Consider the following 185,730-nt stretch of genomic DNA (forward strand, 5'->3'; position numbering starts at 1 on the left):
CGCGTGGTGCAGCGCCTGTGCCACGGCGACGCTCGCGCCGAAGCAGAGGGCGACCCGGATGCCGTACTCGCGCCCCGCGGAACCGAGAGCGGTGCGTACGAGGGAGACAGCGGTGCGCCGCCGGGGGTGCAGGACGTTCCCGGAGCCCCGGTCGAAGGCCTCGGCGGCATGCAGCAGGGCGTCGTGGAGGGCGCGCAGCGCGGGTACGACGGGTGTGCCGCTCCCGAGCGGGCCGGACCGGACGCCGGGGACGGCGGGCGCCGGGAGCGGACCGGTGGGGGCGCCGGTGCGGACGGCGACGGCGAGCCGCCGGGGGCCCTCAGCGGCCCGTGCGGGCACGGCCTCGCCCGCCCAGGCGAGCGCGGTCGCGGCCTCGGCGAGCGGCAGGGCGGCGGCGTACTGCGCGTGCAGTCGCCGCTCGGCCGCGGAACTGGCGTATCGCCGCAGCCGGGGCCCGTCGAGCGCGTCCTGCGCGTGGTCGAGGGCCGCGGTCAGCGCGACGCGCCGCCGGATCGCGTCGGGTCCGCCCGCGGCGAGCAGCAGGTGGGCGATGGCGTCGTAGACACCGCCGACGGCGTCCCGCTCCCCGTCGAAGCGGTAGTCCCCGGTGTTCACCGCGGTCGTCGGCAGTGCGAGCCGCAGTGCGAGCAGCCAGCCGGCCCCGCCGAGGAAGAGGAGCGCACGCACCCACCCCGGCTCGGGCAACGGCATCCCGGCCCCGATCGCCGAGCCGACCAGCAGCTGGGTCGCTGCCCCGGAGGCGACGGGGCCGACCGCGCTGACGGCTCCGGCGAGCAGTCCGAGCCCGGTGAGGACGAGGGTGAGCGTCACGGCGCCGGTGTGCTGTCCGGTGTACGACCCGATGAGCAGACCGGCGGCCCCGGCGAGGGCGGGCACCCCGAGCCGCTCGACGGCGACCCGCCTGCTGCCCGGCCGGTCGTTGATACCCGTCAGCATGGCGCCGAGGGCCGCGATCACTCCGAGTGACGCCCGACCACTCAGTACGGCCGCGAGCAACAGCGGCCCGGCGGCCAGCGCGCCCCGCAGGACCGCGTTCCAGGGAACCGGTCCGCGCTGCGCGCGCAGGGCATGGGCGAGCCAGGGTGGTACGGCGAGGCGGGTGAGGCGCACGGGGCTCCTGTCGGGCGAGGGCGGGGTGCCTTCGGGCGACGTCGGCCGGGCTCGTGTCGTTACCAGGGTAGTGCGCGTTGCCTGCGGAAAACGAACGCGGGGATTTCCGCGACGTGACACTTCGCGGGAGACGGACGTAAGCCTTCGCGGGGGACGGACGTAAGACTTCGGGAGAGACGGAGTGAGGCGAGGTTCGCGGGAGACGGGTGAGGAGAGGGAAAAGGGGACGTGACACTTCGGGAGGGGAGGACGTGCCACTTCGGGGAGGAGGAGCGGGTCCGAGGGCGTAGCCGGCCCCCGGACCCTGAGATGCCGCCATGTCGCACGCCGGCACGCTTGAGAACCCAGGTCAGTCGTTATGTCGCCGCGTCCTGCCTTTGGACCACCGCGCATCGAGCTGCGCAGACTGGACTTGAACCAGCATTTCGGCGTACTGGGGCCTGGGCCCGGTCGATCCGGCGATCGGCGGCGAATACTGAGTCTGGAGCAATAGTCTGAGATTGATCACGGTCTGCCTCTGCCGAGTTGGGCTACCGCGGCGCGTGGACACTCCATGTGTCCGGAGTGCCGTTTGGTGCCGCGGGGAGGACTCGAACCTCCACTGGAACCGTGCATTCACGACAAGCTTCAGGTTCAGCTTGCGCTCCTCGCGCACCCCGGCCGTGGTGCGTTGTGGCCGGGGAGTTCAGAGGCTACCCCTGTGCGAACAGGTAGCCGAAAAATGCGTCCCCGACGCGCTGGTCGACGACGTCCACGCCGTTCGCCTCCTCGCGGGCGAACTTGACCGCCTGCTGCAACTTCTCGACGCGGTCGAGGAGTTCGTTCACGCGCCGCGCGGGCAGGGCGCCGGAGAACTTGACGGTCGTCCAGTAGCCGACGGGGATGTCCTCGTAGTACACCTCGACCTGGGCCGGGTGCTTCTCGGTGGCCTCGGCCTTGACGTGGTTCCGGGGGACCTTCTTCGTACGAAGCGTCCGCACCGGCTCGGTCTTCCAGGCATCGGTGGACGGATCCCGCACCCAGGACTCGGAGGCGTCGAGGACGGGCAACTTCCGTACGAAGGTGTTGAGATCGGTCAGCTGCTTCTCAAGAAAGAGCAGATAGGACACCGGCACCTCGGCGACGAGCACGCGCCCGTCCACCTTCACATCGGCCCTCGCCGTGCAGTTGGCCCAGTCCTTGGTGGCGGTCACGTCGAACAGCCGCGTCAGGGTCGCCGCGGTGTCCCGCAGCGCGTCCTCGGCCTGCACCTGGACCCGGGTCGACTCCGGCGGCAGTTGCTCGCCCTCCTCGTCCTTCGGCTGATACGTCCGCGAGATACCGGCGAGCAACGCCGGCTTCTGCAGACCATGATGAGCAGCCGTCAGGTCCTGATGGGACTTGGACTTGATGCCCTTCTCCACTGCGATGATCTGATTGAGTTTCGCCACGTCGGTGACCGTAGCAGCGTCGGCCGGGATCGCTCGAAGCATTATTCGCGCCGGACGGTTCCCCGCCAGATTCGGGACCGTCCCCAGGGAACAACGCCCTCAACTCCGTTGAGGCAACGCGCTCAACCCCGCGGAGGCGACGTTCCCCCTGCGGAAGCAACGTCCTCACCCCAGCGGAGGCGACGTTCCCAACCAGCGCAGGCGACATCCTCACCCCTGCGGAGAGAACGGCTCGGACTCCACCGCAGCCGCGAAGAACACCTCCGCGTCGGAGACGGCGCGGACAAGAGATCGGGAATCCATGCGCAGACCCACAACAAGGTCATCCACTCCTCGCAGTCCAGCGCGTTCCAGCAGCCTCTTCTCGTTCGTCACCCACTCCCCGCGCGCCGCCAGCACGGCGTGACCGGTCTGCATGGCGGCTGTTGTCAGGGCTCCCGCCACCTCCGTGAGCCGACCGGCCGGTGCGTGCTGGGACTTCGCGTAGGCGAGGGTGGCCCGCGCGGTGCCGTACCAGCGTGCGGAGGCGGAGGCGCGGAGCTCCGGCGGGTAGACGCGTGGGCGCGGTAGGCCGTCGCCGCGCAGGACGCGGTTGACGGCGAGTTCGGCGACGATCAGGTAGGTCGGAATTCCGGCGAGATGGAAGAGGAGGGGCTCGACACGGAAGCGGCCGGACTTCGCCTCCGCCAGTTCGTGCTCGACGACATCGAGATCCCGGTAGTGCACGTCGACCCGGCGCTCGTCGATGGTCAGCCAGGCACCGCCGTTGAACACACCGCCGCCCCAGCCGCCGATCTCGGAGACTTCTCCCTGCCAGCCGACGGCTCTGAGGTCCTCGGGGTCGAAGTCGCCCCGGTAGTAGACCGCCAGGTCCCAGTCACTGCCCGGACCATGGGTGCCCTGGGCCCGGGAACCGCCGAGGGCCACGGCCCGGACGGCCGGGAGTGCGGCCAGCCGGTCGGCGACGTGCGCGAGGAACTTCTCGTCGTCCGCGTTCAACGACACAGACCTCCGTTTCTCCGGGTGCATGCGATGAGGATGCTGTCGGGGTGGCGGCGGCGTCGAGCCGATATCGGCTGTAATTGGGATGCGGGAGCACGTGCCGGACCCGCATCATCGGCAGGTTGTCCGGCATCCGTCACCCGTCACCCCGTCGACAGCCCCACCCACAGGGAGCCCCCATGGTCCAGCGCGTCACCGTTCCCAGCCTCTTCGCGCCGCCCGTCTACGCACACGCGTCCGTCGTCGAGGCAGGGACCAAGCTGGCCTTCCTCGCCGGGTCCGTACCGCTCGACGCCGACGGGAAGCTGGTCGGCGCGGGCGATCCCGTACGGCAGGCCGAGCAGGTGCTGGCCAACCTCGACGAGCAACTGCGCGCCGTGGGCAGCGACATGGCCCATGTCGTGTCGACCGATGTGTACGTCGTCAGCGGTGAGCCCGCGGTGCTGTCCGCGGTCTGGGGCGTCGTCGAGGCATCCGGGCTCAGCATCGGCCCGCACTCCTCGACCCTGCTCGGCGTGGCCTGCCTCGGGTACACCGGGCAGCTCGTGGAGATCACGGCGACGGCCGTCGTCCCCGAGGTCGAACCTGCGGCCGAGATCGAGCCCGACCGCGCCTGACGCCCGCGTACGGGGAGGACCGCATCCGGCTCGGCCAGTGGTCGACCGTGGGGCCGCCGGCCGGCGGGACCTCATCTCCCTGACGTCTCGCCGGCAGGCGGGGCCTCGTCTCCCTGACGCGAGGCGTACTTGTCCGTCGCCGCCACCAACGCGTCCACCACACCTCGCGCTCCCATGGTGTGCCCGACGTCGTCCACGACGATCAACTCGCTGTCGGGCCAACGGTGGTGGAGCCGCCACACCGTGCCCAGCAGGTTCCCGAAGTCGAGGCTGCCCTGGACGATCGTCCCGGGGATGCCCTTGAGCAGGGGTGCGTCGCGGATCACGGCACCCTCGTCGTTGCCCTCCCCCAGGAAGTGGTCATTGCCGAAGTAGTGCGTGACAGTCCGCGCGAAGCCCATGCGGAACTCCGAGTCCTCATAGCGCTCCTCCGACCGCGGCGGCGCCGGAATGATCGCCGTCTCCCAGTCGGTCCAGGCCCTCGCCGCCCGTGCCCTCACCTCGGGGTCGGGCGATTCCAGCAGTCGGCTGTACGCGGCGGCGATGTTCCCCTCCCGCTCCCCCTCGGGCAGCTCGGCGAGGAAGGGCTCGAACGCCTCGGGGAAGAACCGCCCAAGCCCCCTGGTCAGCAGGGCCACTTCGGCATTCGAGCCGGTGGCCACCGCGGTCAGCACCAGTTCGGAGACGGCGTCCGGATGCGTCTGCGCGTACCGCAGCCCCAGCACCGACCCCCACGACACACCCCACACCAGCCAGCGCCGGATGCCCAGGTGTTGTCGTAGCAGCTCCAGGTCCGCGATCACATGCGCCGTCGTATTGACGGCCATGTCCGTCCCGTACTCGGCGGCATGAGGCGTGGAACGGCCGCAGCCGCGCTGGTCGAGCAGCACGATCCGGTACTTGGCGGGGTCGCAGTAGCGCCGGAACCGAGGACCGCAGCCGGAGCCCGGACCGCCGTGCAGCATGACCGCGGGTTTGCCGTCGGGGTTCCCGCAGACCTCCCAGTACAGACGGTTGCCGTCACCGACGTCGAGCATGCCGTGGTCGTACGGTTCGATCTCCGGATACAGGCTCATCGCGCGAGGCTAACCCGGCGGCGGGCGCGAGGTCAGCCCCGCCGACTCCGCTGCGGCGCTCAGGACTTGGCGCAGCATCGCGGGCGTGAGCCGCCCGGTGAAGGTGTTCCGCTGGCTGACGTGGAAGCAACCGAAAAGCTCAACCGACGCGGAGGCAGAAGCGGAGGCAGAGGCAGAGGCAGAAGCGGGCTCGGGCCCGGGCGAAAACGCAGACACGAGATCGGAATCGGTGTCGGTTTCCGTGTCCGTGTCCGTGTCGGTTTCCGTGTCCGAGTCGGTTTCCGAGTCCGTGCTGCCCGGCTCCGGCCGCCGTCCGAGCGTCACCCGTGCCCCGTGCGCGAACGCCGGCCGTGGCCGGGGCACCGTCCACCCCGCCTCCGCGAAGGCGGGCAGCGCGGCCTGCCAGCCGAAGGCCCCGAGGACGATCACCGCCCGTAGCGTGGGCCGCAACAGCTCCAACTCTCTGACGAGCCAGGGTCGGCAGGTGTCCCGCTCCTCGGGCGTCGGCTTGTTGGCGGGCGGCGCGCAGTGCACGGGAGAGGTGACGCGTACGCCGTACAGTTCCAGTCCGTCGTCCGCGCTCACCGAGGTCCCCTGCGAGGCGAGGCCGACGTCGTGCAGCGCCGCGTACAGCACGTCGCCGGACCGGTCCCCCGTGAACATCCGCCCGGTCCGGTTCCCGCCGTGCGCGGCGGGCGCGAGCCCGACGACGAGGAGGGAGGCGTCGGCAGGCCCGAAGCCGGGCACCGGACGCCCCCAGTACGTCTGGTCGGCGAAGGCGGCGCGCTTGGTGGCGGCCACCTCTTCGCGCCACGCGACAAGACGCGGACAGGCCCGGCAGTCGGCGATCCGCGCGTCCAGCCTCGCGAGATCCGCGGGACTGGCCAGACCTTCCACGTGACCGGCGGAGGCTGCCGGACCTGCAGACACATACGTACCGGCTGAGACCGCCGAGCGCGCAGACACATCCGTACCGGCTGAGGCTGCCGAGCGCGCAGAGACTTCCCGACCGGCTGAGGCTGCCGGACCGGTTTCATTCGGGTCGCTGTCCACGCCACCAACGTACGACCGGTCCGCCCGCTCGCCGAGCGAGATGCCGGCGCCCGATGAGGCCACGCCCGTCGCAGACGGGTTCACCGTCGAGCACAGCACTCCGATGCCGGCGCCGAGAATGATCGCATCCGGGGTGGTCCGTGCGACGAAAAAGACATGTGGTGTGCCGGACCGCGGGCATTAGAGTCGAGTCATGGCTTCTCAGGGTGCTGACGGGGAGATGAAGGACGCGGGTCACGGCGGTGCGCGCGGCTCGGGCGACGCGAATGCCGCTACGGACGACTCCGGGGTCGCTACCACGGCGCCCTCCACGACCGCTGCCGCCGTCAAGGCCGCCGCCGCTGCCGGGCCTGCCGGCGGCGAGAGCGCGCGGGTCGACGTCTGGATCTGGTCCGTCCGTCTCGTCAAGACCCGCTCGATGGGTGCCACGGCCTGCAAGGGTGGCCATGTACGGGTCAATGGTGAGCGCGTCAAGCCCGCGTACTCGGTACACGTGGGCGACGAGGTACGTCTGCGGCAAGAAGGCCGGGAGCGGATCGTCATCGTGAAGCGCGTGATCCGAAAGCGGGTCGGCGCGCCCGTCGCCGTCGAGTGCTACGTCGACAACAGCCCGCCGCCTCCGCCGCGTGAGGCCGTGGCTCCGGCGGGCATCCGGGACAGGGGCACGGGGCGCCCTACCAAGCGGGACCGCCGCGAGACGGAACGCCTGCGGGGCATGCAGACGGGCTCGGCCGGCCCCGTCAGGTCCTCCGGCCCCTCCACTGGCACGACCGGCTCCGCGGGCAATTCCCGGCGCTCAGCCGGTCCTCGCTGGACCGGTCCCCCGTGGACCGGCCCCCGTTCGTCGGGTTCGTCGGGTTCTTCCGGCCCCACGACCTCCTGAACGCCCGTAAAGGCGAGGTGCCGTCGTACGACGTCGAGGGCTCCCCCGGTCTCGGGGGAGCCCTTCGTCCTTGCTGCGTCGTCACGCACGGCGTCCCGCCCGCCGGCGTACCAGGCGAAGCAGCTCCGTCGTGTGGCCGCGCCTGGCCCAGGCGATCAGGGCGAGCGGCAGCAGCAGGATGAGCGGCGTCGCCACGTACGGGCCGTGGATGACCGTGACGTTGACGATGAACGCACCGACCATCAGCGCGCCGAGCGCCGCCGCAGCCACCGAGTCAAGGAGCGGGATCAACAGGGCCAGGCCTCCGGCGAGTTCGAGCCCGCCGATGATGTACATGCCCGTGTGACCCCAGCCCAGCTTGTCGAACGACTCCGTCGCCGTGGGGTGGGCGATCAGCTTGGGAAGAGCACTCGCGAACGCGTAGAACAGGCCGAGGACGATCTGCAGGGCGGTCAGGGAGATGCGGGCGACGCGGGAGCGGGGAGTCGCGGCGGCCTGGGTGGTGGTGGCGAGGGGGAGGGTGGTCTCCGACACGGTGGTCTCCTGTGGGAAGCGGGGGCTGCTGCTTTCACAGAGATAGACCTGGGGACCGTCGGGAACTCATCGGCGCGGAACGGGGATTGTTCCACCCAGCGACCCGCTGTCCCCTTCCCCCCGTCCCCCCACCCCCACCCCGCCCCCGTCCGTCCCGCCCTCAAGCGTGCCGAGGCATCGCCAGGGGCGGGCATGCCCCAGCTGTGCCCAGTGTGTGCCCAGCCATGCCCCGGCCGTCCCCCTGCAGTCCCACTCCCTCGGCGCAGCGCCGACGTCTCCCGTGCCAGACCCTCCCCCGGCGCTGATTCGCTCGTTCACCCCTTCACGGCCCTCACCCACACCCCGTCGTCCGTCAGGTACCGGTCCACCTTCAGGCCCACCTCCGCCAGGGCCTCCTCGAAATCGTCCTTCGTCAAAGGGCGGGACAGAAACGTCTGGGTCCAGGTGGCGTCCGGAAACGTGTACTCCGCGCGCACCGAGTTGACCCCGTCCCCGACGGGCTCGGCGGACACGATGCGTGCGACGAATCCGGACGGGTCGGTGCGTTCGCGGGGCACGTCGGTGTGCCAGTCCTCGCCCTCGCGCTGGATCAACACGCAGCCGTCGTCGGCGACATGGCGGACACAGGTGTCCAGGAGCGCCCGCCGCACCCGGACATCCCCGGCGTGTATGAGGAACGACGCCAGCAGCACGACGTCGAACGTCTCTCCGAGGTCGAGGTCCTCGATGCTGCTGCGTATCCTGCGCGCCCCACGGACGTGCTCCAGCATTTCGGCGGACTCGTCCACCGCCGTTACCGCGAACCCGAGCTCCAGGAGCGGATGGGTCATCCGTCCCACCCCGCTGCCGAGTTCCAGAATGTGCGCGGCGGCGGGCACAGCGGCGGTGATGATGTCCGGTTCTGTTCCGACGGGCAGGCGGGTGTAGAGCTCTACCGCGCAGCCGTCCGGTGTGATGGCACCGGGCCCAGTGCCCTCGTATCCCTGACGCTTCTCGATCCTCATACCCGTCCAACGGACGGGTTCCGCGGGCCCGTTCCCTCCCTCCATCACTCGTTCGGGTGACATGTTCGAGGGACACCAGTCCGAGCCGGACCCTGGACCGGGACTGCCGGTCCCCGACCGGGGCTACGGCAGGACGGACTACAGCGCGAACCAGCCCCGTCCCCCGTACCAATGCCCACCACCGCGCAGGTGGTCCACCACCGCGCGCTCGACGCTGTTGCGCCTGGGCAGTTCGTCGAGCGGAAGCTCCGGGTCGCCGAAGACGAATCCGATGGGCACGGTGTCGTCCGGGGTGGGCTCCTCGCACTCGAGGTTGAAGCGGTCCTGGAAGCGAATGATGTTGGAGTCGGCCGGCAGATACCGCTTGAGCTGGGGGTCGAGCAGCCAGGAGTTGCAGACGGCGACCTCGTGGCGCTCGTCGGGGTAGTGGCGGGCGAAGAACTCCCGGGCCAGGGCGAGTGAACGGTCGCACGCGGCCTGCGAGAGCGGGCCGCGGAAGTCGGTGATGTGCAGACTCAGGCAGGCGTCGCCGGGGCTCAGGTCCAGACCCGCCGCCGCGACGGCGGCGGCCGTGCGCCGTCCCAGCAGCGCCCGCTGGAACTGGAGCCGGCCCAGCTGGAACAGCTCGCCGTGGAAGTGCAGGGCGATCCACCAGGGGAACAGCAGTCCTGGGCCGCCGGCCCTTCTGTGGTGCACGGACACATGACGGCCGAGGTCGGCGAGCGTGCGCCGGGAGACGTCCTCCGGGACACCGCGCTCGCGGTGATGGGCGCGGACATACGGAAGCGCCGCTATGAAGACGTACAGATGGAAACAGCGTCCGAGAGGCCCCGTCGTCGCGGGGAACGCGGGCGGCTCCCAGCCCTTTCCTATCTCTCCCATGTCCCGGACGAAGCGGGTGACGCAGCGCGCGAGGAGGGCCATGGCTTCCGGGTCGGCTACCAACCGGGCGCGCAGCGCGACGAGTTCATTGATGTGCTCATGGGGAACGGACAGGTCGAGCAGGATGTCGGGCAACGCGTCGGCGTCCGGGAGCGACGCTTCCCCCAGGACAGAACTTTCGCTCTCCAGGTCTCTCAGCCACTCGGCGAGCCTCGCGTCCGCCCGCAGCTCCTTCAGCAGCACAGTTGCCTCCCCCGGCGGCCGTCGTCCGGACCGCTCTCCCTTGGTGAACGTGCACCACGAAGAGTACGTTTCCTCGTAGGAGTAGTGATCCTGATGCGTACGGGCAGTGAACCGATGACAGCGCGCAGTGCTCTGCGGATGCGCTTCTGGCTGAGCGTCTGGGGCCTGATCTGGGCCATCTTCGGCACGGTCGCGTTCACCCTGGTGGGGCGGCCGGGATGGGCGGCGGCCTGTGGTCTGCTCTGGGTGATCGTCACCGTCGACATGACCATGATCCTGCGGCACATCAGACAGGGTCCGCACTATCAGCCGGGCCGTGACGTGCCGCCGTACGAACCCGTGGACGACCGGTCCCGGTACCGGCCTCCGGAGCGGCGCCGCCCGTCGAGGCCGTCGCACCCCTGAAGCGGCCGGGCGTCGGTCGCGCCCTGTCTTACGACGTGGTGCGCGGGGAGCCGTGGACGCGCCCCTACCGGGTGCCGGCGGCACGGGGTGCCAGGGACGCGAGGTGCCGGCAGCGCGGGTTGTCAGCAGGCCGCGCACGCCCTCGCCGCCGCCTCGCGTGGTCCTCTACGAGTCGAATCGTGCAGCTTCCAGGTACTGCGGCGTCGGGTCGAGTGCCGCTGCCAGTCTGAAGTGCCGCTTCGCCTGCTCGGGGCGTCGCTGGCGCTCGTAGGTCCGGGCGAGTGCGAAGTGCGCGAACGCGTTGTCCGGCTCGCGCTCCAGGACGATCGTGAACTCGAGTTCGGCAGGCCGTAGTTGCGCGGCAGCGAAGAAGGCACGCGCGCGCAGCAGCCGGGCCGCGGTGTTCTCCGGGTGAGCGGCGATGACAGGGTCGAGAAGCTTCACCGCACCCCGCGGGTCGCGCGCGGCCAGCAGTTGCTCGGCGGCGCGGAAGTCGATGACGTGCGTCTCCGGAGTACGTCCGGTCGATCCGCTGGTCTCGGGCACGGCAGAGTCCTTCCCTCGCTGCAGGGGTTCAACGCCCCTCCCGAGGGGCGCTATTCCTGGGGCTGCCGGGCTCTGCGCACGAGATCGGCCCATACGTCCCGCACGCGCCGCTCCAGTTCCTCCAGCGGTACGTCGTTGTCGATGACGATGTCCGCGATCGCCAGGCGCTTGTCGCGCGAGGCCTGGGCGGCCATGCGGGCGCGGGCGTCCTCCTCGGTCATGCCACGCAGGCGGACGAGGCGGTCGAGCTGGGTCTCGGGGCGGGCGTCGACGACGATCACGAGGTCGTACAGCGCGGCCAGGCCGTTCTCCGCGAGCAGGGGCACGTCGTGGACGACGACGGCGTCCTCGGGAGCGGCGTCCTCCAGTGCGCGCGAGCGGGTGCCGACCAGCGGGTGCACGATCGAGTTCAGGACGGCGAGCTTCTGCGGGTCGGCGAAGACGATCGAGCCGAGCTTCGGCCGGTCCAGGCTGCCGTCCGGAGCGAGCACGTCCTCGCCGAAGGCGTCGACCACCGCCGCCAGCCCGGGAGTTCCGGGCGCGACGACCTCCCGCGCGATCCTGTCCGCGTCGATCAGCACCGCGCCGTGCTCGACGAGCAGCCGTGACACTTCGCTCTTGCCGGCGCCGATACCACCGGTCAGACCCACCTTCAGCATGCCTCGCAGCTTAGGGCCTGCCACTGACAGACCCTCTGCCCGGGAGCCGGGAGTTGGGGTCAGGCGTCGCCTTCGCGCTCCGCCAGGAATCGCTCGAACTCCTGGCCGATCTCGTCCGCCGAGGGGATGTCCACCGGTTCCGCGAGCATGTTGCCGCGGGTCTCGGCGCCCGCGGCGGCGTCGTACTGGTGCTCAAGTCCCTGGACGAGCGCGACGAGTTCCTCGTCGCCCTCCTGGATCTGCCGGTCGATCTCGGTCTGGGTGCGGTGCGCCTCGGTCCGCAGGGCGTGCGCTATCCCGGGAAGCACCAGTCCGGTCCCGGCCGTGATGGACTCAAGGACGGTCAGTGCCGCGTCCGGGTACGGGGAGCGCGCGACGTAGTGGGGCACGTGGGCGGCGACACCGAGGACGTCGTGGCCGGCCTCCATGAGGCGGTACTCGACGAGGGATTCGGCGCTTCCGGGGACCTGCGCCTCGTCGAAGGGGCTGCGGTGACCGGGCACCAGGTCGGTACGGTTGCCGTGCGGGGTGAGGCCCACGGGGCGCGTGTGCGGGACGCCCATGGGGATGCCGTGGAAGTTCACGCAGAGGCGGACGCCGAGCCGTTCCACGATCTGCTGGACGGCGGCGGCGAAGCGCTCCCACTCGGTGTCAGGTTCGGGTCCCGACAGCAGCAGGAAGGGCGCGCCGGTGGCGTCCTGCACGAGCCGTACCTCAAGGGTCGGCTCCTCGTACTCGGTCCAGCGGTCGCGCTTGAACGTCAGCAGCGGACGTCGGGCGCGGTAGTCCACGAGCCGGTCGTGGTCGAAGCGGGCCACGACCTGGTGGGGCAGCGAGTCGAGCACCCGGTCGACGATCTGGTCGCCGGTCTCGCCCGCGTCGATGTATCCGTCGAAGTGGTAGAGCATGACAAGACCGGCCGACTCCTGGGCGAGTGCCATGTCGACCACGGCCAAGCCCTTCGGCTCCCATGCGTACAAACCCTGCGGATCAAGCACTGTGACCGCTCCTCCTCGTGTTCGTACTGCACAACGTGGCACAGAGCACGGACATTCCCGTCCCGTGCTCCGCACCACCCTCTCGTGCCTTGTCAGCCTCCACGAGGGGCCGGCAGGAGTTCCGCGGCCGGTGACGGCACCACCTGCGGACCGCAACCAGCACAGCATCGCGGTGACTTCCTGACCTGCGCCGCAAAAGGGCCCCATGGAAGTGGGCCCGCACCGAATCGGTGCGGGCCCACTTCTTTCAGCTACTTGCTAGCGGTGAGCTTTCAGCTCTGGCCGCCGGCGAGCTTCTCGCGGAGGGCGGCGAGCGCCTCGTCCGACGCCAGGGCGCCGGAGTTGTCGTCCGACTCCGAGGAGTAGGAACCGCCGCCACCGGACGCGGCCGGAGCCGCGCTCGTGGAGGTGGCACCCTCGGCCTCGGCCTGCGCGTCGGCCTCGCGGGACTTGATGACCTGAGCCTGGTGCTGCTCGAAGCGCGTCTGCGCCTCGGCGTACTGCGTCTCCCACACCTCACGCTGGGACTCGAAGCCCTCGAGCCAGTCGTTGGTCTCGGGGTCGAAGCCCTCGGGGTAGATGTAGTTGCCCTGGTCGTCGTACGACGCGGCCATGCCGTACAGGGTCGGGTCGAAGTCGACCGACGCCGGGTCGGCACCGAAGGACTCGTTGGCCTGCTTCAGCGAGAGGCTGATGCGGCGGCGCTCGAGGTCGATGTCGATGACCTTGACGAAGATCTCGTCGTTGACCTGGACGACCTGCTCCGGGATCTCCACGTGGCGCTCGGCCAGCTCGGAGATGTGGACCAGACCCTCGATGCCCTCGTCCACGCGGACGAACGCACCGAACGGAACGAGCTTCGTGACCTTACCCGGGACGACCTGACCGATCTGGTGCGTACGGGCGAACTGCTGCCACGGGTCTTCCTGCGTCGCCTTGAGCGACAGGGAGACGCGCTCGCGGTCCATGTCGACGTCGAGGACCTCGACTGTGACTTCCTGGCCCACCTCGACAACCTCGGAGGGGTGGTCGATGTGCTTCCAGGAGAGCTCGGAGACGTGCACCAGACCGTCGACGCCACCCAGGTCCACGAAGGCACCGAAGTTGACGATCGAGGAGACGACGCCGGAGCGGACCTGACCCTTCTGGAGGGTGGTGAGGAACGTCTGGCGAACCTCGGACTGGGTCTGCTCCAGCCAGGCGCGGCGGGACAGGACCACGTTGTTGCGGTTCTTGTCCAGCTCGATGATCTTGGCCTCGAGCTCCTTGCCCACGTAGGGCTGGAGGTCGCGGACACGGCGCATCTCGACGAGAGAAGCCGGCAGGAAGCCACGGAGGCCGATGTCAAGGATGAGTCCACCCTTGACGACCTCGATGACGGTGCCGGTGACGATGCCGTCCTCTTCCTTGATCTTCTCGATGGTGCCCCAGGCGCGCTCGTACTGGGCACGCTTCTTCGAGAGGATCAGGCGGCCTTCCTTGTCCTCCTTCTGGAGAACAAGGGCTTCGATCTCGTCGCCGACCTTGACGACCTCGTTCGGGTCGACGTCGTGCTTGATCGAGAGCTCGCGGCTCGGGATGACACCTTCGGTCTTGTAACCGATGTCGAGCAGGACCTCGTCCCGGTCGACTTTCACGATGACGCCGTCGACGATGTCGCCGTCGTTGAAGTACTTGATCGTCTCGTCGATCGCGGCGAGGAATGCTTCCTCGTTACCGATGTCGTTGACCGCTACCTGCGGCGTGGTAGAGGTGGTCTCGGTGCTGCTCGTCATGTGGGAAAGGGCTCCGGTACGGACAGTGAGTCGTAGGTACTGCTTACGCCGGGAGCCCGTTTCGCTCTGCAGAAGGCCGGACAGCCAAGGAAGCGCCCCGACAAAAGCCGGAGGCGCCTCGAAAACCGAGGGGACATACATACAGATGCGAGCGCAGCCTGCTACGTCTGAGGAGCGCAGGCCCGCAGCGCAACTTGTAGCATACGGGGGCAGCCGGGCAGGGTCAATGCGCGAAGGCGCACACCCGGGGCGGATCGCCGCAATCCCGGCACAAGACCTGTCTCACAAGGCCACGCGGGCAGTAAGACGCCTCTTTCGTGACACGCCCGAGACGGGTTGGACGGAAGAGTACGACGAGGGAGCCGATCATCCAAGAGCCCGAACCCATCGAACCGGAAGCCACCCGACGTGATGCGGATCTCATCGAGAGTTCCCGGGCGAATCGGGGCTGGTGGGACCGGAACGCGGACGAGTACCAGATCGAACACGGCACGTTCCTCGGCGACGACCGATTCGTGTGGTGTCCCGAGGGCCTCGACGAGGTGGAGGCCGAGCTGCTCGGCCCTCCGGAGGACCTCAAGGGCAAGGACATCCTGGAGATCGGCGCCGGCGCGGCACAGTGCTCGCGCTGGCTGGCCGGCCAGGGCGCGCGTCCGGTGGCCCTGGACCTCTCCCACCGCCAGCTCCAGCACGCGCTGCGCATCGGGGGCGCCGTGCCCCTGGTGGAGGCGGACGCGAGCGCGCTGCCGTTCGCTGACGGCTCCTTCGACCTCGTGTGCTCGGCGTACGGCGCGCTGCCGTTCATCGCCGACCCGGTGCTCGTGCTGCGGGAGGTCCACCGGGTATTGCGTCCGGGCGGCCGTTTCGTCTTCTCCGTCACGCACCCGGTCCGCTGGGCGTTCCCGGACGAGCCGGGCCCCGAGGGCCTGACGGTGTCCGCGTCCTACTTCGACCGCACTCCGTATGTGGAGCAGGACGAAGACGGCCGCGCGGTCTACGTGGAGCACCACAGAACGGTCGGCGACCGGGTGCGCGACGTGGTGGCGGGCGGCTTCCGCCTGGTCGACCTCGTCGAGCCGGAGTGGCCGGCCTGGAACACCCAGGAGTGGGGCGGCTGGTCCCCGCTGCGGGGGAACCTCATCCCGGGCACGGCGATCTTCGTGTGCGAACGGGACTGACGTACGGGATCCGCAAGAACAAGGTGCGCGTTGCACGCGCGCGTGCAAGTTGCGCAGGAAGGGGAGCCGAATCGGCTCCCCTTCGTGCGTCTTCTTGCGTCTTCGCATGTCGCGTTCGTGCGGTCTTCGTGAGCCGCGGTGTGTCCCACGCGCGTGGAGGCCGTACCGGACTTCGTACGCGGCCGGTTGTGCGCTCGTACGAGACTGGGGGCGTGATCCGTTACGAAGCCCTGGACGTACTGCCCGTACGTGGCGCCCTGCCCGCTGTGGACGATGCCCTGGAGGGGCACGGCAGCGCGGTGCTGGTGGCTCCGCCCGGCACCGGCAAGACCACGCTGGTGCCGCTGGCCCTGGCGGGTCTCCTGGACGACGGGCGCCCGGCACGCCGGGTGGTGGTGGCCGAGCCGCGGCGGATCGCGGCCCGGGCCGCCGCCCGGCGGATGGCGTGGCTCCTCGGCGAGCAGGTCGGCCGGAACGTCGGATTCACGGTGCGCGGGGAGCGGGTGGTCGGCCCCCGCACGCGCGTGGAGGTCGTCACGACCGGGGTCCTGCTCCAGCGGTTGCAACGGGACCAGGAGCTGGCGGGCGTCGACGTGGTCGTGCTCGACGAGTGTCACGAGCGACATCTGGACGCCGACACGGTGGCCGCGTTCCTGCTGGACGTGCGGGCCGCGCTCCGTCCCGAGCTGCGGCTGGTCGCCGCGTCCGCGACGACGGACGCCGGAGGCTGGGCCCGGCTGCTGGGCGACGCGCCAATCGTCGAGGCGGAGGGTGTCTCGTATCCGGTCGAGACGGTGTGGGCGCCGCCCGCGCGCCCGGTACGGCCGCCGCACGGGATGCGGGTGGACCCGGCGCTGCTCACGCATGTGGCGTCCACGGTGCGGCGGGCGCTGGCCGAGCGCTCGGGTGATGTCCTGTGCTTCCTTCCCGGCGTCGGGGAGATCGCGCGGGTCGCCGGGCAGCTGGGTGGTCTCGGGGACATCGATGTGCTTCAGGTGCACGGGCGGGCTCCGGCGGCCGTGCAGGACGCGGTGCTCACGGCCGGGGTACGGCGCCGGGTGGTCCTCGCGACCTCGGTGGCCGAGTCGTCGCTGACGGTTCCGGGAGTGCGCGTGGTCGTGGACTCCGGGCTGGCGCGGGAGCCGCGGGTGGACCACGCGCGCGGGTTGAGCGCCCTGGCGACCGTACGGGCCTCGCAGGCGGCCGGACGGCAGCGGGCGGGGCGGGCCGGACGTCAGGCGCCGGGCGCGGTGTACCGGTGCTGGGCGGAGGCGGAGGACGGCCGTCTGACGCGGTTCCCGGCTCCCGAGATCAAGGTGGCCGACCTGACGGCGTTCGCCCTCCAGGCGGCGTGCTGGGGCGATCCGGAGGCGACGGGGCTGGCCCTGCTGGATCCGCCGCCGGGCGGGGCGATGGCGGCGGCCCGGGCCGTCCTGTCGGCCGTGGGCGCGGTCGACGGCTCGGGGCGGGCCACGGAACGCGGTGTGCGCATGTCCCGTCTTGGCCTGCACCCGCGGCTGGCGCGGGCGCTGCTGGACGCGACCCCGGTGGTGGGCGTGGCGCGGGCCGCCGACGTGGTCGCGCTGCTGAGCGAGGAGCCGCCGCGCGAGTACGGCGACGACCTGGCCGCCGCCTGGCGCACCGCCCGGCGCGGGGGCGACGCCTACGCGGCCCGCTGGCGCACCGAGTCCCGCCGGCTGCGCTCCGCGGCGGCCGGCGCCGGGACCGCGCCCGGCGACGCGTCCTCCCCCGGCTCTCCCTCCGCTCCGGAGGCGCGCACCGAGGGGCCGGGGCACCACCGGGGCGACCGTGACGGCACCCCCGCAGACAGCGGGGCGCGGGCGGAGCCCGGGGACGACCGGGTCGTCGGGCTCGTCGCCGCGCTGGCGTTCCCCGAGCGGGTCGCGCGCGTGCAGGGCGGCTCCCACCTCATGGTCAACGGGACCCGCGCCGACGCCGGTGAGGGCTCCGTCCTGCGCGGCGCTCCCTGGCTCGCGGTCGCAGTCGCCGACCGTCCCGTCGGCAGGGGGCACGCGCGCGTGCGGCTCGCTGCGGTGATCGACGAGCGGACGGCACGGCGGGCCGCCGCCGGCCTGTACTCCGAGGGCGACGAGGTCCACTGGGCCGAGGGCGATGTCGTCGCGCGGCGGGTGGAGCGGCTGGGGGCGGTGGAGCTGGCCGTGCGGCCGTTGCGGAACGCGGACCCCGGGCTCGTAAGGGAAGCGCTGCTCGAAGGGCTGCAGGAGGAGGGGTTCGGTCTGCTGCGGTGGTCGCCGGACGCCGCGGTGCTGCGGCAGCGGCTCGCGTTCCTGCGCCGGCGGCTCGGAGACCCGTGGCCGGATGTCTCCGGCGAGGCGCTCCACGCGCGCGTGGAGGAGTGGCTGGAGCCGGAACTGAGCCGGGCCCGGCGGCGGGCGGACCTGGCGCGGATCGACGCCGGGCAGGCGCTGAACCGGCTGCTGCCCTGGGCGACGGGAGAGGCGGCCCGGCTCGACGAGCTCGCGCCCGAGCGGATCGAGGTGCCGAGCGGGTCGAGAATCCGCGTCGACTACGCCGACCCCGCGCAGCCGGTGCTCGCCGTGAAGCTGCAGGAGATGTTCGGGCTGCACGCCTCGCCCGCGGTCGCCGGTGTGCCGGTACTCGTGCATCTCCTCTCCCCGGCGGGCCGGCCGGCCGCGGTCACCGCCGATCTCGCGTCCTTCTGGAAGGACGGCTACAAGGGCGTGCGGGCCGAACTGCGCGGCCGGTACCCCAAGCATCCGTGGCCCGAGGACCCGGCGACCGCCGAGCCGACGCGGTACACGAACGCGCGGCTCAGACGTTGACGGGCTCGGGGTCGGCCGCCGGGGCGGGTGCGGGATCGCCCGGCCTGCGGCCGCGGGCCTCCAGGTACAGCGAGAGGGACAGCAGGGCCGCGCCCAGGAGCAGGAAGCCCCAGGGGAGGTAGGAGGTCATCATCAGGACGAGGGTGCGGTTCGACTTGACCAGGTCGACGGTGTGCCTGATGTAGTCCTCGCGCATCTTCACGTGCCCGGAGAAGGCGGTCACCTTGTCCCGGCCGCCCAGGAGCGTGCCGCCGCGGAGTTCCTCCTTGTGGATCTCCTCGCCGTAGACGGGTGCTCCGGTGACCGGCTCGACCCAGAACTTGCGGACGGTGGTGTACCAGCGGGTGGTGCCGGTCTTGGCGACGGACTCCGGGGTGATGCCCTGGACGGGCATGACCTTGGGGAACTTCACCTTCGTCCAGGGGATGGTCTGCTCGAAGTAGTAGACCTTGACACCCCGGAAGGTCCGGGTGCCCTGGTAGTGGATGGGCGCCGAGGTGCGGGTCTGCGCGTCGAAGTACTCGTAGTCCCGTTTCTCGGTCCGGAAGGGCCACTTGAACTCGATGCCCTCGCGGGTGACGGGGTCGCCGTCGACGGACTCGCCTGTGGCGTGGACGGGTTCCTGGCTGTGCGCGTCGAAGATGTAGCGCTCGGGGAGCTTGGAGACCATCTTCCCGTCGGGGCCCTGGACGTAGGAGAGGGAGTCCCAGACGACGACGTCACGGCCCGCGGTCCGCTCGATCCGGTCGGAGGCCTCGACGTTGCCCTTCAGGGTCTGCACGATGGTGACCTTGCTGACCTTCTTGGCCTTCATGGTGCCGTAGTCGAGGAGGGTCGCGTCGTTCGCCTCCAGAACCATGTCCTGGTACTGGTTGGCGGGGATCTTGGCCAGGCGCGGGAAGGCGTACCAGCGCAGCAGCGGGGACAGCGCCGCGAAGAACACGGCGAGCGCGAGCAGGATCAGGCTTGCCTTGCGGCGCATCTCGACGGCCCTCCCGGTGCGTGCGTCAGGGGTGCTTGGGGACGGTGGTGAGCATCGGCTTCGGTGAGGTGTGTCCGGCCGGCGAGCCCATCGCCGTGATGGTCAGGACCAGCGCGAATGCCACGGCGAGACCGGTCGCGGCGGCGATGAGGGCACGCATGCGGGCCTCCCGAGGGCCAGGAGCTGATACATCGTCAGGTCCGGCACCGTAGCAACGGCCGGGCGAGATGAGAACACGTCGCGCACACAACGGATCAGGGCGCCCCCGCGGCGTGAGCCGAGGAGGCGCCCTGGAGACGCATGGGCCGCGCGGTGGGGGCGCGGTTCTACGACGCGGGGGCGGCCACCGTCAGTTCGACGGTCAGCGTGGCCCCGCCGGTGGTGGTGATGCGGAGCAGGAAGGTGCCGGTGGTGTCGTCGGCATACAGCTTCGGCAGCACGAGCCGGCCGTCCGCGTCCGTGGTCAGGGCGGTGAGGGTGCGTACGGTCTTGCCGTCCGCGTCCTTGAAGTAGGGGCCCTTGTCGTTCTCGGTGGCGTCGTCGGCGGACTTGATCAGGGTCGCGGTCGCGGCGACCTTGCCTGCGGCCGCGCCCTGGTAGGTGGCCTTCACCTCGACCTGGTCGGCGAACTCGCCGCCCGGTACGCAGGTCAGCGCGGTGTCGGTGGTGCGGGCCAGGGTGTCGGCCTGGCGGGCGGTGACGGTGGCCGTGTAGTCGAGGCCGGCCATGACGCGGCCCACGACGGTGACGCGGACGGTGAAGTCGCCCGTCTTCTCACCCGCTGTGAGGGCGGGCGCGGTGGCCGTGCCGAGCCCGTTGGTGACCTGTGTGGCGACGGCCTCGCCGCCGGTGAAGGTGGCATCCGTGTCGCCGACGATCGTGAACCGCACCCGGACCTTCGCCACGGCCTTGCCGGCCTTGTCCTCGGTCCGTACGGCGATCTTCTGCGCGAACGTGTCGCCGGCCGTCGCCGTGAGCTTTCCGTCGCCGGTGTTCGCCAGGTGGTCCACCGTCTGGGTGGGCGTCGGTGTGGGCGTGGGCGTCGGAGTGGGGGTGGGCGGGCTCGTCGGCGGCGGCGTGACGGGCGGGGTCGGGGTGGCGGGCGGCGTCGGGGTCGGGGCGGGGCTCGTCGGGCCGCCGCCCGGCCTCGGGCTGCTCGGCGGAGTGGGAGTGGGGCTCGGCGTGGCCGGGTCGTCGCTGTGGTGCGAGGGCAGCGTGCCCGTGCCGTTGGGGATCTCGTGCGTGCCCTTGCGGTAGTACTCCAGCCACGACAGGACGGTGTTGAGGTACGCCGTCGAGTTGTTGTAGCTGAGGATCGCGGCGTTCAGCTGCGCCTGGACGGACATGTCGTGGCCGAAGCGGCACAGGTAGTGCCCGGCGGCGAGCGCCGCGTCGTAGACGTTGTTGGGGTCCTTCTTGCCGTCGCCGTTGCCGTCGCGACCCGCCCACGCCCAGGTGGAGGGGATGAACTGCATGGGACCGACCGCGCGGTCGTACGTGCTGTCGCCGTCGAACGCGCCGTTGTCGGTGTCCGTGATGCTGGCGAAGCCGTTGCCGTTCAGGACCGGGCCGAGGATCGGCGAGAGGGTGGTGCCGGCCGCGTCGACGCGGCCGCCGCGGGCCTGGCCCGACTCGACCTTGCCGATCGCGGCGAGGAGCTGCCAGGGCAGGTTGCAGGTCGGCTTGGACTCGTGCAGCGATGCCTCGGCCTGCTTGTAGGCGTCGAGAACGGTCGCCGGGATGCCCGCCTCCGCGGCGCCCGTGGCGGCGGGCGTGCCGCCTCCCACGCTCGCGCTCGGTTCGGGGTTCGGGCTCTGAAGCGGCGGAAGGTCCGTGTAGTAGCGCGAGTTGCCGGTCGCGGTGCCGTCGCCGCCGGCATCGTTCGCGCCCAGGCCGACATCGGCGCCCGCCGACTGTCTGCCGTGGTCGTCGGTCATCACTCCCGGGGCCTGGGAGGCGGACAGAGCCGCGACCGCGGCCGCGGCCACAGCGGTGGTTGCCGCGCTCTTGCGCAGCCTCCTGCCGAATTGCGCCGCCATTGAGTGAACCCCTCCCACGGACGACCGGCCCAGCCCGCCGTCTCTCAGAACCCTGTGCGCTTCCGCAGTTTCCGGCCGTACTCCCCAGCACGGCGACCCAGGCGACCCTACGACAACTTCCGTTGCCCAGGCAGCTGTTCGCGCCCGATATTCACCAGTTGGCCATGTGACGTCGTCCCGCATACTGGCCGTCAGTGATCAACCGGCCGGACATAGCCGGTCACCAGTAGCCGCAGGGGGACGTTTTGCCCTTCACTCTCAGTCACGCGGCCGCCGTACTGCCCGCCGTGCGCGGGGACGGAAGCGGTCGCGGCCGATTGATTCCCGCCGTTCTCGTGGCGGGTTCCTTCGCTCCCGACATGACCTACTACGCGGCGAGCGTAGTGCCCGGGGCGATGGAGTTCGGCACCTTCACCCACTCGTTCGCCGGGGTGTTCACCGTCGATGTGCTTATCGCATGGACACTGGTGGGTGCCTGGCTGGCGCTGCGCGAACCGCTGGTGGCCCTGATGCCCACGGCACGACAGGGGCGCACGGCGCGGCTCTTGCGCTGCGGGGCAGCACGCGAGCCGGTGCGCGCGCCGGTGATCCTGTGGTGGTACGTCTCCGCGGCGCTCGGCGCGCTGACGCATGTGGTGTGGGACGCGTTCACCCATCACGACCGGTGGGGGGTACGGCTCTTCCCCGTCCTCGGGCGGAACCTCGCGGGCTCGCCGCTCTACTGGTACGTCCAGTACGGCAGTTCGGCGGTGGCGGCCGTCGTGATCGTGGCCTTCGTGGTGCTCGCCCTGCGCCGCACGCCCCACGGTCCGGCCGTCGGGGTGCCCGTCCTGTCCACCGCCGACCGGTGGCTGGCCGCCGCGGTGATCGGCGGCCTCGCGCTGGCCGCCGCGGTGCAGCGGGCGGTGCGCTGGTGGGCGTACTGGGGATCCATCGCGAAGCCGTGGGAACTCATTCCGCCGCTGTCCTTCGGCGGGGGCGCGGGCCTGGTCCTCGGCCTCGGCCTGTACGTCACGGCGGTCAGGCTGTGGCGTCCCGCTCCGGCTCGTCCCGGCCCGGCTCGTCCCGGCCCGGCTCGTCCCGGTCCGGCGGCGGCCCGTACGGAGCCGAGCCGCCCCGCTCCTCGCTGACCGCGGTACCGGTGGCAACGCTCCGGAGCAGGCCGCGTCCGTGGCCGAGGCACCGGTGCACGGCCCGGGCGAAACGTTCGACGACGCGGGCGGCGTACGGCATCGTCGGATGGTCGTACGACAGGACGATGACGCGGTAGCTGCGGGCGGGGCCGGTGAAGGCTCCGATGCCGTGGACGCGCCCGCCGTTCGCGGTCCGGGGCAGCCGGCCGGTCGAGATGTGCGCCTTCACACCGCGCGGCGGGATGGAGGGCACGGCCCTGCGCCGGTCGCCGCGGACCCGGATGAGCAGCCGCAGGCCGTGCACACGGGTCCTCAGGAACGCGTGGGCGCCGGTGAGCACCGTCGGCAGCCGCATCCGGTCGCCGGCCGTGGTGCGGGTCGGACCGCCTGTCCTGTCGTCGCGCGCCGCCACCAGGACGGTGCCCGGGCGTGCCGACAGTGCCGCCTGGAGGTCGCGGGACAACCGGGCCGCGAGGTCCTCGTCGTGGGAGGAACGGCAGGCCTCGGGCAGCTGGGCGGTGCCCGCTTCGGCGGCGACCGCGGGTATCGGCGCGAGCAGGACCGGGACGACGGCCGCGGTCACCGTCACGGTCGCGACCACGACGGTCGTGGCCATGACCGTACGGCAGTGGAGCGTGCGTATACCCATGCCCGCATCCTTACGGCACCTTCCGGCCCCGGGCGCTCTGTGAGAGCCACGCGAGTGACAGCTCCCTGGACAGCTCCCTCCGGACATGGGGCACCGCGGAATCCGCGGGGAGCAGCGGGGAGCAGCGGGACCGCGAAGCCCGCAGACAGCGCGGGGCGCAGATCCGGAGGACCCGACGGCGTAAGCGCGCGGCCGAAGTCGCCCGGCATGCGGCCGGGTTACGCCCGGCGCGCGGCCGGGGTACATCCGGCTCGCGCGGCCGGGGTACATCCGGCTCTCGGCCGAGGTGCACCCGGCGCATGGCCGGCGTGCGGCCAGAGTCACCCGGGATACGCCCGGAGCCGCCCGGCACGCCTCCGGCGGGTGCTCGAAGTCGCACGGCGTGCGGCGTGCGGCGTGCGGTCAGGGGCAGGGTCAGGGGCAGGTCGCTCTGGATACGGCCGGTGTGCGGGCCCGGTGCCTCGGGGGCTGGGCCCGCATGCCTTGGCCGAAGGCGGCCCCGGCGCTAGTGCGCCGCCGACTCCCAGTCCGGGCCCGAGCCGACCGAGACGTCCAGCGGGACCTGGAGCTGGACGGCTGACGTCATCTCGTGGCGCAGCAGCTCCTCGGTCCGGGCGCGCTCGCCCGGGGCGATCTCCAGGACGATTTCGTCATGGACCTGGAGAAGCATGCGGGAGGTGAGGTTCGCCTCGCGCAGCGCCCGGTCCACGTTGAGCATCGCGATCTTGACGATGTCGGCGGCCGTGCCCTGGATGGGCGCGTTGAGGGCCATACGCTCGGCCGCCTCGCGGCGCTGCCGGTTGTCGCTGTTGAGGTCCGGCAGATAGCGGCGGCGTCCGAAGAGCGTCGCGGTGTAGCCCGTGGCCCGGGCCTCGTCGACCGCCCGGCGCAGATAGTCCCGTACACCGCCGAAGCGCTCGAAGTACGTGTCCATCAGCGCACGGGCCTCGCCCGCCTCGATGTTCAGCTGCTGGGAGAGACCGAACGCCGACAGCCCGTAGGCCAGGCCGTACGACATCGCCTTGATCTTGCGGCGCATCTCGGCGTCGACCGCGGACCGCTCCACGGAGAACACCTGGGAGGCGACGGTGGTGTGCAGGTCCTCGCCGGAGGTGAACGCCTCCAACAGGCCCTCGTCCTCCGACAGATGGGCCATCACCCGCAGTTCGATCTGGCTGTAGTCCGCGGTCATGAGGGACTCGAAACCCTCACCGACCACGAAGCCGCGACGGATCGCGCGTCCCTCGTCGGTACGGACCGGGATGTTCTGCAGGTTCGGATCGGTCGACGACAGCCGGCCCGTCGCCGCCACCGTCTGGTTGTAGGTGGTGTGGATACGGCCGTCCGCGGCGATCGACTTGATCAGGCCCTCGACCGTGACGCGCAGCTTCGCCTGCTCACGGTGGCGGAGCATGATCACGGGCAGTTCGTTCTCGGTCTGCGCCGCCAGCCAGGCCAAAGCGTCCGCGTCCGTCGTGTAGCCCGTCTTGGTCTTCTTCGTCTTCGGCAGGGCCAGCTCACCGAAGAGGACTTCCTGGAGCTGCTTGGGCGAGCCGAGGTTGAACTCGTGCCCGGCGGCCGCGTGCGCCTCCTTCACGGCCTGCTGCACCGCCTCGGCGAACATCTGCTCCATGGCCTCCAGATGCGCCCGGTCCGCCGCGATGCCGTGCCGCTCCAGGCGGGCCAGCAGACTGGACGTGGGCAGCTCCATGTCACGCAGCAGATCCGCCGCGCCGACCTCCTGGAGCTTCTCCCCGAACGCCTCGCCCAGGTCGAGGATCGTGCGGGCCTGCGCCATCAGCGCGTCGGCCTCGGCCTGCTCGTCCGTACCGAAGGCGAGCTGGCCGTCCGCCGCGGCGGCGGGTCCGAGCTCCCGGCCGAGGTACTCGAGCGAGAGCGCGTCCAGCGCGAAGGAGCGGCGGCCCGGCTTGACCAGGTAGGCGGCGAGCGCGGTGTCCATGGTCACACCCTCGATGGTCCAGCCGTGCTCGGCGAAGACCCGCATCGCGCCCTTGGCGTTGTGCATGACCTTGGGCTTCCCGGGGTCGGCGAGCCACGCGGCGAACGCGTTCTCGTCGGGCTCGTCCAGCTGGGACGGGTCGAACCAGACGGCCGCCCCCGCACCGGCCGCGAGCGCGACCTCGGCGACGGACCCCGTGCCCAGCGCCCACGAGTCGACCGTGGACATGCCCAGAACCGCCGTGCCGTGCTCGGCGAGCCACGGCTCCAGCTCGCCCGCGCCCAGCACCACGCCGTCGATCTCGACGCCCTCGGCGACGGGCCGCGCCTCCTCGGCCTCCCCCGCCCCAGGGTCCACGGCCAGAAGCCGCTCCCGCAGCGAGGGGTTACGGATCTCCAGGGTGTCCAGGACCATCGCGAGCGCCGTACGGTCGTACGCGGCCCGCTCCAGGTCAGCCACCGTCCGGGGCAGCTCGACGTCCTTGACCATCTCCGTGAGACGGCGGTTGAGCTTCACCGCCTCCAAGTGGTCGCGCAGGTTCTGCCCGGCCTTGCCCTTGACCTCGTCGACCCGCTCGACCAGCTCCGCGAACGAACCGAACTGGTTGATCCACTTCGCGGCCGTCTTCTCGCCGACACCGGGAATGCCCGGCAGGTTGTCCGACGGGTCACCGCGCAGCGCCGCGAAGTCGGGGTACTGCGCCGGCGTCAGCCCGTACTTCTCGAAGACCTTCTCCGGAGTGAACCGGGTCAGCTCGGAGACACCCTTCGTCGGGTACAGCACCGTCGTGTGCTCGGACACCAGCTGGAAGGAGTCACGGTCGCCCGTGACGATCAGCACCTCGAAGCCCTCGGCCTCGGCCTGCGTGGCGAGCGTCGCGATGATGTCGTCGGCCTCGAAACCGTCCACCGCGAACCGCTGCGCGTGCATCGCGTCCAGCACCTCGCCGATCAGCTCGACCTGCCCCTTGAACTCGTCAGGGGTCTTCGACCTGTTCGCCTTGTACTCGGTGAACTCCTCGGAACGCCACGTCTTGCGCGACACGTCGAACGCCACAGCGAAGTGCGTGGGCGACTCGTCGCGCAGCGTGTTCGCCAGCATCGACGCGAAACCATAGATGGCGTTCGTCGGCTGGCCCGTCGCCGTGGTGAAGTTCTCCGCGGGCAGCGCGAAGAACGCGCGGTAGGCCAGCGAGTGCCCGTCCATGAGCATCAGGCGCGGGCGGCCCGTACCTGCGGTGTTCTCGGTCTTCTTCGATGCTGTGTCTGCCACGCCCCCGATCCTGCCACGGCCCACTGACATCGAGAGCCGTCCCGGCCCGGCACGCTCCTCCCCCGGCCGGATTCCCACAACCCACGACCGTCGCTGTCAGCCGCGCGTGCGAGGATCCGACCGGTACGAAGACACGCACACCGACGTGCGCACGTGAAGGGGTTCAGCGATGGCCAGCAAGCCGCCCAAAAGCGATCCGGTCCAGGACACGCCGCAGGTAGCCGAACCCAAGCGCGCGGCGGCCGGGCTCCCCGCCATCGGACACACCCTGCGCATCGCCCAGCGACAGATGGGTGTGCGCCGCACCGCGCTCACCCTCCTGCGCGTCAACCAGAAGGACGGCTTCGACTGTCCGGGCTGCGCCTGGCCCGAACCGGAGCACCGGCACGCCGCGGAGTTCTGCGAGAACGGCGCGAAGGCCGTCGCCGAGGAGGCCACCCTGCGCCGGGTGACCCCGGACTTCTTCGCCGCGCACCCCGTCTCAGACCTCGCCGGCCGCAGCGGCTACTGGCTCGGCCAGCAGGGACGCCTCACCCACCCCATGTATCTCCCCGAAGGCGCCGACCACTACGAGCCCGTCTCCTGGGAGCGCGCCTTCGACATCGTCGCCGAGGAACTCGCCGCGCTCGGTTCCCCCGACGAGGCCCTCTTCTACACCTCGGGCCGCACCAGCAACGAGGCCGCGTTCCTCTACCAGCTGTTCGCCCGCGAACTCGGCACGAACAACCTGCCGGACTGCTCGAACATGTGCCACGAGTCGTCGGGCTCCGCGCTCAACGAGACCATCGGCATCGGCAAGGGCAGCGTCCTCCTCGACGACCTCTACCAGGCGGACCTCATCATCGTCGCCGGGCAGAACCCCGGCACAAATCACCCCCGCATGCTCTCGGCCCTGGAGAAGGCCAAGACCAACGGCGCGAAGATCATCACCGTCAACCCGCTGCCCGAAGCGGGCATGGAACGCTTCAAGAACCCGCAGACCCCCCAGGGCATGTTCAAGGGCGCCGCGCTCACCGACCTCTTCCTGCAGATCCGCCTCGGCGGCGACCAGGCCCTCTTCCGCCTGCTGAACAAGCTGATCCTCGCCACCGAGGGCGCCGTCGACGAAACGTTCATCGCCGAACACACCCACGGATTCGAGGAGTTCGCCCGGGCCGCCCGCACCGCCGACTGGGACGAGACACTCACCGCGACCGGCCTCACCCGCGACGAGATCGACGAAGCCCTGAGCATGGTCCTCGCCTCCGAGCGCACCATCGTGTGCTGGGCGATGGGCCTCACCCAGCACAAGCACTCCGTCCCCACGATCCGCGAAGTCGTCAACTTCCTGCTGCTGCGCGGCAACATCGGCCGCACCGGCGCGGGCGTCTGCCCGGTCCGAGGTCACTCGAACGTCCAGGGCGACCGCACCATGGGCATCTTCGAGCGCCCCGCCCCCGCCTTCCTCGACGCCCTGGAGAAGGAGTTCGGCTTCAAGCCGCCCCGCGCACACGGCTACGACGTCGTACGGGCCATCCGCGCACTGCGCGACGGCGACGCGAAGGTCTTCTTCGCCATGGGCGGCAACTTCGTCTCCGCCTCCCCCGACACCGAGGTCACCGAGGCGGCCATGCGGCGCGCCCGGCTGACCGTGCACGTCTCCACCAAGCTGAACCGCTCGCACGTCGTCACCGGCGCGCGGGCCCTCATCCTGCCCACCCTCGGACGCACCGAGCGCGACCTCCAGGGCGGCGGCGAACAGTTCGTGACCGTCGAGGACTCCATGGGCATGGTGCACGCCTCACGGGGCCGCCTGGATCCCGCGAGCCCCCACCTGCTGTCCGAGCCCGCCATCGTGGCCCGCCTCGCCCGCAAGGCCCTCGGCGAGCGGAGCAGCACACCCTGGGAGGAGTTCGAGAAGGACTACGCGAGCATCCGCGACCGCATCGCCCGCGTGATCCCCGGCTTCCAGGACTTCAACGCGCGCGTGGCCGACCCGGCCGGCTTCACCCTCCCGCACGCCCCGCGCGACGAACGCCGCTTCCCCACGGCCACCGGCAAGGCCAACTTCACCGCCGCGCCCGTCGAGTACCCCGAGCTCCCCGCCGGCCGCCTGCTCCTGCAGACCCTGCGCTCCCACGACCAGTACAACACCACCATCTACGGACTCGACGACCGATACCGGGGCATAAAGAACGGCCGCCGGGTCGTCCTCGTCAACCCCGAGGACGCCCGCGCACTGAACGTCGCGGACGGCTCGTACGTCGACCTGGTCGGCGAATGGAAGGACGGCGTGGAACGGCGCGCGCCCGGCTTCCGCGTCGTGCACTACCCCACCGCCCGGGGCTGCGCGGCCGCCTACTACCCGGAGACCAACGTCCTGGTCCCCCTCGACGCGACCGCCGACACCAGCAACACCCCTGCCAGCAAGTCCGTGGTCGTCCGTCTGGAACAATCGACAGCCGACTGAGCGTTCGCTCAGCGAGGCGAAACCACGACGAAGTGGTCCACGACGAACGGAGCCGGGCCCGATGGGCGAACAGCACACCCCGAAGTTCCCGCAAGGGGTCATCGACGAGTACGCCGCACTCGGCGTCGACCTGCCCGCCCTCTTCTCCGCGGGCCACCTCGGCAACCGCATGGGCGTCCAGATCGTCGAAGCCTCCGCGGACCGCGTCGTGGGCACCATGCCCGTCGAGGGCAACACCCAGCCCTACGGCCTGCTGCACGGAGGAGCCTCCGCCGTCCTCGCCGAGACCATCGGCTCCGTCGGCGCCATGCTCCACGGCGGCATCACCAAGATCGCCGTCGGCGTCGACCTGAACTGCACCCACCACCGCGGCGTCCGCGCCGGCCTCGTCACCGGCGTGGCCACACCCGTCCACCGCGGACGCACCTCGGCGACGTACGAGATCGCCATCACCGACGAGGACGGCAAGCGCGTCTGCAGCGCCCGGCTCACCTGCATCCTCAAGGACGCACCCCAGAGCTGACGCCCGGCCGGGACCCGGCCGCACCCCTACGGGGCGCTCCGGGGCCCTGAAGGGGCTTCCCAGGGGCTCTCAAGGGCCCTCCGAGGCAGGGAACCGTCTCCCCCGCCGGGCAGGAACACACGGGGGCGCGCCGGGGAGCGGACGCCTCCCGGGCGCGCGGCCCCCGGACGCCCGGCCCGGCCTCGGATCATCCAGCCCGAGAGAAGCCCACCCTCGGGACACCCGGCCCCCTGGAGGCCTGGCCTCGACGCGCCCCCCTTCGGGAGGCCCGACCCCGGAACGCCACACCTCGGAACACCGACCTCGCAACGCCCCACCCCGGAACCCCCGACCCCGGAACGCCGACGACGCGCCCCCCGCCGGAAGCCGACCCCGGGAGGCCACACCTCGGAACACCGACCTCGCAGCACCCCACCCCGGAACCCCCGACCCCGGAACGCCGACGACGCGCCCCCCGCCGGAAGCCGACCCCGGGAGACCGCACCTCGGAATGCCGACCTCGCAGCACCCCACCTCGGAACCCCCGACCCCGGGGCGCTCCGCCTCGGGACGCTCCACCCCCGGAGGCCTCCACCCCCAGACGCCCCCACCTCGCGGCGCCTCCACCTCGCGGCGCTCGGCTTGGGGCCGTCCAACTCCCCGTCCCGCACCGCCCCTTGGCGGAGCCGTGCTCTCCGGTCCAGCATGAGACATGACCGGCATCGGGCCCGTCGAGCCCTACCGCCCCGCTGAAGCCGACTCCCCCCACCAGGACGCACCCACCGAACTGCTGAGGTCCGGCCCTCCGCGGTTCGGCACCCGCTGGGCCGCGCTCCCGCTCCCGTACCGACGGCTCGTCCAGGCCCTGGTCGTCATCGCGACCGCAACCGGCGCCCTCTTCGCCCTGCGCCCCGCAACGCACACCCGGGCCGCCCCGAACCCCTACCCGTGGCCCGCCGGTGTCACCACCCTCCACTACAAGGGCCGTGGCACCACACCCACTTCGTTCCGCTTCGAGGTCGTCGTCGCCCGCGGCACCCCCGTCACCGTCCACCAAGTAGGCGCCGGACTGCCCGAGTTGAGTGCCACGACCGCGCCCCGGCTGCCACTGACAGTGAAGGCCGGAAATCCCCGCCTCATCACCGTGCGCATCTCCGTATACGACTGCGCCTCGCTGCCGCCCGCCCTCGTCCTGCCCCACCTCGACCTGCTCATCAGCAACGAGACAGCACAGCAGCAGCAAAGCTTTCTCTTCGGCGGCACCTACCCGCACGACCTGTGGACCGGCCTGCGCGCCCTCTGTTTCCCCAACCGGCCCTACCCCACACCCACTTCACCCAGCCAGGACACCCGCGACCACCTCACACGGCAGTAACAGTCGGTTACCTCTGCTGTAACGAAGCAATCGCCGCGCCGCGAGGCACACCGCACCGCGCCCCCCGCAGCACCCCGACCCGCCACCGCACGTCCAGCTTCCGCTCCCCGCCACGAACCCGGATCAGCGCGTTCTCACCATGCGAACACACAACCGCCTCCCACCAGCACACCGAAATGCTCCGAACGTCCGCCCCATGCCCGCGAGGCACCCCCCGCATAACAAGAGCGTCACAGCCTTCCCCACGCTCCTCCACACTCCCCCTACCTGCGCTTATAGTCACGGCCAGTCACCGCGCCGCCGGGCGCGTCACTGCACGGCCCTGCTTCAACCAGTACGGCCCGGCGAGACACACGGCCCCCACCCTGGGGTGCCGCGCCAGGGAGAGGATTCAACGTGCGACAGCGTTCTATGGTCATACTCACCGCCGTGCTCACTACGGGAGCACTCACGCTGACCGCCTGCGGCTCGCGCGACAACAGCGGCGACAGCAAGGGCGACAAGAAGACCGAGATCATCATCGGCGTGGACGCGCCGCTGACCGGTCAGAACTCCGCCACCGGCCTCGGCATCCAGGGCGGCGTCCAGATCGCCGTCGACGACGCCAACAAGAACAACACCGTGCCCGGCGTGACGTTCAAGGTCCAGGCGCTCGACGACAAGGCCATCCCGGCCTCCGGTCAGCAGAACGCCACCCAGCTCGTCCAGAACGACAAGGTTCTCGGCGTGGTCGGCCCGCTGAACTCCGGCGTCGCCACCCAGATGCAGCAGGTCTTCGACACCGCCAACCTGGTCGAGATCTCCCCGTCCAACACGGCCCCCGAGCTCACCCAGGGCAAGAACTGGCAGACCGCCAAGTCCCGCCCGTTCAAGACGTACTTCCGCACCGCCACCACCGACGCCCTCCAGGGCGGCTTCGCGGCCGACTACGCGTACAACACCCTGAAGAAGCGCAAGGTGTTCGTGGTCGACGACAAGCAGACCTACGGCGCCGGCCTGGCCAAGCTCTTCAAGGCCGGCTTCACCAAGTCCGGCGGCAAGGTCGCGGGCGAGGACCACGTCAACACGGGCGACACGGACTTCTCGGCCCTCGTCACCAAGATCAAGAACGCCAAGGCCGACATCGTCTACTACGGCGGCCAGTACGACGAGTCCGAGAAGCTCACGAAGCAGCTCAAGGACGGCGGCGTCAAGGTCCCGCTGTTCGGCGGTGACGGCATGTTCACCCCGACCTACATCGAGACCGCCGGCAAGACCTCCGAGGGCGACCTCGTCACCTCGGTCGGCCAGCCCGTCGACTCCCTGTCCTCCGCCGCCGACTTCATCAAGAAGTACAAGGCCTCCGGCCTCAAGGGCGACTACGGCACGTACGGTGGCTACTCCTACGACGCCGCCACGGCCATCATCAAGGCCATCGGCGCTGTCGTGAAGGACGGCAAGATCCCGGACGGCGCCCGCGCCAAGATCGTCGCCGAGGTCCAGAAGACCAAGTTCGACGGCATCGCCGGCCCCGTCTCCTTCGACGAGTTCGGTGACACCACCAACAAGCAGCTCACCGTCTACCAGGTCGTCGACGGCAAGTGGAAGGCCGTCAAGAGCGGTACGTTCAACGGCTGATCCACGCCACCCGGGCCACTCCGGCGGATCGGTCCGACTCCAGGCCACGGCGCCCGAAAGGGCACCGTGAGCCCGGTCCGATCCACCGGACAGGCCCTCAGCACAACCCAGGGCCGCGCGGCCACGACCACACGTCACCGCGCGGCCCGCCCCATACGCCCTGCTCAAATTCTCCCCACCACATGGAGGCCATGCGGTGAACACCCTGCCGCAGCAGCTGGCCAACGGGCTGTTCCTCGGCTCGATGTACGGGCTGATCGCCATCGGCTACACGATGGTGTACGGCATCGTCCAGCTCATCAACTTCGCCCACGGCGAGATCTTCATGACCGGCGGCTTCGGCGCACTCTCGGTCTACCTCTACGTTCTGCCAAATGGCACATCCATGTGGATAGCCCTCCCAGCGATGCTGATAGGCGGCGGAATCGTCTCCGTCCTCATCGCCGTCGGGGCCGAACGCTTCGCCTACCGACCACTGCGCGGAGCACCACGCCTCGCCCCCCTCATCACCGCCATCGGTCTGTCCCTGGCCCTCCAGCAGATCGTCTTCAACACGTACCCGAACGCCAAGACCGACCTGAAGTTCCCCCAACTTCCGTTCGGCCCCTTGCACATCGGCTCCGTCAGCATCCAGAGCGGCTCCGTCTTCGTCATCGTCGCCGCCCCGCTGTGCATGGCCGCCCTCGCGCTGTTCGTCAGCCTCTCCCGCACCGGCCGCGCCATGCAGGCCACCGCGCAGGACCCTGACACCGCGCAGCTCATGGGCATCGACACCAACCGCATCATCGTCATCGCCTTCGCCATCGGCGGCTTCTTCGCCGCCGTCGCAGCCGTCGCCTACGGCCTGCGCTACGGCACGGTGAAGTACGACATGGGCTTCCAGATGGGCCTCAAGGCCTTCACCGCCGCCGTCCTCGGCGGCATCGGCAACATCTACGGCGCCATGGTCGGCGGCCTCGTCCTCGGCCTCGCCGAGACCATGGCCACCAGCTACATCGACGGCATCCCGGGCATGCAGCAGCTCGGCGGCGGCGGCTGGTCCTCCGTCTGGGCCTTCGTACTCCTCATCCTCGTACTGCTGTTCAGGCCACAAGGCCTCGTCGGCGAACGCGTCGCGGACAGGGCGTGAGCACCATGGCAACCACCGAGACCACCACGCCCGAGCGCGGCCTGATCGCACTGCCCGAGAGCGCCGCCCGCGTCCTCATCGCCATCGGCGCCGTCGCCACCATCGCCAGCACCTTCATGTCCTGGACCTACACGTCCGACTTCCCCGGGGACCTCACCTACTACGGCTCCCCGGCCGGACTCCAGGTCCTCGACATCGTCGCCGGCGCCCTCACCCTCCTGTTCGCCCTGACCCTCTGGAACGTCCGCGGCCTCGGCTGGCTCAACCCGGCGGGCGCCATCCAGCCCGTCGTCCTCGCCGCCGCCTCCGCGTTCGCCGTCAGCTGGTTCAGCGCCATCGCCATCGCCGTCGACCTCAAGGGCCTCGTCGCACTCGACCCCGGCGCCTACGTCGCCGCCGTCGGCTCCCTGATCGCCCTCCTCGGCACCCTGGCACTCCCCAAGCCCGGTGACACCTTCAAGGACTACGTCACCAAGCCCGAACTCATCCCCCCGGCCGCGAAACTGCCCGGCTGGGGCGAGCGCCTCGTCATCACCGCCGCCACCGCCGTCGCACTGATCGTCTTCAACTACGGCATCGGCGTCGACCCCGACGCAAGCGAAACGTTCCTGGGCTACCTGCTCCTCGTCGTCTTCGGCACCTGGGCCCTGCACAGCGCCGGACTCTTCGACCGGTTCGCCCAGCTGAACGCCCGCCACAAGGGATTCGCCACCACCATGGCCTTCCTGGCCGCGGCGATCTTCCCCTTCGTCGCGAACAACGAGCACAACTCCAACCTCGGTGTGAACATCCTCGTCGTCGGCACCGTCGCCCTCGGCCTGAACATCGTCGTCGGCCTCACCGGACTCCTCGACCTCGGATACGTCGCCTTCCTCGGCGTCGGCGCCTACGCCGCCGCCCTCGTCTCCGGCTCCGAGTTCTCCCGCTTCTCCGGCGTCCAGTTCCCCTTCTGGGCCGCCATGCTCACCGGCATGGCCGCATCGCTCGTCTTCGGCGTCCTCATCGGCGCCCCCACCCTGCGACTGCGCGGCGACTACCTCGCCATCGTGACCCTGGGCTTCGGAGAGATCTTCCGCATCGCCGTCAACAACATGGACGGCACCTCCGGACCCAACCTCACCAACGGCCCCAACGGCATCTCCATGATCCCGGACCTCAACATCCTCGGGTTCAACTTCGGTGCCGAGCACAGCATCCTCGGCTTCGCCCTCGGCCGCTTCGCGAACTACTTCCTGCTGATGCTGCTCATCACCGGACTCGTCGTCGTCGTGTTCAACCGCGCCGCCGACTCCCGGATCGGCCGCTCCTGGATCGCCATCCGCGAGGACGAGACCGCCGCCACCGCCATGGGCATCAACGGCTTCCGCGTCAAGCTCATCGCCTTCGCCCTCGGCGCCTCCCTCGCCGGCCTCGCCGGCACGGTCAGCGCCCACGTCGGCTACAGCGTCAACCCGGCCCCGTACCAGTTCGCCGGCTCCGTCCCCCCGAACTCCGCCTTCCTCCTCGCGGCGGTCGTTCTCGGCGGCATGGGCACCGTCAACGGACCCATCCTCGGCGCCACCCTGCTCTACCTGCTCCCCGAGAAGCTCAGCTTCCTCAAGGAGTACCAGCTCCTCGCCTTCGGCATCGCGCTCGTCGTCCTCATGCGCTTCCGCCCCGAAGGCATCATCGCCAACCGTCGCCGCCAGCTCGAATTCCACGAGAGCGACGAAACCGTCCACATCCCCGAACAAGGCCTGCCCGACTCCACCGTCGGCGTCACCAAGGCAGGGGCGTAACCAACATGACCACCACCACAGCCCCCAGCCCCGTCCTCGAAGCCACCGGCGTCACCATGCGCTTCGGCGGCCTCACCGCCGTACGCAACGTCGACCTCACCGTCAACAGCGGCGAGATCGTCGGCCTCATCGGCCCCAACGGCGCGGGCAAGACCACCTTCTTCAACTGCCTCACCGGTCTGTACGTCCCCACCGAGGGCAAGGTCGCCTACAAGGGAAAGGTGCTGCCCCCGAAGCCGCACCTCGTCACCAGCGCAGGCATCGCCCGCACCTTCCAGAACATCCGGCTCTTCGCCAACATGACCGTCCTGGAAAACGTGCTCGTCGGACGCCACACCCGCACCAAGGAAGGCCTCTGGTCCGCCCTCCTCCGCGGCCCCGGCTTCCGCAAGGCCGAAGCGACCTCACGCGAACGCGCCATGGAACTGCTGGAGTTCATCGGCCTCGACCACAAGGCCGACCACCTCTCCCGCAACCTCCCCTACGGCGAACAGCGCAAGCTCGAGATCGCCCGCGCCATGGCCAGCGAGCCCGGCCTGCTCCTCCTCGACGAGCCCACCGCCGGCATGAACCCCCAGGAGACCCGCGCGACCGAAGACCTCGTCTTCGCCATCCGCGACCGCGGCATCGCCGTCCTCGTCATCGAGCACGACATGCGCTTCATCTTCAACCTGTCCGACCGCGTGGCCTGCCTCGTCCAGGGCGAAAAGCTCGTCGAGGGAACCTCCGAGGTCGTCCAGGGCGACGAGCGCGTCATCGCCGCCTACCTCGGCACGCCCTTCGAGGGCGCCCCCGGCGAGGAGGAACTCGCCGAGGTCGAAGCCGCGGAAGCGGCAGGAGCCACCGGAGCGGCGGCAGCCGCCGAGCCCGAGGACGCGGCACCCACCGAGGCCGACGAAGCCGTCGAGGCCCCGGCAGCGACCGACACCGAGGACGCGGCGGAAGCCACCGAGGCCGAGGAAGCCGCAGAGACCGCAGCGGCCGCCGAGCCTGAGGAAGCCTCAGAGGCCGCCGAAGCCCCCGTCGCCGACGAAGCCGAGGAAGCCGCCGAGGCCGAAGGAACGTCCGACGCCCCCGCCGCGTCCGACGACTCCGACGCGACGAGCAGCACCAGCAAGGAAGGAAACGCCCAGTGACCGCACTGCTCGAGGTCGAAGACCTCAAGGTCGCCTACGGCAAGATCGAAGCCGTCAAGGGCATCTCCTTCACCGTCGAAGCCGGCCAGATCGTCACCCTCATCGGCACCAACGGCGCCGGCAAGACGACGACCCTGCGCACCCTCTCCGGGCTCCTCAAGCCCAGCGGAGGCCGCATCCTCTTCGACGGCCAGCCCCTCGCCAACGTCCCCGCCCACAAGATCGTCGCCCTCGGACTCGCACACTCCCCCGAGGGACGCCACATCTTCCCCCGCCTCAGCATCGCGGAGAACCTCCAGCTCGGAGCGTTCCTCCGCAGCGACAAGGCGGGCATCGAGAGGGACATCCAGCGCGCCTACGACCTCTTCCCCATCCTGGGAGAGCGCCGTAAGCAGGCCGCCGGCACCCTCTCGGGCGGCGAACAGCAGATGCTCGCCATGGGACGCGCCCTGATGTCCCAGCCCAAACTGCTCATGCTCGACGAACCCTCCATGGGCCTCTCGCCGATCATGATGCAGAAGATCCTCGCGACCATCGCCGAACTCAAGGCGGCCGGCACGACGATCCTCCTCGTCGAGCAGAACGCCCAGGCGGCGCTCTCCCTCGCCGACCAGGCCCACGTCATGGAGGTCGGCAACATCGTCCTCTCCGGCACCGGCCAGGACCTGCTCCACGACGAGTCCGTCCGCAAGGCGTACCTCGGCGAGGACTGATCCCGCGACAACCTCCGGTCGCACGAAAAGGCCCGCACCTCCGTCAGGGGTGCGGGCCTCTTCCGTCCGCTCTCATCCGCGGACACGACGCGGATGAGAGCTCCTCAACACTCTCTTCGACAGGGCGCGGGACTAGCCCTTCGACGCCTTCTTCTCCTCGGCGTCCTCGATGACCGCCTCGGCGACCTGCTGCATCGACATACGACGGTCCATCGACGTCTTCTGGATCCACCGGAACGCCGCCGGCTCCGTCAGGCCGTACTCCGTCTGCAGAACCGACTTCGCGCGGTCCACCAGCTTCCGCGTCTCCAGACGCAGCGTGAGATCCGCGATCTCCTGCTCCAGCGCCTTCAGCTCCGCGAAGCGGGACACGGCCATCTCGATCGCCGGCACCACGTCACTCTTGCTGAACGGCTTCACCAGGTACGCCATCGCGCCCGCGTCACGGGCCCGCTCGACGAGGTCGCGCTGCGAGAACGCGGTGAGCATCAGGACCGGGGCGATGGACTCCTCGGCGATCTTCTCGGCCGCGGAGATGCCGTCGAGCTTCGGCATCTTCACGTCGAGGATCACGAGGTCCGGCTTGTGCTCCCGGGCCAGCTCGACGGCCCGCTCACCGTCACCCGCCTCACCTACGACGGTGTAGCCCTCTTCCTCGAGCATCTCTTTGAGGTCGAGACGGATCAGCGCCTCGTCCTCGGCGATGACGACACGGGTCGTCAGCGGAGGCACGTGCGACTTGTCGTCGTCGGGCGCGTCTACGGGCTGGGGCGACTCGGGGGCGGTCACGGGGGCTCCTCATTGCGGGCCGGGCAGGTAGTGCTGCTTAAGAAGACTACCTAGCGGCGGCGGACCGCGATGACCCGGTATGCTTCCGCAGAGCCACTCACGCCGGGTTGGTGGAAGGGTATACACGGAGGTCTCAAACACCTCTGCCTGAGAGGGCTTGCGGGTTCGAATCCCGCACCCGGCACAGTTCGCCGCAAAGCGGAGGTCCACGTTCCCGTGAACCTCCGCTTTTTGCTGCACACGGTAGCGATCAGTGACGCACGGTGTTTACGTGAACACTCATGGAACTGAAGTGCGACAGCAGGCCCTCACCCTGCTCCGCGACGGCGCTCGGAATGCGGACGTGGCGCGACGCTTCGGCGTTCCGCTAGGCACGATTGGCTACTGGAAGCACCTGGATCGCGCGAAGCGGGGCGAATGCCCCGGAAAGCATGACCCGAAGTGCCCCCGCTGCCACGGTCGAGAGCTGGACGCTCCCGCCTACAGCTACTTGCTGGGGCTGTATCTGGGCGACGGCCACATCAGTCAATACTCCGAGCACCGCGTACCCAACCTCATGATCAGCTGTTGCGCCTCATGGCCCGGTCTGATGGACGACTGCGAGCAAGTCATGCGCGCCGTCTTCCCCGACAACTCCGTCTGCCGCGTTCGCAAGACAGGCTGCCGCAACGTGAAGGTCTACTCGAAGCACCTGCCCTGCCTGTTCCCTCAGCACGGCCCCGGCAGGAAGCACGAGCGCCCGATCGTCCTCGAACCTTGGCAGCAGGAAATCGTTGACGCCCACCCCTGGGAGTTCGTCCGGAGGCTGATCCACTCCGACGGTTGTCGCATCACCAACTGGACGACCCGGCTCGTCGGCGGTGAGCGCAAGCGCTACGAGTACCCCCGGTACTTCTTCACCAATGTCTCGGACGACATCCGGCAGCTCTTCACGGACACCCTGGACAAGCTCGGCATCGACTGGACCCACTGCACCCGCCACGGGAACCCGTACAACATCTCGGTCGCCAAGAAGGCTTCAGTAGCCCTCCTCGACACCCACGTCGGCCCCAAGTACTGACCGGCGGCGGAGAAGGCCCCGCCGGCTACTTCGGGCTGTCGTCCTCGCCGACGTGGTGGACGCGGACCAGGTTGGTGGAGCCGGTGACTCCGGGCGGGGAGCCCGCCGTGATCACGACGATGTCGCCCTTGGCGCAGCGGCCGTATTTGAGGAGGAGTTCGTCGACCTGGTCGACCATGGCGTCGGTGGAGTCGACGTGGGGGCCGAGGAAGGTCTCGACGCCCCAGGTGAGGTTGAGTTGGGAGCGGGTGGCGGGGGTGGGGGTGAAGGCGAGGAGGGGGATCGGGGAGCGGTAGCGGGAGAGCCGGCGGACGGTGTCGCCGGACTGGGTGAAGGCGACGAGGAACTTCGCTCCGAGGAAGTCGCCCATTTCGGCTGCGGCGCGGGCGACGGCGCCGCCCTGGGTGCGGGGTTTGTTGCGTTCGGTGAGGGGCGGGAGGCCCTTGCCGAGGATGTCCTCCTCGGCCGCTTCGACGATGCGGCTCATCGTCCTGACGGTCTCGATGGGGTATTTGCCGACGCTGGTCTCGCCGGAGAGCATGACGGCGTCGGTGCCGTCGATGACGGCGTTGGCGACGTCGGAGGCTTCGGCGCGGGTGGGGCGGGAGTTCTCGATCATCGAGTCGAGCATCTGGGTGGCGACGATGACCGGCTTGGCGTTGCGTTTGGCGAGTTTGATGGCGCGCTTCTGGACGATCGGGACCTGCTCCAGGGGCATTTCGACGCCGAGGTCGCCGCGGGCGACCATGATGCCGTCGAAGGCGGCGACGATGTCGTCGATGTTGTCGACGGCCTGGGGTTTTTCGACCTTGGCGATGACGGGGAGGCGGCGGCCTTCTTCGTCCATGATGCGGTGGACTTCCTGGATGTCCTTGCCGCTTCTGACGAAGGAGAGGGCGATGACGTCGAAGCCGGTTCGGAGGGCCCAGCGGAGGTCGTCCTCGTCCTTGTCGGAGAGGGCGGGGACGGAGACGGCGACGCCGGGGAGGTTGAGGCCTTTGTGGTCGGAGACCATGCCGCCTTCGATGACGGCGGTGTGGACGCGGGGGCCGTCGACGGCGGTGACTTCGAGGCAGACTTTTCCGTCGTCGACGAGGATGCGTTCACCGGGAGTGACGTCGGCTGCCAGTCCGTCGTAGGTGGTTCCGCAGTGGTCGCGGTCTCCTTCGGCGCCTTCTTCGACGGTGATGGTGAAGGTGTCTCCGCGTTCAAGGAGTACGGGGCCTTCGGTGAAGCGGCCGAGTCGGATCTTCGGGCCTTGAAGGTCGCCGAGGATTCCGACGCTGCGGCCGGTCTCGTCGGAGGCCTTTCGCACGTGTCGGTAGCGCTCCTCGTGGTCGGCGTGGGTGCCGTGGCTGAGGTTGAAGCGGGCTACGTCCATTCCGGCTTCGACCAGGGCTTTGATCTGGTCGTACGAGTCGGTGGCGGGGCCCAGGGTGCAGACGATTTTTGCTCGGCGCATGATTCGAGCCTAGGCCTTACCGGTCGGTAGAGAATTCGTCGCGCATGACTACTCAACAACCTTTGCGTGAAGGGTTATTGACAACTGTTGAATTGTGCGCCGGGGTGCTCCGATGAGCAGCACGGTTCCCGGTGCGTCCGGTGCATTTATCTGTCCGCGTCCGTCCAGTATCCGTCCGGCTGTGCGGTGGGTGCGCGGCAGAGTCGGCGAGTGACTTTCCGTGATGTTTTCATGGGCGGCTAGAGCCGTGGCGGTGCCATGGTGAAGCGGGCGTTGACCTGGGCGTGGACGTGTTGGCGTTGGGGTTCGAGGTCGAGGGGGGCGGGTTCGTCCTCGAAGGATCCCGCTCCGGGGGCGGCTGCGCGCAGGGAGCGGGTGGCTTGGGCGGTGTAGGCGTTGCGGTGGGTGTCTTCGGCGCCGATGTCGGCGAGTTCGACGAGGGCGGTGAGGGTGGTGTCGAGGGCTTCGGCGTATTCGCGGGCGCGTTGGACGGCTTCGCGGACGGCTTGCCGGCGTGCGGTGCGGTGGGCGGGTGAGGTGGGGCGGAGGGACCACCAGGGGCCGTCGACTCGGGTGAGGTCGAGGTCGGCGAGGGCGGTGGTGAGTTCGCCGAGTGCGGTGAAGTCGTTCAGTTCGGCGGTGATGTGGACGTGGCCGTGGTGGGTGCGGACGCGTTCTCCGCGGCCGTGCCGGCCGAGTTCGGGGCTGATGGTGAAGGCGCCGGTTTCGAGGTGTTCGACGGCGTCGCCGTAGGTTTTGACGAGGTCGAGGGCGAGGGCGTTGCGGCGGGTGAGGTCGGCGAGTGCTTCGCGGCGGTCTTTGCCGCGGGCGGTGACGGTGATGCCGATGCGGGCGATTTCCGGTTCGACTTCGAGGTGGGCTTCGCCTCGGACGGCGATGCGGGGTGTGTCGGGGGTGCCGTAGGGGACGGCGGGTGGGTTCTGCTGGGTGGTGGGGGCGGCGTTGGGGGTCATACGTCCCACTCTGTCACTGGGCGGGTGGTGCGTGATGCCGTCGGGTCATGAGATGGAAACCTCCAGGGTCTTTTGCGGGGGCGGGTGTTGGGTCAGAATCTACGCGCGTCGTTGACCTATTCCCGAGGAGTTCGAGACATGCCGTTGAACCGCCGGAAGTTCCTGAAGAAGTCCGCTGTTACGGGTGCGGGGGTGGCGCTCGCGGGTGCGGCCGCGGCTCCGGTGGCGCACGCGGCGGAGGTGAAGGGGGGTTCCAGGCCGGTGAAGCGGTATGCGCTGACGGTGATGGGGACGACCGATCTGCACGGTCACGTCTTCAACTGGGACTACTTCAAGAACGCGGAATACTCGGACAAGGCGGGCAACGCGCAGGGTCTGGCGCGGATCTCGACGCTGGTGAACAACCTCCGTGCGGAGAGGGGCCGTTGCAACACGCTGCTCATCGACGCCGGTGACACGATCCAGGGCACTCCGCTGACGTACTACTACGCGAAGGTGGATCCGATCACCGCCAAGGGTGGTCCGGTGCACCCGATGGCGCAGGCGATGAACGCGATCGGCTATGACGCGGTGGCGCTCGGGAACCACGAGTTCAACTACGGCATCGAGACGTTGCGGAAGTTCGAGTCGCAGTGTCGTTTCCCGTTGCTGGGGGCGAACGCGCTGGACGCGAAGACGCTGAAGCCGGCGTTCCCTCCGTATTTCATGAAGGAGTTCCACGTTCATGGCGCTCCGCCGGTGAAGGTGGCGGTGCTGGGTCTGACGAACCCGGGTATCGCGATCTGGGACAAGGCTTATGTGCAGGGGAAGTTGACGTTCCCGGGGCTTGAGGAGCAGGCGGCGAAGTGGGTGCCGAAGCTGCGGTCGATGGGTGCGGACGTGGTGGTCGTGTCGGCGCATTCGGGTGCGTCGGGGACTTCTTCGTACGGTGACCAGGTGCCGTATGTGGAGAACTCGGCGGCGCTGGTGGCTCAGCAGGTGCCGGGGATCGACGCGATCCTGGTGGGTCACGCGCATCTGGAGATCCCGGAGTTGAAGGTCACGAACACGGCGTCGGGGAAGACGGTGGTGTTGTCGGAGCCGCTGGCGTACGCGGAGCGGATGTCGGTGTTCGACTTCGAGCTGGTCTTCGAGAAGGGTCGCTGGGCGGTCGAGTCGGTGGCGGCGTCGGTGCGCAACACGAACTCGGTGGCGGACGACCCGAGGATCACGCGGCTGCTGAAGGACGAGCACGATGTGGTGGTGGCGTACGTCAACCAGGTGGTCGGTACGGCGACGGACACGCTGACGACGGTGGAGGCGCGGTACAAGGACGCGCCGATCATCGATCTGATCACCAGGGTTCAGGAGGATGTGGTCCGGGCGGCGCTGGTGGGGACGCAGTACGCGTCGTTGCCGGTGATCGCGCAGGCGTCGCCGTTCTCGCGGACGTCGGAGATTCCGGCGGGGGATGTGACGATCCGGGATCTGTCGAGTCTGTATGTGTACGACAACACGCTGGTGGCGAAGGTGTTGTCGGGTGCGCAGGTGCGGGCGTACCTGGAGTATTCGGCGAACTACTTCGTGCAGACGGCCGCGGGTGCGGTGGTCGACACGGAGAAGCTGACGAACGCGAACAACCGTCCGGACTACAACTACGACTATGTGTCGGGGCTTCAGTACGACATCGACATCGCGCAGGCGGAGGGTTCGCGGATCAAGAATCTGACGTACAAGGGTGCGGCGCTGGATGATGCGCAGCAGTTCGTGTTCGCGGTGAACAACTACCGTGCGAATGGCGGCGGTGCGTTCCCGCATGTCGCTTCGGCGACCGAGGTGTGGTCGGAGTCGACGGAGATCCGGACGCGGATCGCGGAGTGGGTGACGGCGAAGGGCTCGCTGGACCCGAAGGAGTTCGCTTCGGTGGACTGGAGGTTGACGCGGGACGGTTCGCCTGTGTTCTAGGGCGGGGCGGGTTCGGTTTCACGGCGTCGGCGCGGTTTTTCGCGTCGGCGCCGTTTGCCGTTCGGGGCCTGCGGATTCGGCCTCACGGGTGTGCGAGCGCGCCGGGTCTGCGGGTGTGCGAGCCCGCTGGGTGTGCGGGCGGGCGAGCGCCGGGTCTGCGGGCACTCGGCCTTATGGGCGTTCAGGCCGCCGTCTCTGCCGTCTCGCCGTCTCTGGCGTCTCTGGCGTCTCCCGCCGGTTCTTCATCTTCCTTCGACCAGGGGGATCAGGGGGACGAGGGGTTTGAGTGTCCGGGTTTCCTGGCCCTGGCGGGCGTTCGGGACGCGGGGGGTTTGTTCGAGGCCGAAGGTGGTGAAGGCGGTTCGGCCGGGGAGGGGGTAGGGGTCCTTGCCGGTGAGGGAGTTGAGGATGGTGGCGCTTCGCCAGGCGGCGAGGCCGAGGTCGGGGGCGCCGACGCCGTGGGTGTGGAGTTCGGCGTTCTGGACGTAGACGCGGCCGGTGACGGCGGGGTCGAGGATCAGGCGGAACTGGTTGTCGATGTCGGGGCGTTCGGCGTTGTCGCGGCGGAGGTAGGGGTCGAGTCCGGCGAGGAGTGGGGCGATGGGGCGTTCGCGGTAGCCGGTGGCGAGGACGACGGCGTTGGTGGTGAGGCGGGAGCGGGTGCCCTGTTGGCCGTGTTCGAGGTGGAGTTCGATCTTGGTGGTGGCGATGCGTCCGGCGGTGCGGACGGTGACGGCGGGGGTGAGGACGGCGTCGGGCCAGTCGCCGTGGAGGGAGCGGCGGTAGAGCTCGTCGTGGATGGCGGCGATGGTGTCGGCGTCGATGCCTTTGTGGAGTTGCCATTGGGCGGCGACGAGCCGGTCGCGGACGGGTTCGGTGAGGGCGTGGAAGTAGCGGGTGTAGTCGGGGGTGAAGTGTTCGAGGCCGAGTTTGGAGTACTCCATGGGTGCGAAGGCTTCGGTGCGGGCGAGCCAGTGGATCTTTTCTTTTCCGGTGGGGCGGTTGCGCAGGAGGTCGAGGAAGACTTCGGCGCCTGACTGGCCGGCGCCGATGACGGTGATGTGTTCGGCGGTGAGGAACTGGTCGCGGTGTTTGAGGTAGTCGGCGGCGTGGATGACGGGCACGCCGGGGGCTTCGACGAGTGGTTTGAGTGGTTCGGGGATGTGGGGGGCGGTGCCGACGCCGAGGACGATGTTGCGGGTGTGGGTGCGGCCGAGGGCCTGTGCTTCGCCGTTGGTGTCGAGTTGGGTGAAGTCGACTTCGAAGAGGTCGTATTCGGGGTTCCAGCGGACGGCGTCGACCTGGTGGGCGAAGCGGAGTCCGGGGAGGTTGTCGGCGACCCAGCGGCAGTAGGCGTCGTATTCGGCGCGTTGGATGTGGAAGCGCTCGGCGAAGTAGAAGGGGAAGAGGCGGTCGCGGTCCTTGAGGTGGTTGAGGAAGGACCAGGGGCTTGTGGGGTCGGCGAGGGTCACGAGGTCGGCGAGGAAGGGGACTTGGAGGGTGGCGCCGTCGATGAGGAGGCCGGGGTGCCAGTCGAAGCCGGGGCGTTGTTCGTAGAAGACGGCGTCGAGTTCGGTGAGGGGGTGGGCGAGGGCGGCGAGGGAGAGGTTGAAGGGGCCGATGCCGATGCCCACCAGGTCGCGGGGTGTTTCGGCGGCGGGTCGCTGGGGGTGGGGTGTCGGTCTCATTGGGGGGTGTGTCCTTCCACCAGTTTCAGGAGCGTGGCCAGGTCGCCGGGCCGGGTGTGGGGGTTGAGGAGGGTGGCTTTGAGCCAGCGGCGGCCGTCGAGGGTGGCGCGGCCGAGGACAGCGCGTCCTTCGTTGAGGAGGGTGCGGCGTACGGCGGCGACGGTGTCGTCGGTGGCGCCGGTGGGCCGGAACAGGACGGTGCTGATGGCCGGTCGGTCGTAGAGCTCGAAGCCGGGGTGGGCGGCGATGAGGTCGGCGAGTTCGTGGGCGTGGGCGCAGACCTGGTCGACGAGTTCGCCGATGCCGTGCCGTCCGAGGGTTTTGAGGGTGACGGCGATTTTGAGGATGTCGGGGCGGCGGGTGGTGCGCAGGGAGCGGCCGAGGAGGTCGGGGAGGCCTGCTTCGGTGTCGTCGTCGGCGTTGAGGTAGTCGGCTCGGTGTCCGAGTGGGGTGAGGTCGGCTGGGTCGCGTACGGCGAGGAGTCCGGCGGCGGCGGGCTGCCAGCCGAGTTTGTGCAGGTCGAGGGTGACGGTGTCGGCGCGGGCGAGTCCGTCGAGTTTGGTGCGGTGCCGGTCGCTGAAGAGGAGGCCTCCGCCGTAGGCGGCGTCGATGTGGAGGCGGGCGCCGTGGGTGGCGCAGAGTTCGGCGATGTCGGGCAGTGGGTCGATGAGTCCGGCGTCGGTGGTGCCGGCGGTGGCGGCGACGAGGAGGGGGCCGCGCAGGTCGGTGAGGGCGCTGTCGAGGGCGGCGGGGTCGAGGGTGCCGGCGGGTGCGGGGACGACGACGGGTTCGGGGAGGCCGAGGAGCCAGGTGGCGCGGTGGAGGGAGTGGTGGGCGCCTTCTCCGCAGACGAGTTGGACGCCGTTGTGCCTCTCGCGGGCGAGGAGGAGGGCGAGTTGGTTGGACTCGGTGCCGCCGGTGGTGACGAGGGCGTCGCCCCGGGTGCCGTAGACCTGGTGGGCGAGGGTCTGGGTGAGGAGTGTTTCGAGTTCGGAGGCGGCGGGGGCCTGGTCCCAGGAGTCGAGGGAGGGGTTGAGGGCGGAGGCGGCGAGGTCGGCGGCGGTGGCGACGGCGAGGGGTGGGCAGTGCAGGTGGGCGGCGCACAGGGGGTCTGCGGGGTCGGCGGCGCCTTCGGCGAGGGCGCGTACGAGGGTGTGCAGGGCGTCGGCGCTGCCGTGGTGGGGCAGGGGGTCGCCGAGGGCGGCGCGCAGGCGGCTGGCGACGTGTTCGGGTCCTCCGGCGGGGAGGGGTCCTCCGCGTGCGGCGGTGCCTTCGGCGAGTGCGTGGAGGACGGTGTCGAGCAACGGCCGTAGCGCGTCGGGGCCTTCGGGTCCTGAGGCGAGGGGCGGCGTGCTCATGGGTGTCCTCCGGTGGACGCGCGGCGGGGTCTTTCCCGGCGTGTACGCGTTTTGGGCAGGTGCGCCCGCCAAGGACAACGATTCGGCCCCGGCGGGGGTACTGCCGTACGGAGGAAATGTGTGGGAGGGGCCGGCACCAGGTCGGCTTCCCCGAACGCCGGGGGCTGGGGAGCAGCTCTCCGGCGTTCGGGTTCGGGTCCGGGGTGTGCGGGGCGGTTTCTAGGCCTGCCTCACCCGCAACGCCCGTGCGAGGTCGTCGAGTTGGTCGGCGAGTTTGCGGCGCAGGGCTGGGATGGGGGCGGCGTCGCGGAGGCAGGTCTCGCCGAGGTCGAGGGTCTCGGGGGCGACGGCGTAGGCGGGGAAGGCCCAGCGGCCGGCGGCTTCGGCCATGGCGGGGCCGCGTCGCTCGGCGACGGCCACGGCGTCGGGCCAGTAGCGCTCGACGTACTCGCGGACGAGGTCGGTCTGTTCGGGCTGCCAGAAGCCTTGGGCGGTGGCGGTGAACAGGTAGTTGGAGAGGTCGTCGGTGGCGAACATGGCGTCCCAGGCGGCGCGTTTGGCCTGTGGGTCGGGCAGCGCGGCGCGGCAGCGGGCGGCGCCTTCCTGGCCGGTGGCGCTGGGGTCCTGGACGAGTTCGGCGTCGATCACGGCGTCGTCGACGGCGCCGAGGACGGAGAGCCGGCCGAGGATGCGCCAGCGCAGCTCGGGGTCGAGTTCGGGGCCGCCGGGGACGGTGCCCTCGGAGAACCAGGCGCTGATGGTGTCGGGGTGGGCGGCGACGTCGATGAGGTGGCGTACGGCGGTGAGGCGCAGGCCGGGTTGGGAGCCGTCCTCGGTGCGGCGGATGAGGTCGCGGCACAGGTCGGTGAGAGTGGCGAGGGCGGTGGGCCGCTGCTCGGGGCGCAGGTAGCGGTCGGCGACGTGGGCGGTCGCGAAGGACAGGATGCCCTGGACGAGGGCGAGGTCGGTCTCGTGCGGCAGGTGGGTGCGGGCGGCTTCGATGTAGGCCATGGCGGGCAGTTCGCCGTCGCGTACGGCGTCGCGGAGGGCGTTCCAGACGACGGCCCGGGTGAGGGGGTCGGGGAGGCCGGAGAGGGCGGCTCGTACGGTCCGGAAGGACTTGGGGTCGAAGCGGACCTTGGCGTAGGTGAGGTCGCCGTCGTTGAGGAGGAGCAGGTCGGGGCGGCGGCCGGGGCGGGGTCCGGCGGAGTCGCCCTGGGGGACGTCGAGTTCGAAGCGGTCGCGCAGGATCAGCCGGTTGTCCTCGCCGGGGACGGTGTCGTAGGCGCCGACGGCGATGCGGTGGGGGCGGCTGCCCTGGTGGTCGACGGTGAGGTGCCATTGGCCGTCGGCTTCGGTGATCTCGGGCCTGAGGGTGTCGACGCCGGTGGTGCGCAGCCAGGCGTCGGCCCAGGCGTGGACGTCGCGTTCGGTGGCGGAGGCGAGGTTGTCGATGAAGTCGGCGAGGGTGGCGTTGGCGAACTTGTGGCGGGCGAAGTGGGTGTTGATGCCGGCGAGGAAGTCCTTCTCGCCGAGCCAGGCCACGAGTTGGCGCAGTGCGGAGGCGCCCTTGGCGTAGGAGATGCCGTCGAAGTTGAGCATGGCGGACGCGGTGTCGGGGACGGCGTCCGGGTCGGGTGCGACGGGGTGGGTGGAGGGGCGCTGGTCGGCGTCGTAGCCCCAGGATTTGCGGGCGACGCCGAAGTCGACCCAGGTGTCGGTGAAGCGGGTGGCTTCGGTGAGGGTCTGGTAGCCCATGTACTCGGCGAAGGACTCGTTGAGCCAGATGTCGTCCCACCAGCGCAGGGTGACGAGGTCGCCGAACCACATGTGGGCCATTTCGTGGGCGATGACCATGGCGCGGGTCTGCCGCTCGGTGTCGGTGACGGCGGAGCGGTAGATGAACTCGTCGCGGAAGGTGACGAGTCCGGGGTTCTCCATGGCGCCGGCGTTGAATTCGGGGACGAACGCCTGGTCGTAGGAGTCGAAGGGGTAGGGCTCGGCGAACTTCTCGTGGTAGCGGTCGAAGCAGGCGCGGGTGATGTCGAGGATCTCGTCGGCGTCGGTGTCCAGGTACGGGGCGAGGGAGCGGCGGCAGTGGAGGCCGAAGGGGAGGCCGCGGTGCTCGGTGCGTACGGAGTGCCAGGGGCCGGCGGCGACGGCGACGAGGTAGGTGGAGACGAGGGGGGTGGGGGCGGCTTTCCAGTGGCCGTCGCCGAGGTGTTCGGTGATGCCGTTGGCGAGGACGGTCCAGCCCTCGGGGGCGGTGACGGAGAGTTCGAAGACGGACTTGAGGTCGGGCTGGTCGAAGGCGGCGAAGACGCGCTGGACGTCTTCCATGAACAGCTGGGTGTAGACGTAGGTCTCGCCGTCGGTGGGGTCGGTGAAGCGGTGCATGCCCTCCCCGGTGCGGGAGTAGCGCATGCTCGCGTCGACGCGCAGTTCGTGTTCACCGGCGGTGAGGCCCTTGAGGGGCAGCCGGTTCTCGTCGAGGGTCTCGGGGTCGAGGGGCCGGCCGTCGAGGGTGACGGAGCGCAGTTCGGCGGGCTTCAGCTCGACGAAGGTGTCCGCGGCGGTGCGGGTGGTGAACCGGATGACGGTCAGGGAGTCGAAGGTGTCGTCCCCTCCTGTCAGATCGAGTTCGATCCCGTAGTGGTGGACGTCGAGGAGCTTGGCACGGGTCTGCGCTTCGTCGCGCGTCAGTACGGACATGGGAACATGCTGCCCGATGCCGCAGGCAGGACACAGGGGTGGTCCGGTATGTGCGTTTTGTTGCCCCCCGTTCACGGGCTGTGGTTACGGCGTGCGGCCCTGTTCCAGTCGGTTCGCTTCCGGATCGTGCGGGTCCCGCTCGGACCGGCGGCGGCCTGGGATGCGTCCCTCGGGGTGTGCGAGGGCCGGGTCCGGGGGGTGTTCCTTGACGAGGGCACGCAGTTCGCGCAGTTCCGCTTCGAGGGCCTGGTGGCGACGCTGGGCTTCGTACAGGTAGCGGACCTTGGTGCGCAGGGCCCAGGGGTCGACCGGTTTCATGAGGAGGTCGGCGACACCGAGGGCGAAGGCGGTGGCGGTGAGTCCGGCGTCCGGGCCGAAGCCGGTGAGCAGGATGACGGGGATGTGCTGGGTCTGCTCCAGGCGCCGCATGTAGCGGACGACGTCGAGGCCGCTGACGCCGGGCATGCGCACGTCGAGGAGGAGCAGGGCGACCTGGCCGCGCAGGACTTCCTTGAGCGCCTCGTCGCCGCCGGTGGCCCGCACGACCCGGTAGCCGAGCGGGGCCAGGGCGCTCTCCAGGGCGTACAGGGTGCCCTCGTGGTCGTCGACGATGAGGATCTTGGCATCCGACGGCATGGCCCGACGTCCCCTCGTTTGGACATACCAGCTTATGCCCGTACGGACGCACGACGCGGGCCCGTGGTGGTGACGGAGGTGCTCGCCCACGAGGACGGTCGTGGCGTGCTCGAGGGCGCCCACGGACGTTGTGTGTTGGGCAGGAGGTGTGCGGGAGTGCACAGCGCAGGATGCCCGCTGCGGACCCCCGGTGTCACTCCCCCGGGTCGGCCGTGCCGGTTCCGGCGTCGTCCGCGATGCGCTCGTGGTGCCGGATGACCTCGGCGATGATGAAATTCAGCAGTTTTTCGGCGAAGGCCGGATCCAGCTTGGCGTTCTCGGCGAGGCGGCGGAGCCGGGCGATCTGGTGGGCCTCGCGGGAGGGGTCCGCGGGCGGCAGCTGGTGGGCGGCTTTGAGGTGGCCGACCTGCTGGGTGCACTTGAAGCGCTCGGCGAGCATGTGCACGACGGCCGCGTCGATGTTGTCGATGCTGTCGCGCAGCCGGGCGAGTTCCGTGCTGACGGCGGGATCGACTTCCTGGGGCTTGCTGGTGCTCATGACGTCCAACCCTACGTGGCTCGCGGGGGTCCGATCATGGGCGGCTCCGTCCGGCGGGCACGCGCCGAAGGGGAGGTCCCTACGGCCGTGGGCCGGTGAGCGCCTTGTGGAAGTGCACGTCCTGGTGCCCGCCCGGGATGCCGTCCGTGCGGCCGGTCTCGCGGTAGCCGTGCCCGCGGTAGAAGTCGGGGGCCTGGAAGGTGAACGAGGAGACGATCATCTCGGTGCAGCCGCGCCGGACGCTCTCCTCCTCGGCCGCCAGGAGCAGCTTGCTGCCCCAGCCCGCGTGGCGCTGGTCGGCCCGCACCCAGAGCATGTCGACGGCGCAGCAGCTGCCCCACACCCAGGCGGTGAGCCCGCCGACGAGTTCCCCGTCGGCGTCGGTGACCCGGACCGAGACCGGCTCGGGGTCTCCGGCACCGGTCGCCTTCGCGTTGAAGGCGGTGAGTTCGTCGTCGAGCCGCTGTTGCAGGACATCGTCCTTGGCGCCGATCAGCAACGACGCGGTGACGGGCGGGTGGTGTCGACTGGTCATGGCAGCGAGTATGCCAACGCCGGTGCGTGAGTGCCGAGTTCGTTTCCGCGCCCGCCCGGGCTCCCACAGCCCGTCCGCACGCTTCCCCGGCGTTCCCCGCAGACGCCCGCAGGCTCCCCGGCTTTCCTCGTAGACGCCCGCAGCCTCCCCGGCGTCCCTCGCAGACGCCTGCACGCTCCCCCGCACACGCCCGCACGCCCCCCCGCGCGTTCCCACAGACGCCCGCACGCTCCCCCGCGCGTTCCCACAGACGCCCGCACACTCCCCCGCGCGTTCCCACAGACGCCCGCACACTCCCCCGCGCGTTCCCCACAGACGCCCGCACGCTCCCCGCGCGCTCCCCGCGGGGCATCGCGCGCCCTCATGCGCTCCCCATGGGCCGTCCGCGCGCCCCCGCAGCTCGACGTGGGCCTCTGCTCCCCACGGGTTGCCGCAGACTCCGCATGGGCCGTCCACGTCCTCCTGGCGCGGCGGCCCGTGGTGCCGCGTGGCGCCACGGCGGGCGCCCGCGACCAGGGTCGCGGGCGCCGCTGTTGCTGATGTTGGTGCTGGTGCTGCTGGTGCTGGTGCTGGTGCTGCTGGTGCTGGTGCTGGTGCTGGTGCTGGTGCGACCGGCAAGGTCACAGGCCGGCGGCCGCCCTGGCTATGTCGGCGGCGAAGGTCGAGACCTCGCTGTACACGCCGGGGTATCCGGGCTCCGCGCAGCCCTGGCCCCAGCTGACGATCCCGACCTGGATGTAGGCGCCCGTGTCGTCCTTGCGGAACATGGGGCCGCCGGAGTCGCCCTGGCAGGTGTCGACGCCGCCCCGGGCGACGAATCCGGCGCAGATCTCGTCACTGGGGACGAGGTCGCTGCCGTACGCCTGCTGACAGGCGGTGTCGTCGACGAAGGGGACGGTGGCCTTGAGCAGGTAGCGCTGCTGCCCGCCGCCCTCGCGGGTGGCACCCCACCCGGCGACGGTGAAGTCGCCGTTGTTGTAGGCGGTGTTGGTGGCGATCTTCAGGGTGGGCTGCTCGATGGGCTTGGCGAGTTTGATGAGGGCCCAGTCCTTGCCCTTGCCGGTGTAGCCGGGGGCCTGGAGCACCTTGGTCGACTTGACCTTGACGGCGCTGCCGCTCTGCAGGTCCACGACGCCCGCGGTGGCGGTGATGGAGGTGTTGGTGCCGGAGCCGTTCACGCAGTGCGCGGCGGTCAGGACGATGCTCTTGGTGTAGAGGGCGCCGCCGCAGCCCATGGAGAGGCGGACCATGAACGGGAACTCGCCCTGGGCGGCCCGTGTTCCGCCGACGACGGGTGCGGGTGCGGCGTGTGCGGACAGCGGCTGGAGGGACACGGCGGCGAGTACGACCGCGCCGACGGCGAGCAGCCTTCTGATCACGCCGAGCTTCTTGAGAGACTTCAACGCGCTTCCTTTCGTGGGGGGTTGTCCGCAGGGCAGGCGCACAGGAATCGCCTTATGGCATGCCCCTGCCAAGCTGGTGCGGATTATGGGGACCGGCCGCCGTACCGGGCAAGAACCGCATTCCGGCCAGCCGCCGCCCCAACCCGCCACCGCGCCCCCCGCCACCGGGAGGAACCCCGCTTACAGTGGAGAGGAGTTCCGGCGTCTTCTGGGGGTGCGGGCGTGGCGAACGGCGGACCCGTCGAGCACGGCTACCCGCATCTGGACACGGTGCGGGCGTCGATCACCGCGCTCTACAAGAGGCTCTCGTACGACACCATCCACACCTTCGCGACCAGCGTCGCCCCCGCCGACGTGGCCTTCGCCGACGTCGACGACCTGCATCTGGGCGCCCAGCGCGTGGCCCGCGAGATGGTGCTGCACTACCGGCTGCCGGACGCCCGGATGATCGTCGGCTTCCGCGAGATGACCCACGCGGCGCACGTCGAACTCGCCGCGGGACCCGAGTACTTCATCGAGCTGAACGACCGCTTCCGCACCCACCGCAGGGACATCGGCGCCGCCCTCGCCCACGAGGTGATGCACGTCTATCTGCACCGCCTCGACCTCGCGTTCCCCGGCACCCGCGACAACGAGATCCTCACCGACACGGCCGCCACCTACCTCGGCGCGGGCTGGCTCCTCCTCGACGCCTACCGCGAGGACGCCGCGTCCTCGCAGAAGCTCGGGTACCTGACCCCGGAGGAGTTCGGTTACGTCCTCGCCAAGCGCGCCCTGGTCTTCGGCGAGGACCCCTCGGTGTGGTTCACCAGCCCGCAGGCGTACACCGCGTACACGAAGGGCATGACGCTGGCCCGCCGCGACGAGCAGCAGCCCCCGCTGACCGCGGCGGGCTGGGCGGGCCGCCGCCGCTACGCCAGGGACCGCCGCCACGCCCAGGACCACCACACCCTCGACCACTCCGGCGTCCCCTACACCTTCGCGCCCGACGACCGCGGCCCGCTGCGCGTGTCCTTCCCGTGCCCGACCTGCCACCAGCGCATCAGGGTGCCGGTGCGCGGCCGGGTGCGGGCACGCTGCGCGCTGTGCCGGACGGTCCTGGAGTGCGACACGTAACGGACGAGCCGTGGGCGGGTCAGGGGCGAGCGCTGCCACCCGAGGGGTGCGGGTGAGGCAGAACACCCCAAAAGTCTTTGCCTCGCGGGTCCATGGCGAGCGAGGGTCGAAGGATGAGCGCGAACGACCCGACCGCACGACTCTTCCCCGCCCTGTACGAGGGGGACGAGGACGCGGTCGTACGGCTGCTGCGCGCGGGAGTGAGCGCCGAGGCGGTCGACGAGGACGGCCAGAGCGCCCTGTACCTGGCGGCGGTGAGCGACCGGCCGGGCATCGTGCGGCTGCTGCTGGCCGGCGGCGCCGAGCCCGACCGCCTCAGCCTGGGCACGGACGCTCCCCTGTGCGGCGCGGCCTGCGGTGGTCACAGGGAGGTGGTCCGCGCCCTGCTCGCGGCCGGGGCGAACCCGGACACCGTGGAAGCGTTCGGGTTCACCGCCCTGACCTGGGCGCTGCGGCGGGTTCACACCGCCGTGGCGGAGGCGCTCCTCATGGCGGGCGCGGACCCCGACCGGCCCGGCCCGGCGGGCGAGCCCCCGCTGGTGACGGCCGCGCACCGGGGCTCCGTCGGCTGTGTACGGGCCCTGCTCGCACACGGGGCGGGGGCGCGGGGCGAGGCGCTGGCGGAGGCCCGCCGCCTGCTCGGCGTCGGCATCGAGGCCGAACTCCGCGGGAGCCTGGCCCGCACGCACGGCCCCGGCCACCCCTGGGTCACCCACCGTCACCCGTCACCCGAGGGCATGACCATCGAGGTCCAGCTCCTGGACGCTCAGGGACGGCCTTTCGCCGGCGACGACCTCCAGACCGGCCACGCGGAGATCACCACCCTTCTGAAGGCGAGCACGACACGCCCCGGACGCTGAACGCCGGGGCCCGCGGGCGGTCCGGCCGCTCGCACCCCCGTCGGCCGCGAGCACCTACCGCCCGTACGGCCCCCACGCCGACCCACGCACCGCACGGTCCGCGCCGCCCCCACGCACCGCACTCCCGACCCGCCCTACACCGCACCGTCCAGGCCGCCCCCACGCACCGCACGCCCGATCCGCACTACACCGCACCGTCCGGGCCGACCGCACAACCCGCACCGCATGCGCCACCCCGCACGCACCGCCGCACACGGCACCACACCGCACCGCCGCAGACAGCACCACACGCACCACCCCGCACGGCAGCAGACAGCACCGCACCGCTCCACCCGCGAATTCATCGGGCCCAACTCCCCTCCCGCGGCTGCCCGCAGGGCGCCGTCAGCCGGCCCGAAGCACCCACCCGTCCCCGCGGGGCGCCCTACCCCGCAGAGCCCGGCGCCGGACCGGCGGGATGCGCCGAGCCTCCTACCGTGCGCCGTACACCGCCCCCGGAGTCTGCGCCGCCGTCAGGAGTTTCCTGGCGGTTTCGCCGGCCTCCGCCGGGGTCCACCGGGCCCCGTTGTCGGCGCTCGGGCCCGGCCGCCAGCCCTCCATCACGGTGATCCGGCCGCCCTCGGTCTCGAAGACGCGGCCGGTGACCCCGGCGCTCGCGGCCGAACCGAGCCAGACGACCAGCGGCGAGACATTGCCGGGGGCCATGGCGTCGAAGCCGCTGCCGGGGGCGGACATGGTGTCGGCAAAGGTCCGCTCGGTCATCCGGGTGCGGGCGGCCGGGGCGATGGCGTTGACGTGGACGCCGTACCGTCCCATCTCGGCGGCCGCGACCAGCGTCAGAGCGAGGATGCCGGCCTTGGCGGCGCTGTAGTTGCCCTGCCCGACCGACCCCAGCAGGCCCGCTCCGCTGCTGGTGTTGACGACCCGGGCGTCGGGCGCGCGGCCCGCCCTCGCTTCCGCCCGCCAGTGCGCCGCCGCCTGCTGGAGCGGCAGGAAGTGTCCCTTCAGATGGACCCGCATCACGGCGTCCCAGTCGTCCTCGTCGAGGTTGACCAGCATCCGGTCGCGCAGGAACCCGGCGTTGTTGACCAGCGTGTCGAGACGCCCGTACGTCTCCAGGGCGGCGCGGACGACGGAGGCGGCGCCCTCGGTCGTGGCGATGTCGCCGCCGTGGGCCACCGCTTCGCCGCCCGCCGCGCGGATCTCCTCGGCCACCTGCCGGGCCGGGCTGTCCGGTCCGGGGGTGCCGTCGAGACCGACGCCGAGGTCGTTCACGACGAGCCGGGCGCCCTCGGCGGCATACGCCAGCGCGTGCGCCCTGCCCAGTCCGCGGCCCGCGCCAGTGACGATCACGACCCGCCCCTCACACAGCAATCGTGCGCTCATCCCGCTTCTCCCTGCTGGTCCTTGTTGGCGGTGGCGGCGTCGAGGAAGGCGGGCCGCTCCCCGCCTCCGTGGACGAGGATCGAGGCGCCGCTGATGTAGGCGGCGGCGTCCGAGGCGAGGAAGACGGCTGCGGCGCCGACGTCGGACGGCCGGGCGAGGCGGCCCAGCGGGACGGTGCGGGCGACGGCTGCGACGCCGTCCTCGCCGCCGTAGTGCAGATGGGCGAGTTCGGTGTGGACCATGCCGACGACCAGGGTGTTGACCCGGATCTCGGGCGCCCACTCGACGGCCATCGAACGGGCCAGGTTCTCCAGTCCGGCCTTGGCCGCACCGTAGGCCGCCGAACCGGGAGAGGGGCGCGACCCGCTGACGCTGCCGATCATCACGATGGAGCCCCGGGCCCGCCTGAGATGTTCGTACGCGGCGATCGACGCGGTGAGCGGGGCGGTGAGGTTGAGCTCGATCACCCGGGCATGCCGCTCGGCGTCCGCCTCGGCCAGCGGCCGGTAGGGGGCGCCGCCCGCGTTGTTGACCAGGACGTCGAGCCGGGGCAGAGCGTCGAAGAAGGTCCTCACGGCGGCCGGGTCGCGCAGGTCGACGGGGACGAAGTCGGCGTCTTCGAGGGGGATTTCGGGCGGTCGGCGGGCGCAGACCACGACGTGGGCGCCGGCCCGTGCGAAGGCCCGTGCGATGCCCGCGCCGACTCCTCGGGTGCCGCCGGTGACGACGACGGTCCGGCCGTCGAGGTCCACGGCGGCGGCTCCGCCATCCATGGTGTCCGCGTTGTCCACAGGGCCTCCCGCGCGGCCGCGATCGCTGCTAGCTTCGCATCACACCTAACAAACGTTTGGTGGAAAGGTAGCTGATGTGCCCATGGGTGTCTCCACCTCGTCCCCGGAAAAGGGGATTTCCGTCGTCACGGTCGACTTCCCGCCGGTGAACGCACTGCCGGTGCGGGGCTGGTTCGACCTCGCCGAGGCCGTGCGCGCGGCGGGCCGCGACCCCGGGATCCGCTGTGTCGTCCTCGCAGCCGAGGGACGCGGTTTCAACGCGGGCGTCGACATCAAGGAGATGCAGCGCGACACCACCGGTCACGGCGCGCTGATCGGCGCCAACCGCGGCTGCGCGGAGGCCTTCGCGGCGGTGTACGAGTGCGAGGTGCCCGTCGTCGCGGCGGTGCACGGCTTCTGCCTGGGCGGCGGCATAGGGCTCGTGGGGAACGCGGACGCGATCGTGGCGAGCGAGGACGCCACCTTCGGCCTGCCCGAGCTGGACCGCGGGGCGCTCGGCGCGGCCACGCATCTGGCCCGGCTCGTCCCCCAGCATCTGATGCGCGCCCTGTACTACACCTCGCGCACGGCGACCGCGGCCGAGTTGCACACGCACGGCTCGGTGTGGCGGGTCGTACCGCGCGAGGAACTGCGGGCGGCCGCACTGGAGCTGGCGCGCGAGATAGCGGCCAAGGACGGGCATCTCATCCGGCTCGCCAAGGCCGCCATCAACGGCATCGACCCCGTCGACGTGCGCCGCAGCTACCGCTTCGAGCAGGGCTTCACCTTCGAGGCCAATCTCGCCGGAGTGGCCGACCGCGTCCGCGACACCTTCGGCAAGGAGGCCCCCCGGTGAGCGACAAGACCATGTCGGCGCAGGACGTCGTCGGTCGGCTGGAGAGCGGGATGACCCTCGGCATCGGCGGGTGGGGCTCGCGCCGCAAGCCGATGGCCCTGGTGAGAGCACTGCTCCGCACCGAGATCACCGATCTCACCGTCGTCGCGTACGGCGGCCCGGACGTCGGGCTGCTGGCCGCCGCGGGACGGATCCGCACGCTCGTCACCGCGTTCGCGACGCTCGACTCCATCCCGCTCGAACCGCACTACCGCGCGGCCCGCGAGCGCGGCGCGTTCGAGCTGACGGAGGTGGACGAGGCGATGTTCATGTGGGGCCTGCACGCGGCGGCGAACCGGCTGCCGTTCCTCCCGGTGCGCGCGGGTCTCGGCTCGGACGTGATGCGGGTCAACCCGGGCCTGCGGACGATCACTTCGCCGTATCCCGACCCGGCCTCGGGGATACGGGAGGAGCTCGTCGCGATGCCCGCGCTGCGTATGGACGCGGCCCTGGTCCACCTGAACCGGGCGGACCGCCTGGGCAACGGCCAGTACCTGGGCCCGGACCCGTACTTCGACGACCTGTTCTGCGAGGCCGCGGACACGGCGTACGTCTCCTGCGAGCGGATCGTCGACACGGCGGAGCTGACCAAGGAGGCCGCGCCGCAGACCCTGCTGCTCCAGCGGTCGTCCGTGACGGGCGTGGTGGAGACACCGAACGGCGCGCACTTCACCTCGTGCGTCCCGGACTACGGGCGGGACGAGGCCTTCCAGAAGCTGTACGCGACCACGCCGTACGCCGAGTTCGCCGAGCGGTTCCTCGGCGGCGGCGAACACGCCTATCAGAGCGCCGTCCAGGCCTGGCAGAGGGAGGGGGACCAGTGAGCGCCGACCGAGCCGAGTACTGCGTGATCGCCTGCGCCGAGGCCTGGCGGGACAACGGCGAGGTGCTCGCCAGCCCCATGGGCCTGATCCCGTCCATCGGCGCCCGGCTGGCCCGGCGCACCTTCTCGCCCGACCTGCTGCTGACCGACGGCGAGGCGCTGCTCGTCGGCCTCGACGGCACCCCGGAGGGCTGGCTGCCGTACCGCAGACATCTGACCGCGGTGACCGGCGGGCGGCGGCACGTGATGATGGGCGCGAGCCAGATCGACCGCTTCGGCAACCAGAACATCTCCTGCGTCGGCGACTGGTCCCGGCCCCGGCGGCAGCTGCTCGGCGTGCGCGGTGCCCCGGTCAACACCCTTAATAATCCGACCAGTTACTGGATCCCCAAGCATTCCCCGCGCGTCTTCGTGGAGCGGGTCGACATGGTGTGCGGGGTGGGGTACGACCGGGCCGCCGCCGCCGGGCCGAGCGCCACCCGCTTCCATCGCCTCCCCCGGGTGGTGACCGACCTCGCCGTCCTCGACTTCGCGACGCCCGACCACTCGATGCGGCTGGTGTCCGTGCACCCGGGTGTCACCGCCGAGGAGGTCGGGGAGGCGACGGGGTTCGAGCTGACGATCCCGGACGAGGTGCCGTTCACCCGTGAACCGACCTCGGAGGAGCTGGAGTTGATCCGCACGGTGATCGACCCGAAGGGTCTGCGGAACCGGGAGGTGCCCGATCCGGAGAGCGGCGCACGGGCCCGGGCGACACCCGGCCGGGCAGGCACCGCAGGAGACCGGGAGACACCCGGCGGGGCCGACGCAGCACGAGACCGGGAGTCACCCGACGGGGCCGACGCAGCACGAGACCGGGAAGCACCCGACGAAGGCGGCGGCCGGCGCGACCGGGACGTGCCCGGCCGTTCGCGTGGGGGTGGGCGCTGATGGAGACCGCGCTGACCGGGCTCGTCGGTGTCCGGCATCCCATCGTGCAGACGGGTATGGGCTGGGTGGCCGGGCCCCGTCTGGTCTCGGCGACGGCGAACGCGGGCGCGCTGGGCATCCTGGCCTCCGCGACGATGACACTCGACCGGCTCCGCGACGCGGTGCGGGAGGTCAAGTCCCGTACGGACCGGCCCTTCGGTGTGAATCTGCGCGCCGACGCCGGGGACGCGGGCGACCGGGTGCGGATCATCGTGGAGGAGGGCGTGCGCGTCGCGTCGTTCGCGCTCGCCCCCTCCCGCGAGCTGATCGCCTCGCTGAAGGAGGCGGGCGTGATCGTCGTGCCGTCCGTCGGCGCCCGGCGGCATGCCGAGAAGGTGGCCGCCTGGGGGGCCGACGCGGTGATCGTGCAGGGCGGCGAGGGCGGCGGGCACACCGGGGAGGTGGCGACGAGCGTGCTGCTGCCGCAGGTGGTGGACGCCGTGGACATTCCGGTGGTGGCGGCGGGCGGCTTCCACGACGGGCGGGGGCTGGTGGCGGCGCTGGCCTACGGCGCGGCGGGCATCGCGATGGGCACGCGTTTCCTGCTGACCTCCGACTCGACCGTCCCCGACGCGGTGAAGGCGAGGTATCTGGCGGCGACGGTGAAGGACGTCACCGTGACGACGGCTGTCGACGGGCTGCCGCACCGCATGCTGCGCAGTGAGCTCGTCGACGCCCTGGAGGGTGCAGGCCGTACGAGGGCACTCGTCCAGGCCGTGCGCCGCGCGGCCGGATTCCGGCGGATCTCCGGGCTGTCCTGGTCCCGGATGATCCGCGACGGCCTGGCCATGAAGCACGGCAGGGACCTGTCGTGGAGTCAGGTCCTGCTCGCCGCCAACACCCCGATGCTCCTCAAGTCGTCGATGGTGGACGGCCGGACGGATCTCGGCGTGATGGCGTCGGGACAGGTCGCGGGGGTGATCGAGGATCTCCCGTCCTGCGCGGAACTGGTCGAGCGGGTGATGGCGCAGGCCCTCGCGACGCTCGACGCCCTTCCCCGCACGGCCGACCCGGCCCTCACGGCAGGGGACGCCCCTGCCGGCCCGGACGGGTGAGCGCCCGGGGCAGGGGGTGGACGCCCGTTCCTCAGAGCCGTTCGATGATCGTCACGTTCGCCTGGCCGCCGCCCTCGCACATCGTCTGGAGTCCGAACCGGCCGCCGGTGCGCTCCAGTTCGTGCAGCAGGGTCGTCATCAGCCGCACGCCCGTGGCGCCGAGGGGATGGCCGAGGGCGATCGCGCCGCCGTTGACGTTGACCTTCTCCGGGTCGGCGCCGGTCTCCTTGAGCCAGGCGAGGACGACCGGGGCGAAGGCCTCGTTGATCTCGACGAGATCGATGTCGCCGATGGACATGCCGGTCTTCTTCAGGGCGTACGCGGTGGCCGGGATGGGGGCCGAGAGCATCCGGATGGGATCCTCGCCGCGCACCGAGAGGTGGTGCACGCGGGCGCGGGGGGTCAGGCCGTGTTCGCGGACCGCGCGCTCGGAGGCGAGCAGCATCGCGGCGGCGCCGTCGGACACCTGGGAGGAGCAGGCGGCGGTGATGGTGCCGCCCTCGACTACCGGGTTCAGGGCCGCCATCTTCTCGAGGGTGGTGTCCCGGCGGGGGCCCTCGTCGACCGTGACCTCGCCGTGGGCGACGGTCTCGCGGGCGAAGCGGCCCTCGTCGACGGCGCGGATCGCCCGCTGGTGGGAGCGGAGGGCGAACTCCTCCTGGTCGCGGCGGCTGATGCCCCATTTGGCGGCGATGAGTTCGGCGCCGTGGAACTGGTTGACGGGGCGGTCGCCGTAGCGGGCGCGCCAGCCCTCGCTGCCCGCGAAGGGGCCCTCGGTGAGGCCGAGCGGTTCGGCGGCCCGGCGGGAGGCGAAGGCGATGGGTATCTGGCTCATGTTCTGCACGCCGCCGGCGACGACCAGGTCCTGGGTGCCGGACAGGACGCCCTGGGCGGCGAAGTGCACGGCCTGCTGGGAGGAACCGCACTGCCGGTCGACGGTGACGCCCGGCACCTCCTCGGGCAGTCCGGCCGCCAGCCAGCTGGTGCGGGCGATGTCCCCGGCCTGCGGTCCGACCGTGTCCAGGCAGCCGAAGACGACGTCCTCCACGGCGGCCGGGTCCACGCCGGACCGTTCGACCAGGGCCCTGAGCACGTGCGCGCCGAGGTCGGCCGGGTGGACCCCGCTCAGCCCTCCCCCGCGCCGCCCGACGGGCGTGCGGACCGCTTCGACGATGTAGGCCTCGGCCATGACGACTCCCTTGCGGACGTGGGTGGTTCGCGGGTGGTTCGCTTACGGCTCCTCGCGGACGGAGATGCCGTCGAGCACCATCGACAGGTACTGCCGGGCGATCTCCTCCGGGCTGTGCTGACCGCCGGGCCGGTACCAGGAGGCGGCGACCCACACGGTGTCGCGGACGAACCGGTAGGTGAGACGGATGTCGAGGTCGGCCCGGAAGACCTCGGCGTCGACTCCGCGTTCCAGGGTGCTCAGCCACGCCTTCTCGAAGTTGCGCTGGGACTCGGCGAGGAAGGCGAAGCGCTGCTGTGCGGCGAGGTGCCGGGCCTCCTTCTGGTAGATGGCGACGGCCGCGCGGTGCCGGTCGATCTCCCGGAAGGATTCGGTGACCAGTGCCTCCAGGGTTTCCCGGGGGCCGAGTTCGGAGTCCAGGACGGTGTCGTAGCCGTCCCAGAGCTCGTCGAGGAAGGTCCGCAGGATCTCCTCCAGCATCGATTCCTTGGAGTCGAAGTGGTAGTAGAGACTGCCCGCGAGCATCCCGGCCTCGTCCGCGATCTTGCGGACGGTGGTGGCGTTGTAGCCCTGTTCGGCGAACACCTCGGCGGCGGTGCCGAGCAGTTCGCGGCGACGCTCCGGGGTGGCGGTCACCAGGGGCTTCTTCTTGGTAGGCACACGGTCATTGTCGTCCTATGCGTGCTGGCTGCTCACGGACACGACCTCGCCGGTCAGATACGAGGAGTAGCCGGAGGCGAGGAACACGATCACGTTGGCGACCTCCCAGGGTTCGGCGTACCGGCCGAAGGCCTCGCGGGCGGTCAGTTCCTCCAGCAGTTCGGGGGTGGTGACCTTCACCAGGTGGGGGTGCATGGCGAGGCTGGGTGAGACGGCGTTGACCCGTACCCCGTACGCGGCGGCCTCGATCGCGGCGCAGCGGGTGAGCGCCATGACGCCTGCCTTCGCGGCGGCGTAGTGGGCCTGCCCGGACTGGGCGCGCCAGCCGACGACGGAGGCGTTGTTGACGACGACTCCGCGGTGGCCGCGCTCCTTGAGCCGCCGCAGCGCCGCGCGGGTGCAGCGGAACGTGCCGGTCAGGGTCACGTCGAGGACCTTCGACCACTGTTCGTCGGTCATGTCGACGAGGGGTGAGGTGCCGCCGAGGCCGGCGTTGTTGACGACGATGTCCAGTCGGCCGTGGAGGTCGGCGGCGGTGTCGAAGAGGGCCTGGACCTGGTCCTCGGCGGTGACGTCGCAGGGCAGTGCGGTCACCTCGGCGGGGCCGAACTCCGCTGCCAGGGTCTCGGCGGTCTCCTTGAGCCGGCGGGTGTGCGCGTCGCTGATCAGGACGCGCGCACCCTCCTCCAGGAACCGGCGTGCCGTGGCTCCGCCGATGCCTGCGCCCGCCGCGGCGGTGATGACGGCGGTGCGGCCCTTCAGCAGCCCGTGCCCGGGTACGTACGCCGGACTCTCGACGTCGCTCATGACCCCAAGCTAACCTACCAAACACTTGTTAGGGAAGCTTGTCGTCACTCCCGGGCCCCTCTCCCGAGCCCCGGGAAGCCCCGCCCCTCCCCGGGGGCCGCCGCCCGCCCCGGGCCAACGCCGTCCGGAGCCCGCCGCCGAAAGGTGCCGCCGATGGATCTCACCCGCTCCCCCGCCGAGGAGGCGTTCCGTGCCGAGGCCCGTACCTGGCTGGACGCCCATGTCCCGACGACTGCGCTGCCCTCCCTGGAGACCGCGGAGGGCTTCGCCGCGCATCGCGCGTGGGAGGCCGAACTGGCTGCGGACCGCTGGTCGGTGGTGTCGTGGCCGGCGGAGTACGGCGGCCGGGACGCGGACCTCGTGCGCTGGCTGGCCTTCGAGGAGGAGTACCACGCGGCGGGCGCGCCCGGCCGGGTCGGGCAGAACGGCATCAGCCTCCTCGCGCCGACCCTCTTCGACCACGGCACCGCGGAGCAGCGCGCGCGGGTGCTGCCGCCGATGGCGACGGGGGAGGTGGTCTGGGCGCAGACGTGGTCCGAGCCCGAGGCGGGTTCGGACCTGGCGTCGCTGAGGTCGCGTGCGGTGCGCACGGACGGCGGCTGGTGTTTGAAGGGGCACAAGACGTGGTCGTCGCGGGCCGCGTTCGCCGACCGCGCGTTCGGCCTGTTCCGCAGCGAGCCGGGTCTGCCGAAGCCCCACCAGGGCCTGACGTATCTGATGTTCGACCTGCGCGCGCCGGGCGTGACGGTCCGCCCCATCGGGCGCCTGGACGGCAGGCCGGCCTTCGCGGAGCTGTTCCTGGACGAGGTGTTCGTCCCCGACGAGGACGTGATCGGCGAGCCGGGGCAGGGCTGGCGGGTGGCGATGTCGACGGCGGGCAACGAACGCGGTCTGATGCTGCGTTCGCCGGGCCGTTTCCTGGCCGCCGCCCACCGGCTGGCCGCGTTGTGGCGCAGCCACGGCGACCCCTCCGACTCGGCCCTGCGCGATCGCGTGGCCGACGCGGTGATCGGCGCCCGCGCCTACCAGCTCTTCACGTACGCCAACGCCTCCCGGTTCCTCGAGGGGAGTGGGGGCGCCCCCGCTCGAGCGGAGCCGAGAGTGGGGGACATCGGTCCGCAGTCCAGTCTGAACAAGGTGTTCTGGTCGGAGCTCGACATCGCACTGCACGAGACGGCGCTCGATCTGCTGGGCGCCGAGGGCGAGTTGGCGGACACCGAGTGGGCCGAAGGCCATGTGTTCTCGCTCGCCGGCCCCATCTACGCGGGCACCAACGAGATCCAGCGCGACATCATCGCCGAGCGGCTGCTCGGCCTCCCGAAGGGCCGCCGCTGATGCGCTTCCTCCTCGACGCCGAACAGCGCGCCTTCGCCGCCTCCCTGGACGCGATGCTGACCTCCACGGACACGCCGTCGGCCGTACGGGCGTGGGCCGACGGCGACCACGCGCCCGGGCGGTCCCTGTGGTCGCGGCTCGCCGACGCGGGGGTCTTCGCGCTGGCCGTCCCGGAGGCGTACGAGGGGGTGGGCCCGCTGCCCGTAGAACTGACGGTCGCGTTCCTGGAGTTGGGGCGGCACGCGGTTCCGGGTCCGGTGGTGGAGACGATCGCCTCGGCCGTCCTGCTGAGCGAACTGGGCGGGTCGGGTGAACCGGGCCCGGCCGAGCGGTTGCTGCCGGGGCTGGCCTCGGGCAAGAGCGTCGCCACGCTCGCTCCGGCCGGCGGGTACGCGCTGGACGCGGACGCGGCGACGGTGCTGCTCGCGGTGGACGGCGACGGTCTGCGGCTCGCGCCCGGCCACGGCCCGGTGCGGGCGTCCGTGGACCGGGCCCGGCGGCTCGCCCTGCCGGAGGCCGGCGGTGAACTCCTGGCCACGGGCCCGCAGGTCACCCGCGCCGTCGGCCGGGCTCTGACCTGGGCCCGGCTCGCCACCGCCGCGCAGGCCCTCGGGGTCGGTCTCGCGCTCCTCGACCGGACCGTCGAATACGTCGGGCAGCGCACGCAGTTCGGTGTTCCCGTCGGCTCGTTCCAGGCGGTCAAGCACCGGCTCGCGGACGCGATGATCGCCCTGGAGTTCGCGCGCCCGCTGCTGTTCGGCGCCGCGCTGTCGATGGCACCGGCGGACGTGGCCGCCGCGAAGGTCACGGCGGGCGAGGCCGCGTACGCCATGGCCCGGACTGCGCTGCAGCTGCACGGCGCGATCGGCTACACGGCCGAGTACGACCTGTCCCTCTGGTTCACCAAGGCGCGCGCCCTGCGGACGGCCTGGGGCACCCCGGCCGATTGCAGGGCCGAGGCGCTGGCCGGTCTCAGTGGTGGTCGTCCCCGCTCGTGAGTTCCCGGTACTCCTTCGCCGTCGGCTTCGGGATCCGGGTGCCGGGCCCGTACAGGGCGCGCGCCAGCCGGGCGCGCAGTCTCCGGGCGGGGCCGACCCGGCGGACGACGCCGTTCGCGTCGACGAGCGGGCCCACCTCGTAGGGCGGCGCCTGTTCGTGCTGGGTGAGGGTGAACCGCTGTGCCGGGGTGAGCGGTTCGTGGACCTCGACGTACTCGCCGTGCGGCAGGAGCTTGATGAGGCCGGACTCGCGGCCGTGCAACACCTTGTCGTGGTCGGCGCGTTGCAGCCCGAGGCAGACCCGTTTCGTGACGACGTAGGCGAGTGCGGGCCCGGCGAATACGGCGACGCGGACGAACCAGGTGATCGCGTTGATCGACAGATGGAAGTGGGTGGCCCACAGGTCGTTGCCGCCGCCGACCAGCAGGACGGCGTACAGCGTCAGCCAGGCGACGCCGAGGGCGGTGCGGGTGGGCACGTTGCGCGGCCGGTCCAGGATGTGGTGCTCGCGCTTGTCGCCGGTGACCCATGCCTCGATGAAGGGGTAGACGGCGATGGCGGTCATGATGAGCGGAAAGAGCGAGAAGGGGATGAAGACGCCCAGCTGGAGTGTGTGGCCGAAGGCGTTGATCTCCCATCCCGGCATCACCCGGATCAGTCCCTCGGAGAACCCGAGGTACCAGTCGGGCTGGGCGCCGGTGGTCACCAGGTCGGGGCGGTAGGGACCGAAGGCCCATACGGGGTTGACGGTGGCGATCGCGCCCATGATCGACAGGACCCCGAAGACCAGGAAGAAGAAGCCGCCGGCCTTGGCCATGTAGACCGGCATGAACGGCATGCCGACGACCGACTTCTGGTCGCGTCCGGGCCCCGGGTACTGCGTGTGCTTGTGGTAGAAGACCAGGATCAGGTGGGCGACGACCAGTCCCAGCATGATGCCCGGCAGCAGCAGGACATGGATGGGGAAGAACCTCGGGATGATGTCGTGCCCCGGGAACTCCCCTCCGAAGAGGAAGAAGGAGATGTACGTCCCCACGACCGGGATCGACAGGATGGCGCCCTGGGCGAAGCGGACGCCGGTGCCGGAGAGCAGGTCGTCGGGGAGCGAGTAGCCGGTCAGTCCGGTGATGAGGCCGAGCATCAGCAGGGTCCAGCCGAACAGCCAGTTGACCTCGCGCGGCTTGCGGAACGCGCCGGTGAAGAACACCCGCATCATGTGCACAAGCATCCCGGCGAGGAAGACGAGCGCCGCCCAGTGGTGGATCTGCCGGATCAGCAGACCACCGCGCACGTCGAAGCTGATGTCGAGCGTGGACTCGTACGCCCGCGTCATGATGATGCCGTTCAGCGGCCCGTACGAGCCGTGGTAGACGACCTCGACGCCGCTCGGCTCGAAGAACAGGGTGAGATAGACGCCGGTGATGATCAGGACGAGGAAGCTGTAGAGGCAGACCTCGCCCAGCATGAACGACCAGTGGTCCGGGAAGACCTTGCGCATATTGGCCTTGGCCAGGGTGTACACGCCCAGCCGTCCGTCGGCCCAGTCGGCGAGCCGCTCACCCTTGCCCGTCTCGGCCGCGCGGCGGGCTCGCGTGGTCCCCGCGGGGCCGACGGCCTGCGAAGTCCCGCTCCCGGGGGCTCCGTTCACCGAAGGTCCGCCGGTCCGGCCGGACTCGATCTCTCGTGCGCCCATACGCCGCTCCCCTCGGCCCACCAGGGTGGCATGCCGCCCCGCCGAAGCCAACGGGGCGTCATGGGTGGAGTGTTGGGACGATCGGTGGCCGCGACGAGGCCGGTCCGGCCATGCGGTGCTCCTTTCGCGCGGGGATGCGCGACGCCAGGGTCACGTCGGAGCGCACATCCGGCCGGCGCTCGCGCGGACCCTGCCGTTCCTCTCCGACCGAAGTGTCGCTATTTTGATCTTCGCCGTCCCCACCGGCTCACCGATACCCCTTACCCGTGCGTTCCGAGGAGCCGGCCGTGGAGTCCGAGTCCGCCGTCACCACCTGCTACCGCCACCCCAAGGTGGAGTCGCATGTGCGCTGCACCCGCTGCGACCGCTACATATGCCCGAGCTGCATGCGCGAGGCGGCCGTCGGCCATCAGTGCGTGGAGTGCGTGAAGGAGGGCGCGAAGTCCGTCCGGCAGGCCCGTACGGCCTTCGGCGGCCGGATCTCGACGGTGCCCGCGGTGACGTACGCCCTCATCGGCCTCAATCTGCTGGCCTACCTGGCCGAACTGCTGCGCTCGTCGGTCGTGGACCGGTTCGAGATGCTCGGCGCGGGCCTGGTGGACGGGGACGGGATCCACTATCTCTGGGACGCCGTGCACTCCTCGGACTACCACGCGGAAGGCCTGGTCAACGGGGAGTGGTACCGGCTGCTGACCGGCGCGTTCCTGCATCTGCCGCCCACCGGGGGCACCTTCGGCATCGCTCATATCGCGATGAACATGTTCGCGCTGTGGAACATCGGCAGGACCGTCGAGGCCCAGCTCGGCCGGGTCCGCTACCTCGCCCTGTATCTGCTGTCGGCGCTCGGCGGCTCGGTCCTCGTGCTGCTGATCGCCCCGGACGAGCACACGCTCGGCGCGTCGGGCGCGATCTTCGGCATCGGCGCCGCGTACTACGTGATGGCCCGCCGGCTCGGCGCGGACATGGGGGGCGTCAACCGGTTCATGGGGGGTCTGCTGATCTGGCTGCTGATCTCGGCGGGGCTCACGTCCTGGCAGAGCCACCTGGGCGGCCTGCTGGCGGGCGCGGTCGTGACGGCGGCCTTCGCGTACGTGCCCCGCAACCGCTGGCGGGCACCGGTCCAGGCGGCCGTCTGCGTGGGGCTCCTCACACTGCTGGTGGTCCTCGCGGTGCTCAAGGTGTCGGCTCTGAGGAACGGCTCCGTTTAGCACGGGGGCGGGCGGCGGCACGCCCGCCGCGGCGCTTCCTGCGGTCCCAGCGTCGCGGGACTGGCAACAGCCCCTGCCCGCACCCGTGTCCGGCCCCGCGCGGGCGAAGCGCGGGCCCTGCCAGGGCGCCCGACGGGCCGCGCCCCGGGCGGCCGTCGGGTGGCCTGCCCGGGGTGGCGCATGCCTGCCGCCCCGAAGGGCACAGGCGTGCTGCACCCCGGCTTCCTCACCTGTACGCCTTCCCTGCGTACCCTGTGCGTCATGAAACGTGCGGGTTGCCTGTTGTTCGCCGTCGTCCCCGTGCTGGTCACGGCGGCGGCCTACTTCGCCACGCCCGAGCACACGGCCACGGCCGACGCCAAGGGCTCGGCGTCCGTGTCGCGGCAGGCCCGCGAGAAGGACAAGGCCAAGGCCGAGCGGACGGCCGACGACGAGGTCGTCGCCGACGCGCCGGCGGGCCTCGCCGCTCCGGACAAGAAGGAGCTGGCGCAGGAGATCGTGGCGAGCGCCGAGAACTCCACGCTGAAGTGGCACGAGGCGTACCGCTACATCGAGGACATCGGTGACGGCCAGGGCTACACGGCGGGCGTCGTCGGCTTCTGCACCGGCACCCACGACCTGCTCACCCTGGTCGAGCGCTACACCAAGGAGCACCCGGACAACGGGCTCGCCCGCTATCTCCCGGCCCTGCGCAAGGTCGACGGCACGGACTCCCACGAGGGCCTGGACCCGGGCTTTCCCGCGGCCTGGCGCCACGAGGCCACCCTCGCCGCCTTCCGCGAGGCCCAGGACCACGAACGCGACAGCGTCTACTTCGACCCCGCCGTCCGGCTCGCCAAGCTCGACGGTCTCGGTACGCTCGGCCAGTTCATCTACTACGACGCCATGGTGCTGCACGGTCCCGGCACCAGCGACAACAGCTTCTACGGGCTGCGCGAGCGCGCCATGCGCGAGGCGAACCTGCCTTCCGACGGCGGCGACGAGAAGGCGTACCTCGACATCTTCCTGGACATCCGCCGCGAGGCGATGAAAGCCAAGAACCCGAAGCGCGACACCACGCGCATCGACACGGCCCAGCGCCAGTTCCTCTACGACGGGAACCTCGACCTGCACACACCGCTGCGGTGGAAGGTGTACGGCGAGACGTACCGCGTGCCGTAAGCGGGAGAAGCACCCGGGCATGCGGCGGCGCCTGCCAGGTCGTCCGGTCGGGGACAGTGAGGCAGGCGCCGTCTCGTGTTCCGCACGCCTTTGTGCGGGACGTTTTTGAGTGACCGTCAGGTCACGCGTTCAGGGGTCAGACCATCAGCGAGCGGTCCGTCGGACGGATCGGGGCCGGCAGGTCGCTCGCTCCGGTGAGGAAGCGGTCGACACCGCGGGCGGCCGAGCGGCCCTCCGCGATGGCCCAGACGATGAGGGACTGGCCGCGGCCCGCGTCACCGGCGACGTACACGCCGGGAACGTTGGTCGCGAAGTCGGCGTCGCGGGCGATGTTGCCGCGCTCGTCGAGCTCAAGACCGAACTGGGAGACCACGCCGTTCTCGACGTCCGTGCCGGTGAAGCCCATCGCCAGCGTCACCAGCTGGGCGGGGATCTTTCGCTCCGTGCCCGGCTTCTGGTTCAGCTTGCCGCCGGTGAACTCTACCTCGACCAGGTGCAGCCACTGGACGTTGCCGTCCTCGTCGCCCTCGAAGTGGGTGGTGTTGACGGAGTAGACCCGCTCACCGCCCTCCTCGTGCGCGGAGGTGACCTTGTAGAGCATCGGGAACGTCGGCCAGGGCTGGCCCGGGTTACGCTCCTCGCCCGGCCGCGGCATGATCTCCAGCTGGGTGACCGAGGCCGCGCCCTGGCGGTGGGCGGTGCCCACGCAGTCCGCGCCCGTGTCGCCGCCGCCGATGACCACGACGTGCTTGCCCTCGGCGGTGATCGGGGGCGCCACGAAGTCGCCCTCCTGCACCTTGTTGGCCAGCGGCAGGTACTCCATGGCCTGGTGGATGCCGCTCAGCTCCCGCCCGGGGACGGGCAGGTCACGGGCGGTCGTGGCACCGGCGGCGATGACCACGGCGTCGTACCGCTTGCGCAGGTCCGTCGCCTTGAGGTCGCGGCCGATCTCGATGCCCGTGCGGAAGCGGGTGCCCTCCGCGCGCATCTGCTCGATGCGGCGGTTGATGTGCCGCTTCTCCATCTTGAACTCGGGGATGCCGTAGCGCAGCAGGCCGCCTACGCGGTCGGCGCGCTCGTACACCGCGACCGTGTGACCGGCACGGGTGAGCTGCTGTGCGGCCGCGAGACCGGCGGGACCGGAACCGATGACCGCGACGGTCTTGCCCGACAGGCGCTCGGGGATCTGCGGGGCGACATCGCCCGTGTCCCACGCCTTGTCGATGATCGAGACCTCGACGTTCTTGATGGTCACGGCGGGCTGGTTGATGCCGAGCACACACGCCGACTCACACGGGGCGGGGCACAGCCGGCCCGTGAACTCCGGGAAGTTGTTCGTGGCGTGCAGGCGCTCGGAGGCGGCCTGCCAGTCCTCGCGGTACGCGTAGTCGTTCCACTCGGGGATCAGGTTGCCCAGCGGACAGCCGTTGTGGCAGAACGGGATGCCGCAGTCCATGCAGCGCGAGGCCTGCTTGGAGATGATCGGGAGCAGCGAGCCCGGAACGTAGACCTCGTTCCAGTCCTTGAGGCGCTCCTCGACCGGCCGGGACCTGGCGACCTCACGGCCGTGGTTCAGAAAGCCCTTGGGATCAGCCATTGGTCGCCGCCTCCATCATCTTCTCGGTGATCTCGGACTCGTTGAGTCCGGCTCGCTCGGCGGCGTCCTTGGCGGCGAGCACTGCCTTGTACGTGCTGGGAATGATCTTGCTGAAGCGCTCCACGGCCGCGGGCCACTCGGCGATCAGCTTCTCGGCGACCGTCGAGGCGGTCTCCTCCGCGTGCCGGCGCACGACATCGTGCAGCCACTGCTTGTCGGTGTCGTCGAGTTCCTCGACGGCGTCCACGTTGCCGATGTTCACGTTGTCGCGGTCGAGGTCGATCACGTAGGCGACACCGCCGGACATGCCGGCCGCGAAGTTGCGGCCCGTCTCGCCGAGGACGACCGCGCGACCGCCGGTCATGTACTCGCAGCCGTGGTCGCCCACGCCCTCGGAGACCACCGTCGCGCCGGAGTTGCGGACGCAGAAGCGCTCGCCGGTGCGGCCGCGCAGGAAGAGCTCGCCGCCCGTCGCGCCGTACGCGATGGTGTTGCCCGCGATGGTCGAGTACTCGGCGAGGTGGTCGGCGCCCCGGTCGGGACGGACGATCACCCGGCCGCCGGAGAGGCCCTTGCCGACGTAGTCGTTGGCGTCGCCCTCCAGGCGCAGCGTGACACCGCGCGGCAGGAAGGCGCCGAAGGACTGGCCGGCGGAGCCCGTGAAGGTGATGTCGATGGTGTCGTCGGGCAGGCCCGCGCCGCCGAACTTCTTCGTCACCTCGTGGCCGAGCATGGTGCCGACCGTGCGGTTGATGTTGCGGATCGCGACCTGGGCGCGGACCGGCTGGGCGTCGGTCGCGGAGTCCGCGGCCAGCGCGTCGGCGGCGAGCTTGATCAGCTCGTTGTCGAGCGCCTTCTCCAGGCCGTGGTCCTGCTCGATGACCTGGTGCAGCGCCGCGCCCTCGGGCAGTTCGGGCACGTAGAAGAGCGGGGACAGGTCCAGGCCCTGCGCCTTCCAGTGGGTGATGGCGCGCTCCACGTCGAGGTTCTCGGCGTGGCCGACCGCCTCTTCGATGGTGCGGAAGCCGAGCTCGGCGAGGATCTCGCGGACCTCTTCGGCGATGAACTTGAAGAAGTTGACGATGTACTCGGCCTTGCCGGCGAACCGCTCGCGCAGCACCGGGTTCTGGGTGGCGATGCCGACCGGGCAGGTGTCGAGGTGGCAGACGCGCATCATGACGCAGCCGGAGACGACGAGCGGCGCGGTCGCGAAACCGAACTCCTCGGCGCCGAGCAGTGCGGCGATGACGACGTCGCGGCCGGTCTTGAGCTGGCCGTCGGTCTGGACGACGATGCGGTCGCGCAGGCCGTTGAGCAGCAGGGTCTGCTGGGTCTCGGCGAGGCCGAGCTCCCAGGGGCCGCCCGCGTGCTTGAGGGAGGTCAGCGGGGAGGCGCCCGTTCCGCCGTCGTGGCCGGAGATGAGGACGACGTCCGCGTGGGCCTTGGAGACACCGGCGGCGACCGTGCCGACGCCGACCTCGGAGACCAGCTTCACGTGGATGCGGGCCTTCGGGTTGGCGTTCTTGAGGTCGTGGATCAGCTGAGCCAGGTCCTCGATGGAGTAGATGTCGTGGTGCGGCGGCGGGGAGATCAGACCTACACCCGGGGTGGAGTGACGGGTCTTGGCCACCCACGGGTAGACCTTGTGGCCGGGCAGCTGGCCGCCCTCGCCGGGCTTGGCGCCCTGGGCCATCTTGATCTGGATGTCGTCGGCGTTGACGAGGTACTCGCTGGTCACGCCGAAGCGGCCGGAGGCGACCTGCTTGATCGACGAGCGGCGGGCCGGGTCGTACAGCCGGTCCGCGTCCTCGCCGCCCTCACCGGTGTTGGACTTGCCGCCCAGCTGGTTCATGGCGATGGCGAGGGTCTCGTGCGCCTCCTTGGAGATGGAGCCGTACGACATGGCGCCGGTCGAGAAGCGCTTGACGATCTCGGAGACGGGCTCGACCTCGTCGAGGGAGATCGGGGTGCGGTCCGAGGTGAAGCCGAACAGGCCGCGCAGCGTCATCAGGCGCTCGGACTGCTCGTTCACGCGGCCCGTGTACTTCTTGAAGATCTCGTAGCTGCCGGAGCGCGTCGAGTGCTGGAGGCGGAAGACCGTCTCCGGGTCGAACAGGTGGGGCTCGCCCTCGCGGCGCCACTGGTACTCGCCCCCTATGTCCAGGGCGCGGTGCGCGGGCGCGATGCCGGAGGCCGGGTAGGCCTTGGCGTGCCGGGCGGCGACCTCCTTGGCGACGACGTCGAGACCGGCGCCGCCGATCTTGGTGGCCGTGCCGTTGAAGTACTTCTCGACGAAGGCCGTCTCCAGGCCGACGGCCTCGAAGACCTGGGCGCCGCGGTAGGAGGCGACGGTCGAGATGCCCATCTTGGACATGACCTTCAGGACGCCCTTACCGAGGGCGTAGATCAGGTTGCGGATGGCCTGCTCGGGCTCGATGTCCTGGAGGAAGGTGCCGGCGCGGACCAGGTCCTCGACGGACTCCATGGCCAGGTAGGGGTTGACCGCCGCGGCGCCGAAGCCGATGAGCAGGGCGACGTGGTGGACCTCGCGGACGTCTCCGGCCTCGACCAGCAGGCCCACCTGGGTGCGCTGCTTGGTGCGGATGAGGTGGTGGTGGACGGCCGAGGTGAGCAGCAGCGAGGGGATCGGCGCGTGCTCGGCGTCGGAGTGGCGGTCCGACAGGACGATCAGCCGGGCGCCGTTCTCGATGGCGGCGTCGGCCTCGGTGCAGATCTCCTCGATGCGGGCGGCGAGGGACTCGCCGCCGCCGGAGACCCGGTACAGGCCGGACAGCGTCGCGGCCTTCATGCCGGGCATGTCGCCGTCGGCGTTGATGTGGATGAGCTTGGCCAGCTCGTCGTTGTCGATCACCGGGAAGGGCAGGGTGACGCTGCGACAGGAGACGGCGGTCGGCTCCAGCAGGTTGCTCGCCGGACCGAGGGAGGAGCGCAGCGAGGTGACCAGTTCCTCGCGGATCGCGTCCAGCGGCGGGTTGGTGACCTGTGCGAAGAGCTGGGTGAAGTAGTCGAACAGCAGACGCGGGCGCTGCGAGAGCGCGGCGATCGGCGAGTCGGTGCCCATGGAGCCGAGCGGCTCACCGGCGGTGTTGGCCATCGGCGCGAGGATGATCCGCAGCTCTTCCTCGGTGTAGCCGAAGGTCTGCTGGCGGCGGGTGACCGAGGCGTGGGTGTGCACGATGTGCTCGCGCTCGGGGAGGTCGGAGAGCTCGATCTCGCCGGCTTCCAGCCACTCGGCGTAGGGCTTCTCGGCGGCGAGGCCGGCCTTGATCTCGTCGTCCTCGATGATGCGGTGCTCGACGGTGTCGACGAGGAACATCTTGCCGGGCTGGAGGCGGCCCTTGCGGACGACCTTGGCGGGGTCGATGTCGAGGACGCCGACCTCGGAACCGAGGACGACGAGACCCTCGTCGGTGACCCAGTAGCGGCCGGGGCGCAGACCGTTGCGGTCGAGGACCGCGCCGACCTGGCTGCCGTCGGTGAAGGTGACACAGGCCGGGCCGTCCCAGGGCTCCATCATCGTGGAGTGGAACTGGTAGAAGGCGCGCCGGGCCGGGTCCATGGAGGCGTGGTTCTCCCATGCCTCCGGGATCATCATCAGCACGGAGTGCGGGAGCGAGCGGCCGCCGAGGTGCAGGAGTTCGAGCACCTCGTCGAAGGAGGCCGAGTCGGAGGCGTCCGGCGTGCAGACGGGGAAGATCCGCTCGAGGCCCTTGTCCCCGAACAGGTCCGAGGCGAGCTGGGACTCGCGGGCGACCATCCAGTTGCGGTTGCCCTTGACCGTGTTGATCTCGCCGTTGTGCGCAACGAAGCGGTACGGGTGGGCGAGCGGCCAGCTCGGGAAGGTGTTGGTGGAGAACCGGGAGTGCACGAGCGCGATCGCGGAGGCGAAGCGGCGGTCGGACAGGTCCGGGAAGAAGGGCTCCAGCTGGCCGGTGGTCAGCATGCCCTTGTAGACGATGGTCCGTGCGGACAGCGAGGGGAAGTAGACCCCGGCCTCGCGCTCGGCGCGCTTGCGCAGCACGAACGCGGTGCGGTCGAGGTCGATGCCCTGGCTGTCGCCGTCGGCCACGAAGATCTGGTGGAAGGCCGGCATCGTCGAGCGGGCGGTGGCGCCGAGGAGTTCGGGGGCGACCGGGACCTCGCGCCAGCCGAGGACGGTGAGGCCCTCTTCGGCGGCGATCGTCTCGATACGTGAGACGGCGTCGGCCGTGCCGTCCACGGGGAGGAAGGCGATGCCCACCGCGTACGCGCCGGCTGCGGGAAGTTCGAATCCGGCCACCTCGCGGAAGAAGGCGTCCGGGACCTGGGACAGGATGCCCGCGCCGTCGCCCGAGTCGGGCTCGGAGCCGGTGGCACCGCGGTGTTCCAGGTTGCGCAGAACGGTGAGCGCCTGCTCGACCAGCGCGTGGCTCGCCTCGCCGGTGAGGGTGGCCACGAAGCCGACGCCACAGGCGTCGTGCTCGTTGCGGGGGTCGTACATACCCTGCGCAGCAGGGCGAGCATCCATGAAGGACCACTTCTGGTCGTTCGTGGAGTGCTGGGACGGCTGGCGCGGCGTACGCATCGGCTCTCCCGTCGTCGTCGGGGCGGGGGGTCCCTCCCAGGCCCTTGAGGCTCAGGGGGGAGACAGCTGCCGAGGGACGACGTTGGCCCTCTGTTGGTGCAAAATTTCGTGCAGGTTACATGATGGAACGATTCTCGGGAACCGGATACCGCGTTCCAACATGCGGACACCACGGGGTCGTGGCGGGGTACCGCGCTCGGCGGTGGAAGGTACGGGAACCCAAGTGGGACCTAAGCGGACAGATCAATGACCGTCGGCCCGGTTTCGCGGCGGAGATCGTGATCCGCCGCGAGAAATGCGGAGCAGGCGTCATTGCCTGCGGCGCTTACGGCTCATGCCCAGTGGTTAAGGAATCGAAACCGCCGGGTAACGACTACTTATGCAGTCCCTTGCATAGGTGATCGAGGCCTCATCCTACGGCCGCACCGAACAGACTGCCCAGGGCGTACGTCACACCCGCCGCGGCACCACCGAGAGCGAGCTGCCGCAGCCCGCTGAACCACCAGGACCGCGCGGTCACCTTGGCCACGACGGCACCGCACGCGAAGAGCCCGAGCGCCGCGAGCAGCAGCGCCGGCCACAGCACGGTCGCGCCCAGCAGATACGGCAGTACGGGGAGCAGGGCGCCGAGTGCGAACGAGCCGAAGCTGGACACGGCGGCGACGGCCGGGGAGGGCAGGTCGCCGGGGTCTATGCCGAGTTCCTCGCGCGCGTGGATCTCCAGGGCCTGCTCGGGATCGCGGGAGAGCTGCCGGGCGACCTCCCGGGCCAGCTCGGGCTCGACCCCGCGGGACTCGTAGAGCGCGGCCAGCTCGCGCTCCTCGTCCTTGGGGTGCTTGCGCAGCTCGCGCCGCTCGACGTCGAGTTCCGCCTCGACGAGCTCGCGCTGCGAGGCGACGGAGGTGTACTCGCCCGCGGCCATCGAGAAGGCGCCGGCCGCGAGGCCCGCGAGTCCGGTGATGACGATCGTCTGCTGGGAGACGGACCCGCCGGCGACGCCGGTCATCAGGGCGAGGTTGGAGACCAGGCCGTCCATCGCGCCGAACACGGCCGGGCGCAGCCATCCGCCGTTCACGTCGCGGTGGGTGTGGTTGTCGCGGTGCGCCGCGTGCAGCGTCGCCCCGGTCTCGATGATCGCCATGCGGGTCCCCCGGAGTGCCTGATTGGACTGTTTCCACTTTTCGACAACTCTGAAAGTACGCCTCGAAATTCCCCGCCGCCAGCAAGGAAAGGCTGCGCTAACCTGCACCTTTGCCTTTTATCGCTCATCCGTGGCATGTCATGCACATATGTCGACCGGGTGACAGTGGGGCCGGTAAGGCTCTTGTCAACCGCCAAGGTGGGACAGATTCGCAAAGGGTTCCGCGCGCCGCATTCCGCGCACCGGCAGGGCCCTGAGAGGAGAGGCACGTATGGCTTCCATCGCCTGCATTCCCTCGGCCCCGGCATCCGGGAACGCCGCCGGTCTTCGCGACCGGGCACGCGGCGCCCTGCTCGGACTCGCCGTCGGGGACGCGCTGGGCGCCCCCGCCGAGAACATGAAGCCGTCGGAGATCCGCGCCAAGTGGGGCCGGATCACCGGGTACGTCGCCGAGCACCCGGCCGGGACGGACGACACCGAGTACGCGATCTTCTCGGGGCTGCTGCTGGCCCGGCACGGCTCGGCGCTGACCGTGGCGCACGTCGAGTCGGCCTGGCACCAGTGGATCGCGGACCGCGACGAGGGGCCGTTCCGCGGCGCCGGTTTCAGCGAGCGCGGCACGCTGGAGAACCTCCGCCGGGGGCTCGCGGCGCCCATCTCCGCCCAGCACCGGCACGCCTGGAGCGACGGTCTCGCCATGCGCGCGGCGCCCTTCGGCGTCTTCGCGGCCGGCCGGCCCGCCGAAGCGGCCCGGCTCGTCGCGATCGACGGCTCGGTGAGCCACGAGGGCGAGGGCATCTACGGCGGCCAGGCGGTCGCGGCGGGGGTCGCCGCCGCGATGGCGGGCGCCCCCACCATCGCGGTCGTGGCCTCCGCCCTGGCCGTCGTGCCGGACGACTCGTGGACGGCCCGCTCCCTGCGCCGCGCGGTCGCGGTGGCCCACCGCGGCGAACGGGCGGTGCGCTCCGCCGTGGTGATCGGCGGCTACCCGTGGACCGACCTGGCCCCCGAGGCCGTGGCCCTCGCCTTCGGGGCGTACGCGGCGGCGGACGGGGAGTTCACCGAGTCCGTGCTCACCGCGGTGAACATGGGCCGCGACGCCGATACGACGGCCGCGGTGGCCGGCGCGCTGGCGGGCGCGACCCGGGGCATGTCCTCGATCCCCGCCGAGTGGGCGGCGGGGATCGGACCGGCCCGCGGCAGCTGCCTCCCCTCGATGGAGGGCCACCACATCCTGGACGTGGCGGAACTCCTGACCCCGGAGAACGAGGAGAAGTGGGGCGCCGGAGGGCGCGCGCTTCCCGCCCCGGACGCCTGCGCCGTGCCCGCCGCGGACACCCGCGAGCCGGCCGCCGGTGGCGACGCGGTGCGGTCATGAGGCCCGGCCTGGCCGGGGACGAGTCCGGCGCCACACCGGGCGAGGGCGCCGCGTCGGCCGCGCCCCCCGAACTGGCACCACCCGACCCGTCGGAAACCGCCACACCGACCCGAAGCACCGTCGCGCCGCACACACCGACCCCGGCCGAGGCATCGCCACTCGCCGAAAACACCCGAAAGCCGGGGCCGGCGACACCCTCGGCAGCGCCGACCCCAGCGGCACTCGCCGAAGCCACACGGCCGGTGGCGCTCACCGAAGCCGCACCGCCGACGACACCCCCCGAAGACACGCGGCCGGTGGCGGTCGACGGGCGCCCGGACCCGGTGGCGGTCTACCGGGTCGCGGAGCCGGGAGCGGTCAGCCGGGGTGCGGAGCCGGTTGCGGTCGGCAGGGGCGCGGCGCCGGGGGCGGTTGGCCGGGGTGCGGAGAGCGGGCTGCTTGCGGAGGGGGTTCAGGGGCTGGGGGTCTCACCGGTGGAGGCGCGCCCGGCGGCGGGTCCGCGCCGCATCGAAGGGCTTCTCCTCGGGCTGGCCGCGGGGGACGCCGCGGGATGGCCCGCCGCACGGCACCGGGCCGCGCGGATGCCCGAGTGGACCCGGCGGCTGACCCGCGAACTGGACACCTTCGCGGAGCAGAACGCGACGACGACCCTGCCCGTACCGATCGCGCTGAACCAGCCGCCGGAACCGTTGCGGCTCGGCCCCTCGGACGACGCCGAGTGGGCGGCGTTCGCGGCGGAGGCCGTGCTGCGGGCCGGGGAGACGACGGCACTCGGCGACCTGAGCCTCGAACGCCGGATGCGCGCGTCCATCGACCTGTCGTGGAACGCCGTCGCCAGCGAGGTCGCAGCCGCGGCGGACCGCGCCCCCGAGGTCGAGTCCGCCCTGCTCCCGCTGCGCGCCCGGATCTCGGTGCGCGCCGGACTCGGCAACCTCGCCACCGGTCTGCGCCCGCCCGCCACCGGCCACGACAACCCCCACTACTTCGACGACGCGGCCTGCGTACGGGCCTGTGTGCTCGCCGTGGCGCACCCGGGAGACCCCCGACTCGCCGCGGAACTCGCCGAGTTCGACGCCCGCTACACCCAGGACGGCGACGGGGTGCACGGCGCCCGCGCGATGGCCGCGGCGGTGGCGCTCGCCCTCGCCGGGCACCACGTCGACACCTGCGTGGAGGCGGCCCTCGCCGAACTGCCCGCCGCGACGGAGATCGGCCGCAACGCCCGGCACGCCCTCGCGCTGGCCCAGGGCAGCGAGAGCACCTTCGCCCTGGTCCCCCTGCTGGAGCACCAGATCGTCGACCACGTCTACAGCTACGGCATCGCGGCCGCCGAGACCGTCCCCGTCGCCCTGGCCCTGGCCGCCGCCGCGCGCGGCCGGATCGCCGAGGCCGTGCCCGCCGCCGCGTGTCTGTCCCGGGTCGCCGACTCGGCCCCCGCCCTGGCCGGCGCGCTCACCGGAGCGCTCGGCGGCGCCGCCGCGATCCCCTCCTCCTGGCGCGACGCCTGCCGCACCCTGTCCGGCTGCGCGCTGCCCCGGCTGACCGGGACGGATCTCATCGGGCTCGCCGAACTCCTCGAAGCGACAGGACTCGCCGACCCGCTCGATTCCCCGGAACTGGCCACCCCGGAGGGATGATTCGGGCATGACGCCCAAAGGAGAAGAAACGGGAACCCTCGACGAGCGGATCAACGGAGCCCTCGTCGGAGCCGCCGTCGGCGACGCCCTCGGCGGCCCCGTCGAGGGGTACTCCCCCGAGCAGATCACCGAACGCCACGGCGGCCGCGTGCACGGCGTCGTCGGCCCCTGGAACGGCGACGACTGGCCCACCGCCCGCCCCATCGCCCCGTACCACAAGGGCGACGGACACGTCACCGACGACACCCTGATGACCCACGCGCTGGTACGCGTGTACGCCACCGTCCGCGACCACCTCGACGCCTACGCCGTCGCCGAGCACCTGGTCCCCGACCTGATGACCACCCCCCGCTGGATTCCGGAACTGGAGGCCGAGGCCCTCCCCCTCCAGCGCATCTTCCTCGCCGAGAAGTGGCTGGTCGCCCGCCTCCACTACGGCCATGTGGACCCCCGGGAGGCCGGCGCCGGCAACATCGTCAACTGCGGTGCCGCGATGTACATGGCCCCGGTCGGCCTCGTCAACGCGGCGAACCCGGCGGGCGCGTACGCCGAGGCGCTCGACATCGCGGGCGCCCACCAGTCCTCGTACGGGCGCGAGGCCGCGGGCGTCTTCGCGGCGGCGGTGGCGGCGGCCTGCTCACCCGGCGCGACCCCCGACTCGGTCGTCGCCGCGTGCCTGTCGCTCGCCAAGGACGGCACCCGCGCCGCCGTCGAGGCGGTCTGCGAAGTCGCCTCGCGGCACACGGACTTCGAGTCGGCGCTCGTCCCGCTGCGCCGGGCGGTGGCCCCGTACGACACGGTCGGCCCCGACTACCGCTCCCCCTCCCTCGGCGCCCGCCGCCCCTCCCGGCTCCACTCCATCGAGGAACTCCCGGTCGCGCTCGGCATGTTGCTGGTGTCGGGCGGCGACTTCCGGCACGCGGTGCTCGGTTCGGTCAACTACGGCCGCGACTGCGACTCCATCGCCACCATGGCGGGCGCCCTCGCGGGCGCGCTGGGCGGCGAGGTACCGCACGACTGGGCCAAGTCGGTGGCCGAGTCCAGCCGTCTCGACCTGGACGCCCCGGCGCGTACGCTCGCCGAGGTGACCCGGGAGATCTTCCGCCGCGACGTCCACCGCCGCCGGGCCCACGAGGCGGCGTACGCCGCGCTGGCGGGGACACCGTGCTCCGGCTGACCTGGGTCCAGCCCGAGGACCTCCTCGGCCACGAGCTCCACCAGGCCGTCCAGGACGGCCGCGAGCCGGCCCGCGTCGCCGCCCGCTGGCACGCGGCCGGTGGCCGGCCGGCCCCGCTGCGCGCGGGCGCCTCGGCGACCCCGGCCTCGCCGTCCCTGCGCCGCCTCGCGGCCGACCTCCTCGACGAACTCGCCGCCCTGCCGGGCAGGTTGGCGGACGACGAACCGACGGATCTGGCACTGATCAAGGCCCAGTGCCCCGCCTGGCCACCCCCGCGGTACGCGCCCGTGCCCCCTCCCGACCGGGCCCGCCTGGAAGCGGCCTGGCTCGGCCGTGCCGTGGGCTGCCTGCTGGGCAAACCCGTGGAGAAGCTCCCCCTCGACGCGATCCGGGCGCTGGCCAGAGCCTCCGGCAACTGGCCTCTGAGTACCTGGTTCACCGCGCGGGGCGTACCCCGGGAACTCCTGGACGCCCACCCGTGGAACCGGCGCTCCGCCGCCACCTCCCTGGCCGAGAACATCGACGGCATGCCGGAGGACGACGACCTCAACTACCCGCTCCTGAACCTCCTGTTGCTCCAGCGGTACGGCCGGGACTTCACCACCGCGGACGTGGCCCGCCTCTGGCTGGACGAACTCCCCGCCGGCCGCACCTTCACCGCGGAGCGCGTCGCGTACCGCAACCTCCTCAGCGGCGTCGAGCCCCCGGACACCGCCCGCCGTCACAACCCGTTCCGCGAGTGGATCGGCGCCCTGATCCGCGCGGACGTGCACGGCTGGACCAACCCGGGCGATCCGGCGCGGGCCGCGGAACAGGCGTACCGCGATGCCACCCTCACCCACACGGCCAACGGCGTCTACGCGGCCATGTTCACGGCCGCCGCCATCGCCGAGGCGGCCACCGCGACACGTGACGTCCACGATTGTCTGCGCGCCGGACTGAGAGTGGTCCCGCCCGGCTCCCGGCTGGCCCGCGCGGTCCGCCACGGCGTCCGGCTCGCCCGTACGACACCCGACTTCGACACGGTCGTCGACGAACTGCACGCCACCCACCGCGGCTGTCACTGGGTGCACGCCGTGCCCAACACCGCGCTGATCGCCGCCGCCCTCACCCACGCCGACGGCGACTTCGGCGGCTCGGTCTGCCGCGCGGTGTCCGGCGGTCTGGACACCGACTCGAACGGCGCGACGGCCGGGAGCATCGCCGGCCTGCTCACGGGCGACCCCGCCAAGCTGCCCGACCGCTGGACGGCCCCCCTCAAGAACCGGCTCGCCACCTCCGTCGCCGACTTCAACGGCATCGGCTTCGACGCCCTCGCCCACCTCACACAACGGGAGACCGTTCGCCCATGACCCATATCGCCGTGCTCGGCAGCACGAACATGGACCTCGTCGCGTATGTAGCCAAAGCCCCGCAGCGCGGAGAGACCGTCACGGGACGGGAGTTCCGTACGATCCCCGGCGGCAAGGGCGCGAACCAGGCGGTGGCCGCCGCGCACGCGGGCGCCGACGTCTCCCTGGTCGGCGCGGTGGGCGCCGACTCCTTCGGCAGCCAACTCCGTTCCACGCTGGAGCACTTCGGCGTGAACACCGACCATCTGCGCACCACCGAGGGCCCGTCCGGCACCGCGCACATCGTCGTGGACGACGAGGGCGGCAACGCGATCGTCGTCATCCCCGGCGCCAACGGCACCGTCACCTCCCTCGCCCCCGGCGACGAGGGCCTCATCGCCAGCGCCGACGCGCTTCTCCTCCAGCTCGAAATCCCGCTGGAGGCCGTGCTCGCCGGCGCGGAGGCCGCCCGCCGGCACGGCGTCCGGACGATCCTGACCCCGGCCCCCGCACAGCTCCTGCCGCCCCAACTGCTCTCCACCATCGACCTGTTGGTGCCCAACCAGCACGAGGCCGCCGCGCTCACCGGCTTCACCGACCCGCGCGGAGCCGCCGACGCACTGCTCGAACAGGTCCCCGAGGTCGTCGTCACGCTCGGCGCGGACGGCAGCCTGTACGCGGCCCGGGGCGCCCAGCCCATCACGGTGCCCGCTCCCAAGGTGACCGCCGTCGACTCCACCGGCGCGGGCGACACCTTCGTCGGTACCCTCGCGGTGGCGCTCGCCGAGGGCCGGGAAATGTCGGAGGCCATGGTGTGGGCGTCGGCGGCGGCCGCGATGTCGGTTCAGCGGCCCGGCGCGACGTCCTCGATGCCGTACCGCTCAGAGATCGACGCCCAGGCCGCCTCGTGAACGGGCACACCGGGGACGGCCCCCTCGGCGGCCTGCGCGTCCTCGACCTCGCGACCCTGTTCGCGGGGCCGCTCGCCGCCACCATGCTCGGCGACTTCGGCGCGGAGGTCGTCAAGATCGAGCACCCCGCCCAGCCGGACCCGTCCCGGGGACACGGCCCGTCGAAGGACGGCATCGGCCTGTGGTGGAAGCTCCTCGGGCGCAACAAGCGCACGATCACACTCGACCTGTCGAAGCGCGGCGGCCGCGAGACCCTGCTCCGGCTCGCCGCCGACGCCGACGTGATCATCGAGAACTTCCGTCCCGGCACCCTGGAGAAGTGGGACCTGGGCTGGGCGGAGCTGTCCGCGGCCAACCCCCGCCTGGTGCTCGCCCGGGTCACCGGCTTCGGCCAGTTCGGCCCGTACGCGCACCGCCCCGGCTTCGGCACGCTCGCGGAGGCCATGAGCGGCTTCGCGGCGATCACCGGCGAGCCGGACGCGCCGCCGACCCTCCCGCCGTTCGGCCTGGCCGACTCGATCGCCGGACTGGCGACGGCCTACGCCGTACTGACCGCGCTGACCGCCCGCGAGCGCACCGGCGAGGGCCAGGTGATCGACATGGCGATCATCGAGCCGATCCTGACCGTCCTCGGCCCGCAGCCGATCTGGTACGACCAGCTGGGCCATGTCCAGCCGCGCACCGGCAACCGCTCGGCGAACAACGCGCCCCGCAACACCTATCGCACCGCGGACGGTTCCTGGGTCGCGGTCTCGACGTCGGCGCAGTCGATCGCGGAGCGGGTGATGCGGCTGGTGGGCCGCCCGGACGTGATCGACGAGCCGTGGTTCGCGACCGGCGAGGACCGGGCACTCCACGCCGACGTCCTGGACGGCGCCGTCGGCGCGTGGATCGCCGACCGGACCCGGGACGAGGTCCTCGCCGCCTTCGAGAAGGCGGAGGCGGCGATCGCCCCCGTCCAGGACGTCCGGGACGTCATGACCGACCCGCAGTACCAGGCCCTCGACACCGTCACCACCGTCGACGACCCCGAACTGGGCCCGCTGCGCATGCAGAACGTCCTCTTCCGGCTCTCCGCCACGCCCGGCGCGATCCACTGGGCGGGCCGCCCGCACGGCGCGGACACCGACGCCGTGCTCACCGAACTCGGCCTGACGGGGCCCGAGATCGAGGCACTGAGAGCGGAGGGCGCGCTGTGACCGCGGACCTCCTGCCCCTCACCTGGCTGTACGCGCCGGGTGACCGTCCCGAGGTGGTGGCCAAGGCCCTGGTATCCGGTGCGGACGTCGTCCTCGTCGACCTGGAGGACGCGGTCGCACCGCATCGCAAGGAGTACGCCCGCTCCGCCACCGCCGACCTGCTCGCCGACGCGCCGCCCGTCCCCGTGCACGTCCGGGTCAACGCCCTCGACGGTCCCTTCTCCGACGCCGATCTGAAGACACTCTCGTCGCTCCGCGGCCTGTCCGGTCTGCGGCTGCCGAAAGTGACCTCGCGCTCCGACGTCGTACGGGTGGCGGAGAGCGCGAGCCCCGCGGCGGGCCGCACGATCCCGCTCTACGCCCTGCTGGAGACGGCGCTGGGCGTGGAGCACGCCTTCTCCATCGCGTCCTCCCATCGCGCTCTGCGCGGTATCGCGCTCGGTGAGAGTGATCTACGGGCCGATCTCGGCGTCCGCGACGAAGCGGGCCTCGACTGGTCCCGGGCCCGCCTGATCGTGGCCGCCCGGGCGGCGGGGCTGCCCCCGCCGGTCCAGTCGGTCTACCCCGACATCCGCGATGTGGAGGGCCTGGCCTCGTCCTGCGCGCACGGCCGCGCCCTCGGCTTCCTCGGGCGCGCGGCGATCCACCCCCGCCAGCTCCCGATCATCGAACGGGCCTACCTCCCCACCCCGGCCGAGGTCGATTCCGCCGAGGCCGTCATCCGGGCCGCCGCCGCCGATCCGGGCGCCCAGGCCCTGCCGGACGGCCGCTTCGTCGACGCGGCGGTGGTCACGGGCGCCCGCCGCACCCTCGCCCTCGCCCAGCGCCTGGCCTGAGACGACACGACCTGAGACGACACGAAGGGGGCGCCGCGTCCCGGACGCGGCGCCCCCTTCTGGTGTACGGGGAGAATTCAGCTCTTCTTGGCCGACCCGGCCTCGTCCCGCGACACGGACTCCGCCCCGGCCTCGGCGTCGGTCTCCGTCCCGGATTCCGTCTCGGCCGCGGTTCCGGCGGGCTCGGAGGAGGCGGACTCGGCGACGGACGGCTTGTCGAGGTCGACGGAGTCGTCGTCGGCCCCAGCGTCGGTCCCGCCCTCGTCCTCGCTCTTGTCCTCGTCCTTGTCCTTGCCCTTGTCGTCAGCCTTGCCTTCGGCCGCGTCCTCGTCCTTGCCGGAAGCGGTCTCGTCGCCCTCGGCCGGCGCATCCTCGTCGGCGTGCGGCTCCACGATCTCCTCACGCCCCGGACGCAGCCGGGCCGAGAGCACGAAATAGAGCACCGCGAGGAGGAAGACCACCAGCGCGGTCCAGTCGTTGAGACGCAGGCCCAGGATGTGGTGGGCGTCGTCGACACGCATGTACTCGATCCAGCCCCGGCCGACGCAGTAGGCGGCGACGTACAGGGCGAAGGCGCGTCCGTGGCCGAGCTTGAAACGGCGGTCGGCCCAGATGACCAGGAATCCGACGCCGACGCACCACAGGGACTCGTACAGGAACGTCGGGTGGTAGTAGCCGGGGACCCGCCCGTCCGTGGAGGACGTGATGTGCAGCGCCCACGGAAGGTCCGTGGCCCTGCCGTACAGCTCCTGGTTGAACCAGTTGCCCCAGCGCCCGATCGCCTGCGCGAAGGCGATGCCCGGCGCGAGGGCGTCGGCCCAGGCGGGCAGCGGGATACCCCGGCGGCGGCACCCGATCCAGGCGCCCAGCCCACCGAGGGCGATGGCGCCCCAGATGCCGAGCCCGCCCTGCCAGACCTTGAAGGCGTCCACCCAGTCACGGCCCTCGCTGAAATACAGCTCGTAGTCCGTGATCACGTGGTAGAGCCGGCCGCCGACGAGGCCGAAGGGCACGGCCCAGACAGCGATGTCGGCCACTGTGCCGGTCCGCCCTCCCCGGGCGATCCAGCGCTTGTTGCCGAGCCAGACGGCTACGAAGACGCCGATGATGATGCAGAACGCGTAGCCGCGCAGCGGAATGGGGCCGAGGTGCAGCACACCGTGCGACGGGCTGGGAATGTAGGCAAGTTCCATGGCAAGGTCGACGCTACCGTGCCGGACGCCGCCGACGGTGGGCAGCCCCGCAACGGGTCCATAACGTGCGGCGCCCCCGGCCTGTGGACAGGCGGGGGCGCCGGAGCGTGCAGGCGGGGGCCGGAGCGTCCGGACTGCTCAGCCCTTGTTCGCCGCCTCCACCATCTGCTTGAGCTTGGCGGGGGTCATCGACTGGTCCGCGTAGATGTTCTTGCCGCCGAGGAGCACGGTCGGGGTGCCCGTGAAGCCGTTGCTCTGGAACGCGGCGTTCGACTTGTGCACCCATGAGTCGTGGGTGCCGCCGTTGACACAGCTGCGGAAAGCCGGGGTGTCCAGGCCCTCGACCTTGCCGGCAAGCTCGATGAGCTTGGCGTTGTCGGCGAAGGCGTCGTCGGTCTCCTTGGGCTGGTTCTCGTACAGCACGTCGTGGTAGTCGCGGAACTTCCCGGCGTCCTGCGCGCACGCCGCGGCGTTGCCGGCCTTGAGGGAGCCGCTGCCGCCCAGGTTCCCGTCGATCAGCGTGACGAGGTGGTACTCGACCTTCATCTTCCCGGAGTCGGTCAGCTCGTGGATCGTCGGGCGGTAGGCCGTCTCGAAGGCCTGGCAGGCCGGGCAGCGGAAGTCCTCCCACACCGTGAGGGTCGACTTGGCGCTGTCCTTGCCGACGGGGATCGCGAGACTGTCCTTGCCGGTGGCGCCCGAGGGCGACACGACCGGGCCCGACGCGCCGCTCTTCTTGTCCTTGCCTGCGTTGGCGGCCACCACGCCGATCACGGCGGCCAGACCGAGGACGCAGACCACCGACGCCCCCACGATCAGCGCGCGCCGGCGCTTCTCCCCGGCCTTCTGCTTCTCTCGCTCGACCGCCAGCCGCTCGCGGGCGTTGCGCTTTCCGTCACGGTTCTTCTCGCTCACATCCGGCAGAACGAACCGGGGAGGCGCAGCGCGCCTCCCCGGTCCAAGGTCCACTCCTTCGAGTGAGCGGATTGTCCGGTACGCGCGGATCCGCGTCGTGGCGTACGCGCGGATCCGCGCGGTGGCGTACGTACGGATCCGGGCCCTGGCCCACGTACGGATCCGGGCCCTGGCGAACCCACGGATCCGCGTCGTGGCGTTACGGCGTTCCGCGCACGCCCTTCGCGAGGTCGGCCGCGAGCGCCCGTACGGCTTCGAGCCCGGCCGCGTCGTCCGGGGCGTCCAGCATCCGCTTCACGAACGCCGAGCCGACGATCACGCCGTCGGCGAAGCCGGCCACCTCGGCGGCCTGTGCGGCGCTGGAGACGCCGAGGCCGACGCAGACGGGCAGCTCCGTGGTGGCCTTGGTACGCGCCACCAGGTCCTGGGCCTGGGCCCCGACCGACTCCCGGGTTCCGGTGACCCCCATCAGCGAGGCCGCGTACACGAAGCCGCTGCCGGCCGCGGTGATCTCGGCGAGCCGGGCGTCCTTGCTGCTGGGCGCGACGACGAAGACGGTCGCGAGACCGTGCTTCTCCGCGTGCTCCCTCCACAGCGCCGACTCCTGGACGGGCAGATCGGGCAGGATGCAGCCCGCGCCGCCCGCCTCGGCGAGCTCGGCGGTGAAGCGCTCGACGCCGTAGCGGTCGATCGGGTTCCAGTACGTCATCACGAGCACCGGCTTGCCGGTGGCCTCGAAGGCCTCCCGGACGGTCCGCATCACGTCCGCGATCTTGACGCCGCCGCGCAGGGCGATGTCGTCGGCGGTCTGGATGACGGGGCCGTCGAGGACCGGGTCGCTGTGCGGCAGCCCGACCTCGACGATGTCGGCACCGCCGTCGAAGACGGCCTTGACGGCGGCGATGCCGCCGTCGACGGTCGGGAACCCGGCCGGCAGGTACGCGATGAGGGCGGACCGCCCCTCCGTCCTCGCCGCGGCGAGCGTGTCGTTCAACAGCCGGATGTTGCCGCTCACTTGGCGTCCCCCTCGATCTCGGCGTTCTCGCTGTCGGCGTCCGCGGCGACGACGGCGTCGACGCCGTTGTCGTAGAGGCCGAAGTAGCGGGCGGCCGTGTCCATGTCCTTGTCGCCGCGCCCGGACAGGTTGACGACGATCAGCCCGTCCTTGCCCAGCTCCTTGCCGACCTCCAGGGCCCCGGCGAGCGCGTGGGCGCTCTCGATCGCCGGGATGATGCCCTCCGTGCGGGAGAGCAGCCGCAGGGCCTGCATCGCGGCGTCGTCGGTGACCGCGCGGTACTCGGCGCGGCCGCTGTCCTTGAGGTAGGAGTGCTCGGGGCCGATGCCGGGGTAGTCGAGTCCGGCCGAGATCGAGTAGGGCTCGGTGATCTGGCCCTCCTCGTCCTGGAGGACGTACGACCGTGATCCGTGCAGGACACCGGGCTCGCCCGCGGTGAGCGTCGCCGCGTGCTCGCCGGTCTCCAAACCGTGCCCGCCGGGCTCGCAGCCGATCAGGCGTACGCCGCTGTCGGGGATGAAGGCGTGGAAGAGGCCGATGGCGTTCGAGCCGCCGCCGACACAGGCGACGGCGGCGTCGGGCAGCCGGCCCGCGCGCTCCAGGATCTGCCGCCGGGCCTCCACCCCGATGACCCGGTGGAAGTCGCGGACCATGGCGGGGAAGGGGTGCGGGCCCGCGACGGTCCCGAAGAGGTAGTGGGTGTGGTCGACGTTGGCGACCCAGTCGCGGAACGCCTCGTTGATGGCGTCCTTGAGGGTGCGGGAGCCGGACTTCACGGCGATGACCTCGGCGCCGAGCATGCGCATCCGGGCCACGTTCAGCGCCTGCCGCTGGGTGTCGATCTCGCCCATGTAGATGGTGCATTCGAGGCCGAAGAGCGCGCAGGCGGTGGCCGTGGCGACGCCGTGCTGGCCGGCGCCGGTCTCCGCGATGACGCGGGTCTTGCCCATGCGCCGGGTCAGCAGCGCCTGGCCGAGCACGTTGTTGATCTTGTGCGAGCCGGTGTGGTTGAGGTCCTCGCGCTTGAGGAAGATCCGCGCGCCACCGGCGTGTTCGGCGAAGCGCGGCACCTCGGTGAGGGAGCTCGGGCGTCCGGTGTAGTGGACGAGCAGGTCGTCGAGCTCGCGGGCGAACTCGGGGTCCGCCTTCGCCTTGTCGTACTCGACGGCGACCTCGTCCACGGCGGCGACCAGCGCCTCCGGGATGAACTTGCCGCCGAACGCGCCGAAGTAGCCTTCGGCGCTCGGGACTTGACCTTCGGGGTCGGGAATGAAGAACTCGCTGGGCATGCGGATACCTCGCAGGGGCGACAGCCCCGGTTACGGGATCGGACAGGGGTCACGGAAGCCGGACGCACCCGCGCTCCGCGGTCACCGACAGGTCTGTCGGTGACACCGCCCGCCCTGCCGCCGGTCCGCCCGCGCAGGCGACGGACGTGCCGTCGCGAGGACCGGGGTGTGCCGGACTCGGCTCGGTCCATGTGCGGGGTGGATCCAGCTCGTTCCCCGCTCGGGTGGAACCGGCTCGGTCCACGCGTGCGGTGGACCGGGCTCGGTCCGTCCGCGAGGGGGACTAGGCCGGGGAGGGCGTGAGCGCGCGTACGCGCTCGGGCCATCGCATGCCGTTGACCTGACCCGGCTCGTCGCCGATGACGTAACGGACCCGGCGCCCGTGCACACGGCGTGCGGGCGCCCGGCAGCCGCGCGGCCGGCAGCCGCGGGCGAGACGGGCATAGGGGTCACGGGCCGCCGAAGGGACCGGGAGCACCGCGGCGGACGGCGCCCAGGAGCGCCCGGCGTACAGGCCCCCGGGAAGGGAGAGATGCGTGCCGGACGCGACGGGCGGGCTCGCGTGCCCGCCGTCCGCCCTCATCACGGGCGGCAGCGGGACCAGACCTCCGGGAACCGGTACGGCCGGAGCCGTCGGGCCCGAAGCCGGTACGGCCGGACCCGGCGCAGCCGGAACCTGTTCGGCCGGACGGGGTACGGCCGACCCCGCGCACGCCGGTACGCCGTCGGGGCGGTGGCCCGGACGGGGTACGGCGGGGGCGAGGGTCGGGGCGGACACCGGCAGGTCAGTCCCGTCCGTGCCGCAGGGCCGGGTGGGCGCCTGCCGCGACCAGGTCGGAGACGGCGGTCTTCGGGTCGCGGCCGGTGACGAGGGACTCGCCGACCAGGACCGCGTCGGCGCCCGCGTTGGCGTACGCGATGAGGTCGTGCGGGCCTCGGACACCGGACTCGGCGATCTTGACGATGCCGTCGGGGATCTCGGGGGCGATCCGCTCGAAGGTCGTACGGTCGACCTTCAGCGTCTTCAGGTCGCGCGCGTTGACACCGATGATCTTCGCGCCGGCGTCCACCGCCCGCTCGACCTCGTCCTCGTCGTGCACCTCGACCAGCGGCGTGAGCCCGATGGACTGCGCACGCTCGATGAGGGACTCCAGGGCGGGCTGTTCGAGGGCCGCGACGATGAGCAGCGCCAGGTCGGCGCCGTACGCGCGGGCCTCCCACAGCTGGTACGACGTGACGATGAAGTCCTTGCGCAGCACCGGGATGTCCACGCGGGCGCGGACGGCCTCCAGGTCGGCGAGCGAACCGCCGAAGCGGCGCTGTTCGGTGAGGACGGAGATGACGGCCGCGCCGCCCGCCTCGTAGTCGGCGGCCAGGGCCGCCGGGTCGGCGATCGCGGCGAGCGCGCCCTTGGACGGGCTGGACCTCTTGACCTCGCAGATGACCTTGACGCCGTCACCGCGCAGGGCGGCCACGCCGTCCTTGGCCGCCGGAGCCTTCGCCGCGCGCTCCTTGAGCTCGTCGAGGCTGACGCGCGCCTGCCGCTCCGCGAGGTCGGCACGGACTCCGTCGATGATCTCGTCGAGCACACTCACGCGAGCGGCCCCCTTCCCTGCGGTGGACGGTTGAAGCGGTTGAGCAGCCGACCCGGGTTCACCGTCCCTGACGGAAAAGTCGGGTCACTGCGATGGTATCCGGAGGAAGGCGTAGCCCTCGCATCCGGTTGACGCCGGTCCCATTACCTGGACATTTGTCATTTGATCAAGGGTGCAGCCAGCCGCCGGACGGCAGGTTCCGGACAACGGTGAAGACCAGCACCAACGCGCCCAGACTCCACAGGTGGACCGGTCCGAGATCGAGCCGCGTCGGCCGACCGCGCACCGCGCGGATCACCCAGACGGCCCACAGCACGGCAAAGGCCAGGTAGCCGCCGACGGCGAGCGCGTTGTCCGTGAGCGCCGTGGCGAGGTCTCCGTGCGCGAAGGCGTGCGCGCTGCGCAGACCGCCGCAGCCGGGGCAGTAGATGCCCGTGAGGCGCAGCAGCGGGCAGACGGGGTAGTGGCCGGGCTGATTGGGGTCGACGGCCCCGACGTACGCGAAGGCCCCGGCGACGGCCGCGAGCATCCCGCCGGGAACGGCGAGCCGCCGCGCCAGGTCACCGGCGCCCGGCCCGGCCTGCGTCACCCTCTGGGTTTCGGCGTTCACGCGACGCATTCTGCCTCGCGTGCGGTGCGGGCGCTCGCCCGAGTACGCGGAAGGCGGCCCCCGCAGGTGTGCGGGGGCCGCCTTCCGTGAAACCTCAGTGGGTCAGGCGTCGGCGCTCACGGTCGAGCGCGCCGTGTTCGCGGGGTGCGCCTCGGAGGTCTTCGGCTGGCCGAGGCCCATGCTCCGCATGACCATGCCCACGACACCGCCGAGGACGACGACGACCATGCCGGCCCAGAAGCCCAGCGGTTCGGCCATCACCATGTAGGCACCCGCGATGCAGAAACCGATGAAGGCGATGATGACACCGGTCCAGGCGGCCGGGGTGTGACCGTGGCTGCTGCCCGCCATGACTTGCTCCTCGTTGCTGTATGCGTGTGTGAGTCGGACGCTCACGTCCATTGTCCCGTACGCGCGGGCCTGCCGTGAGCGGGGGGTCGCCCCTCGCGCGTCGGTCCGGCCGGGTCAGGACGAAGGCCCCGGGGCGGGGGACCCCTGGACGCCGGGGCCTAGGTCCCGGCCGGGTCGGGACCGGTGGGGTCCTCGCCGCGGTCGAGTGCCTTCCAGATGTCCTCGGGGCGGTCCGGGTCGACCGGTTTGACCTTGCGGGGCCGGGGCCTGCCGTCCCGCTCGTAGCGGCCGGACATGGCGGGCCACACGCGTCCGTAGCGCAGGGCGAGCAGCCCGGCGAGCAGGATGAGCGCGCCGCCCGCCGCGGCCACGTACGGCCAGACGGTGTGGCTGAGGTCGGCCGCGGTGGCGGCGGTGTTGCCGGAGGCGGCGGCGGCCCGCTCGTCGAGGGCGGAGCTGTCGCTCGCGCCGAGGACGGCGGCGACGACCGTGCCCGCGCCGGAGAGCGCGAGCAGCGCGGAGACCAGGAGGCGGCCGGAGCGGCGGACGGCGAAGACGGCGACGAGCGCGGCGAGGCCGACTATGGCGAGCGCCGCGGGCACTCCCGTGATGTCGCTGCCCTTGGCAGTCATTGGGAAGGCGCCGCCGGCCACGGTCGCGGTCCCCTGTGCCCAGTTCTGCCGGGTGGACAGCAGGGCCACGGCCGCGCCGAGCGCGCCGCTCAGCAGGGTCACAGCGAGGCTGCGGCGGCCGGACCGGGAGGGTCCCGCGGCTTCGGATCGGGGGTGAGGTACAGCAGTCACAGACCCCACTATCGCCTGAACCCCGGGCGAACCGTCATTCGGGGTTGCGTGAGCCTCGTCCTACTGCCCGCGATCCGCCCGCGATCCGCCCACGGTCGTACGGCCCCGGGCACGGTCGGGGCACCATCGGCCGCCGCGACAACTGCCCGCCGCCCGGCCGCCCGAGCCGTCCCGGCACCGGCACCGGCACCGGCAGACCCGAGCCGGAGCCGGCCCGTCGCGCTACTGTCCGAGCCGGTTCGCCGTGTGCACGGCGCGCAGGACCGCCGCAGCCTTGTTGCGGCACTCGTCGTCCTCCAGAGCCGGGACCGAGTCGGCGACGATGCCGGCGCCGGCCTGGACGTATGCCGTGCCGTCGCGCAGCAGGGCCGTACGGATGGCGATGGCGGTGTCGGAGTCGCCGGCGAAGTCGAGGTATCCGACGCAGCCGCCGTACAACCCGCGCCGGGACGGCTCCAGTTCGTCGATGATCTGCATCGCGCGCGGCTTGGGCGCGCCGGAGAGGGTGCCGGCGGGGAAGCAGGCGGTGAGCACGTCGAAGGCCGTACGGCCGGCGGCGACCCGGCCGGTCACCGTGGAGACGATGTGCATCACGTGCGAGTACCGCTCGATGGACATGAAGTCGACGACCTCGACGGAGCCGGGCTCGCAGACCCGTCCGAGGTCGTTGCGTCCCAGGTCGACGAGCATGAGGTGCTCGGCGCGCTCCTTGGGGTCGGCGATCAGCTCGTCGGCGAGGGCCTGGTCGTCCTGGACGGTCGCGCCGCGCGGCCGGGTGCCCGCGATGGGGTGCACCATCGCCTGCCCGCCCTCGACCTTGACCAGGGCCTCCGGGGAGGAGCCGACGACGTCGAAGCCGTCGAAGCGGAACAGGTACATGTACGGCGACGGGTTGGTCGCCCGCAGGACCCGGTAGACGTCCAACGCGCTTGCGGTGCACGGCGTTTCGAAGCGCTGGGAGGGGACGACCTGGAAGGCCTCACCGGCCCGGATGCGCTCCTTGATGTCCTCGACCGCGTCCTGGAAGTCGGGGCCGCCCCAGAGCGCGGTGTACTCGGGGAGTTCGGAGGGCGGGAGCGCGGCGGGCGGCTGGGACACCGCGCGCGAGAGGTCGGCCTCCATGGCGTCGAGGCGGGCGACGGCGTCCGCGTACGCCTCGTCGACGCCTGTGTCCAGGTCGTTGTGGTTGATCGCGTTGGCGATCAACTGGACCGAACCGTCCCAGTGGTCCAGGACGGCCAGGTCGCTGGTGAGCAGCATGGTCAGCTCGGGCAGCTTCAGGTCGTCCTGCTCGCCGGGGCCGATCTTCTCCAGGCGGCGCACGATGTCGTAGCCCAGATAGCCGACCATGCCGCCGGTGAACGGGGGCAGCCCCTCGCCCTGCGGGGTGTGCAGCGCCTCGATGGTGGCGCGCAGGGCCGCGAGCGGATCGCCGTCCACGGGGACGCCGACGGGCGGGGTGCCGAGCCAGTGCGCCTGTCCGTCCCGCTCGGTGAGGGTCGCGGCGGAGCGGACGCCCACGAAGGAGTAGCGGGACCAGGACAGGGAGGTGCGGCCGTTCTCCGCGGATTCGAGGAGGAACGTGCCGGGGCGCTCGGCGGCCAGCTTGCGGTAGAGCGCGACCGGCGTGTCGCCGTCCGCGAGCAGTTTGCGGCTGACGGGGATGACACGGCGGTCGGTGGCCAGCTTGCGGAACGTCTCGAGGTCCATGGCGGCTGACCTTACTGATTCCCGGCCGCTACACCGGAATCGGTGGCGTCGTGCCGGTCGCCGGCGTCCTTCAGCAGCACGTCGGCGTCGAAGCAGGTGCGGGCTCCGGTGTGGCAGGCGGCGCCCACCTGGTCGACCCGCACCAGGAGGGTGTCGGCGTCGCAGTCCAGGGCCACGGACCTGACGTGCTGGAAGTGGCCGGAGGTGTCGCCCTTGACCCAGTACTCCTGGCGGCTGCGCGACCAGTAGGTGCAGCGACCCGTGGTGAGGGTGCGATGCAGTGCCTCGTCGTCCATCCAGCCGAGCATCAGCACCTCACCGGTGTCGTACTGCTGGGCGATGGCGGGGACGAGTCCGTCGGTGCTCCGCTTGAGGCGGGCGGCGATCTCGGGGTCCAGGCTGCTGGGCAAAGGCGTGCTGGTCATGCGTGCCATTGTGCCGCGCCGGACCGTCGCGCCCGGCCGTTGTCCACAGGCCGGACCCCGCGGTTGTCCACAGGCCGGACGCGACCGGATCCGCCGCGCTCCCCACTGGGCGGAGCGGCTGCCCGGTCGTAGGCTGGCTGGCATGTCGACCCATGCGAAGCGCGAACGGCTCCTCCTCGCCGATCTGTTGGAAGCCGTGGGACCGGACGCCCCCACCCTGTGCGAGGGGTGGACCAGCCGGGATCTCGCCGCGCACGTGGTGGTGCGTGAGCGCCGCCCCGACGCCGCCGGCGGTCTCGTCATCAAGCAACTCGCGCCCCGCCTGGAGCGGGTGATGGCGGAGTTCGCCGAGAAGCCGTACGAGGAGCTGATCCTGCTGATCCGTACGGGGCCGCCGCGCTTCTCGCCGTTCTCCCTGAAGCAGCTCGACGAGGCGTCGAACGTGGTCGAGTACTACGTCCACACCGAGGACGTGCGGCGCGCGCAGCCGGACTGGACGCCGCGCGAGCTGGACACGGTGTTCCAGGAGGCCCTGTGGTCGCGCCTGGATCGCACGGCCCGGCTGATGGGCCGCGGCAGCCCGACGGGTGTGGTCCTGCGCCGGCCGAACGGCCAGACGGCGGTACTGAACAAGGGCACGCCCGTCGTGACGGTGACCGGCGAACCCTCGGAGCTGCTGATGTTCGCGTTCGGCCGACAGAGCGTGGCGGACGTCGAGCTGGACGGCGACAAGGACGCGATCGCCAGGCTCCACGAGGCGAAGCAACTGGGAATCTAGGTCGCCGGGTCACCAGCCTCCTCGGCCGGCACCGGTCACCAGACCTTCGACCCCACCGCCGGGCCGGTTCGGCCGCCACCGGTCGCCAGGCCCTTCGACTACGGCCCGGCCGCCGGAGCCGATCCGAGGCCACCAGGTCGCCAGACCCTTTCGGCCACCACCGGGCCGCCAGGGCCGTTCCGTCGCGACCTGGCCGCCAGGGCCGTTGCCGCCACCGGTCGCCAGACCCTTCGGCCATCACCGGGCCGCCAGGGCCGTTCCGTCGCGACCGGGCCGCAGGATCTGATCTGTGGCCACCGGGTCGCGAGGTGCGGTCCGGTGGCCGCCGGTCAGCGGGGCAGTTCGGCGCGCCGCAGGTCCCGTACGCACAGGACGAGGACCCCGCCGAGGCCGCACACCGCGGCGCTGGTGACGAAGACGGGCCCGGTGCCCCACCAGCCGATCGCGGCGGCGGTCAGCGGCATGCTGAGGGGCGCGAGGCCCAGGCTGACGATCCCGCCGACGGCGCTGACCCGGCCCAGGTAGGCGGGGTCGGACTGGGTCTGCAGGAGTGCCCCGCACAGGGCTCCGCTGAGGCCGGCGAGCAGGCCGATGACGAGGGCGACACCAGCGGCCGCAACCACGTTCGGCGCGAAGGCGAGCGCGCCGATCGCAACGGAGCCGCCCAGGATGGCCACGGCGGCGAGGGTCCCCGCGCGCGGCAGCCGTCCGCGCAGCGTCAGCAGCAGCCCGGCGGCTCCCGCGCCGACGCCGAAGGCGGCGAGGACCCAGCCCATCCCGGACGCTCCCCAGCCGCGCCGGTCGGCGAGCAGGGTCAGTCCCACGTTCAGCGGTCCCACGAAGCCGAGGTCGCCGAGGGCGATGGCGGCTATGAGCGGGGCGAGGACGCGGTGGCCGCGGATGTAACGAAGACCGTCGCGGAGGTCGCGCCAGGCGGTGCGGTCCGCCGGGTCCGCCGTGTCGTCCGCGGGCAGTTCCCGCATACGTACGGAGATCAGCAGCGGCACCGACACGGCGATCAGCATCCCCGCCAGCGCGAACGCCGCCGCCGAGCCGCCGAGGGCCACCCCGAGGCCGCCGAGCGGGGCGCCCACCACACTGGCGAAGCGGATCGCGAGACCCCGCATGCCCTGGACCCGGGCGAGCTGGTCCCGGCCGGTGACACGGGCCGGGAGGGCGCCCACGGCGGGCATGAACACGGCGTCGACCGTGCCGAAGACGACGGCGAGCAGGGCCAGCAGCCACAGCCCGGGACTGGCCGCGAAGAGCAGCGCGGCGACCGTCAGCACGGCCGCGCAGCGCACCGCGTCGCTGCCGATGACGACCCTCCGCGGCCCGAACCGGTCGGCGACCACTCCCCCGCCCAGCATCAGCAGGGCCCTCGGCACGGCGCTGACGGCCATCACGAGCCCGGCCTGGGAGGGCGTACCGGCCTGGACGGCCGCCCAGGACAACGCGATGTAGAAGACGTTGTCGCCGATCATCGACGAGGTGTAGGCACCGAGCCAGCGCAGGACGTTGCCGTCGCGGTGGGCGGGCCTGCCGGGGGCTTGTGCGGGGACCTGCGCGGGGGCCTGTGCGGGGGTCGGTACAGCGGTCGCGGTCACGGGATCGAGTCCTCTCGGGTCGGGCGCGCTCTCGGGATCAGACACGGAACGGGAATCCGTACACGTGCAGCGCGACGTTCTCGCGCCCTTCGGTGTCACCGGCCGCTTCGTCCACGCGGCCCCTCTCGTCGTACTTCCTGATGACGGCGAGCAACTCGTCCTTCAATTCGCCCAGTTGGACCGCAGTCAGCCGCAAGGTCCCCTCCACGTCGACGGACGCGTCGTTCCACTCCGTCGGCCAGGCCGCTCGTTCGTCGAGGTAACGCCGGTACAGCTCGCTGCGCTGATCGTGGTAGAGGCGGGTGAAGGCGAGATGGGCCGCCTCCTTCTCGGGCGCGTCCCGGAAGTCGACGCCCTGGACGCTGACGCCGTCGGACGCCGGCTGCCACCACCGCTCGCGTCCGTCGCCGCTGCGCGGCTCGGCCTCCTCGATCAGCCCGTGCTCGGCGAGCTTGCGCAGGTGGTAGCTGACGAGCGACGGCGCTTCGTCGACCTGCTCACCCAACTGGGACGCGGTGGCCGCATCCGCGACGAGCAGGGCGCGGTACAGCCGCATGCGCAGGGGGTGTCCGAGGGCTTTCAGCGTGCCCACATCCGTGATCCGGCGGTTCTCCTTGCTTGCCATGCCCCGACACTAGATGTGAAAGAAACGTTGCGCAACTAAAATTGCGCAACTTTTCTTTCGCATCTGCCGAGACGGCGAACGCCGCCGGGTCAGGGGTCGAGCAGCGTGTGGGCGGCCAGGGCCAGGGACAGTTCCACGACGTCCGCGGGGCGGGTCAGGGAGCGGCCGGTGAGCTGTTCGCAGCGGCGCAGCCGGTTCAGGACCGTGTTGCGGTGGCAGTAGAGGCGGCCCGCGGCCCGCTGGGCGGACCCGTCGCAGGCGAGCCAGGCCGTCAGCGTGTCCAGCATGACGTCCCGGTCGGACAGGTCCAGCCGCAACAACGGCCCGAGAACCCGCTCGGAGAGCGCAGCGCCGAGGACCGGCGCGGAGACGACGAGCGCGGCGGGCAGGTGCTCCTCCAGGACTACGGTTCCGCCGAAGCGCGGGCAGGCCCGCAGCGCCGTGTCGGCCAGGCGGCGGGCGTCACCGATCGCCGCGAGACCGTCCACCACCGGGCTCACTCCGACCCGGGCCACCGGCGGGGCGGTCAGCCGACGGGCGATCTCCCCGGCGTCCACGTCGGGCCCGTGCGTCCGGGGGCGTTCCCCGCCTCGGCGGTCTCCGGCGTCCGGACCGCCCTCGGCCACCGGGCCGGGCGTCGGCTCGGGGCCGGCGCCCGGGAGGCCGCTCTCGTGGCCGCGGCCTGGCCACTCCCCGTCGTAGGGGTGGTCGCCGAGCAGGACGATGCCGTAGCTGCCCTCGCTGTCCCGGTCGCGGTCGCGGTACCAGAGCACCCGCAGACCGGAGAGGCGCACCTGGCCCCGTACGTCCGCGAACGCCCGGCCGACAGGGAGGCGGGCCAGCACCACCGCGTACCGGCCCTGCTCGGGAAGCCCGAGGGCGGCGGCGGTGGCCGGCAGATCGGCGATCCGGGCGGTGCCGTCGAGCAGCGCGGCCGTCATCAGCCGCAGCCGGTTCTCCCGGCGCCACATCAGCTCGCGCTCCGTCTGGCGGTAGGCGTCGGCGACGACGGCGCAGTGATCGTCGACGAAGTTCCACACGTCGGCGGCCACATGGACGAGCAGCCGCGCGTCGGAGGGGTGGCGGCGGGTCGTCTCGTCGACGAGCTCCTGCCAGATCATGCCGCCGCCCAGCCGGAAGGCGCGCAGCAGGGCGTCCAGTGGGAGACCGCGTTCGGCGCGGGCCCTGCCGATGACCCAGGAGCAGCGGTGGGCGGCCTCGCGCAGTTCACCGGGCCGGATCAGGGATCCGACGTTGAGCCGCAACGAGCGCTGCACCTCGTCGCGCACGCTCTCCGCGTCGGCCTCCATGGCCGCGCGGTACGCGGGTTCGCGCTCCCTCAGGAGGTCCATCAGGCGTTCGGTGAGTTCGGGCAGCCCCGCCATCAGCGCCCGGGCGGCGCGGTGCAGTACCGAGAGGGCCTCCGCGTCGACGGCCGGGCGGGCGGCCGGTACCGGGGGCCGCGGTCCGGGCTGGGACCGGACGTGGGCGGGTACGAGGTGCTGCATCGCTGTCCTCCACCGGAGTCGGCTCGGTCCGGACCGCCCGGGCGGCCGACGCGCGGCACACGGGTGCTCCGGACCTCCTGATCCCGCAGGATGACATACCGCCCGGTCGGTACCTAGGGGTGTGCGGCGGTCTTCTCGGCCCGGTCCACCAACCGGGAGAGCTCGACGCGGGACCGGACCCCCAGGGTGGCGAAGACATTGCGCAGGTGGTGGTCCACGGTGCGGGGGCTCACGGACAGGCGCAGCGCCACTTCGCGATTGGTGGCCCCCTCCGCCACACAGCGGGCGATCCGCAGCTGCTGGGGTGTCAGGAGCGTGAGCTGACCCGCCGGCTCATCCGGTCCGGCGTCCCCGGTGGCCCGCAGTTCGGCCCTCGCCTGCGTGGCCCAGCCGAGCGCCCCGCCCCGCTCGAAGGACACCAGCGCGTCCCGCAGACGGCCGCGGGCCTCGCCCGGTCTGCGCCGGCGCCGCAGCCAGGCGCCGTAGAGGAGTTGGGTGCGGCCGCGTTCGAAGTCCCCGGCCGCCTCGTCGTGTCGGTCGAGCGCGATGGTGAACAGCGCCTCGCATTCCTCGGGGCCGCTCAACAGCGCACGGCAGCGGGCCAGTTGGGCGGGGGCCTGGAGATCGGCGCCCTGCGCGGCCCAGTGGGCGAACTCGGCCACCGCGGACCGGGCCGCCTCCGTCTGTCCGGTGCGGGCCGCGGCTTCCACGAAGCAGGGGACGGCGAGCATCCGTACCGCGAAGTGACCGCGGCGCGGGCCGGCGCCGACCAGGGGTCCGAGCCGCGCGGCGGCCTCGGGGAGCCGGCCGCGGGCCAGATCGGCACGGGCCCGCGCCCACTGGGCCAGCGTGGCCGCCTGGGCGAGACCGTGTGACGCGGCGACGCCTTCGGCGGCGTCGGCGTGCTCCGCGACGGCCTCGGAAGAGCCCTCGACCGACGCCACCAGCGCGAGGATCGCGTGGTGGTGTGCCGCGAGGTTGTCCTGGCCGGCACCGCGAGCCGTACGCAGGCCGTCCTCGGCGTGAGCCCGGGCGCGGGCATGACGGCCCGCGCGCAGCTCTCCGTAGGCCAGGCGTTCCAGCGCCTGGGCGACCAGGATGTACGGGCCCCGGGCTCTGGCGACGGCGAGCGCACGGGAGTTGGCGCGGCAGGCGGCGGTGAGGTCACCGACGACGAGGGCGGCGCCACCTGCCCGCAGCAGCGCTTCCGGGCCGTCGAGGATTCCGGTCTCCCCCGATCCGGCCACCACCTCCCGCAACGGCTGCCGTCCGGTGTCCAGGCGGCCGTGCATCACGGCGGACATCCCCGCCCGGTACGCCGCGAGCCGCCGGTCGGCTTCCGGCCAGGCCGGGTTGTGGTCCGGCCGCGCCGGGATGTGGTCCGGCCAGGCCGAAGTGTGGTCCGGCCGCACCTGAGCGTCTTCGCCCCGCGCCAGGGTGTGGTCCGGCCGCACCGGAGCGTCTTCCGCCCGCGCCGGGGTGCGGTCCAGGGCTTCCACGCACGCCGCCGCGTCGCCCATCGCCCAGGACGCCTCGACGGCTGCGAGCCGGGCGGCCAGGGCGCGGTCCGCGTCGGCGGGGGCCAGCAACTCGGCGGCCAGCAGCAGCGCTTCGCGGGCGTCGGCGACCGGGCTGTCCTGGAGGGCGAGCTGCCCGCTCACCAGTTGGGCCACGCCGCGCACGGCGCCGTGCGGGCCCTCGCACCCGGCCTGTGCGAGCAACTCCCGTGCGCGGTGCGGCAGTCCCGCCAGCCGGGCCTGATCGGCGGCGTTGATCAGGCGGACGGCGCGCGGTTCCTCGTCGGCGGCGAGTTCGGCCGACCGTGCCCAGGCCGCCGAGCGCTCCGCGTGGGTCGGTCCGCCGTCCGGCAGCGCCGCCGCGGCGGCGAGCGCGTCGCCGAGACCGGGTGCGGGAGCGGTGGCCGCCGAAGCCCGGTGGAAGAGAACGGGCAACGCACGCGGGCCCCCGGTGTGGGCATCGGCCAGCAGACGGTGGGCCGCACGTCGGCGGGCGGGCGGGACGGCCGCGTAGACGGTGCGGGCCAGGCACGGATCGACGAGGCGGATACGGCCTCCGGCGAGCTGGAGAAGTCCCGCGGCCTCCGCGGCGTCGAGGGCACCCGCGTCGAGTCCCCCCGCCCCGGCCGCCCTGAGAATCACCGCCGCGTCCGCCCCGGCGGCCCTCGCGTCCCGCTCCCGCTCGGCCGCCACCAGCAGCAACAGGCCCGCCGGAGCGCCGCCCACGGCACCCGAACCCGAGCCCGCGACGCCGTCCACGCCGGGCAGCGCACCAGGTTCAACCGCTTCCCCGACCACGGACACCGGGTCGCCGACCGGGTCGGCCGGGGTGACCGGACCGGCCGGGGTGACCGGGTTGGGCGGGGTGGCCGAGCTGGCCGAGCTGAGCGAGCCGGCCGAGCTGAGCGAGCCGGCCGAGCCGGCCGAGCTGAGCAAGCCGGCCGAGCCGGTCGCGCCGGGCATGCCGGCCACGTTGGTCAGTTCGGCCACGTTGGTCAGGTCGGGCACGCCGGTCGCATCGGTGACGCCGGTCGCATCGGTCGAGCGAGCCGCGCTCGGCACGCCGGGCACACCCGTCGCCTCGGTCACGCCGGTCACGCCGGTCACGCCGGGGTCGTATACCGCCGGGGTGTCGGCGCGTACGGCGGTCGTACGGCCGCGACCGGCCCGGGGCTCCGGACGCTCCGGCCACCGGCGCCGGTTTCCGCCGACGCGGACCGCGGCGCGGAGGACTGTCGCCGGGCCCGGCGCGGTGGGCGGCGGCGCCGTGGAACCCGGCGCCGGGAGGGGTTCCGGCTCGTGCCCGGGGGCGAGCGGCCGACCGGGGCCGCGGCTCTGGCCCGGGTCGTTCGACGCACCCCGGGCGGGCGGCGGTAACGAGCTCCGGCCGGCTGTCCGGAGGGGACTTCGCGCAGTCGCGTTTCCAGTCACGACCGTCACGTTACTTCCGCGTAAACGAAGGCGGAAGTCCCGCGTTCGGCTGTCCCCGCGAGCCCCGAAACCCCTTCTGACCTGGGCGGACAAGGCCCTCTCCGGGGCAGCGGCTGGGCATGCTCCCAGGCCCGGCGGGCAAGGCTTGTGCGCCCGCACAAGTACCGCGCCCCGACACCGCGCCGCGGTCCCCGGACCCGTACGCAGATGACGGCCGCCGGGAAACGGCGGCCGTCACCCCCGCACGGGTCGGACCGTGCGGAGCGGGTCAGGAGGTGCGCGGGCAGTTGCCCCGGTACTCGGCGATCGTCGTAGAGGACTGCGGCAGCGGGCAGAGGAACTGCTCGTAGCGGGTGTCATTGTCGATGAACCGCTTCAGCCACGAAATGCTGTACTTGGCGATCGTCGTGTTCGAGCTGTTGGGCGTGAAGTGGGTGGCACCCCTGAGTTCCAGGTACGCCTTGTCGAGCGTGCTCGGCAGACTCTGGTAGAAGGGCTCGGAGTGCGTGGCCACCGGTGCGATCGTGTCGCCGTCGGCGCCCACGATCAGGGTCGGCGTCTTGATCTCCGGCCAGGTGGTGTCCAGGTTCCAGCCGGTGAGCGGAATCGCCGCCTGGAGCGAGGGACGGCTCTTCGCGGCCTCCAGCGTGCCCCCGCCGCCCATCGAGTGGCCCATGACACCGAGTCGGCTGCTGTCGATCCTGCTCCGCACGGAACTGCTCTGGGTCAGGTAGTCGAGCGCGGCCAGCAACTGCTGTCCCCGGCTGGCGGGTTGGTCGAGAGTGGTGAGGGTGTCGATGGTGAACACCACGAAGCCCTGGGAGGCGAGCCGGGGCCCGAGCCAGGCGATGGACGACTGGTAGGCGGTGTACCCGGGTGCGATGGCGACCGCGCCGAAGGTGCCGTCGCTGGTCGAGGTCGGATAGTAGACGGTGCCGCCGCCGAAGCCGCTCACGGACAGCGCGGAGACGGTGGTCCGGGAGACGGCGTAGGACCCGGTGGCCGCCTCGATACTGGCGTTCGTGGGGGCGGGGCCACGCTCGTACGGGTTCGTGGCGGCCTGCGCCGAGACGGCCGGTGCTCCGACGGCCTGCGCCCCGGTGGCCTGCGCGGCGACGAGGCCGCCGGCGGCCAGGAGCACCGCGAGGCCGGCCCGCACCAGCCGGTTCGTGAGCCTGTTGGGGCGGCGGGGGGACGGGTCGGGGCCGACGGGTGCGGCGGGGAGTGCGCGGTTCGGGTGCTGCACGGTGGGTGCATCCTCTCGGTGAGGGAGGACGGACCCGCGCCGCGGTCGAAGCGCCGCCCTGGCATGGGGTGTTGAAGGCGCACGCCGCGAAACGACGGGGGTCCGTCTCGGTGGTTGCGGTGGCAACTGTCCGCCCCGGACCCGGCCCGTACATCGGCAGAATCACCGGTCTTGGCCCACCGCGCCCCGCCGTCCCCGTCGCCCCCGCACGGAACCCGGGCGTCCAAGTCCAACGGTGGACGGCCCCTTCCCCCGGATACGGCTCACCACGGAACACGGCCCGCACCCGGCAGCGGAAGCTGCCCGGTGCGGGCCGTGAACGGTGGTGCGGGATCGTCAGCGGACGGGATGCCCCGCTCCTCGCAGGGTCTCCTTGACCTCGCCGATCCGCAGGTCACCGAAGTGGAAGACGGACGCGGCCAGCACCGCGTCGGCGCCCGCCTCGATGGCGGGCGCGAAGTGGTCGAGCCGGCCCGCACCGCCGCTGGCGATCAGCGGAACGGTGACGTGCTTGCGTACGGCCTCGATCATCTCGATGTCGTAGCCGTCCTTGGTGCCGTCCGCATCCATCGAGTTGAGCAGGATCTCGCCCGCGCCCAGCTCGGCGGCCCGATGGGCCCACTCGACGGCGTCGATGCCGGTGCCCTTGCGGCCGCCGTGGGTGGTCACCTCGAAGGAACCGTCCTCGGTCCTGCGCGCGTCCACCGACAGCACCAGGACCTGCCGCCCGAACCGCTCCGCGATCTCCCGGATGAGGTCCGGCCGGGCGATGGCGGCCGTGTTGACGCCGACCTTGTCGGCGCCGGCCCGCAGCAGCTTGTCGACGTCCTCTGCGGTGCGGACACCGCCGCCGACCGTCAGCGGGATGAAGACCTGCTCGGCCGTGCGACGCACCACGTCGTACGTGGTCTCACGGTTGCCCGAGGACGCGGTGATGTCCAGGAAGGTGAGCTCGTCGGCGCCCTCGGCGTCGTACACCTTGGCCATCTCGACGGGGTCGCCCGCGTCGCGCAGGTTCTGGAAGTTGACGCCCTTGACGACCCGGCCGTTGTCCACGTCCAGGCAGGGGATCACTCGGACCGCCAGGGTCATGACTGCCCTTCTCCCTGCTCTGTGCGGCCTTCGCCGGACTGTTCCGCCTGGCTCTCGCCCGCCGTGTGGTTCTCGCTCGCGCGGAACGCCTCCACCTCGACCTCGACGACCAGACGCGAGTCCACCAGACCCGCGACGATGATCATCGTCGCGGCGGGGCGGACGACGTCGAACAACTGCTTGTGGGCGCGGCCGACTGCCTCGACGTCCCGGGCATGGGTGATGTACATGCGCGTACGGACGACGTCGTCGCGGCCGAGGCCGAGCTGCTCCAGCGCGGCGAACGCGGCGTTGAAGGAGTTGAGCGCCTGCTCGTACGGGTCGCCCTCGGCGATCTGGCCGTCGATCACCGAGGTGCAGCCGGACACCAGCACCAGGCCGTTCGGCAGTTCCACCGCGCGGGAGTACCCGAAGGTCTCCTCCCAGGGCGCGCCGGTCACGACGCGGCGGACGGCGCTCACCGGGCTACCGCCGCCAGGGCCTCTTCGAGGGTGAACGCCTTCGCGTACAGGGCCTTGCCGACGATGGAGCCCTCGACGCCGAGCGGCACGAGTTCGCCGATGGCGCGCAGGTCGTCCAGCGACGACACCCCGCCGGAGGCGACCACCGGGCGGTCGGTCGCCGCGCACACGGTGCGCAGCAGCTCCAGGTTCGGGCCCTGGAGCGTGCCGTCCTTGGCGATGTCCGTCACCACATAGCGGGCGCAGCCCTCGGAGTTGAGGCGCTCCAGCGTCTCGTAGAGGTCGCCGCCGTCGCGGGTCCAGCCGCGGCCGCGCAGGGTCGTGCCGCGGACGTCGAGGCCCACCGCGATCTTGTCGCCGTGCTCGGCGATGACCTTGGCGACCCACTCGGGGGTCTCCAGGGCGGCGGTGCCGAGGTTGACCCGGGTGCAGCCGGTCGCGAGGGCGGCCGCCAGGGAGGCGTCGTCGCGGATGCCGCCGGACAGCTCGACCTTGATGTCCATCGCCCGGGTGACCTCGGAGATCAGGTCCCGGTTGTCGCCGGTGCCGAACGCGGCGTCCAGGTCGACGAGGTGCAGCCACTCGGCGCCCGCGCTCTGCCAGGCCAGGGCGGCCTCCAGGGGGGAGCCGTAGGAGGTCTCGGTCCCGGACTCACCGTGTACGAGACGGACGGCCTGGCCGTCGCGGACGTCGACGGCGGGGAGGAGTTCGAGCTTGCTCACAGTGTTCCGATCCAGTTGGTGAGGAGCTGGGCTCCGGCGTCGCCGGACTTCTCGGGGTGGAACTGGGTGGCCCACAGGGCGCCGTTCTCGACGGCCGCCACGAAGGGTTCGCCGTGCGTGGACCAGGTCACCAGGGGGGCGCGCAGCAGCGGGTTGCCGACTTCGAGGGACCAGTCGTGGACGGCGTAGGAGTGGACGAAGTAGAAACGCGCGTCGGCGTCGAGGCCCGCGAAGGCCTGCGAGCCGGCCGGGGCCTCGACGGTGTTCCAGCCCATGTGGGGCACGATGTCGGCCTTCAGCGGCCCGACCGTGCCCGGCCACTCGTCGAGGCCCTCGGTCTCGACGCCGTGCTCGATGCCGCGCGAGAAGAGGACCTGCATGCCGACGCAGATGCCCATGACGGGGCGGCCGCCGGACAGCCGGCGGCCGATGATCCAGTCGCCGCGCGCCTCCTTGAGGCCCTTCATGCAGGCGGCGAAGGCGCCGACGCCCGGCACCAGCAGACCGTCCGCGTTCATCGCGGTGTCGAAGTCGCGTGTTATCTCGACCTCGGCGCCCGTGCGGGCGAGGGCGCGCTCGGCCGACCGTACGTTTCCGAAGCCGTAGTCGAAGACGACGACCTTCTTGGGTGCGCTCAACTCCAGACCTCCAGCCTCATGACGCCCGCGACGAGACACATCGCGGCGCCTATCGAGAGCAGCACCACCAGGCTCTTCGGCATGTCCTGCTTGACGAAGGAGTAGATCCCTCCGAGGAGGAAGAGGCCGACAACGATCAGGATGCTCGACAGGCCTGTCACAGCGCGCCCTTCGTGGAGGGGAGGATTCCGGCGGCGCGCGGGTCGCGCTCGGAGGCGTAACGCAGGGCACGGGCGAGCGCCTTGAACTGGCACTCCACGATGTGGTGCGCGTTGCGTCCGTAGGGTACGTGCACGTGCAGTGCGATCTGGGCCTGGGCGACGAAGGACTCCAGGATGTGCCGGGTCATCGTCGTGTCGTACTCGCCGATCATCGGCGCCATCTTCTCGGGCTCGGTGTGCACGAGGTAGGGGCGGCCGGACAGGTCGACGGTCACCTGGGCGAGCGACTCGTCCAGCGGGACGGTGCAGTTGCCGAAGCGGTAGATCCCCACCTTGTCGCCGAGTGCCTGCTTGAAGGCGGCGCCCAGCGCGAGGGCGGTGTCCTCGATGGTGTGGTGCGAGTCGATGTGCAGGTCGCCCTCGGTCTTCACGGTCAGGTCGAACAGACCGTGCCGGCCGAGCTGATCGAGCATGTGGTCGTAGAAGCCGACGCCCGTGGCCACGTCGACCTTGCCGGAGCCGTCGAGATCGATCTCGACGAGGACCGACGTCTCCTTCGTCACCCGCTCCACGCGTCCTACGCGGTTCATGCGCTCTGCTCCTTCGGGGGTGCGGGGGTGTCCCCCGCAGAGCCCAGTAGTTCACGTACCGCGTCGAGAAACGCGTCGTTTTCCTTCGGGGTTCCGGCGGAGACCCGCAGCCACCCCGGTACGCCGTTGTCCCGGACCAGGACGCCCTGGTCGAGGATCTTCCGCCAGGCGGCGTGGGCGTCGGCGAACCGCCCGAACTGCACGAAGTTCGCGTCCGACTCGGTCACCTCGCAGCCCATCGCGCGCAGTTCGGTGACCAGCCGGTCCCGCTCGGCCTTGAGCTGCTCCACGTAGCCGAGCAGGGTGTCGGTGTGTTCCAGGGCGGCCAGCGCGGTCGCCTGTGTGATGGCCGACAGGTGGTACGGAAGTCGTACGAGCTGGACGGCGTCGACCACCGCCGGGTGGGCGGCGAGATAGCCGAGGCGCAGTCCCGCCGCGCCGAAGGCCTTCGACATCGTCCGGGAGACGACGAGATTCGGCCGTCCTTCGAGCAGCGGCAGCAGCGAGTCGCCGTGGCTGAACTCGATGTACGCCTCGTCGATCACGACCATCGACGGCTTCGCGGCCTGCGCGGCCTCGTAGAGCGCGAGGACCGTCCCGGGCGGGACCGCGTTGCCCGTGGGGTTGTTGGGGGTGGTGACGAAGACGACGTCCGGCCGGTTCTCGGCGATCGCCCGCTCGGCGGCGGCGAGGTCGATGGTGAAGTCCTCGCCCCGGGGGCCCGAGATCCAGGCCGTGCCCGTGCCGCGCGCGATGAGCGCGTGCATCGAGTACGACGGCTCGAAGCCGATCGCGGTGCGGCCGGGTCCGCCGAAGGTCTGGAGCAGTTGCTGGATGACCTCGTTGGAGCCGTTGGCGGCCCAGACGTTGTCGGCGGTGACCGGGTGCTTGCCGGTCTTCGTCAGATAGGCGGCCAGCTCGGTGCGCAGCTCCACCGCGTCCCGGTCGGGGTAGCGGTTGAGCCCGCGGGCGGCCTCGCGGACCCGCTCGGTGATCCGCTCGACGAGCGGCTCGGGCAGCGGGTAGGGGTTCTCGTTGGTGTTCAGGCGTACGGGGACGTCGAGTTGGGGTGCGCCGTAAGGGGTCTTGCCGCGCAGTTCGTCCCGTACGGGGAGATCGTCGATGCCAGTCACTTGCCCTCGGGTACCTTCCAACCGAACCTTGCCTTGATCGCCGCGCCGTGCGCGGGCAGGTCCTCCGCCTCCGCCAGCGTCACCACGTGATGGGCGACGTCGGCGAGCGCGTCCTGCGTGTAGTCGACGATGTGGATGCCGCGCAGGAAGGACTGGACGGACAGGCCCGAGGAGTGGCAGGCGCAGCCGCCGGTGGGCAGGACGTGGTTGGAGCCCGCCGCGTAGTCGCCGAGCGAGACCGGGGCCCAGGGGCCGACGAAGATCGCTCCGGCGTTCCTGACCCGGTCGGCGACCGCGGCCGCGTCGGCGGTCTGGATCTCCAGGTGCTCGGCGCCGTACGCGTCGACGACCCGCAGGCCCTCGTCGATGCCGTCGACGAGGACGATCGCGGACTGCCTGCCGTTCAGGGCCGGGACGATGCGGTCGTCGATGTGCTTGGTGGCCGTGACCTGCGGCTCCAGCTCCTTCTCCACGGCGTCCGCGAGGGCCGGCGAGTCGGTGACCAGGACAGCGGCGGCGAGGGGGTCGTGCTCGGCCTGGCTGATCAGGTCGGCGGCGACGTGCACCGGGTCGGCGGTGTCGTCGGCGAGGACCGCGATCTCGGTCGGGCCGGCCTCGGCGTCGATGCCGATCCGGCCGGTGAAGTAGCGCTTGGCGGCGGCGACCCAGATGTTGCCCGGACCTGTGACCATGGGGGCCGAGGCGCAGGACTCGGTGCCGTACGCGAACATCGCGACGGCCTGGGCGCCTCCGGCCGCGTACACCTCGTCGATGCCGAGCAGCGCGCAGGCGGCGAGGATCGTGGGGTGCGGAAGGCCGCCGAACTCCTTCTGCGGCGGGGACGCCAGCGCCATGGACGGGACGCCGGCCTCCTGCGCCGGGACGGCGTTCATGATCACGGACGACGGGTACACGGACCGGCCGCCGGGCGCGTACAGCCCCACCCGCTGGACCGGCACCCACTTCTCGGTGACCGAGCCGCCGGGCACGACCTGGGTGGTGTGCGTCGTCCGGCGCTGTTCGCGGTGGACGAGACGGGCGCGGCGGATGGACTCCTCCAGGGCCGCGCGCACAGCCGGGTCGAGCCGCTCCAGGGCCTCGGCGATGGCCTGGGCCGGAACCCTTACGGACTCCAGCCGCACTCCGTCGAACTTCTCCGCGTAGTCGATCAGCGCCGCGTCGCCCCGATGATGCACGGCCTCGCAGATGGGCCGCACCTTCTCCAGGGCGGCCGAGACGTCGAAGTCGGCTCGGGGCAGCAGGTCGCGCAGGGCGGGGCCTTCGGGGAGGGCGTCGCCGCGCAGATCGATTCGGGCCATCCGGAAATGTTGCAGCACGGGCTCAATTCTCTCAGACGGCGCCGAGCCGTCGGACGCCCGTATCAATGGCTGATACAAGCCACCTTCGGTTCCACGGAAGATCCTCGTCACCAGTAGCGTTCGGGCCGTCACTGAGCGGGCATTGCACGGACGTACGAAACCCGTGAGTAGCTGGGGAGGAAGGGACGTGACGTGACCGAGGGTGCCGGCCTCCGCACCGGGGACCTGCCGGACGAACTGACCGCCACCGAGGCCGGGATGTGGCAGGCCTTCCGCAACGGCAGCGTGTACGACCTGCGCAGCGGGGACACGACCGTCGACGATCCGCACGGCGGCCATCCGTGGGGACCCGAGCGCAGTGTCCGGGCCCGGATAGTCGCCTGGCTGCTGCTCGACGGGCCACCCGCCCTCCAGGGCCGGGTCGCCTCCCTGAAGCTGACCGGAGTGCGGATCACGGATGTGCTCGACCTCGCGGGCGGCACGGTGGTGCCGTACGTGGAGCTGAAGGGGTGCCGGTTCGAGAAGGAGGTCCTGCTGCCGGAGTCCCGGTTCACGACCGTACGGCTGGTGAACTGCGCGGTGCCGCGGCTGGAGGCGGCCCGGCTGCACACCGAGGGCGATCTGCATCTGCCGCGCTGCCACTTCCACAACGGGGTACGGCTGACCGACGCGCACATCGGCACGGACCTGCTGCTCAACCAGGCCGTGGTCTACCGGGACCGGCGCGGGCGTTCGATCACCGGCGACGGCATGACCGTCGGGCAGGACCTCCAGGCCGAGATGCTGGAGTCGCACGGCGAGCTGAGCCTGCGCGGCGCCACCGTCGGCGTGTCGCTGAGCCTGCGCGGCAGCAGGCTCAGCAACCCGTACACCCGGCTCGCCCTCAACGCCCCCCAGCTGACCGTCAACCGCACGCTGTACATGACCCCCGCGGGCCTCGGCAATCCGCTGATGACCAGCGGCACCACACCGGCGCGCGGCACGCTGGTGCAGCGGTTCGAGTGCCAGGGCGGCATCCGCCTGGACGACGGGCGGTTCGGTGACGCCATCGACTTCGACCGGGCCCGCTTCACCTTCGACGACGACCAGGGGCTGTCGCTGCTCCGGGTCCAGACGCCCGAGCTGCGCTTCCTCGGCGAGCGGCCCGAGCGCGGCACGGTCGTGCTGTCCGGCGCGCGGATCGTCAACCTGGTCGACCGGGCGTCCAGTTGGCCGGGGCCCGGCAGCCTGCACATGGGCGGCTTCACCTACGAGAACCTGGTCCCGCAGGGGGCCTTCCCGCTGACCCGGCGTCTGGAATGGGTGGCGGCGTCGACCGCCGAGTACGCCCCGGAGCCGTACGAGCGCCTCGCCGCCGTGCTGCGCAACTCAGGTGAGGACGAGGACGCCCGCGAGGTGCTGCTCGCCAAGCAGCGCCGCCGCCGCGAGACCCTGCCGCTGGCCGCCAAGCTCTGGGGCTACGCGCAGGACTGGACGGTCGCCTACGGGTACCGTCCCGGCCGGGCCGCCCTGTGGATGGCGGTGCTGTGGGCGACGACGTCGGTCGCGTTCGCGCACGCCGGCCATCAGCCGGTCAACCGCGACGGGCACCCCCCGTGGAACGCCTCGCTCTACGCCCTGGATCTGCTGCTGCCGGTCATCGATCTGGGACAGGCAGGCTCCTGGCAGCTGCGGGGCGGCTGGCAGTGGCTGGCCGCGGTGGTGATCCTCCTCGGCTGGATCCTGGCGACGACGGTGGCCGCGGGGGCCACACGGCTGCTGCGCCGCGGCTGACGGAGCCGCACACGGGATCCACACGACCCTTTTACTCGTCCTTGACCGGATACCGTACAACCAATCGGCATTTACGAAAGCGTCACCGCATACCTCTGGCACGGCTCCGACCTGCGGTTTTCAATGGTCGACACCATGGCATTGCTGCGCGCACTCCTCCGTACGGCCCGGATGGCACGGAACACCTCACGCCTCGCCGCCGGACTGCCGGCCGACGAGGAGGTGCTGCTCGACGCCCCCGACCACCGGCTGGGCCCCGCACTCGTCGCGGCGGCCCGGGGCGAGTACGTCCCCGCAGCCGAGCTGTTGGCCACCACCCGGGAGTCCGCCGAGTGGGAGAACCGCGACCGGTACGCCGTGCGCCTCGCCGCCTTCGCGCGCTCCCGCGACGAATGGCTCAGGGAGTGGCAGGCCGCCGACCCGCACGACCCGGACGCCCTGCTCGTCAAGGCCGAACTGGCCGTCCGCCGCGGCTGGGAGTCGCCCGCACGGGTGGAACTGCTGCGCGAGGTCGGCCCGCTGATCATGTCCGCCGCCGAGGGCGATCCGCGCGATCCGGTGCCGTGGCGCATCGCGCTCGACCACGCCCGCGGCACCAACGTCGGGCACACCGAGTTCGAGCAGCTGTGGACGGAGGCCGTCCGGCGCTCCCCGCACCACTACGGCTGCCACGTGGCCGCTCTCCAGTACCTCTCGGCCGCCTGGTACGGCTCGCACAGCGAGTGCTTCGACTTCGCCGAGCCGGCCGCGCAGGACGCGCTGCCGGGCTCCCTGGTCCAGGCGCTGCCGGTGCGCGCGGCCTTCGCCTATCTGACCGAGGGCGGCGGTCCCGAGGTGCCGCGCGAGCGCCTGGACGCCGCGGCCGACCTCGCGATCTCGGTCTCCGCGGCCTACGCGGCCTCCGATCCGTGGCCCGCGGAGGTGCGCAACCTGCTGACGTACGTCCTGGTCCGGCTGGAGCGCTGGCAGGACGCCCTGGAGCAGCTGCGTCTCATCGGCCCGTACGTGACCTCGTTCCCCTGGGACCGGGTCTCGGAGGACCCGCTCGACCAGTTCCTGGAGCTGCGCGACGGTGTCCGCCTGGAGGTCGCGTCGGCGCTTCCGCTGCGCGATCCCGTCCTCGATCGGCATCCATGGAGTGGGCACGGCGGACGCGTCCCCTCCGTCGACCATTAGGCTTTCGCGTCGTGACCACCGTCCGGCTCCCGCTCTTCCCCCTGAACTCGGTGTTGTTCCCCGGGCTCGTGCTTCCTCTGAACGTGTTCGAGGAGCGATATCGCGCCATGATGCGCGATCTGCTCAAGACGCCCGAGGACGAACCACGCCGATTCGCCGTCGTCGCCGTCCGCGACGGCCATGAGCTCTCGCCCAGCGCGCCCGGCATGCCGGACGGAACCGCCGTGCCCGAGCGCGGGCCCGCCGCCGGCTTCGGCGACGATCCGCTCAAGGCCTTCCACGAGGTGGGCTGCATCGCTGACGCGGCGACCGTCCGTGAGCGCGCCGACGGCAGCTTCGAGGTGCTGGCGACCGGCACGACACGGGTCCGGCTGCTGTCGGTGGACGCCTCCGGCGCGTTCCTGACGGCCGAGCTGGAGGAACTCCCCGAGGACCCGGGGGACGAGGCCGGAGCGCTCGCCGAGGGCGTCCTGCGCGCCTTCCGCCAGTACCAGAAGCGGCTGGCGGGAGCGCGGGAGCGCTCACTGTCGACCGGCGCGGACCTGCCGGACGAACCGGCGGTCGTCTCCTATCTCGTCGCGGCCGCCGTGATGCTGGACGTCCCGGCCAGACAGCGGCTGCTGCAGGCCTCCGACACGGCTTCCCGGCTGCGCGAGGAGCTGAAGGTGCTGCGCGCGGAGACGGCCATCATCCGTAATCTGCCGTCGTTGCCCGCGTCGGACCTGACGCGCGGCCCGACGAGCCTGAACTGACGCTTGCGAGAAGATCGATGGCCAAGAAGGCGAAGAAGCAGCAGTCCGGCGGCACCCCGGCGACGGTGGCGCTGACGGAGGCGGGCGTCCCGTACAGCGTCCACGCCTACGAGCACGACCCGGCCCATCCGTCCTACGGCGAGGAGGCGGCCGAGGCGATGGGCGTCTCGCCGGAGCGGGTCTTCAAGACCCTGGTGGCGGACGTGGACGGCGCGCTCGTGGTCGCTGTCGTCCCGGTGGCGGGCTCCCTGGACCTCAAGGCCCTCGCCACGGCGGTGGGCGGCAAGCGGGCGGCGATGGCCGACCCGGCGGCCGCCGAGCGCACGACGGGGTACGTCCGCGGTGGCATCTCGCCGCTCGGCCAGCGCAGGAAGCTGCGCACCGTGCTGGACTCCTCGGCCTCCGGGCACGCCACGATCTGCGTCTCGGCGGGCCGCCGCGGCCTGGAGGTCGAACTCTCCCCCACCGACCTGGCAAAACTCACGGACGCCGTGTCCGCGCCCGTCGGGCGGCCGTAACCCTCCGCCGCCGGCCCCCGTCCCGGCGTCCGGGCCCGTCGAAGCCCGCGCCCGCCGTGCCCACACAACCCCGCACCGTCGGCGCCGACAGGCGGGCGCAACCCCTCCACATCCGCGCCAGTCCAGGCGGGCGGAACTCCGCGACGGCCACGCCCGCCGTGCCCGCACGACCCCACGGCGTCGGCGCCGACCGGCGGGCCCAGCCCCTCCACGTCCGCGCCCGTCCGGGCGTGCGGGACTCCGCGACAGGTCGCGCCCGTCGTGGCCTGTACGAGGCCTCGACGGATGTCCCGGGCTCGGTTAAGCACGAGTGGCATGTCGAAGAAAACGCGGAAACGCAAGTGGCGCATCAAGAAGGGCCGCTCGAACCACGGCCACCGTCCGGCCTGACCCACGCTCCGCACCGAAGGGCCGGCCGGGCGGCCTCTCCCGAGGCGCCCGGCCGGCCCTGTCCCGCCCCGCCCGCTCAGGCGGCGGGAGGTCCCGGCGGTGTGGCCGGGTAGGGGTTCTGCTCGTACGGGTCGGGGTCCCGGGGGCCGAACAGGGCCATCAGGCCGAGGTGGACCACCAGGGCGCTCAGGGGCCACGCCAGCAGCGCGCCCTTGGCCCCGAGCTTCAGCGGCGCGGAGAACGTGACGCCCTTGCCCACGGCCTTGGCGTGCGCGACCACGTTCTGCGGGGGCCCGAGCCAGACCCCGATCCGCCAGGCGAGAAGCGATCCGAGCAGGCCTCCCAGGGCGAGCGCGATCACCAGGGGCACACCGCCCCGCCGTCGTACGAGGAACACGACCAGGGCGCTCAGCGCCCCGAAGCCCAGCGCGAGCAGGGTGAAGGTCCCGTCGACGCCGATCGCCTGCTCCCCCTCGGTGTCCTTGAGGTACACCGCGGTGGCGTCCGCGATCAGTGGCACATGCGGCGCCAGCCACGACCAGAGCACCCCGAGCAGAGCTCCCGCGAGGGCGACCGCGACCGTGATCACGGCGGCCTCCCGCAGTTCGGTCTTCATCCCGGGTCCGTCCTGTCCGTAGGAGACCTCGTACGCGGCCGGATACGCGGGGTAACCCGCGGGTCCGGGAGCGGGCGGAGCCTGCCAGGCGGGGTGCGGTTGCTGCCGGTCCTGCGGGGACTGTTCGTGCGGCGGCGGAGGTGGAGTCAGCGGAGCGGTCACCCTGCCATCGTGCCAGGCCCCGCTGTCGGCCGCGTCACCGGACGGCCGCCCGACGGTAGGCCCAGGCCGCGAGGGCCAGTGAGGCCACCCCGACGCCGGCGCAGACGGCCAGATCGCCGAGGACGACGGCCCAGTCGGGATGCGCCCCGAAGGTGCGTGCGAATGCCTCGACACCGTAGGTCGAGGGCAGCAGATCCCGGGCGTACCGCACCGGGGTGGGCATCCGGTCGGCCGGGAGCACGCCCAGCAGCAGCGCCGCGGACATGCCCATCTGGCCGAGCAGGGTGGCGAGCTCGGGCCGCGGCGCGAGCAGCCCGAACGCGGCCCCGAGCCCGGCGAGCGCGGCGCCCGCGAGCGGGACGACCGCGGCGAGCACCCACAGATGGGCCAGCGGCAGCCCGAAGAGCAGAGATCCGAAGACGGCGGTGACGAGGGTGCCGGGCACGGTGAAGGACGCGTACGCGCCCGCGGCGCCGAGCACCACGGCCGCCGGCGGCACCGGCAGCGTCGCGTAGTGGTCGAGCCCGCCGCTCGCCCGCAGCTGCCCGAAGTACTGCGCGAGCAGGTTGAGGGCGACGAAGGCGACGACCAGGACGGTCGACCCGGCCACCACCGCGCGCGCCTCCGCACCGCCGTCCACCACCCCACGCATCATGATCATGATGCCGACGGACTGGAAGGTGGCCACGAACAACAGCGGGATCCGCGCGACGCGGGCCCGGGAGAGCTGCGCCCGGTACACGGCGGCCAGCGACGGCCACAGCCGCGCACGCGGCCCCAGCTCCGCGGCGGCACCGGCGTCCTCGGCCAGGGGCAGCGCGCTGCCCGGCAGGACTCCAGCGGGTACGACACTCACGTCGAACTGCTCCCCTTCACTCCGGCAGCCGTCCTGTTCCGCACACGTACGACGCCCCTCTCCCGTACGGATTCCACGCCCCGGACGCTCACGCCTTCACCAATCCCCGCGTCGCGTGGCCGCCGAGCGCCAAATACACGTCCTCCAGGCTCGGCGTGGCCAGCGTGAAGTCGTCGAGCGCGGCAAAAGCGGCGCCACCGGTGACCGTGGCCACGGCCGCGCGGGCCTCCTCGGGCGCGAGCCGCAGCGTCCAGCGGCGGCCCGACTCGACGGCGCGGGCACGCAGCGCGGCGACCTCGGGGACGTGCAGAGGGGCGCTCTCGCGCCAGACGAGTTCGACCCGCACCTCGCCCGCGACCCGTTCCTTGAGCCCGGCCGGGGTGTCGCAGGCGATGACCCGCCCCTCGTCGAGGACGGCGACCCGGTCGAGGACCGTCTCGGCCTCGATGACGTTGTGGGTGACGAGCAGGACCGTGGCGCCGTGCTCCGCGCGACGACGGTCGACGGCGGCCCAGACGGCGCGCCGGGCGACGGGGTCCATGCCGGTGGTGGGCTCGTCGAGGACCAGCAGCGGGCGCTGCCCGACGAGCGCGGCGGCGAGGCAGGCGAGCCTGCGCTGCCCGCCGGAGAGCTTCTTCAGGGGGCGGGAGGCGAGCGGGGTCAGACCCAGTTCGTCGAGGACGGCGTCCCGCTCGGCCCGCGCCGCGCGCAGGTCGAGCCCGCGCAGCCGCCCGGTCGTCTCGGCGGCGAGGGACACGGTCAGCTCGTCCAGGGCGGTGGACTCCTGCCCGAGGTAGGCCAGGATCCGGGCCGCGCGCTCGGGATGGCGAACGATGTCGTGCCCGAGGATCTCGACGCTGCCGCTGTCGGGACGCATCAGCCCGGTCAGCTGGCGTACGAGGGTGGACTTGCCGGCGCCGTTGGGCCCGAGCAGCCCGAAGATCTCGCCCCGCCGGATGTCCAGACGTACCCCGTCGGTGGCCCTGACCTCGGGTGTCGCCGGGGTGCCACGACGGCCGCGGACCGCCGGATAGGTCTTGGTGAGACCTCGCACGGCGCACACGACATCGCCCCTGTGCCCCATTCGGACCGCCTGTGCCGTGCGCGTACTCACGAAGGACGAGAGTACGTGGTCCGATGCCCTGTTATGCGATCGGGGCGGTCGCGGACCCCGGGCGAGGGCCTCCGCGGGCCTTCGCCGACGGCTTCGGATCACTCCCCGACGGGCGCGTGCTCCGTCGCGGTGCGCACATCGATCTCCCGCCAGAATCCGGCCCGGATCGCGTAGCGGTCGTGTTCGTCGATCTGGTCGTCCTTGTGCGCGAGCAGGCCGAAGCGCGCCGCGTAGCGCAGCAGCTCGCCGTCCACCCGGTGCGGAACCCGCGGGTACATCGCCGACAGCTTCTGCAGATGGCCCGGGTCGGTGAGGCGCCCCATCCAGCGGCGCGCGAAGACCTGGCCCACCTCGTAGGGGTCACCGCCGACGGTGGTGATGTCCTCCTCGCGGTCCGCCCACCGCTGCTCCGCGGAGGTGAGCTGGGCGAGCGTGGGCAGCGCGGCCGCCTCCGGTGACTCCATGGCGCCGCCCGGCCGGTCGACCCAGCCCTTGTCCGAGGACCAGCGCAGCGTCGCGTTCGTGGGGTGCTGGGCGGGCTGGGTGCCCGGTCCGCGGAGCGCGGCCAGGTCCTTCGGCGTGGGGACCCCCTTGGAGGCGGGCATCCGCTCCTGGGTGCCGTTCTGCGATTCGGCCGCCTGGTGGTGTTCGGCCTCCCGGACGGAGCGCTCGGCCGCCGCCGCGAGGGCCGACTCGGGCAGCGGCGCCGAGAGGATGGCGGCGATCTCCGGACGCGGCACCGGCGACGGGGCGCAGATCCCGCCGATCTCCTTGGCGCGGACCGCCTTCGTGATCCAGGCGCGGTCGAGCACCCGCCGCTCGTCGGCCTCGGCCACGAGGTCCTCGGACTGGTTGTAGTCACCGTCCGCGGCCTGCACCGCCCACAGGTGTACGGCGACGCCGTGCTCCTTGGCGGCCATCATGCCCGGCAGCAGATCCCCGTCACCGGTCACGAGGACCACGTCGGAGCAGGCACGGTTGCGCGCCAGCTCGGTCAGCTCGGCGTGCATGGCGGCGTCGACGCCCTTCTGCGCCCACCGCCCGTCGCTGCGGGTCAGTGCGCCCAGGCGCACCGTCACCCGCGGCATCACACGGAGCCTGCGGTGCTCGGGCTGCGGTACCCGGTCGGGGGCCCCGTCGAACCAGTAGATGCGCAGCAGGGGCCGCTCGGTGTCGGACTCGGCGCGCTCGCGCAGGCCCTGGATGAGGGCGGTGTGGTCGACGGTGATCCGGGATCGCGACGGCTCCCCGGCGAGGAGACTCGCGGCGGCCCCCAGCAGATACCCGGCGTCCACCAGGACGATGCAGCGGTCCACGCGATCCACCCTCTTTCCGGGAGGTTTGCTTCGGGCTTCCTTGGAGTCTGCCCGACCGTGCGGAGGTTAACGGCCGGAACTCGATCTTCGGCGTGGCGGATCGGAAGAACACCTACCGACAGGTCTTATTACGCACGGTAATTCTACGAAATGCGCCACTTGCCAGCCTATGTGAATCTGGTCGCGGCCCTGGCCCCTAGATCCCCCTCAGGAGGCAGATCACCATGGCCAAGAACAAGAATCGCAAGCAGGGCGGCCAGCAGGACCGCTCCTCGCAGGCCGAGCGTGCGCAGGAGCAGGCACAGCGGTCGTCGGCGCAGGCACAGCAGTCGCCGATGTCGCAGGCCCAGGGCAGCCCCGCTGATGTTGCCCGTAAGCATCAGAAGCGCTTCGGCCACAACTGAGGCCGCCGCGCGGGCTGTTGAGGCCCAGGCACGCACCGAGGGGCGCATCCGGTACCGGATGCGCCCCTCGGTGCGTGGTCAGTCCCGCCGTACGGCCTGCCGGGCCGGTGTCGCGCCCCGCGGCCTCTCCCCGATGTCAGCCGGCCAGGCAGGCCGGGCCGAGCAGTACCTTCAGGTCACCGAAGAGCGCGGGATCCGGCTTCACCCGGTGCCGGTCGAGGCGGAGCACCGTGGTCTTGCTCGGGCCCTGGAGCCTGATGCGGACCTCGCTCTCGCCCTTGTGGTGGCTGAGGATCTCGCCGAGGCGGCTGACCATGGGCGGAGTGACCTTCAGCGCCGGGATGGTGAGGATCACGGGCGCGTTGGTGCCCGCGTTCGACAGGTCCGGGACCTGGAGTTCCATCGCGACCAGCCGCGGCACGTCCTCGCGCTTGTCGAGGCGCCCCTTGACGAAGACGACCGCGTCCTCGACGAGCTGGGTCGACACCAGCTGGTACGTCGCCGGGAAGAACATGCACTCGATGGAGCCCGCGAGGTCCTCCACGGTGGCGATCGCCCAGGCGTTGCCCTGCTTGGTCATCTTGCGCTGCAGGCCCGAAATGATGCCGCCGATCGTGACGACGGCGCCGTCCGCGTGCTCGCCTCCGGTGAGCTGGGAGATACCCGCGTCCGCCTTGTCGGACAGGACGTGCTCCAGGCCGAAGAGCGGGTGGTCGGAGACGTACAGGCCGAGCATCTCCCGCTCCTGGGCGAGCAGATAGACCTTGTCCCACTCGTCGGTGGTGAACTCCACGTCGAGTCCGAAGCCGGGCTCGCTGGTGTCCTCGTCCCCCATGCCGCCGAAGAGGTCGAACTGGCCCTCGGCCTCCTTGCGCTTGACCGCCACCACGTTGTCGATCATCGGCTCGAACTGCGCGGTGAGGCCCTTGCGGGTGTGCCCCATCGTGTCGAACGCGCCCGCCTTGATCAGCGATTCCGTGGTGCGCTTGTTGCAGGCGACCGCCTCGACCTTGTCGAGGTAGTCGGGGAAGGAGGCGTACTTCCCCTTGGCCTTGCGGCTGCGGATGATCGACTCCACCACGTTCGTGCCGACGTTGCGGACGGCCGACAGGCCGAAAAGGATCACGTCGTCGCCCTGGGCGGCGAAGTTCTGCTCGGACTCGTTCACATTGGGCGGCAGCACCTTGATGCCCATGCGCCGGCACTCGTTGAGGTAGACGGCCGACTTGTCCTTGTCGTCCTTGACCGAGGTGAGCAGCGCGGCCATGTACTCGGCCGGGTAGTTCGCCTTCAGGTAGCCGGTCCAGTACGAGACCAGTCCGTACGCGGCGGAGTGCGCCTTGTTGAAGGCGTAGCCGGCGAAGGGGACCAGCACGTCCCACAGGCCCTGGATCGCCTCGTCGCTGTACTCGTTCTTGCGGGCGCCCTCCTGGAAGAGGACGAAGTTCTTCGCCAGCTCGTCGGGCTTCTTCTTGCCCATCACGCGGCGCAGGATGTCGGCCTCGCCGAGCGAGTACCCGGCGATGATCTGGGCGGCCTTCTGGACCTGCTCCTGGTACACGATCAGGCCGTAGGTGACGGCCAGCACCTCTTCGAGCGGCTTCTCCAGCTCCGGGTGGATCGGCGTGATCTCCTGGCGGCCGTTCTTGCGCTCCGCGTAGTTGATGTGCGAGTTCATGCCCATCGGGCCCGGCCGGTACAGGGCCGAGACGGCGGAGATGTCCTCGAAGTTGTCGGGCTGCATCTGGCGGAGCAGCGAGCGCATCGGACCGCCGTCGAACTGGAAGACGCCGAGGGTGTCACCGCGGCAGAGCAGTTCGAAGGTCTTGGGGTCGTCCAGCGGGAGGGCGAGCATCTCCAGGTCGACGCCCTTGTTGGCCTTCACCATCTTGATGGCGTCGTCCATGATCGTGAGGTTGCGCAGGCCCAGGAAGTCCATCTTCAGCAGGCCCAGCGACTCGCACTGGGGGTAGTCCCACTGGGTGATCGTCACGCCGTCGGTGTGCCGCACCCAGATGGGGGCGTGGTCGACGATGGGCTCGCTGGACATGATCACGCCGGCGGCGTGGACGCCCATCTGCCGGACCAGGCCCTCGACGCCCTTGGCGGTGTCGATGACCTTCTTCACGTCCGGCTCGTTCTCGTACATCGCGCGGATCTCGCCGGCCTCGCTGTAGCGGGGGTGCGAGGGGTCGGTGATGCCGTTCAGGTCGATGCCCTTGCCGAGGACGTCGGCGGGCATCGCCTTGGTGAGCCGGTCGCCCATCGCGTACGGGTAGCCCAGCACGCGCGCGGAGTCCTTGATGGCGTTCTTCGCCTTGATCTTGCCGTACGTGCCGATCATGGCGACCTTGTCGGCGCCGTACTTCTCGGTCACGTACCTGATCACCTCGACGCGCCTGCGCTCGTCGAAGTCGATGTCGACGTCGGGCATGGAGACGCGCTCGGGGTTGAGGAACCGCTCGAAGATCAGACCGTGCGGGATCGGGTCGAGGTCGGTGATGCCCATGGCGTACGCCACGATCGAGCCGGCCGCGGAACCACGGCCGGGGCCGACCGCGATGCCCTGGTTCTTGGCCCACATGATGAAGTCGGCGACGACGAGGAAGTATCCCGGGAACCCCATCTGGATGATGACGTCCATCTCGTACTCGACCTGCTTCTGGCGGTCGTCGGGGACGCCGCCGGGGAAGCGGCGCTCCATGCCGAGCCGGACTTCCTCCTTGAACCAGGTGACCTCGGTGAAGCCGTCGGGGATGTCGAACTTCGGCATGAGGTTCTTCGCCTCGAACATGCCGGTGGTGTCGATCTGCTCGGCCACCAGGAGGGTGTTGGCGCAGCCCTCCTGCCAGGCGTCCGAGGAGTCGACGGCGTACATCTCGTCCGTCGTCTTCAGGTAGTAGCCGGTTCCGTCGAAGCGGAAGCGGTCCGGGTCGGAGAGGTTCTTGCCGGTCTGGATGCACAGCAGCGCGTCGTGGGCGGTCGCCTCGTGCGCGTACGTGTAGTGCGAGTCGTTCGTCACCAGGGGCGGGATGCCGAGCTTCTTGCCGATCTCCAGGAGTCCGTCGCGAACCCGGCGCTCGATCTCGATGCCGTGGTCCATCAGCTCCAGGAAGTAGCGGTCCTTGCCGAAGATGTCCTGGTACTCGGCGGCCGACTTCAGGGCCTCGTCGAACTGGCCGAGGCGCAGTCGGGTCTGGAGCTCGCCGGAGGGACAGCCGGTGGAGGCGATGAGCCCCTCCGACCACTTGGAGATCGTCTCCTTGTCCATCCGGGGCCACTTCTGGAGCCAGCCCTCGGCGTAGGCGTCCGAGGAGAGCTTGAAGAGGTTGTGCAGGCCCGTCCGGTTCGCCGCCCAGATCGTCTTGTGCGTGTAACCGCCCGAACCGGACACGTCGTCGCGCTTCTGGTGCGGCTGGCCCCACTTGATCTTGCGCTTGTTGCGCCGGGACTCCGGGGCGACGTACGCCTCGATGCCGATGATCGGGGTGACGCCCGCCTTCTTCGCCGTGTGGAAGAAGTCATAGGCCCCGTGGAGGTTGCCGTGGTCGCTCATCGCGATATGGGACATGCCCATCTCGTTGCACGCGTCGAACATGTCCTTGAGCCGCGCGGCACCGTCCAGCATCGAGTACTGGGTGTGGACGTGCAGGTGCGTGAACGGCGGCTTCGACACGGTTTCGGCCTCCAGGAAGAACCATTGGTGACAGGCTGCGAACAGTCTGGGGGGTCAGCGTCGAAGTCTATGACGCGCGACTGACACTCGGCGGAGGATCACCCGTACCTTCATGCGGGGCCGGGATTCCGGGCGTACGTTCGTCGCCGGAACCCGGGCACTCCCGCGTATCTTCGTCCGTTGGAAGTGGACGGACCCCTTGTCCCCGGGGCGGCGCGCCCGCCCTGTCAGCCACGCACCACCTGCACCAGGAGGCACCCAGCGATGTCGGTCCCGCAGCTCAGCGCCGAGCAACGCGGCGAGCAGATCCTCGCCGTCTTCGACACCGCCTTCGGCGAGCTCCTGGCCGCCGACCCGGCCGCGTTCCGCGTGAAGTTCCGCAAGATGGCGGCCTCCGCGTTCGCCTTCTACCGCGGCACCGCGGCGCTCTTCTACCACGACCTCGACCAGGACCGCCGGGGCGGCCCGTACCTGGACGAGCGCACCTCGCGCGTGTGGATCCACGGCGACCTGCACGCCGAAAACTTCGGCACGTACATGGACGCCCAGGGCCGCCTGATCTTCAACGTGAACGACTTCGACGAGGCCTACGTCGGCCCGTTCACATGGGACCTCAAGCGCTTCGCCGCCTCCGTCGCCCTCATCGGCTACGCGAAGGCGCTCAGTGACGAGCAGATCACCGAACTGGTGCGGGTGTACGCGGCCGCCTACCGCGAGCGCATCCACGCCCTCGCCACCGGCGCCAAGAGCGACGAGGTGCCGCCCTTCACGCTGGACACCGCCGAGGGCCCGCTCCTGGACGCGCTGCGCGACGCCCGCTCGCTGACCCGCTTCGGGCTGCTCGACTCGATGACCGAGATCCGCGACTTCGAGCGCCGCTTCGCGCCGGGCGGCGGCTCCATCGAGCTGGACGCCGCCACCCGCTACAAGGTCCTCGCGGCCTTCGACGGCTATCTGGAGACGCTCCCGGAGTCCTCGCTGACCCGCCCGGACTCGTACCGGGTGAAGGACGTCGTGGGCCGCCGCGGCATCGGCATCGGCTCGGCCGGCCTGCCGTCGTACAACATCCTTCTGGAGGGCAACAGCGACGCCCTGGAGAACGATGTGGTGATCTACATCAAGCAGGCCCAGACCCCGGCCGTCTCCCGGCACATCACGGACTCCTCGATCCGCGACTACTTCCAGCACGAGGGCCACCGCACGGTGATCTCGCAGCGCGCCCTGCAGGCGCACGCCGACCCGTGGCTGGGCTGGACCGAGCTGGACGGCGCGGGCCAACTGGTCGCCGAGGTCTCGCCGTACGCGGTGGACCTGGACTGGGGCGACATCGACGACCCCGAGGAGATCGCCTCGGTCGTAGCGGACCTCGGCCGGTCCACCGCCACGATGCACGCGGCGGCGGACGACGAGAGCGGCCACTCGGAGCTGGTGCCGTTCTCCACGGAGCGGGCCATCGACGCGGCCATCGCGGCCGACGAGGACGGCTTCGCCGACCTCCTGGTGGACTTCGCCCACAGCTACGGCACCCGCGCGCGCGGCGACCACCAGATCTTCGTGGACCTGTTCCGCAACGGACGGATCCCGGGACTGTAGGCCACCCGACCGGTCGCGGGGCTGTGATCCACGCGACCGGTCGTCTCACAACGCTCCCGTAACGCACAGGAACCCTTTAGGGGACGCTTACGGGAGCGCGTGGGAGACTCGCCTCCGCTATGGACATATCCGGGACCCAGCTCAGAGCCGCGCGCGCGGCAGTGTTCACGGCTGTCGTCGTGACGCTCTCCGCCGCGTCGCACGTCATGCTGTCCCGGATGCCGCTGCCGCTGTCCACCCTGGCCGCGATCACCACCGCCGTCTTCGCCCTGTCCTTCGCGCTCGCGGGCCGCGAGCGCGGCTTCGGCCGGATCGCCGCCCTGCTCGTCCCGCTGGAACTGGCCGCCGACACCGTGTTCACCACGGGCCAGCACGTCTGTTACGGCAGGGCGGGCGGTCCGGTCGCGGGTCCGCTGCGCTCGGTCGGCATCGACGTGCTGTGCGCCGGCGGCAACGTGGGCACCCCGCTGTCCCAGGTGACCGGCGGCGCCCCCGACCGTGCCGCCGCCCTGCTCGCGCACGCCGACCCGGCCGCCGCGTGGCTGCTGCTCGGCGTGCATCTCACCGTCGGTCTGCTCGCGGCCGCCTGGCTGCGCCGCGGCGAGCGCGCCTTGGCCCAGTTGCTGCGCGCGGTGGCCGCCTCGACCTTCCGGCCGCTGCTGCTGGCGGTCGCCGCGGTGACCGTACGGCTCGCCCCGGCTCGTCCGCTGCCGCGCACCGCGCGCCGGTCGACCGCCGCCCGTACCCGCTTGTTCGTGCACTCCCTGGGCCGGCGCGGACCGCCCCGCCCGGCCGTTCTCGCCTGAGCGACGGCTCCTGAGCCACGCCCTCTGAGCGACCGCCCCGGGCCACGGTCACCCGCCACCGCTTCCGGGCGACGGCGTCTGAACGAACGTTCCCGAGTACAGCCCTGAGCACCAGCAGTCCCCCTTACGTATTCCGCGTACCACGTGTGCGCGTCCCTGATGGAGATCACCACTATGAGCAAGCGGAACAGCCAGGCGTCGAAGACCGCGGCGCGCGAGAGGCTGCGCATCGAGCGCGAGCGCCAGGCCAAGCGCGACAAGATCAAGCGCCAGGCGATCGTGGCCGGTTCCCTGGTCGCGGTCCTCGCGATAGCGGGCGGCATCGGCTACGCGGTCGTGCAGAACAACAAGCCCAGTTACTGGGAGGGTCTGAAGGACGCCAAGGTCGTGGCGCCGGCCAACTCGACCGGCACCGACGGCACGACCTTGGTCTTCGGCAAGAGCACCGCGAAGAAGACCCTGAAGCTGTACGAGGACCCGCGCTGCCCCGTCTGCGCCAGCTTCGAGCAGGTCGTCGGCTCGACCGTCAAGAAGGACCTCGACGACGGCAAGTTCAAGATCCAGTACATCGGTGGCACGTTCCTCGACGGCGACTCGCTGGGCAAGGGCCAGATCGGCTCGCGCGGCGAGGGCTCCAAGAACGCGATGAGCGCGATGGGCGCCGCGCTGAACGTCAGCCCGGAGGCGTTCCTCGAGTACAAGACCGCGCTGTACTCGGCGAAGTGGCACCCGGACGAGACGACGGACAAGTTCAAGGACGACGCCTACCTCATCAAGGTCGCGAACACCGTCCCCGCGCTGAAGGCCAACACCACGTTCCAGGACGCGGTCAAGAAGGGCACCTACGACGCCTGGGCACTGGCGATGTCCAAGACGTGGGACAACAACAAGGACGGCGTCACCGGCACGCCGAGCCTGGTGATGAACGGCAAGAAGCTCACCGGCGCGGACGGCAACGCGCCGATGACGGTCGCCGACTTCACCACAGCGATCGACGCGGCCCTCAAGGCCTGACCGGCGCGGCCGTCAAGGTCCGGCTGGGCGCCGCGGCGGGCCCCGAACCGTCCGGCGCGACAGGCCGGGTGGCCTGAGTGGCCTGTGTGGGCCGAGTGACCTGAGCGGCGAAAAGCCGAAGAGCGGGCGAACTTTTCCAGTTCGCCCGCTCTTGGCATGTACCGCTCGGTAACCTCATCGCCCGTGACCAGTCGACAGAGATCATCCGACTTCGCGGAAGCCCTCAACTCCCGCGCCCCGCGCCGCCGTACGGTCGTCAAGGCCGCGGCCGCCACCGCCGTCCTCGCCGCCCCGCTCGCGGCCGCCCTGCCCGCCCGCGCCGCCGAGGCGCCCGCCTTCCTGCACGGCGTCGCCTCCGGCGACCCGCTGCCCGACGGCATCCTGCTGTGGACCCGGGTGACGCCCGGCTCCCAGGCCATACCGGGCTCCGGACTCGGCCCGGACACCGAGGTGAGCTGGACCGTCGCGAGGGACAAGACGTTCACCACGATCGTCGCCAAGGGGTCCACCGTCGCGACGGCCGCCTCCGACCACACCGTCAAGGCGGACATCCGCGGTCTGCAGCCCGCCACCGACTACTGGTTCCGCTTCTCCGCCGGCGGCACCGACTCGCCCGTCGCTCGCACCCGCACCACCCCGGCCGCCGACGCCTCCGTGGTCGGCCTGCGCTTCGGAGTGGTCTCCTGCGCCAACTGGGAGGCCGGCTACTTCTCCGCGTACCGTCACCTCGCGGCCCGCAACGACCTGGACGCCTGGCTGCACCTCGGCGACTACATCTACGAGTACAAGTCCGGCGAGTACGGGACCCGCGGCACGGTCGTACGGCCGCACTCCCCCGCGGGCGAGATCCTCACCCTCGCCGACTACCGCACCCGGCACGGCCGTTACAAGACCGACCCGGACCTTCAGGCCCTGCACCACAAGGCGCCGGTCGTCGCGATCTGGGACGACCACGAGTTCGCGGACAACTCCTGGTCGGGCGGCGCGGTCAACCACACCGAGGGCGCCGAGGGCGCCTGGTCGGACCGTCAGGCCGCCGCGAAGCAGGCCTACTTCGAGTGGATGCCGGTCCGCCCGGCCATCGCCGGCACCACCTACCGCAGGCTGCGCTTCGGCAAGCTCGCCGACCTCGCGCTGCTCGACCTGCGCTCCTTCAGGTCGCAGCAGGCGTCCACCGCCAGCGGCTCGGTCGACGACCCGGACCGTACGATCACCGGCCGCGCCCAGCTCGACTGGCTGAAGTCCGGTCTCAAGTCCTCGGACACCACCTGGCGTCTGGTCGGCAACTCGGTGATGATCTCGCCGTTCGCGGTGGGCTCCCTCTCCGCCGACCTGCTCAAGCCGCTCGCCAAGCTGCTCGGTCTCCCGCAGGAGGGCGTCGCCCTCAACACCGACCAGTGGGACGGCTACACGGACGACCGCCGCGAACTGCTCGCGCACCTGCGCTCCAACGCCATCCGCAACACGGTCTTCCTGACCGGTGACATCCACATGGCCTGGGCCAACGACGTTCCGGTGGACGCCGGTACGTACCCGCTGTCCGCCTCCGCCGCCACGGAGTTCGTGGTCACCTCGGTCACGTCCGACAACCTCGACGACATCGCCAAGGTCCCCGAGGGCGTCGTCTCGGCCATCGCCTCCCCGGTCATCCGCGCGGCCAACCGTCATGTCCACTGGGTCGACACCGACCGCCACGGCTACGGCGTCCTGGACATCACCGCCGACCGCGCGCAGATGGACTACTACGTGCTCTCCGACCGCACGGACCCCGGCGCGACCTCGTCCTGGGCCCGTTCGTACCGCACGCGCAGCGGCACGCAGAAGGTGGAGCGGACGTACGACCCGGTGTAGGTACCCATGGCCCCGGGGCCCGTCCGTCGACCGGGCGGGCCCGCCCAGGGCTCCGGCTAGAGAGTGTCGAGGAAGCCGAGCGCCACCTTCCAGGTGGCCTCGGCCGCCTCGGCGTCGTAGTCGGGCAGGTCGGGGTCGGTGTAGAGGTGCCCGGCGCCCGCGTAGCGGTAGATCTCCACGTCGGCTCCGGTTCTCTGCATCTGGAGATACCAGGCGCTCAGCCAGTCGTCCGTCTCGAACTGGTCGGGCTCGGCGACATGCAGCTGGACCGGCAGTTCGTCCACCGACGCGCTCTCGGCGATGTCCGACGTGCCGTGCAGCAGGAGCAGGCCGCGGGCCTTCTCGTCGCCGAGGGCCAGGGTCTGGCCGATGGAGGCGCCGAGGGAGAAGCCCGCGTAGACCAGGCCGCGCTCGGAGTGGGGAGCGGCGGCCAGGACCGCCCGCTTGAGCAGCTCGTCCTTGCCGATCTCGTCGCTGAAGGCCATGCCCTCCTCGACGGTCTCGAAGGTGCGCCCCTCGAAGAGGTCGGGCGTCCACACCTCGTGTCCCGCGGCCCGCAGCCGGTCCGCCGCCGCGCGCACCGCCGGCCGGTGACCGTAGGTCGAGTGAAAGAGCATGATGTTCATGGACCCCATGGTGCCAGCCTGCACTGACAGCGCCTGGCGCCCGTAACCCCGTACCGGGTGGCGCGGGGTAGCCAGTGCCGGGTCGCGGGGGTACCCCTTCCGGGACGCGGGGATACCCCGTTCCGCCCGGAGAACACATGTTCATGACGCCGGTGGCCGGTTACGTTCTCAGGCATGGAGAACGTACTGCGCCCGGTGATCGTCGTCGGCGGCTCGGTCGTGCTCACGCTGCTCATCGGGTGGTCCGTGGACCGCCTGTTGCGGCGGGCGGACGACCGGCACAGCGAGACCTCCCTGTGGGGTCTGCTCCGCCGTGGCCGTATCCCCTTCCAGCTGGTCCTGTTCGCGGCTCTGCTCAGAGGCTCGTACGACCAGGCGAAGCTGCTGGTGGAGCACCGGATCGGCATCGGCCGGACCCTGACCCTGCTCCTCATCGGCGCCGCCGCCTGGCTGGTGGTGAGCATCGCGACGGCGGTCGTCGAGACCTCGTACACGCGCTACGCGAACGCGCACCGCGATCCGGCGCGGGTCCGCCGGGTCCGCACCCAGGTCGCGCTGATCCAACGGGTGGTCACCGCGGTCGTCGGCGTCGTCGCTGTCGCCGCGATGCTGCTCACCTTCCCGGCGATGCGCGCGGCCGGGGCCTCACTGCTGGCCTCGGCCGGAATCCTCGGCATCGTCGCCGGTGTCGCCGCCCAGTCCACGCTCGCGAACCTCTTCGCCGGACTGCAGATCGCCTTCGGCGACATGGTGCGGCTCGGCGACACGGTGGTGGTGGACGGCGAGTGGGGCACGGTCGAGGAGATCACCCTGACGTTCCTGACGGTACGGACGTGGGACGAGCGCCGGATCACCATGCCGGTCTCGTACTTCACGTCCAAGCCGTTCGAGAACTGGTCGCGCGGCACCCCCCAGATGACCGGCATCGTCTTCCTGCACCTCGACCACTCCGCTCCGGTGGAGGCGATGCGCGGGAAACTGCGCGACATCCTGCGCGAGTGCCCGGCCTGGGACGGCCGCGACTACGGCCTCGCCGTCACCGATTCGACGCCCAACACCATGCAGGTGCGCGCCCTGGTCACCGCGAAGGACGCGGACGACATCTGGACGGTGCGGGTCACGGTCCGCGAGCAGCTGATCCGCTGGCTGACCGAACAGCACCCGTACGCGCTCCCCCGCGTCAACACCGCCGAGGCCGTGCTGCCCCCCGGGCAGAGCCCGCGCACGGGCCGCCCGGAGCCGGACGCGGTGGCAGCCCGCCCGAACCACGGCCGCCATGCCCACGAACCACCCCGCACCGGCCCCGGCCGCGGCTGAGGACCACCCCCCGGGACCGGGCCCTGGAACCCGGCGACCTGCCGGAGCTGCGGTGGGAGGCGACCGGCAGGACCGGACCGGCCGACCTGCCAGGCGTGGCGCCCCTGCCGGGCGACCGTCTCCCCGACGTGCCGGAGCCGCCTGGCCTGCTGCCCGGGCCGGGCGGGCGGGATCCGCCGGGCATGCCGGATCGGCCGGACTGCCGGACGGGGCGCCCCTGCCAGGCCTGGCAGGGCCGCCTCCCGGCCCCCGAGGGCGGCGCCGTCTGCCGGTACATGCCGGGTCTGCCCCTGCCGGGCGTGCCGGGTCCGCCGGGTACGGCAGGTCCCCGGGCATGGCCGTCCGGGCGGCAGGGCGCGCGGGTGAACCGCCGGCAGGCGTCAGCGGAGGCTGCGGACGTCGAGGTGTCTGAGAACCCGGTCGACGATCTCCGGGTCGGCCCCGGGCTCGCTCCGCGCGGACAGCACCTCGTGCCGGGCCGCGCTCATCATCTCCCCCTGGATCCGCCGCATCCGCTTCATACGCCGGACCCGCTGCTGATGCGCGTCGCGCCGCTCCTCGTCCCCCATGTCGGGGCTGATCCGCACGCCGATCTCGAAGGCCCGGCGCAGCAGTTGCTCAGAGACCTCCTCCGGCAGCTCCTCCACCTCCTCGATCTCCCGCAGCCGCCGCTTCGCGGCCTTGGCCGCCCGTACGGCGAGCTCCTTCTCGAAGGCCTTCTCGACGTCCTCGTCGGCCCGCACCCCGAGTTTTCTGACCAGCCACGGCAGGGTGAGCCCCTGGATCACCAGGGTCGCCATGATCACCCCGAACGCGATGAACACGATCTCGTCCCGGTCGGGGAACGGCGACCCGTCGTCCATCTTCAGCGGAATCGCGAGCGCCAGGGCCACGGAGGCGACCCCGCGCATCCCGGCCCACCACATGACCACGGTCTCCCGCCACGACGTCGGGATCTCCTCGTCGTAGTCCCGCTTGGCATGCAGCCGCTTGGTCAGCCAGGTCGCGGGCAGCAGCCACGCCAGGCGTACGAGCACGACCACGACCACGATCGTGGCGGCCCAGCCGAGCATCTCGCCCCACCGCCCCGCCGCCGTACGGATCGCGTTGTGGAGTTCGAGTCCGATGAGCCCGAAGGCGACGCCGGTGACGAGCGTGTCCACCACGTCCCAGACGGTCGACCCGGCGAGCCGGGTCATGACGTCGTCGGCGTCGGTGGCGTACTCCGCGAGGAACAGGGCGGTGGTGAGCACGGCGAGCACCCCGGACCCGTGCAGTTCCTCGGCCAGCACGTACGCGGCGTACGGCACCAGCAGGGTCAGCCCGATCTGGAGGGTGGCGTCGCCGACGATCGTCATCAGCTTGTTCGCCGCCCACCCGAGGGCGACTCCCATGACGAGCGCGACGACGGCGGAGAGAACGAGGTCGAGTCCGGCCCGCCACGGCGAGAAGCTCCCGCTGACCGCGGCGGCGATCGCGACGTGGTACAGCACGATGGCCGTCACGTCGTTGAAGAGCCCCTCCCCCTCCAGGATCGACACCAGCCGGCGCGGCAGCCCGAGCTGTCCCGCGACGGCGGTCGCCGCGACCGGGTCGGGGGGCGCCACCAGCGCGCCGAGCGCGAAGGCGGCGGCGAGCGGCAGGCCCGGCACGATCGAGCTCGCGACGGCAGCCACGGCCAGCGTGGTGACGAACACCAGCGCCACGGCGAGGAGGAAGATGGGACGCTTGTTCGCGGTGAACTGTCTCCACGAGGTGCGCCGCACCGCGGCGTACAGCAGCGGCGGCAGCAGCGCGGGCAGGATGAACTCCGGCGGGATGTCCACGTTCGGGACGAAGTCCAGCACGGCCAGCACTATGCCGAGCAAGGTCATCAGGACCGGCGCGGGAAGCCCGAACCGCTCTCCCACCGGGACACTGATCACGGCCCCGAGCAACAGCACGAACAGCAGGGCCAACTGATCCACGGTCAGCGCTCCGGCGGGGTCTAGACGATCAAGGGCGAACCAGACCTCAAGCGTGCCACGGCCCTACGACAATCCCCGCTCACAGGGCCTTGCGCATCGCGCGGTGCGGCATTCCGGCGTCCGCGAACTCCGGGCCGTACGCCAGGTACCCGAGCCGCTCGTAGAACCCCAGCGCGTGGGTCTGCGCGTGCAGGTCCACGGCGGCCAGGCCACGCGCGCGTGCCGCGACCTCGATGGCCAGGACGAGCGCGGCGCCGACGCCGAGCCCGCGCGCCTCACGCGTCACGGCGAGCCGCCCGAGCGAGCCCACGGTCAGATCGCCGCCGACTTTCGCCGCGGCCGCCTCACCCTCCAGGAGACGCCCGGTGCCGAGCGGTACGCCGTCCTCGCGGACCGCCAGCACGTGCAGGGCACCGGGGTCGTACGCGTCGTACTCGATGTCCTCCGGGACGCCCTGCTCACCGACGAAGACGTCCTTGCGCACCGCGAAGCATGCCTCACGGTCGGTGACGTCCTCGGCGACCCGCACCTCGTACGTCCAGCCCCGCACCGCCGGGGAGACTCCCGCCGCCCCGTCCGAACCGCCGCTCACGCGTTGCTCTCCTCACGCACCCTGTCGAGCGCCTGCTGAAGGTCCTCGGGGTAGTCGCTCTCGAACTCCACCCAGCGCCCGTCCCCGGGGTGCTCGAAGCCGAGCCGCACCGCGTGCAGCCACTGGCGGGTGAGGCCGAGGCGCTTGGCGAGCGTGGGGTCCGCGCCGTAGGTCAGGTCGCCGACGCAGGGGTGACGGTGGGCGGCCATGTGGACACGGATCTGGTGGGTGCGCCCGGTCTCCAGCTTGATGTCGAGCAGGGAGGCGGCACGGAACGCCTCGACCAGGTCGTAGTGGGTGACCGAGGGCTTGCCCTCGGCCGTGACCGCCCACTTGTAGTCGTGGTTCGGGTGGCGTCCGATGGGCGCGTCGATGGTGCCGCTGGTCGGGTCCGGGTGGCCCTGCACGAGCGCGTGGTAGCGCTTGTCGACCGTGCGCTCCTTGAACTGGCGCTTGAGCGACGTGTACGCGTACTCCGACTTGGCGACGGTCATCAGGCCCGAGGTGCCCACGTCGAGACGGTGCACGATGCCCTGGCGCTCCGCGGCGCCGGAGGTCGAGATGCGGTAGCCGGCGGCCGCGAGACCGCCGATGACGGTCGGTCCCGACCAGCCGGGGCTGGGGTGCGCGGCCACGCCGACGGGCTTGACGATCACGAGCACGTCGTCGTCGTCGTGGATGATCTCCATGCCCTCGACGGGCTCGGCGACGATCTGTACGGGCACGGGGGCCCCGGGCATCTCGACTTCGAGCCAGGCGCCGCCGTGCACCCGCTCGGACTTGCCGACCACCGAGCCGTCGACCGTGACCTTCCCCGCCGCGGCAAGCTCTGCGGCCTTGGTACGGGAGAAGCCCAGCATGCGGGAGATGGCGGCGTCGACACGCTCGCCCTCCAGGCCGTCGGGCACGGGCAGGGTGCGGATCTCGGGAACGGTGCTCACCCGTCGAGTATGCCGGACGGCTCGGACACCACCGGACCACGGACCGAACGCCCGTGCCCGAGGAGACCCGCCCGGCGGCCCCGTACACGGGCCGCGGGCGCCGGTCCGAAGGCCTGCCCTACGGCCCAACCTCAGCCCTTGTGGACCGTGGCTCAGTCCTTGTGGACCATGTCTCAGTCCTTGTGGACCGTGCCGTCCGGGTCGAGGCCCCGGAAGGACAGCAGCACGATCAGGATGCCGCCGCAGACGATCGCCGAGTCGGCGAGGTTGAAGACGGCGAAGTGCTTGGGCGCGATGAAGTCGACGACCGCTCCCTCGAAGACGCCGGGCGAGCGGAAGACCCGGTCGGTCAGGTTGCCGAGCGCGCCGCCCAGCAGCAGGCCCAGGGCGATGGCCCACGGCACGCTGTAGAGCTTGCGGGCGAGCCGGGCGATGACGACGATCACCGCCGCCGCGATCACCGTGAAGATGATCGTGAACGCCTGACCGAAGCCGAAGGCGGCGCCCGCGTTGCGGATCGCCTCGAACCTCAGCCAGTCCCCGATGATCTCGATCGAGTCGTGGTGCTCCAGCTTCGCCACCACGATCATCTTGCTGACGAGATCGAGGGCGTACGCCAGCACGGCCACCGTGAAGAGCACGGCGATCCTGCGCTTGCCCCTGGGACGCTCGGCCGGGGCCGGCGCGGCGGCGCCGGACCGGTCGCCGGACGCCGCGTTCCCGTCGGACTGCTCCGGCTCGGCCCCCGCCGCCCCTGGAATGTCCGGCGTACCGATGATGCGCTCCGCCTCTGCCACGTGAGTGAGTCCCTCGACCTAGGTTCCTGACTGAGGACGAGGGTACGGCACACGCTCCTGGGCCCACATGCTCAGGAGCTCTCAATGACCGCGAGGTGGTGGCGCTCCCGCGCGGCGCCCGGGGTTCAGTGCCTGCGTTCCTCCTTCTGCTTGCACTCGACGCACAGGGTGGCGCGCGGGAAGGCCTGCATGCGGGCCTTGCCGATGGGGTTGCCGCAGTTCTCGCAGAGCCCGTAGGTGCCCGCGTCGAGGCGGTCCAGGGCGCGCTCCGTCTGCTCCAGCATTTCGCGCGCGTTCGAGTTGAGCGCCATCTCGTGCTCGCGTGTGATGTTTTTCGTACCGGTGTCCGCCTGGTCGTCACCCGCTCCGTCGCCGGAGTCCCGCATCAGGCCCGCGAGAGCCTCCTCGGACGACGAGATCTCGGTACGCAGCCGCAGCGCCTCCGACTGGAGTTCCGCGCGGGCCGCCCCGACCTCCTCCGGGGTCCAGGGGTCCTCCCCCGGCCGCACCGCGAGCTCGCCGGGCTCGGCCGCGGCGATCCTCGCCTTCGGTACGGCGGTGGCCTTCTTGGCGACCGTGGCCGCGCCACGGGTCTTCTTCGCAACCACCGTCGTGGCTCCCGTCGTCTTCGCGGCCTCGGCCGCGCCCCGGGCCGCGGAAGCGGCCGTCTTCTTGGCCGTACTGGTGCTCTTCCTCGCCGTGCCGCTGCTCTTCTTGGCCGCGGATTTCCTGGACGCGGACTTCCTCGCCGCTGTCGCCGTCTTCTTCGAGGACGTGGTCTTCTCGGCGGCCGGCTTCTTGGCCGCCGCCTTCGAGGACGTGGTCTTCGAGGACGCCGATTTCGTGGCAGCCGTCTTCAAGGACTTCGCCTCGGCTGTCGCCGGGGCCGCCTGCGCGTTCTTCTTCCCACCCACATTCCTGGCCGCCGCACTCGTGGATCTGCCGGACGCCGACTGCTGTACGGCGGTCTTCTTCGCCACCATGGCCGCGGCCCCTTCACATATTGTGATCTTGCTCGCGAATCGTGCTGGGACGATAAATCGACTTCTGGCCCGCGGCAACGGGACCCGCCCACGATTCGCCCGCCTCGCGAGCCCCGCGCGGCGAGTCTGCATGCGTTGTGCCCAGCTCCCCGCCGGGTAATCCGCCGGGCCCGGGGTCCCAGGATCCGGACGCGCGCGCCTCGCCATTCGGGTCACCGCGCATGCCACGGCGATGCCCGGGAAAACCGGTCGGCCGCTGTCCCCGGGGCGCCGTACACTGGGCGGAGCGAGAAGCGTGGATGGGGACGAGTAGCGGCGTACGCGGCCAGGAGCGACCCGGGGACGGTGGAAGCCCGGGGGCGAGCGCGACGCGAAGATCACCCCGGAGCCGTCGGCAGAACACCCCTCTGGGGCCAGTAGACCCGGCATCGCGACCCCAATGAGGGGGCTCACTGATGCGAACGGCGCATCGGGGAGCCAAGGAGGGTGGTACCGCGGGAGCGCGCCGCACACGGCGTCCGTAGCAACACGGCTCTCGTCCCTCCGACGGAAGGCAGAAAGTCCGTTGGAGGAAGCTCGCCGATGACAGCGCCGACGTACCGCCAGGTGCCCGCCCAGGTCGACCTGCCCGCCCTCGAGCACGCCGTGCTCGACTTCTGGCGCGAGCAGAAGATCTTCGCCAAGAGCCTTGAGCAGTCCGAGGGCCGGCCGGAGTGGGTGTTCTACGAAGGTCCGCCCACCGCGAACGGCATGCCGGGCGCCCACCACATCGAAGCGCGCGTCTTCAAGGACGTCTTCCCGCGCTTCCGCACCATGCGCGGCTACCACGTGGCCCGCAAGGCCGGCTGGGACTGCCACGGCCTCCCGGTGGAACTCGCGGTCGAGAAGGAGCTCGGCTTCACCGGCAAGCAGGACATCGAGGCGTACGGCATCGCCGAGTTCAACGACCGGTGCCGCCAGTCCGTGACCCGCCACACCGACGCGTTCACCGAGCTGACGAACCGCATGGGCTACTGGGTCGACCTCGACGACGCCTACCGGACCATGGACCCCGAGTACATCGAGTCCGTGTGGTGGTCGCTCAAGGAGATCTTCAACAAGGGCCTGCTGGTCCAGGACTACCGCGTGGCGCCCTGGTGTCCGCGCGACGAGACGGGCCTGTCGGACCACGAGCTGGCCCAGGGCTACGAGACCATCGTCGACCCCTCCGTGTACGTCCGTTTCCCGCTCACCTCCGGTCCGCTGGCCGGCCGTGCCGCGCTCCTGGTGTGGACGACCACGCCGTGGACGCTGGTCTCCAACACCGCGGTCGCCGCGCACCCGGGCGTCACCTACGTCGTCGTGACGAACGGCGAGGAGCAGCTCGTCGTCGCGCAGCCGCTCGTCGAGAAGGCGCTCGGCGAGGGCTGGGAGACCACGGGCGAGTCCTTCACGGGTGCCGAGATGGAGCGCTGGACGTATCAACGTCCGTTCGAGCTCGTCGAGTTCCCCGAGCCCGCCCATTTCGTGGTCAACGCCGAGTACGTGACGACCGAGGACGGTACGGGTCTGGTCCACCAGTCCCCCGCCTTCGGTGAGGACGACCTCAAGGTCTGCCGCGCGTACGGCCTCCCGGTCGTGAACCCGGTCCGCACCGACGGCACCTTCCAGGAGGACGTCCCGCTCGTGGGCGGCATCTTCTTCAAGAAGGCGGACGAAAAGCTCACCGAGGACCTCCAGAGCCGCGGCCTGCTCTTCAAGCACGTGCCGTACGAGCACAGTTACCCGCACTGCTGGCGCTGCCACACCGCGCTCCTGTACTACGCGCAGCCGTCCTGGTACATCCGCACCACGGCCGTCAAGGACCGCCTCCTCCAGGAGAACGAGGAGACCAACTGGTTCCCGGAGTCGGTCAAGCACGGCCGCTTCGGCGACTGGCTGAACAACAACATCGACTGGGCGCTCTCGCGCAGCCGTTACTGGGGCACCCCGCTCCCGCTCTGGACCTGCGAAGAGGGCCACCTCACCTGTGTCGGCTCGCGCGCGGAACTGTCCGAGCTGACCGGCACCGACCAGTCGGAGCTGGACCCGCACCGCCCGTACATCGACGCGGTGACGTTCCCGTGCCCGCAGGACGGCTGCGGCCTGACGGCGACCCGCGTCCCGGAGGTCATCGACGCCTGGTACGACTCGGGTTCGATGCCGTTCGCGCAGTGGGGCTACCCGTACAAGAACAAGGAGATCTTCGAGAGCCGCTACCCGGCGCAGTTCATCTCCGAGGCCATCGACCAGACCCGCGGCTGGTTCTACACGCTGATGGCCGTCGGCACCCTGGTCTTCGACAAGTCCTCGTACGAGAACGTCGTGTGCCTCGGCCACATCCTCGCCGAGGACGGCCGCAAGATGTCCAAGCACCTGGGCAACATCCTCCAGCCGATCCCGCTGATGGACCAGCACGGCGCCGACGCGGTGCGCTGGTTCATGGCGGCCGGCGGCTCCCCGTGGGCGGCCAGGCGCGTGGGCCACGGCACCATCCAGGAGGTCGTCCGCAAGACGCTCCTCACCTACTGGAACACCGTCGCCTTCCAGGCTCTGTACGCCCGCACCACCAACTGGGCGCCCAGCGAGGCCGATCCGGCCCCGGCCGACCGCCCGGTCCTGGACCGCTGGCTCCTCTCCGAACTCCACGCGCTCACCGACCAGGTGACGCAGGCTCTGGAGGCGTACGACACCCAGCGTGCCGGAAAGCTCCTGTCGGCGTTCGTCGACGACCTCTCGAACTGGTACGTCCGCCGCTCCCGCCGCCGCTTCTGGCAGGGCGACAAGGCCGCGCTGCGCACGCTGCACGAGGTCGTGGAGACGGTCACGCGGCTGATGGCCCCGCTGACCCCGTTCATCACCGAGCGGGTCTGGCAGGACCTGGTCGTCCCGGTCTCCCCGGACGCCCCCGAGTCCGTGCATCTGTCGGCCTGGCCGGAGGCGGACCTGTCCGTCATCGACCCGGAGCTGTCGCGCCAGATGGTGCTCGTACGCCGGCTCGTCGAGCTCGGGCGGGCCACGCGCGCGGAGTCCGGCGTCAAGACCCGTCAGCCGCTGTCCCGCGCGCTGATCGCGGCGACCGGCTTCGGGACCCTCGACCCCGAGCTGCACGCGCAGATCACCGAGGAGCTGAATGTGAGTTCGCTCGCCTCACTCTCCGAGGTCGGCGGCTCACTGGTCGACACCACGGCGAAGGCGAACTTCCGCGCTCTGGGCAAGCGCTTCGGCAAGGGCGTCCAGGATGTGGCGAAGGCCATCGCCGAGACGGATGCCGCCGCCCTGTCCCTCGCCCTGCGCGAGGGCACCGCGTCGGTCGAGGTCGGCGGCGAGACCGTGACCCTGGCCCCGGACGAGGTCATCATCACAGAGACCCCGCGCGAGGGCTGGTCGGTGGCCTCCGACTCCGGCGCGACCGTCGCCCTCGACCTGGAGATCACCGAGGAGCTGCGGCAGGCCGGCCTCGCCCGTGACGCGATCCGCCTGATCCAGGAGGCCCGCAAGAACAGCGGCCTGGACGTCGCCGACCGCATCGCGCTCCGCTGGACCTCCACGGACCCGGCGGTCATCGCGGCCCTCGGCGAGCACGCCGGTCTCATCGCCGACGAGGTCCTCGCCACGGACTTCGCCCAGGGAGAGGCCGACGGCGCCTACGGGGAGCCGTTCACCGACGAGGGCCTGTCCCTGGTGTTCCGCCTCCGCAAGGCGTAACGAGGACGGCACACCCGCACCGAAGGCCCGGGGCCACCAGGATTTCCTGGTGACCCCGGGCCTTCGGCATGGGGACCCCGCGCGACTCCGAACCCTCCCTCCGAACCCTCGGCCTCGCGACCCTCCGTGACTCCGGGCCCGCGGCGCCGTGACCACGCCTTCGGCGTCGTCTGCCCCTGTGACATGCGTCGCGCGCCCCCCGTACGAGCGACAACCAGGCACTCCGTACGAGCGCGGCCCGCGCCCCGAGCGCAACGCCCCACGCGCCCCGTGGAGGCGTCCCCTGGACCCCGCACCAGCCCCTGGCGGACCGCACAAAAGGGCGAGGCCCCCGGAATCCGGGGGCCTCGCCCTGAACGCTGCCGACGCCTAAGGCGTGCTCATGGCCGTCAGTTGTCGTCCTCGTCGATGAGGAACCCGCGCATCGGCGAGGGCGCCTGCTGCATCGGCGACGGGCCCTGGGGCCGCACCGGAGCCATCGGCTGGGTCATCGCGGGCGACATCTGCTGCTGCCCGCCGTAGGACGGTCCTGCCTGCGACGGTCCGCCCATGCCGCCCGGGTTGCCGCCGTAGGACGGCGCACCGGCGCCTGCGGGGGCCATGGAGGGCGCGGAGGATGACGGCAGGGACGCCGTGGCCGGGTTGCGCGGCGGGGCGAGCGAGTCGTCCGCCTGCGTCTCCAGCTGGCGCAGCTGCGACTCCAGGTAGGACTTCAGACGCGTGCGGTACTCGCGCTCGAAGCCACGCAGGTCCTCGACCTTGCGCTCCAGCGTGGCGCGGGCGGACTCCAGGGAGCCCATCGCGACGCGGTGCTTCTCCTGCGCGTCCCGCTCCAGGGCGTCGGCCTTGGCACGGGCGTCCCGCTCCAGACCCTCGGCGCGGCTGCGGGCCTCACCGACGATCTTGTTGGCCTCGGAACGCGCCTCGGCGATCGCCTGGTCGGCGGTCTGCTGAGCCAGCGAGAGGACACGGGCGGCGCTGTCGCCACCGGGGCCCTGCTGCGGCATCTGCTGGCCGTGGCCGCCCATGGGGCCACCCATGGGCCCGCCCATCGGGCCGCCCATCTGCTGCATCTGCTGCATCTGGCCGGGGCCCTGGCCCATCGGACCCTGACCCATTTGGCCCATCGGACCCTGGCCCATCGGACCCTGACCCATCGGACCTTGGCCCATGGGGCCCTGGCCCATCGGACCTTGGCCCATGGGGCCCTGGCCCATCGGACCCTGACCCATGGGGCCCTGGCCCATCGGACCCTGACCCATCGGGCCCTGGCCCATCGGACCCTGACCCATCGGGCCCTGGCCCTGCTGGCCGCCCTGGCCGCTGGGACCCGCGGGCAGCTGCGGCGCACCGCTCGGGAGCTGAGGCGGACCACCCATGGGGCCACCCATTCCCTGCGGCGGACCCGATATGCCGGCGGGCACGGGAGCGCCGGGCCCACGCATACCCTGCGGCGGGCCCTGCTGGTCCTGCTGCTCGGGCGGTTTGCGCATACCCTGCTGCTGCTGGTTCTGAGCGGCCGCGCGCGTGGCGGCGGCCAGCTTGGCGCGCAGGTCCTCGTTCTCGCGGAGCAGGCGAGTCAGTTCGGCTTCGACCTCGTCGAGGAAGGCATCGACCTCGTCCTCGTCATAGCCTTCTCGGAGGCGGACGGTCGTGAACTGCTTGTTCCGCACGTCCTCGGGGGTCAACGGCATCTCTTCACCTCAACGTAGTCGTCGGCATTCGGCAAGACCGTATCGTTCACAGCCGGCTCACGACGGAGATCAGGATGTAGACGATGATCATCAATACGAAGAAGGACAGGTCAAGCGCCACGCCCCCGAGACGCAGCGGCGGAATGAACCGCCGCAGAAGCTTGAGCGGTGGATCGGTGACAGTGTAGGTGGCCTCCAGAACGACCACCATCGGCTTGCCGGGTTGCCATGAGCGGGCGAACTGGAAGACGTAGTCCATGACCAACCGGAAAATCAGCACGATGAGGAAGCACATCAGCGCGATGTAGAAGACCTGCCCGACCACGCTCATGATCCGTGCTTCCCTCTCCCCTGTTTCCTATGCGGTGTTTCCGGTCCTGCGTCTCAGCTCTGGTTGAAGAACCCGCCCTCTGCGATGCGGGCCTTGTCCTCCGCCGTGACATCGACGTTAGCAGGCGACAACAGGAACACCTTCTGCGTCACCCGCTCGATGCTGCCGTGGAGACCGAAGACCAAACCGGCCGCGAAGTCGACAAGTCGCTTCGCGTCGGTGTCATCCATCTCCGTCAGGTTCATGATCACCGGGGTGCCCTCACGGAAGTGTTCCCCGATGGTACGGGCCTCGTTGTAGGTCCGGGGGTGCAGCGTGGTGATCCGGTACGGCTCTCGTTCCGACACGACCTTGGGCATGATCACCGGGGCGTTCTTCTCCAGGCTCTGACGTTCTTGTGTGATGGACGCCACGGGGGCGATGCGCGCCGGACGCCCGGACTCCGCGGCGAGCGAGGCGGAATGCGGCACCGGGTCGCGCGGCGCCGCGGGCTGTACCACTCGTACCGATTCGTCCCGTTGGGACGAGTGCGCCTGATGTGACTGGTGCGGCGGTTCATGCCGTCGCCGGTCCCGCTCGGGTTCCGGGTCGAGCTCGGGCTCGAAGTCGTCGTCGGGGTCGAAGCCCCTGCCGTCGTACCCATCGTCCTCCACGAGGCCGAGGTAGACCGCCATCTTGCGCATCGCGCCGGCCATGCTCTGAGTCCTCCGCTCTGTGGTGGATCGGCTGACGAAGTGCCAAGTGCCCGCGATCCACGAGGTCGTTATGCCCGCCTTTGGCGGAAATGACCATATTTTCTGCTGTGGTCCGACTTCTTGGCGACGTTACCCGAGGCCGGGTCGGACTCCGAGTACCGCAGTACCGACGCGTACATGTGTCGCTCCGGCTGCCACAGCCTGTTCGAGGTCCGAGCTCATCCCTGCCGAGACCATGTTCGCAGCCGGATGAGTCCGGCGCACGGCAGTCGACAAATCCATCAGCCGCTCGAACGCCTGTTGTTGGCGTCCCGCGTACTCGCCGGTGAGCGGAGCGACGGTCATCAGCCCGTCGAGCCGGAGCCCCGGGGCCCTCGCGACGAGGTCGGCCAACTCCTCGATCCCGCCGACCCCCACGCCTCCCCGCTCACCCCGGCCGCTCTCCTGCGCGTCCAGCGCGACCTGGATGAGACACCCCACTTCGCGCTCCGCCCGCACCGCTTCCTTCGACAGGGCCCCGACGAGCCGGGAACGGTCGACGGACTGAACGAAATCCGCGTACCCGACCACAGAACGCACCTTGTTGGTCTGCAATTGACCGACAAAATGCCACAACAGGGGCAGATCCGAGCACTCCGCGGCTTTGGGTGCCGCGTCCTGATCCCGGTTCTCGGCCACATGACGCACACCGAGTTCGGACAGGATCCGCACATCACTCGCGGGATAGGTCTTGGTGACCACGATCAGGGTCACCTCTTCGCGCTTGCGTCCGGCGGCCGTGCACGCCGCCGCGATACGCTCTTCCACTTTCGCCAGGTTCGCGGCGAGTTGAGCCTTACGGTCCGTCATGCCCCATCAGTCCAGCCAGACATAGCCCGCGAGCCGCCCGGTGGTGCGGTCCCGTCGGTAAGAGAAGTGGTCCCCCGATTCGAGCGTGCACACCGGCGACTGCTCGCGGTCGCGCACTCCGAGCCGTTCCAACTGCGCGTGCACTCCGGCGGTCACATCGACCGCGGGCGTCCCCCACCCCGTCTCGGCGAATGCCGCGGGCTCGACGGCGGCGACCTCGGCGCGCATCGCGTCCGGCACCTCGTAGCACCGTCCGCAGACGGCGGGTCCGGTGCGGGCGACGATCCTGGCCGGATCGGCGCCGAGTTCCACCATGGCCCGTACGGCCGCGGGAACCACGCCGGCGACCATGCCGGGCCGTCCCGCGTGCGCGGCGGCCGCCACACCGGCGACGGGGTCGGCCAGCAGGACGGGCGTGCAGTCGGCGGTGAGGACGGCGAGCGCGAGCCCCCGCCGCGCCGTGACGATCGCGTCGACGGAGGGGATCTCCGAGGCGCCCCAGGGCGCCTCGACGACCGCCACGTCCGGCCCGTGCACCTGGTTCATCCAGACGACCCGGGCCGGGTCGAGCCCGAGTGCCTTGGCGGCCAGTTGCCGGTTGGCGCGTACGGCGTCGGGGTCGTCGCCGACCGCTCCGCCGAGGTTGAGCTCCTCGTACGGAACGGCGCTCACCCCGCCCCACCTGTCGGTGAAGGCGAAGTGGGCGCCGCTCACGGTGCTCGTTTCGGAGCGCTGTCCTATCACTTCAGGAAGTCCGGCACGTCCAGTTCCTCGGCCGCGCTGTCCGAGTAGGAGCGGGACGGGGGGACCGGCGGGGACACCGGCAGCTCGCTGACCGGCTCCGGAGCGGGCTCCGGGGCGACCTCCTTGGGCGTGACGCTGCCGAGCGACCCGAAGGACGGGCGGCTCTCGGCGGGGCGCGACTGAACGGGCTCCTCCCGTCGGGTGGAGCTCGAGCCGAGGACGTTGTCCCGCTTGGCCGGCGGCTGGCCGCCGTCGAAGCCGGCGGCGATGACGGTGACCCGCACCTCGTCGCCGAGGGCGTCGTCGATGACCGCGCCGAAGATGATGTTGGCCTCGGGGTGCGCGGCCTCGCTGACCAGCTGGGCGGCTTCGTTGATCTCGAACAGGCCGAGGTCGGAGCCGCCGGAGATGGAGAGCAGGACGCCGCGGGCGCCGTCGATGGAGGCTTCGAGGAGCGGCGAGGAGATCGCCATCTCGGCCGCCGCCACCGCGCGGTCGTCGCCGCGGGCCGAGCCGATGCCCATGAGCGCCGAACCGGCCTCGGACATCACGGACTTGACGTCGGCGAAGTCGAGGTTGATCAGACCGGGCGTGGTGATGAGGTCGGTGATGCCCTGAACACCGGAGAGCAGGACCTGGTCCGCCGACTTGAAGGCGTCGAGGACCGAGACCTGGCGGTCCGAGATCGACAGCAGCCGGTCGTTCGGGATGACGATGAGGGTGTCGACCTCTTCGCGGAGTTCCGCGATGCCGTCCTCGGCCTGGTTGGCGCGGCGCCTGCCCTCGAAGGTGAACGGGCGGGTGACCACGCCGATGGTGAGGGCGCCCAGCGAGCGCGCGATGTTGGCCACGACGGGCGCGCCGCCGGTACCGGTGCCGCCACCCTCTCCGGCCGTCACGAAGACCATGTCGGCCCCCTTGAGGACCTCCTCGATCTCCTCACGGTGGTCCTCGGCGGCCTTGCGGCCGACTGCCGGGTTGGCTCCGGCCCCGAGGCCGCGCGTGAGTTCCCGACCGACGTCGAGCTTGACGTCGGCGTCGCTCATCAACAGCGCCTGAGCGTCGGTGTTGATGGCGATGAACTCGACGCCCTTGAGACCGACCTCGATCATCCGGTTGATGGCATTGACACCACCGCCGCCGACACCGATGACTTTGATGACTGCGAGGTAGTTCTGCGGTGCTGCCACGTCGAAGGCCTCTCGCCTCGAGTTACGTGTCGTCGCCTCGCGTGCTCGCGATCCGACGACTGATGCCGAATGGGACGGTCCGAACGCCGACCCGAACCCTAACGCTGAAGTTTAGGGTTACCAGTGTGTCTGTTCCTTGGACTCTTCCGAACAGGACACTAAGTCGACAAGTGGCGCGCGTTCAACGAACACGCCGAACCTCCCGTTTTTCTTTTCACCCTATGTGATCAGGCACAGCGCTGCCCAACCAGGGTGCTGGCCTGCATCGATGCGAGTCAACTGCCCGACGATGCGGGTGCGGTGGGGGCACTTACGTCGAAGTGCAGGGCCCCAGGATCGGCTTTCATGAGAGCAAGGAGCGTCCTGGCCTTCGCTCGGCCCTTCTCGACGCTGCCCCACTCGACGGTCCTGCCGCCCGTCAACTCCAGCGAGACGGCGTCATAGGAACGGACCTTGACGGTACGGGTGTCACGGGCGACGGCATCCGGAATGTCCGCGGCGATCCGCACCGCCTCACGCACCAGCCGGTCGGCGGGGAAGCGGCGCAGCACGGCCCGCTTCGACACCGCCAGTTCCAGTACGGGCACGCCCTTCGGGGCATCGGGAACGGTGGCGAACCGCACGCCCTTGGCGTCCACTTCGATGAAGTTTGCGCCCTTTTCGACGATCAGGACCGGAGTACGCTCGGTCACTTTCAGATCGATTCCGTGCGGCCACGATCGGACAACGTCAACCGAGTCAATTCGGGGCAATTTCCTGAGCAATCGCGCCCCGATCGCGTCCGTGTCGACGGAAATCAGCGGGGATCCGACCGGAACATCGGCGGCTTCCCGCACCTGCCCGGCCGTCAGCACCCGCATCCCGGAGGTCGATACGCGCTCTGTGCGCAGCCATGGGGAACCGTAGAGAATCCATACCGCGGCGGACCCGGCCAACACCACGGCGAGCAAAAGGATGATGAGCCTACGAAGGCGACGGAGCCGCCCGATGAGGGGCGGCCGGGGCGGGCCGGACTCCAGCTTCTGCCGTTCACCGCGCTCGGCGGTCGTCGGTCCGGCCACGCTCCCTGCCTTCCCTCATGCGGTCCTAGCGGTGGCGCGAGGCGATCGCCTCGTACACCATGCCGACGAGCAGGTCGTCGGCGTCCCGGCGGCCGAACTCGCTGGCGGCACGCGACATCTCGTACAGCCGGTGCGGGTCGGCGAGCACGGGCAGCACGTTCTGCTGCACCCACTGCGGGGTCAGCTCCGCGTCGTCGACCAGCAGTCCGCCGCCGGCCTTGACCACCGGCTGGGCGTTCAGCCGCTGTTCGCCGTTGCCGATGGGCAGCGGGACGTAGGCGGCGGGCAGTCCGACGGCGGAGAGCTCGGCGACGGTCATCGCGCCCGAGCGGCAGAGCATCATGTCGGCCGCGGCGTACGCGAGATCCATCCGGTCCACGTACGATACCGGGACGTACGGGGGCATTCCCGGCATCTGGTGCACCTGCGGCAGTTCGTTCTTCGGACCCACCACGTGCAGGATCTGGATCCCGGCCTGCTGGAGGTACGGAGCCGCCTGCTGGACCACCTCGTTGAGGCGGCGGGCGCCCTGCGAGCCGCCCGACACGAGGAGCGTCGGCAGGTTCGGGTCGAGCCCGAACGCGGCGCGCGCCTCGGGCCGTACCGCTGCCCGGTCGAGGGTGGCGATGGAGCGGCGCAGCGGGATGCCGATGTAACGGGCCCCGCGGAGCTTGCTGTCGGGCGTGGAGACGGCGACCTGGGCCGCGTACCGCGATCCGATCTTGTTGGCGAGGCCGGGGCGGGCGTTGGCCTCGTGGATGATGATCGGCACACCGAGGCGCTTGGCCGCCAGGTAGCCGGGCAGGGCGACATAGCCGCCGAAGCCGACGACCGCGTCCGCCTTGGTCCGCTCCATGATCTGCTCGACAGCCTTGATCGTGCCGCGCAGCCGTCCGGGGACGGTGATCAGCTCGGGGGTTGGCTTGCGCGGCAGCGGTACGGCGGGGATCAGCGCGAGTTCGTAGCCGCGCTCGGGTACGAGCCGGGTCTCGAGTCCGCGTTCCGTGCCCAGGGCCGTGATCCCCACGGTCGGGTCCTGCCTGCGCAGGGCATCCGCGAGGGCGAGCGCGGGCTCGATGTGGCCGGCGGTCCCCCCGCCGGCGAGTACGACATGCACCGAAATTCACCGCTCTCCGGACGAACGCGCCGCAGAGGCACGCCGTCGCATCGTGTTCCATCTCCGGGGCCCCGCGGCCCTTGCGGACTCTCTCACCGCACCCCGCTTTCTGCCAAAGCGGGGTTGCCGCATCGCGAGAGCCGCCCGCGCAGCGGGGTCGTCACGCGCGAAGGCGATCAGCAACCCGATGGCGAACATGGTCGGCAGCAGGGCGGAACCCCCGTAGGAGAACAGCGGGAGCGGGACACCGGCGATCGGCAGCAGACCGAGCACCGCACCGATGTTGATCACGGCCTGGGCCGTGATCCAGGTGGTCACGCCTCCCGCGGCATACCTCACGAAGGGGTCCTCCGTGCGTCCGGCCACGCGGATACCCGCATAGCCTAGAGCCGCGAAGAGGGCGAGCACCGACAGCGTCCCCGCGAGGCCCAGTTCCTCCCCAGTGATGGCGAAGATGAAGTCGGTGTGCGCTTCAGGCAGTTGGCCCCATTTCTCCACACTGGCACCGAGGCCGGAACCGAAGAGTCCGCCGGAGGCGAGGGCGTAGATGCCGTGCACGGCCTGCCAGCAGGTGTCGTGCGGGCCCGGCTCGGTCGCGCCGATGCAGGCCAGCCTGGACATGCGGTTGGGGCTCGTCTTGATGAGGACGAAGCCGATCGCCAGGGCGACGGACAGCACCCCCACGAACAGCCGGGTGGGCGCTCCGGCCAGCCACAGCAGCCCGAACAGGATGGCCGTGAGGATGATCGCCGTGCCCATGTCGCCGCCGAGCATGATCAGGCCGAGCAGCATGAAGGCGACGGGCACGAGCGGCACCAGCATGTGCTTCCACTGGGTCAGCAGCCGCTTGTCCTGTTTGCGGGCGAGCAGATCGGCGCCCCAGAGCACGAGCGCGAGCTTGCCGAACTCGCTGGGCTGGATCTGGAACGAGCCACCGAGGGAGATCCAGTTCTGGTTGCCGTTGACCGAGACGCCTATCCCGGGCACCTGCACCAGGGCCATCATGAAGACGGCGCCCGCCAGTATCGGGTAGGCCAGCGCCCGGTGCAGCTTCACCGGCATCCGCGAGGCGGCCAGCAGCAGCACACCGCCGATCAGGGCCGCCAGGAACTGCTTGCGGAAGAAGTACGACCCGGGCAACGACAGCTGGAGCGCCGTGATCTGCGAGGCCGAGTAGACCATCACGAGCCCCAGCACGGTGATCAGCAGGCTGCCGCCGAGGATCAGGTAGTACGCGGTCAGCGGCCGGTCCCAGGCCTTGCGGGCGCGCGTGAAGAGGCGGCGTACGGGGTTGTCGCGCGGCACCCGGGCGACGGCGGGCCGCCGGCCGGCCCGCCGCACGGGAGGCCGGCCGGTCCGGCTAGTGGGCATCGGCGTCTCCGGGCCACAGCGATGTCACGCGTCCGTCCCTCCCAGGTTCGCCCGGCCAGGCAACCGGGTCAGGCGCCGAGTTCGCGGACCGCCTCCGCGAACGCGTCACCGCGCTTGTTGTAGTTGGCGAACATGTCCATGGACGCACAGGCCGGGGCCAGCAGCACCGTGTCCCCGGGCTCGGCGAGCCCCCTGGCCTCCTGAACAGCCGCGAGCATCGCCCCAGTGTCGGTCCGGTCGAGGTCGACGACGGGTACTTCCGGTGCGTGTCGCGCCAGGGCTTCACGGATCAGCGCGCGGTCCGCGCCGATCAGGACGACACCCCGGAGCCGCTTCGCCGACCTGGCGACCAGCTCGTCGAAGGTTGCGCCCTTGGCGAGCCCGCCGGCGATCCACACGATCGAGTCGTAGGCCGCCAAGGAGGCTTCCGCGGCGTGGGTGTTGGTGGCCTTGGAGTCGTCGACGTAGGCGACCTGGTCCACATCGGCGACGTGCGCGATGCGGTGGGCGTCCGGGGTGAAGTCCCGCAGTCCGTCCCGTACGGCCCGGGGAGGCACCCCGAAGGCGCGCGCGAGGGCCGCCGCGGCAAGGGCGTTGGCGATGTTGTGCGGGGCGGGCGGACGGACGTCGGAGACCTCCGCCAGCTCCTGCGCGTTCTTCTGCCGGTTCTCGACGAAGGCGCGGTCGACCAGGATGCCGTCCACGACGCCGAGTTGGGACGGCCCGGGAGCGCCGAGGGTGAAGCCGACAGCCCGGCAGCCCTCCTCGACGTCCGCCGCGCGCACCAGGTCCTCGGTGGCCTTGTCGGCCACGTTGTAGACGCAGGCGACCCGATTGCCTGCGTAGACCCGGCCCTTGTCGGCGGCGTACGCCTCCATGGAGCCGTGCCAGTCGAGATGGTCGGGCGCGAGGTTCAGTACGGCCGCGGAGTGGGCGCGCAGCGAGGGCGCCCAGTGGAGCTGGTAGCTGGAGAGTTCGACCGCGAGGACGTCGTACTCCTGCTCGCCGAGGACGGCGTCGAGGAGGGAGACGCCGATGTTGCCGACGGCGGCCGTGCGCAGGCCGGCCGCCTTCAGGATGGAGGCGAGCATCTGGACGGTCGTGGTCTTGCCGTTGGTGCCGGTGACCGCGAGCCAGGGCGCGGCCTTCCTGCCGTCCAGTTCCCGCAGCCGCCAGGCGAGTTCGACGTCGCCCCAGACCGGGACGCCCGCCGCGGCGGCCGCGGCGAACAGCGGTTTGTCCGGCTGCCAGCCGGGCGCGGTCACGATGAGCTCGGTGCCCTCGGGCAGGGTCGCGCCGTCACCGAGGCGCACGGTGACGCCGAGCGCCTCCAGTTCCGCGGCCTGCGCCCGGGCCCTTTCGTCGTCGCCGTCGTTGACGACGGTGACGAGCGCGCCGAGGCCGTGCAGCACCTTGGCGGCCGGGATGCCCGAGACGCCGAGGCCGGCGACGGTGACGTTCTTGCCCTGCCAGTTGGTCACTTCTTGGCTGCCCATCCTGCGTAGAAGAGGCCGAGTCCGACGATGACGCACATGCCCTGGATGATCCAGAAGCGGACCACCACAAGGACTTCGGACCACCCCTTTAGTTCGAAGTGGTGCTGAAGTGGGGCCATTCGGAAGACGCGTTTCCCGGTCAGCTTGAAGGAACCGACCTGGATGACCACCGACATGGTGATGAGGACGAAGAGGCCGCCGAGCAGGGCGACCAGAATCTCCGTGCGGGAGCAGATCGCGAGACCGGCGAGCGCGCCGCCGAGGGCCAGCGAACCGGTGTCACCCATGAAGATCTTGGCAGGCGAGGTGTTCCACCACAGGAAGCCGAAGCAGGCGCCCATCAGGGCGGAGGCGACGACCGCGAGGTCGAGCGGATCGCGTACCTCGTAGCAGGCCGCCGGGTTGGTGAGGGTCTGCGCGTTGGCGCAGGACTCCTGGAACTGCCAGACACCGATGAAGGTGTAGGCACCGAAGACCATCGTCGCGGCGCCGGTGGCGAGGCCGTCCAGACCGTCCGTCAGGTTCACGCCGTTCGACATGGCGAGGATCATGAACAGTGCCCAGACCACGAAGAGCACCGGGCCGATGGACCAGCCGAAGTCCTGGACGAAGGAAAGCTTCGTGGAGGCCGGGGTGTTGCCGAGGTTGTCGGCGAACTGCAGCGCGAGGACCGCGAAGGCGATGCCGACGATCAGCTGGCCGGCCATCTTCGCCTTGGCCCGCAGACCGAGCGAACGCCGCTTGACGATCTTGATGTAGTCGTCCAGGAAGCCGACCAGGCCCATGCCGGACATCAGGCCGAGCACCAGCAGACCCGAGAAGGTGGGCGGATAACCCGTGATCACCTTGGACAGGAAGTACGCGATGATCGTCGCCAGGATGAAGGCGATACCACCCATGGTCGGCGTACCGCGCTTGCTGTGGTGCTCGCGCGGGCCGTCGTCACGGATGTACTGCCCGTAACCCTTGCGGGCCAGCAGCTTGATCAGCAGCGGAGTACCGATCAGGGTCAGGAAAAGACCAATGACTCCTGAGAACAGGATCTGCTTCATCATCGGGCGGAAACCTCACCCTCGGTACCGTCGGCGAGCAGCGCGAGCGCCACCCGTTCCAACCCGACGGACCTGGACGCCTTCACGAGCACGACGTCCCCTGGGCGCAGCTCGCTGCGCAACAGGTCGACAGCCGCCTGTGCGTCGGACACGTGCACCGACTCCTCACCCCACGAACCCTCGTTATATGCGCCCAGTTGCAGCCAGGACGCTTCCCTGCCCCCGACCGCGACGAGCTTGCCGACATTGAGCCGGACGGCAAGCCGTCCGACCGCGTCGTGCTCGGCGAGCGCCTCGTCCCCGAGCTCGGCCATCTGACCGAGCACCGCCCACGTACGACGTCCCTTGCCCATCGCCGCGAGCGCGCGCAGGGCGGCTCGCATGGACTCGGGGTTCGCGTTGTAGGCGTCGTTGACGACCGTCACGCCGTCCGGACGCTCGGTGACCTCCATCCGCCAGCGGGAGAGGGAGCCCGCCTCGGAGAGCGCGCGGGCGATCTCGTCTGCGGACATGCCCAGCTCATGGGCGACGGCGGCCGCGGCGAGCGCGTTCGACACGTGGTGCTCACCGTACAGGCGCATGGTCACATCACTGCACCCGGAGGGTGTGCGAAGACTGAAGGAAGGCTGTCCACTCTCCGTGAGCCGGACGTTCTCGGCCCGTACGTCCGCTTCGTCGGACTCTCCGAAGAGGATCACGCGTGCCTTCGTACGCGATGCCATGGCGCGTACGAGGGGATCGTCGGCGTTGAGGACCGCGGCGCCGTCCTCGGGGAGGCTCTCGACGAGCTCGCCCTTTGCTTGCGCGATCTGCTCGCGGCCGCCGAACTCGCCGATGTGGGCGGTGCCGACGTTGAGGACGAGACCGATCTTCGGCGGGGTGAGACCGGTGAGATAGCGGATGTGGCCGATCCCGCGGGCGCCCATCTCCAGCACGAGGAACTTCGTCTCCTCGGTGGCGCTCAGCGCGGTGAGCGGCAGCCCGATCTCGTTGTTGAGGGAACCGGGTGTGAAGACGGTCGGCGCCTTGCTCCGCAGTACCTGGGCGATCAGGTCCTTGGTGCTGGTCTTGCCCGCGGAGCCGGTGAGGGCCACGAGGGTCGCGCCGAGCCGTTCGACGACATGGCGGGCGAGGGCGCCGAGGGCCGTCTGCACGTCGTCGACGACGATGGCGGGCACACCGACGGGGCGGGACGCCAGGATGGCGGCCGCGCCGGCTCCGATCACCGCCTCGGCGTAGTCGTGGCCGTCGACCCGTTCGCCGACGAAGGCGACGAAGAGACTGCCGGACTCCACTTCGCGGGAGTCTCTGACGACCGGTCCGGTGACCTGCACCGCCGGATCCGGTATGTCGTACGTCTGCCCGCCGACGACTGCTGCGATCTCGGCGAGAGAGAGGGCGATCACAAGTTCATCCCTGGGTCTGCTGGATAGCTTCGCGAAGCACTTGGCGGTCGTCGAAGGGACGCACCACCCCGGCGATGTCCTGGCCCTGCTCGTGGCCCTTGCCCGCGACCAGCACGGTGTCGCCCGGCTTTGCGCGCGCGACGGCCGCGGCGATGGCCGCGGCCCGGTCCTCGAAGACCTGGACCTCGCCACGCTCGTGCGCCGGCACCTCGGCGGCTCCCGCGAGCATGGTGGCGAGGATCGCCAGCGGGTCCTCGGAGCGGGGGTTGTCGGAGGTCAGGACGGCGGTGTCGGCGAGCCGGGCCACGGCCGCGCCCATCGGCTTCCGCTTGGTCTTGTCACGGTCGCCGCCGCAGCCGAGCACCGCGTGCAGGCTGCCCTCGGTCACCTTGCGCAGGGCGCGCAGGACGGATTCGACGGCGTCCGTCTTGTGGGCGTAGTCGACGACGGCGAGGTACGGCTGGCCCTCGTCCACGCGCTCCAGCCGTCCCGGGACCCCCGGGACGGCGGCGATGCCGTCCGCGGCGGTCTGCGGATCGAGCCCGGCGGCCGCGAGGGCGACGATCGCGGCAAGCGTGTTCGCCACGTTGAAGGGGCCCGCGAGCGGCGAGCGGGCGGTGATCCGCTCGCCCTTGGGGCCGACCGCGGTGAACGTCGAGTCCATCGGGCCGACTTCGACGTTCTCGGCGCGCCAGTCCGCGTCCGGGTAGCCCTCGGCGGAGAAGGTGACGACCGGGACGGTGGCTTCCCCGGAGAGCCGGCGGCCGTACTCGTCGTCGAGGTTCACGACGCCGAGCCGGCTGCGTCTGGCCGTGAACAGCTGCGCCTTGGCCTGGAAGTAGTCCTCCATGCCGGTGTGGAACTCCATGTGTTCCGGGCTGAGGTTGTTGAAGACGGCGACGTCGAAGACGCAGCCGTCGACGCGGCCGAGGACCAGCGCGTGGCTGGAGACCTCCATCGCGACCGAGTCGACCCCGCGCTCGCGCATGACGGCGAACAGGGCCTGGAGGTCGGTGGCCTCGGGCGTGGTGCGCTCCGACTTGATGCGCTCGTCGCCGATGCGCATCTCGACCGTGCCGATCAGGCCGGTGGAGTGGACCGTCCGCAGACCGCCCTCGATGAGATAGGCCGTCGTGGTCTTGCCGGAGGTGCCCGTGATGCCGATCTGGAGGAGATCGCGCCCCGGGTGGCCGTAGATCGTGGCCGCCAGCTCGCCCATCGATCCGCGCGGGTCGTCGACTACGAGGACCGGCAGCCCGGTGGCCTCGGCGCGCCCGGCGCCCGTCGGGTCGGTGAGTACGGCGACGGCGCCGAGGCCGGCCGCCTGGGTCACGAAGTCGGCGCCGTGCAGACGCGCGCCGGGCAGGGCGGCGTACAGGTCGCCGGGTCGCACCGCGCGGGAGTCATGGGTGATGCCCGTGACCCCGACGTCGCTCTCCGGCTTCTCGGCGCCCAGCTGATCGGCCAGCTCCGCGAGGTGGATGGCGGAGACGTGAACCGGCCGTGGCGGCCCCGGATATGTCACAGGAGCGCCCTTCTGGGTGGTTTGGGACTGATCAGCTTGTGGCACGGCGGTGAGCGTACCGGGCTCACCCCCGCCGGGGCGAAGCGAGGCCGAGGACGGGGTGTGCCGGGAGGAATGGTTCCCGGGGTCCGGGGTGATCGTTGTCACGAGTGGTTCCTGGTCCGTTGTGCGTGGGTGCTGATCACGGCGTGCGGTCGGGGGCGGTCACGGCTTGAACTCCACGGGCAGCCGGGCCGCGTGGGCGCCGGTGGGCGGGACCTGAAGGGTCTTCAGGGCGAACTCCATCACCTGCTTGAAGACGGGTCCGCAGATCTGGCCGCCGTAGTAGAGGCCCTTCGTGGCGTTCTGGATCGCGCAGTACACGGTGATCCGGGGCTTGTCCGCGGGCGCGAATCCGGCGAACGACGAGGTGTAGCCGTGGTACTTGCCGGTGGCCGGATCCACGCGGTTGGCCGTACCCGTCTTGCCCGCGACCCGGTAGCCGGGGATGCGCGCCTTGATGCCGGTGCCCTGCTCGTCGTCCACCACGGACTCCAGCATCTGGGCGAGCGTCTTCGCCGTCTTCTCGCTCACGACCCGGCTCTTCCTGGGCGCGGCGGCGGGTGTGAAGCGGCCGTCGGGTCCCTTCGTACCGCGCACCAGGGTCGGCTCGACACGGACGCCGCCGTTGGCGATCGTCGAGTAGACGGAGGCCGCCTGCATCGCGTTGATCGACACGCCCTGGCCGAAAGGGATCGTGTACTGCTGCGAGGTCGACCACTTGTCTGCGGGCGCGAGGATGCCCGCCGTCTCGCCGGGGAAGCCGAGCCCGGTGTGGCTGCCGATGCCGAACTTGCGCAGATACGAGTAGAGGACCTGGTTGGCCTGTTTCTGGGTCTTGCCGAGCTGGCCGGTCGCCAGGATGGTGCCGATGTTGCTGGATTTGGCGAGCACCCCGTTGAGCGTGAGGTCCCAGGTCTTGTGGTCGATGTCGTCCTGGAAGAGGCGGTCGCCGCGGTGCAGCCGGTTGGGCACGACGACATGGGTGCCGGGTGTGGCCACGTTCTCCTGGAGGACGGCGGCCATCGACATCAGCTTGGCAGTGGAGCCCGGTTCGTACGCATCCTGGAGGGCCGCGTTGCCCATGGCCGCCGCGTTGGCCTGGGTGAGGTCGTTGGGGTCGAAGCCGGGCGAGTTGGCCATGGCGAGGACCTGGCCGGTCCTGGTGTCCTGCACTATCACGTAGCCGCGGTCCGCCCTGGACTTCTTCACCTGCTCGGTGATGGCGTCCTGCGCGGCCCACTGGATGTCCCGGTCGATGGTGAGCTCGACGTCGGAGCCGGCCACGGCCGGTGTCTCGGTGGAGCCCACGGTCGGCACCTGTCGGCCCCCGGACTGGGCGTAACGGATCTTGCCGTCCTTGCCGGTGAGCTCCTTGTTCAACTGCTGCTCGATGCCGCCGCCGCCCTTGCCGTCGGCGTTGACCCAGCCCAGTATCCCGGCGGCGAGATCGCCGTTCGGGTACACGCGTTTACTGGCCGGCACCGCGAGGACGCCCGCGAGGACGTTGACCGTGCTCTTGTCGGTCTCCGCCTTGGTCCCGAGCGTGCTCTTCAGGTCCTTGATCTGCTGCCAGACCTGGGGGGTGCGGCGATGCGCGAGGAGTGTGTAGCGGGTGTTACTCGTCCGCAGTTTCCTGGCGACGGTGTCCACGTCCTGGCCGATGATCGGGCCGAGGAGAGCGGCGGCCTGTTCGGGAGCGTCCCCCACATGGGTGGCCGCGCGCGTGAACATCGTCGGGTCCGCGGTGATGTCGTACGCGTCCACGCTCGTCGCCAGCTCGACGCCGTCGCGGTCGGTGATCCCGCCGCGCTCGGCGGCCAGCGTGCGTCCGACGTACCGGTTCTGCTCGGCCTTCGCGGCGTAGGTGCTCGCGTCCACGGCCTGCACCTGGAGCAGCCGGACGACGAAGGCGATCATCACCAGTGTCAGCGCGAGGCTGACCATGCGCAGGCGGGGTCGGGGGCTGCCGAGCCGGATGACGCGCGGGCCTTCGGAGCGGTCCGCGGCCGGGCGGCGCACGGGGCGGCCGCCCGGGCCGGGGCGGCTCCGGCCGCCCGGGCGCACGGGCCTGGCGGGGCCGGGTACTCGGCGGCGCGGCGGTTCCCTGTCGGACACTTCCGTCACCTGCCGGGGGTTGTGGAGGGCTGCGTGGACGGGGCGGGGGCCCTGGTGGTGAGCGCGCCCGGGGACGGCTGCCCCGGGACGGACGTCGAGGCGGAAAACGGTGCCGCGCTCCGCGCCGGGCTGGTGGCCGGGCTCGTGGTGCGGGCCGGGACCGGGGCGAGGACCTCGGGCGGGGGGATCATCGGGGCCCGTGCGGCCGACTGCTGGCCGTCGGCTCCGGGGACGCCCTTGACCGTGCCGTCGGGGTTGAGGAAGGCCGGGTCGCCGCCGGGGACCATGCCGAGTTCGCGGGCGCGGCGCTGGAGGGCGTCGGGGGCGGAGTAGGCGTCCACGTCCCGCTGGAGGCCCTGCTCCTCGTCGGTCAGGCTCTTGGTCTCCTTCTGGAGGTCGTCGAGGCGGAACGCCCCTTCGCTGAGCGCCGAGTTCAGCACGAGGAGCCCGATGAGACCGCCGCCGAGGAGAAGGACGACCAGGAGGACGAAGGGGGTGCGGGCGGCCTGCCCGGCCCCGGCCGGAAGGAGCCGCGCGAGCCGGGCGGCCCGCCCCCTGAGTTCGGGTTTGCCGCTCACGCGCCCTCCCTGTGGGTCTGGTGCGCCGGCTTCACGGCCGCACCATGGGTTCGGTTCCCGTACTCACGAAGCCGTCGCGGGTTCGGTTCCCGGACTCACTGAGCCGTCGCGGGTCCGGATTCCCGACCCGCGCCGTCCGGCGGGTCAGGAAGACGGGCCCACGGCCTTCCGCGAGTTCGGATTTCCGACTCACGACCCCTCCTTCTCCCCGCGCCTCACTCGGCGGCTTCCTCGCGGATGCGCTGTGCCCCCCGCAGCCGGGCGGGAGCGGCTCGCCGGTTCTCGGCGACCTCTTCCTCGGTGGGAAGTTCGGCACCGCGGGTGAGGAGCTTGAGCCGGGGCTGGTAGCGCTCGGGGACGACCGGCAGTCCGGGCGGCGCGGTGTTGGCGGCGCCGGCCGCGAACACCTGCTTGACCAGCCGGTCCTCAAGCGAGTGGTACGACAGCACGGCGATACGGCCGCCGACGGCGAGCGCCTGCACGGCCGCGGGAATCGCCCTCTCCAGGACACTCAGTTCGCCGTTGACCTCGATGCGCAGTGCCTGGAAGGTGCGCTTGGCGGGATTGCCCCCGGTGCGCTTGGCCGCCTGGGGCAGCGCGTCACGGATCAGCTCGACGAGCCGCGCGCTGTTGGTGAAGGGGTCCTTCTCGCGTTCGCGCACGACCGCGGAGACGATCCGCTTGGCCTGCTTCTCCTCGCCGTACGCCCGCAGGATCCGCACCAGTTCGCCCGGCGGGTAGGTGTTGAGGACCTCGGCCGCGCTCATGCCGGTCGTCTGGTCCATGCGCATGTCGAGCGGGGCGTCCTGCGCGTACGCGAACCCCCGGTCCGCCTCGTCGAGTTGCATGGAGGAGACACCGAGGTCGAACAGGACGCCTTGGACACGCGGGATGTCCAGGCGGTCGAGCACGTCGGGGAGTTCGTCGTAGACGGCGTGCACCAGGGAGGCGCGGTCACCGTAGGGGGCGAGCCGCTCTCCGGAGAGGCGCAGCGCCTCCTTGTCACGGTCCAGGGCCACGAGCCGCACTTCGGGGAACCGGGTGAGCAGTGCCTCGCTGTGACCGCCGAGCCCGAGCGTGCAGTCGACGACCACGGCTCCCGGTTCGGCGAGGGCCGGGGCCAGCATGTCCAGGCACCGCTGGAGCATGACCGGGACGTGTCGGCTCTGCCCCTCCGGTCGCCCGCTGTCGCCCTCGTTGGGAAGCGCTTCGCGCCCTTTCATTCCGGGCCCTCTCAGGTCCGGCGCGGCCATACGCACTGCCGGGTCCCCACCCGCTCGGGAAGGGGAGGTCTGTGGCGCCGGATGAATGGCGTCAGCCGACCGGGAGCGGGAGGAGGCCGAGCCGTACGTACGCGCCGCGCACGCGGGGAAACTCCGGAAAGTCGCCGGGTCTCCAGGAGAAAACAGTCCAGCGGGGAGAGCCTCGCCTCCCGCTTCGCGTCACTTTAGTCCACGGTGTCTCGCGGTCAATCAACCGGCATGCGCGTCGCGGACAGCGCTCGGATCGAAGCCGCGGATCCGGAAGAATCACCCGAACGGGCACGTCGTCACCCCCCGTGTGGATTACCTCACAACAAGCCGCGATGACATTCTTTGTCCCCTCTCACAGCAGGACCGCTCCATACGTGACCAGTACCGTCATGGGTATGACGACTTCCGCATCTGTTCCCACCGAACCCGAAGGCGCCATAGCGGCGGAGCGCACGGTCACCGACCGTCTCGTCGGCGCGAACGAGAAATACGCCGCCGCTTTCACCGACCCGGGGATGGACGCCCACCCCGTGCTGCATGTCGCGGTGGTGGCGTGCATGGACGCCCGGCTCGACCTGCACGCCGCGCTCGGCCTGGAACTGGGTGACTGCCACACCATCCGCAACGCGGGCGGCGTGGTCACCGACGACGTGATCCGGTCCCTCACCATCAGCCAGCGGGCGCTCGGCACCCGCAGTGTGGTCCTCATCCACCACACCGGCTGCGGTCTGGAGTCCCTCACCGAGGACTTCCGGCACGACCTGGAGATGGAGGTCGGCCAGCGCCCCGCATGGGCGGTCGAGGCCTTCCGGGACGTCGAGCAGGACGTACGGCAGTCGATGCAGCGCGTGCGCACCTCCCCGTTCCTGGTGCACACGGACGACGTCCGCGGCTTCGTCTTCGACGTCACGACCGGCCTGCTGCGGGAGATCGACCCCTCCTGACCGGCCTCGCCGTACCCCCCGATCGCCGGCCCTCCGCAGCTCGTGGGACTCTCTCTTCACAAAAAACCCCGGCCGTCCGGTGCTCAAAGGGCCGTAAGAACTGACATATCGCGGCCACTTATCCACAGGCGAGTGACACGAACCGGTAACGGCAACAAGAATGCGGTTGTGGCGTCACGCGGAACCTTTCGCGCGTGGTGTCCGTGTTTCGGGGTGGGCCGGTCCGCACAGGGCGTCGGCCCGAACGGGCCGAGGAGGGCCGGGTGACGACCTATGACGATCGAGCGAGCCTTACAGATCTGACCGCCACTGCGGAGCGTGTCCGCAGTTCGGTGGAAGGAGTGATCGAAGGCAAGCCTGAGGTCGTACGGCTTTCGCTGACCGTGCTGCTCGCCGAGGGTCATCTTCTGATCGAGGATGTCCCGGGCGTCGGCAAGACCATGCTCGCCAAGGCGCTGGCACGGTCCATCGACTGCTCGGTGCGGCGCATTCAGTTCACGCCCGACCTGCTGCCCTCGGACATCACGGGTGTGTCCATCTGGGACCAGCAGCGCCGGGACTTCGAGTTCAAGCCGGGCGCGATCTTCGCGCAGATCGTGATCGGCGACGAGATCAACCGCGCCTCGCCCAAGACGCAGTCCGCGCTCCTGGAGTCGATGGAGGAGCGGCAGGTCACCATCGACGGGCAGACCTATGAACTGCCCAGCCCGTTCATGGTGGTGGCCACCCAGAACCCGGTCGAGATGGAGGGCACCTACCCCCTGCCGGAGGCCCAGCGCGACCGCTTCATGGCCCGTGTCTCCATCGGCTACCCCAGCGCGGAAGCCGAACTGCAGATGCTGGACATCCACGGCGGGGTGAGCCCGCTCGACGACCTCCAGCCGGTCGCCCACGCGCACGACATAGTGAAACTGATCGACGCGGTCCGCACGGTCCATGTCGCCGACCCGGTGCGCCGCTACGCGGTGGACCTGGTGGCGGCCACGCGCACCCACCCCGACCTCAGACTCGGCGCCTCACCGCGTGCCACGCTGCATCTGCTGCGCGCGGCGAAGGCGTCCGCCGCTCTCAGCGGCCGGGAATTCGCGCTGCCGGACGATGTGCAGGCGCTCGCCGTCGCGGTCCTGGCCCACCGACTGCTGCCCACGGCCCAGGCACAGTTGAACCGCCGCACGGCCGAGCAGGTCGTCCAGGAGATCCTCCAGCGCACCCCGGTGCCCGCCGCTCCCCAGCAGTCCGGCCTCTCGATGGGCCGGGGCGCGCCCACGTTCGGTCAGCAGCCGCCCCGGAGGCTGTGATGACGCAGGCGAGCACGGGGCACACCGCCGAGGGGGACAAGGGCGGGCTGCGCACCGCGCTCGCCGGGCTCAGCACACGCGGTCGCTCGTTCCTGGCCGCCGGAGTGGCCGCCGCGATCTGCGCGTACGTCCTGGGGCAGAGCGATCTGCTCCGGGTCGGCCTGCTCCTCGCGGCCCTGCCGCTGGTGTGCGCGACCGTGCTGTACCGCACCCGCTACCGGGTCTCGGGCAGCCGCAGGCTCTCCCCCGGGCGCGTGCCCGCCGGCTCCGAGGCCCGCGTCCATCTGCGCATGGACAACGTGTCGCGGCTGCCCACCGGCCTGCTGATGCTCCAGGACAAGGTGCCGTACGTCCTCGGTCCGCGCCCCCGCTTCGTGCTGGACCGGGTGGAGGCGGGCGGCCGTCGCGAGGTGTCCTACCGGGTTCGCTCGGACCTGCGCGGCCGCTACCCGCTGGGTCCGCTCCAGCTGCGGCTGACCGACCCGTTCGGCATGTGCGAGCTGACCCGCTCCTTCTCGACGTACGACACCCTGACGGTCATCCCGCGCGTGGAGGCGCTGCCCCCGGTGCGGCTGACCGGCGAGGCGAAGGGGTACGGCGACGGGCGGCAGCGCTCACTGGCCCTGGCCGGCGAGGACGACATCATTCCGCGCGGGTACCGCTACGGCGACGACCTGCGCCGCGTGCACTGGCGGCTGACCGCTCGCTACGGCGAGCTGATGGTCCGCCGCGAGGAACAGCCCCAGCGCTCCCGCTGCACCGTGCTGCTGGACACCCGGGGCATCGCCTTCCAGGGCGCCGGCCCCGACTCGGCCTTCGAATGGGCCGTCTCGGGCACGGCGTCGACGCTGGTGCACATGCTCGAACGGGGCTTCTCCGTCCGTCTCCTGACGGACACCGGCACCTCGGTGCCCGGCGAGGGCGCCGACGGGTTCGCGGGCGCCAGCCAGGAGTCGGCGGACGCCGCCGGGATGATGATGGACACGCTCGCCGTCATCGACCACTCGGAGGGCATGGGCCTGTCCCGGGCGTACGACGTGCTGCGCGGTGGCAACGAAGGACTGCTGATCGCCTTCCTCGGCGATCTCGACGAGGAGCAGGCGACGGTGCTCGGCAAGATGCGCCAGCGCAGCGGCGGGGCCGTCGCGTTTCTGCTGGACAGTGAGTCCTGGGTGCGGGAACCGACCGAGGTGCCCGGCCCGTTGGACAGGAGCGTGGACCGGTTGCGCATGCTGCGCGAGGCGGGCTGGACCGCCGTGATGGTGCCGCGGGGGGCGTCGCTCGCCGACCTGTGGCGCGAGGCGGACCGTCAGCGCACGCACGTGGCGTCGACGGGGACTACCGCGGGGGGTGGTGGCGTATGAGTGGGCGAGCCCGACTGGCGCTGTGCGCGGCGGCGGCCACGCTGATGACGTCCTGCGCGCTGTTGCCGCTGGTGAGCCCGGCGACGTGGATCTTCCAGGCGGCGTTCCTGCTGGCCTTGCAGACCGGTGTGGGCGCGCTGACCCGGCGGGTTCCGCTGGCCCGGCCGCTGACCGTGGCGGCACAGGCGCTGGTGACGCTGATGCTGCTGACGCTGGTCTTCGCCCGGCATCAGGCCGTCGCCGGGATCGTCCCCGGGCCAGAAGCCTTCCAACACCTCTCGGAGCTGCTCCAGGCGGGCACCGACGACATCGGCAGATACTCGATTCCGGCCCCGCTGTCGGACGGGATCCGGCTGATGGTGGTCGGCGGCGTCCTGGTGATCGGGCTCGCGGTGGACGCGCTCTCTGTGACCTACCGCAGCGCCGCGCCCGCCGGCCTTCCGCTGCTCGCCCTGTACTCGGTCGCCGCGGGCCTCTCCGGAGGTGGCGCGGCCTGGCTGTGGTTCCTGCTCGCGGCCGCCGGCTATCTGATGCTGCTGCTGACCGAGGGCCGGGACCGGCTCTCGCAGTGGGGCCGGGTCTTCGGCGGAGCCGCCCGCGCAGCCGGCCCGGAGCCTGTGGGCGGCGTCGTCGCGCCCGTCCGCACCGGGCAGCGGATCGGCTTGGTCGTGCTGGGCATCGCCCTGTTCGTGCCGTTCGTCCTGCCCTCGCTCGACGGCGGTCTGCTGGACGGCGCGGGGCGGGGCATCGGCAACGGCACCGGGGGCGGTGGCACGATCTCCGCGGTGAACCCGCTGGTCTCGCTCCGCGACAGTCTGAACGTGGACGAGGACCGCACGGTCCTGACGTACCGCACCAACACCGCGGAGACGCAGGACCTGTATCTGCGGATCGTCTCGCTGGACGACTTCGACGGCACGGCGTGGAAGCCGGCCCAGCGCCACATCGTGGACGTGCCGAAGACGTTCCCGGCGCCGATCGGTCTCTCCGGCCAGGTCAAGCGGGCGACGATCCAGACCCGTATCGCGGCGGCGGACTGGTACGCCCAGGACTGGCTGCCGATGCCGTACCCGGCCAGCAAGGTCGACATCAGCGGCAGCTGGCGCTACGAACCCGTGGGGCGCACCCTCGTCGGGGACCACGGACAGAACACGCGCGGCGTGCAGTACCAGGTCACGAGCCTGATGGTGGAGCCGACGGCGCAGCAGTTGGCGAGCGCGCCGGAGCCCTCGCCCGCGATGAGGCGCGAGTACACCAAGGTTCCTGATTCGTTGCCCGCGGTGGTGGCGAACACGGCCCGCAAGGTCACCGCGGGCTCGGCCAACCAATACGAGCAGGCGGTCAAGCTCCAGGACTACTTCGCCGCCAGCGGCAACTTCCGGTACAACACCCAGGTGCAGGCCGGCAGCGGCTCGACAGCGATCGCGAACTTCCTGAAGGACAAGGAAGGCTTCTGCGTCCACTTCTCCTTCGCGATGGCCTCGATGGCACGGACGCTCGGGATTCCGGCCCGCGTGGCGGTGGGTTTCACGCCCGGGACTCCGCAGGCGGACGGTTCGATGTCGGTGGGGCTGCGGGACGCGCATGCCTGGCCCGAGCTGTACTTCGAGGGCGTGGGCTGGACCCGCTTCGAGCCGACCCCGAGCCGGGGCACGGTGCCGTCGTACACCCAGACGAACACGCCGGGCAACGACGTGCCGGCCGCGCCGAAGCCGACGTTCTCGACGTCCGCGGCACCCTCCACCGCGCCGTCGGCCAGCGAGAGCTGCTCGGCCCAGCTGCGAAGGCTGGCGGCCTGCCCGGGCCAGTCCTCGACTGTGGCGGTCGGCGTCCAGGACGACGACTGGCCCTGGTTCAACATCCTGGGGCTGACGCTGGCCGGGCTCCTGGTGCTGGGAGTTCCGCTGCTGCCCATGCTGTGGCGGATGCGGGTACGGGCGGTCCGGCTCGGCGGCCACGGCCGTACCGAGGCGGACGTGGCGGCGTACACGCTGGGGGCCTGGCTGGAGGTGACCGATTCGGCGTGGGACTACGGGATCACGCCGGAGGAGTCGCAGACGCCGAGGAAGGCCGCCGAGCGGATCGTCGCGCTCGGGCGATTGGATCCGGAGGCCGCGGTCTCGGTGCACCGGCTGGCAGCGGCCGTGGAGCAGGTTCTCTACGCTCCGCACCCCCGGCCGGAGGCGGGCCTCGCGATCGACGCGCGCCGTGTCGAGGAGGCCTTCCGGATCTCCGCGAGCCGTCCCGCCCGTCTGCGTGCTCTCCTCGCTCCTCGTTCGGCCGTCCGGATGATCTGGGCGGCCTCGACCTTCCTGACAACCCTGAGAACCCGCCTGTCGGCCCGCCGGCAGTCCCTGTTCCACCGCCCGTCGAGCCAGAACGGCTGACGGACACCGGGCGCTTTGCTCTCGCCGGGCCCGAGCGGCTTACGGCCCGCGGCCTGGCGAGGGCCGGCCGCTGAGGGCCGGTCGGCCTGACGTTGAGCGGTCATGGGCGGTCCGGCGCCCGTGACCGGCGCGGACGACGGTCCCGCCGGACGATGGCGGTCCCTGGCCGGGCGCCGCCGACGCCTTGGGGACGGGTGGGCACAGCCACCCGTGCCGGGCGCCGTCGCGAGTTGAGCGCGCGGACGCCAGAGCGGGTTCCCGCGGCCGGGTGAGGCGCCGGGTGCCCCGGTCGGCGCGCACCGAGCGGCACCGCACTCCGGCCCACGGGCCGGGCGCGCGGCGGCTGTCCGACCGCGCTCCGACCGCGCATACGCGTGAGGGGGCGTCCACCCTGATCCGGGTGGACGCCCCCTCACGCGTATGTCTGCGGCTGCGACGCCGGAGGCTCAGTTACCGCCCTGTTCGTCGCGGCGACGCTGCCAGCGCTGTTCGATTCGATCCATCACGGAACGGCGTTGTCGGCCCTGACGGCGAGCGGCGGGTGAGCCCGACGCGGCTGGCTGCTCACCCGGCTTGGGAGCTTTGCGCCAACCGGTGACGGCAAGCACCGCGCAGCCCAGCATCACGAGGAAGCCCACCACGCTCAGCCAGATCTGAAAAACAACCATTCCGGCAATGAGGAGCGCGATACCCACCAGGAAGCCCGCGACCGCCTGGTAAACCCGTCGCCGGGTGTACGTACGCAGCCCGCTTCCCTCAAGCGCTGTCGCGAACTTGGGATCTTCGGCGTACAGCGCTCGCTCCATCTGCTCGAGCATTCGCTGCTCGTGCTCCGAGAGCGGCACGGAGTCCTCCTCATCGTGCAGTCGCCGGGGCGACCGGGGGTCCCCTTCAGGATAGGCAGGGAATCGCCCCCGTGAAACCCGCCCCTCTACGCCAATTCGCCAACCGGAACCCGTCATGGCACCCCGATGCGCTGAGGCGTGCATTCCCCAGCGAACGGTCCGTCATGCCGGACGGTCTCCCCCGATCATACGGCGCCGAGCACTCGATCGGGTGGTCTGTGGCGTACTCCATCCGCCGCCAAGCCCCTGATCAGCGGCGCACCACGGGAGCAGCTCAGTCCCCGGCAGCCCCTCGGGCCTCACCGAGCACGTGGAGCTGCGTGGCCACGGAGTGGAACGCGGTGAGTTCGGCCGCCGCCGCTTCCAGCTTCAGCAGGGCCTCCATGGCACCCGGCTCGGTGTCCACCAGGACACCCGGCACCAGGTCCGCGAAGACCCGCACGCCGTGCACGGCACCGACGTGCAGGCCGGCGCCGGCGACCAGGGAGGTGAGCTGTTCGGCGGTGAACCGGTGCGGAACAGGATCACCCTCGCCCCAGCGTCCGTCCGGGTCGTCGAGTGCGTGCCGGGCCTCCTTGAAGTGCCCGGCGAGGGCGCGGGCCAGGACGGCTCCGCCCAGGCCCGCGGCGAGGAGGCTGAGCACGCCCTCGGGCCGCAGGGCGTCCACCACGTTCCGGACGCCCTCGGCCGGGTCGTCGACGTACTCCAGGACGCCATGGCACAGCACGGCGTCGTAGCGGCCGCGCTCGACCACGTCGAACAGGCCGTGCGCGTCGCCCTGGACACCCTGCACGCGGTCGGCGACGCCGGCCTCGGCGGCGCGGCGCTCCAGCGCGAACAGCGCGTTCGGGCTGGGGTCGACGACGGTGACACGGTGGCCGAGGCAGGCGACGGGCACGGCGAAGTTGCCACTGCCGCCGCCCGTGTCCAGTACGTCGAGCGACTCCCGCCCGGCGGCCTTGACCCGGCGTTCCAGGGCGTCCTTGAGGACTTCCCAGACGACGGCGGTACGGAGAGAAGCGCGGGGGCGCATCGGGTCCGACACGGCAGTTGACTCCTCGGCGCGGCACCGCCTCTTGAACGGCGGAGCGATCTTCGGGCCTCCCGGCGGGGAGGCAGCAGGCGCCTCCACCCTATTGCCTCCGCCGCCGTGACCGATCCTCCGTCTCAAGTGCGCCGGATCGTTTGACGAGCGGCTGCCGGATGGCGCGAGGAGCGGGTGCCGGATCGTGTGATGAGCGGGTGCCGGATGGCGCGACGAGCGGGTGCCCGGCGGACGCCGAGTCGCTGTCGTCCCCGCGCTCCGCCCGACGCCCCCTCGCGGTCAACCCGCGTCCGGAACCCCCCTGTCCGCCCGGTCCGGGTCCCCGTCCTGCCGGGGCTGGGGCAGCACGGGTTGCAGCACCAGCATCCGCTCGACGAGGCGCAGGAACATGGCGACGTCGCGTATCAGGTCGTCGGCGTCGCGGATGCTGGCCGCTCCCTGGATACCCGCCTCCGCGCGGGCACGGCGGGTGGCCCCGGAGGCGAACAGCGCGCTCCACTCCGTCAGTTCGGGCGCGATCTCCGGGAGTACTTCCCAGGCGCTGCGGATACGGGCCCTGCGCCGGGCCGTGGGCTCCGGGCGGGCTCGCGCGGCCAGGACGGCGGCGGCGGTGCGCAGCGCGGCCAAGTGGGCCGTCGCGTACCGCTCGTTGGATGTCTCCAGAGCCGTCGCCTCGTCGAGTCCGGCGCGGGCCTGGGAGAGCAGGTCGAGGGCGGCGGGCGGGGCCGTGGCCCGGCGGAGCACGGGGTGGACGTCGCCCACCGGTCCGGTCAGTGAGGGGGCAGGGCCGGTGGCGCGGCGCCGACGGGCGGCGGCTGCGGAAGAGTTGGCCATGACGAACCTCCTGTCGTCGTGTGACGGCACTGTGGCCGTATGTACACATCGTGCGGTATGCCACTGACAATCCGTTCTGACCTGGGCTTTTGCTTCGATCGAAGGTTCGGGATAGTTTTTGCACTGACCAGTCAGTTCAAAAAAAGTAGTTCGATGGTGTTCAGAGGATGGGGGAGCTGTGGACGGTCCGCACGGACTGGGCGTCACGGCCGAGGACTTCGGGCTCAAGGGGCCCCGCGGGTGGGCGTTCCGCGGGGTTCGTCTCGACGCGGAGCCCGGATCGCTCATCGCGATCGAGGGGCCGTCCGGGTCCGGCCGCACGTGCCTGCTGCTCGCCCTCACGGGCCGGATGAAGGCCACCGAGGGGACGGCGGCGGTGGGCTCGTCGAGGCTGCCGAAGCAAATGGCCGCGGTGCGCCGGGAGAGCGCGCTCGCGCACGTGCCTGGGGTCACGGACCTCGACCCCGCCTTGACCGTCGGGGAGCACCTGCGGGAACGGGCCCTGCTGCAGCGGCGGTTCGGGGGTTCGCTGCGCGCCCTGCTGCGGCCCCGCGGCGAGCGGGTGAGCGCGACCGAGCTGCGGATCCGCGAGGCGTCGACCGCCGCCGGACTCGACCCGGAGACGCTGCCCAAGGGACCGAGAACAGCCGTACGTGATCTGGAACGGATCGAAGCGCTGCGGCTGTCCCTCGCGTTGGCTCTGATCGGCCGGCCGCGGCTGCTCGGTGTCGACGACACCGACCTCAAGCTCTCGGACGCCGAACGGGCCGATGTCTGGGCCCTGTTGACGTCTCTCGCCGAGTCGGGCACCACGGTCGTGGCGGTGTGCAGCGAGGCTCCCGAGGGTGCCGTCGTCGTGTCCACCGTGCCGTCCGGCACGTCGAGGAACGCCGACGGACAGGACCCCGACGGCGCCCGCGCAACCGCGCCCGGGATCGGGATCGGGATCGGGAGCACCGCCGAGACCGCCGGGATCACCGGCGGCACCGCCGCGGCCGCCGAGGCCGACACCACCAACACCGATGCCACCGCCGATGCCACCGTCATCGCCGACGCCGACGCCGACGCGGAAACGGACACCGCCGTCGACAGCGACAGCGACAGCGACAAACACGACAGGGAGACGGCCGATGCGCTCGCCTGAATTGGCCCTTCTCGAACTCCGTCGCTTCGGCCGGGGCAAGCTCCCGCGTGCCGCGCTGGTCGCGCTCCTACTGCTGCCCCTGCTGTACGGCGCGCTCTACCTGTGGTCGTTCTGGGACCCGTACGGCCGTCTCGACCGTATCCCCGTGGCGCTGGTGAACGACGACAAGGGGGCGACGGCCGGCGGCCGGAAGTTCGCGGTCGGGGACACCATCACCGAGGGGCTGCGGGACAGCGACACCTTCGAGTGGCACGAGGTGAGTTCCGCCGAGGCCCACCGGGGCGTGGAGGACGGCACGTACTACCTGTCGCTGACCATGCCGGGCGACTTCAGCAAGAGGATCGCGTCCAGTTCGGGGGCGTCACCCGAGACGAGTGCGCTCCAGGTGCGGACCAACGACGCGAACAACTACATCGTCGGGCAGATCTCCCGCACGGTGTTCAGCGAGGTGCGGACGGCCGCGTCCACGAAGGCCTCGCGTTCGTTCCTCGACAGGATCTTCATCTCGTTCTCGGACATCCACGGGAAGACCGTGCAGGCAGCCGAGGGCGCCGACCGCCTCAACGGCGGGATCGGCAAGGCGAAGAAGGGCTCCAAGGACCTCGCGGACGGCCTGAAGGAGGCCAAGAAGGGCAGCGGAAAGCTCTCCGGTGGGCTGAGGAAGCTCAACACGGGCGCGAGCGACCTGGAGGACGGTTCGCGCCAGGTCGCGGACGGCACCCGGGCGCTGGCCGACAAGGTCAACGGGGTCGCGGACAAGGTGGGCCCCTTCCTGAAGGACAACGAGAAGTCGATCGGTGACACGGCCCGGCTGGTCGCCGACTCGGCCGCGGGGATCCGCCACAACCTCGACACCCTGGTGAAGACGGCTCCGGCCGCGGCCAAGGGCGCGCGCACCGCGTCCGACGCGCTGAACGCCGTCCACCGCGCGCGGTGCGAGACCCTGCCGGTCCCGGACGCGGCGTGTCCCGAGCTGACGAAGGCCGTGGAGGCGGCCGCGGACGTCGTCAAGGTCACCGACGACGTGAACACGCTGATCGATGACCAGGACGGCGATCTCGACAAGCTGGACAAGAGCCTGGCGACGTTGGAGAAGCAGGCGCAGGCCCTCGCCGATCGCTCGCCGCATCTCTCCGAGGATCTCGACGACGCCGTCTCCAAGGTCAACAAGTTGAACGACGGAGCCTCCGCGGTCGCCAAGGGCGCGCGGCGGCTGCATTCCAATCTCGGCACCGCAAGGACCGGCGCGACGAACCTCGACGAAGGCGTCGGCCGGCTGAACACCGGCGCGAGCGATCTCGACGGAGGCCTGTACAAGCTCGTCGGCGGCTCCGGGAAGCTGGCCGGCGGCCTGCACGACGGCGCCGAGCAGATCCCCGACTACGACAAGCCCGACCGCGACGTGCGCACCCAGGTGATGGCCGACCCGGTGCACATGGCCTCCAGGGACCTGCACAAGGCGCCCAACTACGGCACGGGATTCGCCCCGTACTTCATCCCGTTGTCCCTGTGGGTAGGCGCGATGGTGGCGTACATGCTGATCCAGCCGCTGAACCGGCGCGCGCTCGCGGCGGGCGCCTCGGCCTGGCGCATCGCGCTGGCGGGCTGGCTGCCGGTCGCCGTCGTCGGCGTACTCCAGACGGCCGCACTGATGGCGGTGCTGCACTGGGCGATCGGCCTCCAGATGGTGCGGGCGGCCGGAACGGTGGGCTTCCTGTTCCTGGTGACGGCCTGCTTCGCGGCGATCGTGCAGTGGCTGAACGCGCGCTTCGGAGCGGCGGGCCGGATCCTCGTCCTGGCCTTCCTGATGCTCCAGCTGACGTCGGCGGGCGGCACCTACCCCGTCCAGACCAGTCCGGGCTTCTTCAACGCGATCCACCCCTTCCTGCCGATGAGTTACGTCGTGGAGGCCCTCCGGAGGCTCATCACTGGCGGCGGCCTGGAGCCGGTTCGGACGGCGTGCGTCGTACTGACGGCCTTCACCGTGGGCGCCCTCGCGCTCACGGCGCTGACAGCGCGCCGCAAGCAGGTGTGGACCCTCGACCGGCTGCATCCGGAGCTGAGCCTGTGACCACGCGCGCGGGCGCTCCTGTGACAATCGGAGCCATGGAAAGCAGCAGCACCACGGCGGGCGGCGGCGGCCGCCGCGAGGCGACCCGGCAGAAGCTCTACGAGGCGGCCGTCACCCTGATCGCCGAACAGGGTTTCTCCGCCACCACGGTGGACGAGATCGCCGAGCGGGCCGGGGTCGCGAAAGGCACGGTCTACTACAACTTCGCGAGCAAGTCGGTCCTCTTCGAAGAGCTGCTGCGGCACGGCGTGGGGCTCCTCACCGCCTCGCTGCGTGAGGCGGCGGAGAAGACCGCCAGGGACGGCGGCAGCAAGGTCGACGCGCTGGACGCGATGATCCGGGCCGGGCTCGTCTTCATCAACCGCTATCCGGCGTTCACCCAGCTGTACGTGGCCGAGCTCTGGCGCACCAACCGGGCCTGGCAGTCCACCCTGATGGTGGTGCGGCAGCAGGCGGTGGCGGTCGTGGAGGGCGTTCTGCGCGATGCGGTGGCGGGCGGGGAGCTCAGCGACGAGATCGACATTCCGCTGACGGCGGCGGCGCTGGTCGGGATGGTCCTGGTGGCCGCCCTGGACTGGCAGGCCTTCCAGCCGGAGCGCTCCCTCGACGACGTCCACGCGGCGCTGTCCCGGCTCCTCCAGGGTCGCGTGAGCGGCCACCGCTGAGCGGGGGTGCCGGGCCCCACCGGGCCCGCGCCGGAGGTCGACCCGAGCGCCGGGCCCGCGCGGTCGCCCAGGCGCCGGTCCCGCGCGCACTCGCCGGGCGCCGGTCCGGCGGAACCGAGCTCCGCGAACCGCCCACCCCGCACCCCGCACCCCGCACCCGGCACCCGCCGTCAGAGCCAGAAGGCGGCGGGGACGCCGCTGCGGAGCGCTTCGGGCCGGCGCAGACGAAAGCGCCGGTCCGGGTGGCCGCGTCCCCCGCGGGCCGTCCGTACCGGCGCTCCGTCGTGCTCCCCCGTGCCCCCCGTTGGGCCCCCGTTCGGTCGTCCCCCCGGGTTCCCCCGTGTCTCACTCCCGCCGAACAGGTCGGCGGAAGGAGCGGCCAAGGGCGCGAGTTCCGTTCCGCCGCCCCGTGTCGGCGGTGCCGGAGCCGCGCCCCTTTCCGTGTCTCCACTCTCCCGTTCGCGCAGGTCGGACCCATCCGTGCGGCTACTCATCTCACCCTGTAGGTACGGATACTCAGGCATACGCGCTCAGACCCAGGACGCCCGGTCGCCGACTGGCTACGATCGCCTCCGTGTCCGTACTCCCCCTGGTCTTCACCAGCGGCTGGGCCAGCGGTATCAACGCGTACGCGGTGGTGCTGCTCCTCGGTCTCTTCGGCGCGACCGGGCTGAGCGACGACGTCCCGGAGTCGCTGCAGCGCCCTGAGATCCTGGTCACAGTCGGTGTTCTCTTCCTGTGCGAGGCGGTCGCCGACAAGATCCCGTACGTCGACTCGATGTGGGACTCCGTGCACACCGTGATCCGGCCGGCGGCGGGTGCGTGGGTCGGGGCGCTGCTCGCCGGACAGAGCGGCTCGGTCTCGGATCTGACGGCGGCCCTGATCGGCGGTTCGACGGCGCTGGTGAGCCACACGGTCAAGGCCGGGACGCGGATGGCGGTCAACACCTCGCCGGAGCCGTTCAGCAATTTCGTGATGAGCACCGCGGAGGATCTCGGGGTCGCGGGCCTCCTCACTCTCGCGATGTTCCATCCCGTGGCCGCGGCGGTCATCGCCGGTGTCCTGCTGTTCACCGGGCTCGGGGTGCTCTACTTCCTCGTCTCCCGGATCAGACGGTTCCTGCGCCGCCGGACGCAGCGCCGGGAGGAGCGGCGGGCGGGCGCGACGGCGGTGCAGCCGCCCGGCCAGGTGCCGCGGGCCGACCACGACTGACCGCGACCGACCGCGACGGGAGGTCCGGGCGTGTACGGCGCCGCGGCGCGGGCGAGCCGGGACCACCCCGCCCGGCCTCCGGGACGGGACTGTCGGTGGGGGCCGATAAAGTCGCCGGCATGGGACGGATTGCGGTGATCGGCGCCGGGATGGGCGCGATGGCGGCCGCTGCCCGGCTGGCCGTCGCGGGCCACCGGGTGGTGGTGTACGAGCGGACGGAGACGTACGGCGGTGCGGTGCGCCGCTTCGAGCGGGACGGCTTCGCCTTCGACACGGGCCCGGGGCTGCTGCCGGTGCCCGCGGTCTATCGCGATCTGTTCGTCAAGACCGGAAAACAGCCCCTGGAGGAGTGTGTCGAGCTCGTGCAGGTCGACCCGTCGACCGACCACGTCTTCGCCGACGGCACCCGGGTGTCCCTGCCGAACGCCTCGCGCGCGGGTGTGCTCACCGCGCTGGACGAAGCGCTCGGCGCGGACGCGGGCGCGCGGTGGGGCGACTTCCTGGTGCGGGCAGGAGAGGCGTGGGACCGCGCGCGCAGACCGCTCCTGGAGGAGCCGTTGTGGCCCAACTGGGCGGTGCTGGCCGAGCGCGAGCCGTATCCCTCGGTGCCGCACAAGAGACTGCTGCGCACCCGGCGGGCCGTCACCCTCGCCGAGGTCGCCGCCTGGGAGCTGCGCGACGCGCGCCTGACGGCTCTCCTGGAGAGCCACGCCCTGCTGTACGGGCTCGACCCGCGCGTCACCCCGGCGAGCGCCGCCGTGCTGCCGTACATGGACCATGCCTTCGGCACCTGGTACGTGCGCGGCGGCATCCGGGAGCTGGCGCGCGCCGTGTACGAGCGGTGCCTGGAGCGCAGGGTCGAGTTCCGCTTCTCCACCTCCGTCGCACGGATCGTCGAGAAGGACGGCCGGGTCGTCGGTGTGGAGCTCTCCGGGGGCGGCTCCGAGCCCTACGACCCCGAGGGCAGCCCCGGGACCTCCGGATCCGGGGGTTGCACGTTCGCGGAGGCGGACTTCGTGGTCGCGGGCGTGGCGCCCGGCGTCCTGGGCGGTCTCCTCCCCGGGGAGGTGCTCCGGGGCGGTGAGGAGGTCCCGCCGCAGCCCGGGGCGGCCAGCCGGCTGACCGTGCTGCTCGCGCTGCGCGGCGGGCGGCCCGCCGGGGTGGCGCATCGGACGGTGGTGCACTCGGTCGACCGCGACGGCGAGCTGGACCGGCTCTTCGGCGAGCGCCCCGGGGTGCCCACGGCGCCCACCGTCGTGGTGTCACGCCCGGACGACCCGGCGCTCGTCCCGGACGGGGAGCACGAGGCGGCGACGCTGACCGTCACGGTGCCGTCGGGCGCTCCGGTGTCCGAGGCGGACGTGGAGCGGGTCCTCGGTGCCGCCGAGCGTGCCCTGCCGGGTCTGCGCGACCGGCTCCTGTGGCACGAGGTCCGCAACCCGGCCGACATCGCGGCGGCGACCGGAGCGGAGGGCGGCGCGGTCCCCGCCCCGGCGCTCGCCGCGGCGGACGGCAGACTGCTGCACCCGTCGAACAGCACGCGGATAACCGGGCTCTTCACGGCCGGGGGCTGGGCGCACCCCGGCGGCGGTCTGCCTCACGCGGGCATGTCGGGCGCGCTGGTGGCCGGGCTGATCGTGGAAGGACCGGAGTTCCAGGGCTCGCAGTGAACGGCCCGGTGGGCGGGAACGGCGGCCGGTGCACGAACAGGCGACAGGGCGCGCCGCGCCGGTGGGCGGCGGTGGCGAGCGGCTGAGACTCCGGTACGGCGGACAGCGGTGCGCGAAGGCCCTCAGCCGCTGTCCGGTCGGTCAGTAGCGGTACTGCTCGTCGAACCCGGCGCTGCCGTTGCCCTGGCTGTTGCCTTGGCTGTTGCCCTGGTACGGGTACTGCTGCTGCTCGGGAGGGAGTTCGGCGCCGTACTCGTCGGTGCGCTGCTGCGGCACCCAGACGCCGCCGGCCGGGGTCTCGCCGCCGTACGTGCCGGTGGCGTACTGGTCCTGGCCGTAGTTCTGCTGCTGCTGGTACTGCTGGTCGCCACCGTTGTAGGCGGTGTTGTCGTACGAGGCTCCCGTGTACGTCTGCTGGCCGATGTACGGGTCCGAGTAGGCGGCGTACTGCTGCTGGCTGTTGTCGTAGCCGTACTGCTGCTGTTGCTGTTGCTGTTGCTGTTGCTGTTGCTGTTGCTGTTGCTGGTCGTAACCCGTGTAGCCGTCGTACGCGTAGGCCTGCTGGCCCTGGCCGCCCGTCGCGTAGGCCTGCTGGTCCTGGGCCGCGGCGTAGGCCTGCTGGTCCTGGGACTGGGACGCGCCGGCGTAGGACTGGTCGCCGGCGGCGGCGTAGGCGGCGCCGTTGTAGACGCCGTATGAGCCGGTGTCCTCGGGCAGGGGCTGCGGTTCGTACACCGAGGTGGACTCGGCGGCCGTGGGCTCGGCCGGCTCCGGGGGCATGAACCGGTCGGACGGGGCGGGCGTGAAGACGTCGTCCTCGGCGGCGGCGTACTGGTCGTCGCGCCGGTAGGCCGCCTCCTCCACCTCGTCGAGGTCGGAGCCCTCGAGCGACGGGTCGTCACTCTCCGGGTCCTCCGGCTCGCCGCGGCGGCGCTTGCTGGGCTTGGCCGGCGCGGAGGGGCCGTTGATGGCCCAGCCCTGCGCGAAGCCCTGGCGGAACGACAGCGTCACATATGTCTGGCCGACCGTGAAGGCGGCCGCGCCCAGGCCGATGACCACGACCGAGTGCATCAGGACGCCGAGGACCACACCGAGGAAGCCGACGAACGCGAGCAGCCGGAACCGCAACCGCGCCTTGTACTGCAACAGCACCTCGCCGAGCAGCCACAGCGCGACGATGCCGAATGCCAGATAGAGGACCGTCAAGCCCATGTACGCCCCTCTCCCAGTGGCCGCTACGCAGTGTGTCGTACGCGGGTGCGACCGGTCTAGGCCTGCTGCGGGTGGTGCAGGCCCAGATTCTCGTAGATTTCCAAGGTCGCCGTGGAGTTGTTCAGCGTGATGAAGTGGAGTCCGGGGACTCCCTCGGTCAGCAGCCTCGCACAGAACTCCGTCGCGAACTCGATCCCAATGGAGCGTACAGCCGCCGGATCGTCTTTGACTGTGAGGATCCGCTCTTTCAGGACGTCCGGGAACGAAGCATTCGAGAGTTTGGGCAGCCGTTCCAACATCTTCACACTTGTCACCGGCATGACTTCGGGGATGACCGGCGTCGCGCAGCCCGCCGCGTCGACGCGGTCGCGCAGCCGGAGGTAGGACTCCGGCTGGAAGAACATCTGCGTGATCGCGTAGTCGGCGCCGGCGCGGCACTTGTCGACGAAGTGGGAGACGTCCAGGTCCCATGTGGTGGACCGGGGGTGCATCTCCGGGAAGGCCGCGACCCCGACGCAGAAATCGCCGGATTCCTTGATGAGGCGCACGAGTTCGGCCGCGTAGGTCAGACCCTTGGGGTGGGGGACCCACTCGGCCATGGGGTCGCCGGGCGGGTCCCCGCGCACGGCGAGCATGTTGCGGATGCCCGCGTCCGCGTACTGCCCGATGATGTTGCGCAGTTCCGCGATGGAGTGGTTGACCGCGGTGAGGTGCGCGACGGGGGTCAGGGTCGTGTCGAGGACGATCTGCTCGGTCTCCTTGACCGTGCCGGCCCGCGTGGAGCCGCCGGCTCCGTAGGTCACGGAGACGAAGTCGGGCGCCACGGCCTCGACCCGCCGCAGGGCGTTCCACAGGTTCCGCTCGCCCTTGGGGGTCTTCGGCGCCGAGAACTCGAAGGAATAGGTCTGTTTGCCGGTCGCGAGCATGTCGCGCACGGTGCGTGCGCGATCAGTCCTGGTGGAAGCAGATCCGAGGGCCATACTCGCAGGTTAGTCAGAGGGTGTCGGTCCCCCAACCGAACAGCTGCCATTTGTCCGATCTGTCGAGTTCTTGTCCACCCCTCGGACACTCTTGGACACCCTCGGCCGGCGGCCCTGCCGGGACGCTCCGCGCGGGCGTCCGCCGCGTCTAGGCCTCGCGCAGCCGCTTCGCGAACTCCGCCGCCGCCGCGCCCGGGTCGTCCGCCTCGGTGATGGCCCGTACGACGACGACCCGGCGGGCGCCCGCTTCGAGCACCTCGTCGAGCCGGCCGAGGTCGATGCCGCCGATCGCGAACCAGGGACGGCCGGTGCCGAGGGAGGCCGTGCTGCGGACCAGGTCGAGGCCGGGTGCGTGGCGGCCGGGCTTGGTGGGGGTGGGCCAGCAGGGGCCGGTGCAGAAGTAGTCCACGCCCTCCTGGACCGCGGCGGCCGCGGCCTCGGACCCGGCGTGCGTGGAACGGCCGATGAGCACCTCGTCGCCGAGGATCGCGCGGGCCGCGGGAACCGGGAGGTCCCCCTGGCCCAGGTGCAGAACGTCGGCGCGGACGGCGTGGGCCACGTCCGCCCGGTCGTTGACCGCGAGGAGCTTGCCGTGCCGGGCGCAGGCGTCGGCGAAGACCTGGAGGTGTTCCAGCTCCTCCCCCGCCTCCATGCCCTTGTCGCGCAGCTGCACGATGTCGACGCCGCCCGCCAGGACCGCGTCGAGGAACCCGGCGAGGTCGCCCTGACGTCTGCGGGCGTCCGTGCACAGGTAGACGCGGGCGTCGGCGAGCCGGCCCCGCGCGGTCGTGGCGGTGTTCTCGGGCATGCGTGGATTCCCCGTTTGTCGGTGCGCGGGGAGTGCGGCGGCCGGGATGGTCCCGCCCGCCGCGCTCCCCGTGCCGGACGGTCGCGTTCAGGTCAGACGGCGAGCGCCTGGGCGCGGCGCTTCACCTCCGTGCCGCGATTCTCGCTCAGAGCCTGCGCGGGGGTGCCGGGCAGGCTCGGGTCGGGGGTGAAGAGCCACTCGAGGGCCTCTTCGTCGGAGAAGCCGTCGTCCCTCAGGAGCGTCAGGGTGCCGGCCAGGCCCTTGACGACCTTCTGTTCGTCCGCGTCGATGAATTCGGCGGGGACGTGCAGCGCGCGGTTCTCACCACGGCGTACGGCGATCAGCTGGCCGTCCTTGACCAGCTGCCGGACGCGCGTCACCTCGACGCCGAACTGTTCGGCGATGTCGGGGAGGGTGAGCCAGGCGGGGACGAGAGCATCGATCTTTGCGTCAATCTCGGTCACGGGACAAGCCTGCCATCCCGGACCGACAGTCGGAAGCCAAGGGCGTCCGACCTGGGGTGACGGATCAGGCCGTAGCACCCTTCAGTGGCCTCGACGGGTCCGCGAGCAGCTCCGGATCCATGCGTGCGCCCGCCTCGATGAGCCGGCGGCCCTGGGCGAGATCCCTCGGCCGGCCCACCGCCAGGAGGGCGACCAGACGGGTCTCGCGGAGCCAGCACACCGACCAGGAGGCGCCCGAGGAGTCACCGCGCCACACGAGGGTGTCGGCGGGCGCGTGGTGGCCGACGTACTGCACGAAGCGGCCGAACTGCTCGGACCAGAAGTACGGCACGGGGTCGTAGGCGGCGGGCGCCTCTCCGACGATGTTCAGGGCGACCGTGCGCGGGCCCTGGAGGGCGTTGTCCCAGTGGTGGACGAGGAGGCGGTCCTCGTAGCGTCCCGACGGGAAGGAGGCGCAGTCGCCGACCGCGTAGACGTCCGGCAGCGAGGTGCGCAGGTGGTCGTCGGCGACGATCTCGCGGTCGTCGCCGAGTTCGATGCCGGAGCCTGCGATCCAGGCGGTCGCGGGCCGCGCCCCGATCCCGACCACGACGGCGTCCGCGGGCACCCGGGAGCCGTCGTCCAGGATCACCGCGCCGGGTTCGATACGGTCCACGCGCGCGTGGGTGCGCAGCGAGGCCCCGCTGTCCGCGTACCAGGCGGCCATCGGCTCGGCCACCTCGGCGGGCAGCGCGGCGGCGAGCGGCCGGTCGGCGGCCTCGACGACCGTGACCGCGCAGCCCGCCTCACGCGCCGCCGTGGCGAACTCGGCGCCGATCCAGCCCGCGCCGACCACCACGATGTCGTGCTGCTGGGTGAGTACGGGACGCAGCCGGTCGGCGTCGTCCAGGGTGCGCAGCAGGTGCACTCCCGGCACGCCTTCGGCGCCCGGCAACTGGATCGGCTCGGCGCCGGTGGCGACGACCAGGACGTCGTACGGGACGGGTCCCGCGGCCGTGTCCAGTTCGTGGTCGTCGGGGCGCACGCCGAGTGCCTCGCGGCCCAGCCTGAGGTCGATGTCCAGGGCCTCGAAGTCGATGTCGAAGGCGGAGCCCTCGGCCTTGCCCAGCAGGACCGCCTTGGACAGCGGCGGCCGGTCGTACGGCTGATGCGGCTCCGCGCCGATCAGCGTGACGGTGCCGGTGAAGCCCTGCTCGCGCAGGGCGACCGCGGTCTGCACTCCGGCCATGCCCGCGCCCACCACGACGACCCGCCGTGCCGTGGGCCCCTGCGACTGAGACTGTGCCTGCGTCTGCTCGCTCACCTGATCACCTTAGACACCTGACAATTCGTCAGTCAGCGGACGTGCTCAGTGATCTGTTCCACACGGCTCGTCTCGCGCAGCTCTTCCACCACGCTCGTCCCTGTGCCCTTCTGTGACTCCCACGTCCAGGTCTCCTCCAGCCGCACACGGCCGTCGGGCAGTTCCACGACGAGGGACACGCAGTGGCCGGACGAGGTGGTCCCGTCGCGCTTGAGCTGCACGTACCGGAAGTCGAGGCGGTCGCCCTCACGGGTGCCGACAAGGTGTCCGCGGACGATGTCGCCGCCCGCGTAGTCGGCCCAGACCGTGCCGTCCTCCTCGTGATAGGCGAACCGGGTGCGGGTGCCCACCTGGCCCGGTGCCTGGTCGGTGACGGGGGCGAGGACCAGGCCGTCGAGCGGTCGCGCCATGGGCGGAGGCTCCCTTACTGAGACGGAGCGGGGCGGGCTAGGGTGGCCAACGTAAAGCACTCGCGGGAGCCCGGACGCACTGGGCTGAGAGGGAGGCTGGGGCGGCCTCCGACCGTACGAACCTGATCCGGGTCATGCCGGCGAAGGGAGGGGCTGGACGCCCATGTCGCCTGCACGTTCGTCAGACGTCCTCGTCATCGGGGGCGGAATCATCGGTCTGGTGACGGCCTGGCGGGCCGCGCAACGCGGGTTCACCACCGCGCTCGTGGACCCCGGGCCGGGTGGCGGGGCCGCCCAGGTCGCGGCCGGAATGCTCGCCGCCGTCACCGAACTGCACTTCGGTGAGGAGACCCTGCTGGGCCTCAACCTCGCCTCCGCGCGCCGGTATCCGGACTTCGTCGCCGAGCTGACCGAGGCGACCGGCCAGGACCTCGGCTACCGCCGGTGCGGCACGCTGGCCGTCGCGCTGGACGCCGACGACCGCGCCCATCTGCGGGAACTGCACGCTCTGCAGGTCCGTTCGGGGCTTGAGTCGGAGTGGCTGAGCGGCCGTGAGTGCCGCCGTCTGGAGCCGATGCTCGCGCCCGGCGTACGCGGCGGCCTGCGGGTCGACGGCGACCACCAGATCGACCCGCGGCGCCTCGCGGGAGCCCTGGTCACGGCGTGCGAGCGGGCCGGAGTCGTCCTGCACCGGACCTGGGCGGAGCGCCTGACGGTCGCAGGGGACCGGGCCGCCGGAGTGGTCACCACGGACGGCACGGAACTCACCGCGGGCCAGGTGGTGCTCGCCGGGGGCAGCCTCAGCGGACGTCTGGCGGGCGTCCCCGACGACGCCGTGCCGCCGGTGCGCCCGGTCAAGGGCCAGGTGCTGCGGCTGACCGTGCCGAAGCGGTACGCGCCCTTCCTCAGTCGCACCGTGCGGGCCGTGGTGCGCGGCAGCCACGTCTACCTGGTGCCGCGCGAGAACGGCGAGCTGGTGGTCGGCGCGACCAGCGAGGAGCTGGGCTGGGACACCACCGTGACGGCGGGCGGCATGTACGAGCTGCTGCGCGACGCCCACGAGCTGGTCCCCGGGATCACCGAGCTGCCGCTCACCGAGACCCGCGCGGGGCTGCGCCCCGGCTCGCCCGACAACGCGCCGCTGCTCGGCCCGACGGCACTGGACGGACTGCTGCTGGCCACCGGGCACTTCCGCAACGGCGTGCTCCTGACGCCCGTCACCGGCGACGCGATGGCCCACGTCCTGACGACCGGCGCACTCCCCGCCGAGGCCCGCCCCTTCACACCCCTGCGCTTCGGCGCCACCGCCCTCACGGAGCTGCCGGTATGAACATCGTCGTCAACGGGGAGCGGCAGCGGATCGCCGCGGGAACCGCTCTCGACGCGCTCGTCGCGACACTCACCCCGGCACCGGCCGGAGTGGCCGCCGCACTGAACGAAACCGTCGTCCCGCGCGCGCAGTGGTCGTCCACCTCCCTCACCGAGGGCGACCGCGTCGAAGTCCTCACCGCCGTCCAAGGAGGCTGACCCGTGGCCGACGATCCCTTTGTCCTCGGCGGTACGACCTACGCGTCCCGGCTGATCATGGGGACGGGCGGAGCGCCCAGCCTCGACGTGCTGGAGCGCTCTCTGGTGGCGTCCGGTACGGAGCTGACGACGGTCGCGATGCGGCGCGTGGACGCGTCCGTGCACGGCTCGGTCCTGTCGGTGCTCGACCGGCTCGGCATCCGCGTCCTGCCGAACACGGCCGGCTGCTACACCGCCGGTGAGGCCGTGCTGACCGCCCGTCTGGCGCGCGAGGCGCTGGGCACCGACCTGGTCAAGCTGGAGGTCATCGCCGACGAGCGCACCCTCCTGCCCGACCCGATCGAACTGCTCGACGCGGCGGAGACGCTGGTCGACGACGGCTTCACCGTGCTGCCGTACACGAACGACGACCCCGTGCTGGCACGCAAGCTGGAGGACGTCGGCTGCGCGGCGATCATGCCGCTCGGCTCGCCCATCGGGTCCGGGCTCGGGATCCGCAACCCGCACAACTTCCAGCTGATCGTCGAGCACGCGCGCGTGCCGGTGATCCTGGACGCGGGGGCGGGTACGGCGTCGGACGCCGCGCTCGCGATGGAGCTGGGCTGTGCGGGGGTGATGCTCGCCTCGGCGGTGACGCGGGCTCAGGAGCCGGTGCTGATGGCGGAGGCCATGCGGCACGCGGTGGAGGCGGGGCGGCTGGCGCGGCGGGCGGGGCGCATCCCCCGCCGGCACTTCGCCACGGCGTCCTCTCCCGTGGAGGGCATGGCGGCGCTGGACCCGGAGCGCCCGGCGTTCTGATCACCTCTCCGCACACCGTCGGTTTCCGGCCGGAGGCCGACGGTGGGTCTCCCGCGGGAGCTCTCGCCGTCGGCCGGTGCGGCGGGGGTGTGGTGTCCGCGCTCCCGGGTGAGACCCGCGTGACGTGCGCCTCGCGCCATGGGGCGGGCCGCGCGGCGGTGGACGCCGCGGCCGGTCGCGGACCGCTCCCGCGACGGCGCACGTTGTCGTGTTGTGGCCTTGCGGTGGCGAACAGGATCTGATCGGACATATGTGCGACGAACGGATCTTCGTGCGGGCGGTGTGCGTCACAGCTCGGCTGCAGTCGGGCCCCGGTATCCGCCGAACGGAGCGTCGTGACAGTGGCGGCTCGTAGACTCACCTGCGTGGATACGACCCTTCAGGACCCCCTTGTCGGACACGTGCTCGACGGCCGCTATCGCGTCGACGCACGGATCGCGGTCGGCGGGATGGCCACGGTCTACAGGGCCCTGGACACCCGCCTGGACCGCGTGCTCGCGCTCAAGGTGATGCACCCGACGCTGGCCGCCGACGGTTCGTTCGTCGAGCGGTTCATCCGCGAGGCCAAGTCCGTGGCCCGGCTGGCGCACCCCAATGTGGTGCAGGTCTTCGACCAGGGGGCGGACGGCTCGTACGTCTATCTGGCCATGGAGTACATCGCCGGCTGCACCCTGCGGGACGTGCTGCGCGAGCGCGGCGCCCTGCAGCCCCGGGCCGCGCTCGACATCCTGGAGCCGGTGCTCGCCGCCCTCGGCGCCGCCCACCGCGCCGGGTTCGTGCACCGCGACATGAAGCCGGAGAACGTCCTGATCGGGGACGACGGCCGGGTCAAGGTCGCGGACTTCGGTCTCGTCCGCGCCGTGGACACGGTGACCAGCACGACGGGTTCCGTCCTCGGCACCGTGTCGTACCTCGCGCCCGAACAGATCGAGCACGGCACCTCCGACACCCGGGTCGACGTCTACGCCTGCGGAGTCGTCCTCTACGAAATGCTCACCGGCGCCAAGCCGTACACCGCGGACTCGCCCGCGCAGGTTCTCTACCAGCACCTCCACGCCGACGTGCCGCCTCCGTCGGCCGTCGTGCCGGGCATGGCGTACCCGCTGGACGAGCTGGTCAGCGCGGCCACGGCCCGCAATCCCGAGGTCCGCCCGGCGGACGCCGTGGCGCTGCTCGGCCACGTCCTCGAAGCACGGGCCGGCCTCACCGCCGAGCAGCTCGACGCGGTGCCGCCGGGCGCCCTGTCCGTGGGCCACGACAACGCCGGCGACCGTACGAGCGTGATCCCGCGCTCGCTGTCGGTCCCCCGTCCGCTGCCCGTGAACGACGACGACAACGCTCTCGACCGGACCAGCCGGTTCGAGCAGAGCAGCCCCTTCGGTGCCGCGCCGGCCATGCCGCCGCAGCCCGCGGGCACCCGTCCGCGGCGCGGGATCCTGATGGTCGTCGCCGCGATCGTGCTGGTGCTCGGCCTCGGCGCGGGTGTCTGGTACATCAACTCGGGCCAGTTCACCAAGGTCCCGCCGGTCCTGGCGAAGACGCAGCAGCAGGCCACGTCCCAGCTCAAGGGTGCCGGGCTCGACGTCAAGCGGGTCAAGCACGCCTACAGCGACACCGTGAAGCGCGGCACGGTCATCAGCACCGACCCCGGTGTCGGCGAGCGGATCCGCGACAACGACTCCGTGACGCTGGTCATCTCCGACGGCCCCAGGACGGTGAAGGTGCCCGATCTGAAGGGCTTCGCGCTGTTCAAGGCGAAGGAGGTGCTGAAGGGTGACGGGCTCGCCGCGGGTATGGTCACCCGCGCATTCAGCGAGGACGTGGTCAAGGGCTTCGTGATCGGCACGAATCCGGGCGCGGGTACCCTGCGGCACTCGGGCTCGGCGATCGCGATCGTCGTCAGCAAGGGCGCCTCGGTGGAGCTGCCCGACGTGACCGGCTCGTCGGTCGAGGACGCCACCGCACAGCTGGAGGGCGCGGGCCTGAAGGTGAAGATCGCCGCGGAGCAGGTCAACTCGGAGTTCGACAAGGGCCAGGTCGCCGAACAGACGCCGGGCGCGGGCCGGGAGGCCGCCGCGGGCGACACGGTGACGCTGACCCTCTCCAAGGGCCCCGAGCTGGTCGAGGTCCCGGACGTCGTGGGCGACAGCGTGGACGACGCGAAGCAGGCGCTGAAGGACGCCGGGTTCCAGGTCGACGAGGACCGCGGACTGCTCGGGCTCTTCGGCGACACGGTCAAGAAGCAGTCGGTGGACGGCGGCGACACGGCACCCAAGGGCTCGACAATAACGATCCAGATCCGCTGAGCCCCGGGAACGTACGGCCTCCGACCGGGCAGCCGCTCGGAGGCCGCTCCCCGTGAGGCACGCGAGGTCCGCCCGTGAGGTCTGCCCGCGGGCTGCCCAGCGGCGCGTGACACCCTGGCGGGTGTGACCAGCAAGCAGCTCCGCAACCCCGTCGGCGGCCATGTCCCGGTGGCCGGCGGCCTCAACTCCGTCGGCCTGGCCTACGCCCATGACCTCGCGGCCGAGACCGTCCAGGTCTTCGTCGCCAATCCACGCGGCTGGGCGACGCCCGCCGGGAACCCGAAGCAGGACGAGGACTTCCGTGCCGCCTGCGCCGCCGGGTCGATCCCGGCCTACGTCCACGCCCCGTATCTGATCAACTTCGGTTCGCACACCGAGGCGACGGTCGAGAAGTCGGTGGAGTCGCTGCGGCACTCGCTGCGGCGCGGGCGGGAGATCGGCGCCCTGGGCGTGGTCGTGCACACCGGGAGCGCCACCGGCGGCCGGGAGCGGTCCGTGGCCCTGAAGCAGGTGCGCGACCGTCTGCTGCCGCTGCTGGACGAACTGACCCATGACGACGACCCGTTCCTCCTCCTGGAGTCGACGGCCGGCCAGGGTGCCTCGCTCTGCTCCCGCACCTGGGACTTCGGACCGTACTTCGAGGCCCTGGACGCCCACCCCAAGTTGGGCGTCTGCCTCGACACCTGCCACATCTTCGCGGCGGGCCACGATCTGACCGGGCCGAGCGGTATGCACCAGACCCTCGATCTGCTGGTCGACACCGTCGGCGAGGGGCGACTGAAGCTGATCCACGCCAACGACTCCAAGGACGTGGTCGGCGCACACAAGGACCGCCACGAGAACATCGGCTCCGGCCACATAGGTGAGGACCCGTTCCGCGCGCTGATGACGCATCCCGCCACGGAGGGCGTACCGCTGATCATCGAGACGCCCGGCGGGAAGGAGGGTCACGCGGCCGATGTGGAGCGGCTGAAGAAGCTCCGCGACGACTGAGGACAAGACCGCCCGGCACTTCAGGGACGCATGAAGGAATACCCCAGGGGGGTATATGGTTCCTGAGAGACGGCAGGAACCGCCACCTGACATCGGGGGCCACTCATGCAGCACGAGACGCACGCGCAGCAAGCGGGGCGCACGCCGGACGCGGGACACACCGGCGAAGCGCACGGACACCACGAGGCGCACGGGCACGCGCACACGCCGGCCGGGGCGACCTGGCCGACGGCCGCGCGGGCGACCCTGCACTGCCTCACCGGCTGCGCCATCGGCGAAGTGCTCGGCATGGTGATCGGCACGGCGCTGGGCTGGGGAAACACGCCCACGACGGTCCTCGCGATCGTGCTGGCCTTCTTCTTCGGCTACTCGCTCACCCTGCGCGGCATCCTGAAGGCGGGAGTCGACTTCCGGACGGCGTTCCGGGTGGCCCTCGCCGCGGACACCCTGTCGATCGCCGTGATGGAGCTGATCGACAACGGGGTGATCGTGCTGTGGCCGGCCGCGATGGACGCGAAACTGGCCGACGCGGTCTTCTGGTTCTCGCTGGCCGTCTCACTGGTGATCGCCTTCGCGGTCACGACGCCCGTCAACAAGTGGATGATCGGCCGGGGCAAGGGGCACGCGGTGGTCCACCGGTACCACCACTGACACGCCCGGACCGGAACGCCGGGACTCAGAGCTCGGGGCCGTCCCCGGGCTCTTCCTGGTAGGAGTAGCGCTGCTCGCGCCAGGGGTCACCGACGTTGTGGTAGCCGCGCTCCTCCCAGAAGCCGCGGCGGTCGGCGGTCATGTACTCGATGCCGCGCACCCACTTGGGCCCCTTCCACGCGTACAGATGCGGGACGACCAGGCGCAGCGGGAAGCCGTGTTCCGCCGTCAGCAGTTCGCCGTCCTTGTGGGTGGCGAAGATGGTGCGCTCGGAGGCGAAGTCCGCGAGGCGCAGGTTCGAACTGAAGCCGTACTCGGCCCAGACCATCACATGGGTGACGGCGGGTGCGGGCGGGGCTATCTCCAGGATCGTACGAGCGGGGACGCCACCCCATTCGGCCCCGAGCATGCTGAACTTCGTGACGCAGTGCAGATCGGCGACGACGGAGGCGTACGGGAGGGCGGTGAACTCGTCGTGGGTCCAGCACTGCTTCCCGCCGTCGGCGGTGGCGCCGAAGACCCTGAATTCCCAGCGTTCGGGGCGGAACTTGGGGACGGGCCCGTAGTGCGTGACCGGCCAGCCGCGCTGAAGTCGCTGTCCCGGCGGAAGCTCCGACTGTGCCGTTTCTCCAGATTCGCGCTCCACCGGCTGACCCATGACTCCATCCTGACAGACCCGGAACAGTGCCCGTGACCAGCACAGGGCGAATTCGGGCAACTCCTAGTAAGCATGCACTTACTGGACGCTCTCCGGTGCCGGTGCGAAGATGCGGCGCAATCTGCCCAGTCCCCCGCTTGGAAGGAGCCGCTGCGATGCAGGGCGACCCCGAGGTCATCGAATTCCTCAACGAGCAGCTGACCGGTGAGCTGACCGCGATCAACCAGTACTTCCTGCACGCGAAGATGCAGGAGAACTTCGGCTGGACGAAGCTCGCGAAGTACACCCGGCACGAGTCGTTCGACGAGATGAAGCACGCGGAGGTACTCACCGACCGCATTCTCTTCCTCGACGGACTGCCGAACTACCAGCGGCTCTTCCATGTCCGGGTGGGGCAGACCGTCACCGAGATGTTCCAGGCCGACCGGCAGGTGGAGGTCGAGGCGATCGACCGCCTCAAGCGCGGGATCGAGGTGATGCGCGCGAAGGGCGACATCACCTCCGCGAACATCTTCGAGTCGATCCTCGAGGACGAGGAACACCACATCGACTACTTGGACACCCAGCTGGAACTGGTCGAGAAGCTCGGCGAGGCGCTCTACATCGCGCAGCTCGTCGAGCAGCCGGAGAGCTAGGCGGCCTCGCGCCCGGCGGTCCCGTACTCGACGGCCTCACGCCGGCCGGCCTCGACCTGTCCGAGGACGTCGGAGAGCACCGGCATGCCCTGGTCGGCCAGCTCACGGCGCGGACACGAGCCCCTGCCCAGCAGTGCCTGGATCCGGCGTACGCACGAACCGCAGTCCGTGCCCGCCTTGGAGGCCGAGGCTATCTGCCGAGGAGTACAGGCGCCGTTCTCCGCGTGCTTCTTCACCTGCTGTTCGGTGATCCCGAAGCAACTGCAGACGTACACGCGGTTCACCTCCCGCCGGAATCGCTGGGTAGTGCCGTCCCGATGATCGGTGAGGCTAACCTAACCTTACCCGTCACACAGGAACCACAAAAGTGGCGTGGGGGGGGGGGGGGGGGGGTGGGGGGCCCCCCCCCCGCGGGGGGGGCCCCCCCCCCCCCCCGGGGGTGGTCTACCTGTGGGGGGGCAAAGAGGGGGGGGCGGCACCCCCCGGGAAGCGCCG

At 71.2% G+C, this 185,730-nt stretch carries 157 protein-coding genes, 1 tRNA gene, 2 pseudogenes and 1 riboswitch (1 of these 161 cut by a window edge); of the genes and pseudogenes, 62 read left to right on the plus strand and 98 right to left on the minus strand.

Annotated elements, in window-relative coordinates; all coding sequences use genetic code 11:
- From ACFYR3_RS01265 to ACFYR3_RS01275, 3 genes are all read right to left on the minus strand, one after another.
- Positions 1–1,131, minus strand: partial view of an FUSC family protein gene (locus ACFYR3_RS01265; RefSeq protein WP_389280937.1) — the 5' portion only. It extends 771 nt beyond the left edge of the window; 1,131 of the gene's 1,902 nt are visible here — the first part of the coding sequence; it begins with the start codon at positions 1,129–1,131; the stop codon falls past the left edge of the window.
- 692 nt (positions 1,132–1,823) lie between these two features.
- Positions 1,824–2,561: a hypothetical protein gene (locus ACFYR3_RS01270; protein ID WP_355855508.1), complete on the minus strand. Its 738-nt coding sequence runs from the start codon at positions 2,559–2,561 to the stop codon at positions 1,824–1,826.
- Positions 2,562–2,771: 210 nt separating this feature from the next.
- The gene (locus ACFYR3_RS01275) at positions 2,772–3,560 is read right to left on the minus strand and encodes a nucleotidyltransferase domain-containing protein (protein WP_389280939.1); all 789 of its coding nucleotides are present in this window, start codon (positions 3,558–3,560) and stop codon (positions 2,772–2,774) included.
- 182 nt (positions 3,561–3,742) lie between these two features.
- Between ACFYR3_RS01275 and ACFYR3_RS01280 the strand changes: the two genes are divergently transcribed.
- Positions 3,743–4,180 (plus strand): RidA family protein, encoded by a 438-nt coding sequence (locus ACFYR3_RS01280; protein ID WP_355855514.1) that lies wholly within the window; start codon positions 3,743–3,745, stop codon positions 4,178–4,180.
- Positions 4,181–4,251: 71 nt separating this feature from the next.
- On the opposite strand, the gene pip is transcribed toward ACFYR3_RS01280, so the two are convergent.
- Both pip and ACFYR3_RS01290 read right to left on the minus strand, forming a co-directional pair.
- Entirely contained in the window at positions 4,252–5,256 is a 1,005-nt protein-coding gene (pip, locus tag ACFYR3_RS01285) for a prolyl aminopeptidase (RefSeq protein WP_355855517.1), read from the minus strand.
- 9 nt (positions 5,257–5,265) lie between these two features.
- A complete protein-coding gene (locus ACFYR3_RS01290) occupies positions 5,266–6,153 on the minus strand; it encodes a uracil-DNA glycosylase (RefSeq protein ID WP_389280942.1) in 888 nt (295 codons plus the stop codon).
- Positions 6,154–6,502: 349 nt separating this feature from the next.
- On the opposite strand from ACFYR3_RS01290, the gene ACFYR3_RS01295 reads away from it, so the two are divergent.
- Positions 6,503–7,192 carry an RNA-binding S4 domain-containing protein gene (locus ACFYR3_RS01295; protein WP_355855523.1) on the plus strand — a complete coding sequence of 230 codons (690 nt, stop codon included), beginning with the start codon at positions 6,503–6,505 and terminating at the stop codon, positions 7,190–7,192.
- An 81-nt stretch (positions 7,193–7,273) separates the two neighbouring features.
- On the opposite strand, the gene ACFYR3_RS01300 is transcribed toward ACFYR3_RS01295, so the two are convergent.
- The 3 genes from ACFYR3_RS01300 to ACFYR3_RS01310 form a co-directional block, all read right to left on the minus strand.
- Positions 7,274–7,726 carry a DoxX family protein gene (locus tag ACFYR3_RS01300; protein ID WP_355855526.1) on the minus strand — a complete coding sequence of 151 codons (453 nt, stop codon included), beginning with the start codon at positions 7,724–7,726 and terminating at the stop codon, positions 7,274–7,276.
- A 314-nt stretch (positions 7,727–8,040) separates the two neighbouring features.
- Positions 8,041–8,730, minus strand: a complete 690-nt coding sequence (locus ACFYR3_RS01305; RefSeq protein ID WP_389280944.1) for a class I SAM-dependent methyltransferase — start codon at positions 8,728–8,730, stop codon at positions 8,041–8,043.
- 138 nt (positions 8,731–8,868) lie between these two features.
- Positions 8,869–9,855 (minus strand): acyltransferase domain-containing protein, encoded by a 987-nt coding sequence (locus ACFYR3_RS01310; RefSeq protein WP_355855532.1) that lies wholly within the window; start codon positions 9,853–9,855, stop codon positions 8,869–8,871.
- 93 nt (positions 9,856–9,948) lie between these two features.
- Here ACFYR3_RS01310 and ACFYR3_RS01315 point away from each other — a divergent pair, with 93 nt between their 5' ends.
- Entirely contained in the window at positions 9,949–10,260 is a 312-nt protein-coding gene (locus ACFYR3_RS01315) for a DUF6343 family protein (protein ID WP_355855535.1), read from the plus strand.
- Between the two features lie 165 nt (positions 10,261–10,425).
- Here the strand turns inward: ACFYR3_RS01315 and ACFYR3_RS01320 are convergent, their stop codons facing one another.
- The 4 genes from ACFYR3_RS01320 to rpsA all read right to left on the minus strand — a co-directional run bounded on the left by ACFYR3_RS01320 (position 10,426) and on the right by rpsA (position 14,238).
- Positions 10,426–10,806, minus strand: coding sequence for a tetratricopeptide repeat protein (locus tag ACFYR3_RS01320; RefSeq protein ID WP_355855538.1), 381 nt, complete (start codon positions 10,804–10,806; stop codon positions 10,426–10,428).
- Between the two features lie 50 nt (positions 10,807–10,856).
- Complete coding sequence (coaE, locus tag ACFYR3_RS01325) at positions 10,857–11,465, minus strand: dephospho-CoA kinase (protein WP_389280947.1); 609 nt, start codon at positions 11,463–11,465, stop codon at positions 10,857–10,859.
- A 59-nt stretch (positions 11,466–11,524) separates the two neighbouring features.
- Complete coding sequence (locus ACFYR3_RS01330) at positions 11,525–12,463, minus strand: PAC2 family protein (protein WP_389280949.1); 939 nt, start codon at positions 12,461–12,463, stop codon at positions 11,525–11,527.
- 272 nt (positions 12,464–12,735) lie between these two features.
- Positions 12,736–14,238 (minus strand): 30S ribosomal protein S1, encoded by a 1,503-nt coding sequence (gene rpsA / locus ACFYR3_RS01335; protein ID WP_355855547.1) that lies wholly within the window; start codon positions 14,236–14,238, stop codon positions 12,736–12,738.
- A gap of 317 nt (positions 14,239–14,555) precedes the next feature.
- Here rpsA and ACFYR3_RS01340 point away from each other — a divergent pair, with 317 nt between their 5' ends.
- Together ACFYR3_RS01340 and ACFYR3_RS01345 are read left to right on the plus strand one after the other, a co-directional pair.
- Positions 14,556–15,416 carry a class I SAM-dependent methyltransferase gene (locus ACFYR3_RS01340; protein WP_356781897.1) on the plus strand — a complete coding sequence of 287 codons (861 nt, stop codon included), beginning with the start codon at positions 14,556–14,558 and terminating at the stop codon, positions 15,414–15,416.
- Between the two features lie 212 nt (positions 15,417–15,628).
- Positions 15,629–18,241, plus strand: a complete 2,613-nt coding sequence (locus tag ACFYR3_RS01345; protein WP_389280951.1) for an ATP-dependent RNA helicase — start codon at positions 15,629–15,631, stop codon at positions 18,239–18,241.
- On the opposite strand, the gene ACFYR3_RS01350 is transcribed toward ACFYR3_RS01345, so the two are convergent.
- From ACFYR3_RS01350 to ACFYR3_RS01360, 3 genes are all read right to left on the minus strand, one after another.
- A complete protein-coding gene (locus tag ACFYR3_RS01350; protein ID WP_389280953.1) occupies positions 18,231–19,223 on the minus strand; it encodes a DUF3068 domain-containing protein in 993 nt (330 codons plus the stop codon). The two genes, ACFYR3_RS01345 and ACFYR3_RS01350, sit on opposite strands and share 11 nt — an antisense overlap.
- A gap of 25 nt (positions 19,224–19,248) precedes the next feature.
- Positions 19,249–19,383, minus strand: a complete 135-nt coding sequence (locus tag ACFYR3_RS01355) for an SPW_0924 family protein (protein ID WP_351550740.1) — start codon at positions 19,381–19,383, stop codon at positions 19,249–19,251.
- A gap of 166 nt (positions 19,384–19,549) precedes the next feature.
- Positions 19,550–21,262, minus strand: a complete 1,713-nt coding sequence (locus tag ACFYR3_RS01360; RefSeq protein ID WP_389280956.1) for a lytic transglycosylase domain-containing protein — start codon at positions 21,260–21,262, stop codon at positions 19,550–19,552.
- A gap of 245 nt (positions 21,263–21,507) precedes the next feature.
- Here ACFYR3_RS01360 and ACFYR3_RS01365 point away from each other — a divergent pair, with 245 nt between their 5' ends.
- Positions 21,508–22,392 carry a DUF4184 family protein gene (locus ACFYR3_RS01365; RefSeq protein ID WP_389280958.1) on the plus strand — a complete coding sequence of 295 codons (885 nt, stop codon included), beginning with the start codon at positions 21,508–21,510 and terminating at the stop codon, positions 22,390–22,392.
- Here the strand turns inward: ACFYR3_RS01365 and ACFYR3_RS01370 are convergent.
- Positions 22,283–23,044, minus strand: a complete 762-nt coding sequence (locus ACFYR3_RS01370; RefSeq protein WP_389280960.1) for a hypothetical protein — start codon at positions 23,042–23,044, stop codon at positions 22,283–22,285. The two genes, ACFYR3_RS01365 and ACFYR3_RS01370, sit on opposite strands and share 110 nt — an antisense overlap.
- Positions 23,045–23,549: 505 nt before the next feature.
- Positions 23,550–26,276, minus strand: a complete 2,727-nt coding sequence (gene polA, locus ACFYR3_RS01375) for a DNA polymerase I (protein WP_389280962.1) — start codon at positions 26,274–26,276, stop codon at positions 23,550–23,552.
- A 169-nt stretch (positions 26,277–26,445) separates the two neighbouring features.
- Here polA and ACFYR3_RS01380 point away from each other — a divergent pair, with 169 nt between their 5' ends.
- From ACFYR3_RS01380 to ACFYR3_RS01415, 8 genes are all read left to right on the plus strand, one after another.
- The gene (locus ACFYR3_RS01380; protein ID WP_389280964.1) at positions 26,446–28,725 is read left to right on the plus strand and encodes an FdhF/YdeP family oxidoreductase; all 2,280 of its coding nucleotides are present in this window, start codon (positions 26,446–26,448) and stop codon (positions 28,723–28,725) included.
- A gap of 61 nt (positions 28,726–28,786) precedes the next feature.
- Positions 28,787–29,248: a PaaI family thioesterase gene (locus tag ACFYR3_RS01385; protein WP_355855574.1), complete on the plus strand. Its 462-nt coding sequence runs from the start codon at positions 28,787–28,789 to the stop codon at positions 29,246–29,248.
- 691 nt (positions 29,249–29,939) lie between these two features.
- The gene (locus tag ACFYR3_RS01390; protein ID WP_389280966.1) at positions 29,940–30,602 is read left to right on the plus strand and encodes a hypothetical protein; all 663 of its coding nucleotides are present in this window, start codon (positions 29,940–29,942) and stop codon (positions 30,600–30,602) included.
- 411 nt (positions 30,603–31,013) lie between these two features.
- On the plus strand, positions 31,014–32,219 hold the full coding sequence (locus ACFYR3_RS01395; RefSeq protein ID WP_355855620.1) for a branched-chain amino acid ABC transporter substrate-binding protein: 1,206 nt from the start codon (positions 31,014–31,016) through the stop codon (positions 32,217–32,219).
- 196 nt (positions 32,220–32,415) lie between these two features.
- Positions 32,416–33,348: a branched-chain amino acid ABC transporter permease gene (locus ACFYR3_RS01400; RefSeq protein WP_355855580.1), complete on the plus strand. Its 933-nt coding sequence runs from the start codon at positions 32,416–32,418 to the stop codon at positions 33,346–33,348.
- A gap of 5 nt (positions 33,349–33,353) precedes the next feature.
- Entirely contained in the window at positions 33,354–35,126 is a 1,773-nt protein-coding gene (locus ACFYR3_RS01405) for a branched-chain amino acid ABC transporter permease (protein ID WP_355855623.1), read from the plus strand.
- A gap of 5 nt (positions 35,127–35,131) precedes the next feature.
- Entirely contained in the window at positions 35,132–36,262 is a 1,131-nt protein-coding gene (locus ACFYR3_RS01410) for an ABC transporter ATP-binding protein (RefSeq protein ID WP_355855582.1), read from the plus strand.
- Complete coding sequence (locus ACFYR3_RS01415; protein ID WP_355855585.1) at positions 36,259–36,975, plus strand: ABC transporter ATP-binding protein; 717 nt, start codon at positions 36,259–36,261, stop codon at positions 36,973–36,975. The genes ACFYR3_RS01410 and ACFYR3_RS01415 overlap by 4 nt, the downstream gene beginning before the upstream one ends.
- A 132-nt stretch (positions 36,976–37,107) precedes the next feature.
- Here the strand turns inward: ACFYR3_RS01415 and ACFYR3_RS01420 are convergent, their stop codons facing one another.
- Positions 37,108–37,764 (minus strand): response regulator, encoded by a 657-nt coding sequence (locus ACFYR3_RS01420; protein ID WP_355855588.1) that lies wholly within the window; start codon positions 37,762–37,764, stop codon positions 37,108–37,110.
- Between the two features lie 101 nt (positions 37,765–37,865).
- Between ACFYR3_RS01420 and ACFYR3_RS01425 the strand changes: the two genes are divergently transcribed.
- A tRNA-Leu gene (locus tag ACFYR3_RS01425) sits at positions 37,866–37,948 on the plus strand.
- Between the two features lie 87 nt (positions 37,949–38,035).
- Positions 38,036–38,824: a helix-turn-helix domain-containing protein gene (locus ACFYR3_RS01430; RefSeq protein ID WP_389280969.1), complete on the plus strand. Its 789-nt coding sequence runs from the start codon at positions 38,036–38,038 to the stop codon at positions 38,822–38,824.
- Positions 38,825–38,849: 25 nt separating this feature from the next.
- Here ACFYR3_RS01430 and pyk read toward each other — a convergent pair whose 3' ends face one another.
- Both pyk and ACFYR3_RS01440 read right to left on the minus strand, forming a co-directional pair.
- Positions 38,850–40,286 carry a pyruvate kinase gene (pyk, locus tag ACFYR3_RS01435; protein WP_389280971.1) on the minus strand — a complete coding sequence of 479 codons (1,437 nt, stop codon included), beginning with the start codon at positions 40,284–40,286 and terminating at the stop codon, positions 38,850–38,852.
- A gap of 239 nt (positions 40,287–40,525) precedes the next feature.
- Positions 40,526–41,260, minus strand: a complete 735-nt coding sequence (locus ACFYR3_RS01440) for an SIMPL domain-containing protein (RefSeq protein ID WP_356781882.1) — start codon at positions 41,258–41,260, stop codon at positions 40,526–40,528.
- Positions 41,261–41,398: 138 nt separating this feature from the next.
- Between ACFYR3_RS01440 and ACFYR3_RS01445 the strand changes: the two genes are divergently transcribed.
- Positions 41,399–43,204, plus strand: a complete 1,806-nt coding sequence (locus ACFYR3_RS01445; RefSeq protein ID WP_355855600.1) for a 5'-nucleotidase C-terminal domain-containing protein — start codon at positions 41,399–41,401, stop codon at positions 43,202–43,204.
- A 242-nt stretch (positions 43,205–43,446) separates the two neighbouring features.
- Here ACFYR3_RS01445 and ACFYR3_RS01450 read toward each other — a convergent pair whose 3' ends face one another.
- The 7 genes from ACFYR3_RS01450 to ACFYR3_RS01480 form a co-directional block, all read right to left on the minus strand.
- Positions 43,447–44,892: a lysine N(6)-hydroxylase/L-ornithine N(5)-oxygenase family protein gene (locus ACFYR3_RS01450; protein ID WP_389280973.1), complete on the minus strand. Its 1,446-nt coding sequence runs from the start codon at positions 44,890–44,892 to the stop codon at positions 43,447–43,449.
- Positions 44,889–46,250 carry an aminotransferase class V-fold PLP-dependent enzyme gene (locus ACFYR3_RS01455; protein WP_355855606.1) on the minus strand — a complete coding sequence of 454 codons (1,362 nt, stop codon included), beginning with the start codon at positions 46,248–46,250 and terminating at the stop codon, positions 44,889–44,891. Before ACFYR3_RS01455 ends, ACFYR3_RS01450 begins: the two co-directional genes overlap by 4 nt.
- 219 nt (positions 46,251–46,469) lie before the next feature.
- A complete protein-coding gene (pepN, locus tag ACFYR3_RS01460) occupies positions 46,470–48,962 on the minus strand; it encodes an aminopeptidase N (protein WP_355855609.1) in 2,493 nt (830 codons plus the stop codon).
- Positions 48,963–49,046: 84 nt separating this feature from the next.
- Positions 49,047–49,598, minus strand: coding sequence for a response regulator (locus tag ACFYR3_RS01465; protein ID WP_355855612.1), 552 nt, complete (start codon positions 49,596–49,598; stop codon positions 49,047–49,049).
- 193 nt (positions 49,599–49,791) lie between these two features.
- A complete protein-coding gene (locus tag ACFYR3_RS01470) occupies positions 49,792–50,136 on the minus strand; it encodes a chorismate mutase (RefSeq protein ID WP_356781877.1) in 345 nt (114 codons plus the stop codon).
- 79 nt (positions 50,137–50,215) lie between these two features.
- A complete protein-coding gene (locus ACFYR3_RS01475; RefSeq protein WP_355855617.1) occupies positions 50,216–50,671 on the minus strand; it encodes a GNAT family N-acetyltransferase in 456 nt (151 codons plus the stop codon).
- A gap of 620 nt (positions 50,672–51,291) precedes the next feature.
- Positions 51,292–52,074 (minus strand): serine protease, encoded by a 783-nt coding sequence (locus ACFYR3_RS01480; protein WP_356781874.1) that lies wholly within the window; start codon positions 52,072–52,074, stop codon positions 51,292–51,294.
- Between the two features lie 222 nt (positions 52,075–52,296).
- Between ACFYR3_RS01480 and ACFYR3_RS01485 the strand changes: the two genes are divergently transcribed.
- Both ACFYR3_RS01485 and ACFYR3_RS01490 read left to right on the plus strand, forming a co-directional pair.
- A complete protein-coding gene (locus ACFYR3_RS01485) occupies positions 52,297–53,190 on the plus strand; it encodes a hypothetical protein (RefSeq protein WP_355855887.1) in 894 nt (297 codons plus the stop codon).
- A gap of 113 nt (positions 53,191–53,303) precedes the next feature.
- Positions 53,304–54,050: an ankyrin repeat domain-containing protein gene (locus tag ACFYR3_RS01490; RefSeq protein WP_389280977.1), complete on the plus strand. Its 747-nt coding sequence runs from the start codon at positions 53,304–53,306 to the stop codon at positions 54,048–54,050.
- 471 nt (positions 54,051–54,521) lie between these two features.
- Here ACFYR3_RS01490 and ACFYR3_RS01495 read toward each other — a convergent pair whose 3' ends face one another.
- Positions 54,522–55,436 (minus strand): SDR family oxidoreductase, encoded by a 915-nt coding sequence (locus tag ACFYR3_RS01495; RefSeq protein WP_355855893.1) that lies wholly within the window; start codon positions 55,434–55,436, stop codon positions 54,522–54,524.
- On the minus strand, positions 55,433–56,188 hold the full coding sequence (locus ACFYR3_RS01500; RefSeq protein WP_355856004.1) for an SDR family oxidoreductase: 756 nt from the start codon (positions 56,186–56,188) through the stop codon (positions 55,433–55,435). The genes ACFYR3_RS01495 and ACFYR3_RS01500 overlap by 4 nt, the downstream gene beginning before the upstream one ends.
- Before the next feature lie 121 nt (positions 56,189–56,309).
- Between ACFYR3_RS01500 and ACFYR3_RS01505 the strand changes: the two genes are divergently transcribed.
- The 4 genes and pseudogenes from ACFYR3_RS01505 (at position 56,310) to ACFYR3_RS01520 (ending at position 59,948) form a co-directional block, all read left to right on the plus strand.
- Positions 56,310–57,062: an enoyl-CoA hydratase family protein gene (locus ACFYR3_RS01505; protein ID WP_355855896.1), complete on the plus strand. Its 753-nt coding sequence runs from the start codon at positions 56,310–56,312 to the stop codon at positions 57,060–57,062.
- The gene (locus ACFYR3_RS01510; RefSeq protein ID WP_355855898.1) at positions 57,059–57,925 is read left to right on the plus strand and encodes a CoA-transferase; all 867 of its coding nucleotides are present in this window, start codon (positions 57,059–57,061) and stop codon (positions 57,923–57,925) included. The genes ACFYR3_RS01505 and ACFYR3_RS01510 overlap by 4 nt, the downstream gene beginning before the upstream one ends.
- A pseudogene (locus ACFYR3_RS01515) lies at positions 57,901–58,644 on the plus strand (CoA-transferase subunit beta); the annotation flags it as partial. The gene ACFYR3_RS01510 and the pseudogene ACFYR3_RS01515, both read left to right, overlap by 25 nt.
- A 209-nt stretch (positions 58,645–58,853) precedes the next feature.
- Positions 58,854–59,948, plus strand: a complete 1,095-nt coding sequence (locus ACFYR3_RS01520; RefSeq protein WP_355855901.1) for a nitronate monooxygenase — start codon at positions 58,854–58,856, stop codon at positions 59,946–59,948.
- Positions 59,949–59,979: 31 nt separating this feature from the next.
- Here ACFYR3_RS01520 and ACFYR3_RS01525 read toward each other — a convergent pair whose 3' ends face one another.
- From ACFYR3_RS01525 to ACFYR3_RS01535, 3 genes are read right to left on the minus strand one after another with little or no spacing between them, the layout of a single operon-like run.
- On the minus strand, positions 59,980–61,137 hold the full coding sequence (locus ACFYR3_RS01525; RefSeq protein WP_355855904.1) for an acetyl-CoA C-acetyltransferase: 1,158 nt from the start codon (positions 61,135–61,137) through the stop codon (positions 59,980–59,982).
- Positions 61,138–61,179: 42 nt separating this feature from the next.
- Positions 61,180–61,797 (minus strand): TetR/AcrR family transcriptional regulator, encoded by a 618-nt coding sequence (locus tag ACFYR3_RS01530; protein ID WP_355855907.1) that lies wholly within the window; start codon positions 61,795–61,797, stop codon positions 61,180–61,182.
- A 15-nt stretch (positions 61,798–61,812) separates the two neighbouring features.
- Positions 61,813–62,604, minus strand: coding sequence for an SDR family oxidoreductase (locus ACFYR3_RS01535; protein ID WP_355855910.1), 792 nt, complete (start codon positions 62,602–62,604; stop codon positions 61,813–61,815).
- A 153-nt stretch (positions 62,605–62,757) separates the two neighbouring features.
- Here ACFYR3_RS01535 and ACFYR3_RS01540 point away from each other — a divergent pair, with 153 nt between their 5' ends.
- Entirely contained in the window at positions 62,758–63,939 is a 1,182-nt protein-coding gene (locus ACFYR3_RS01540; protein ID WP_389280981.1) for an acyl-CoA dehydrogenase family protein, read from the plus strand.
- Positions 63,939–64,937, plus strand: coding sequence for an acyl-CoA dehydrogenase family protein (locus ACFYR3_RS01545; protein ID WP_355855916.1), 999 nt, complete (start codon positions 63,939–63,941; stop codon positions 64,935–64,937). The genes ACFYR3_RS01540 and ACFYR3_RS01545 overlap by 1 nt, the downstream gene beginning before the upstream one ends.
- On the opposite strand, the gene ACFYR3_RS01550 is transcribed toward ACFYR3_RS01545, so the two are convergent.
- Positions 64,912–66,630 carry a cytochrome bc complex cytochrome b subunit gene (locus ACFYR3_RS01550; RefSeq protein WP_356781859.1) on the minus strand — a complete coding sequence of 573 codons (1,719 nt, stop codon included), beginning with the start codon at positions 66,628–66,630 and terminating at the stop codon, positions 64,912–64,914. The two genes, ACFYR3_RS01545 and ACFYR3_RS01550, sit on opposite strands and share 26 nt — an antisense overlap.
- A gap of 287 nt (positions 66,631–66,917) precedes the next feature.
- Here ACFYR3_RS01550 and ACFYR3_RS01555 point away from each other — a divergent pair, with 287 nt between their 5' ends.
- Both ACFYR3_RS01555 and ACFYR3_RS01560 read left to right on the plus strand, forming a co-directional pair.
- A complete protein-coding gene (locus ACFYR3_RS01555; RefSeq protein WP_355855922.1) occupies positions 66,918–67,838 on the plus strand; it encodes a rhomboid family intramembrane serine protease in 921 nt (306 codons plus the stop codon).
- Positions 67,839–68,099: 261 nt separating this feature from the next.
- On the plus strand, positions 68,100–68,999 hold the full coding sequence (locus tag ACFYR3_RS01560) for a chitosanase (protein WP_355855925.1): 900 nt from the start codon (positions 68,100–68,102) through the stop codon (positions 68,997–68,999).
- Between the two features lie 136 nt (positions 69,000–69,135).
- On the opposite strand, the gene ACFYR3_RS01565 is transcribed toward ACFYR3_RS01560, so the two are convergent.
- The 3 genes from ACFYR3_RS01565 to ACFYR3_RS01575 form a co-directional block, all read right to left on the minus strand.
- Positions 69,136–70,596 carry a glutamate synthase subunit beta gene (locus ACFYR3_RS01565; protein WP_389280984.1) on the minus strand — a complete coding sequence of 487 codons (1,461 nt, stop codon included), beginning with the start codon at positions 70,594–70,596 and terminating at the stop codon, positions 69,136–69,138.
- A complete protein-coding gene (gene gltB / locus ACFYR3_RS01570) occupies positions 70,589–75,181 on the minus strand; it encodes a glutamate synthase large subunit (protein WP_389280986.1) in 4,593 nt (1,530 codons plus the stop codon). The genes ACFYR3_RS01565 and gltB overlap by 8 nt, the downstream gene beginning before the upstream one ends.
- Before the next feature lie 409 nt (positions 75,182–75,590).
- The gene (locus tag ACFYR3_RS01575; RefSeq protein ID WP_355855934.1) at positions 75,591–76,322 is read right to left on the minus strand and encodes a VIT1/CCC1 transporter family protein; all 732 of its coding nucleotides are present in this window, start codon (positions 76,320–76,322) and stop codon (positions 75,591–75,593) included.
- Between the two features lie 271 nt (positions 76,323–76,593).
- Between ACFYR3_RS01575 and ACFYR3_RS01580 the strand changes: the two genes are divergently transcribed.
- Genes ACFYR3_RS01580 through ACFYR3_RS01610 form a run of 7 tightly spaced genes read left to right on the plus strand, consistent with a single transcriptional unit; the run spans position 76,594 to position 84,791 of the window.
- Positions 76,594–77,700, plus strand: a complete 1,107-nt coding sequence (locus ACFYR3_RS01580) for an ADP-ribosylglycohydrolase family protein (RefSeq protein WP_355855937.1) — start codon at positions 76,594–76,596, stop codon at positions 77,698–77,700.
- Positions 77,697–79,337, plus strand: coding sequence for an ADP-ribosylglycohydrolase family protein (locus ACFYR3_RS01585; protein WP_355855940.1), 1,641 nt, complete (start codon positions 77,697–77,699; stop codon positions 79,335–79,337). The genes ACFYR3_RS01580 and ACFYR3_RS01585 overlap by 4 nt, the downstream gene beginning before the upstream one ends.
- Positions 79,338–79,344: 7 nt before the next feature.
- A complete protein-coding gene (locus tag ACFYR3_RS01590) occupies positions 79,345–80,514 on the plus strand; it encodes an ADP-ribosylglycohydrolase family protein (protein WP_355855943.1) in 1,170 nt (389 codons plus the stop codon).
- Positions 80,502–81,866, plus strand: a complete 1,365-nt coding sequence (locus ACFYR3_RS01595) for an ADP-ribosylglycohydrolase family protein (protein WP_355855946.1) — start codon at positions 80,502–80,504, stop codon at positions 81,864–81,866. The genes ACFYR3_RS01590 and ACFYR3_RS01595 overlap by 13 nt, the downstream gene beginning before the upstream one ends.
- The gene (rbsK, locus tag ACFYR3_RS01600; RefSeq protein WP_389280989.1) at positions 81,863–82,756 is read left to right on the plus strand and encodes a ribokinase; all 894 of its coding nucleotides are present in this window, start codon (positions 81,863–81,865) and stop codon (positions 82,754–82,756) included. Before ACFYR3_RS01595 ends, rbsK begins: the two co-directional genes overlap by 4 nt.
- Positions 82,753–83,955, plus strand: a complete 1,203-nt coding sequence (locus ACFYR3_RS01605; RefSeq protein WP_356781844.1) for a CoA transferase — start codon at positions 82,753–82,755, stop codon at positions 83,953–83,955. Before rbsK ends, ACFYR3_RS01605 begins: the two co-directional genes overlap by 4 nt.
- Positions 83,952–84,791 (plus strand): CoA ester lyase, encoded by an 840-nt coding sequence (locus ACFYR3_RS01610; protein ID WP_356781843.1) that lies wholly within the window; start codon positions 83,952–83,954, stop codon positions 84,789–84,791. Before ACFYR3_RS01605 ends, ACFYR3_RS01610 begins: the two co-directional genes overlap by 4 nt.
- Before the next feature lie 77 nt (positions 84,792–84,868).
- Here the strand turns inward: ACFYR3_RS01610 and lgt are convergent, their stop codons facing one another.
- The 11 genes from lgt to hisI all read right to left on the minus strand — a co-directional run bounded on the left by lgt (position 84,869) and on the right by hisI (position 94,697).
- Complete coding sequence (lgt, locus tag ACFYR3_RS01615) at positions 84,869–85,984, minus strand: prolipoprotein diacylglyceryl transferase (RefSeq protein WP_389280992.1); 1,116 nt, start codon at positions 85,982–85,984, stop codon at positions 84,869–84,871.
- 138 nt (positions 85,985–86,122) lie between these two features.
- Positions 86,123–86,899, minus strand: coding sequence for a thioredoxin domain-containing protein (locus ACFYR3_RS01620; protein ID WP_355855961.1), 777 nt, complete (start codon positions 86,897–86,899; stop codon positions 86,123–86,125).
- A gap of 199 nt (positions 86,900–87,098) precedes the next feature.
- Positions 87,099–87,914: a tryptophan synthase subunit alpha gene (gene trpA / locus ACFYR3_RS01625; RefSeq protein WP_355855964.1), complete on the minus strand. Its 816-nt coding sequence runs from the start codon at positions 87,912–87,914 to the stop codon at positions 87,099–87,101.
- Positions 87,911–89,203 (minus strand): tryptophan synthase subunit beta, encoded by a 1,293-nt coding sequence (trpB, locus tag ACFYR3_RS01630; RefSeq protein ID WP_356781841.1) that lies wholly within the window; start codon positions 89,201–89,203, stop codon positions 87,911–87,913. Before trpB ends, trpA begins: the two co-directional genes overlap by 4 nt.
- A 283-nt stretch (positions 89,204–89,486) precedes the next feature.
- Positions 89,487–89,786, minus strand: coding sequence for a tryptophan biosynthesis modulator TrpM (gene trpM, locus ACFYR3_RS01635; RefSeq protein WP_389281220.1), 300 nt, complete (start codon positions 89,784–89,786; stop codon positions 89,487–89,489).
- A 202-nt stretch (positions 89,787–89,988) separates the two neighbouring features.
- A complete protein-coding gene (gene trpC / locus ACFYR3_RS01640; protein WP_355855973.1) occupies positions 89,989–90,798 on the minus strand; it encodes an indole-3-glycerol phosphate synthase TrpC in 810 nt (269 codons plus the stop codon).
- Between the two features lie 166 nt (positions 90,799–90,964).
- Entirely contained in the window at positions 90,965–91,417 is a 453-nt protein-coding gene (locus tag ACFYR3_RS01645) for a DUF2752 domain-containing protein (RefSeq protein ID WP_356781840.1), read from the minus strand.
- Positions 91,418–91,510: 93 nt separating this feature from the next.
- Positions 91,511–91,759, minus strand: a complete 249-nt coding sequence (locus ACFYR3_RS01650; RefSeq protein ID WP_355855977.1) for an HGxxPAAW family protein — start codon at positions 91,757–91,759, stop codon at positions 91,511–91,513.
- Between the two features lie 158 nt (positions 91,760–91,917).
- Positions 91,918–92,571 carry a TIGR02234 family membrane protein gene (locus ACFYR3_RS01655; protein ID WP_389280995.1) on the minus strand — a complete coding sequence of 218 codons (654 nt, stop codon included), beginning with the start codon at positions 92,569–92,571 and terminating at the stop codon, positions 91,918–91,920.
- Positions 92,572–92,784: 213 nt separating this feature from the next.
- The gene (locus ACFYR3_RS01660) at positions 92,785–94,272 is read right to left on the minus strand and encodes an anthranilate synthase component I (protein ID WP_355855983.1); all 1,488 of its coding nucleotides are present in this window, start codon (positions 94,270–94,272) and stop codon (positions 92,785–92,787) included.
- An 11-nt stretch (positions 94,273–94,283) separates the two neighbouring features.
- A complete protein-coding gene (gene hisI / locus ACFYR3_RS01665) occupies positions 94,284–94,697 on the minus strand; it encodes a phosphoribosyl-AMP cyclohydrolase (protein ID WP_355855986.1) in 414 nt (137 codons plus the stop codon).
- A gap of 142 nt (positions 94,698–94,839) precedes the next feature.
- Between hisI and ACFYR3_RS01670 the strand changes: the two genes are divergently transcribed.
- Positions 94,840–95,475 carry a TIGR03085 family metal-binding protein gene (locus ACFYR3_RS01670; protein ID WP_389280997.1) on the plus strand — a complete coding sequence of 212 codons (636 nt, stop codon included), beginning with the start codon at positions 94,840–94,842 and terminating at the stop codon, positions 95,473–95,475.
- Positions 95,476–95,804: 329 nt separating this feature from the next.
- Here the strand turns inward: ACFYR3_RS01670 and ACFYR3_RS01675 are convergent, their stop codons facing one another.
- The 13 genes and pseudogenes from ACFYR3_RS01675 to hisD form a co-directional block, all read right to left on the minus strand.
- Positions 95,805–97,082, minus strand: a complete 1,278-nt coding sequence (locus tag ACFYR3_RS01675; protein WP_389280999.1) for an MFS transporter — start codon at positions 97,080–97,082, stop codon at positions 95,805–95,807.
- 37 nt (positions 97,083–97,119) lie between these two features.
- On the minus strand, positions 97,120–97,707 hold the full coding sequence (locus ACFYR3_RS01680; protein WP_355855992.1) for a helix-turn-helix domain-containing protein: 588 nt from the start codon (positions 97,705–97,707) through the stop codon (positions 97,120–97,122).
- A gap of 89 nt (positions 97,708–97,796) precedes the next feature.
- Positions 97,797–99,215, minus strand: coding sequence for a PucR family transcriptional regulator (locus tag ACFYR3_RS01685; protein WP_389281001.1), 1,419 nt, complete (start codon positions 99,213–99,215; stop codon positions 97,797–97,799).
- Between the two features lie 113 nt (positions 99,216–99,328).
- Positions 99,329–101,839 (minus strand): LuxR C-terminal-related transcriptional regulator, encoded by a 2,511-nt coding sequence (locus tag ACFYR3_RS01690; RefSeq protein ID WP_389281003.1) that lies wholly within the window; start codon positions 101,837–101,839, stop codon positions 99,329–99,331.
- A gap of 592 nt (positions 101,840–102,431) precedes the next feature.
- The gene (locus ACFYR3_RS01695; RefSeq protein WP_389281005.1) at positions 102,432–103,409 is read right to left on the minus strand and encodes a dienelactone hydrolase family protein; all 978 of its coding nucleotides are present in this window, start codon (positions 103,407–103,409) and stop codon (positions 102,432–102,434) included.
- Between the two features lie 336 nt (positions 103,410–103,745).
- Complete coding sequence (gene hisF / locus ACFYR3_RS01700) at positions 103,746–104,501, minus strand: imidazole glycerol phosphate synthase subunit HisF (RefSeq protein ID WP_389281007.1); 756 nt, start codon at positions 104,499–104,501, stop codon at positions 103,746–103,748.
- A gap of 80 nt (positions 104,502–104,581) precedes the next feature.
- Positions 104,582–104,962: pseudogene (locus ACFYR3_RS01705) on the minus strand (RidA family protein); the annotation flags it as partial.
- Positions 104,959–105,684: a bifunctional 1-(5-phosphoribosyl)-5-((5-phosphoribosylamino)methylideneamino)imidazole-4-carboxamide isomerase/phosphoribosylanthranilate isomerase PriA gene (gene priA / locus ACFYR3_RS01710; protein ID WP_355850303.1), complete on the minus strand. Its 726-nt coding sequence runs from the start codon at positions 105,682–105,684 to the stop codon at positions 104,959–104,961. The gene priA and the pseudogene ACFYR3_RS01705, both read right to left, overlap by 4 nt.
- Positions 105,681–106,328 (minus strand): imidazole glycerol phosphate synthase subunit HisH, encoded by a 648-nt coding sequence (gene hisH, locus ACFYR3_RS01715; protein ID WP_389281222.1) that lies wholly within the window; start codon positions 106,326–106,328, stop codon positions 105,681–105,683. Before hisH ends, priA begins: the two co-directional genes overlap by 4 nt.
- Positions 106,319–106,483 carry a hypothetical protein gene (locus tag ACFYR3_RS01720; protein ID WP_261708150.1) on the minus strand — a complete coding sequence of 55 codons (165 nt, stop codon included), beginning with the start codon at positions 106,481–106,483 and terminating at the stop codon, positions 106,319–106,321. Before ACFYR3_RS01720 ends, hisH begins: the two co-directional genes overlap by 10 nt.
- Complete coding sequence (hisB, locus tag ACFYR3_RS01725; protein WP_266757720.1) at positions 106,480–107,073, minus strand: imidazoleglycerol-phosphate dehydratase HisB; 594 nt, start codon at positions 107,071–107,073, stop codon at positions 106,480–106,482. Before hisB ends, ACFYR3_RS01720 begins: the two co-directional genes overlap by 4 nt.
- Complete coding sequence (locus ACFYR3_RS01730; RefSeq protein WP_355850307.1) at positions 107,070–108,206, minus strand: histidinol-phosphate transaminase; 1,137 nt, start codon at positions 108,204–108,206, stop codon at positions 107,070–107,072. The genes hisB and ACFYR3_RS01730 overlap by 4 nt, the downstream gene beginning before the upstream one ends.
- Complete coding sequence (hisD, locus tag ACFYR3_RS01735; protein ID WP_389281010.1) at positions 108,203–109,525, minus strand: histidinol dehydrogenase; 1,323 nt, start codon at positions 109,523–109,525, stop codon at positions 108,203–108,205. The genes ACFYR3_RS01730 and hisD overlap by 4 nt, the downstream gene beginning before the upstream one ends.
- A 192-nt stretch (positions 109,526–109,717) precedes the next feature.
- Here hisD and ACFYR3_RS01740 point away from each other — a divergent pair, with 192 nt between their 5' ends.
- The 4 genes from ACFYR3_RS01740 (at position 109,718) to ybaK (ending at position 113,744) form a co-directional block, all read left to right on the plus strand.
- Complete coding sequence (locus tag ACFYR3_RS01740; protein WP_355850312.1) at positions 109,718–111,298, plus strand: oxidoreductase; 1,581 nt, start codon at positions 109,718–109,720, stop codon at positions 111,296–111,298.
- Between the two features lie 135 nt (positions 111,299–111,433).
- Complete coding sequence (locus ACFYR3_RS01745; protein WP_389281012.1) at positions 111,434–112,474, plus strand: hypothetical protein; 1,041 nt, start codon at positions 111,434–111,436, stop codon at positions 112,472–112,474.
- Between the two features lie 11 nt (positions 112,475–112,485).
- On the plus strand, positions 112,486–113,226 hold the full coding sequence (locus ACFYR3_RS01750; RefSeq protein ID WP_355850318.1) for an LON peptidase substrate-binding domain-containing protein: 741 nt from the start codon (positions 112,486–112,488) through the stop codon (positions 113,224–113,226).
- 17 nt (positions 113,227–113,243) lie between these two features.
- On the plus strand, positions 113,244–113,744 hold the full coding sequence (gene ybaK / locus ACFYR3_RS01755; RefSeq protein WP_355850321.1) for a Cys-tRNA(Pro) deacylase: 501 nt from the start codon (positions 113,244–113,246) through the stop codon (positions 113,742–113,744).
- 466 nt (positions 113,745–114,210) lie between these two features.
- Here ybaK and ACFYR3_RS01760 read toward each other — a convergent pair whose 3' ends face one another.
- The 4 genes from ACFYR3_RS01760 to ACFYR3_RS01775 form a co-directional block, all read right to left on the minus strand.
- Entirely contained in the window at positions 114,211–114,912 is a 702-nt protein-coding gene (locus tag ACFYR3_RS01760) for an AAA family ATPase (RefSeq protein ID WP_355850324.1), read from the minus strand.
- A 34-nt stretch (positions 114,913–114,946) separates the two neighbouring features.
- Positions 114,947–115,768: an ABC transporter permease gene (locus ACFYR3_RS01765; RefSeq protein WP_389281015.1), complete on the minus strand. Its 822-nt coding sequence runs from the start codon at positions 115,766–115,768 to the stop codon at positions 114,947–114,949.
- An 88-nt stretch (positions 115,769–115,856) separates the two neighbouring features.
- Positions 115,857–116,831, minus strand: a complete 975-nt coding sequence (locus ACFYR3_RS01770; protein WP_355850529.1) for an ABC transporter ATP-binding protein — start codon at positions 116,829–116,831, stop codon at positions 115,857–115,859.
- A 149-nt stretch (positions 116,832–116,980) separates the two neighbouring features.
- Entirely contained in the window at positions 116,981–118,198 is a 1,218-nt protein-coding gene (locus tag ACFYR3_RS01775) for an NYN domain-containing protein (protein WP_355850330.1), read from the minus strand.
- Between the two features lie 224 nt (positions 118,199–118,422).
- Here ACFYR3_RS01775 and ACFYR3_RS01780 point away from each other — a divergent pair, with 224 nt between their 5' ends.
- On the plus strand, positions 118,423–118,602 hold the full coding sequence (locus ACFYR3_RS01780; RefSeq protein WP_261709820.1) for a hypothetical protein: 180 nt from the start codon (positions 118,423–118,425) through the stop codon (positions 118,600–118,602).
- Positions 118,603–118,738: 136 nt separating this feature from the next.
- Here the strand turns inward: ACFYR3_RS01780 and dnaE are convergent, their stop codons facing one another.
- On the minus strand, positions 118,739–122,278 hold the full coding sequence (gene dnaE / locus ACFYR3_RS01785; RefSeq protein WP_355850333.1) for a DNA polymerase III subunit alpha: 3,540 nt from the start codon (positions 122,276–122,278) through the stop codon (positions 118,739–118,741).
- 264 nt (positions 122,279–122,542) lie between these two features.
- On the opposite strand from dnaE, the gene ACFYR3_RS01790 reads away from it, so the two are divergent.
- The 4 genes from ACFYR3_RS01790 (at position 122,543) to ACFYR3_RS01805 (ending at position 127,542) form a co-directional block, all read left to right on the plus strand.
- On the plus strand, positions 122,543–123,871 hold the full coding sequence (locus tag ACFYR3_RS01790; RefSeq protein WP_355850336.1) for a DUF2252 domain-containing protein: 1,329 nt from the start codon (positions 122,543–122,545) through the stop codon (positions 123,869–123,871).
- A gap of 119 nt (positions 123,872–123,990) precedes the next feature.
- Complete coding sequence (locus ACFYR3_RS01795) at positions 123,991–124,677, plus strand: hypothetical protein (RefSeq protein WP_355850339.1); 687 nt, start codon at positions 123,991–123,993, stop codon at positions 124,675–124,677.
- Between the two features lie 174 nt (positions 124,678–124,851).
- Positions 124,852–125,691, plus strand: a complete 840-nt coding sequence (locus tag ACFYR3_RS01800) for a thioredoxin domain-containing protein (RefSeq protein ID WP_355850342.1) — start codon at positions 124,852–124,854, stop codon at positions 125,689–125,691.
- Positions 125,692–125,874: 183 nt separating this feature from the next.
- A complete protein-coding gene (locus ACFYR3_RS01805) occupies positions 125,875–127,542 on the plus strand; it encodes an alkaline phosphatase D family protein (RefSeq protein ID WP_389281019.1) in 1,668 nt (555 codons plus the stop codon).
- A gap of 56 nt (positions 127,543–127,598) precedes the next feature.
- Here ACFYR3_RS01805 and ACFYR3_RS01810 read toward each other — a convergent pair whose 3' ends face one another.
- A complete protein-coding gene (locus ACFYR3_RS01810; RefSeq protein WP_389281021.1) occupies positions 127,599–128,168 on the minus strand; it encodes a dienelactone hydrolase family protein in 570 nt (189 codons plus the stop codon).
- Positions 128,169–128,342: 174 nt separating this feature from the next.
- Here ACFYR3_RS01810 and ACFYR3_RS01815 point away from each other — a divergent pair, with 174 nt between their 5' ends.
- Entirely contained in the window at positions 128,343–129,485 is a 1,143-nt protein-coding gene (locus ACFYR3_RS01815; protein WP_355850351.1) for a mechanosensitive ion channel domain-containing protein, read from the plus strand.
- Positions 129,486–129,865: 380 nt separating this feature from the next.
- On the opposite strand, the gene ACFYR3_RS01820 is transcribed toward ACFYR3_RS01815, so the two are convergent.
- The 5 genes from ACFYR3_RS01820 to ACFYR3_RS01840 all read right to left on the minus strand — a co-directional run bounded on the left by ACFYR3_RS01820 (position 129,866) and on the right by ACFYR3_RS01840 (position 134,765).
- A complete protein-coding gene (locus tag ACFYR3_RS01820) occupies positions 129,866–131,452 on the minus strand; it encodes a Na+/H+ antiporter (RefSeq protein WP_355850354.1) in 1,587 nt (528 codons plus the stop codon).
- A 79-nt stretch (positions 131,453–131,531) separates the two neighbouring features.
- Positions 131,532–132,002 carry a GNAT family N-acetyltransferase gene (locus tag ACFYR3_RS01825; protein ID WP_356783944.1) on the minus strand — a complete coding sequence of 157 codons (471 nt, stop codon included), beginning with the start codon at positions 132,000–132,002 and terminating at the stop codon, positions 131,532–131,534.
- Between the two features lie 38 nt (positions 132,003–132,040).
- The gene (locus ACFYR3_RS01830; RefSeq protein WP_355850357.1) at positions 132,041–132,985 is read right to left on the minus strand and encodes an RluA family pseudouridine synthase; all 945 of its coding nucleotides are present in this window, start codon (positions 132,983–132,985) and stop codon (positions 132,041–132,043) included.
- Between the two features lie 173 nt (positions 132,986–133,158).
- Positions 133,159–133,782, minus strand: coding sequence for a signal peptidase II (gene lspA, locus ACFYR3_RS01835; RefSeq protein WP_355850360.1), 624 nt, complete (start codon positions 133,780–133,782; stop codon positions 133,159–133,161).
- 125 nt (positions 133,783–133,907) lie between these two features.
- Positions 133,908–134,765, minus strand: a complete 858-nt coding sequence (locus ACFYR3_RS01840; RefSeq protein ID WP_389281024.1) for a TraR/DksA family transcriptional regulator — start codon at positions 134,763–134,765, stop codon at positions 133,908–133,910.
- 582 nt (positions 134,766–135,347) lie between these two features.
- Between ACFYR3_RS01840 and ileS the strand changes: the two genes are divergently transcribed.
- Positions 135,348–138,491 carry an isoleucine--tRNA ligase gene (ileS, locus tag ACFYR3_RS01845; RefSeq protein ID WP_389281026.1) on the plus strand — a complete coding sequence of 1,048 codons (3,144 nt, stop codon included), beginning with the start codon at positions 135,348–135,350 and terminating at the stop codon, positions 138,489–138,491.
- Positions 138,492–138,880: 389 nt separating this feature from the next.
- Here the strand turns inward: ileS and ACFYR3_RS01850 are convergent, their stop codons facing one another.
- From ACFYR3_RS01850 to rsmH, 16 genes are all read right to left on the minus strand, one after another.
- The gene (locus ACFYR3_RS01850) at positions 138,881–140,185 is read right to left on the minus strand and encodes a DivIVA domain-containing protein (protein WP_356783933.1); all 1,305 of its coding nucleotides are present in this window, start codon (positions 140,183–140,185) and stop codon (positions 138,881–138,883) included.
- A gap of 46 nt (positions 140,186–140,231) precedes the next feature.
- Positions 140,232–140,516, minus strand: coding sequence for a YggT family protein (locus ACFYR3_RS01855; protein WP_355850372.1), 285 nt, complete (start codon positions 140,514–140,516; stop codon positions 140,232–140,234).
- Between the two features lie 53 nt (positions 140,517–140,569).
- Positions 140,570–141,211 carry a cell division protein SepF gene (locus ACFYR3_RS01860; protein ID WP_356783932.1) on the minus strand — a complete coding sequence of 214 codons (642 nt, stop codon included), beginning with the start codon at positions 141,209–141,211 and terminating at the stop codon, positions 140,570–140,572.
- Between the two features lie 129 nt (positions 141,212–141,340).
- A complete protein-coding gene (locus ACFYR3_RS01865; RefSeq protein WP_355850378.1) occupies positions 141,341–142,060 on the minus strand; it encodes a YggS family pyridoxal phosphate-dependent enzyme in 720 nt (239 codons plus the stop codon).
- A gap of 6 nt (positions 142,061–142,066) precedes the next feature.
- Positions 142,067–142,804, minus strand: coding sequence for a peptidoglycan editing factor PgeF (gene pgeF, locus ACFYR3_RS01870; protein ID WP_355850381.1), 738 nt, complete (start codon positions 142,802–142,804; stop codon positions 142,067–142,069).
- Complete coding sequence (gene ftsZ / locus ACFYR3_RS01875) at positions 142,801–143,994, minus strand: cell division protein FtsZ (protein WP_355850384.1); 1,194 nt, start codon at positions 143,992–143,994, stop codon at positions 142,801–142,803. The genes pgeF and ftsZ overlap by 4 nt, the downstream gene beginning before the upstream one ends.
- A 275-nt stretch (positions 143,995–144,269) precedes the next feature.
- Complete coding sequence (locus ACFYR3_RS01880; protein ID WP_389281030.1) at positions 144,270–145,055, minus strand: cell division protein FtsQ/DivIB; 786 nt, start codon at positions 145,053–145,055, stop codon at positions 144,270–144,272.
- Positions 145,056–145,080: 25 nt separating this feature from the next.
- Positions 145,081–146,172 carry an undecaprenyldiphospho-muramoylpentapeptide beta-N-acetylglucosaminyltransferase gene (gene murG / locus ACFYR3_RS01885; protein ID WP_355850390.1) on the minus strand — a complete coding sequence of 364 codons (1,092 nt, stop codon included), beginning with the start codon at positions 146,170–146,172 and terminating at the stop codon, positions 145,081–145,083.
- A 6-nt stretch (positions 146,173–146,178) separates the two neighbouring features.
- The gene (gene ftsW / locus ACFYR3_RS01890; RefSeq protein WP_355850393.1) at positions 146,179–147,543 is read right to left on the minus strand and encodes a putative lipid II flippase FtsW; all 1,365 of its coding nucleotides are present in this window, start codon (positions 147,541–147,543) and stop codon (positions 146,179–146,181) included.
- Positions 147,544–147,611: 68 nt separating this feature from the next.
- Positions 147,612–149,039 (minus strand): UDP-N-acetylmuramoyl-L-alanine--D-glutamate ligase, encoded by a 1,428-nt coding sequence (murD, locus tag ACFYR3_RS01895; RefSeq protein WP_389281033.1) that lies wholly within the window; start codon positions 149,037–149,039, stop codon positions 147,612–147,614.
- Positions 149,021–150,094, minus strand: coding sequence for a phospho-N-acetylmuramoyl-pentapeptide-transferase (gene mraY, locus ACFYR3_RS01900; protein WP_355850399.1), 1,074 nt, complete (start codon positions 150,092–150,094; stop codon positions 149,021–149,023). The genes murD and mraY overlap by 19 nt, the downstream gene beginning before the upstream one ends.
- Positions 150,091–151,497, minus strand: coding sequence for a UDP-N-acetylmuramoyl-tripeptide--D-alanyl-D-alanine ligase (gene murF, locus ACFYR3_RS01905; RefSeq protein ID WP_355850402.1), 1,407 nt, complete (start codon positions 151,495–151,497; stop codon positions 150,091–150,093). Before murF ends, mraY begins: the two co-directional genes overlap by 4 nt.
- A gap of 4 nt (positions 151,498–151,501) precedes the next feature.
- A complete protein-coding gene (locus tag ACFYR3_RS01910) occupies positions 151,502–153,022 on the minus strand; it encodes a UDP-N-acetylmuramoyl-L-alanyl-D-glutamate--2,6-diaminopimelate ligase (RefSeq protein WP_355850405.1) in 1,521 nt (506 codons plus the stop codon).
- A 204-nt stretch (positions 153,023–153,226) separates the two neighbouring features.
- Entirely contained in the window at positions 153,227–155,179 is a 1,953-nt protein-coding gene (locus ACFYR3_RS01915; protein WP_355850408.1) for a penicillin-binding protein 2, read from the minus strand.
- Between the two features lie 5 nt (positions 155,180–155,184).
- The gene (locus ACFYR3_RS01920) at positions 155,185–155,757 is read right to left on the minus strand and encodes a hypothetical protein (RefSeq protein WP_355850411.1); all 573 of its coding nucleotides are present in this window, start codon (positions 155,755–155,757) and stop codon (positions 155,185–155,187) included.
- Positions 155,758–155,972: 215 nt separating this feature from the next.
- Positions 155,973–156,980, minus strand: a complete 1,008-nt coding sequence (gene rsmH, locus ACFYR3_RS01925; protein WP_389281036.1) for a 16S rRNA (cytosine(1402)-N(4))-methyltransferase RsmH — start codon at positions 156,978–156,980, stop codon at positions 155,973–155,975.
- A gap of 425 nt (positions 156,981–157,405) precedes the next feature.
- Between rsmH and ACFYR3_RS01930 the strand changes: the two genes are divergently transcribed.
- The 4 genes from ACFYR3_RS01930 (at position 157,406) to ACFYR3_RS01945 (ending at position 163,003) form a co-directional block, all read left to right on the plus strand.
- On the plus strand, positions 157,406–157,954 hold the full coding sequence (locus tag ACFYR3_RS01930; RefSeq protein WP_355850417.1) for a carbonic anhydrase: 549 nt from the start codon (positions 157,406–157,408) through the stop codon (positions 157,952–157,954).
- Between the two features lie 263 nt (positions 157,955–158,217).
- A complete protein-coding gene (locus tag ACFYR3_RS01935) occupies positions 158,218–159,252 on the plus strand; it encodes a MoxR family ATPase (RefSeq protein WP_355850420.1) in 1,035 nt (344 codons plus the stop codon).
- The gene (locus ACFYR3_RS01940) at positions 159,252–160,616 is read left to right on the plus strand and encodes a DUF58 domain-containing protein (protein WP_355850423.1); all 1,365 of its coding nucleotides are present in this window, start codon (positions 159,252–159,254) and stop codon (positions 160,614–160,616) included. Before ACFYR3_RS01935 ends, ACFYR3_RS01940 begins: the two co-directional genes overlap by 1 nt.
- Positions 160,613–163,003: a DUF3488 and DUF4129 domain-containing transglutaminase family protein gene (locus tag ACFYR3_RS01945; protein ID WP_389281039.1), complete on the plus strand. Its 2,391-nt coding sequence runs from the start codon at positions 160,613–160,615 to the stop codon at positions 163,001–163,003. The genes ACFYR3_RS01940 and ACFYR3_RS01945 overlap by 4 nt, the downstream gene beginning before the upstream one ends.
- A gap of 446 nt (positions 163,004–163,449) precedes the next feature.
- Here ACFYR3_RS01945 and ACFYR3_RS01950 read toward each other — a convergent pair whose 3' ends face one another.
- The 3 genes from ACFYR3_RS01950 to ACFYR3_RS01960 all read right to left on the minus strand — a co-directional run bounded on the left by ACFYR3_RS01950 (position 163,450) and on the right by ACFYR3_RS01960 (position 165,727).
- Positions 163,450–163,848 (minus strand): DUF3040 domain-containing protein, encoded by a 399-nt coding sequence (locus tag ACFYR3_RS01950; protein WP_355850428.1) that lies wholly within the window; start codon positions 163,846–163,848, stop codon positions 163,450–163,452.
- 274 nt (positions 163,849–164,122) lie between these two features.
- On the minus strand, positions 164,123–164,893 hold the full coding sequence (locus ACFYR3_RS01955; protein WP_355850430.1) for a methyltransferase: 771 nt from the start codon (positions 164,891–164,893) through the stop codon (positions 164,123–164,125).
- A 279-nt stretch (positions 164,894–165,172) separates the two neighbouring features.
- Positions 165,173–165,727 (minus strand): SAV_6107 family HEPN domain-containing protein, encoded by a 555-nt coding sequence (locus tag ACFYR3_RS01960; protein ID WP_389281041.1) that lies wholly within the window; start codon positions 165,725–165,727, stop codon positions 165,173–165,175.
- A 178-nt stretch (positions 165,728–165,905) separates the two neighbouring features.
- Here ACFYR3_RS01960 and ACFYR3_RS01965 point away from each other — a divergent pair, with 178 nt between their 5' ends.
- The 5 genes from ACFYR3_RS01965 to ACFYR3_RS01985 all read left to right on the plus strand — a co-directional run bounded on the left by ACFYR3_RS01965 (position 165,906) and on the right by ACFYR3_RS01985 (position 172,490).
- Positions 165,906–166,871 (plus strand): ATP-binding cassette domain-containing protein, encoded by a 966-nt coding sequence (locus tag ACFYR3_RS01965; protein WP_389281043.1) that lies wholly within the window; start codon positions 165,906–165,908, stop codon positions 166,869–166,871.
- The gene (locus tag ACFYR3_RS01970) at positions 166,858–168,942 is read left to right on the plus strand and encodes a YhgE/Pip domain-containing protein (RefSeq protein ID WP_356783920.1); all 2,085 of its coding nucleotides are present in this window, start codon (positions 166,858–166,860) and stop codon (positions 168,940–168,942) included. The genes ACFYR3_RS01965 and ACFYR3_RS01970 overlap by 14 nt, the downstream gene beginning before the upstream one ends.
- 35 nt (positions 168,943–168,977) lie before the next feature.
- Entirely contained in the window at positions 168,978–169,607 is a 630-nt protein-coding gene (locus tag ACFYR3_RS01975) for a TetR/AcrR family transcriptional regulator (protein WP_355850441.1), read from the plus strand.
- A 574-nt stretch (positions 169,608–170,181) separates the two neighbouring features.
- Positions 170,182–170,820 (plus strand): DUF4126 domain-containing protein, encoded by a 639-nt coding sequence (locus ACFYR3_RS01980; protein ID WP_389281045.1) that lies wholly within the window; start codon positions 170,182–170,184, stop codon positions 170,818–170,820.
- Positions 170,821–170,939: 119 nt separating this feature from the next.
- Positions 170,940–172,490 carry an NAD(P)/FAD-dependent oxidoreductase gene (locus tag ACFYR3_RS01985; protein WP_355850447.1) on the plus strand — a complete coding sequence of 517 codons (1,551 nt, stop codon included), beginning with the start codon at positions 170,940–170,942 and terminating at the stop codon, positions 172,488–172,490.
- A gap of 141 nt (positions 172,491–172,631) precedes the next feature.
- Here ACFYR3_RS01985 and ACFYR3_RS01990 read toward each other — a convergent pair whose 3' ends face one another.
- From ACFYR3_RS01990 to ACFYR3_RS02015, 6 genes are all read right to left on the minus strand, one after another.
- Positions 172,632–173,702 carry a hypothetical protein gene (locus ACFYR3_RS01990; protein WP_389281048.1) on the minus strand — a complete coding sequence of 357 codons (1,071 nt, stop codon included), beginning with the start codon at positions 173,700–173,702 and terminating at the stop codon, positions 172,632–172,634.
- Between the two features lie 56 nt (positions 173,703–173,758).
- A complete protein-coding gene (metF, locus tag ACFYR3_RS01995; RefSeq protein ID WP_355850452.1) occupies positions 173,759–174,682 on the minus strand; it encodes a methylenetetrahydrofolate reductase [NAD(P)H] in 924 nt (307 codons plus the stop codon).
- Between the two features lie 148 nt (positions 174,683–174,830).
- Positions 174,831–175,490, minus strand: coding sequence for a thiamine phosphate synthase (gene thiE, locus ACFYR3_RS02000; protein ID WP_355850455.1), 660 nt, complete (start codon positions 175,488–175,490; stop codon positions 174,831–174,833).
- Between the two features lie 92 nt (positions 175,491–175,582).
- Entirely contained in the window at positions 175,583–175,954 is a 372-nt protein-coding gene (locus tag ACFYR3_RS02005; protein ID WP_355850458.1) for an Rv2175c family DNA-binding protein, read from the minus strand.
- 64 nt (positions 175,955–176,018) lie between these two features.
- Positions 176,019–177,257, minus strand: a complete 1,239-nt coding sequence (locus ACFYR3_RS02010) for an FAD-dependent oxidoreductase (protein WP_355850461.1) — start codon at positions 177,255–177,257, stop codon at positions 176,019–176,021.
- 32 nt (positions 177,258–177,289) lie between these two features.
- Entirely contained in the window at positions 177,290–177,667 is a 378-nt protein-coding gene (locus ACFYR3_RS02015) for a hypothetical protein (RefSeq protein WP_355850464.1), read from the minus strand.
- Positions 177,668–177,719: 52 nt separating this feature from the next.
- Positions 177,720–177,833: riboswitch (TPP riboswitch) on the plus strand.
- On the opposite strand from ACFYR3_RS02015, the gene thiO reads away from it, so the two are divergent.
- From thiO to ACFYR3_RS02045, 6 genes are all read left to right on the plus strand, one after another.
- A complete protein-coding gene (gene thiO, locus ACFYR3_RS02020) occupies positions 177,831–178,997 on the plus strand; it encodes a glycine oxidase ThiO (protein WP_389281051.1) in 1,167 nt (388 codons plus the stop codon). (Overlaps the previous riboswitch by 3 nt.)
- A complete protein-coding gene (gene thiS / locus ACFYR3_RS02025; RefSeq protein WP_355850470.1) occupies positions 178,994–179,194 on the plus strand; it encodes a sulfur carrier protein ThiS in 201 nt (66 codons plus the stop codon). The genes thiO and thiS overlap by 4 nt, the downstream gene beginning before the upstream one ends.
- Before the next feature lie 3 nt (positions 179,195–179,197).
- The gene (locus ACFYR3_RS02030) at positions 179,198–179,992 is read left to right on the plus strand and encodes a thiazole synthase (RefSeq protein WP_355850473.1); all 795 of its coding nucleotides are present in this window, start codon (positions 179,198–179,200) and stop codon (positions 179,990–179,992) included.
- Positions 179,993–180,357: 365 nt separating this feature from the next.
- Positions 180,358–182,298, plus strand: a complete 1,941-nt coding sequence (gene pknB / locus ACFYR3_RS02035; RefSeq protein ID WP_355850476.1) for a Stk1 family PASTA domain-containing Ser/Thr kinase — start codon at positions 180,358–180,360, stop codon at positions 182,296–182,298.
- Between the two features lie 123 nt (positions 182,299–182,421).
- Complete coding sequence (locus tag ACFYR3_RS02040; protein WP_355850479.1) at positions 182,422–183,291, plus strand: deoxyribonuclease IV; 870 nt, start codon at positions 182,422–182,424, stop codon at positions 183,289–183,291.
- 105 nt (positions 183,292–183,396) lie between these two features.
- Complete coding sequence (locus ACFYR3_RS02045; protein WP_355850482.1) at positions 183,397–183,942, plus strand: DUF4396 domain-containing protein; 546 nt, start codon at positions 183,397–183,399, stop codon at positions 183,940–183,942.
- A gap of 25 nt (positions 183,943–183,967) precedes the next feature.
- Here the strand turns inward: ACFYR3_RS02045 and ACFYR3_RS02050 are convergent, their stop codons facing one another.
- The gene (locus ACFYR3_RS02050; protein WP_355850485.1) at positions 183,968–184,600 is read right to left on the minus strand and encodes a sulfite oxidase-like oxidoreductase; all 633 of its coding nucleotides are present in this window, start codon (positions 184,598–184,600) and stop codon (positions 183,968–183,970) included.
- A 155-nt stretch (positions 184,601–184,755) separates the two neighbouring features.
- Between ACFYR3_RS02050 and bfr the strand changes: the two genes are divergently transcribed.
- On the plus strand, positions 184,756–185,235 hold the full coding sequence (gene bfr / locus ACFYR3_RS02055) for a bacterioferritin (RefSeq protein WP_266757830.1): 480 nt from the start codon (positions 184,756–184,758) through the stop codon (positions 185,233–185,235).
- On the opposite strand, the gene ACFYR3_RS02060 is transcribed toward bfr, so the two are convergent.
- Positions 185,232–185,519: a (2Fe-2S)-binding protein gene (locus ACFYR3_RS02060; protein WP_261706918.1), complete on the minus strand. Its 288-nt coding sequence runs from the start codon at positions 185,517–185,519 to the stop codon at positions 185,232–185,234. The two genes, bfr and ACFYR3_RS02060, sit on opposite strands and share 4 nt — an antisense overlap.
- Positions 185,520–185,730: the final 211 nt, after the last annotated feature.

The sequence above is a fragment of the Streptomyces sp. NPDC005784 genome, assembly GCF_042871525.1.
Classification (GTDB): domain Bacteria; phylum Actinomycetota; class Actinomycetes; order Streptomycetales; family Streptomycetaceae; genus Streptomyces.

Coding starts and splice junctions, on each gene's coding strand:
- ACFYR3_RS02015 (WP_355850464.1), bottom strand. CDS start 177,667: ATGGCGCGACCGCTCGACGGCCTGGTCCTCGCCCCCGTCACCGACCAG.
- pyk (WP_389280971.1), bottom strand. CDS start 40,286: ATGCGCCGAGCAAAAATCGTCTGCACCCTGGGCCCCGCCACCGACTCG.
- pip (WP_355855517.1), bottom strand. CDS start 5,256: ATGAGCCTGTATCCGGAGATCGAACCGTACGACCACGGCATGCTCGAC.
- mraY (WP_355850399.1), bottom strand. CDS start 150,094: ATGATGAAGCAGATCCTGTTCTCAGGAGTCATTGGTCTTTTCCTGACC.
- ACFYR3_RS01650 (WP_355855977.1), bottom strand. CDS start 91,759: ATGGCGGGCAGCAGCCACGGTCACACCCCGGCCGCCTGGACCGGTGTC.
- ACFYR3_RS01470 (WP_356781877.1), bottom strand. CDS start 50,136: ATGAGCACCAGCAAGCCCCAGGAAGTCGATCCCGCCGTCAGCACGGAA.
- ACFYR3_RS01520 (WP_355855901.1), top strand. CDS start 58,854: ATGGAGACCGCGCTGACCGGGCTCGTCGGTGTCCGGCATCCCATCGTG.
- ACFYR3_RS01585 (WP_355855940.1), top strand. CDS start 77,697: ATGAGGCCCGGCCTGGCCGGGGACGAGTCCGGCGCCACACCGGGCGAG.
- rpsA (WP_355855547.1), bottom strand. CDS start 14,238: ATGACGAGCAGCACCGAGACCACCTCTACCACGCCGCAGGTAGCGGTC.
- ftsW (WP_355850393.1), bottom strand. CDS start 147,543: ATGCCCACTAGCCGGACCGGCCGGCCTCCCGTGCGGCGGGCCGGCCGG.
- ACFYR3_RS01405 (WP_355855623.1), top strand. CDS start 33,354: ATGGCAACCACCGAGACCACCACGCCCGAGCGCGGCCTGATCGCACTG.
- ACFYR3_RS01795 (WP_355850339.1), top strand. CDS start 123,991: ATGGACATATCCGGGACCCAGCTCAGAGCCGCGCGCGCGGCAGTGTTC.
- ACFYR3_RS01475 (WP_355855617.1), bottom strand. CDS start 50,671: ATGACCAGTCGACACCACCCGCCCGTCACCGCGTCGTTGCTGATCGGC.
- ACFYR3_RS01850 (WP_356783933.1), bottom strand. CDS start 140,185: ATGCCGTTGACCCCCGAGGACGTGCGGAACAAGCAGTTCACGACCGTC.
- ACFYR3_RS01495 (WP_355855893.1), bottom strand. CDS start 55,436: ATGAGCGCACGATTGCTGTGTGAGGGGCGGGTCGTGATCGTCACTGGC.
- ACFYR3_RS01545 (WP_355855916.1), top strand. CDS start 63,939: ATGCGCTTCCTCCTCGACGCCGAACAGCGCGCCTTCGCCGCCTCCCTG.
- rsmH (WP_389281036.1), bottom strand. CDS start 156,980: ATGAAAGGGCGCGAAGCGCTTCCCAACGAGGGCGACAGCGGGCGACCG.
- gltB (WP_389280986.1), bottom strand. CDS start 75,181: ATGCGTACGCCGCGCCAGCCGTCCCAGCACTCCACGAACGACCAGAAG.
- lgt (WP_389280992.1), bottom strand. CDS start 85,984: ATGGAACTTGCCTACATTCCCAGCCCGTCGCACGGTGTGCTGCACCTC.
- ACFYR3_RS01940 (WP_355850423.1), top strand. CDS start 159,252: ATGACGCAGGCGAGCACGGGGCACACCGCCGAGGGGGACAAGGGCGGG.
- ACFYR3_RS01525 (WP_355855904.1), bottom strand. CDS start 61,137: ATGGCCGAGGCCTACATCGTCGAAGCGGTCCGCACGCCCGTCGGGCGG.
- ACFYR3_RS01450 (WP_389280973.1), bottom strand. CDS start 44,892: ATGAGACCGACACCCCACCCCCAGCGACCCGCCGCCGAAACACCCCGC.
- coaE (WP_389280947.1), bottom strand. CDS start 11,465: ATGCTGAAGGTGGGTCTGACCGGTGGTATCGGCGCCGGCAAGAGCGAA.
- ACFYR3_RS01395 (WP_355855620.1), top strand. CDS start 31,014: ATGGTCATACTCACCGCCGTGCTCACTACGGGAGCACTCACGCTGACC.
- ACFYR3_RS01745 (WP_389281012.1), top strand. CDS start 111,434: ATGGCATTGCTGCGCGCACTCCTCCGTACGGCCCGGATGGCACGGAAC.
- ACFYR3_RS01990 (WP_389281048.1), bottom strand. CDS start 173,702: ATGGGCTTGACGGTCCTCTATCTGGCATTCGGCATCGTCGCGCTGTGG.
- thiO (WP_389281051.1), top strand. CDS start 177,831: ATGTCGCCTGCACGTTCGTCAGACGTCCTCGTCATCGGGGGCGGAATC.
- ACFYR3_RS01645 (WP_356781840.1), bottom strand. CDS start 91,417: ATGCGTCGCGTGAACGCCGAAACCCAGAGGGTGACGCAGGCCGGGCCG.
- ACFYR3_RS01575 (WP_355855934.1), bottom strand. CDS start 76,322: ATGGCGATCATCGAGACCGGGGCGACGCTGCACGCGGCGCACCGCGAC.
- pepN (WP_355855609.1), bottom strand. CDS start 48,962: ATGTCCGTACTGACGCGCGACGAAGCGCAGACCCGTGCCAAGCTCCTC.
- hisB (WP_266757720.1), bottom strand. CDS start 107,073: ATGAACCGCGTAGGACGCGTGGAGCGGGTGACGAAGGAGACGTCGGTC.
- ACFYR3_RS01840 (WP_389281024.1), bottom strand. CDS start 134,765: ATGGTGGCGAAGAAGACCGCCGTACAGCAGTCGGCGTCCGGCAGATCC.
- ileS (WP_389281026.1), top strand. CDS start 135,348: ATGACAGCGCCGACGTACCGCCAGGTGCCCGCCCAGGTCGACCTGCCC.
- ACFYR3_RS01780 (WP_261709820.1), top strand. CDS start 118,423: ATGGCCAAGAACAAGAATCGCAAGCAGGGCGGCCAGCAGGACCGCTCC.
- ACFYR3_RS02045 (WP_355850482.1), top strand. CDS start 183,397: ATGCAGCACGAGACGCACGCGCAGCAAGCGGGGCGCACGCCGGACGCG.
- metF (WP_355850452.1), bottom strand. CDS start 174,682: ATGGCCCTCGGATCTGCTTCCACCAGGACTGATCGCGCACGCACCGTG.
- ACFYR3_RS01800 (WP_355850342.1), top strand. CDS start 124,852: ATGAGCAAGCGGAACAGCCAGGCGTCGAAGACCGCGGCGCGCGAGAGG.
- ACFYR3_RS01410 (WP_355855582.1), top strand. CDS start 35,132: ATGACCACCACCACAGCCCCCAGCCCCGTCCTCGAAGCCACCGGCGTC.
- ACFYR3_RS01440 (WP_356781882.1), bottom strand. CDS start 41,260: ATGACCCCCAACGCCGCCCCCACCACCCAGCAGAACCCACCCGCCGTC.
- ACFYR3_RS01815 (WP_355850351.1), top strand. CDS start 128,343: ATGGAGAACGTACTGCGCCCGGTGATCGTCGTCGGCGGCTCGGTCGTG.
- hisD (WP_389281010.1), bottom strand. CDS start 109,525: ATGGCCCGAATCGATCTGCGCGGCGACGCCCTCCCCGAAGGCCCCGCC.
- ACFYR3_RS01565 (WP_389280984.1), bottom strand. CDS start 70,596: ATGGCTGATCCCAAGGGCTTTCTGAACCACGGCCGTGAGGTCGCCAGG.
- ACFYR3_RS01685 (WP_389281001.1), bottom strand. CDS start 99,215: ATGCAGCACCTCGTACCCGCCCACGTCCGGTCCCAGCCCGGACCGCGG.
- ACFYR3_RS01350 (WP_389280953.1), bottom strand. CDS start 19,223: ATGCGCCGCAAGGCAAGCCTGATCCTGCTCGCGCTCGCCGTGTTCTTC.
- ACFYR3_RS01385 (WP_355855574.1), top strand. CDS start 28,787: ATGGGCGAACAGCACACCCCGAAGTTCCCGCAAGGGGTCATCGACGAG.
- ACFYR3_RS01295 (WP_355855523.1), top strand. CDS start 6,503: ATGGCTTCTCAGGGTGCTGACGGGGAGATGAAGGACGCGGGTCACGGC.
- ACFYR3_RS01855 (WP_355850372.1), bottom strand. CDS start 140,516: ATGAGCGTGGTCGGGCAGGTCTTCTACATCGCGCTGATGTGCTTCCTC.
- ACFYR3_RS01540 (WP_389280981.1), top strand. CDS start 62,758: ATGGATCTCACCCGCTCCCCCGCCGAGGAGGCGTTCCGTGCCGAGGCC.
- ACFYR3_RS01865 (WP_355850378.1), bottom strand. CDS start 142,060: ATGACGGACCGTAAGGCTCAACTCGCCGCGAACCTGGCGAAAGTGGAA.
- bfr (WP_266757830.1), top strand. CDS start 184,756: ATGCAGGGCGACCCCGAGGTCATCGAATTCCTCAACGAGCAGCTGACC.
- ACFYR3_RS01970 (WP_356783920.1), top strand. CDS start 166,858: ATGCGCTCGCCTGAATTGGCCCTTCTCGAACTCCGTCGCTTCGGCCGG.
- ACFYR3_RS01560 (WP_355855925.1), top strand. CDS start 68,100: ATGAAACGTGCGGGTTGCCTGTTGTTCGCCGTCGTCCCCGTGCTGGTC.
- ACFYR3_RS01315 (WP_355855535.1), top strand. CDS start 9,949: ATGCGTACGGGCAGTGAACCGATGACAGCGCGCAGTGCTCTGCGGATG.
- ACFYR3_RS02050 (WP_355850485.1), bottom strand. CDS start 184,600: ATGGGTCAGCCGGTGGAGCGCGAATCTGGAGAAACGGCACAGTCGGAG.
- ACFYR3_RS01535 (WP_355855910.1), bottom strand. CDS start 62,604: ATGAGCGACGTCGAGAGTCCGGCGTACGTACCCGGGCACGGGCTGCTG.
- ybaK (WP_355850321.1), top strand. CDS start 113,244: ATGGCCAAGAAGGCGAAGAAGCAGCAGTCCGGCGGCACCCCGGCGACG.
- trpB (WP_356781841.1), bottom strand. CDS start 89,203: ATGCCCAGCGAGTTCTTCATTCCCGACCCCGAAGGTCAAGTCCCGAGC.
- ACFYR3_RS01550 (WP_356781859.1), bottom strand. CDS start 66,630: ATGGGCGCACGAGAGATCGAGTCCGGCCGGACCGGCGGACCTTCGGTG.
- hisF (WP_389281007.1), bottom strand. CDS start 104,501: ATGACCCTGGCGGTCCGAGTGATCCCCTGCCTGGACGTGGACAACGGC.
- ACFYR3_RS01790 (WP_355850336.1), top strand. CDS start 122,543: ATGTCGGTCCCGCAGCTCAGCGCCGAGCAACGCGGCGAGCAGATCCTC.
- ACFYR3_RS01305 (WP_389280944.1), bottom strand. CDS start 8,730: ATGAGGATCGAGAAGCGTCAGGGATACGAGGGCACTGGGCCCGGTGCC.
- thiE (WP_355850455.1), bottom strand. CDS start 175,490: ATGCCCGAGAACACCGCCACGACCGCGCGGGGCCGGCTCGCCGACGCC.
- trpM (WP_389281220.1), bottom strand. CDS start 89,786: ATGAGGGCGGACGGCGGGCACGCGAGCCCGCCCGTCGCGTCCGGCACG.
- ACFYR3_RS01455 (WP_355855606.1), bottom strand. CDS start 46,250: ATGAGCACGCCGCCCCTCGCCTCAGGACCCGAAGGCCCCGACGCGCTA.
- ACFYR3_RS01445 (WP_355855600.1), top strand. CDS start 41,399: ATGCCGTTGAACCGCCGGAAGTTCCTGAAGAAGTCCGCTGTTACGGGT.
- ACFYR3_RS01490 (WP_389280977.1), top strand. CDS start 53,304: ATGAGCGCGAACGACCCGACCGCACGACTCTTCCCCGCCCTGTACGAG.
- murD (WP_389281033.1), bottom strand. CDS start 149,039: ATGGGCAGCCAAGAAGTGACCAACTGGCAGGGCAAGAACGTCACCGTC.
- ACFYR3_RS01380 (WP_389280964.1), top strand. CDS start 26,446: ATGGCCAGCAAGCCGCCCAAAAGCGATCCGGTCCAGGACACGCCGCAG.
- ACFYR3_RS01930 (WP_355850417.1), top strand. CDS start 157,406: ATGACGACTTCCGCATCTGTTCCCACCGAACCCGAAGGCGCCATAGCG.
- ACFYR3_RS01280 (WP_355855514.1), top strand. CDS start 3,743: ATGGTCCAGCGCGTCACCGTTCCCAGCCTCTTCGCGCCGCCCGTCTAC.
- thiS (WP_355850470.1), top strand. CDS start 178,994: ATGAACATCGTCGTCAACGGGGAGCGGCAGCGGATCGCCGCGGGAACC.
- ACFYR3_RS01355 (WP_351550740.1), bottom strand. CDS start 19,383: ATGCGTGCCCTCATCGCCGCCGCGACCGGTCTCGCCGTGGCATTCGCG.
- ACFYR3_RS01390 (WP_389280966.1), top strand. CDS start 29,940: ATGACCGGCATCGGGCCCGTCGAGCCCTACCGCCCCGCTGAAGCCGAC.
- ACFYR3_RS01505 (WP_355855896.1), top strand. CDS start 56,310: ATGGGTGTCTCCACCTCGTCCCCGGAAAAGGGGATTTCCGTCGTCACG.
- ACFYR3_RS01960 (WP_389281041.1), bottom strand. CDS start 165,727: ATGGCCAACTCTTCCGCAGCCGCCGCCCGTCGGCGCCGCGCCACCGGC.
- ACFYR3_RS01945 (WP_389281039.1), top strand. CDS start 160,613: ATGAGTGGGCGAGCCCGACTGGCGCTGTGCGCGGCGGCGGCCACGCTG.
- ACFYR3_RS01465 (WP_355855612.1), bottom strand. CDS start 49,598: ATGCCGTCGGATGCCAAGATCCTCATCGTCGACGACCACGAGGGCACC.
- rbsK (WP_389280989.1), top strand. CDS start 81,863: ATGACCCATATCGCCGTGCTCGGCAGCACGAACATGGACCTCGTCGCG.
- ACFYR3_RS01590 (WP_355855943.1), top strand. CDS start 79,345: ATGACGCCCAAAGGAGAAGAAACGGGAACCCTCGACGAGCGGATCAAC.
- ACFYR3_RS01860 (WP_356783932.1), bottom strand. CDS start 141,211: ATGGCCGGCGCGATGCGCAAGATGGCGGTCTACCTCGGCCTCGTGGAG.
- ACFYR3_RS01580 (WP_355855937.1), top strand. CDS start 76,594: ATGGCTTCCATCGCCTGCATTCCCTCGGCCCCGGCATCCGGGAACGCC.
- ACFYR3_RS01670 (WP_389280997.1), top strand. CDS start 94,840: ATGTCGACCCATGCGAAGCGCGAACGGCTCCTCCTCGCCGATCTGTTG.
- hisI (WP_355855986.1), bottom strand. CDS start 94,697: ATGACCAGCACGCCTTTGCCCAGCAGCCTGGACCCCGAGATCGCCGCC.
- ACFYR3_RS01985 (WP_355850447.1), top strand. CDS start 170,940: ATGGGACGGATTGCGGTGATCGGCGCCGGGATGGGCGCGATGGCGGCC.
- ACFYR3_RS01810 (WP_389281021.1), bottom strand. CDS start 128,168: ATGAACATCATGCTCTTTCACTCGACCTACGGTCACCGGCCGGCGGTG.
- ACFYR3_RS01660 (WP_355855983.1), bottom strand. CDS start 94,272: ATGGACCTCGAGACGTTCCGCAAGCTGGCCACCGACCGCCGTGTCATC.
- ACFYR3_RS01360 (WP_389280956.1), bottom strand. CDS start 21,262: ATGGCGGCGCAATTCGGCAGGAGGCTGCGCAAGAGCGCGGCAACCACC.
- ACFYR3_RS01370 (WP_389280960.1), bottom strand. CDS start 23,044: ATGGGTATACGCACGCTCCACTGCCGTACGGTCATGGCCACGACCGTC.
- ACFYR3_RS01975 (WP_355850441.1), top strand. CDS start 168,978: ATGGAAAGCAGCAGCACCACGGCGGGCGGCGGCGGCCGCCGCGAGGCG.
- ACFYR3_RS01680 (WP_355855992.1), bottom strand. CDS start 97,707: ATGGCAAGCAAGGAGAACCGCCGGATCACGGATGTGGGCACGCTGAAA.